This window comes from Serratia sp. CY76391 (assembly GCF_052166695.1).
GTDB lineage: Bacteria > Pseudomonadota > Gammaproteobacteria > Enterobacterales > Enterobacteriaceae > Serratia > Serratia nematodiphila.
This window is the reverse complement of the sequence record NZ_JBJNOJ010000007.1, coordinates 227,630-419,857: the sequence shown is the minus strand read 5'-3', so window position 1 is coordinate 419,857 and position 192,228 is coordinate 227,630. Positions and strand designations below refer to the sequence as shown.

Genomic DNA, 192,228 nt, shown 5'->3' with positions numbered 1-192,228 from the left:
GCAGCGATGCATTGAGCTAACCAGTACTAATGATCCGTGAGGCTTAACCTTACAACACCGAAGGTGTTTTTAGAGAGATTTTCAGCGAAGTTCCGAGATTGGTTCTGATGGCGACACGAAAGTGAAGCGGTTGGAATGAAACGAATTTGCCTGGCGGCAATAGCGCGGTGGTCCCACCTGACCCCATGCCGAACTCAGAAGTGAAACGCCGTAGCGCCGATGGTAGTGTGGGGTCTCCCCATGCGAGAGTAGGACACTGCCAGGCATCAAATTAAGCGTGCTGATATGGCTCAGTTGGTAGAGCGCACCCTTGGTAAGGGTGAGGTCCCCAGTTCGACTCTGGGTATCAGCACCACTTTATTTAAAGTGGGTTTAGAAGTTCGGCAAAAAAAAGAATTTGCTTGGCGGCAATAGCGCGGTGGTCCCACCTGACCCCATGCCGAACTCAGAAGTGAAACGCCGTAGCGCCGATGGTAGTGTGGGGTCTCCCCATGCGAGAGTAGGACACTGCCAAGCATCAAATAAGCCAAGAGGCCATCCGAAAGGATGGCCTTTTTGCTTTTCATCCGCTTTACTCCCTCTGCTTATATCCCGGCGCAGGCCGCGCAATGAAACATTTTCACCTTTCCGCTGAATGCTCGACAGCGACGAAAAAAAACGCTATCTTCGGGCATCTAGAAGTCTAAACGTATAAATGGATGTGTGAGGGTTAAGCAATGCCGATTCGTGTTCCTGATGAGTTACCTGCGGTCAATTTCTTGCGCGGTGAGAATGTCTTCGTGATGACATCCTCGCGGGCAAAAACACAGGAAATCAGGCCACTGAAAGTGCTGATCCTCAACCTGATGCCAAAGAAGATCGAAACGGAAAACCAGTTTCTGCGTCTGTTGTCCAACTCGCCGCTGCAGATTGATATCCAGCTGCTGCGCATCGACAGCCGCGAATCGAAGAACACGCCGGCCGAGCATCTGAACAACTTCTACTGCGACTTCGAGGATATCCAGAATGAGAACTTCGATGGCCTGATCGTCACCGGCGCGCCGCTGGGGCTGGTTGATTTCTGCGATGTTGCCTACTGGCCGCAGATCGAACGGGTCATTGACTGGGCCAAAAACCACGTCACCTCCACGCTGTTCGTATGCTGGGCGGTACAAGCGGCGTTGAACATCCTGTACGGCATTCCCAAGATGACGCGCGAAGTGAAGCTCTCCGGCGTTTATCCGCACCAAACGCTGCAGCAGCATGCGTTGCTGACGCGCGGCTTCGACGAAAGCTTCCTGGCGCCGCATTCACGCTATGCCGATTTCCCGACCGAGGTGATTCGCCAATATACCGACCTGGATATTTTGGCCGAATCCGAGCAGGCCGGCGCCTACCTGTTCGCCAGCAGGGATAAGCGCCTGGCGTTTGTCACCGGCCATCCTGAGTATGATGCCCTGACCCTGGCCGGGGAGTATTGTCGCGACAACGAAGCTGGCCTCGATCCTGCCGTACCGCTCAACTACTTCCCCGATGACAACCCCGCACTGACACCGAAAGCCACCTGGCGCAGCCATGGCCACCTGCTGTTTTCCAATTGGCTCAACTATTACGTCTACCAGATCACGCCTTACGATCTGCGTCATATGAATCCGACTCTCGACTGATCTTTTCTGCCTGCCGGCGGCTGAATCGAGGCCGCCGCGCTTTTGATCCTCTGCACGACCCTCTTTTTACCGGTCACTTTCCCCAAAAAACCATTGGCCTACAACGCGTTAGCCTATCTTTGCGATTCTATTGGAACCGGTTTCCTTACCCGTTTGTTATGTTATTTGCTCTAACCAATTGATAATAAAGTGTTAATAAAATATTTAATAATAAAATGGAAATGGTTTTTGATTTTTATTTTTTGTTGAGTATTCTTAGAGCTATCGGGATGAGATCTGACCAGTTTAGGATCGTTTCATCCGCCCTGATCCACAGTGATTTCTGATGAAAATGCGCCGGTCGCTCGGGCGCAATGATGGGAAGGAGCAAGGTCATGACGCAACAGATAGCAGGCACGGAGTTAAGGTTTACCCAGGGTTTCGCCGCTGCGGAGCGCCAGGTATTAACGGATGAAGCGGTTGAATTCCTGGCGGAACTGGTGGCGAAATTCACGCCGCGGCGCAATGAGCTGCTGGCGGCGCGTGCCCGCTGGCAGCAAAATATCGATCGCGGCGAGCTGCCTGGATTTATTTCGGAAACTAATTCCATTCGTGAAGGTGACTGGCAGATCCGCGGCATTCCGCAAGACCTGCGCGATCGCCGGGTCGAAATCACCGGGCCGGTAGAACGCAAGATGGTGATCAATGCGTTGAACGCCAACGTAAAAGTATTTATGGCGGACTTCGAAGACTCCCTGGCGCCAAGCTGGGACAAAGTCATCGATGGTCAAATCAACCTGCACGATGCGGTTAACGGCACCATTTCCTACACCAATGAAGCCGGCAAGATCTACCAGCTGAAACCGAATCCGGCGGTGTTGATCGCTCGTGTCCGCGGCCTGCATTTGCCGGAAAAACACGTGCTGTGGCGTGATGAAGCCATTCCCGGCGGCCTGTTCGATTTCGCGCTGTATTTTTATCACAACTATCGCCAGCTGTTGGCCAAGGGCAGCGGCCCGTATTTCTACCTGCCGAAAACCCAGTCCTGGGAAGAAGCGGCCTGGTGGAGCGATGTCTTCAGCTTTACCGAGGATCGTTTCGATCTGCCGCGCGGCACCATCAAGGCGACCGTGCTGATCGAAACCCTGCCGGCGGTGTTCCAGATGGACGAGATCCTCTATCACCTGCGCGATCACATCGTCGGCCTGAACTGTGGCCGCTGGGATTACATCTTCAGCTACATCAAAACGCTGAAGAATCACGGCGATCGCGTGCTGCCTGATCGTCAGTCGGTGACCATGGAGAAACCTTTCCTCAGCGCCTATTCGCGCCTGTTGATCAAAACCTGTCATAAGCGCGGCGCCTTCGCCATGGGCGGCATGGCGGCGTTTATCCCGAGCAAAGACGCTGAGAAAAACGCCTGGGTGCTGAACAAGGTACGGGCGGACAAAGAGCTGGAGGCCAACAATGGCCACGACGGCACCTGGGTGGCGCACCCGGGGCTGGCGGACACGGTGATGGAGGTGTTCGGCAAGGCATTGGGCGATCGCCAGAATCAGCTGGACGTGATGCGTGAGCAGGATGCGCCAATCAGCGCCGCGCAGCTGTTGGAACCATGCGACGGCGAACGCACCGAAGCGGGGATGCGCGCCAATATCCGCGTGGCGGTGCAGTACATCGAAGCCTGGATCTCCGGCAACGGCTGCGTGCCTATCTATGGGTTGATGGAAGATGCCGCGACGGCGGAGATCTCCCGTACCTCTATCTGGCAGTGGATCCACCACGAGAAGAGCCTGAACGACGGGCGCCCGGTCACCAAGGCGCTGTTCCGCCAGATGTTGCAAGAAGAGATGTTGGTGGTGCGTGAAGAAGTAGGGGAAGCGCGCTTTAACGCTGGCCGGTTCGAAGAGGCGGCGCGCCTGATGGAGCGCATCACCACGCAAGATGAATTAATCGATTTCCTGACGTTGCCCGGCTATGAGCTGCTGGCCTGAACTTTCCCAATCAACCCTACATGACTGAAAGGATAAAAATTATGTCTACCTCTCGCTCTCAACAGATCCAGCAGCTGGAACAGGAATGGAAATCGGCCCGTTGGGAAGGCATCACCCGCCCTTACAGCGCCGAAGACGTGATCAACCTGCGCGGTTCGGTCAACCCGGAATGCACCCTGGCGCAAAACGGCGCCGCCAAACTGTGGGCGTTGCTGAACGGCAAGGCGCGCAAAGGCTACGTGAACTGCCTGGGCGCGCTCACCGGCGGCCAGGCGCTGCAACAGGCCAAAGCCGGCGTCGAGGCTATCTACCTGTCCGGCTGGCAGGTGGCGGCCGACGCCAACAGCGCGGCGGCCATGTACCCTGACCAGTCGCTGTATCCGGTGGACTCGGTACCGAAGGTGGTCGAGCGCATCAACAACACCTTCCGCCGCGCCGATCAGATCCAGTGGGCGAACCAGATTGAGCCGGGCAGCAAAGGCTACACCGATTACTTCCTGCCGATCGTCGCCGATGCGGAAGCCGGCTTCGGCGGCGTGCTGAACGCCTTCGAGCTGATGAAAGCGATGATCACCGCCGGCGCCGCCGGGGTGCACTTCGAAGACCAGTTGGCGGCGGTGAAGAAATGCGGTCATATGGGCGGCAAAGTGCTGGTGCCGACACAGGAAGCGATCCAGAAGCTGGTCGCCGCTCGCCTGGCGGCCGACGTGCTCGGCGTGCCGACGCTGGTGATCGCCCGTACCGACGCCGATGCGGCCGACCTGCTGACGTCCGATTGCGATCCGTATGACAGCGCCTTCGTCACCGGCGAGCGCACGGCGGAAGGCTTCTTCCGCACCCATGCCGGCGTCGAGCAGGCGATCAGCCGCGGCCTGGCCTATGCCCCTTACGCCGATATGGTGTGGTGCGAAACCTCAACGCCGGATCTGGATGCCGCTCAGCGCTTCGCCGACGCCATTCACGCCAAATACCCGGGCAAGCTGCTGGCCTACAACTGCTCGCCGTCGTTTAACTGGAAGAAGAACCTCGACGATCAGACCATCGCTCGCTTCCAGCAGGCGCTGTCGGACATGGGCTACAAGTATCAGTTCATCACGCTGGCGGGCATCCACAGCATGTGGTTCAACATGTTCGACCTGGCGCACGCCTATGCGCAGGGCGAAGGCATGAAACACTACGTCGAGAAGGTGCAGCAGGCGGAGTTCGCCGCGGTGGATCGCGGTTACACCTTTGCGTCGCACCAGCAGGAGGTGGGCACCGGCTACTTCGACAAGGTCACCACCATCATTCAGGGCGGCGCCTCTTCGGTCACCGCGCTGACCGGTTCGACGGAAGAACAGCAGTTCTGATGCGGCAAGCTTGAAGACGTTTCACCCGGAGCCTGCATGCGCAGGCTTCTTTTTCTGGCGGGGGGTAAGGATGGCGGCAAAACTGGAGTTGTTGATCGCACAGACGATCCTGCAGGGCTTCGATGCGCAGTACGGCCGCTTTCTGGAGGTGACCGCCGGCGCGCAGCAGCGCTTCGAGCAGGCGGACTGGCCGGCGGTGCAGCAGGCGATGAAAAAGCGCATCCATCTGTATGACCATCACGTCGGCCTGGTGGTGGAGCAGCTCAAATGCATCACCGGGCAGAAATATTTCGACGCCGACTTCCCCAGCCGGGTCAAAGCGGTCTATATCGACTTGCTGCCGGACTACCCGCGTTTCGAGATCGCCGAAAGCTTCTTTAACTCGGTCTACTGCCGGTTGTTCAAGCATCGCGATCTGACGCCGGACAAGCTGTTCGTGTTCAGTTCGCAGCCGGAACGGCGTTTTCGCGACATTCCGCGTCCGCTGGCGCGCGATTTCACCTCCAATGGCGATCTGCCGGCGATGCTGCGCAGCGTGCTGAGCGATCTGCCGCTGCGGTTGCCGTGGGAAGATTTGACGCGCGACATTCGCTATATCACCCAGGCGCTACAGCGCGCCTTCAGTCCGCAGCAACTGGCGGGGGCCACCTTTCAGATCGCCAACGAACTGTTCTATCGCAACAAGGCCGCCTGGCTGGTCGGCAAGCTGCGCCTGGCCGACGGCGTTTACCCGTTCCTGTTGCCGATCCACCACAGCGAATCGGGCGCGCTGTTTATCGACGCCTGCCTGACCGGCAAGGCCGAGGCCAGCATCGTCTTCGGTTTCGCCCGCTCTTATTTCATGGTCTATGCACCGCTGCCGGCGGCGATGGTCGAGTGGCTGCGCGAGATCCTGCCGGGCAAGACCACCGCCGAGTTGTACATGGCGATCGGCTGCCAAAAACACGGCAAAACCGAATGCTATCGCGAATACCTGACCTTTATGGCGCACTCACAGGAACAGTTCATCATCGCGCCGGGCGTGAAAGGCATGGTGATGCTGGTGTTCACCCTGCCGTCCTTCGATCGGGTGTTTAAAGTGATCAAGGATGAGTTCGCCCCGCAGAAAGAGGTGACGCAGGCGCAGGTGATGGCTTGCTATCAGCTGGTGAAAGAGCACGATCGCGTCGGGCGTATGGCGGATACCCAGGAGTACGAGAATTTCGTCGTCGACAAGGCGCGCCTCAGCCCGGAACTGCTGGCGGAGCTGCGGCGCGAAGTGCCGGGCAAGCTGGAAGATCTCGGCGATCGCATCGTGATCAAACATTTGTATATGGAACGGCGCATGACGCCGCTGAACCTGTATCTGGAGCAGGCCAACGACCAGCAGATGCGCGATGCGATTGAAGAGTACGGCAACGCGATCAAGCAGTTGGCCGCCGCCAATATTTTCCCCGGCGATATGCTGTTCAAGAACTTTGGCGTGACGCGCCACGGGCGGGTGGTGTTCTACGACTACGACGAGATTTGCTACATGACCGAGGTCAACTTCCGCGATATCCCGCCGCCGCGTTATCCGGAGGACGAGCTGGCCAGCGAGCCGTGGTACAGCATCGCGCCCAACGACGTGTTCCCGGAAGAGTTCCGCCACTTTCTGTGCGGCGATCGGCGCATTCGGCAGGTGTTTGAAGAGCTGCACAGCGATCTGTTTACCGCGGAGTATTGGCGCGGGTTGCAGCAGCGCATCCGCGAAGGGCATGTGGAAGACGTATTCGCTTATCGCAAGAAGCAGCGGTTCAGCCAGCGCAGCGGGGCGGCGCTGCCGGCCGCCACCGCTGCGATGTAAATCAGGCCTCGGCGCCCGCGACGGCGGCGCGCGCCAGTTCAGTGATGCGCGCGTAGTCGCCGCTTTCGAGCGCGTCCGCCGGCACCAGCCAGGAGCCGCCGATGCACAGCACGCTTTTCAGCGCCAGATAGCTGCGGTAGTTGTCCGGTGAGATGCCGCCGGTCGGGCAGAAGCGCACCTGCGGGAACGGGCCGCCGATCGCCTGCAGCGCTTTTACGCCGCCGTTGGCTTCCGCCGGGAAGAATTTAAACTCGCGCAGGCCGTAATCCATGCCCTGCATCAGTTCGGAAACGGTGCTGATGCCCGGGATCAAGGGAATGGAACCGGCGGTGGCGGCTTTGAGCAGCTCGTCGGTCAGGCCTGGGCTGATGGCGAACTGCGCACCGGCTTCGGTCACTTCCCGCAGCTGCTGCGGATTGATCACGGTACCGGCGCCGATGATCGCGTCCGGCACCTCTTGGGCGATGGCGCGAATGGCGTCCATGGCGCAGGCGGTGCGCAGCGTCACCTCCAGCACCCGCACGCCGCCGGCGACCAGCGCTTTCGCCAACGGCACCGCATGTTCCAGCTTGTTGATCACGATGACCGGCACCACCGGCCCCGCCGTCAGGATCTGCTCGGCGCTTGTTGTCCACTTGTTCATGCTGACGTTCTCCTCTGTGGCCGCCGCCAGGCGGCGATGCGGCCAGGCTATCGATTAAAATTTGATGCAGCAGGCGCCCTGCTCGGCGCCGGACAGCTGGCTGCGCAGCGCGCCGAACAGCTCGCGGCCGCAGCCGATGTGTTCGGCGCTCAGATCGGGTTGGCATGGCGTGCGCCGGGCCAACTCGTCGGCGTCGACCAGCACCTGCAGCTCGCCGCTGCGGCCGTTGACGCGGATCGGATCGCCGTCGCGCACTTTCGCCAGCAGACCGCCGGTATAGGCTTCCGGGGTGACGTGGATGGCGGAAGGCACCTTGCCGGAGGCGCCGGACAGGCGGCCGTCGGTCACCAGCGCCACTTTGAAGCCGCGATCCATCAGCACGCCCAGCGGCGGCATCAGCTTGTGCAGCTCCGGCATGCCGTTGGCCTGCGGCCCCTGGAAGCGCACCACCACCACGCAATCGCGATCCAGCTTGCCGGCTTCGAACGCCGGCACGATGTCGTGCTGGCTGTCGAACACCACCGCCGGCGCTTCGATGATCTGGTTGTCGGCGGGTACCGCCGAGGTTTTCATCACCGCGCGGCCCAGATTGCCGGCCATCACCTTGGTGCCGCCGTGATGCTCAAACGGCTGAGCAACGCTGGCGATCACGCTGGCGTCGAGCGAGCCGGCCACGCCTTCGCGCCATACCAATTGGCCGTTGTCCAGCCACGGTTCCTGGGTGTAGCGGCGCAGGCCGAAACCGGCCACGGTGTGCACGTCTTCGTGCAGCAGGCCGTGTTGCAGCAGCTCGCGCACCACCAGCGGCACGCCGCCGGCGGCCTGGAATTGGTTGATGTCGGCCGGGCCGTTCGGGTAGATGCGGCACAGCAGCGGCACCGCCTCCGACAGCTCCGAGAAATCGTCCCAGGTGATGATGATGCCCGCCGCCCGCGCCATCGCCACCAGATGCATGGTCAGGTTGGTTGAGCCGCCGGTCGCCAGCAGCGAGACGATGCCGTTCACCACCACTTTCTCGTCCACCAGGCGGCCGATCGGCAGGTAGTTGCCGGCGGTGCCGGTCAGCCGGGTTACCTGGCGCGCGGCGGCGTCGTTCAGCGCGTCGCGCAGCGGCGTGTCAGGATGGACGAAGGAGGCGCCCGGCAGATGCAGACCCATCACTTCCATCACCATCTGGTTGGTGTTGGCGGTGCCGTAGAAGGTGCAGGTGCCGATGCCGTGATAAGAGGCCGCCTCGGCCTCCAGCAGCGCCAAACGGTCGGCCTTGCCCTCGGCGTACAGCTGGCGCACGCGCACTTTTTCCTTGTTCGGCAGGCCGCTGCTCATCGGGCCGGCCGGCACGAACAGCGCGGGCAGGTGGCCGAAGGAGAGGGCGGCCATCACCAGCCCCGGCACGATCTTGTCGCAGATGCCGAGGAACAGCGCGCCGTCGAACATATTGTGCGACAGGCCGACGGCGGCCGACATGGCGATCACGTCGCGGCTCATCAGCGACAGCTCCATGCCGTCCTGCCCCTGCGTCACGCCGTCGCACATCGCCGGCACGCCGCCGGCCACCTGGCCCACGGCGCCGACCGCCTTCAGCGCCTGCTTCAGTCGCTGCGGGTAGTGTTCGTACGGCTGGTGGGCCGACAGCATGTCGTTGTAGGCGGTGATGATGGCGATATCGTTGCGCACCATGTTTTTCAGCGACGCCTTGTCATCGGGCTGACAGGCGGCGAAGCCGTGGGCCAGGTTGCCGCAGGCGAGCTGCGCGCGGTGGACGGTTTGGGAGCGGGCCGCCTCGATACGCGCCAGATAGGCGGCGCGGCTGGCCTGGGAACGGTCGATGATGCGCTGTGTGACACGGGACAAGGTTGGATTAATCATGCCTTCCTCACATTGCTGTTGTTATAGTCGCCGCCTGTGGCGGTGCCCCCGGGGGGATTTGCAGCCCTGGTGTGCAAGGCCGGGGGCGATGTGGATTTAAAACATCGTGAATGCAATCATGCCGATGGCGCCGCCGACGCTGCCCAGAATGGTTTCCATCACCGTCCAGGTTTTCAGCGTTTGCAGTTCGTTGGCACCGGTGAATTTGCCGAACAGCCAGAAGCCGGCATCGTTGACGTGGCTCAGCACGATGGAGCCGCCGGCAATGCAGATGGCCAGCGCGGCCAGTTGCCCGCCGCTGAGCCCGAGCTGGCTGGTGACCGGCAGCACCAGGCCGACGGTGGTCAGGCAGGCGACGGTGGCCGAGCCCTGGATCACCCGCACCATGGCGGAGAGCGCAAAGGCGGCCACGGCGATCGGCAGGCCGGCGCCGATCATGGCGTCACCCAGCGCCGGCCCGACGCCGGAATCCACCAGGATCTGTTTGAACACCCCGCCGGCGCCGGTCATCAGCAGGATGATCCCGGCCGGCTGCACCGCGGCGGAGCAGATGGCCAGCGTCTGTTCGTTGCTCATGCCGCGCGGTTTCGCCAGGCCGTAAATCACGATCAGGCAGGCCAGCAGGATGGCGGTGAACGGGTGGCCGATAAACTCCAGCCACTGCTGCAGCTGTGAACCTGGAGTGACCAGCCGCGCGCCGATGGTTTTCATGCCGACCAGCACCAGCGGGCACAGCACCAGCGCCAGGCTGAAGCCGAACGACGGCAGATTGCCCTTGGTCAGCGTCGGCTCATTCTCTTCCGGCGGCATCGGCCAGTTGACGAAACGGCTGATAAAGCTGCCGTACAGCGGGCCGGCGATCAGCATGCCGATCACCGCCGCCACCAGGCCGATGGCGATCATCCAGCCGAAATCGGCCTTCATCTGCGACGCCAGCAGCATCGGCACCGGCCCCGGCAGCAGGAAGGAGGCGGCGGCGGCCACGCCGGCGAACAGCGGGATGGCCAGCTTGACGATATTGCCGTCGGTGCGGCGCGCCACGGCGAACACGATGCCGATCAGCAGCACCACCGCCACGTCGAAGAACAGCGGCAGCGCGCAGATCAGCCCGGCGATGCCGAGCGCGTAGTGCGCCTTGCTTTGTCCGAATCGTTTCAGCAATTGCGCCGCAATTTGGTCGAGCGCGCCGACCTCATGCAGGATCTTGCCGAACATCGCCCCGAGCGCCACCACGATCGCCAGGAAGCCCAGCGTGTCGCCCATGCCTTTTTGCATGGTGTCGGCGATGTGCTCCAGCGGCATGCCGGAGAAAATGCCGGCGGCGATGGACACCAGCATCAGCGCGACGAAGGCGTGCATGCGCACCTTCATCACCAGGAATAACAGCAGTAAAACCGAGCCGACTGCGGTACCGACCAGCGTTACGGTACTCACGCGCACACGTCCTGCGGCAGGAAGCTTTGGATATGGCGCACGGTATCGGCGATCACCGCGTCCAGCGGTTGATTGATGTCGATCGCCATCACGTCGTTCTCGTCGGCGCCCGGTTGCTCCAGCGCGGCGAACTGGGTGACCAGCATCTGCGGCTTGAAGAAGTGGCCGTTGCGCGCCGCCAGGCGGGATTCGATCACCGGGAACTCGCCGTGCAGATAGATGAATGACAGGTTGCCGTTGCCGGCGCGCAGGCGGTCGCGATACTGCTTTTTCAACGCCGAACAGACGATGATCGACACGTTGTTGGTGCGCTGCATGGCGAAGGCGGCGTCGTTGAGCGCGGCCAGCCACGGCGCACGATCGTCGTCGTTCAACGCTTCGCCGGCGGCCATCTTCAGGATGTTGCTGCGCGGGTGCAGGAAGTCGCCGTCGAGGAAGCCGGCGGAGAGTTGGCGGGCCGCGGCGGCAGCGACGGCGGACTTGCCGCTGCCGGAAACGCCCATAACGACGTAAATGCGATTTTGATTGTTGGTCATGGCTTGGCTCCAAAACACCGGGTGACGTTACCTTCGTTCACTTTGATTGTTACCGGTAACATGTTATCGGTAACATTGTCGAAGGAAGTTTGAACGGTTGCAATGGGCTTTCGCCGTGAGGATCGTTAACTGTGATCGGCTTCAAGCTTTTTTCCTGTGCGCTAAACAGGATGCCGACAGCCTGTTACATGCTGACAACAGAGCATGGCAGGGGAGCAGGGGCGCACTGGGACGCCCCTCGGATGAGCGGGATTAGCGCACGCCGCCGTAGGCCAGGCTGATCTCTTTCGCCGCGTGGATCACCAGCGCGCCCAGCTCGATCACGCGATCGTCGGTGATGCGCGACACCGGGCCGGAGATGGAAATGGCGGCGAAGGCTTCGCGGTGCTCGTCGAAGATGCAGGCCGCCACGCAGCGCAGCCCGAGCGCGTGCTCTTCGTCGTCAAAGGAGAAGCCCTGTTTGCGGATCTGCGCCAGCCCCTCTTTCAGGTTGTGTGGCGTCAGGGTATGCGGCGTGTAGGTGTGCATGCCTTTCTTGTGCAGCAGTTTGGTCACCTGATCGTCCGGCAGGGTGGCGAGGAACGCTTTGCCGGCGCCGGAGGCGTGCATCGGCAGTTTGCCGCCGATCGGCGCCGACATGCGCATCAGCGCCGTGCACTGCACCTGATCGATGATGATCGCCTGGTACTCGCTGGTATCCAGTACCGCCAGGTTGACGGTTTCGCCGGACTCTTCCATCAGGCGGCGCAGCGTCGGATGCACCATCGCCAGCAGGTTGCGGCTTTGCAGGAAGCTGCTGCCGACCACAAAGGCGTGCGAGCCGATGGTCCACAGGCCGAGATCGCCGACCTGGCGCACGAATCCCTGCTGCTGCATGGTGGTGAGCAGGCGGTGAGTGGTGGAGTTCGGCAGGCCGGCCTGCTGGGCCAGATCGGTCAGCGCCACGTTGCCCTGGGCTTCCGAAATGTATTCCAACAGTTTCAGGCCACGGGTCAACGATTGTACCTGACCGGTCGCCGCACTGGCGGCGGGGGCTGCTGCGCGGGGCTTCTTGCCGCGCTTGGCGGGAGCAGGGGTGGCCATGGGTGAGATTCCTTTTTCCGTATGATGGAATTCATTTTCGTTTTTTGTCGATGAATTGCAAGCCGCCGTCAGCTCATCGGAGGTGTTGGCGCACAACCTGAAAAACTCTCAATTGTCGCCTGGCCCTTTGTTCTTACAAGCTGTGCTAGGATGACTCGTTGGTTTTTGCGGCAGTTGAGCAATGGGCTGGATGGCAATGGAAGGGGTTACAGTGACGAATCGAGTAGAACAACTGCGCCGCCAGTTAGCGCAGCGCATTTTGGTGTTGGACGGCGGCATGGGCACCATGATCCAGAGCTATCGCCTGGACGAGCGTGATTTCCGCGGTGAGCGTTTCGCCGACTGGCGCAGCGATCTGAAAGGCAATAACGATCTGCTGGTGCTGACCAAGCCGGAAGTGATCACCGCCATTCATTACGCCTATCTCGAGGCGGGCGCCGATATCCTTGAGACCAATACCTTCAACTCCACCTCCATCGCCATGGCCGACTACCATATGGAGTCGCTGTCCGCCGAGATTAACTATCAGGCCGCCTGCCTGGCGCGCGCCTGCGCCGACGAATGGACGGCGCGCACGCCGGAAAAACCCCGCTACGTCGCCGGGGTGCTGGGGCCGACCAACCGCACCGCGTCCATCTCGCCGAACGTCAACGATCCGGCGTTCCGCAACATCTCGTTCGATGAGCTGGTGGCGGCGTACCGCGAATCGACCCGCGCGCTGGTGGAAGGCGGCGTCGATCTGATCATGATCGAAACCATCTTCGACACCCTGAACGCCAAGGCCGCCGCTTTTGCGGTGGAAACCGAATTCGAAGCGCTGGGGGTGGAACTGCCGATCATGATTTCCGGCACCATCACCGACGCTTCCGGCCGCACCCTGTCCGGCCAGACCACCGAAGCGTTTTACAATTCGCTGCGCCACGTCAAGCCGCTGACCTTCGGCCTGAACTGCGCCCTGGGGCCGGATGAGCTGCGTCAGTACGTCGCCGAGCTGGCGCGCATCTCGGAGACCTACGTCACCGCGCACCCGAACGCCGGTTTGCCGAACGCCTTCGGCGAATACGATCTGGATGCGGCCGAGATGGCGCGCCAGGTCGGGGAGTGGGCGCAGGCCGGCTTCCTCAATATCATCGGCGGCTGCTGCGGCACCACGCCGGAACATATCGCCGCGATGGCCAGGGCGGTCGAGGGCGTGCCGCCGCGTCGGCTGCCGGAGCTCCCGGTCGCCTGCCGCCTGGCCGGTCTGGAACCGTTGACCATCGACGCCAACACCCTGTTCGTCAACGTCGGCGAGCGCACCAACGTCACCGGTTCGGCACGTTTCAAACGCTTGATCAAAGAAGAGAAATACAACGAGGCGCTCGACGTGGCGCGCCAGCAGGTCGAGAGCGGCGCGCAGATCATCGACATCAACATGGACGAGGGGATGCTTGACGCCGAAGCGGCGATGGTGCGCTTCCTCAACCTGATCGCCGGCGAGCCGGATATCGCCCGGGTGCCGATCATGATCGACTCCTCCAAGTGGTCCGTTATCGAGAAAGGCCTGAAGTGCATTCAGGGCAAGGGCATCGTCAACTCGATCTCGATGAAGGAGGGCGAAGAGGCCTTTATCCACCATGCCCGGCTGGTGCGCCGCTACGGCGCCGCGGTGGTGGTGATGGCGTTCGACGAAGTGGGCCAGGCGGATACCCGCGAGCGCAAGTTCGAGATCTGTCGCCGCGCCTATAAAATTTTGACCGAACGCGTCGGTTTCCCGCCGGAAGACATCATTTTCGACCCGAACATCTTCGCCGTCGCCACCGGCATCGAAGAGCACAACAACTACGCCGTCGACTTTATCGAAGCCTGCGCCGACATCAAAACCCACCTGCCGCACGCGATGATCTCCGGCGGGGTGTCCAACGTGTCGTTCTCGTTCCGCGGCAACGATCCGGTGCGTGAAGCGATCCACGCGGTGTTCCTGTATCACGCCATTCGCAACGGCATGGACATGGGCATCGTCAACGCCGGGCAGCTGGCGATTTACGACGATCTGCCCGGCGAGCTGCGCGAGGCGGTAGAAGACGTGATCCTCAACCGTCGCGAGGACGGCACCGAACGCCTGCTGGAGCTGGCGGAAAAGTACCGCGGCAGTAAAGACGGCGAAGCGGTGGTGCAGCAGGCGGAATGGCGCGGCTGGCCGGTGGAGAAGCGGCTGGAATATTCGCTGGTGAAGGGCATCACCGAGTTTATCGAGCTGGACACCGAAGAAGCCCGGCAGCAGGCCGAACGGCCGATCGAAGTGATTGAAGGGCCGCTGATGGCGGGGATGAACGTGGTCGGCGATCTGTTCGGCGAGGGCAAGATGTTCCTGCCGCAGGTGGTGAAATCCGCCCGCGTGATGAAGCAGGCGGTGGCCTACCTGGAACCGTACATCGAGGCCAGCAAGCAGCAGGGCACCTCCGCGGGGAAAATCCTGTTGGCGACGGTGAAGGGCGACGTGCACGACATCGGCAAGAACATCGTTGGCGTGGTGCTGCAGTGCAACAACTATGAAATCGTCGATCTGGGCGTGATGGTGCCGACGGAGAAAATCCTGCGCACCGCGCGCGAGGAGAATGTCGACATCATCGGCCTGTCGGGGCTGATCACGCCGTCGCTCGACGAGATGGTCAACGTGGCCAAAGAGATGGAGCGCCAGGGCTTTACGCTGCCGCTGCTGATCGGCGGTGCCACCACCTCCAAGGCGCACACCGCGGTGAAAATCGAGCAGAACTACAGCGGCCCGACCACCTACGTGCAGAACGCCTCGCGCACCGTGGGCGTGGTGTCGGCGCTGCTGTCCGCTACCCAGCGCGACGAGTTTGTGGCGCGCACCCGCAAAGAGTATGAAACGGTGCGCATTCAGCACGCGCGCAAAAAACCGCGCACGCCGCCGGTCGATTTGCACAAGGCGCGCGCCAACGCCATGGTGTTGGACTGGGCCGATTATCAGCCGCCGGCGCCGCGGCAGCTTGGCGTGTTTCCGGTGTCGGCCGGCATCGAGACGCTGCGCCACTATATCGACTGGACGCCGTTCTTCATGACCTGGTCGCTGGCGGGCAAATACCCGCGCATCCTGGAAGACGAGGTGGTGGGGGAAGAGGCCAAGCGCCTGTTCCATGACGCCAATCAGATGCTGGATCGGTTGGCCGTCGAGCGCAGCCTCAACCCGCGCGGCGTTTACGGCCTGTTCCCGGCCAACCGCGTTGGCGACGACGTGGAGGTATACCGCGACGAACGACGTGACGAGGTGCTGGCGGTGAGCCGCCACCTGCGGCAACAGACGGAAAAAACCGACTTCCCTAACTATTGTCTGGCGGACTTCGTGGCACCGAAAAGCAGCGGCAAGGCCGACTACTTCGGTGCCTTCGCGGTGACCGGCGGGCTGGAGGAGGACGCGCTGGCGGCGGCGTACGACGCACAGCACGACGATTACAACAAAATCATGGTCAAGGCGCTGGCGGATCGTCTGGCGGAGGCTTTCGCCGAATACCTGCACGAACAGGTGCGCAAGCTGCACTGGGGCTATGCCGCCGACGAGAGCCTGAGCAACGAAGAACTGATCCGCGAAAACTATCAGGGCATCCGGCCGGCGCCGGGCTACCCGGCCTGCCCGGAGCACACCGAAAAAGCGACCATCTGGCAGCTGTTGGACGTCAACCGCCACACCGGTATGGAACTGACGGAGTCCTTCGCCATGTGGCCGGGGGCGGCGGTGTCCGGCTGGTACTTCAGCCACCCCGAGAGCAAGTACTTCGCGGTGGCGCAGATCCAGCGCGATCAGGTGGAAGACTACGCGGCGCGTAAAGGGATGAGCGTGAGCGAGGTCGAACGCTGGCTGGCGCCAAACCTCGGCTACGACGCCGACTGACTTTCCTCTTCAAGGGCGCAGCGATGCGCCCTTGTCATTTACAGCGCTTCCACGTCGATGTGCAGCGCGTCGTACCGCCAATACTCCAGGTCGCAATCGATCACCCGGTCATGTTGATCGCGATTCACCCGCGTAATGAACAGCGCCGGGCTGCCGTAGGTCACCTTCAGCATGGCGGCGGCCTGCTGCGGCAGCAGGGTGGGCAGCATGTCGAAACGCACCCGGCCGTAGTGAATGCCGTAGCGTGCGGCGTACAGCGCGGTCAGTGACTGGGTCAGATCTTCGTCCAGAATGCCGGGGAAATAGGCCGGATTGAGATAGTGCTCGCAGTACAGCACCGCGCGCCCGTCGATGTAGCGCAGCCGGCGAATGCGATAGGCCTGCGCGCCGGGAGGCAGCGCCAGGCGGCCGGCCAGCGGCGCGTCGAGCGTGACGACCGCGCTGTCGATCGCTTCGGTATGCGCGGCGCGCCCCTGCTGCTGCGCCATGGCGTGAAAATGGCTGCGCTGCAGCGGGTTGTAGATCAAACGTGGAGGCGAGATGAACCAGCCGCGCCGCACCTGGCGGTAGATGACGCCCTGCGCCTCCAACTGGCCGAGCGCCTCCTGCAAGGTAATGCGGGTGGTGGCGAATTGCTCGCTCAGGGCGCGTTCGGAGGGCAGCTTGCCGCCCGCAGCGAACTCGCCGGCGGTGATGCGGGCGCTCAGCGTTTGGCAGATGGTGGCGACAGTCGTTGGTGCTTCACTCATACAGCGGGTGTCCCGTTTCAGTGCGTTTGGCCTTCCTTAAGGTAGACCAGCGTCGCGTTTTCGCCGTTGCAATGGGTGATAAAACTGTCGCTTTTTTAAGCTGACATATAATTATCACATTCGTCCGTTAGATTGGTTTGGTCCTGGCTGGACTAGTCCAGCCATCCCCACACTACCACCTGGAGCATCAGTTATGAAACGTTTGTGCGCTTCTGTGTTAACCAGTGCCATCGTGTTATCCAGCCAGATGAGCTGGGCCGCGGATACCGATCTGGCGGCGCTGGAGCAGGCCGCTAAAAAAGAAGGCGAAGTCAACAGCGTCGGCATGCCGGACAGCTGGGCCAACTGGAAAGGCACCTGGCAAGATCTGTTGAGCAAATACGGCCTGAAGCATGTCGATACCGACATGGGCTCTGCGCAGGAGATCGCCAAATTTGATGCGGAAAAGAACAACGCTACGGCGGACATCGGTGACGTCGGCGCGGCCTTCGGCCCGGTGGCGGTGCAGAAGGGCGTAACGCAGCCGTACAAACCCTCCACCTGGGATCAGGTGCCGGATTGGGCGAAAGACAAAGATGGCCACTGGGCGCTGGCTTACACCGGCACCATCGCCTTCATCATTAACAAGCAACAGGTGAAAGACATCCCGCACAGCTGGGCCGATCTGCTCAAGGGCAGCTATCAGGTCACCATCGGCGACGTCGGCACCGCGTCGCAGGCGGCCAGCGGCGTGCTGGCCGCCACTTACGCGATGGGCGGCAACGAGAAAAACCTCAAGCCGGGCCTGGAATTCTTCGGCAAGCTGGCCAAGGCCGGCCGCCTGAGCCTGAGTAACCCGGTGATCGCGTCGCTGGAGAAAGGGGAAGTGCAGGTTGGCGTGGTGTGGGACTTTAACGGCCTGAACTACCGCGATCAGATCGACAAAACCCGCTTTGAAGTGCTGATCCCGTCGGACGGCTCGATCACTTCCGGCTACACCACCATCATCAACAAATACGCCAAGCACCCGAACGCCGCCAAGCTGGCGCGCGAATACATCTTCTCCGACGCCGGCCAGATCAACCTGGCGCGCGGCTATGCCCGCCCGATCCGCGCCGAACATCTGACGCTGCCGGACGACGTCAAGGCCAAGCTGCTGCCGGCCGAGCAGTACAAGAATGCGCACCCGATCGCCGATCCGGCGGCCTGGGAACAGAGCGCCAAAGCGCTGCCGCGCCTGTGGCAGGAAAACGTCATTATGTTTATGCAGCAGTGAGTTAACGCACCATGAAAACGATCCTCGTGCTGCTGGACGGCCTCAACTACCGGGTGGCGCACGACGCCATGGGTTATCTGCAGGCCGAATGCGCGGCGGGACGCGGGCGGTTGTACCTGCTGGAGAGCGAGTTACCCTCGCTCTCCCGGCCGCTGTATGAATGCATTCTCACCGGCGTCACGCCGGTGGAGAGCGGAGTGGTGCACAATCACGTCTCGCGCCTTTCTCATCAACAAAGCGTGTTTCATTACGCGCGCGCCGCCGGGCTGACCACCGCCGCCGCCGCGTATCATTGGTTCAGCGAATTGTATAACCGCACGCCGTTCGACGCCGCGCGCGACCGCCATACCGACGCCCCCGAGCTGCCGATTCAGCACGGGCATTTCTATTACGACGACGGCTATCCCGACAGCCATCTGTTCGACGACGCTGAAAGCCTGCGCCAGCGTCATCAGCCGGACTTCTTGCTGATCCATCCGATGAACATCGACGACGCCGGCCACCGCTTCGGCCTCTCTTCGCCGCAGTACCGCAACGCGGCGCGGCGCGCCGACGGCTCGTTGTCGCGCTATCTGCCCGAGTGGCTGGCGGCCGGTTATCAGGTGCTGGTCACCGCCGACCACGGCATGAACGACGATCGCAGCCACGGAGGGGTGTTGCCGGAAGAGCGCCAGGTGCCGCTGTTCGTGTTCGGTGCGGGCTTCAGCCTGGATGACGCCGATCCGCAGCAAACCGAGCTGTGCGGCACGATCTGCGATCTGCTGCAGGCGCCGCACGACAAGCCGCGCTGCCGGGCGTTGCTGGCGCAGGATGCGCGATGAACAGTAAAACCAAATGGATCGCCGCACTGTGCCTGCTGCCGTTTATCGTGTTGTTCGGCGCGTTTCAGATCGCCCCGCTGGTGTGGATCGCCATTCACAGCTTTTTCAGCGAGACCAGCGGCTGGGGCTGGGGCAACTATGTCGATATCCTCACCTCGCCGTTCTACCTGCAGGCGTTTCAGTTCTCGCTGGAGATCTCGCTATGGTCGAGCGTCTACGGCTTGCTGATCGCGTTAGTTGGCAGTTACTCACTGCGCCAGCTCGGCCAGACCCGGTTTCATGACTTCGTGATGTCGTTCACCAACATGACCAGCAACTTCGCCGGGGTGCCGCTGGCGTTCGCCTTCGTCATTCTGCTGGGGCTGAACGGTTGCCTGACGTTGCTGCTGCGCAAATACGGCCTGATGGAGAGCTTCAACCTCTATTCGAAGAGCGGCCTGATCGTGCTGTATACCTACTTCCAGATCCCGCTCGGGGTGCTGCTGCTGTATCCGGCATTCGACGCGCTGCGCGCCGACTGGCGCGAATCGGCGGCGCTGCTCGGCGCCGGCCCCTGGCGCTACTGGCGGCATATTGGCCTGCCGGTGCTGGCGCCGGCGCTGATGGGCACCTTCGTCATCCTGCTGGCCAACGCGCTCGGCGCCTACGCCACGGTGTATGCGCTGACCACCGGCAACTTCAACGTGATCCCGATCCGCATCTCGGCGCTGGTGGCGGGGGACATCTCCCTCGATCCGAACCTGGCCAGCGCGCTGGCGATGCTGCTGGTGGTGATGATGGCGTTTATCACGGTGATCCACCAATGGATGCTGCGCAGGAGCTACCTCAATGCGCGCTCATAACCGGCTGGAGAATGCTTATGTCGCGTGTTGAACGCCTCTATCATCGTACGGTGACCGGCCTGCTGCTGTTGATCCTACTGCTGCCGCTGGCGGCGACGCTGATTTACGCGCTGGCTACCCAGTGGGGCGCCACCATTTTGCCGGACGGTTTTACCCTGAAGTGGCTGACGGCGCTGTGGAGCGATCCGCGCTTTTTGCAGGCGCTGTGGCACTCGCTGCTGATCTGCTTCGGCACGCTGCTGCTGTCGGTGGTGGTGATCCTGCCGGCGATGTTTGTGATCGCTTACTACTTCCCCAGGCTGGACGCGGTGATGAACGTGCTGATTCTGCTGCCGTTCGCCGTGCCGCCGGTGGTGTCGGCGGTGGGGCTGATGCAACTGTTCGCCGCCGATCCGCTGCCGCTGCTCGGCACCCCCTGGATTTTGGTGGGCTGCTATTTCACCATCGCACTGCCGTTTATCTATCGCGCCATCAGCAACAACATGCAGGCGATCAACCTGCGCGATCTGATGGACGCAGCGCACTTGCTCGGCGCCAGTACCTGGCGGGCGGCGCTGTGGGTGGTGCTGCCGAATCTGCGCAAGGGCGGAACGATCGCTGTGTTGCTGTCGTTCTCGTTCCTGATCGGCGAGTTCGTGTTCGCCAACCTGCTGGTGGGCAGCCAGTATGAAACGCTGCAGGTCTATCTGTTCAATATGCGCAACGGCAGCGGGCATTTCACCAGCGCGCTGGTCATCTCCTATTTCGCCGTGGTGCTGCTCGTCACCTGGCTGGCGAACCTGCTGAATAAAAACAAGGGTTAACCCGATGGCTTATCTCAACGTCACCCGCCTGAACAAACATTATGGCCAGACCCAGGTGTTTCAGGATATCGATTTCACCGCCGAAGAGGGGGAGTTTGTCACCCTGCTCGGGCCAAGCGGCTGCGGCAAGTCGACGCTGTTGCGCTGTCTGGCCGGCCTGACTCCGGTCGACAGCGGGCAAATTTTACTGCAGGGCCAGGATCTGGTGCCGCTGGCACCGCAAAAGCGCGGCATCGGCATGGTGTTCCAAAGCTATGCGCTGTTTCCCAATATGACGGTGGAAGGCAACGTGGCCTTCGGCCTGAAAATGCAGAAGCTGGCGGCCGGGCAGATCGGCCAGCGGGTGCAGGAGGTGCTGGCGCTGGTGGAGCTGAGCGATCTGGCGAAGCGCTATCCGCACCAGCTGTCGGGCGGCCAGTGTCAGCGCGTGGCGCTGGCGCGATCGCTGGTCACGCGCCCGCGTCTGCTGCTGCTCGACGAACCTCTGTCGGCGCTGGACGCGCGCATCCGCAAACATCTGCGCGAGCAGATCCGGCGCATTCAACGCGAGCTGAACCTGACGGCGATCTTCGTCACCCACGATCAGGAAGAGGCGCTGACCCTGTCGGATCGCATCGTACTGATGAACAAGGGGCAGATCGTGCAGAGCGGTGATGCGGAAACCCTGTATACCCAGCCGGCGGACGCCTTCGCCGCCGGTTTTATCGGCAACTATAACCTGCTGAGCGCCGAACAGGCCGGCCGGCTGACCGGGCGCAGCTATGCCGGCAAGGTGGCGATCCGCCCAGAGTCTATCGGGCTGTTGCCGGCCGGACAGGGGATCGGCGGGGTGATCCTTGGCCACAGTTTGCTCGGGAATGTGGTACGCTATCGGATTCAGGTTCGCGAGGTAGAGTTGCTGGTTGACGTGCTCAACCGTTCGGTGGCCGATCTGCGGCCCGACGGCGCGGAAATTGGGCTACACTTGGAACCTGTTGTATTGCGGGAAGTTGCATGACTTCGCAGCGCGGCGCCGGGGCTCTCCCACCGCCGCCTTAACCCTTCTCTTCTGCGGTCTGCCGCCCGCCCGCTGTCCTGCCAGACCCACGCCCGGCAGGCGGGACTGCGCGCTGTACCCGTCATCCTTTGGCTCGCCTCTCTGCGTCGCGTGACAGGCATCGGGTATCAGCCTCCTTTGGCCGGGCGTTAATGGAGCGTATCTTCCGTGCTGACCCTTCTTCACCTGCTTTCGTCCGTGGCGCTGTTGGTGTGGGGCACCCACATCGTGCGCACCGGGATCATGCGGGTTTACGGCGCCAATCTGCGGCGCGTGTTGAGCGACAGCGTTGAGAAAAAACCGCTGGCGTTCGTTTCCGGCATCGGCGTGACCGCGCTGGTGCAAAGCAGCAACGCCACCGCGCTGCTGGTGACCTCTTTCGTCGCGCAGGGGCTGGTGGGGCTGGCGCCTGCGCTGGTGATCATGCTCGGCGCCGACGTCGGCACCGCGCTGATGGCGCGCGTGCTGACCTTCGATCTTTCCTGGCTGTCGCCGCTGCTGATCCTGGTCGGCGTCTTCCTGTTCCTCAGCCGCAAGCAGATGCGGATCGGCCAGATCGGACGCGTCTTGATCGGCCTTGGGCTGATCGTGCTGGCGCTGGAGCTGATCGTGGCCGCCGCCACGCCGATCACCCAGGCGGCAGGGGTAAAAGTGCTGTTCTCGTCGCTGACCGGCGATGTGATGCTGGACGCCCTGACCGGCGCGCTGTTCGCCATCGTCAGCTATTCCAGCCTGGCCGCGGTGCTGCTGACCGCCACCCTGACCGCCACCGGCGTGATTTCGCTGAAGGTGGCGCTCTGTCTGGTGATCGGCGCCAACCTCGGCAGCGGCCTGCTGGCGATGATCAACGCCAGCGGCCAGAACGCCGCCGGGCGGCGCGTGGCGCTAGGCAGCCTGCTGTTCAAATTGGTGGGCTGCATCCTGGTGTTGCCGTTCGTCTCCTATCTGGCGGATGTGATGGCTCAGCTGCCGGGCGGCAGCGAAGAGCTGGTGATCTATTTCCACGTGTTCTACAACCTGATCCGTTGTCTGGTGATGATCCCGCTGGCCGGGCCGATGGCGACGCTGTGCGAACGGCTGATCGTCGACGTGGCGGCCGACGACCCGCGCATGCGGCCGCGTCATCTGGACGCCAGTGCGCTGGATACGCCGACGCTGGCGCTGGCCAACGCGGCGCGCGAAACGCTGCGCATGGGCGACGTGGTGGAACACATGATGATCCTGCAGCGCGAAGTGCTGCACGGTAAGCAAGGCGTGGATAAAGAGGTGCGGCGACTCGACGATGACGTCGACGTGCTGTACACCGCCATCAAGCTGTATCTGGCGCAGATCCAGAAGGAAGATCTGGGCGAGGAAGATTCGCGCCGCTGGGCGGAAATCATCGAAATGGCGCTCAACCTGGAACAGGCGGGCGACATCATCGAGCGCATGGCCGGCGACGTGGGCGCCAAATCGCACGCCGCGCGCCGCGCCTTCTCGGCGGAAGGATTGGCGGAACTGGACGGGTTGCACGAACGGCTGATCGGCAACCTGCGTCTGGGGTTGTCGGTGTTCCTGTCCGGCGACGTCACCAGCGCCAAACGCCTGCGCCGTTCCAAGCACCGTTTCCGTATTTTGGATCGCCGCTACGCGCACGCGCACGTCGATCGTTTGCATCAGCAAAACGTGCAGAGCATCGAGACCAGTTCGCTGCATTTGGGATTGTTGGGGGACATGAAGCGCCTGAACTCGCTGTTTTGCGCCGTGGCCTACAACGTGTTGGATCAGGATGCGAAAGACGACGATCGCGACTGGGAAGACACCCCAAGCACGCTGTAAAAAAAACGCCCCCGGAAAACCGGGAGCGTTGCGTAGGGGAGAGCGTTATTTGCCGCTGAACACGCCGGCTTTGGCGTCCGCCTGCTGAGTTGAGGCATGGCCGCTGGCGAACGGCACGTTGCCGTCGACGCTTTGCTTCGCCGCGCCGCCTAACAGTCCACCTACCGTGGCCGCCGCATCGACGCGGCCGCCGCCCTGATAGCGCTGGCCGCTGACGTCCTGCTGGCTGACCTGGCTACCGCCCAGTTCCACCTTGCCCTGCTGGCTGCGGATTTCGCCGCCGGTCAGTTGGGTTTGGCCGCCGACCTGCAGCGCCACGCCGTGCTTACCGGCAATCGCCGATTGCTCGCCGACCGCATTGTTGTTCACCACGTCGGCATTGACCTTGAGCTGCCCCTGGCGACCCGCCGGCCCGGTGATGCTGTCTTTCACCGCGCCGCCGACGGTGCGTGCACCGCGATCCCACAGTGGGCCCTGCGGTTTTTCGCCGGCCGGCGTTTCCGGCAGCGTGACTTTGCCGTCAGCCTTGCTGAAGCTGACTGCACCGGTGGTATCCTGCTGCGGATCGAGGCGACGCGCCACGCTGTTGTACTTGTCGGTGGTGGCGTCGGCCACTTTGTTCACCCCGGCTTCCAGTTTCTCTTTCACTTTGCCGGCGTAGCGCGGCGTGCCGACCTTCGACAGCTTGGAGGTGATGCTGCTGCCCGGATCGTTGCTGTGGCTCAGACCGGCATCCACATCCACCTTCACGCCTGTCTCGACGTCTTTGCGGCTTTCAACGCGCAGATCGCCGCCCACCTTGCCCTGTACGCTGTCGGCGTCGACGCGCGCGCCGGCAAGGCGGGTGTCTTTGCCGCTGTTGAGCGCCACGTCGCCCGCGGTGATGCCGGCGTTGGCGTGGGTGGTTTTATCCTGCTGCTCCACGCCGACTTTCAGACCTGCGCCCAGCGTGTGGGTGTCTTTGCCGGTGTTCGGATCGACCTTGCCGCCTGCGTCCTTGTTGAAGGTTTGACCGCCTCTGGCGTTGGCTTTGATGCCCAGATTCCAGTTGTCCTTATGCTGCTCGTTCTTGGCGGATTCCAGCAGGATGCCGCCGTTTTTCGCTTCGAGCGCGGCGCTGCCGCCGCTGACTTTGGCCCCCTGCAGATGCAGCGCGTCATCGCCTTTGCCGTTGGCGGACAGGGTGACCTTGCCGTCTGAGGCGATAGTGGCACCCTGGCGCTCGGTCGCGGACTCATTGACTTTGGCGATGTCGAAGGCGCCGCCGGCGGAGAGGCTGCCGCCGGTTTTTTCCTTGCTGTCGCTGCTGCCGGCGCCCAGATCGATATTGCCGGACAGCTTGCTTTCCTTACGCGTTTGGGTCGATTCCGCCGCCTGCAGCGCGACCTGGTTGCCCGCGTTCAGGCTGACGTCGCCCTGGCTCTTGACGTTGGTGCCCTGCAGCGTCAGATCGCGGCCCGCCTTCAGCGCCACGCCCTGGCCGCTGACGTTGCCGACCTGCGCGGTGCTGCTGCTGCTTTCACCGTTGTTGGTACCGCCGCCGAAACCGGCGCCGAAGTTTTTGCTGTCGGCGGTGAAACCGCCCTTGGCGGACGCTTTGACGTTAAAGCCGCTGTGGTTCTCGCTCTGTTTGTCGCTGGCCTGATCGAAGCGGATATCGCCGCCGGCGTTGACGGCGGTTTTACCGCTGCCGCCGTTCAGCGCGGTACCCTGATAGACCGCGTCTTTTTTCACGTTGACGTTGATGCCGTTGGCCGCGTCGATCGAGCCGGTCACCGCCTGGCTGGCGCTGCTGTTGCTGCGCTGGGTGCCGCCTTCGCCCTTGGCGTCCACGGTCAGATCGCTGCCGGTGGTGGTGTAGACGCGCACGCCGGCGCTGCCGCGGGTATCGCGGCTCTGCTCGTCCTGACGGTTTGCCGCGGCTTCGCTGCGGTGGCTGTCCGCCGTCAGGTTGACCGCGCCTTTGCTCGCCTGGTACTGCGTGCCCTGATCGCGCACTTCGCCTTTGGCATTGATGTCGATGCTGCCGGCTTTCACCGAGCTGACCACCGCCTGCGAGCTGCTGCTGTGTTTTTCGCTGCTGCCGCCCTGTGCGCCGATATCCAGGCCGACGTTAGGCGCGCCGATGCCGCCGATATCGTTGATAACGCCGGTAGCGTCCAGCTTGGCTGCCTTGCCGACCGCGCGCTCGACCGGACGGGTCACGGCGCTGTAATCGACGTTGGCGCCGATGTTCACGCCGACGTCGGTTTTGGTGGTGGTGGTGCTGGCGGTGTCGGCAGCGGCAAGGTGATCGACGCCGGCGGCGTTTTCTTGATAGGCGCCGCCGACGCTGTGCTGCGCGCCTTGCTGGGTCAGCTTGTCGCGGGCGTTGATCGTCAGGTTGCCTTTGACGTCGCTGCCGGAGGTGAGCGCTTTGCTGCTTTGCGTCTGGGTTTTGCTGTTCTCGTAGCCGGCTTCCACGCCGCTGCCGAGTTTGTCGATGCCGCCGGTGTAATAGAAACCGCCGCCGATCTTGGTTTGCTCGGTGTTTGAGGCCGTTTTATCGTCGGCCGCCAGGAACGAAACCTTGTTGCCGCTGACGCTGGCGTCGCCTTTGTCGGCGACCAATTGAGAACCGCTGAAGGTCACGTCCTTCTCCGCCTTGAGCTTCACGCTGCCGCCGCTGAGGCTTGAGGCGCTATTCTCGGTGCGGGTGGTTTTCTCGCTGTCGCGGGTGTGCTCGATGCGCAAACCGGCGCGGTACTGCTTGTCACCGGCTTCTTTGGCGTAGCCGTTAACGGTGAGCGCGGTCTTTTGCTCGTCGATGTTCTGCTGCCGCTCGGCCGCCTTGACGTTGATGTTGCCGGTCTTCGACTCGACGCTCAGCTCACCGCCGCTGGCGACCTGGCTGCCGATCACGTCGGCATCCTTGTGGCTGACCAGCGTCAGGTTGGTGTCGGACTTCAGCTCGCTGGCGGTGCTGCTCTGGTAGCTGTTGTCGGCCTTGTGCGAACTGCTGGTGATGTTGAAGGCGGTGCCGGTGCGCGCGTCGATTTTGTCCACGGTGGTGCTCAGCGCGTTGTCGATGCGCAGGCCGCCGTGGGTGGCGGTGACTTCGCCGCCTTTCTGGCCGCGCGCCTTGCTGCCGGTAATGGTGACGCCTTGCTGACCGTTCAGGCGCAGGGTGCCGCCGCTGGTCAGCTCGGAAGCGTGGCTGATCTCGCGGCGATTGCTGTTGTTTTTGTTGTCGCCGCCGCCGATGCCGCCCCAGGAGGTTTTGTCATCGCGTACCGCTTTGGCGTTGGCGGTTTTCTGCACCCCGACCTGGATCTGGCTGTCTGCATCGATCGTCAGATCGCGCTGGGCGTGGATCTTGGCGCCCTGAGTCGAGACATTACGACCGGCTTTCAACGTCAGTTCGCCCTGGCTGCGCAGTTCGCTGGCCTTCAGGCTTTCGCTTTCGTCGCTGCTGCTCCATCTGCCGGTGCGCAGGCTGGAGGTGTGATTGCGCTGGTAGCCGCGCTCGCTGGATTTATCCTTCTCCACCAGCCCGGCAAGGTGTACGTCGCGCGCCGCTTTGACGCTCAGCGCACGGTCGGCGCTGACATTAGCGCCCAGCAGCTTCACGTCTTCCTGGGTGCTGATGAGTTTGGCGCTGCCGCCGGCGGCGACGGTGCTGCCCGCCTGCTGCAGCTGCTCGCGTTCGCGGGTGACGTCGTATTGCCAGGAGTAGAACCAGCGATCGTCGGTATGGCCTTGCGTCTGCTTCAGCTGCTGGCCGTCGAGCGTCAGCTTACCGCCCTGCAGCGTAATGTCTTCGCCGCGGATATTGGTGGCGGTGAGGTGCGCATGATTATCCGCCACCAGGCTGATGTTCTTGCCTTTCAGCTCGGTGCGGGTCAGCTTCTGGCTGCTGCTGCGATCGTTGACGTAGATGCCGCCACGGTAATTTTGATAGTTATCGCCGCCGTTTTTGTTGCTGCTGGCGTCGTCGACGCGGCTTTCGCTACGGATATCATAGGCTTTCACCTTGAGTTCATCGCCGGCGTTCAACGAGCCGGCCAGTTTCACGCCGCTGCCCTGCGCGGTGTTGATGATGTTGATGCGCCCGGCCTGCATGCTGCCGAGGTAGTAGCTGTCCAGCGCGGTCGGCATCTGTTGGCTGGCCTGCACCGTGCCGTCGCGCGCTACCCGGTTAAGGCCGCTGATGGCGTTGATCGTCGCCGAGGTCACTTTACCATTCGAATGTTTGAAATCTTGCACGATCACTTCGCCGCGGCTGTCGATCTTCGGCGCGATCAGATCCAGTACGCCGCCGGCGTTCAGGGTGCCATTGAGGCTCAGAGTGTTGCGGTTGCCGAAGGTGCTGTAACCCTGCAGCACGCCGTTTTCCACCAGCGGGTTGCCGACCACCAGTGAGGAATGGCTGGTATTGATGAATCCGCAGCCCTGACAGCTGATGCCGTTCGGGTTGGCCAGCACGTAGTCGGCCGCCATGCCGAAGATCTCTTGCTGGCCGTGCAGCAGAGACGGATTGCGGCCGATCACTTCGTTGAGGATCACGCTGGCTTCGCGTCCGCCCAGATTGGGGTTGGCGCCCAGTTGGCCGGCCAGCTGCGACAGTCCCGCCTCGCGGGAGTTGTTCAGCACCGCGCCGGGCTGGTTGACGTTGAAGTCCTGATATTGGTTGTGCGACAGCCCGTTGCCGTTCGGCGCGACGATATCGACCACCTGCGCGCCGGTGGCAGCGGTGGAGACGCCGGGGCCGTTGGCGCCGTTGGCCGCAACGATCTCTGCGGCGTAGGCGCCGGCGGAAGCGGCGAGAATAATCGCCAGCGCGGCGGCCAGTTTGCCTGCCGCCGAAAGTCTGAAGTTATTATTTTTCATCCATGTATCTCCGTATATTGCCGTGGGGTCCTGCAAAACTGTTGATTAAAAGGTGTAAGAAAAGCGGGCCAACACCTGAACGGGATCTTCCGGCGTAGCGTGGTTAGACAAAATCCAGCCGCGGCTGACCTCGAGATCGACCAGCGCCTGGCGGTAACGTAACGTGGCGCCGCTGCTCACACCGGCGCTGCTGCGCCAGCCCGAGTTGTCCTGACGCGGCAGAATGCGGCCGACGTCGGCGCCGAGGCGCGGCGTCAGCGAGGTGGCACCCAGATTGAAACTGCGGGACAGCGTATTTTGCAGATACCAGCCGTTGTCGCCGGACTGGGTGCTGCGGCTGAAGCCGCGTACGGCGCTGCGATCGGTGAGGCTCAGCCACTCCACGCCGGGCAGCGGGTCGCGGCTGTACTGGCCGTAGAACAGATTGTTGAGCTGATAGGTGGCGTCACCCAACTGGAGGCGCTGGCTGAGGTTGGCAAACAGCTTGCCTTTGGTGAACCGGCTGTCGAGGTGCACCGAACTCGGGTGGCGGCCAGCCCCCAGCCACGGCATCCCCTGCTCGACGCTGAGGTTGGCGCTGAACACGCCATTGGGCAGAATTTGCAGGTGGCTGGCGCTCAGTTCGGCCAAGGTCAGCGTGGGGCTGCTGACCTCAAGGCGCACGCTTTCGAAGTAGTTGTCGATGCGCTTGTAGGTCAGCTGGCCGCTCAGGCTGTCTATCTGATCGTGATCGCGATAAAACACGTAGTCGCTGCGCAGCCCGTACTGTTGGGTCTGGCCGTGCAGTTTGACCACGTTGTGCGGCAGCTGCTGGTGGTTTTCATAGGACGAGAAGCTGGCGAACCCGCTGAAGGTGAACGCGCCGTACGGCAGCGAATAGAGCAGGGTATAGGCGCGATTATAGCGGTGAGCCGGGTTTTCCAGCGTGCTGTTGGCGTTCAGGCTGACAAAGTCCGATAGGCCAAACGGGCTGTCCAACGTGGCAGTGGCGCGTGCCAGCCACCGGCCGGTGCTTTTTTGGCCGTAATTATCCGTGCCGGCGGTAATCAGCCAGGGCTTGGCATGCTGATTGCGCAAACGAATAACCGAACCGCCAACCTGGCGGCCGGGCAATATATCCAGCTTGGTGGTATTTGATTGCAAACGGTTGGCTTGATCCAATCCCTGATCGAGCTCGGTTAATTTCAACGGCTTGCCTTCCAGCCCCGGAAATAATAAACGGCTGTTGACCCAGCGATCGCCGCCTTCTATTTTCTCGATAAATCCTTCCGTCACGCTCAGCCCCAATTCCCCCTGTGAATTAGGGCGAACAATTTGCACGCGCGCGGTGATATAGCCCTTTTGCACATAAAGACGCGTTAATTCACGGGTCAAGCGATTGATATCGTTGCTGCTGATGCACTGTTCCGGCAGCGCGCTCAGGGCCGATAAATCAGCCGGCGAGAGTAGGGTGACTCCCTGCAGATAAACGCCGGCGATCGGCAGGCACTGCGCGGACTGCGGCAGTGCGGGCGCGGCCGGTTCCGGTTCCGCCAGCAGGCGCTGCTGCTTCAGCTGCTGGTAGCGGCGTTGCTCAATCAACTGGTTGACTTCACGCGTGCTGTCTTGCAACGCGCGCCGTGATTCCCCCATCGACATGTCCATCATCATGTGGGAGTCCGGCAGGGTTTCGGCGGAAAGGGCCGTGCTGACCAGCAGTGTCAAGGCGGTGATTTTTTTTATCATTGTAATCCATTCTGAGAGGCCGCCGGGGCAGCCAGCCCAATCCATGAGGTTAACCACGGGCGGCCGACGGCCGGCCCGAAATAATGAGCGACATGCACATTGCGAGGTATCTTGATTTGCCGCAGCAAATAAGACGGTGGGTATATATCTAAATAATAATTAGGCTGCTTCTTTTGTGGCGGGCAACCCTGGTGACTTAATTAATTAAAAAAAGTGGAGCGTCTCTTCCTCTTGCCAACATTATCGGCATGGATAGGAAGAATCTGAATTTTTATTTTTCACGGATGATAGGGGATGAGGGGAATTATGACAATCCGACCAGTAGGAAATACGAAATTTCGCAGAAAAGAAAAGGGACGCAATTGTTTGCGTCCCTACAGGCGGTTTATTTCTTCTTGATAGGGCGGCCGGACCAATAACCTGCCAGCAGTGAACCGGAGAGGTTGTGCCAGACCGAGAACAGCGCGCCTGGCAGCGCGGCCAGCGGCGAGAAGTAGATTTTGCCCAGCGTGGCCGCCAACCCGGAGTTCTGCATGCCCACTTCGATCGCCAGCGTGCGGCAGGTGGACTCGTCGAAGCCGAACAATTTGCCGCCCCAATAGCCGCTCAGCAGACCGATGCCGTTGTGCAGGATCACCGCGATGATAACGACCAGGCCGACCGAAGCGATATGGCTTTGGCTGCCCGCCACCACCGCGCTGATGATCGCCAGAATGCACACCATCGACAACGCCGGCAACAGTGGCTCGATGCGCTTCACCACCTTGGTCAGGGTATGGTGGACGATCAGGCCCAGGCCGATCGGGATCACCACAATCTGCAGAATGCTCAACAGCATGCCCATGATATCGACGCTGATCTCGGCGTCGACGTACAGACGGGTCAGCAGCGGCGTGGCGAACACGCCCACCAGCGTCGAGACCGCCGAGATGGTCACCGACAGCGCCACGTCACCCTTGGCCAGATAGATCATCACGTTGGAGGCGGTGCCGCTGGCCACGCTGCCCACCAGCACCATGCCGGCGGACAGATCCGGCGGCATGCGGAACAGCATCGCCAGGATCCAGGCCGCCAGCGGCATGATCAGATAATGCAGGAAGATGCCTGCCGCCACCGGGCCGGGGCGCGCCAGCACGCGTTTGAAGTCGTCGAGCCGCAGCGTGACGCCCATGGCGAACATGATCAGCATCAGCAGCGGGCTGACGTAGGGGCCGATACCGGTAAAGGTGGTCGGCGTGTAATAAGCGGCGACGGACAGCAGTATCGCCCAGAGGGGGAATAAGCGCGTGAGTAGTGCCAGCATGCAGGTTTTCCTTAGCCAGATTGAGAACGGTGGATATGGTTGTGTTTTTATTGCGGGCTCAACATGCTGAACCCCTGCAGGTTTTGAACGGATTTTTTAGACGCAGGGGCGCAGCATGCTGCGCCCGCAATCAGGGATAATGACTTATTCGAACAGGTTGTGATGCAGGGTACGCACCACCTGCTCGGCTTCTTCGCCCGGCACCAGGAAGCACAGGTTATAGCTGCTGGCGCCGTAGCAGATCAGGCGGATATTGAACGGATCGAGCACGCCGAACACCTCTTTGCCCACGCCGCAGGCGCGCGACAGCTGGTTGCCGATGATCGCCACCAGCGCCAGGTTTTCTTCCACTTCCACCCGGCACAGCGACGACAGTTCGGTCAGCAGTGAGGTGGTCAGCAGGCTACCGCCGACGGAGGTGGCGCCGGTGGTGTCCATGGTCAGCGCGATGCTGACTTCCGAAGTGGTGATCAGATCGACGGAGACATTATGGCGCGCCAGGATGTTGAACACCTCGGCCAGGAAACCGCGCGCGTGCAGCATGTTCAGGCTGTGCAGCGTCAGCAGCGTTTGCTTGCGGCGCAGCGCCAGCGCGCGGAACAGCGGCGGGTTCTCGGTGGTGTTGCACACCAGCGTGCCACCGGCCGCCGGATCCTTGCTGGAGCCGACGAACACCGGAATATCGCTGCGCACCGCCGGCAACAGGGTGGCCGGATGCAGCACTTTGGCGCCGAAGGTGGCCATTTCCGCCGCCTCTTCGAAACCGATTTTGTCGATGCGCTTGGCCGCCGGCACCACGCGCGGATCGGTGGTGTAGATGCCCGGCACGTCGGTCCAGATATCCACCCGGCCGACGCCGAGCGCTTCGCCGAGCAGCGCGGCGGTATAGTCGCTGCCGCCGCGGCCGAGCGTGGTGGTGCGGCCTTTCGGCTCGCTGCCGATAAAGCCCTGGGTGACCACCAGCGCTTCCTGCAGGCGCGGCTGCAACTGCGCCCGGGCCAGTTCGCTGAGCGCGGCGCTGTCCGGCACGGCGCGGCCGAAGTGATCGTCGGTGCGCATCACTTTGCGCACGTCGAACCATTCGGCCTGCACGTTGCGGGCGCGCAGGATTTCAACGAACAGCAGGGTGGACATCAGCTCCCCATGGCTGACCAGCTCGTCGGTCAACGCCGTCGAGGTGGCCAGCGACGCGGCTTCCGACAGCATGGCGATGTTTTCCAGCAGGCGGTCTATTTCGTCGCGGATCACCGCCGGCGCCGCGAGGCGATCGAGGATGGCGTACTGGATGCGCCGGATTTCATCAAGCTGGTAATTGCGCTTGTCGGCCTCGCAACCCTCGGCCAGGGCGACCAACAGGTTGGTGACGCCCGCCGAAGCGGACAACACCACCAGGCGGACCTGCGGGTTGGCCAGCACGACGTCGGCGCTGCGGTTCATGGCTTCAAAGTCGGCGACGCTGGTGCCGCCGAACTTGGCTACCACGGTGGAATTCTGGGGTGCTGCTTGGTTCATCTAGAAACCTCGTGTCAGGGATGCCCGTTTGGGGCACTGTAATTCCATAGCCTTGGCACAAGGGGAGAGCGGTAAACAGGGGGCAGGCGTAGAGGTCAGGCTACGATACACCCAGAAGCGCCCCACCTTGTCGATCGCCCTGCGGGCGATCCCCTGGTGACAACCCAGGGGATTCAGCCCCTGTAGTCGATACGATAATGGCCGGCCATTACCCTACCTCGGCGTCGCTCCCCCTCGGGTGCCGTCAACGGAGAAACGGCTCCTCTGACACTCTACCTGGGCGACGCGCCTCTTCTGGCTTGCGCACCGGGTGCGCAAGTAGGCTGTTAGGAATAGCCGGTTATCGCCATTCTGTCAACGTACAGACGGTGAGGGATTTTCATCTTGCACCAGCGCGATAAGCGTACAGGGCATCGCGGGCGTGGAACCGGCGCCAATCGGTTGCAGAGAACCGTCTTCCTTTTGGCTGAATAGCGGAATAACGCCCTGATGTTTCTCCAAATACTCCAGCCAACCGAAATTTTCGTTCAATTTGGTCGCTTTAATGGTGGCCCCCCTGGCGAGCAGGCTGCTCAGGCGGCCGTAGGTGGCTTCCTGATTAAATAAAATTTCATGCCGGCGGAAACGCGAGCTTTCCGCGCTGGCGCCGCGCCCTTTCAGCGGCGCCCCCGAACGGATGGCGAACACGTGATCTTCGCCGAAGAGATGGCCGAAGTGGTAGACCGCCAGCGCGTTCTGGTGGCGATTGGGCGACAGCGCCAGCACCTGGGCGATATTGCTCAGATCGAGGTAGTTCTCGGCGTGTTCGGAGTAGGCGTGGCCATAGTAGGCCGGAATGCCGTCCATGCGCGCCTGACGGTAGTATTCCCAGCTGCTGTCGGTGACGATCACCGGCACGTTCAGCTTGATCAGCGCCTGCGCCAGCATGCGCGCCACGCTGTTGGCGCCGACGATCAGCACGCCGCGCGGTTTCTGCTGCTGCACCCGCAGCCAGCGCGCCATCATGCCGCTGGTCAGGCTTTGCAACACCACGGTACCGATGATGATGGCGAACACCACGGTCACCAGCCGGTCGGCACCCTGATAGCCGCTGCGCTGCAGCGTCAGCGCGAACAGCGAACTGACCGCCGCGGCCACGATGCCGCGCGGGGCGATCCAGCACAGCAGCAGCCGATCGCGCCAGTGCAGGGAAGAGCGCCAGGTCGAGACCGCGATGCACAGCGGCCGGGCGATGAACTGCACCGCCAGCAGCAGCAGGAGCAGCGGCCAGCCCATGTTCCACAGCGCCTGGATGTCGAGCCGCGCCGCCAGAATGATGAACAGCGCCGAGATCAGGATCGCCGACAGCTCCTCTTTGAACGCCAGAATATCGCTGGTGTCCACGTCGCGCATGTTGGCCAGCCAGATGCCCATCACCGTGACGGTCAGCAGGCCGGATTCGTCGGCGATGGCGTTGGAGACGCCGAAGGCGGTCAGCATAATAGCCAGCACTGCCAGGTTCTGCAGGTAGCGCGGCAGCCAAACGCGGCGCAGCGCCAGGCCGAGCAGGTAGCCGAACAGCGCGCCGGCGATAAGACCGACGGCGGCGGTCACGCCCAGCGTCCAAAACAGGTGGGTATAGGACTCCGCATTCTGCTTCAGCACGATAAACTCGAACACCAGCAGGGTGAAGATGGCGCCGACCGGATCGATGACGATCCCTTCCCAGCGCAACACCTGGTTAATGTTGGCGTTCGGCCGCACCACGCGCATCAGCGGTGCGATCACCGTCGGCCCGGTCACCACCGTCACCGCACCGATCAGCGCCGCCAGCTCCGGCGGGAAATCCAGCAGCCACCAGCTGGCGAGGCTGATGACCAGAAAGGTGACCAGCATGCCGACGGTGACCAGGTTGCGCACCACGCCGCCGAGGCCGCGTATCTCCTCGAAGCGCAGCGTCAGCGCCCCCTCGAACAGGATGATCGCTACCGACAGCGACACCAGCGGAAACAGCAGATCGCCGAACAGCAGATCCGGCTGTACCAGATGCACCGTCGGGCCGAGCACGATGCCGAACAGCAGCAGCGGCAAGATGGCCGGCAGGCGCAGCAACCAGGCCAGCCACTGCGCCAGCAGCGACGCCAGGCCGATAAGCACCAACATGAGCGGGGCGGATAATTCCATAAGCGAGATCCCTTTCAAATGACGAAATAAGCGACGATGACACAGCCTGATGACAATTCGGCAACCCCGATAACAGGCCGTTAGCCAAAAGTATAGAGTGAAAGCTGAAACGAGGCGGCAATGCGTTGACAGTTAGCGCCTATCGCAAGAAAAGAGATCATAATCACAGTCGAACAGGCTACAATCGGACAAACGCGTCATTTTTATTCTCAAGCCTAAGAGTGTTGCTATGAAAAATATCAATCCTAGTCAAACCGCTGCTTGGCAAGCCCTGCAGCAACATTATGCACAGATGAAAGACGTACGGATCGCTGACCTGTTCGCCCAAGACAGCGATCGTTTCTCCAAGTTCTCCGCGACCTTCAACGATCAAATGTTGGTGGACTATTCCAAGAACCGCATCACGCAGGAAACCCTGGAGAAGCTGCAGGCGTTGGCGAAAGAAACCGATCTGCAAGGTGCCATCAAATCGATGTTCGCCGGTGAGAAGATCAACCGCACCGAAGATCGCGCGGTGCTGCATATTGCCCTGCGCAACCGCAGCAACAGCCCGATTCTGGTCGACGGCAAAGACGTGATGCCGGAAGTGAACGCGGTATTGGCCAAGATCAAACAGTTCTGCGCGCGCGTCATCGGCGGCGAGTGGAAAGGCTACACCGGCAAGCCGATCACCGACGTGGTGAACATCGGCATCGGCGGTTCGGATCTCGGCCCTTACATGGTGACCGAAGCGCTGCGCCCTTATAAAAACCACCTGAACATGCACTTCGTCTCCAACGTCGACGGCACCCACATCGCCGAAACGCTGCAGCCGCTGAATCCGGAAACCACGCTGTTCCTGGTGGCCTCCAAAACCTTCACCACTCAGGAAACCATGACCAACGCCCACAGCGCGCGTGACTGGTTCCTGAGCAGCGCCGCCGATCAACAGCACGTGGCCAAGCACTTCGCCGCGCTGTCCACCAACGGCAAAGCGGTAGCCGAGTTCGGCATCGATACCGACAACATGTTCGAATTCTGGGACTGGGTCGGTGGCCGTTACTCCCTGTGGTCGGCGATCGGCCTGTCGATCGCGCTGTCCATCGGTTATGACAACTTCGAGCAGCTGCTGAGCGGCGCGCACGCTATGGACAAGCACTTCGCCGAAACGCCGGCGGAGAAAAACCTGCCGGTGCTGCTGGCGCTGATCGGTATTTGGTACAACAACTTCTTCGGCGCCGAAACCGAAGCCATTCTGCCGTACGATCAGTACATGCACCGTTTTGCCGCTTACTTCCAGCAGGGCAACATGGAATCCAACGGCAAGTACGTCGATCGCAACGGCAACCCGGTGGATTACCAGACCGGCCCTATCATCTGGGGCGAGCCGGGCACCAACGGCCAGCACGCGTTCTACCAGCTGATCCACCAGGGCACCAAGCTGGTGCCGTGCGATTTCATCGCGCCGGCCATCAGCCATAACCCGCTGGGCGATCATCACGCCAAACTGCTGTCCAACTTCTTCGCTCAGACCGAAGCGCTGGCGTTTGGCAAGTCGCTGGAAGTGGTGGAAGCCGAGTTCGCGGCGCAGGGCAAAACCCCTGAGCAGGTCAAGCACGTGGCGCCGTTCAAAGTGTTTGAAGGCAACCGGCCGACCAACTCGATCCTGCTGCGTGAAATCACCCCGTTCAGCCTGGGTAGCCTGATCGCGCTGTACGAGCACAAGATCTTCACCCAGGGCGCGATCCTGAACATCTTCACCTTCGATCAGTGGGGCGTGGAGCTGGGCAAACAGCTGGCTAACCGCATCCTGCCGGAGCTGGCGGGCAGCGAGAAAATCAGCAGCCATGACAGCTCGACCAATGCGCTGATCAACCGCTTCAAGGAATGGCGCTAAGCGCCTGAGCTGAAGCCAATAAAAAACCCGCCGCGGCGGGTTTTTTTTACGTCTGCAAAAAATTACAGGTTGATCGGCACTTCGAAGCTGATGCCAGCACCCACGTCGTCGGCGGTGCTGTGATCGCTGTCGGTGTACCACAGGCTGGTATCGAATTTAACCTGAGAATCGAAGCTGTAACCCCAGCCGAGCTGAATGCCTTTCAGCGTATCGGAACGCGGGAACGCCCGGTTGATGGTTTGGTTGTTCGGGTTCACCTTGGCGTACACCAGGCGGGTACTCCAACGTTGGCCATCGTCCAGCACCATTTCCACGCGACCGGACAGCATCTGGCCGTCGCCGCCCATCGCGTGGCCCAGCGGATAACCTTGCTGGTAGTAACCGCCCCGATAGATGTAGTGGTTGTACATCACGTTGTTGGCGTTGCCGTTAGAGCGGGTATCAGAACCTTCGATATGCCAGTTGATGGTGGTCGGGCCCCATTCCGGATGGCCTTCAAGCCCCAGCATATAGGCATTATGCGAAGGCAACATGCCTGCTTCATCTTCACCGGTGATCTGACCATAAAGGCTGACCGGCATGCCGATGAGCGGCTGCAGCTTGAGTTTGAAGTCAAAACCGCCCAACTGGTTGCCCGGATCGTTTTTCGGATCGCCGGTGTTGTCGTTGCCGGTTACGCCATCCCAGAAGGAACTCCAGGAGTGCGGACGGCCATCACCACCCCACATCATGACGCGTGAAGCGCCCAGCTCCAGAAAGTCGGTCGGCATCATGGTCAGGCGGCCACCGATCAGCTTGGTGTCCGGTACGGCAGCGTACTGCGACAGCTGGCCGGCGGACAACTGGTATTGCCAGCGGCCGATCCACGACAGCCACGGGGTTTCAAACGGCGATTGATCGGCGCGCTGCAGCATAAAGCCGGCCACCGGGCGCGCGGCGTCGGAGCGGATCAGGCTGCCGTCGTAACCCGGGCCCCACCACTGGGAAACCTCGCCGAAGGAGAGCCATTGGTTCCAGATCTTCACCGCGCCGTAGGAGCCGTTCATGTTGAATTTGGAACCGTCGCTGACGCGCTGATCGCCTTCCACCGAGCCCTGCAGACGCACGTCCCAGAACTCGCCGTTGGCGCCGGCGCCGATGGTCAGGCGATCGTCGGCGTACTCGTTTTGGCCGAAGCCCTGCGGGGTGCCGGGTTTATCGGTCGAGGCGTAACCGCTGACGCGGATGTTGGCTTTCAGGGCGTCAACGCGGCGTTGCACGCGGTCGATGACGTTTTTCTCGGTATTGGTGACCGGTTTGGCCTGCGCGATAACGGAACTGATCTCTTCCTGACTCAGCGGCCAGGTGGACAGGCTGACGTTGATGACGCCGCGGTCAGACAACCAGGCGAGATCGTTACGCAGATCGTTGTCAGGGGCTACCAGGCCGGCGGCGTGGCCGGACAATGCACAGGTAAACAGGCCTGCAGCGACCAGTCCGTTAAGTTTAGCGCGCATAAAGAATTCCCTTGTTAATTCGAGGTTATTGGTTTTATGTAAAGATCTCTGTGACCCATGATAGTTGACATTTCGATTTGCTACAAATCTATAAGTCAGAAACATCTTATTATAACGTGATGAATTAAATGGGGTTTAAAGTGCTTTCGTGAGGGGCGGAATTTTTAGGACAATGCCTATATTGGCACGGTTGAATCATATAAGCGGTATTCAGGAGAGGTTTTATGGCAAAAACGTCGCGTTCGATCATGATAGCGAAAGGGCTGCAGCGGGTGCTGAACGTGGGCTTATTGCTGCTGGCGGCAATTCTGGTGGTGTTTCTGGTCAAGGAGACCATCCATCTGGCGAAGGTGTTATTTATTAACAGCGAAGAGTCGTCCTCTTACCTGTTGATTGAAGGCATCGTGATTTATTTTCTGTACTTTGAATTTATCGCCTTGATCGTCAAGTATTTTGAGTCGGGTTATCATTTCCCGCTGCGCTATTTTATTTATATCGGCATTACCGCGATTATTCGTTTGATTATCGTGGATCACAAAAATCCCATCGACACCCTGATCTACGCGGCGGCGATATTGGTGCTGGTGGTGACGCTCTATCTGGCCAACACCGACCGGCTGAAACGGGAGTAGCTGAGATAAAAATGGCGGCCAGAGGCCGCCAAAGACACAGGATATAATTACCCGTCGTCTTTCAAGCGACAGCGTTGTTGACTGCACTCGCTAACCCCAGTTACTTACTGAAGTAAGCGCCTGGGCTTAGCGAGCTGGTCGCCTAGCTGTAACTTGAAATCCATAGGGTAAAAGATAAGGAAAAACATCAAACGCACTGCAGTGGCACAAATTACCCCTTCACGCCGCCGGCCGTCAGGCCACCCACCAGCCAGCGCTGCGCCAGCAGGAACACGGCGGTAATCGGTATCGCCGATAGCACCGCGGCGGCGGCGAAGTCGCCCCACAGGTAGTTCTGCGGGTTGAGATATTGCTGCATCCCCACCGCCAGCGTGTAGCTGTTCACATCGCGCAGCAGCAGCGACGCCACCGGCACTTCGGTGATGGCGGCAATAAACGACAGAATGAATACCACCGCCAGAATCGGCACCGACAGCGGCAACAGCACCAGACGGAACGCCTGCCACGGCGTGGCGCCATCCAGCGCCGCCGCTTCTTCCAGCGAATTGTCGATGGTTTCGAAATAGCCTTTGATAGTCCAGACGTGCAGCGCAATGCCGCCCATGTAGGCGAAAATCACGCCGCCGTGGGTGTTCAGGCCGATAAACGGAATGTACTGGCCCAGGCGGTCGAACAGGGCGTACAGCGCCACCAGCGACAGCACCGCCGGGAACATCTGGAAGATCAGCATGCTTTTCAACAGCGTGCTCTTGCCGCGAAAACGCATGCGGGCGAAGGCGTAGGCGCAGGTGGTGGACAGCGTCACGATACCGATGGCGGTGATCGCCGCGATCTTGACTGAGTTCCAGAGCCACAGCAGCACCGGGAACGGCGGCGGCGTCACGCTGCCGTCGGCGTGAGTGACGCTGAAGCCGAGCGCCAGCCGCCAGTGATCCCAAGAGAGGGTTTCCGGTATCAAGCTGCCGGTGGCGAAGTTGCCGGAGCGCAGCGAGATGGCGACCACCATCAGCAGCGGGAACATGATCAGGGCGATAAAGCACAGCATCAAGATATGGGTGATCCACAGGCGCAAGCGCTGGGATTTGGGTTGAACCATGGCCATCGTTATTCTCCCTAATCGAAGTTCATCTTGCTGGCTTTCAAATTCAGGATCGCCAGCGCGCCCACCAGCAGGAAGATCAGCGTGGCGATGGCGGCCGCCAGGCCGAAGTCTTGCCCGCCGCCGCCTTCGAAGGCGATGCGGTAGGTGTAGCTGACCAGCAGATCGGTATAGCCGGCCGGCGTGGTGGTGCCGATCATGTCCGGGCCGCCGTTGGTCAGCAGCTGGATCAGCACGAAGTTGTTAAAGTTGAAGGCGAAGCTGGCGATCATCAGCGGCGTCAGCGGCTTGATCAGCAGCGGCAAGGTGATGCGGAAGAAGTTTTGCCACGGGTTGGCGCCATCCATCGCCGAGGCCTCGTACAGATCGTCCGGGATCGCTTTCAGCAGCCCCATGCACAGGATCATCATGTACGGGTAGCCGAGCCAGGTGTTGACGATCAGGATCATGCTCTTGGCGGTGAGCGGATCGCTGAACCAGGCGGGTTTGATGCCGAACAGATGGCTGAGCATCATGTTGATTTCGCCGAAGCTCTGGTTGAACAACCCTTTGAAGATCAGGATCGAGATGAACGACGGCACCGCATAGGGCAGGATCAGCAGCACGCGGTAGATCGCCTTGCCTTTCAGCGCCTCCCACTGCACCACGCAGGCCAACACCATGCCGACCGCCACGGTGAGGATCACCGTCATTACCGAGAACACGATGGTCCAGATGAAGATCGACACGAACGGTTTCTTGATGCCCTCGTCCTGCAGCACCCGCAGGAAGTTTTTCCAGCCGGTGGTGACGGTATAGCCGGGGCTCAGGGTTTCCTGCGCCCAGCCGCCGTCGGCGTTGATCGCCTGATAGAAGCCGATGTCGCCGTTCGGCCGATAGCGCATCTGGGTCTGGTTATTGGTCAGCGTGCTGCCGTCTTTGTCCAGCGCATACAGCGGGCGGGTGCCGGAGAATTGGCGAAGAGAGCTCATGCGCAATTCACCGCCGTCGGGCAGTTGCGCCACCAGCTGACTCAGCGCTTGCCGATTCTGGGTGATCACCCGCAGCGTGGCGCGTTCGCCCTGCGGTGCGGCGCTCTGCGTGGTCAATGTCAGGGTTTGCGGCGCAGCGGCGTCGAGGCGGAAAGGCTCGGAAATCAACGGCTGTTCACTGTCCGGCGAGGTTAATTGCAGGCGCCATTGCTGATTTTCCGCCGGGTAGAGGCCGAAGGTGAAGGTTTTGCCGCTCTGGAACTGGCGTTGCATCAGCACCGATTGCGCGCGCTCAAAGGTCAGCTGGTTGGTGCTGCTGTAGTTGGTAAAGGCGATGGCGATGGTGCAGATCAGCGGGAACAGGACGAACAGTCCCATGCCGGCGACGCCGGGATACACATAGCGCCAGGCGTAGGCGCGGCGGTTGGCGAAGACGTAAAGTCCGGCGCTGACCAGGATCAGCGTCAGGATGGCGAACAGGTATTCACCCTGTGCATACATCAACACAATCAGGTAGCAGGTCACCAGACTGAACAGGCCGACCACCAGCCATTTCAGCGTGTCGCTTTGCCACCACTTCGATTTTTTACGCGCGGGCGTCCCGGCGTGAGCGAATTGCATAGGGCGTTCCTTTCTGTGAAGCAATGGCGGGGCGCCACGGCGCCCCGCACGACGTCGTTACTTGGTGATGCGGGTCTGCACGTCGTCCAGCGCGGCTTTCACCGTCTGACGGCCGCTGACGGCGTTGATCACTGCACTGCGTTCGGCGTACCAGAAGGCGCTCATCTGCGGGATGTTCGGCATAATCTCCCCGTTTTGCGAGTTCTGCATGGTGGCGGCGATCTTCGGATCTTTGGCCAGCGCCTCCTGATAAGACTTCAGCGCCACCGCGCCCAGCGGTTTGTCTTTGTTGACGTCCGCCAGCCCTTCGTTGGTCAGCAGGTAGTTCTCGAGGAACTCGGTCGCCAGCTCCTTATTCGGGCTGGCGGCGTTGATGCCGGCGGTCAGCACGCCGACGAACGGCTTGGACGGTTTGCCTTTGAAGGTCGGCAGCAGCGTCACGCCGTAGTTGATTTTGCTCTGCTCGATGTTGTTCCAGGCCCACGGGCCGTTGATGGTCATCGCGGTCTGGCCTTTGTTGAACGCGGCCTCGGCGATCGAGTAATCGGTATCGGCGTTGATGTGTTTGTTTTTCACCAGATCGACGATGAATTGCAGGCCGGCCTGTGAACCGGCGTTGGCGACGCCGACATCCTTGATGTTGTATTTGCCGTTTTCATACTTGAAGGCATAACCGCCGTCGGCGGCGATGATAGGCCAGGTGAAGTAGGGTTCCTGCAGGTTCCACATGATGGCGCTCTTGCCGGCGGCGCGCAGCTGTTTGTCCAGCGCCGGGATCTCTTCCCAGGTTTTCGGCGGCTGTTTGACCAAGTCTTTATTGTAAATCAGCGACAGCGCTTCGACGGCGATCGGATAGCCGATCAGCTTGCCGTCATAGCGCACGGCATCCCAGGTGAACGGGAACAGCTTGTCCTGGAAGGCTTTGGACGGGTGGATTTCGGCCAACAGGCCGGACTGCGCATAGCCGCCGAAGCGGTCGTGGGCCCAGAAAATGATGTCAGGACCGTCGCCGGTGGCGGCCACCTGCGGGTATTTTTCTTCCAGCTTGTCCGGGTGCTCGACGGTGACCTTGATGCCGGTGTCTTTTTCGAATTTCTTGCCGACTTCCGCCAGGCCGTTATAGCCCTTGTCGCCGTTGATCCAGATAACCAGTTTGCCTTCCTCAATCTTGGCGAAGGCGGAAGAAGAGAGCACCAGGGTGGCCAGTGCCGAGAGCGCCAGCGTGCGGGCGAGGGTAATGCTGCGAGTCATAATCCAGTCCTTCTTTTTGTGGGCACATAAATCAAGGAGAGACGTTTCGCGGTAATAGTGGGTCACAACGCGACATATTCTCATCCTCCCCCCCTCTACGCCCCTGAGATGAGGAGTGTGATCCAGTTAACGTTGTGCTCTATTCTGTGGCGTCAGGCACAAAATAGGGGGGCGATTTTTGCCAGCCGGATCACAGATTTGCCTTAAGCGCGGAACTTCTCATCGCCGCGGTCGTTCTCTCATCCTCCCGCCTCCTCCCCCATGAAAAATCCTGTTACGGATGATTACCCTTTCCGGTGACTCCCGCACTATCGGCACATCGATTTTTAACGCCACGCGCAGCAGGGATACCGGATTTATGTCGTCAATGCCTATCGCCACTCAGCCCACCCTGTACCGGATCCATCCGGCCAGTTTCCGTGACGGAAACGGGGACGGCGTGGGCGACGCGCACGGCATGCTGGCGGCGCTGCCGTACCTGAAAGCGCTGTCGATCGACGGCCTGTTGCTGCCGCAGACGCTGGCGCCGGAGACCGAGGCGACGGTGACGGGCGAAGGGCTGACGCTGTGGTACGGCGATGAAGCCAACCGCGTTCGCAATGCCGTCGCGCCGCAGCGGTTCGCCCACGGCGCGCTGGCGCTCGACGTGATGCCGTTCAGCGCGGAGAAGCTGGCGGCGGTGCTGCACGCCCGCCGCGCCACGTTGGCGGACAGCCTGTGGAGCACCGGGGACGCCGAGCAGCCAAGAGTGGTCAGCCGCTGGGGGCAAGGCGATCTGCGTTCCGCCGCCGCCTTTTTGACGCTGTTGGCGATGTTGCCGGCGCCGATCTGCCTGTATCAGGGCGAAGAGCTGGGGCTGCCGCATGCCGCCGGCCTGCAGGATCCGCGCGGCGCGCAAACGCCGATGCCGTGGCATGAAGCCCCCGAACAGGTCACCGCCGGGGAAATCAGCTGGTATCAGCAGGTGGCGATCGAACACCGCGCATTGGCCATCAGCCGCCAACAGCACGACAGCCACTCCACCTTACGTTACTGCCAGGCGCTGTTGGCCCTGCGCCGTTCGCCGCTCATCCAGCGCGGCGAGCTGAACGCGGTCAGCCAGCGGGACGGCGTGGTGCGCTTACTTATTACCCATCAGGATCAATGCCTTGAAGCGCTGATAAACCTGCAGCCTTATACTCAGGCGGCCGCGCCGTCTGAGGCGACCTTGCCGTTGGCATGGCAGCACGGCGCGCAGCAAGAGGGTCATCAATGGGTTTTGGCGGGCTTTGCCTCCGCCATTTTCACACGACATGTTAACTGCGAAAGCAGGGGAGTAACGCATGGCTAGCGTGACACTGCGCAGCGTTTATAAGGCCTTCGGTGAGGCCGTGATTTCCAAAGACGTCAATCTGACCATCGAAGACGGCGAGTTTGTGGTGTTTGTCGGGCCGTCGGGCTGCGGCAAATCGACGCTGCTGCGCATGATCGCCGGGCTGGAGGACATCACCTCCGGCGACCTGCTGATCGGCGAGAAACGGATGAATGAGGTGCCGCCTTCCGAGCGCGGCATCGGCATGGTGTTCCAGTCCTATGCGCTGTATCCGCACCTGTCGGTGGCGGACAACATGTCGTTCGGCCTGAAGCTGGCCGGCGCCAGGAAAGCGGAAATCAATCAGCGGGTGAACCAGGTCTCCGAGGTGCTGCAGCTGGCGCACCTGCTCGATCGGCGGCCGAAGGCGCTGTCCGGCGGTCAGCGTCAGCGCGTGGCGATCGGCCGCACGCTGGTGGCCGAGCCGGACGTGTTTCTGCTCGACGAACCGCTGTCCAACCTCGATGCCGCGCTGCGGGTGCAGATGCGCATCGAGATCTCCCGTCTGCACAAGCGCCTGCAGCGCACCATGATTTACGTCACTCACGATCAGGTCGAAGCGATGACGCTGGCCGACAAGATCGTGGTGCTCGACGCCGGTCGCGTGGCGCAGGTCGGCAAGCCGCTGGAACTGTACCACTACCCGGCCAACCGCTTTGTCGCCGGCTTTATCGGCTCGCCGAAGATGAACTTCCTGCCGGTCAAGGTGACCGCTGCGCAGCCGCAACAGGTGCAGGTCGAACTGCCCAACCGTCAGCTGGTCTGGCTGCCGGTGGACGGCGCGGGCGTTCAGCCCGGCGCCAACTTGTCACTGGGCATTCGCCCCGAACATTTGCTGCCCGGCGAAGCCTCTGAAGTGCGGCTTACCGGCGACGTACAGGTGGTGGAGCAGCTCGGCAACGAGACGCAAATCCACATCCAAATCCCGGCCATCCGTCAAAACCTGGTGTACCGCCAGAACGACGTGGTGCTGGTAGAAGAAGGTGCCACATTCGCCATCGGCCTGCCGCCTCATCGTTGCCACCTGTTCCGTGAAGACGGTACGGCATGTAAACGGCTGCACCAGGAGCCGGGCGTTTAAAGCATCAAAGTCGGTATAACAGGAGAATAATGATGACTACTCTGCGCAAACTTCCTCTGGCACTGGCTGTCGCCGCCGGTGTTCTCTCTACTCAGGCGCTGGCCGTGGATTTTCACGGTTACGCCCGTTCCGGCATCGGCTGGACCGGCAGCGGCGGTGAGCAACAGTGCTTCAAGGCCACCGGCGCCGCGAGCAAATACCGTCTCGGCAACGAATGTGAAACCTACGCCGAACTGAAACTGGGGCAGGAAGTGTGGAAAGAAGGCGACAAGAGCTTCTATTTTGACACCAACCTGGCCTATTCGGTCTCGCAACGTTCCGACTGGGAAGACGTGACGCCGGGCTTCCGCGAAGTCAACGTGCAGGGTAAAAACCTGATCGACTGGCTGCCGGGCTCCACGCTGTGGGCCGGTAAGCGTTTCTATCAGCGTCATGACGTTCACATGATCGACTTCTACTACTGGGATATCTCCGGCCCGGGCGCCGGTCTGGAAAACATCGATTTGGGCTTCGGCAAGCTGTCCGCCGCCGTGACCCGCAACTCCGAATCCGGCGGCTCTTACGGCTATCTGGATAACGAATGGAAACAGCGTCCGACCGTCAACGACACTTTCGACCTGCGTCTGGCCGGCTTGGAGCTGAACCCGGGCGGCACCCTGGAGCTGGGCGTGGACTACGGCCGCGCCAATGCGCAGGATAACTACCGCCTGGCGGACGGTGCCAGCAAAGACGGCTGGATGTTCACCGCGGAACACACGCAGAGCATCCTGAACGGTTACAACAAGTTCGTGCTGCAGTACGCCACCGACTCGATGACCTCGCAGAACAACGGCCGCAACGAAGGCGCCACCATCGATAACAACGGCAAGATGATCCGCGTGCTGGATCACGGTGCCATCGACTTCAACGATCAATGGGCGCTGATGTACGTCGCCATGTTCCAGGACATCGACCGCGACAACAACAACGGCACCACCTGGTACACCGTGGGCGTGCGCCCGATGTACAAATGGACGCCGATCATGAGCACCTTGCTGGAAGCCGGCTATGACAACGTCAAATCCCAGCGCACCGGCGATCGCAACGGCCAGTATAAAGTGACCCTGGCGCAGCAATGGCAGGCGGGCAACAGCATCTGGTCGCGTCCGGCCATCCGCCTGTTCGCCACCTACGCCAAGTGGGATGAGAAGTGGGGCTACGCCACCGGCGATGATACCGGGTATAACGCCGGCACCGCTTACAACGACACCAGCATGCATACCTTCAGCCGCGGCAAGGATGACGAAGTCACCTTCGGCGCCCAGATGGAAATTTGGTGGTAACGACAGGACGGGGAGGGCCGCAGGCTCTCCCCCAATCGCATTCGCCGCGGCCGGATCTCTTGCCTGATCCATCGCGGCGCTGAAAGAGGATATAACGATGAAAAAGAATCTGCTGTCACTCTGCCTGTCGCTGGCGCTGACCGTCGGCGCGCCTTTGGCGGCCAATGCCGATACGCCGGCCAACGTTTCCGTCGCGCCGGCCATCAGCGCCGCCACGCTGCAAAGCCTGCCGTGGCAGCCGTTGCAGCCGCCGGTGTCGCAAGAGGTGAAGCTCGACGCCGTCAGCCCGCAGCTCAATCAGGGCGAGATCCAGGGGGCGATCGCCGCCTATACGTTGCCGGCCGATCGCGGTTCGCTGGAAGTGACGCTGAGCAGCCTTGCCAAAAACAATTCGCTGTACGCGCCGAGCGTGCTGGTGCTGGACGAGCATCTGCGCCCGGCGGCATATTACCCGAGCAGCTATTTCCCTTACCAGCCGCCGGGGGCGATGTCCTCCGATCGTCTCGAAGGCACGCTGAAGCTGACGCCGGCGCTCGGTCAAAAACAGATTTACCTGCTGGTGTACACCACCCGCCAGGATTTGGTGAAAACTACGCAGCTGACCAATCCGGCCAAGGCCTATGCGCAGGGTGTGGGCAACGCGGTGCCGGATATCCCGGATCCGATCGCCGGCCACGCGACGACCGGTACGCTGAAGCTTAAGGTCACCGCTGAACAGGGCACCGGCAACGTGATGATCGGCATGCTGCAGCCTGCGCCGAGCGTGGCGCCGGTGGTGGTGGGGGCGAGCACCCCGGCCGCGGCGGCGGCACCGATGCCGACGCCGGAGAAACCGGCGGAGCCGATGCTCAACGATACCGAAAGCTACTTTAATAACGGCATCAAGCAGGCGGTGAAGGCGGGCGATATCGACAAGGCGCTGAAGCTGATGAATGAGGCCGAGAAGTTGGGCTCTACCACTGCGCGTAAAACGTTTATCAGCAGCGTTAAAGGCAAGGGGTAACACCCGGCGCTGCCGATGCTGGCTCGATGATTGGTGCGCCTTGGCGCACCTTTTTTCATCCGCGCGCCAGCGTTGCGCCGATCAACGCCAGCAGACGGGTGTTGTCCACCTGCTGCATGATGCGCACCGGCTTGCCCTGCGGCGGCGGCATACCGACCGTCAGGCGCAGGCCGCCCGGCCGCCAACGGCGTGAGCTGCCGCGCGTCAACGCCCCTTCCAGCGCCACATCCACATGGAACATCTCGGTGGTGACCAGCTGCGGTTCCAGCAGCCAGGCGATCACCAGCGCATCATGGATCCAGCAGCCCGGCAGGCGCCGCGTATGGCGCGAATAGTCGATCCACGGCAGCGTGGTGGCGCGTAAATAGCTGCACAGCGGGGTATCCGGCTGGGTCAGCGCGGCCAGATCCGCCTGGGTCAGCATGGTCTGGGTGGTGACGTCCAGCGGCGCCAGCGTGATATTGGCGCCGCTGTTCAACACCAGCCGCGCCGCTTCCGGATCCAAACCAAAATTGGTGTCCTTGATGTATCCTTCGACGTTGAACACGCCGCCCATGATCACGATCTCTTTCACCGCCTGCGCCATCTGCGGGTACAGCTGCATGGCGTGCGCAACGTTGGTCAGCGGGCCGATCGCCGCCAGCGTGATCTCGCCGGGATGCCGGCAGATCAGTTCGCCGATGGCGATGGCGGCGTCCGGTGCGGGCGCGTTGGCCAGCGAGGGGGCGGGCAAGTCGCGCCACAGCGCCGCCAGCTGAGGATCGGCGATCGGGCGGTCCAGATGGGCGCGCCACGGCTCCGGCGGCTCGCTCAGGGCGCGCGCCGCGCCGAGGGCGACCGGTACCCGGTAGCCGCTCTGCGCCAGCAGATCGGAGGCGACGGCGAAGCCCACTTCACGCGGGGTATTGCCGGCCACGATGCTGATCAGCTCCAGTTGCAGCTGCGGTTTGGCCGCCAGCGCCAGGGCCAGCGCCAGACCGTCATCGACGTTGGCGCCGGGAACGCCGTTGCCGGGATCGCAATCAATGATTAAACGCATAGTAAGGTGTCCTGAAAAACCACTAACAGCCGCATGAGTGGCGGATGCGCAGTCGAAAAGCGAATTCATGCAGCTCGGCGGGCGCGGCACCGGCGGCCAGCATGGCGATGGCCCGCTTGGCCATGGCGTCGATCGGCTGCTCGACCGCGCTGAGCGGCGGCACGCTGAATTCGGATTGCTGCGTGCCGTTAAAGCAGATCAGCGCCAGATCGTCCGGCGCGCGCAGCCCATGTTCCGCCAGCGCCGACAGGCAGCCGAGCGCCTGCTGCTCGTTGGAGGTGAAAACGGCGCGCGGGCGCGGGCCTTGCACCAGGCGCTGGGTGGCCTGGTAACCGCCCTGGCGGGTGTAGGGCACCTCGAAAATCCACTCGTCGCGCGGCGCAACGCCCGCTTCCAGCAGCGCATCGCGCCAGCCGTTCAGGCGATCCTGCGCGTTGAGCATGGTCAGCGGGCCGATAAAAATGCCGATATCGCGATAGCCGTGCTGCAGCAGATGGCGGGTCGCCTGGCAGGCGGCGTCGCGCTCGTCGACGCGAATGGCGCAGACGCCGGCCTGGCTGTCGATGGTATCTATCATCACGCAGGGCGTGCCGGAGGCGCGGATCAGATCGAACCACGGATGGCGATCGACGCTGGTGTACAGCAGGCCGTCGACCTGGCGGCGCAGCAGGTTGTTGATCAGCTCATATTCGCGCTGCCGGTCGTCGCCGGCGTCGCCCAGCAGCAGCACGCGGCCGCGGCTGAAGGCTTCCTGCTGCAGCGCCCGCGCCAGCGTGGCGAAGAACGGGTTGGAAATATCCGGCACCACCAGCCCGTAGGTTTGCGTGCTGCCGGAGGCCAGCGCTCGCGCGATGTCGTTCGGCCGGTAGCCGGTCTGCTCGATCGCCGCCAGCACGCGCAGCCGGGTGGCTTCCGCCACCGGGCGCGGGCCGTTGTTGATCACGTAGCTGACCACGGCGACGGAGGTGCCCGCTATGCGAGCCACGTCGGCGCGGGTAACGCGGCGCGCGGAGTGATTATCCAAATTGAGGTCCTGTTCGCCTTCCTGCTACGCGGCATCCTGCGGCAGGTTGAGATCGCGGCCGCGGGTTTCGGGAGCAAAGAAGGTGGTGATTAAGCCGATGGCCGCCATTACAACAAAATAGCAGGCGACAGGCCACCAGTGACCGAAACCGGACAGCAGCGCGGTGGCGATCAGCGGCGCGGTGCCGCCGGAGAGGATCGACCCGAGCTCCTTGGCGAACGCCATTTTGGAGTAGCGGTTCTTCACGCCGAACAGTTCGACGCCGTAGGCCGCCTGCACGCCGAAGATCCCCAGCGATGCGATGCACATGCCGACCACGATCACCGAGATGACGATCGCCGGCTCACGGCTGTCGAGCAGCCAGAACGCCGGAAAAGCGTACAGCACCAGCAGCAGGCAGAACCACCGGTAGGTGATGCGGCGGCCGAAACGATCGGAGAGCCAGCCGGCCAGCGGGATCACCAGAAAACCGCACAGTGAGGCGATCAGCACCGCCAGCGCCGGCACCGATTTATCGACCATCAGCACCTTGGCGACGTAGCCGACGATAAAGCCCTGGCACAGGTAGGAGGGGCCGTTTTCGCCGATGCGCAGGCCGAGCATCACCCAGAACGCCTTGGTGCGTTGCAGGTAGCTGCGTGAGTCCGGCGCGGCCTGGGCTGCGTCGAGCATGCGCTGGTGGTTTTGCTGCAGCTCGCGTTCGAAAACCGGCGTTTCCCGCACGTGGCGGCGCAGATACAGCGCCACCCCGGCGATCAGGATGCTGGCGAGGAACGGAATGCGCCAGCCCCAGCTCATCAGGTCTTCCTTGTCGAGCTGCAATACCAGCAGCCACACCAGCGACGCCAGCAGGGTGCCACTGTTGGAGCCGATGGCGATGATCGACGCCACCAGCCCGCGCCGCTTGGCCGGCGCGTATTCCGCCAGCATCACTGCCCCGCCGGACAGCTCCGCACCGGCGCCGAACCCCTGCGCGAAGCGCAGGATCACCAGGCAGGCGGGCGCCCAGACGCCGATTTGCGCATAGGGCGGGATCAGGCCGATCAATGTGGTGGAGAGGCCCATCAGCGCCACGGTGGTGATCAGCACCACGCGGCGGCCTTTGCGATCGCCGATCCAGCCGAACACCAGCGCACCGATCGGCCGTGCGACGAAGCCGACGGAGTAGGTGGCGAAGCTGGCCAGCAACGCCACCAGCGGCGTGGCTTCGGGGAAGAACACGTCGCCGAACACCATGCCGGCCGCCAGGCCGTACAGCGCGAAGTCGACGTATTCCATGGCGGTGCCGAGCCAGCAGGAGAAGGTGGCGCGCCAAAATTGGCTGCGCCCCTCTTTGGTTGCCAGGCGTTCATCGGCCGCCAGCGCGGCGTCGGCGGTCTGTGAAGGGGCAAGCGTTGTTTCGCTCATGGCAGTGCTATCCTCTTTTGTTCTGCGCCTGGAAGGGCGCGGTTAAAGATGGTTTCCCTGGTGTCGGCAACAAAGGTGTGCCGACAAATCATGTCGGACGCATGGCGATTCAACGCTGCCGTATCAGGGTATCTACGCGCGTAGATAACACAACGCGAGGAAGCTGAAACTTTGCGGGCGATCACATAATCGTCAGCGCGCCGGGAAATGAAGATAGAGAATACGGATGGCAAAAAGATGACAGAACCCCGGTTTTTCCGGCCGATTGACCTGCCGTTTTCGCCACGAATCAGCCTGCCGCTTTCGCATTTCTGCGCTACAATGGGGGCCTGTTAACAGTTTGTATCGTCTGGCGCGCCGTACCGGTTGCGGTTCAGGCGAGGAGTAAAGCAATGTCTGGCATCAGGGATTCCATCCTGCCGCCGCTGGAGTGGTTATCCGAACAGGATCCTCCGGCGCCCGCCGCCGTCAGCGACTGGCTGATGGAGTTAGGCTCCATGACCCGCCGATTTGAACGCCATTGCGCCCAGGTGCGTGTTGAACCGCAGCGCGAATGCTTCGTCACGCGCGAGGCGCTGGGCGACGAGGCGAACCACCTGCCCGACAGCCCGCGCTACTGGCTGCGCGAAGTGGTGCTGTTGGGCGACGGCCAGCCCTGGCTGCTGGGGCGCACGGTGATCCCGGAACATACGCTGACCGGCCCCGACCAGGCGCTGGTGGATCTGGGGACGCTGCCGCTCGGGCGCTATCTGTTCAGCAGCGGTGATCTGACCCGCGACTATATCCATATCGGCCGACAGGATGCGCTGTGGGCGCGTCGTTCACGGCTGCGGCTGGCGGGCAAGCCGCTGCTGCTGACCGAACTGTTTTTACCGGCTTCACCGCTGTATTCAGCGGTCCCCGCATAAGAGAGGAGAGCAAGACGTTGGAGGGAAGCGTGACTCAAAGTAAATGGCGGGCTTACAGCCATTTGATGCGCATTGATAAACCGATTGGCACGCTGTTGCTGTTGTGGCCGACGCTGTGGGCACTGTGGCTGGCCGGAAAAGGCGTGCCGCCGCTGTCGATTTTGCTGGTGTTCGTGCTCGGCGTGTTCCTGATGCGCGCCGCCGGCTGCGTGGTGAATGACTATGCCGATCGCGCGGTGGACGGCTACGTGAAACGCACCGCCGGGCGGCCGATGCCGAGCGGCCGGGTGAGCGCGAAAGAGGCCAAGGTGCTGTTCGTGGTGCTGGTGCTGATCTCGTTCTGCCTGGTGTTGACGCTGAATGCGATGACCATCTGGCTGTCGCTGGCGGCGCTGGCGCTGGCCTGGGTGTATCCGTTTATGAAGCGGGTGACCAACCTGCCGCAGTTCGTGCTGGGCGCCGCGTTCGGCTGGGGCATTCCGATGGGCTATGCGGCGGTCAGCGAATCGCTGCCGCTCAGCTGCTGGCTGCTGCTGCTGGCGAACATCTGCTGGACGGTGGCCTATGACACGCTGTATGCGATGGTCGATCGCGACGATGATCTGAAAATCGGCATCAAGTCCACCGCTATCCTGTTCGGGCGTTATGACAAGCTGATCGTCGGGCTGTTGCAGTTCGCGACGTTGTTGCTGCTGGTGTGGGTCGGTTATCTGGCGCAGCTCGGCGGCGCGTTTTACTGGTCGCTGCTGCTGGCGGGCGCGCTGTTCATTCACCAACAGAAGCAGATCGCCGGGCGCGAGCGCGACGCCTGCTTCAAGGCCTTCCTGCAGAACAACTATGTTGGGCTGGTGGTGTTTATCGGCATCGCGCTCAGCTATCTGCCGGCGTAACGGTTCCCTGCAGCAAGAAAAAAGGCACCCCAAGGGGTGCCTTTTGTGTTTCCGCGTCGGGCGAAATCACTCGTCTTTCTCTTCTTCCGCATCGGTTTGCGGCAGAGCGTTGGTCTCTTCCGGCATGTTGACGCTTTCGATGGTCAGCTTGATTTCCGGCGTGATCAGATCGCTCAGCATGCTGTACACCTCGAGGGTGTGCTCGCGGATCGCATCGCCGCTGTCGTTGATGTAGCCTTCTTCACGCAGCGTCGCCACCAGGGTGGAGAACACCGCCTTGTCGAAGAACTCCGGCGCGTTGATGCCGTGCAGCACCGACAGACGCTGCGCCATGATGCGGCTCTCTTTCTCCAGCGCGCCGCGGTTGATGCTCGGGTTGGCGCTGAGGATCGACATGGTGATGGCGTAGCGTTGCAGGGTTTCGCGCACTCCGGCGGCCAGCAGCTGCAGCGGGCGAATGCGCGCCGGGTTCAGCACCAGCTCGTCGCCTTTGTCGCAGATCAGCTGTTGACGGATCAGCTCGTCAATCATCGGCCGCAGCACCTCCGGCAGCTGTTCCTTGTCGTTATGCAGGAACAGCTCGGCTTTCAGCATCGGGTAGATCATGCCGATCTGGCGCAGCAGCTCGGCGCGCGACACCCGGCGATGATGCATCACGATGCTGGCGATCAGAGACGGCAACACCAGCAGATGGTGGATGTTGTTGCGGTAATAGGTCATCAGCACCGCCTGCTCGCGCGGCAGGATGATGATGTCGCCGATGCTGTCCTTCTCCACCTCGAACTTGTTCATGTTCAGCGCGTGATCCAGCAGCTCATCCGGCGTTTGCGTCGGCACGGTGACGTCACGCGCGTAAGGCGCGTTGCGCATCAGCTGCAGGTAGCACTCGAGCTGCTCGACCAGCTGTTCGCGGGTCAGCGAACGCTGACGCGAGGCCAGCAGCGCGGTGGAACACAGGTTCATGGCGTTGGCTGCGGCGGCATTGTTGATGCGCACCATGATCTGGCCGGCCAGATCGTTGACCGTCGGCGTCAGCCAGCTTGGACGCTGAGCTTCGATCGGATCGATCGATTCGCGCCACTGCGGCACGTTCTGGTTGAGGTAAGCCGTCAATGGCAGCGGTTCGCCGAAGTTGACGTATCCCTGGCCCAGGTTGCGCAGCTTGCGCAGGCCGCGCAGCATCTGCGGCAGGCTCTCTTTTTCCTTGGTGGCGCCGCGCAGCTCTTTGGCGTAGGTACCCACTTCCATCACGTGTTCGTAACCGATGTAAATCGGCACCAGCGTGATCGGACGGGTGCCGCCGCGCAGCATCGCCTGGATGGTCATCGACAGGGTGCCGGTCTTCGGCTCCAGCAAGCGCCCGGTGCGGGAACGGCCGCCTTCCACGAAATATTCCACCGAGTAACCGCGGGTGAACAGCTCGCCGAGGTATTCGCGGAACACCGTCGAGTACAGCTTGTTGCCTTTAAAGGTGCGGCGGATGAAGAACGCGCCCAGGCGACGGAAGATCGGGCCCGCCGGCCAGAAGTTGAGGTTGATGCCCGCAGCGATGTGCGGCGGCACCAGGCCCTGGTGATACAGCACGTAGGACAGCAGCAGATAGTCCATGTGGCTGCGGTGGCAGGGCACGTAGACGATCTCGTGGCCGTCCTGCGCCAGCTGGCGCACGCGCTCGGCGTTGGTGACGTTGATGCCCTGATACAGCCGGTTCCAGGTCCAGCTCAGCACGCGGTCGGACAGGCGCACGGTTTCGTAGGAGAAGTCGGCGGCGATCTCTTCCATCAGCGCGATGGCGTTCTGCTGGGCCTTCTCGTGCGAGATCTTCTTGCTGCGCGCTTCGTCCTCGACCGCTTTTTCGATCGCTTTGGACGCCAACAGCTTGTTGAACAGATCCTGACGGGCCGGCAGACTCGGGCCCACCGCGGCCAGGCGCTGACGCGAGAAGTGCATGCGCGCCACGCGCGCCAGTTTCTGCGCGATGGTTTTATCCGTGCCGTGTTCGGTAGCCATGCGGCGCAGCGACACGGTGTTGGAGAAACGCACGAAGCTGTCCCGGCCGAGCCACAGCACCGCGAAGAATTTCTGCACGCCGTTCAACAGACGCAGGTGCGGCGTGCCGTGGCCTTCGCGGCCTGGCGAACGGCCAAACATCACCGAAACCGGCAGCATCTGAATGTCGAGATCCGGGTTGCTGCGATGCAGATCCAGATAGTCGTGGAACAGCTTTACCGACTCTTCTTTTGGGGTGTAATAGCGGAATACGCGCGGGCCGTCGTGAATGAACACGTAGCTCGGCAGCACGGTGCCGTCGATCTCCAGCGAGTTGAGCGGATCGGGCAGATCCTGCGCCAGGCACTGGGTGCGCAGCGTCAGCAAATCCGCCTTGGAATTGTAAGGTAAAACATACAAAATCGGCCGTGAGGGATCCAACCCTAGCTCGGTAACCGGATCTGAAGGGATGACCTTACTTCTTACCAACAATTTAAGTGGTAAATTCAATATTTTATAATAAATTTTACGCCAACCTGACATAACAACGTGAAGCCTCTTGTTAGCAATGCGCCGCAAGCATACCAGAAACCGGGTAGCAGATCTGTGGTGTTCGAAAACCGAGAGCCGTCAGCGCGGACTGTTCTAGACTCTTTTTATTATGACCGACCTCTGAGAAAGGCACGAAAACATGGCAAACCAAGCAACCGGACTGACCCGCATCATCAAAGCCGCCGGCTATTCCTATAAAGGGCTATCCGCCGCCTGGCAGCACGAAGCGGCTTTCCGCCAGGAACTGGTGGCCACCCTTCTGGCTATCATACTGGCTGTCTGGCTGGATGTGGGTGCGATAGCGCGCATTTTATTGATCGGATCGGTAGCGCTGGTGATGATCGTCGAGATCCTGAACAGCGCGATCGAGGCGGTGGTGGATCGCATCGGCAGCGAACATCACGAGCTGTCCGGGCGGGCCAAGGACATGGGATCGGCGGCGGTGTCGCTGGCGATCGTGCTGGCGCTGTTCGTTTGGGGCACGGTCTTATGGCAGCATTTCGGCTGACGAAAAGCGCCTACTGACTGATTTTTATTTATTCTTCGGTTCCCAATCCGCGCTTACCTGTATATACTCACAGCAAGACTGTATAAACAAACAGGGGGCGGAATGAAAGCACTAACTACCAGACAGCAAGAGGTCTACGATCTGATTCGCGAGCACATTTCGCAAACGGGCATGCCGCCAACGCGTGCCGAGATCGCGATGCGTCTGGGGTTCCGTTCGCCTAACGCCGCCGAAGAGCACCTGAAGGCGCTGGCACGCAAAGGCGTGATCGAAATCGTCTCCGGTGCCTCGCGCGGTATCCGTCTGCTGATGGAAGAAGAAGAAGGGCTGCCGCTGATCGGCCGCGTCGCCGCCGGCGAGCCGCTGCTGGCGCAGCAGCACATCGAAGGGCACTACCAGGTGGATCCTTCCCTGTTTAAACCGAGCGCCGATTTCCTGCTGCGGGTGAACGGCATGTCAATGCGCGACATCGGCATTCTGGACGGCGATCTGCTGGCGGTGCACAAAACGCAAGACGTGCGCAACGGCCAGGTCGTGGTCGCACGGATCGAAGACGAAGTGACGGTCAAGCGCTTGAAAAAGCACGGCAACGTGGTTGAACTGCTGCCGGAGAACAACGAATTCCAACCGATCGTGGTCGATCTGCGTCAGCAGAATTTCACTATCGAAGGGCTGGCGGTCGGCGTGATCCGCAACGGCGACTGGATTTAACCGCCGCGTCATCACCGCCGCTCCCTGTATCAATCGCCCCTGTTTTGGGGCGTTTTTGTTTCTGACTTCGCCCTTTGTCACTCAGTCACAGGAACATCCCATCATGCGCCTGATTTCCGCTTTCACCAGCGACACCGATAAAGCCCTGTGGCGCCTCGCCCTGCCGATGATCTTCTCCAATATTACCGTGCCGCTGCTCGGGCTGGTGGACACCGCGGTGATCGGCCACCTCGACAGCCCGATCTACCTGGGGGGCGTCGCGATCGGCGCGGTGGCGACCAGCTTCCTGTTCATGCTGCTGCTGTTCCTGCGCATGAGCACCACCGGCCTGGCGGCGCAAGCGCTGGGGGCACAGAACCCGCAGGCGCTGGCGCGCGCCTTTATGCAACCGTTGCTGCTGGCGCTGTTGGGCGGCGCGGCGATCGTCCTGCTGCGTTATCCGCTGATCGAACTGGCGCTGCGGATCGTCGGTGGCGATGGCGAGGTGCTGGAACAGGCGCGGCGTTTTCTTGAGATCCGCTGGTTAAGCGCCCCGGCGGCGCTGGCCAATTTGGTGCTGCTGGGCTGGCTGCTTGGCGTACAGTACGTGCGGGCGCCGGTGATCCTGCTGATCGTCGGCAACCTGCTGAACATCGTGCTGGATATCTGGCTGGTGATGGGCCTGGGCTGGAACGTGCGGGGGGCGGCGGCGGCAACCGCCATCGCCGAATACGCTACGCTGCTGCTCGGCCTGTGGTTGGCGTGGCGGGTGATGCGCCTGCGCGGTATTACCCTGCAGATGCTGCGCCAGGCCTGGCGTGGCGATCTGCTTCGCCTGCTGGCGCTCAACCGCGACATCATGCTGCGCTCATTGTTGCTGCAACTGTGCTTTGCGTCGTTGACCATTTTCGGCGCTCGCCTGGGAAGCGAGGTGGTGGCGGTCAATGCGGTATTGATGAATCTGCTGACGTTCACCGCCTATGCGCTCGACGGTTTCGCTTATGCGGTGGAGGCCCATTCCGGCCACGCCTACGGCGCCCGGGACGACAGCCAACTGCGCAAAGTGTGGCACGCGGCCTGCAGGCAGGCAGGGCTGGTCGCGTTGGCCTTCGGCCTGGCGTATGCCGTTACCGGCCAGCAGATCGTGGCAGCCTTGACCTCTTTGCCGGAACTGCGTGCGTTGGCCGCCCACTATTTACCCTGGCAGGTCATTCTGCCGTTGGTTGGGGTGTGGTGCTATTTGCTGGACGGCATGTTTATCGGCGCCACGCGCGGCGCCGAGATGCGCAACAGCATGGCGGTGGCCGCTGCGGGATACGGTTTGGCGCTGTTCAGCGTGCCGCTGCTTGGCAACCACGGCCTCTGGCTGGCGCTGGCGGTGTTTCTGGCGCTGCGCGGTCTGGCGTTGGGCTGGATTTGGCACCGTCACCAGGTGCGCGGCAGCTGGTTTACTGCCCATTAAACCGGACGTCTTGTTGGGTTAATAGTTAGTTTTTCTTATGATTCAGATCATGTTTGCTTACATGTTTTCAGCCTTGGTCTGTTCGCGTTAATTCGTTGTTTGTTAGCGTTTTTTGTTTTTATTTTGTTTGTTAATGGTTTTTTATCCTGTGTTTTGGCTTTTTTATTTCCATGTTTAACTAGAATGAATCATGTGGCTGGTAAATGAAGGGGAGCGTTGCTTCTTAAGGTGAAGGAAGCATCGGCCAGAAAAACTTCTGGTTAACCCCGGCCGGCGACAGGGATCACTGATTCACCACAGGTTAACGGAGAGACTATGAATAAAGATCAAGCCGACGGTAACTGGAAACAGCTGAAAGGCAAAGTGAAAGAGAAATGGGGCAAGCTGACCGATGACGATCTGACGGTCATCGAAGGGAAACGCGAACAGCTGGTCGGCAAAATTCAGGAGCGCTACGGTTACCAGAAAGAGGCGGCCGAAAAAGAGGTGAAGGCCTGGGAAGATCACACCAAACACCGCTGGTAACACGCAGGGCCGCCACTGACGGCGGCCGGCAACAGCGCAGGCCGGCGTCGCTCCATCCTCTGGCGCCCCGGCCGCAGGTACAGGGAAGTACCTGACTTCGTCTTACTTCTTCTTGATGGCGATGCTGTGATCGTGTTCGGCGCAGTCATGCTTGCTGTCACAAGCCTCAACCTCCACGCAGCCGGCACACAGGCCGTGCGCTTCCACCACGCTGTGCCGCAGCGCAAATCCGGCCTCCTGCGCCAGCTTCTGCAGCGTTTCCTCCACGCCTTCGGTGGTGCGTTCGGTCACCTGGCCGCAGCGGTCGCAGATAAACAGCGCGGACGTATGCATCGGCTGTTCGAAGTGGTGGCACAGCACGTAGCTGTTGGCGGACTCCACCCTATGGATAAACCCTTGCTCCAGCAGAAAATCCAGCGCGCGGTAGACCGTCGGCGGCTTGGCCTGCGGTTCGGCGACGCGCAGCAGATCGAGCAGGTCATAAGCGCTGATTGCACCGGGTTGCTGAGTCATCAGACGCAGCACTTCCAGCCGTTGCGGCGTCAATCGCACATTGCGTTGCTGGCAGAGGCGTTCTGCCTGCGCCAGCAGCTTTTCCTGGGTGGTTGAGTTCATCGCAAATATCCCGGTACGTAAAAAAGCCGATTTTACCATGATTACGGCGAATCGCCGAGAGTTGCCCCCTTTTCCCCTGAGGATAGCGCAGAGAAAGGCGCGCTGAGTGCGCTAAAAGAGAGATGCATCACAACTTTTCCCCTCCGCCGGGCGGTAGATCAACGTTGCCGGTTTTAGCGCTGGAGAGCAGCGGGCGAGAGCGGTATAACGCCTTTCACCCGCGTGATGAGCAGGAGCCCTGTGTGATGACGGAAAGAGAGAAGCTGTTAAGCGGCCTGGAATACAACAGCCGCGATGAAGAACTGATCGCCCTGTACCATCGGGCGAGGGCGTTGACCAAAAGCCTGGGGACGCTGGACTCGCATCAGGCGGACGAGAAAAATCGCCTGCTCGGCGAGCTGTTCGGCAACTGGGGTGAGGCGAGCTGGATCGAAACGCCATTCTGGTGCGACTACGGGCAGCATGTCCGCATCGGTAAAAACTGTTTTATCAACGTCAATGCGGTGTTCCTCGACTGCAACACCATCACCATCGGCGACAACACGCTGATCGGCCCCAACGTACAAATCTACACGCCGAGTCATCCGCTGAAGGCCGGTGAACGCTTTACCGGTGACCCGGCTTTTCCTTTCCGCACCTCGGCGCAGCCGGTGTCTATCGGCAGCAACGTGTGGATCGGCGGCAACGTAGTGATCCTGCCGGGAGTGACCATCGGCGATGGCACGACTATCGGTGCGGGCAGCATCGTCACCGGCGACATTCCGGCCAATGTGCTGGCGCTGGGGCAGCCGTGCCGGGTTATCCGCGCGTTGGAATAGGCCGCTTAACACGAACCGGCGGCCAGCGGTTTATCGGCGAGTGCGGGGCAAGGGCGGAGGAGGGGGCTTCTTACGGTGCGAATCGTCGTTTGGCGACTGGCGGTCATCGGCCAAGGCCAGGCGTGCGGCCGCAAGGCGGCTCATGACGGTGCCGATTGGCACCGCCAGCACTTTCGCCGCTTCCCGGTAGGACAGCCCTTCGACATATACCAGAAACAGCGCGTTGCGCTGGGCCGCCGGCAACCGGCTTACGCGCCGCATCACTTCATTGAGCCAGACCGGCTGTTCACCGTTGTCCGCATCGCCAAGCTCTTCCGCCGCCATGCAGCCTTGCCCCTGACGACGATACTGGGCGCGAACTTCATTGAGCCAAATAGAGTGCAAGATGGAAAACAACCAGCGATCCAGGTGTGAACCGGGGGTGAATTGCGCGGCGCGTTCCAGCGCACGCACGCAGGTTGCCTGCACCAGGTCGTCGGCGACATCCCGCCGGTGTGAAAGCACCAGCGCATAGCGCCACAGGCGGGAGAGATAGTGGCCGAGTTCATCGCGTATCGCATCGCCGCTGATAGTCACCTCCGCAGGCGCGTCGGATCAAGATTCCGGATGGCGGTCGATGGCTGCCGCCAAATCTCGGTACTCCTCGCACCCGGTGCCGCACAGCGACTGGATCACCTGCAGCTGTTGGCGCGCCAGGTCGGGGCGTCCTTTCAGCATATAGGCTTCCCCCAGGTACTCGCGCACTTTGGGGTATTTCGGATCGAGGGCCACTGATTTTAAATAATAGCCGATACCCTCATCGGTGCGGCCCAGTTTGCGCGTGGCGTAGCCGCGATAATTCAGTGCGACGGCGGTGTTGGGATTTTTCAGCGTGTTGAGCATATCGATCGCTTCCTGATAGCGGCCGCTTTTCGCCAGTGCATAGGCATAGTTAGTACGGTCGGCGTCGTCGACTTTGCTGCCTTTATCCACCGTGCAGGTCTGGGTTTTACTGTCGTAAACCTGGCCTTTTGGACAGGTCGGCGGGGTTTGGCCGCTGCCGTCGCCGCCCATCGCCAGCGCCGCGCCGGAAAACAGCAGGCAGCCGGCAATGGCCGATGCCAGCAGGCGTTTAATGAAGCTGTTCATGGTTGTGTCCTCAAGGCAGAGGCGCCGTGCGCGCCCGTAATGAGATAACACCTGAACGAGTGAATTTATTCGCCTTACTCCCGCTTATTTACGCCACCGGCAAGGCGGTTTTCCCAACGGCGTCGATTGTCGTTATAATAGCCGTTTGCGGCCGCGCGCCGTTCGTTGAACCCAGACAGACTCAGGTAGCCAGTAACTCAGCATGACGAAAGACAACCACGCCCCAACCTACGCCGCCAATCGCTTCTCCATCGCGCCAATGCTCGACTGGACCGATCGTCATTGCCGTTACTTCCACCGCCTGCTGACCAAGGAAACGCTGCTGTACACCGAGATGGTGACCACCGGCGCGATCATCCACGGCAAGGGCGACTACCTGGCCTACAGCGAAGAAGAGCATCCGGTGGCGCTGCAGCTGGGCGGCAGCGATCCGGCCGCGCTGGCGCACTGCGCCAAACTGGCGGAGCAGCGCGGTTATGACGAGATTAACCTCAACGTCGGCTGTCCGTCCGATCGGGTGCAAAACGGTATGTTCGGCGCCTGCCTGATGGGGCAGGCGACGCTGGTCGCCGACTGCATCAAGGCGATGCGCGACGTCGTATCGATTCCGGTGACGGTGAAGACCCGCATCGGCATCGACGATCAGGACAGCTACGCTTTCCTGTGCGACTTTATCCAGACCGTCGCCGGGCGCGGCGAGTGCGACATGTTCACCATCCACGCGCGCAAAGCCTGGCTCTCCGGCCTCAGCCCGAAAGAGAACCGCGAAGTGCCGCCGCTGGACTACCCGCGCGTTTATCAGCTGAAGCGGGATTTCCCGGCGCTGACCATCGCCATCAACGGTGGAGTGAAAACGCTGGAAGAGGCGCGGCAGCACCTGCATCATCTGGACGGCGTGATGATGGGGCGCGAGGCTTACCAGAATCCGGGCATCCTGGCGCGGGTCGACAGCGAACTGTTCGGCGCGCAGACCGCGGTGCCGGACAGCGTGGCGATCGTCGAAGCGCTGTATCCGTATATTGAGCGTGAGCTGTCCAACGGCACCTATCTCGGCCACATCACCCGCCACATCCTCGGTTTGTTCCAGGGCGTGCCGGGCGCGCGCCAGTGGCGTCGCCATCTGAGCGAGAACGCCCACAAGCCGGGCGCCGATGCGCGGGTGGTGGAGCAGGCGCTGGCGTTGGTGCGCCAGCCGCGTGTCGAAATGGCGTAGCCGAAAAAATTTGACCAACAGTTAGTCTTTTTCACCAGGCATTCGGCGCACTGCCGGATGCCTTCCCCGTTTTTTCAATAGGTTAGCCCTTTCGCCATTCTGGCACGCTTCTTGTAATTCACTCTGCAGATATGTTGCATTGCAAAGGAGCAATCATGTTGGAAATCTTCTTTCTCATTGGCTTTGTGGTGATGCTGATGGTGACCGGCATCTCGCTGCTGGGGATCTTCGCCGCGCTGTTGGTAGCGGCGGCGTTCATGCTGTTGGGCGGGTTGTTCGCGGTGGTCATCAAGCTGCTGCCGTGGCTGATTTTGGCGGTCGTCGGGGTATGGATTTACCGGTCGATGCAGAAACCTCAGGCCAGGCGTTACTGATTTTTTGCTGAATAATCAGTCAGTCGCGATGAAACTTGCACAACTTGCCGCCCCGCTAATGCGGCAGCGATCACAGCTTGGCAGTTTTACCGCGCGATGTGGCACATAAAGCGTGTTTTTTGCCGGACGGGGCTGTTAGGATGTGGGTCGATGCAGTGATGCGACCCATTTCATCACCGTGAGAGACACCTAAAATTCGTGTTGCTAAAGCAACCCCCTGTCTCTGGCGGACTCTGCTCTACCCCTACAAAACGCAGTAACAGAAAGGGCTCCGCAAGGAGCCCTTTTCTTTGGCTGCTATCAGGGGATCAGCAGGCTGGAACCGCTGGTGCTGCGGCTTTCCAGCACCTGGTGCGCACGCTGGGCGTCGGCCAGCGCGAATTTCTGCTCGTCTCTCACCTCCACCCGAATGGCGCCGCTGCCGATCAGCGAGAACAGCTCATTGCTGGCGTACTGCAGCTCGGCGCGGTTGGTGATGTAACCGTTGAGGGAAGGGCGGGTGACGTACAGCGAGCCCTTCTGATTCAGCAGCGCCAGATCGACTCCCGTCACCGGGCCGGAGGCGTTGCCGAAGCTGACCATCAGGCCGCGCCGCTTCAGGCTGTTGAGCGAGGCCTGCCAGGTGCTTTGCCCCACCGAATCGTACACCACGCCAACCTTCTCGCCGTGCGTCAGCTCGGCCACCCGCTGGGCGATATCCTCTTTGTGGTAGTTGATAGTGGCCCAGGCGCCGGCCTGTTTCGCCAGCGCGGCCTTCTCGTCGGAGCCGACGCTGCCGATCAGGCGCGCGCCCAGCGCTTTGGCCCATTGGCAGGCGATCAGCCCAACCCCGCCGGCGGCGGCATGGAACAGGAACACTTCACCCGGTTGCACGTCGTGGGTCTGGCGCAGCAGGTAATGCACCGTCAGCCCTTTGAGGAAAGAAGCGGCGCCTTGCTCAAAGCTGAGGTTGTGCGGCAGCAGCGCCACTTTTTCTTCCGGCACATTGTGGACTTCGCTGTAGGCGCCGAGCGACGACTGCGCATACACCACCCGGTCGCCCGGTTTGATCGCGCTGACCCCGGCGCCAACTTTGACCACCACGCCGGCCGCCTCGGTGCCGAGGCCGCTCGGCAGGCTGGGCGGCGCGTACAGCCCGCTGCGCACATAGGTGTCGATGTAGTTGATGCCGATCGCTTTGTTCTCGATCTGCACTTCGCCGGCGGCGGGATCGAGCGGTGTAAAATCAACGTATTGCAAGACTTCCGGCCCGCCGGTGGCGGAAAACTGAATGCGCTTGGCCATATCGTTACCTCGTTTGAGTGCCTGATTTCACCCTATTCTTTTTAGTATCGGAGATCCAGTTTACCCGTGCGGGATTCAATACCTTTTTTGCATCGGTTATGACGCAAAAATCACGTATACTCTCGCGTCAAGATCCTTCATTCGCAACCGGATAAAGACTACGTTTCATGGCAGGAAAAAAACCAACCAACAAAACAAACGCGGACGAAACCAGAGAGCGTTCCAGAGATCGTCAGATGGAAGGGCTGAAGATGCCGCCGCACTCGCTGGAGGCCGAGCAGTCGGTGTTGGGCGGTTTGATGCTGGATAACGAGCGTTGGGACAACGTGGCGGAGCGCGTGGTCGCCAACGACTTCTTCAGCCGTCCACACCGCCTGATCTTTACCGAGATGCAGCGTCTGCTGGAGATGAGCAAGCCTATCGACCTCATCACCCTGTCTGAATCGCTCGAACAGAAGGGCGAGCTGGACTCGGTCGGCGGCTTTGCCTACCTGGCCGAGCTGTCGAAAAACACCCCGAGCGCCGCCAACATCGGCGCCTACGCCGACATCGTGCGCGAGCGCGCGGTGGTGCGCGAAATGATCTCGGTGGCTAACGAAATCGCCGACGCCGGCTACGATCCGCAGGGGCGCAGCAGCGAAGACCTGCTCGATCTGGCGGAATCCCGCGTATTCCAAATCGCCGAGAACCGCGCCAGTAAAGACGAGGGCCCGAAGGGCATCGAGCGCATCCTGGAAGACACCGTGTCGCGCATCGAGCAGCTGTATCAGCAGCCGCACGACGGCGTGACCGGGGTCGATACCGGCTATCAGGACCTCAACAAGAAAACCGCGGGCATGCAAAAGTCCGATCTGATCATCGTCGCCGCCCGTCCTTCGATGGGGAAAACCACCTTCGCCATGAACCTGTGCGAAAACGCCGCGATGACCCAGGAAAAGCCGGTGCTGATCTTCAGCCTGGAGATGCCCGGCGAGCAGATCATGATGCGTATGCTGGCGTCGCTGTCGCGCGTGGATCAGACGCGCATCCGTACCGGCCAGCTCGATGACGAGGACTGGGCGCGCATTTCCAGCACCATGGGCATCCTGCTGGAGAAGCGCAACATGTACATCGACGACTCCTCTGGCCTGACGCCGACCGAAGTGCGCTCGCGCGCACGGCGCATTTTCCGCGAGCACGACGGGCTTAGCCTGATCATGATCGACTACCTGCAGCTGATGCGCGTGCCGGCCCTGTCCGACAACCGTACGCTGGAGATCGCCGAGATTTCGCGCTCGCTGAAGGCGCTGGCGAAAGAGCTGCAGGTGCCGGTGGTGGCGCTGTCGCAGCTGAACCGCAGCCTGGAGCAGCGCGCCGACAAACGCCCGGTCAACTCCGACCTGCGTGAATCCGGCTCTATCGAGCAGGATGCCGACCTGATTATGTTCATCTATCGTGATGAGGTGTATCACGAGAACAGCGATCTGAAAGGGATCGCGGAAATTATTATCGGTAAGCAGCGTAACGGCCCGATCGGTACCGTGCGCCTTACCTTTAACGGCCAGTGGTCGCGTTTCGATAACTACGCGGGGCCACAATACGATGACGAATAATCAGCTAAGGAACTGAAATGAAAGCGGCAACCGCTGTAATCGACCGCCGCGCTCTGCGACATAATCTGCAACAGGTGCGCCGCCAGGCGCCGCAAAGCCGCCTGATTGCCGTTGTGAAAGCAAACGCTTATGGACATGGCCTGCTGGAAACAGCACACACCCTGCAAGACGCCGACTGCTACGGCGTAGCGCGCATCGGCGAGGCGCTGATGCTGCGCTCCGGCGGCATCGTCAAACCGATCCTGCTGCTGGAAGGCTTCTTCAGCGCCGAAGACCTGCCGGTGCTGGTGGCGAACAACATCGAAACCGCGGTGCACAGCATCGAACAGCTCGAAGCGCTGGAGCAGGCCGAGCTGGCGCGTCCGGTGCCGGTGTGGATGAAGCTCGATACCGGTATGCATCGGCTGGGGGTACGCCCCGAGCAGGCGGAGGCGTTTTATCAGCGCCTGTGCGCCTGCCGCAACGTGGCGCAGCCGGTCAATATCATGAGTCACTTCAGCCGCGCCGATGAGCCGGAGTCCGACGCCACCCTGAAACAGATCGCCTGCTTTGAGCAGTTCGCGCTCGGCAAACCGGGCCAGCGCTCGGTCGCCGCTTCCGGCGGCACGTTGCTGTGGCCGGATGCCCACAACGAGTGGGTACGCCCCGGCATCATTCTGTACGGCGTATCGCCGCTGGATAACGGCAGCGGCGCTGAGCATGGGCTGCAGCCGGCGATGACCCTGAAATCCAGCCTGATCGCGGTGCGTGAGCACAAGGCCGGCGAAGCGGTGGGCTATGGCGGCACCTGGATCAGCCCGCGCGATACTCGCCTTGGCGTGGTGGCGATGGGATACGGCGACGGTTACCCGCGCAGCGCGCCGACCGGCACGCCGATCCTGATCAACGGCCGCGAAGTGCCGATCGTCGGCCGGGTGTCGATGGATATGATTTCGGTCGATCTCGGGCCGGCCGCCGCCGATAAGGTGGGGGATGAAGCGGTGCTGTGGGGGCCGGCGTTGCCGGTCGAGCGCATCGCCGCCTGTACCGGCATCAGCGCTTATGAACTGATCACCAAGCTCACGCAGCGCGTGGCGATGGAATACATCGGCGACTGATGCGCCGCAGGGGCCGACGCGCGTCGGCCCCGTTTCTCAGCGCGTTACTTCTTTACCGCCAACCACTTGTCGATAATTTTCTGGTACTCGCCGGTCGCCTTGGCCAGGTGCAGCCACTGATCCACATACAGTTTCCAGCTCAGATCGTCACGCGGCAGCATGTAAGCCTTCTCGCCGTACTGCATCGGTTTGGTCGGATTCACCGCGCACAGCTTCGGATAACGCTTCTGCTGATACAGCGCCTCGGAGGCGTCGGTGATCATCACGTCCGCCTTGCGATCCACCAGCTGCTGGAAAATGCTCATGTTGTCGTGCGTCAGCGTCAGCTTGGCTTTTGGCAGATAGGCGTGCACGAAGGCTTCATTGGTGCCGCCCGCCGGTTCCAGCAGGCGCACCGACGGTTTGTTGATCTGTTCTATCGTGCGGTATTTCTTCACGTCGGTGCAGCGCACCAGCGGGATTTTGCCGTCGGTATCCAGCTTGTCGGCGAAGAACACCTGCTTTTGCCGCTCAAGCGTGACGGAGATGCCGCCCATGGCGATGTCGCACTTGCCGGAGGCGAAGTCCGGCGTCAGGGTTTTCCAGCTGGTTTTCACCCACTTCACCTTGGCGCCCAGGCTCTTGGCCAGCGATTCCGCCATGTCGATATCGATGCCTTCATAGCCACCGTCTTCCTTGAGGAAGGTATAGGGCTTGTAGTCGCCGGTGGTGCAGACCTCCAGGGTCTTTTGCTGCAGCACTTTGTCCAGGTGGGATTGCGCGCCGGCGTTGCCGGCGGCGAGCAGCAGCGCGAGGGGGAGTAGCTTTTTCATCTGGCGTCCTTTTTATACATTCGTGGTTTTATGCGTTACTTCGCCGTTAATTGTCGTTTGCCTGCATGAGTTAGCCGTTTTTTATGCCGCTTACCGGCGAAAACGCCGGGCGTTGCTGCTGTACGCGATTTAAGCGCCAGGGTGTGACGTCGGCAACGGTAAAAAAACTGGTAGGCTGTAACGTCAACATTTATTAACACAGTTTACAGGTGGCTATGTACAACATTGACGATTTTGATATGAAAATCCTGACGCTGTTACAGGCCAACGGCCGTTTGACCAATCAGGAGCTGAGCGAACTGGTGGGGCTTTCTGCTTCCCAGTGTTCACGGCGGCGCATCAGCCTGGAGCAGGCGCAGCTGATCCGCGGTTACCACGCGCGGCTGGCGCCGGAGGCGGTCGGCCTGGGGCTGGTGGGGCTGATCGAAGTCAGCCTGATCACGCACGTGCAGGAGCAGATCGACAGCTTTCATCAGATGCTGGAGGAAGTGGACGCGATCCTGGACGCTTACAAGACCACCGGCGACGCCGATTACCTGCTCAAAGTGGCGGTGGCGGACCTGCCGGCGCTGAGCGAATTCATCAGCCAGACGCTGTCGCCGCACAAAAGCGTGGCGCATATCAAAACGGCGGTGGTGCTCAATCGCATCAAGGAAAACGGTTTATTGCCGGTGGCGAGATAAAGCTAAAACCGAATGCGCTTTTCCGTCTATATTAGGAACGTAACGCTGTGCCCAAAACCACAATAAACCAGGAGAAAAACCCCGTGTTCCAGAACGTTGACGCCTATGCCGGCGATCCCATTCTGTCGCTGATGGAAAAATTCAAACAAGACCCGCGTGCGCACAAGGTGAACCTGAGTATCGGCCTGTACTACGATGCGCAGGGCATCATTCCGCAGATGCGGGCGGTCGCCGCGGCGCAAGCGCAGTTGAACAGCGTCGAGCACGGCGCCTCGGTATACCTGCCGATGGAAGGGCTGCAACCCTACCGTTCCGCCATCCAGCAGCTGCTGTTCGGCGCGCAGCACCCGATGCTGCAGCAGGGGCGTATCGCCACCATTCAGACCGTCGGCGGTTCCGGCGCGTTGAAAGTGGGCGCCGACTTCCTGAAAAGCTATTTCCCGGATTCGCAGGTGTGGGTCAGCGATCCGACCTGGGAAAACCACGTCGCCATCTTCAGCGGCGCCGGTTTCAAGGTGAATACCTACCCGTATTTCGACGGCGAAAGCCTGGGCGTGAAGTTCGACGCCATGCTGGCTGCGCTGAAACAGCTGCCGAAGCACAGCATCGCGCTGCTGCACCCATGCTGCCACAACCCGACCGGTTCCGACCTGACCCCCGCCCAGTGGGATGAGGTGGTCAAGGTGATCGCCGAACGTGAAATCATTCCGTTCCTCGACATCGCCTATCAGGGCTTCGGCGGCGGCATGGAGCAGGACGCCTACGCCATTCGCGCCATCGCGGCGGCCGGTTTGCCGTGCCTGGTGAGCAACTCGTTCTCGAAGATCTTCTCGCTGTACGGCGAGCGCGTCGGCGGCCTGTCGGTGGTGTGCGAAAACGAAGAAGCGGCCGGGCGCGTGCTGGGCCAGCTGAAGGCCACCGTGCGCCGCAACTACTCGAGCCCGCCAAACTTCGGCGCGCAGCTGGTGGCCAAAGTGTTGAACGACGCCCAGTTGAAAACCCAATGGCTGGACGAAGTGGAGAGCATGCGCACCCGCATTCTCGAGATGCGTCATGCGCTGGTGGACACCCTGAAAAGCGCGCTGCCGCAGCGCAACTTTGATTACCTGTTGGCACAGCGCGGCATGTTCAGCTACACCGGCTTCAGCGCGGCGCAGGTCGATCGCTTGCGTGAAGAGTTCGGCGTCTACCTGATCCACAGCGGCCGCATGTGCGTGGCCGGCCTGAACCACAACAACGTGCGTCAGGTGGCCGAGGCGTTTGCCGCGGTGCAGTAACGCCTGTTAGTCTGAACGGACGTTCATCGGGAGCGATAGCGATATCGCTCCTTTTTTATTGCCGGCGCGCCGCCGAAGTTGCCGCAAACCGGAGAGAGAATATACTGATTGAGGGGCGCTCACTCATGTGGCATCAGCAAACGCTAATCCTCAGCGCAAAAGCGCGTGGCTTTCATCTGGTTACCGACGAGATCACCAACCAGTTAACCCACTTACACCGCCTGCAAACCGGCCTGCTGCATCTGTTGCTGCAGCACACCTCAGCCTCGCTGACGCTCAACGAGAACTGCGATCCCACGGTGCGAGCCGATATGGAGCAGCATTTCCTGCGTCAGGTGCCGGAAAACGCACCCTATCAGCATGACTACGAAGGGCCGGACGACATGCCGGCGCACATCAAATCCTCGCTGCTGGGCGCTTCCTTGACGCTGCCCGTCAGGCACGGGCGGCTGATGTTGGGCACATGGCAGGGCATCTGGCTGGGAGAGCACCGCATCCACGGCGGAGCACGCCGTATTGTGGCCACGTTACAGGGGGAATAACCCAATGAATAACAGCGCATTGCTGGAATACTGCATGGCGAAGCCGGGCGCGGAGCAGAGCGACCAGAACCAGTGGCAGGCTAGCCAAATCAAGGTGGGCGACGTGATGTTCGCCATGGTGTGCGAGGTCGAAGGGCGGCCGGCGCTGGCGGTCAAGTCCAGCCCGGAGCTGGCGGAAAGCCTGCGTGAACACCATCCGGAGATCGTCGCCTGTGACGGCCTGAACAAGGCGCACTGGAATACGGTGTTTCTCGACGGCAACCTGCCGAACTCGCAGTTTTACACCCTGATCGACAGCTCCTATCAGCTGGTGGTGGACGGCCTGCCCGAACACGTGCGCCAGGAACTGCGCGCCTGATTGCCGGGCGGCGGCGCCCGTTTTTCTTCTGTTTTTTCATGTTAAAGCGTGATCGCGGCCTGGGTTTGGGAACGTTCCCTTTTTATTACGGCACTAAAACAGCTACGCTCGGGCATTCAAGACACGCGGATGAAGGAGGCCGACATGGCCATGAGCGAAGAAAAGCGCAAGATGATCGCCGGGGAACTGTACGACGCCGGCGATGAACTGCTGCGCAGCGAACGCCGGCGCGCACGCCAGCTAACGCATCGCTATAACCACTCCTCGCCGGAAGAGGGCGAGCTGCGCAAACAATGGCTGGGTGAGTTGCTGGGCCGCTATCAGGGCGGTACCATCGAGCCGACCTTCCGCTGCGACTACGGCTATAACATCTATCTCGGCAAGAACTTCTACGCCAACTTTGACTGCGTGATCCTCGACGTATGCGAGGTGCATATCGGCGACAACTGCCTGCTGGCGCCGGGCGTGCATATCTATACCGCCACCCATCCGCTGGACGCCGAGACTCGCGTCGGCGGGGCGGAGTTCGGTAAGAGTGTCAGGATTGGCGACAACGTGTGGATCGGCGGGCGCGCGGTGATCAATCCGGGAGTGACCATCGGCGATAATGCGGTCGTGGCCTCCGGCGCGGTGGTGACCAAAGACGTGCCGGCCAATTGCGTGGTGGGTGGCAACCCGGCCAGGATCATCAAGCAGCTATAAAAAAACGGGCGCCGCCGGGCGCCCGCCGTCATCAGGCGCGCAGAGAGTCGATATCCACCACGAAGCGGTACTTCACGTCGCTTTTCAGCATGCGTTCATAGGCCTCATTAATTTGCTGCATCGGGATCAGCTCGATATCCGACGTGATGCCGTGCTGCCCGCAGAAGTCCAGCATCTCTTGTGTTTCCGCGATGCCGCCGATCAGCGAACCGGCGATGCGGCGGCGCTTCATGATCAGGTTGAACACCTGCGGTGACGGATGATCGTGCTCCGGCGCGCCGACCAGCGTCAGGGTGCCGTCGCGGCGCAGCAAGTTGAGGAACGGGTTCAGATCGTGCTGAGCCGCTACCGTGTTGAGGATGAAGTCGAAGCTGTTGACGTGCTGCGCCATCTCATCCGGGTTGCGCGAAATCACCACTTCATGGGCGCCAAGGCGCTTGGCGTCTTCGATTTTCGACGGCGAGGTGGTGAACAGCACCACATGCGCGCCCATCGCCCGCGCCAGTTTGACGCCCATGTGCCCCAGCCCGCCAAGCCCGACGATGCCGACCTTTTTGCCTGGCCCCGCGCCCCACTGGCGCAGCGGCGAATAGGTGGTGATGCCGGCGCACAGCAGCGGCGCGACGCCGGCCGGATCGAGGTTTTCCGGCACGCGCAGCACGAAGTCCTGATCCACCACCAGATTGGTGGAGTAGCCGCCGTAGGTCACGGCGCCGGTGTGGCGATCCTGGCCGTTATAGGTGCCGGTAAAGCCGTTCTCGCAATACTGTTCCAGCCCCTCATCGCAGCTCGGGCAGCTGCGGCAGGAATCCACCATGCAACCGACGCCGACCAGATCGCCGATCCGGTAACGCGAGACATGGTCGCCGACGGCGCTAACGCGGCCGACGATTTCGTGGCCCGGCACCACCGGGTAAATCGTATTGCTCCATTCATTGCGCGCCTGGTGCAGATCCGAGTGGCAGACGCCGCAGAACAACACCTGAATCTGCACATCGTGGTCGCGCAGGGCGCGCGGCTGGTAATCGAAAGGCACCAGCGCAGACTTCGCGTCATGCGCGGCATAGGCATGGGTAATGTTCATGGTCGCTCCAGTTATCAATGTAGGGGGGACAACGTTTGACCGGCAGCGAAGTGCCGGCGAGACGCGGCCTGAATCAGACAGGACGGCCGCCGAGGGAACATTGATGATAGAAGCGGTGAGCGCGGAGGGAAATGCCTGAAAATGTCGAAATCTTGCCTGTTTCTGTTCGATTGCGGGGAAACGGGGCAGCGTGCGGATCGCCTGAGCGACGGCCCGCACGCCGGCGACATTACTGGTTCAACAGCGGCTTCAGGAAGCGTGCAGTGTGCGATTTTTCACACTCGGCGACCGTTTCCGGCGTGCCGGCGACCAGGATCTCGCCGCCGCCGCTGCCGCCTTCCGGCCCCAGATCGACGATCCAGTCGGCGGTTTTGATCACGTCCAGGTTATGCTCGATGACCACGATGGTGTTGCCCTGATCGCGCAGCTGATGCAGCACCGCCAACAGCTGTTGGATATCGGCGAAGTGCAGACCGGTGGTCGGTTCGTCGAGGATATACAGCGTTTGGCCGGTGCCGCGCTTCGACAGTTCGCGCGCCAGCTTGACGCGCTGCGCTTCACCGCCGGAGAGCGTGGTGGCCGACTGGCCGAGGCGGATGTAGGACAGGCCGACATCCATCAGGGTCTGCAGCTTGCGCGCCAGCGCCGGCACCGCGTCGAAGAAATCGCGCGCTTCTTCGATGGTCATCTCCAGCACTTCGTGGATGCTCTTGCCCTTGTACTTCACTTCCAGCGTTTCGCGGTTATAACGCTTGCCCTTGCACTGGTCGCACGGCACGTAGATGTCCGGCAGGAAGTGCATCTCGACCTTAATCACCCCGTCGCCCTGACAGGCTTCACAGCGTCCGCCCTTGACGTTGAAGCTGAAGCGGCCCGGCGTGTAACCGCGGCTGCGCGATTCCGGCACGCCGGCGAACAGCTCGCGCACCGGGGTGAAGATGCCGGTATAGGTGGCCGGGTTGGAGCGCGGTGTGCGGCCGATCGGGCTCTGATCGATGTCGATCACCTTGTCGAAATGCTCCAGGCCGGTCACTTCGCGGAACGGCGCCGGTTCGGCGATGGTGGCGCCGTTGAGCTGGCGCTGGGCGATCGGGAACAGCGTATCGTTGATCAGCGTTGATTTGCCGGAGCCGGACACGCCGGTGATGCAGGTAAACAGACCGACCGGCAGCGTCAGCGTCACGTCTTTCAGGTTGTTGCCGCGCGCGCCGCTCAGCTTCAGCACCTTGGTCGGATCGGCCTGCACGCGCTGCGCCGGAATGGCGATCTCGCGCTTGCCGCTGAGGAACTGGCCGGTCAGCGACTCCGGCTGCGCCATGATGTCGTCGACGGTGCCTTCCGCCACCACCTGGCCGCCGTGCACGCCGGCGCCGGGGCCGATGTCGATCACGTGATCGGCGGCGCGGATGGCGTCTTCGTCATGCTCCACCACGATCACCGTGTTGCCGAGGTTGCGCAGGTGGATCAGCGTTTCCAGCAGGCGCTCGTTGTCGCGCTGGTGCAGGCCGATCGACGGCTCATCCAGCACGTACATCACGCCCACCAGGCCGGCGCCGATCTGGCTGGCCAAACGGATTCGCTGCGCTTCGCCACCGGAGAGCGTCTCCGCCGAGCGAGACAGTGACAGGTAGTTCAGGCCGACGTTCACCAGGAATTTCAGGCGGTCGCCGATCTCTTTCAGCACTTTCTCGGCGATTTTGGCGCGCTGGCCGCTGAGCTTCATGTTCTGGAAGAAGGTCATCGCATGGCCGATGCTCAGATCGGAGATCTCCGGCAGCGTGGTGTCTTCGACAAACACGTTGCGCGCTTCTTCACGCAGGCGAGTGCCGTGGCACGAGGCGCAAGGGCGGTTGCTGATGAACTTCGCCAGCTCTTCGCGCACCGCGCTGGACTCGGTCTCTTTATAGCGGCGCTCCATGTTGTGCAGCACGCCTTCGAACGGATGGCGGCGCACGGTGGTGTCACCGCGATCGTTGATGTATTTGAACTCGATCGACTCTTTGCCGGAGCCGCTCAGCACCGCCTTCTGCACGTTGGCGCTCAGGGTGTTGAATGGCGCTTCGACGTCGAACTCATAGTGCTCCGCCAGCGAGCGCAGCATCTGGAAGTAATAGAAGTTGCGGCGATCCCAGCCGCGGATCGCGCCGCCGGCCAGCGACAGCTCGGGGTTCTGCACCACGCGATCCGGATCGAAGAACTGCTGCACGCCCAGGCCGTCGCAGGTCGGGCAGGCGCCGGCCGGGTTGTTGAAGGAAAACAGGCGCGGTTCCAGCTCGCGCATGCTATAGCCGCAGATCGGGCAGGCGAAGTTGGCGGAGAACAGCAGCTCGTCCGCTTTTTCGTCGTCCATATCCGCCACCACTGCGGTGCCGCCGGACAGTTCCAGCGCGGTTTCGAACGATTCGGCCAGGCGCTGCGCCATGTCGTCGCGCACCTTGAAACGGTCGACCACCACTTCGATGGTGTGTTTCTTCTGCAGCTCCAGCTTCGGCGGATCGGACAGATCGCACACTTCGCCGTCGATGCGCGCGCGGATATAGCCCTGGGCGGCCAGGTTTTCCAGCGTTTTGGTGTGCTCGCCCTTGCGGTCTTTCACCACCGGCGCCAGCAGCATCAGGCGCTTGCCTTCCGGCTGGCTCAGCACGTTGTCGACCATCTGGCTGACGGTCTGCGCCGCCAGCGGCACATGGTGATCCGGGCAGCGCGGCTCGCCGACGCGGGCGAACAGCAGGCGCAGGTAGTCGTGGATCTCGGTAATGGTGCCGACCGTGGAGCGCGGGTTGTGCGAGGTGGATTTCTGCTCGATGGAGATCGCCGGCGACAGGCCTTCGATATGATCGACGTCCGGTTTTTCCATCAGCGACAGGAACTGGCGCGCATAGGCAGAGAGTGATTCGACATAGCGCCGCTGCCCTTCGGCATACAGCGTATCGAAAGCCAGCGAAGACTTGCCGGAACCGGACAGGCCGGTGACGACGATCAGTTTGTCACGCGGGATGATCAGGTTGATGTTTTTCAGATTATGGGTTCGAGCACCACGAACTTCGATATTGTCCATTTACACTTCCCGTCTTGATGATACACCGCGCCTGTCGCGATTTTTGCGGGGGATTTTGTGATGGATCTCGCAAAAAACCGGCACAGCCTGGTCGAAACGCATAATTATGACACAAAAAAACCTGAATGAATATCCAGTATGCGAATGCAACAAGGCCGATCGAAAAGACAATTCTGGAATGCAATTCGCACTTATCAACACGGGTGTGGTTTCGTACTCAGCGTGGTAAACTGACGCGTTTATACTGTGTAGAAATCAATCATCGGGAGAAGTGCTCATGGCCAGCAGAGGCGTAAACAAAGTAATTCTGGTCGGGAATCTGGGTCAGGATCCAGAAGTCCGTTACATGCCGAACGGCGGCGCAGTGGCCAACATTACCCTGGCGACCTCCGAAAGCTGGCGTGACAAGGCGACCGGCGAACAGAAAGAGAAGACCGAGTGGCACCGCGTTGTGCTGTTCGGCAAACTGGCCGAAGTGGCGGGTGAATACCTGCGTAAAGGCTCTCAGGTCTACATCGAAGGCTCCCTGCAGACCCGTAAATGGCAAGATCAGAGCGGCCAGGATCGCTACACCACCGAGATCGTGGTTAACGTCGGCGGCACCATGCAGATGCTGGGCGGCCGTCAGGGCGGCGGCGCACCGGCCGGTCAATCTGCCGGCGGCCAGGGCGGTTGGGGCCAACCTCAGCAGCCACAGGGCGGCAACCAGTTCAGCGGCGGCCAGCAGCAGTCTCGCCCGGCGCAGAACAGCGCACCGGCGACCAGCAACGAACCACCAATGGATTTCGACGACGATATTCCGTTCTAAGCCTGGCAACAGCGCTAAAAAAACCCCGCTCAGGCGGGGTTTTTTGTGTTCGTTAGCCGCTGATTTTCTGCGGCGGTGTCGCCAATCAGTAAATTGCTACCGGGTTGATATTGACCTGGGTTGAACCGACATACAGCGGTTGCCCCAGTACGAACAGGAATTCCCAGGTTTTCGTGCGTACCAGCGGGCGGCTGTCGATCAGCTCCAGATTATAGACGCCGCGTTTGGCCAGCAGGTACTGGTTGACCGGGAACTCTTCGTCATTTTTCGGGTTAGGGTAAACTTCGGAGGCCCAGGTATCACCGCCGAAGGCCACGATGCCTTGGTCGGCCAACCATTTCGCCGCTTCCATGCCGATACCCGGTTCAACTTCCAGGAACTTTTTATTGTCTTTGCCAATCAGCTCCAGCCAGCCGGTGTTGAACAAGACAACGTCGCCTTTGCGTAAACTGATGCCCTGCTTTTTAAGCACCGCTTGAATATCCGCAACGGAAAATTCGGTGCCGCCCGGAACGATCGCTTTATTATAATACGCCGTCATATCGAGTACGACGCCGCGTGTGACCATGGGCGGCACTTTTTCCACGCCCAATTTTTTCACGCCATCTACGGTGACGAAATCCGCCGCCTTATTGCCGTTATAATAAACATTGTCGATGCCGATATGGCCAATGCCATTCAACTGAGTGCCGACGCCGGTCCAGGCATTCACCAATTCATCATTAAAGGTGAATTTATTTGGGCCAAGCGTTTTACCGTCCTGCTGACCAGGCTGAATATTATATAAGCGGAAGCTGCGGTGGCGGAACGCCGGGAAATCTTTATCGACGGGCATCGCCAATGGCAATGTCTTGCCTTGTTTTACCAACTGCACGGACTGTAATACGACCTCTGGCGTGAGCAGGTTGGCCGCGCCGATTTCGTCTTTTGCGCCGTAAACGGAAGGATACCAGTCTGACGACTGCACAGCGGATTCTGCGGCGTGCGCGGGCACTGCGGCCAGCAAGGGCAGCAAGAGGGAGAGGCGATACAATGATTTCATCAGTGACTCATCCTTATAACGGAGTATTGCAGGGCGAATGAAAGTGAGCCTCCGGAAATTGGCGGCGTGAGGCCGCCGAATAATAACCGGTGAGGGAAGGGCTCATTTTTTCTGTGTACTGGGTACGCCAGCGTAATTTTTAAAAAGGCGCCCGGCGATGATTTCCTTAATCATGCGGTAATGAATAACGCCGTATGCACGGCGTTATCGCTAAAGGCATTATTTTTTCAGTTCTGCACTCATGGTGACGAAATTGCCCATGTAGGCGCTGGTAATTTTGTAGCCGCTTGCGCCGGCTTCTTGCGCTTTTTTAGCGATGAGGGCTTCGGTGGAATCCAGTGTTCTGCCGGTTGCGGTCACGCTTTCTGCCGCGGCGTTAAACGACAGCATGGAAAACAGAGCAAGTGAAATAACGGTGGTCATGGTTTTCATATCTTTATCCTGTGTTCGAAGGTTCGAAAAATAAGGGTGTCCGGTACGACACGATGGAGCGAAGGATAAAGACGTCGGCCTGGTGAATAAATAACAGAATCGTCAATAAACTATTCCATTTTTGCGCATAAACTAATTCTATTATTGTCTTTCAAGGCCGAATATGCCGTGCGAGGTGAGAAGCGGTCGTCGGGGAACGAATGAAAAAAAGCCCCTTGCGGGGCTTTGAGCGCTACGCCGAGAAGCCGCCGTCGATGCTCAGACTGGCGCCGGTGATATAACCCGCCTGCGGGCCCGCCAGGTAGGCGACGAAACCGGCGATTTCTTCATCTTTGCCGTAACGGCCGATCGCCATCAGCTGCTTGAGCTGATCGGCGAACTCGCCGGCGTCCGGGTTCATTTCGGTGTCCACCGGGCCGGGCTGCACGTTATTGACGGTGATGCCGCGTGGGCCGAGATCGCGCGCCATGCCCTTGGTCAACCCGACCAGCGCCGATTTGCTCATCGCGTACACCGCCGCGCCGCCGAACGGCACGCGCTCGGCGTTGGTGCTGCCGATGTGGATGATACGGCCGCCGTCGTTCATGTGGCGCGCCGCCTCCTGGCTGGCGACGAATACGCTGCGTACGTTGACCGCCAGCATGCGATCCAGGTCGTCCAGCGCCAGTTCCTCGGTGCCGCCCAGCGTAAATACCCCGGCGTTGTTCACCAGAATATCCAGGTTGCCGAAGTGACTCACCGCCTGGCGAACCGCCTGCTGCAGCGCCGCAGCATCGGCGCTGTCGGCCTTGATGGCGAGGGCTTTGCCGCCGGCGGCGGTAACGGCGCTCGCCACCGCTTCGGCGCGATCGGCCGAGGCGGCGTAGGTAAAGGCGACGGCGGCGCCCTCGCTCGCCAAGCGTTTAACGATGGCGGCGCCGATGCCGCGGGAACCGCCCTGAACGAATGCGACTTTGCCTTGCAGTGGGAGTGCTGTGGTCATGTTATTTCTCCAGAGTGGATGAGGGTAAAGTGTCGGCATTCAGTATCGGAGATCGCTTGCACGGCCACTAGCCACAAAGAGCTATAATCAGTTAAAACCATTAGTTTAAAATCCATAAGGAAAAAGCATGCTGGGACATCTGGAGTGCTTCGTCAGCAGCGCGGAAAACGGCAGTTTCTCCGCCGCCGGCCGCAAGCTGGGCCTCAGCCCGGCGGCGGTAAGCAAGAATGTCACCCGGCTGGAGGCGGTGGTCGGCGTGCGGCTGTTTCAACGCAATACCCGCAAGTTGATCCTCACCGAAGCAGGCGAGCGTTTTCTCAGTGAGGTGAGCGGCGGGTTGCAATCGATCCAGTGTGCATTGAAGGGGTTGAGCAGCGGCGGCGGCGCGGCGGCCGGCGGCTTGAAGGTCAGCATGGGCACCGCCTTCGGCCTGCACTTCGTGTTGCCGATGCTGCCGATGTTTTTGACGCAGTACCCGGCGATTGTACCGGACTGGCATTTCGACAATCGCCAGGTGGATCTGATCGGTGAGAACTTTGACGCTGCGCTGGGCGGCGGCATCGAGTTGGCGCAGGGGATGATTGCTCGCGAGCTGGCGCCTGCGCATGGCGTATTGGTCGCTTCGGCAGAATACTTGCGGCAGCGGCCGCCGTTGACGGAGCCGGAGCAACTGGCGCAACACGCCGGGATTTTCATCCGTTCGCCGCAGACCGGGCGCATTCGCCACCAGCCGCTGCGAAATGCCCAGAATGAGCAGCGTGCGCCGGGGATGACGGTCAGCATGACCGTCAATGAACCGGAAGCGGCGGCGCGGGCGGCGGAAATGGGATTGGGCATCGCGCTGATCGGCATGCCGAATGCGGCGCCTTATCTGGAAAGCGGCCGTCTGATGCGGGTTCTGCCGGGCTGGTATGTCGATCGCGGCAGCGTGTATCTCTATTTTCCCACCACCAAATTCTTACCGACCAAAACCCGGGTGTTCGTCGATTTCATCACCGAACAGTTCCGCCTGCAGAAGTTGGCGGCGCGCTTTGACGCCCGCTAAAACGAGAAAAGCCCCTTGCGGGGCTTCTTTCTTCCGTCGGTTGGCTGTCCGACGATCAGTTGAAGATTTCTGCGGTGCCGTACAGTTTGTTCTGACCACCGGCGGCGACGATGCGGTAGGCGCTGGCGCCCGACGCGGCGGCTTTGCTGGCCAGTTCGCTTTCCAGCGCGCTCAGGTTAGCGGCGCCGCTCACGGTGACGACGCCGATCTTCTGGGCGTCTGCAGCAGGTTGGCTGGAAGGCAGGTCAGCGGCGAAGGTAGCGAAAGAAGCGGTAGCCAGCAGCGCAGCGGTAGCAAAAATTTTGACGTTTTTCATGATGCGTTCCTCAGAGTGTTTGTTAGGTGAGAGCCCGTTGTCTCTCGATGTGTTAAATACTAGTGCACCGGATGTGAATAAAAAATCGGAGAGTTTTGAGTATCTCTGTCAAATAAATTGATTGTTTTTCATCCGCTGGCGCGGGGCAAAAATCGCCACTACCCTTTACAGACGATCCTTAACCGGAGAAACGTCATGACGATGAATGCGTTTATCGGCAGTTGGGCGTTGGTGTCGTCGGCGTTCAAAAATCAGAACGGCGAGCTGAATTACCCGCTGGGCGAGCAGGTGTTGGGGCGCATCCACTATGAGGCCAACGGCACGATGGCGGCGCAGCTATACAGCGCCGTGCGGCCGCGTTTTGTCGCCGACGATTTGGCGCAGGGATCCGAGCGGGAGATCCATACCGCCTTCATCAATATGATTTGCTACTTCGGCCGTTATCAGGTGGAAGAAAGCGAGCAACGGGTGGTGCATCAGGTTGAAGGCTGCTCGTTCCCCAATTGGATAGGCAGCCGTCAGGTGCGTTTTTACGCCTTTAACGCCAATCGGCTGACGTTGCGCACGGTGCCGCTGCAGCTCGGCAACGGCGTGCAGGTTGGCGAACTGGTGTGGCAGCGGACAGGAGCGTCGTCATGATCATCGTTCATCATCTCAATCACTCGCGGTCGCAGCGCATTCTGTGGTTTCTGGAAGAGCTGGGCGTGCCCTATCAGGTGCAACGCTACGAGCGCGATCCCAACACCATGCTGGCGCCGCCGGCGCTGAAAAAGATCCACCCGCTGGGCAAATCGCCGGTGATCGTCGATGGCGATCTGACGCTGGCGGAATCCGGTGCCATTATCGAATACTTGCAGGAAGCCTACGACGCACAGGGCATGTTTATGCCAACCGACTTCCACGCGCGTCAGCAATACCGCTACTGGCTGCACTACGCCGAAGGATCGCTGATGCCGCTGTTGGTGATGAAGCTGGTGTTCAGCCGTCTCGGCCAGCCGCCGATCCCCTGGCTGCTGCGGCCGGTGGCCGGCGCGATCGGCAAAGGCGTGCAGCGGGAATACCTCGACAAGCAGATCGCGCCGCACTGCGAATTCCTCGAACAGCACCTGAACAAGGGCAGCTGGTTCGTCGGCAACGATTTCAGCGCGGCGGACATACAGATGAGCTTCCCGCTGGAGGCGATGGCGGCGCGCGGCGCGTTGGATGATTGCCCGAAACTGCGCGGCTTCCTGCAGCGCATTCACGCCCGGCCCGCCTACCAGCGGGCATTGGAGCAGGGCGGCCCTTACGACCTGCTGAGTTAGGCGGATGGGCTATACTCGATGGGGTCATTCTTCATCGGAGGTAGCCCATGGCTACGCAAATCTTCGTCAATCTGCCCGTACGCGATCTGCCCGCCTCAATGGCGTTTTTTACCCAGCTTGGCTTCAGCTTCAACCCGCAATTTACCGACGATACCGCCGCCTGCATGGTGGTCAGCGACACGATTTACGTGATGCTGCTGACCCACGACAAATTCAGGATGTTTACCCCGAACCCGATCGGCGACGCCAAACAGGCCACCGAAGTGTTGGTGTGCCTGTCGCAACCCAGCCGGGCGGCGGTGGACGAACTGGTGCGCAAGGCGATCGCCGGCGGCGGCAATACCTATCATCCGCCGCGGGACTATGGCGTGATGTACGGCCACGGATTTCAGGACCTGGACGGCCATATCTGGGAATTGATGTATATGGATCCCGCGGCGGTGCAGGCGCAATAAGCTCGCCGTGAAGCAGGTCGGCAGGGGCGCCGGATCGCCCCGTCTTTTCGCGCAAAAGCCATTCCCGCCGTTTTCTGCATAAATTGCCGCGATCTTTAGTTGATTAGACGCTAGGGAAGGCAGGATAATCGTTTGCCTTGAATAAACCACCATAAATCACCCGTACCGCGCGCTGTGAGTTAAACGTTTGCCTGGGTGCGCATCGCCGTTGGCGGTGTGGCATAAGGGCAGGGATGCGGAACGTGACGTAAACGATTACGTGGCGATCGGGCGCGGGCGAGATTACAGGCCTGCTGTGACGGGCCGATTCATGAAACACAGGGGAAGTAACCTATGTCGAACTCTCAAGCGAACCACGCCGCAAAACCAACCGGCGGGCTTGATGGCTATTTTAAAATTTCCGCGCGCGGCAGCAGCGTGCGTCAGGAGGTGGTGGCGGGGCTGACCACCTTCCTGGCGATGGTGTACTCGGTGATCGTGGTGCCGAGCATGCTGGGCAAAGCGGGTTTCCCGCCGGCGGCGGTGTTTGTCTCCACCTGCCTGGTGGCCGGGCTGGGGTCGCTGTTGATGGGGCTGTGGGCTAACCTGCCGATGGCCATCGGCTGTGCGATCTCGTTGACCGCCTTTACCGCCTTCAGCCTGGTGCTGGGCCAGCACATCAGCATTCCGGTGGCGCTGGGCGCGGTGTTCCTGATGGGCGTGCTGTTTACCATTATCTCGGTCACCGGCATCCGCGCCTGGATCCTGCGCAACCTGCCGATGGGCGTGGCGCACGGCACCGGCATCGGCATCGGGCTGTTTCTGCTGCTGATCGCCGCCAACGGCGTCGGCCTGGTGGTGAAGAACCCGCTGGATGGCTTGCCGGTGGCGCTCGGTGCGTTCACCTCTTTCCCGGTCGTCATGACGCTGGTCGGCCTGGCGGTGATCTTCGGCCTGGAGAAACTGCGCGTGCCCGGCGGCATTTTGCTGGTGATCATCGCCATTTCCATCATCGGCCTGATCTTCGACCCGGCGGTGAAATACCAGGGGCTGTTCGCCATGCCGAGCCTGGCGGACGCTGACGGCAAATCGTTGATCTTCAGCCTGGATATCATGGGCGCATTGCAGCCGGTGGTGTTGCCGAGCGTGCTGGCGCTGGTGATGACCGCGGTGTTCGACGCCACCGGCACCATCCGCGCGGTGGCCGGGCAGGCCAACCTGCTGGATAAAGACGGCCAGATCATCAACGGCGGCAAGGCGCTGACCTCGGATTCCCTGAGCAGCATCTTCTCCGGCCTGGTGGGCGCCGCGCCCGCTGCGGTTTACATCGAGTCCGCCGCCGGCACCGCCGCGGGCGGCAAGACCGGCCTGACCGCCACCGTGGTTGGCATTCTGTTCCTGCTGATCCTGTTCCTGTCGCCGCTGGCCTATCTGGTGCCGGTTTACGCCACCGCGCCGGCGCTGATGTACGTCGGCCTGCTGATGCTGAGCAATGTCACCAAGCTGGACTTCAACGACTTCGTCGACGCGATGGCCGGCCTGCTGTGCGCCGTGTTCATCGTGCTGACCTGCAACATCGTCACCGGCATCATGCTGGGCTTCAGCTCCCTGGTCATCGGCCGCATCTTCTCCGGAGAATGGCGCAAGCTGAACATCGGCACCGTGCTGATCGCCGTGGCGCTGGTGGCGTTCTACGCCGGCGGCTGGGCGATTTAAGCCGCTTGGGTTTCCCTCGCCCGCCGGGCGGGGGAGCCTGTTACGGCAATTCCCTTCTTAAGATAAGTCTTCTTCTGCTCTGCACCGCGTTTTGAAAGGCACAACAAGCTTTAACGGCTGTAAAAAAAGTGATCTACTATCGTGACCAACGCAGGCCCTGAGCCGATGTCGTCTGAATCGTAGAGTCTAAGGAAAGCATGGAAATCTTTTTTACAATCCTCATTTTGATCCTGGTGGTCTCCCTGTCCGGGGTGGTGACGCGCATGTTGCCGTTCCAGGTGCCGCTGCCGCTGATGCAAATCGCCATCGGGGCCCTGCTGGCCTGGCCGCATTTCGGGCTGCACGTCGATTTTGATCCCGAACTGTTCCTGGTGCTGTTCATCCCGCCACTGCTGTTTGCCGACGGCTGGAAAACGCCGACGCGCGAATTCCTGCATCACGGGCGGGAAATTCTCGGCCTGGCGCTGGTGCTGGTGCTGATCACCGTGGTCGGCGTCGGTTATCTGATCTACGCCATGGTGCCGGGCATTCCGCTGGTGGCGGCCTTCGCTCTGGCGGCGGTGCTGTCGCCGACGGATGCCGTGGCGCTGTCCGGCATCGTCGGCAAAGGGCGGATCCCCAAGCCGATCATGGGCGTGCTCGAGGGCGAGGCGCTGATGAACGACGCCTCCGGCCTGGTGTCGCTCAAGTTCGCCATCGCGGTGGCGATGGGCACCATGGTGTTCACCGTGGGCGGCGCGACCCTTGAATTCCTCAAAGTGGCGATCGGCGGCCTGCTGGCCGGCGTGGCGGTCACCTGGACCTACAGTAAATCGCTGCGGGTGATGAGCCGCTGGAGCGGCGACGATCCGGCGACCCAGATCGTGTTCCTGCTGCTGCTGCCGTTCGCGTCCTACCTGATTGCCGAACATATCGGCGTTTCCGGCATTTTGGCGGCGGTGGCGGCGGGGATGACCATCAGCCAGTCCGGCGTGATCCGCAACGCGCCGCTGGCGATGCGCCTGCGCGCCAACAGCGTGTGGGCGATGCTGGAATTCGTGTTTAACGGCATGGTGTTCATCATGTTGGGCCTGCAGCTGCCGGGCATTCTTGAAACCTCCATCCTGCAGGCGGAGCTGGATCCGACCATCCAGACCTGGTACCTGTTCGCCGACGTGGCCACCATCTACGCCGCGCTGTTGGTGCTGCGTTTCACCTGGCTGTGGGTGATGAAGAAGGCCAGCAACCGCTTTATGAAAAAGCGTCCGCTGCAGTTCGGCGATTACAGCACGCGTGAGCTGTGGGTGGCGTCGTTCGCCGGGGTGCGCGGGGCGATTACCCTGGCCGGTGTGCTGTCGATACCGCTGTTGCTGAGCGACGGCACCGCCTTCCCGGCGCGCTATCAGCTGGTGTTTATCGCCGCCGGGGTGATCCTGCTGTCGTTGATCGTCGGCGTGCTGGCGTTGCCGCTGCTGCTGCGCGGCGTGCAGGTCACCGACAAGAGCGCCAGCAAGCAGGAAGAGCGCATGGCGATCGCCATGGCGGCCGAAGTGGCGATTGAGAGCGTGAATAAAATGGAAGAGCGCCTGGTTGCCGATACCGAAGAAAACCTCGATCCGCAGGTGTTGAAAGAGGTCAGCTCGCGGGTGACGGGCATGCTGCGGCGGCGCATTGCGTCGAAAGACGATATCGAGAATGCGCTGGCGATGGAAAACCTCGAGCGGCGTTTCCGCCTGACGGCGCTGCGCGCCGAGCGCGGCGAGCTGTATCACCTGCGCGCCACGCAGAAAATCAGCAACGAGACGCTGCAAAAACTGCTGCACGATCTCGACCTGCTCGAAGCGCTGCTGATCGAACGCGAAGGGTAAATCTCAGAAGAGGAATAAACGTTTTCCTCTTTATTTCTGTTCTGAAGGGCCGCCTGTGCGGCCCTTTTTTTGGTTACTTGAGCGGCGGCCAGTAGTCGCGGCAGCAGGCGATCCAGGCCTGCGCGCTGTGCGACAGGTAGCTGCCCTGGCGCCAGATCAGGCCGATTTTCCACTCCATGCGCGGCTCCAGCGGCAGCCAGACCAGGTTTTCCTTGTCCAGCCAGCGGCAAACCGGCTCCGGCAGCATGGCGATGCCCACGCCGGCCTGCACCATCGAGGCGAGAAAGTCCCATTGGCCGCTGCGCACCGCGATTTGCGGTTCAAAGCCGGCCAGGCGAAACGCCTTCATCAGCATCTTGTACAGCGCAAAGTCTTCGTTATAAATCAGGATCGGGCTGTCGGCCAATTCGGCGATATTGATGCTGGTGCGGTTGAGCCACTGCGGCGTGCGCGGCGCCACCACGCACATCGGATGGCCCAGCAGCGGCAGAAAGGTCAGCGGCTGCGCCGAATCGAAGGGCAGCACCGTCATCGCCAGATCCAGTTCGCCGGACATCACCGCCTGTTCGACCGACAGCCCGCCCAGCTCGGAAATCTTCAATTCGATGCCGGGGTAGGTCTGGCGAAAGCGGCGGATCAGATCGGCGATCTGCCTGCCGACCATCGGCGGAATGCCCAGCCGCAGCACGCCCTTTTTCACCGAGCTGATGTCTTCCAGCTCCGCCTCCAACTGGCGGAACTCGTCGAGGATCGTCAGGCCGCGCTGGTACACCGCCTGGCCGCTGTCGGTCAGGCGCAGCTTGCGGCCTTCGCGGATCAGCAGCGTGCATTCCAGCTCTTCCTCCAGATGCCGCAGCATTTTGCTGATGGTGGGCTGGGTGACGAACAGTTTTTCCGCCGCGCGGGTGAAGCTTTGCTGGCGCACCACTTCAACGAAGTAGCGCAGGGTGCGGACATCCACGTTAGGGTTCTCCTTGGGGACGCTACCGGCGGGAAACTATTCCCGGACGGCATGATGACGATAATTTTAATTCATTTCAGGCGTGGTTTCCCGGCTGCGTATACTGTAGGCCGTCAATTATTGTTTGAGGTCATCTTTCATGTCTCTGGCGTTACGCCGCGTTGCCCCCTCCCTGCTGACCCGTTTGCAGGTGCCGATCCAGGTGGCGTTGTATGCGGCGCTGTTCCTGATCGCCGATCGTCTGGTGCAACAATTCCACCTGCCGCTCCCCGCTAATATCGTCGGCATGCTGATGCTGCTGGCGCTGATCCTGCTGCGCATTCTGCCGCTGAGTTGGGTCAAGGCCGGCTCCCGCTGGCTGCTGGCGGAAATGCTGCTGTTTTTCGTGCCGGCGGTGGTGGCGGTGGTCAACTATGCCCAGCTGCTGATGGTCGAAGGCTGGAAGATCTTTCTGGTGATCGCGGTCAGCACCATGCTGACGCTGGGCGCCACCGGGCTGGTGGTGGACAGGGTGTATCGGCTGGAGATTTGGCTGCAGCGGCGGAAGCAGCGCCATGAATGATTTCATCCTTAGCCTGGCCTGTTTTCTGGCGACGCTGGCGCTCTATTTCGCCAACAAGAAACTCTATCGCCGCCGTCGCACGTTGCTGCTGATGCCGCTGGTGCTGACGCCGATGATTCTGGTGTTGCTGCTGGTGGTCACCCACATCTCCTATCAGGACTACATCGGTGAAACCCACTGGCTGCTGTGGCTGCTGGGGCCGGCGACCATCGCCTTCGCGGTGCCGGTGTACGAGAACCTGCATATCATCCGTCGCCACTGGCTGTCGCTGACCGCCGGGGTAACGACCGCGGTGCTGGTAGCGGTGTACAGCTCGGTGTGGCTGGCGCGCCTGCTGACGCTGCCGGAAGAGGTGCAGCGCAGCCTGGCGGTGCGGTCGATCACCACGCCGTTCGCGCTGGAGGCCGCCAAGCAGATGGGCGGGCAGCCGGACCTGGTGGCATTGTTCGTGGTGATCACCGGGGTGTTCGGCATGGCGGTGGGCGACATTCTGTTTTTGCGGCTGGCTGTACGCAGCCGCCTGGCGAAAGGGGCCGGATTTGGCGCATCGTCGCACGGCGCCGGCACCGCCCGCGCCTATGAACTGGGGCCGCAGGAGGGCGTAGTGTCGAGCCTGGTGATGATGTTGGCCGGCATTATCACGGTGGTGGCCGCGCCACTGATCGGCCGGCTGATGTGGTAAGGAGGCGGTCTGCGGCGAACTGCGCCGCAGACCGTAGAGCGTCAAGGAAGGTTGCCGAGCATCGCCGGCGTGCGCGATGACTGCCGCAAGGCGCGTCCTATCTCCTCGTGGCTGAAGATAATGGAGTGATGATTGCAGGGCAACGGATGCACCTGCAGATGTTGACCGATTGCCGACAGGCCATTGTCGGCAATCGCCAGCAGTTCCCGCTCATCGCCCAGGCCGGTGATATTCAGATTTGCATCTTCGGTCGCCTTGAACAGCGTGATGCGTGCATGTTGCAACGGTGCGCTGAGCGTTTGTTTCGCCAATGCCAGCTCCGTCGGCTCTGCCTTTAAGGCCCGGTCGGCGGCCTCGCCGTCAATACCCAACATGGCCAGCATCGCCGCCAGCATGCCCGGCTCGCTGCGGATCTGGAATGGGGTTCGGTAGAAGGTATCAAGCAGGAACAGTTGGATATCGCGATAGCCCTGGCTTTCCAGTTGAGCGGCCATCTCCAGCGCGATCAGGCCCCCTAGCGACCAACCCAACAGACGGACGGGGCGCGCCGGCGACAGCCGCATATGGCCGAGATAATACGCCGCCAGCTCGCGTAGCGAAGTGATGTGCGGCTGTTGGAACAGGTTGTAATTGTTGATGCCTAACACATTGAAATCTTTCTCTAAATAGTTCGCCAGATCGCGATAAACATCGCAACCGGTGACGGCAGGATGGATCATCCAAACGCTGTCGGGGGTGATGGCGTGGTTCAGGCGCTCTACCTGTTTAAAGGTAAAACTGGCCTGATTCAGACGCGTCAACAGCTGCTGCAGGGGTTCGGAGGTGGCTGGAGCCGTTGCGGGCACGCCGTCGGTGAGAATACGAGCCTGGCCGCGCAGCGTCGAGTGAGCAAACAGCGTCTTAATGCCTAACGAATGCCCGTGTCGCTTCAGTTTAACCAGCAGTTGAATGGCGTGCAGCGAATGGCCGCCCAGCGCGAAGAAATCATCGTCGCGGCCAATGCGCGTTGTGCCCAGCAGTTCGCTCCACAGTTCGGCCAACTGCTGTTCCTGCTCGCCTTGCGGGGCTTCATAAGCAGCGGTTTCCTGCATGTTGGCCGGTGCCGGTAACGCTTTGCGATCCAGCTTGCCGTTGGGCGACAGCGGAAAAGCATCCAGCCGGATAAAACAGGACGGCACCATAAAGTCCGGCAGGTGTTGCTGCAATTGCCGACGCCATTCGGCGGCGTCGGCCGTTTGCTCTGGGGCGATGACATAGGCGACCAGGCGCTTGCCGCCGCTTTCGTCTTCCCGTGCCAGAATGGCGGCGTCTTCAACCCCTGAACACTGTCTGAGCTGTTGCTCGATCTCGCCTAATTCAATGCGCAGGCCGTGGATTTTGACCTGGAAATCGTTTCTGCCCAGATACTCAATGTTGCCATCCGGCAGCCAGCGGGCCAGATCGCCGGTTTTATACAGGCGAGCCTGCGGCTCGGCGCTGAAAGGATCGGCGATAAATCGCTCGGCGCTCAGCGCCGCGCGGTTCAGATAACCACGGGCAACCTGAATGCCACCGATATGCAATTCGCCGGCGATGCCAGGCGGTAACGGTTGCAGTTGGTCATCCAGAATATGGAGCTGGGTATTGGCGATCGGTTTACCGATCGGTACCAGTGGGCGAGGATCATCGGGCAGGCATTGCCAGCTGGAAACGTCTACGGCGGCTTCCGTCGGGCCGTAGAGATTGTGCAGTTCCGCCTGCGGCAACTGCTGCAGGCAACGTTGTACCGTAGCGAGCGGCAACGCCTCGCCGCTGCACACGATGCGTTTCAGGGAGGCGCACTGCGCCATATCGCCGTGGCGCAGAAACAGTTGCAGCATAGAGGGGACGAAATGCAGTGTGGTGACGCCATGTTGTGCGATGCAGGCGCTGAGATAATCCGGTTCCTGGTGACCGCCCGGTTTGGCGATGGCCAGCTGGGCCCCGACCATCATCGGCCAGAAAAACTCCCAGACAGAGACGTCGAAGCTGAACGGCGTTTTCTGCAGCACGACATCATCCGGCGTCAGTGTATAAGCCTTTTGCATCCACAGGAGTCGGTTGATCACCCCGCGGTGTTCGTTCATCACCCCTTTGGGTTTCCCCGTCGAGCCGGAGGTGTAAATCACATAAGCCAGGCTGCGCTGTGGATCGGCGGCCAGCGGCGGTGGGTTGCCATCCGGCGCTTGCCGCCACAGATGGCTCTCACGCTGAAGATGCAATCGCGGCACGGCGATATCGCGCAGCGGGTGCAGCGCGTGTTCGCCGCCATCGTCGATCAGAACGAATCTGGCACCGCAATCTTGCAGCATGTGGCGCAGGCGGTCTTGCGGATAGTCGGGATCGAGCGGTACATAGGCGGCGCCCGCCTTCAGGATGGCGTACAGGGCAATCACCATATCCGGGCTGCGGTTGACGCATACCGCGATGCGATCGTCAGGCTGTAATCCCTGCAGCCTGAGAAAGGCAGCCAATCGATTCGCCCGCTGATTCAGCTGTTGATAACTGATCTCGTGGTCCCCGTAGCACAGCGCCGGCGCTTCTGGCGTCAGCGCGGCCTGTCGTTCCAGGAATTGATGTACGCCTTGCGGCATGTCTGCCCATGTTTGTCGGGTTTCATTCCATTGATGGAAGATTTGCTGTCTTTCCTGCGGCAACAGCAGCGGTAACTGCCCCAGCGGCAGCGCCGGATCGCCGTCCAGTAGCGTGTTCAGCAGGTGCAGTATGCGGGCGGCGATGCGCTCACCGTCTTCCTGACTGAACCAGGCCTGATTGAAGTTGAACTCCAACAGCGGGTCGTCGCCCGGATGGTAATGGCGCAGGTAGACGCCGAGGGGCAGCTGTTCCTGACCGTGGTGCAGGTTTTCCACCTTGAACTGGCTGCCTTCCAGTTCGATGTCGGTCGGAAAAACCTCCAGAGAAAAGCTGATGTCGAACAGCTGGCGCCGCTCCTGCTGATGCAGGTTCAACTGGCGGTTGAGTTCGGCAATGGGAAAACGCTGGTGACGATAACACTGGCGCAGCTCGCTGCCGATTTGCCGCAGTAAGTGGCCGAAGGATTGCTGTGAATCGACCGTGATGCGCAGTGGGATCATCGAGGAAAACATGCCCAATGTTTGCTTATGTTCGGCGGTACTGCGGTTATGTACCGGCACGCCCAGCGTGAATTGATCGGTTTGCCAAATCCGGGCGAACCAGGTGGCCAGCAAAGCGCTAAAAAAATGCATTGCAGAACCGCCCTGCGCGGCGGCGTATTGTTCCAACTGTAGGAAACGCTCGCGTGGCAACCGCTTGATTATCTGATGGCTGGGGTAGGTTTGTTGCTCACAGTGATTTTGGCGGCGTTCCAGCATGGAGGGGGGCGCGTCGATGAAACGCTTCAACCAGAAATCACGATCGCGCTCGTAGCGTGGAGACTGCTGATAGGTGCGATCGCTGATGACGAAGTCTTGATAACGCGAGCGGGGGGCTTCGTTTTTTATCCCTGCTTTTAATTGTTTATAGCGCTCCATGATCATTTTGCTCAGCAGGGAAATTGAGGTGCCGTCCGCAATCAGGTGATGGGAAGCAAGCAGCCATAGCGTGCTGGATCCGCTGACTTTGGCCAGGTGGCAGCGCCAAAGCAGGCTGTCATACAGTGAATAAGGCTGCAGGAATTGAGAACGAAGGTGGGTTTCTGCCAGGCTGATGGCATCTTGTCTGTGCGAAAAATCGTGGTAATGCAGGTCGATATAGGCCCGGTCGCAGGTTTCCTGGGTAATGCCTTGCGGCGTTTCTTTCAGCGTGGTTTGCAACGCATCATGTTGTTGCTGTATTTGCCGTATGGCTTCTTGAAAAAGCGGTAGCGAAATCTCGCGCTCTACGCGCCATAAACACCCAACGTTATATAAGGGGATATCGGGGTTTAAAGATTGGTCTAGCCACACGGCTTGTTGCACGGTCGTCAGGGAATAAGCGGACACGGAACCACCTCCACAAATAAGGAATGAATCGAATTAAATAAAGTGAGTCGCAGCCAAGCACTCGAACATTATAAAAGGTGATTATTAAGTTGGCCTGTTTTCACATTAAATATTTTTAATAGTTTTGTTTAATTATAATAAATTCAATAATTTTACCATTAATGATTTATGTTTTATTTATTTTTAAACTGGTTTTTTGCCATTAATTTTGTGGCGTGTTAATCACGATTGACTGGCTTTTCTACGTGGTATTGGTAAGTGAAATTGTGTAATTAATTGTTTTATTTGTTTTTTTTGTTTTTGGTGAAAAAGGGCGGAACTGAGGCGGTTCGTGAGCGATAACGGAGTGGTATCTCAGCGGGCAAGTTCGGTTGCTTCTCCGCAAGAGATAACAGGCTGAATCATAAAAAATTATAAAGAATCTCTTATGCTGTATTATTATAAAAGAAATAATAATGAATAATAAGAAGTAAAGCTTATTGTGATTTCATGCATTTCTTTATTCGTAATTCTGCTGTTAACTTTCATAGGAGTATGACGCTTCAATTAAACTGCGATGAATGATCCGTTATTGGGCAATTAATGGATTAACTTTAATGAGATAATAAATGTGAAACGTTGATGCCGAGTGATACCCGAAATGAAAGACGCAACGAGAACCCTGTCTCGCTGCGGCTCGATCCTACGGGGAGGTAGCAGGTTAGCAGACGGCGGCTTTGACGAGTTCCACCACCAGCGGCGAAAGCTCGCCGCGCAGTGCAGCGCGTTCCGACTGGAACAGCGTGGCGACGTAAAAACGCCGCTCCGGCAGTTCGATGGCGCGCACGTCGCCTTCGGCATCGTGGCCGCTGATAATCAGCGGGAAGCGCTCAAGGTCGGCGACGAAGTCCGGAGCCACGCCAAAGTTGCAGTGGTAGCCTTCATGGGTGTTCAGGCTGCCGTAGGCCTGCGCGACGCGGGTGTCAGGCCGAAAAACGATGTCGCCGGTTTTTTCCACCAGCGAGCAGCTCAACGGAGCGATCACCAACCGGCCACCGCTGTCGGTTTCCGCATGGCCGGCGTCGTGCCAGCCCATCACGTTGCGGGCGTACTCGATGATGGCGTACTGAAAGCCGCCGCAGGAACCGAGGAACGGCACGTCGTTTTCCCGCGCATGCCTGATCGCCATAAAGGCGCCGTCGTCGTGACAATATGGGCTGCCTGGCACCACCCAGATGGCATCGAAATCTTGCAGGACATCAGGGGAGGTCAGGGTTTCGGTCGGTAGCCACTGGGGCTGCACGTCGATGTCGAGATGGGCGGCGGTGAGCTGGAGCGCCACGGGGATGGCCTGATGGGCCACGGCTTGCGGGTTGTAATCACCGACCAGAGCAATGCGGACTTGAGCTTTCATCATTTCCTTTCCTGTGCGGGTAAAGAAGGAGATTACAGGAAAGCGACATGTTGAGCCGCAGATTTTTTGAACGCGGCGCACAAAAAAGCCCGGCGTCGGCCGGGCTGGAAAACGGGGCTCAGTACAGCGACGGCGCGCCGACCGGCCGGGTTTTGAAGCGGCGATGCAGCCACAGATATTGCTCCGGCGCCCGCATGATCTCTTTCTCGATCACTTTGTTCATATAAGCCGCCGCGGCCTGTTCGTCGCTGAGCGGGTAGCCTTCCAGGGCCGGCTGGATCAGCAGGTCGTAGCCGCGGCCGCCTTCACGGCGGATCAGCACCACCGGCACCAGCGCCGGGTTGGCCATGCGCGCCAGCATGAAGGTGCCGCTGGTGGTGGCGGCCTGATCGACGGCGAACAGCGGCGCGAATACGCTGCCGCGCGGGCCGTAATCTTGATCCGGTGCGAACCAGACCGCCTCACCGCGCTTGAGTGCGTGCACCATGCCGCGCAGATCCTTGCGATCGATCATCGCCTTGTTGGAGCGCATGCGGCCCTTGGTTTGCGCCCACTCCATCGCCTTGTTGTTGTGCGGGCGATACATCGCCATCATCGGCTGGCACAGGCCCATTGCCCGGCCGCCCAGCTCAAGCGACATAAAGTGCACGCCGATCACCAGCACGCCGCGGTCGTCACGCTGCGCCATTTTGAGGTGGTTGATGCCGGAGACGTTAAACCAGCGCTTAACGCGTTTATCCGACCAGAACCAGGCCATGCCGGTTTCCAGCAGGCCCATGCCGAGGGACTCAAAGTTGCCCACTACTTTACGCTCGCGCTGTGTTTCGTCCATTTCGGGGAAGCACAGTTCGAGGTTGCGGCGGGTGATGGCGACGCGACGCTTAAGAAAGCGCATCGAGGTGCGCCCCATCCATACGCCAAGGCGGTTAAGCAGCGGGTAGGGGAGTTGCACCAGCAGGAACAACAGGGCCAGGCCGAACCAGGTCAGCCAGTAGCGCGGGTGCAGCAAGGAAAGTTGAAATCTCTTTTGGCGTTTCATAGCAGCTCGTTTATGCGTTAGGGGGTAGCAACCTGTAGCGCATAAAGGATCCACTCGATAGCGATACAACTACTCAGACACCCGGGGACGGCCAGGGTTTAGTCAGAATTCCATAATTGACTAAACATTTACATTCGAAGGGCGGTTTGCGCTGCTATCAGGCTTCGGAGGGATAGCTGTTGGCCAGCGGAGGCGGCTCTAGGAATGCGTATGTTAACACAGGGTACGGGGTACAGAGGAAGAGAGGCATGCGAATATTCTCATTCGCGTTGCCTCTGGATTGACGATTGGCGACGGTTTACAGGCTGGGGAGGATGATGGCGGCGAAAATGGCGGCGATCACCAGCCATTTCAGCAGATAGTAACCGCGGCGATTACGCGCCTTCAGGCGCTGGCCGGCGTCGCGCACCGCGTTGACGTATTTGAAGATGCGGTTGATGCCGCCGGTGCGATCCTGATCGTCGTTCGGCGAACTGGCCGCCGACATCAGCGTAGCGCCGACCCAGTGGTTGACCGCTTGCGCCCAGCGCCATTTCATTGGCCGCTCGACGTCGCAAAACAGAATGATGCGCGTCTGATCGGTGGCGTTCTGCGCCCAGTGCACGTAGGTTTCGTCGAAGATCACCGCTTGGCCGTCGCGCCAGCTGTGCTGCTCGCCGTCCACCTCGATGAAGCAGCGATCGTCGTTGGGCGTCATCAGCCCCAAGTGATAGCGCACCGAGCCGGCGTAAGGATCGCGATGTTTACCCAAATGGCTGCCGGGCGGCAGCTCGGCGAACATAGCCGCCTTGACCGATGGGATGCGGTTGAGCAGCTCGACGGTTTTCGGGCACAGCGTTTGCGCCGAAGGGTGGCTGTCGCTGTACCATTTCAGATAGAAACGTTTCCAGCCGCGTTTGAAGAAGGTGTTGAAGCCGGCGTCGTTGTGCGACTGCGCCTTTTTGATGTGATCCTGCAAACGCACGGCTTCCTCGCGGATCACCTGCCAGTTGTCGGTCAGCGTTTGCAGCTCCGGGAAGCCTTTTTCGTCGAAATAGGGTTGTTTGGCGGGCAAACGCGAGAAACCGGTCATAAACATGTTAATCGGCCCCATAAACGTGGAGTGATCGAACAGCTGACGGGTAAGCTTTTGTTTCTCTTTGCCGCGGGAGTGTGCGTAGAGGAAGCTGATGATAAAAATGCCGATAATGATCGCGGCAACCATAGAATCCATCCCTGTTGGTGCTTGTTAAAAATTCGTACAAATTATAGTTTTGTGACAGGAAAAATTTAACTTTTTCGTGCGCTTTCCCTGCGTGTGCTGCTTGTTGGCATAAAAAATCAATAAAATGATTTGTAATGAAATTTTATATCGATTTTTTTGGTTTTAGTCCTATTCTTAAATCGTTCAAGGGGTGTTTCATGCCATCTTGTTTCATGACGAATGGCACGTATCTGAGAAAAGAGGGACTTATGAAAAAATCAATCATTGCCTTGTCTGCACTGCTGCTCGCTTCCCCGGTGTTCGCTGCTGAAACCGCGACCGACACCGCCGCTCACGCCAGCAACGAAGTCGTCGCCGAGGCGCACAAAGGGGCGGATACCGCCAAAGAAAAGCTGCACCAGTCTCAGGACAAGGGTGAAGAGCTGAAGCTGAAAGCCAAGCATGCCGCCGAAGGCAAGAGCGACAGCGTCGGCAGCAAAGTGAGCGAAGGTTCGCAAAAGGCCTGGCATTCCACCAAACAGGGCTCGGAGAAGGCTTGGGACAAGACCAAGCAAGGGGCGGAAAGCCTCAAGAACAAAGTGACCGAGTAAGGTCTCCGCTTTACCCCAAGGGCCGCGCTGCGGCCTTTTTTATTGCCTGCAATCCAGAGCCGATGCCCCGCTTTGTCGCCCCGATTAAAACGTGAGAGTATTCTTCATCGACTGGCGACTCAATCGTAGGCAAGAAGGAAGCGCTATGAAATCCCACTGGATAAGGCGTTTATTGACACCCCCACCAGCCTGGACAGGCAGAGCATCGGTTATCTTGGGCCTGCTGGTGTTTGTGGTGTTGAGCGGGCTGGATAGCCTGGGCGTGGATTTGGACGGGTGGAAGCGCTACGTGATGATCGCGGGCGTGGCGGGTATTTGCTATTTCTTTGCCGGATATATCGATAAGCGCATTCCGCGCAAATCCTCGCCCATGTAGGCACAAGTCAGAAAAAGAAAAAGGCGCTTATCAAATGAGATAAAGCGCCTTTTCAACACGTTAACTGACTAGTATCAGTTCATGCCGTATTTTTTCAGCTTCTTGCGCAGCGTGCCGCGGTTGATGCCCATCATCAGGGCTGCGCGGGTCTGGTTGCCACGGGTGTATTGCATCACCATGTCCAACAGTGGCTGTTCAACTTCAGCCAGTACCAGCTCATACAGGTCATTTACGTCTTGACCGTTCAGTTGAGCAAAATAGTTCTTCAGTGCTTGTTTAACCGAGTCACGCAGAGGCTTTTGAGTCACCTGATCTTGTGAGTTAACGGTAGAAACGGTCAGTACGTCAGAATTTACGCGTTGTTCGAACATAGTTCTGTCAGCTCTTTTTTTACGCTAAGATTTTCGAAATATGCCTCCAACGCCTCCAGCTGTTCGCTGGCATCCTCTATGGCGTTGAATGTGCGCCGAAACTGGTCATTCGGAGCGTGTTCCTGGAGATACCAGGACACGTGCTTACGAGCAATCCGGAATCCCTTGCCTTGGCCATAGAAGCCGTGCAATTCCCGAATGTGCCCAATCAACAAGCGCTTCACCTCGCCAAGCGGCAGCGGCGGCAGCAACTCCCCAGTGTCCAGATAATGCTGGATTTCCCGGAAGATCCAGGGTCTCCCCTGAGCAGCGCGGCCTATCATCAGGGCATCGGCCCCGGTGTAGTCGAGCACTGCTCTGGCTTTATGCGGGTCAGTAATATCCCCATTCGCGATAATCGGAATGGAAACACTCTGCTTAACTGCCCGAATGCTGTCGTATTCCGCGTCGCCGTTAAACAGACAGGCGCGGGTTCGGCCGTGAATCGTCAGGGCCTGAATACCACAGTCTTCGGCCAGTTGGGCAATCTCTACACAGTTACGGTGCTCTGGCGCCCAGCCGGTGCGAATCTTCAGCGTTACCGGCACATCCACCGCGTCAACCACCGCGTGGAGGATCCGTTTTACCAGATCCGGGTACTGCAACAAGGCGGACCCGGCAAGCTTCCGGTTCACTTTTTTGGCCGGGCATCCCATATTGATGTCGATGATCTGCGCGCCGCTGGCCACGTTGATACGCGCGGCGGCGGCCATATCATCAGGATCGCATCCGGCAATCTGCACGGAGCGGATCCCTGGTTCATCGCTATGCACCATACGCAGACGCGACTTATCCGTCCGCCACACCTCCGGGTTGGAGGAGAGCATTTCGGATACAGCCATCCCAGCACCCATTGCATGACAGAGGGTTCTGAACGGGCGATCTGTAATACCGGCCATCGGGGCCGCAATCAGGCAATTAGTAAGCTGGTGGTGTCCAATGCGCATAGACAAAGAGTGACCATACTGTGTCCGCAAGGGCGCGTATATTACGCATTTTTGCGCCGAGATGAAAGGCCAAACTTTAACCAATTGGCTCGCTATTAGGGCAAAAAATGCGCTGCGCAGTGATTCATAAAAATATTGTATATATTTTACAATGAGTTGACGAAAAGTGCTTATTTTGTGTGCGGTAAAATATTCGCCTTTGCGCAGGATATTATCTGCATTCGCCCGCTATTTTTGCCGGGATAACCTGCCTGGAAGGCGCATTGTCAGGGCGATCCATCGTTGAAAGGCAAAAAATTGCATAAAATTTTGTCTTGCCCGTGGGTCGATCGCCGGACAAAAAAATCCACCGGCGCGGGGCCGGTGGATGAGGGAGCAATATATCGTGACGCTTACTTACGGCGGCCGGTGATGCGGCACCACTCTTCACGCTCGGCGACCGGATCGAGCGTGAACTTCTCTTCGTAGGCTTCCGCAACGCTGCTCGCCTGGCTGGCCAGCACGCCGGACAGCCCCAAATGACCGCCGGCCTTCGGCAGGCAACCGATCAGCGGCGCCAGTTCGCGCAGCGGGCCGGCGAGGATGTTGGCGACCACCACGTCCGCCAGCAGGTCCGCCGGCTGGTCTTTCGGCAGATACAGCTCCAGACGCTCTGAGACGCCGTTACGCTGCGCGTTGTCGCGGCTGGCCTGAATGGCCTGGGGATCGATGTCGATGCCGATAGCGCGCGCCGCACCCAGCTTCAGCGCGGCGATCGCCAGGATGCCGGAACCGCAGCCGAAATCGATGACGGTTTTGCCGGCCAGATCGAGGCCGTCCAGCCACTGCAGACACAGCGCGGTGGTCGGGTGGGTGCCGGTGCCGAACGCCAGGCCCGGATCGAGCATCACGTTGACCGCGTCGGGATCCGGCACGTCGCGCCAGCTCGGGCAGATCCACAAGCGCTCGCCGAAGCGCATCGGGTGGAAGTTGTCCATCCATTCGCGCTCCCAGTCCTTGTCTTCCAGCTGCTCTATCTTGTGGCGGAATCCGGCGCCCAGCAGCGGGTGCTGTTCCAGCATCGCCACCACGTCGGTCATATCGGTTTCCGCGTCGTACAGGCCGATCACATCGGTATCGCCCCACAGCAGGGTTTCACCCGGCAGTGGCTCGAACACCGGGTTGTCGTGGGTGTCCTGGAAGGTCACCGACACGGCGCCGCTTTCCACCAGCGCGTCGCTCAGGTCTTCCGCCTGGCTGCCGGTGGTGTTCAGTTTGAGTTGGATCCAAGGCATAGCAATTCTCTTCAAGAGGGTAATGATGACGCCGCCCGGCGCTTTTCGCCGACGACGTTACCGAGATAAAACGCCAACAGGCTGAGCAACAGCGAAGGCACGATAGGATGCAGCCCCGCCGGTTGCAGGTTGAAGCTGGCCAATAGCGTATAGCATACCGCACCCGACACCATTGAGCTAAGCGCTCCCTGAGCATTGGCGCGTTCCCAATACAGGCCCAGCACCAGCGGCCACAGGAAGACCGCCTCCAGCCCGCCGAAAGCCAGCAGGTTGAGCCAGATGATCATCTCCGGCGGGCGCCAGGCCGCCAGCAGCACCAGCAGGCCGAGGATCAGCGTGGTCAGGCTGGAGAAGCGCTTGATCAGCCGCTCGTTGTGGATCTGCTGCGGCCGCACGCCAAGGTAGAGATCCTTGATGATGGTGGCGGAGGATTGCAGCAACTGGGCGTTGATGGTCGACATGATCGCCGCCATCGGCGCCGCCAAAAAGATCCCGGCGGCGTACGGCGGCAGCACGGTGATCATCAGCGTCGGGATCACCTGGTCGGGGATCTTGAGATCCGGCAACACCGCGCGGCCGAGCGCGCCGGCCAGGTGCATGCCGAACATCAGCACCGCCACCACCACGGTGCCGAGCAGAATGCCGCGATGCACCGCCTTGCTGTCCTTGTAGGAGATGCAGCGCACGGCGGTGTGCGGCAGGCCGATCACCCCGAAGCACACCAGGATCCAGAATGACGCCATAAACGGCAGGCTGAGGATCTGATCGCCGCCCTGCGGCGACACCAGCGCCGGATCGATCTGCTGCAGTTTGCTCACTGCGCTGTCCAGTCCGCCGGCGGCATGGATCACTGCCACCAGCAGCAGCACGGTGCCGAGCAGCATCACCAGCCCCTGCATGGCGTCGTTCAGCACGCTGGCGCGGAAGCCGCCGAAGGCAGTGTACAGCGCGATGCTGATGCCGAAGATCAACAGGCCGGTGTCGTAAGGAATGCCGGCGGCGGTCTCCAGCAGGCGTGCGCCGCCGATGAACTGCACCGTCATGGCGCCGAGGAACGCCACCAGCAGGCTGAGGCTGGCCAGCCACACCAGCAGGCGGCTTTGGTAGCGGCCATACAGCATGTCATTGAGAGTAATGGCGTTGTAGCGCCGCGCCAGGATGGCGAATTTCTTGCCCAGCACGCCGAGCGACAGCCACACCGCCGGCAGTTGGATCATCGCCAGCAGCACCCAGCCCAGGCCGTATTTGTAGGCGGCGCCCGGCCCGCCGATAAACGAACTGGCGCTGATGTAGGTGGCGGTCAGGGTCATCGCCAGCACAAAACCGCCCATCGAGCGGTTGCCGAGGAAATATTCGCTGAGGAAGTTTCCGTTCTGGCGGCGTCGATAGGCGTACACCGACAGGCCGAACACCAGCAACAGGTAGGCGACCAGCGGCAGGATCACTTCAGTTTGCATCGCGGTCCTCCAGCGAAATGTCGCGGAACACCGTGCGCACCATCAGCCAGCACAGGCCGATGAACAGCAGCGGCACCAGCAGGCAGGCCATTTCGAACCAGTGCGGCAGGCCGGTGACGCCGATGGCGCTGTCCGGCAGGTAGGCCGCCAGCCCCCAGGCCAGCAGGTAGAGCAGCGTCAGCCCCAGCGCCCAGCGCGCTTCGCGGTGCGCCTGAATAAAGCGTTTGTCCATCAGTGTCCCCCATAGGTTTACGATGATGGCTTGTGACAAGAACAGATGAAGGAACAGGATTGTACGGAATGTGCGGCGTTTGGCTAATAAATTATTCACCTTTCCGGTGAACGCAACGGGACGATGGAAAGAAAAGAGGGGGGTAAATATATAAATTCTTACCGGTTCATTTCGATGAGAAAATAATTAAAGAGAATGGGAAAGGAATGGGTTTTATATTGGTTGGCGCAACCGGAATCGAACCAGGTGACCTCTGTGAAGTATGACACAGCGCTCTACCACTGAGCTACACGCCTGCAATAAACAAATTTATAACATCTCCTGCTCATTCATGTAAATAGATTTCTTTTATTTTTTGGCATTAAATAAATCGTTCGATTAAATAATGACCCGCATATTCTTCGCTATTTATTTACTGTGATTAATATCACGATAAAGCCGCCCCGTTAATACGTTTAAACAAGGGCGGCGTTAATTAGCGGGTTAACAATGTCACGCGGTTATCGTTCTTTTCTCAGATATTCTTTCCGAAATAGTATAAAGAACGATGACGCCGATGCATAAAAAGAACATCACGGCATACAGGGCGCCACCGCCACCTTGTTTTAACAGCAAACCGCCGACAAAAGGGGCGAGCGCCAGGCCAAATTCGTAAAACGTGGCGGCACCGAAGTAAGCCCCTTTTAGGTTAGCCGGCGCCATACGATCAATTTGTATATTGAGCGTAGGGAACAGGATGACTTCGCCGAGGCTGAGCAGGAACATGGCGACCAACCACAGCACCCAGCTTTCACTGGAAACCAGCAGGAAGACAATTTGTGAAAGCGCGAGAAAGAACACGCCCAGGCTGGTTTTCAGTGCCAATGACATGCGACGGGTAAAGCGCTCGGTGAAATACTGCAGCGTTATCACCGTGGCTGCATTGATGAATATCAGCACGCTGAGCAGGTATTCGGGGTTGTACACCTGGCTGATCATGAGGTATTGCGGCAGCGTCACGTCGATCTGCCCGTAGACCAGCATCACCAAAATGTTGGCGACTACCAACACCTTGAACGCCTGATCGTTCCAGATAATCCGCAAAGAGCCAATGAACGAGAAGGTGGCGTTGCGCGTTTCTTTACCGTGCCCCGCTTTGAATACCGCGAGCACCAGCAGCAAATAGCAAAGGAACGACAATGCGGTGACGAAGAAGGTGGCCTTCTGCGCCGTCAGCCCGAGAGCGACACCCACTAATGGGCCTACGGCTGCGCCCACGTTCATCAGGAAGTAGCGGATGTTCAACGCGCGTTCTCGCTCTTGCCTGTCATGGAGAATATCGCCGATCACCGCTTTGCTGGCAGGTTCGATCAATGAGCGCGAAATGCCATTGAGTAAAATACCGACAAAATACCACGCCGGTGAGTTGGCCAACGCAAGTACGCTAAATGAAATGATAGCGGCAATTGCACCGAGAATAATCAACGTGCGACGGCCATATTTGTCTGATGCGCCACCGAAGAGATAGCCGAAAGAAATAGACACGATAAGTGATACGCTCATCATGACGCCGATTTCCACCGGAGTCATCGCGTAGTTATTTCTCATGAGAATGGTAATGAATGGCCAAATCATGAAAAAGCAGGCGCGCGTCAAAAACGTCCCGATAAAGATAACCCATATTTCTTTTGGGAAATAAGGGATGAATGTTGACCTCAAGGCGGTTTCTCCTTAAATGTTGCTCGTCGTCTGTTGAACCGAGTGTATTACACCTTTTCCAAACTTTCCTTTTCCCATCGGTTAGCCAGAGTGAGTAACGGCGTCACTCCGGTTTCTCTAATCCTCGCGATGAGATTTTTCCGCTGATCGAAGATAACCGGATGCGGGCTGATGCCTTGAATAATCGCGGCGACAGTCGCCGAGACTGGCGCGCTATGCGCCAGCGTTGGAATCGCCAGAACGTTCATGCAGTATTCGAACATGGAATCGACGGAGTTCAATTTACCCAACATCAAGAACGTCATTTCATCTCCGACGAGGGTAGCGCCAAGGCTGTCGAATATCATTTTGACTTGCGCCACGGGCTTCTCTTTCAGATGGAAACTGAGCAGTGCGCGGAACTGGTCGCGATTCAGACGGCCCTGTTTCATCTCGTCATTCAGCATGGCGAGTGCCTGGCGTACATAATTTTCCTCTTCGTTGAACAGATCTGCCGAAGCGCAGCGGAAATGTTGTTTGAGGAAATACCAGTGAAAGACATATTTGCCGTCGAATTCAAGGCGAACAACGTTGGTGAAGTCTTCCAGATCGTGCCGTTCCGGGTGGAAGTCGCTGAGATCGCAACGAATATCGATGCCGGAAGAGGAGGCGATTCGGCGGCAAATGGTGGTGATATCAGCTTCGCCCAATAGCGCTTGCAGCATATGCTGCATGTTGTTGCCGCCGGCGGCCAACTCGCAATAGGCGTCTTTGCCTGGCGTCAGGTATTTGATTCGGTTGTCGCGCGCATTGAGTGATGAGGCAATTTCAGCCCACTGGTTATGTACTTCCTGGCTTCTGATCGTTTCCAAACGAGGGTTTTTTTCATAGAACGCGATGACGCGCGGATCGACAGCCAGGCCGCTGCGTTTGAGTATTCCGGCGTCAAGCTGCGCGCTTGCTTGGTTTTTCACCAGGACATTGATGAAGTTGCGCAGCGAACTCTCCCCGCAATCTGAGAACGAGACGTCAGAATCCGGCGCGGGGCGGCAGGTTTTGGTGATGCACAGCGGCGGAAAATAGCGGCCGTACACTTCGCGATCGTAATAGTCATGGCAGCGATCGGGGAAGTGCGTCTCGCCCGTCGCCGTTTCGCCGAACAGCTCCCCGCTCAGTTCCCGCAGTTGCTGCATGTAGGCGGTCAATTTGCCGAAGTTACCCTTGCATTTCAGCCACAGCGCCGCGTTGAGCAAATGAAACACCTCCCTGTCGTGCTCGGCGGTGCGGCTGGCCGCGATCAGTAAACGACATAAGTTGTGCAACTCGGCCAGCAAGCTGTCGCGATCGGCACAGTGGATACCGACGTAATCCTGCACACGTCGCGGCAGATAGCGGTGATACTTGTTGAAAGGCAGATGCAATGCAATGAAGTCAGCGCTGAATCCCTCGGTTTGCAGCCGTGCGACGGTGCTTTCGGTAAAATTTTCCGCCAGCATGCTGGCGCGCAAGGTGGCTTCATCTTTTTGCTGGCGGGCATGTTCGACGGCGGCCTGCGCGTTTTGCCAGGCGGGGAACAGGCCGGCTTGATGCACGGCTTCTTGCTGCGCCGCATTCAGGCGTGCTTCCAGCTCGGTGATTTCGGCATTGAGCGCCAGCAGCTGCGCCTCTTTATTCTCAGCAGCGCTCTTGCCCAGCGTTTTTTTGCCGGCTTTGAGCGCGGCGATCGCGGCTCGACATTGTTGGATCGGCGCCTGCTGCGCTTTAACGGCGTTTTCCGCCTGTTGCAGGATCTGATTCAGCGCTTTTTCTTGCGCTTTCAAATGGGCGCCGAGGGAGAGCGCTTCGCGTTCTGCGGCTGCGATCTGCGCTTTTGTGTCCTCGAACTGTTGCAGTACGCTGTCGCAAAGCCGGCGTATTTGCACAGAAAGCCGATGTTGCTGCTCAATGGCAGCGTGAAAGTCCGTTTCATCTCGTACATGCTGATATAACGAGGCGATATCATTGTCGGTGAAACGCGGGCTGCTCATGAAAGCCACCAGCCGTGCAAGGGTGGAGGGGGAAAACCAGGTGAACGGATTCTTCACCTCTTTGCTTACGTCAAACTCGACCAGGTCAGTACGGTAGAACAACGCGCGCGCCACCTGGCCGATCGGGTGTTCGGCGCCAAGAAAACGGTAATACTTTTCCGCGAGTTCGTTGTTGCACCACAGCACCCCGTACAGTGGCGAAAGAAAACGATACTCAGGGCGTAACGGCATGTAGAGATCGCGGAAAATCTGTCTGGTTTGATCGGTCGTCATCAGCTAAAACCTTGGATGATGTTTTTTAACTTGAGCGCCGCCTGGTGGATTTGTTGTTGCTCATCCTGATTGGGCATCAGCGACAGCGGCGTAAAGACGCCGTCGCGCAGAGCCAGCGGCCAGGACATGAACACGCCCAGTTCCGGCAGCCAGACCGAACCGCAGCAGGGGGTTTCGTCCCGTTGGATGATGCGCTCAAGCAAGATAAGAATGGAGGCGGCCGGGCCATATTTAGGAGGGCGCCGCATTTTGTGAAATATGTCCAACCCTTGATTGCGGGTATCGGTGACGATTTGCGCCAGCGCCTGCGCCGAAAGTAGCTGGTTCAGCGGTCCCTCGTCGGTTGTTACCTGGCTGAGCAAGGGCACCAACCCGGCGCCGTGCTCGCCGCAGACTGTCAGGCTACGCGCGTCGATGCGCTGCATGTCGATCCCGGAAATGCGGCAGATGCTTTTCAGCAGCCTGGCGGTGTTGTGCGCGGCGCCGATGCCTATCACCCGGCAGCGAGAGTCGAGCAGGATTTTATCGATGTAATAGCTGATGCTATCCACCGGATTGACCGCATTGATGATGTGACAGCCGGGAGCAATGAAGGGTTTGGCTCGGCTAAAAATGGCCTCGCTGAGCCGTACGTGATCGTCCAGCAACGCCTGGCGGTCATGCATCGGAAAGGTTGAAGGCACGCCATAGCAACAGAGGATCACGTCAGCCCCGTCGATGTGGCGGTAGTCATCCGTCACAACAATCTTGGGTAAAGACGTTCGGTTATGGCGTGAGAAGAGCGCTTCCGCCAGCAGGCCATCAAGAATATCTTCGCAAACGGCTGAATACTTTTCGGTATTTCGGCAGATGATCACGACTTCATTGACGCTGCCACGTCGCTCGGTCGTACTTAACAGCGCGTTTAGCGTCTCTTGCCCAATGCCGCCGAATCCCAATAAAACAATTTTCATGACCGCTCCTGATGACCTGCCCGGCTTATGCTTCGATCAGTTCGGCCAGTCTTGCATACTGCTTCTCAACCATACTCCACCCTTTATCGAGTACGGCTTTGACACGCTGGAATTGTTCTTCGGTCATCCCCTTGAAGAACGCTTTATCCACTTCTTGATGATCGCCATCGAATTCGGAGTGATCCTCGAAATGGTTCTGTTTGCTCGGATCGAACACGTGTTTGATGTTGTTATAGAACACGAAAGCCGAACCTTCGATGACAAAGTGCACCAGGATAGCCTGTTCCAGATTATCCAGCGTGATCATCTGGTGGTTGAACCAGATGCACAGTGCTTCAAAGATCGCGTCTTCGCGAACCTGGAGGTTGTCGCGGCTGTTGCGCAGCACCTCGTCATGGCCGAATTCTTCTTTCAGATGTTCACTGAAGAAACGCGAGAAGCGAACGTCTTCACACAGTGCGCTACGCAGCAGCACCATTTTTTGGAACTGATCGGACAGGATCTGCAGGTAGTCCAGGAACAAGGATTTTTTCGCCTCGGAGAACGTTTTATCCTTGGCGAATGCGGTAAAGATCGGGTTGTCCTGGTAGCGCTCGATGTAGCGGGCGTTATGCGCTTTAAGCTGATGGTAGTAAGCGTAGGGATCTTGATCGAAAGTCACCAGCGGCTTGCTGGGATCTTCATAGAGCCCGCGCTCCTCAAACTGGATTGACAGCCCCCAGTAGCCGTTGTCGCCCGCGCCGATGAAGCCGTGATCCGCGCCTGGCGGAATGCAGATGACATCGCCTGGAACGGCCCGGCGGTCAACGCCGTCTCCCAGCAGGATCGCTTCCCCTTCACAAATGATATACAGCGAAGATATTGGATGAACATGCACATCCAGCTTTTCGTTTTTCGCCAGACGCACCCAGCTTACTGCCAGGCGTGCCTGTTCGGGAATAAAGCGGTTCATTTCCTCATTGGCGCGGAAATTCTTCACTTCGCCCAAAAGCTTCTCAATCCCGTTTTCCTTAATGCTTTTTATGGTTTCCATGTCAGCACGGTGGTACAGGGAAAACACGGGCTTACGGTCGTATTCAGTTACATGGCTCATTAAGACATTACTCATCTAAGTCAATAAAAAGGATAAATAAAAAGAGAAAAAGAGCGCGCTGCATTCGATCGACGGCGACAATAGCACGGGCTATCACCGAGCGGATGTGATCGGGGTCAAGCTTTGTAATTAATACGTTAATTTTGTTAAAGCTTATGGCATGTGAAAATGCGATGGATTGAGTTTTTCCCTTGCAAATATTTATTTGTAAGCTATGAGTTAATAGTTTTTTGTTTAAAAACAGTTTGTTATGTTTTATGTGGTGATGTGGGTGGAGGGCTGGATGAATGTGAAGAGAAAGTTATCTGTGAAGATTTGATTCTATTTTGCGCGGTTGAACGAAAAAATCAGGCGGGCGCGAGAAAAGAAAAAGGCCGGTGATTAACCGGCCTTTTGTCAGACGATGCTGCGTGGCTGCCTTAGGTTTCCTGCAGACCCAGCTTCTTCTCCAGATAGTGGATGTTGGTGCCACCGTGCTGGAAGTTTTCGTCGTTCATGATCTTCTGCTGCAGCTCAACGTTGGTTTTGATGCCGTCGATGATCAGTTCAGCCAGGGCGTTTTTCATGCGGGCGATTGCCACGTCACGGTTTTCGCCGAAGGTGATCAGTTTGCCGATCATGGAGTCATAGTACGGCGGTACGGTATAACCGGCGTAGATATGAGATTCCCAACGCACGCCGAAACCGCCTGGCGCGTGGAAGCGGGTGATCTTGCCCGGGCTCGGCAGGAAGGTATTCGGATCTTCGGCGTTGATGCGGCATTCTACCGCGTGGCCGTGGATCTTCACTTCTTCCTGTTTGATCGACAGCGGCTGACCGGCAGCGATGCGCAGCTGCTCTTTGATCAGATCCACGCCGGTGATCATTTCGGTAACCGGGTGCTCTACCTGAATACGGGTGTTCATTTCGATGAAATAGAACTCGCCGTTTTCATACAGGAACTCGAAGGTGCCCGCACCGCGGTAGCCGATTTCCACGCAGGCTTTCGAGCAGCGCTCGCCGATGTAGCGGCGCATTTCGCTGGTGATGCCCGGCGCCGGCGCTTCTTCGACCACTTTCTGGTGGCGGCGCTGCATGGAGCAGTCGCGCTCGGCCAGATAGATGGCGTTGCCCTGGCCGTCGGCCAATACCTGAATCTCGATGTGACGCGGATTCTCCAGGTATTTTTCCATGTACACCATGTCGTTGTTGAAAGCCGCTTTGGCTTCCGCTTTCGTCATGTTGATGGACTGCTCAAGGTCTTTGTCGCTGCGCACCACGCGCATGCCGCGACCGCCGCCGCCGCCGGAGGCCTTGATGATCACCGGATAACCGATGCGCTTGGCGAAGGCACGGTTTTTATCCATGTCGTCGGTCAGCGGGCCGTCGGAGCCCGGCACGCATGGCACGCCGGCTTTTTTCATGGCGTTGATCGCGGAAACCTTGTCGCCCATCAGGCGGATGGTTTCGGCTTTCGGGCCGATGAAGATGAAACCGGAGCGTTCAACCTGCTCGGCGAAGTCGGCGTTCTCGGACAGGAAGCCGTAGCCCGGGTGGATCGCCACCGCGCCGGTGATTTCCGCCGCCGAGATGATGGCCGGGATGTTCAGGTAGCTTTTTACCGATGGCGCAGGACCGATGCAGACGGTCTCGTCGGCCAGCAGCACGTGTTTCAGATCGCGGTCGGCCGCGGAGTGAACCGCAACGGTCTTGATGCCCAGTTCTTTACAGGCACGCAGGATGCGAAGCGCGATCTCGCCGCGGTTGGCGATAACAATTTTATCAAGCATGGGGGCGCCTCGTTATTCGATGACGACCAGCGGCTCGTCATATTCGACCGGCTGGCCGTTTTCCACCAGGATGGCTTTCACGACGCCGGACTTGTCCGCTTCGATCTGGTTCATCATTTTCATGGCTTCAACGATGCACAGGGTATCGCCGGCGTTCACTTTTTGGCCCACTTCCACGAAGGCTTTCGCGTCCGGGCTTGGGGTGCGGTAGAAGGTGCCTACCATTGGGGAACGAACGACGTGGCCACTCACGGCCGCCGGTGCTGCAGGGGTTTCTGCCGCAGGCGCGGTGGCAACGGCGGTAGCCAGGGCTGGCTGCTGCTGTGCCGGCATCGCGTAAGCCTGCTGCATGACGGGATAAGCCTGCGCCGGTGCGGCACGGCTGATGCGAACCGATTCTTCGCCTTCAGAGATTTCCAGTTCAGAAATGCCTGATTCTTCAACCAGTTCGATCAGTTTCTTGATTTTACGAATATCCATGAGTGTGATTCCGTACTCTTTTTGTGGAGCAATTAGTGGGTTTTCGACAGACGGTTAACCGCTGCCTGTAAAGCGAAAGCGTAGCCATCCGCGCCGAGGCCGCAAATCACGCCTACCGCTACGTCTGAGAGATAAGAGTGATGGCGGAAAGGTTCGCGGGCGTGCACGTTGGACAGGTGGATCTCGATGAACGGGATCTGCACCGCCAGCAACGCATCGCGCAACGCCACGCTGGTGTGCGTGAACGCCGCCGGGTTTATCAGAATGAAATCGGTGTTGCCGCGCGCCTGATGGATGCGATCGATCAGCTGATGCTCGGCGTTGGACTGCAGATGGCTCAGGGTAATATCCAATGCGGATGCCTGGTTTTCCAATCCGTTAACAATCTCTGTCAGCGTCGTGCTGCCGTACTTCTCCGGCTCACGCGTCCCCAGCAGATTGAGATTGGGGCCGTTCAGAAGCAAAATGTGAAACTTATCCGCCATTGTGCTGGTATCTCCGGCAATAAAACCATCATCGTAGAAAATAACCCGATGTTACCGATTTGTCACCTGTTAAGGGGCAAATTCACCCTGAGAACAGAAACAAGGTCGGGCATTATAACGATATCGTAGCAATTCGCAGCTAAATACTGGTCTTATCAGCGAAGATATTCAACCCCAAATCGACCAACTCGGGGTTCCGTGACAGGAATATGAGCGCTGGAACACAGAAAAAGTTCCCGCCGGCGGCGTGCGTTTTTCAACGATAATCACGCGCGCCGCCGCGCGATTCAGCGCCACCAGGCGCGGAATTTCTTGTAGCGCAGGCCCAACAGCGCCACCGCCAGCAGCGCGTAAATGAACGGCTGGGGGGAAAAGGTTTTGACCGACCACAGGTAGTGGATGGGGGCGAGGATCGCCGCCAGATAGACGAAATTGTGCAACGTTTGCCATTTGGCGCCCAGTTTGCGCATTGCCCACAGCGTCGAGGTAGCCGCCAGCGCCAGCAGGATCAGCCAGGTGAGGATGCCGAGCGTCAGATAAGGGCGGTTCACCAGCTCGCTGCCCAGCAGGCCGAGATTGCTCAGCCCCAGCTCCAGCGTGGAGTAGCTTATCAGGTGCAGCGTGCCCCAGGCAAAACACCACAGCCCCACCAGACGGCGGCAGCGGATCAGCAGCGGCTGGCGGGCGTAGCGCGCCAGCGGGGCGATCATCAGCGTGGCCAGCAGCAGTTTCAGCGTCATCCTGCCGGTAAAATGCTGGATGTCCTTGGACGGATCGGCGCTGAACCAGCCTTGATCCACCGCCAGTACCAGCCAGAGAAAGGGTAAAAACGCCGCCAGATGCAGGGCGGCTTTCAGCCATTTGATGTGAACAGGCGTCAGGCGCACTTAGAAATTCTCCCGCAGATCCATGCCGCGATACAGCGACGCCACCTGATCGGCATAGCCGTTGAACAGCAGCGTCGGTTGGCGTTTGACGTCGAGAATGCCGCCGGAGCCGATGAAGCGCTCGGTGGCCTGCGACCAGCGCGGATGATCGACGTGCGGATTCACGTTGGCGTAAAAACCGTACTCGTTCGGCGCGGATTGGTTCCAGGTGGTCGGCGGCTGATCGCGCACCAAACGGATATGCACGATCGATTTGATGCCTTTGAAGCCGTATTTCCACGGCGTGATCAGTCGCAGCGGCGCGCCGTTTTGCGGCGGCAGGGTTTTGCCGTACACGCCGACGGTCAACAGCGCCAGCGGATGCATCGCCTCGTCCAGCCGCAGCCCTTCGACGTAGGGATATTTCAGGCCGCCGCCGATAAAGCGATCTTTCTGGCCGGGCATCTGCTCCGGATCGTACAGCGTCTGGAAGGCTACGTAACGCGCGTTGCTGTTCGGTTCGGCCAGCTTGAGAAGCTTGCCCAGCTCGAAACCGATCCACGGCACCACCATCGACCAGGCCTCGACGCAGCGCATGCGGTAAATGCGCTGCTCCAGCGGGAAACGCTTCATCAGATCGTCGATATCCAGCGTTATCGGTTTCGCCACTTCGCCGTCGATGCGCACTTTCCAGCCTTCGGTTTTCAGCCCGCCGGCGTTGGCGGCCGGATCGGCTTTGTCGAGGCCGAACTCATAGAAGTTGTTGTAGCCGGTCACCTTGTCTTCCGGCGTCATCGCCAGCTGCGCCTGCCAGGCGGCCGGTTTGCTGAATGCCAGCGCTTTGCCCGGCGGCGCCTTGGGGCGATCGTTGCCCTTGAACCACGACAGCAGGTCCGCCCGCGCGCCGGTAGGCAGCGCCAGCGTAGCGGCGCTGATGCCGAGCGCCTGCAGCACCTTGCGCCGCTGGTGGAACACGCTCTCCGGCGTGACGTCGGCCTCGGTCAATTTCAGGTGTTTGTTCATGCTTATGTTCTCCGCGACTGATTCCCGCCGCCTGTAAGCGGCAAACGGGTCTCCATGAAATAAGCATGGCGCTAAAGCCGGCCGGAAGCGAGGGGGCGCGGGAAAATATGAAATTTCGCAGAAGCGGGAACTCCCCCCCGTCGCCGAGGGGAGAAGGTCAGCGGATTTTCACCAGGGTGCGGCCGGTGATTTGGTTGTTCAGCAGCGCGGCGGCGGTGGCCGGCGCCTGCTCGAGGGCGATTTCGTGTGTGGCCTGCTGATAGAAGCTGTCCGGCAGAATGCCGGCCAGCCGTTCCCAGGCGGTTTGGCGGCGATGCAGCGGTGTATGCACTGAATCCACGCCCTGCAGGCGCACGTTGCGCAGAATGAACGGCATCACGGTGGTCGGCAACTGATAACCGCCCGCCAGGCCGCAGGCGGCGACGGTGCCGTTATAGTTCATTTGCGCCAGCACCCGCGCCAGCAGTTTGTCGCCGACGGTGTCCACTGCGCCGGCCCACAGCTGTTTCTCCAGCGGGCGCGGCGTGTCGATATAGCCATCGCGCGACATCACCTCTTTGGCGCCGAGCGCTTTCAGGTACTCGGTATTGCTGTCGCGGCCGCTGATGGCGGTCACCCGGTAACCCAGCGCCGCCAGCAGGGCGATGGCGGTGCTGCCCACGCCGCCGCTGGCGCCGGTGACCAGGATATCGCCGTCGTCCGGGTGCACGCCGCCTTCCTCCAGCGCCATCACGCACAGCATGGCGGTAAAGCCGGCGGTGCCGATGATCATCGCCTTGCGCTCATCCAGCCCGTTCGGCAGCGGCACCAGCCACTCACCGGAGACGCGCGCCTGCTCGGCCAGGCCGCCCCAGTGGTGTTCGCCCACGCCCCAGCCGGTGAGCACCACGCTTTGCCCCTCTCTGAAGCGATCGTCGCGGCTGTGGCGCACGGTGCCGGCGAAATCGATGCCCGGCACCATTGGGAAGTTGCGCACGATCTTGCCTTTGCCGGTGATCGCCAGCGCATCCTTATAATTTAGGCTGGACCAGTTGATGTCGACGGTGACATCGCCTTCCGGCAACCGATCGCTGCCGATATCTTTGATATGAGCCAGAGTTTGGTCGTCTTGTTGTTCCAATAACAGTGCACGCATGTCACTCTTCCTCTCGTTTACACTTTTCTATCAATGGTTGAATCACATTTATTTGACTATATCCATAATAAGCGGCCCAAGTCCTGATAAAGGACAAAAACGGCGCTTGCAGGTTTTATTCCTCGGCAAGGCTTGTTAGGGTTGGACAGCCCCTTTTGGCTACAGGGGCACACTCACTTAACCATAGCGGACAAGGCACAGGGATGCGATTTACCACCAAACTCTCTGCATTGATCACTCTGCTGGTCGCACTGGCGATGTTTTTGATGCTGATGGGATGCTCATACAGCTTCTTTTACGTTACCCAGGATCGCCAGGAGCGCCGCTTTGATTCGCTGGCCACCTCTATCGATCAAGCCATGTTGCATGAATCGCCGCGCGATCAGGAGAAGTGGTTGCCGATTGTCATGCGCCCGCTCGGCATTGTGTCGATCCGCGTAGAGGCCGGGACCAGCCAACTGCTCGACTATAAATTGCCGACGCTGAAAAAAGAGCCCTGGGATGCGCTGAACGGCTATCGTCAGGTCTCGCGCCCCCTGTTGCAGCACCCGGGCAGCACGCTGTACATCACCTACCTCGATCCCTTCGCCAGCGACGTGCGTACGCTGCAATCCACCGCCGCCGTCACGCTGTCGATCGTCGTCATGGTGGTGATTTTGCTGTTCAGCCTGCGCTGGCTGCGTGAACAGGCCGACGGCGAAGATCGTCTGGAACGCCGCGCGCGGCGCATTCTGAACGGCGAGCGTGAAAACGTCATGCAGGGCGACGTGCGTGAGTGGCCGGCCAACGTCAGCAGCGCGCTCGACCGCCTGCTGGCCGATCTGGCGGAAGCGCGGGAAGAGCGCAGCCGGGTCGATACGCTGATCCGCGCCTTCGCCGCGCAGGACGCCAAAACCGGGCTGAATAATCGCCTGTTCTTCGATAACCAATTGACCACTCAGCTGGAAGATGAAGGCTCGCACGGCATCGTGATGATGGTGCGGCTGCCCGATTTCGAGACCCTGCGCGAGACGCACGGCAGCGTGGCGGTGCAAGAACTGATGTATTCGCTGGTCAACCTGCTGTCTACCTTCGTGATGCGCTACCCGTCGGCGCTGCTGGCGCGCTACTTCCACAGCGATTTTACCGTGTTGTTGCCGCATCGAACCCTGAAGGAGGCCGACGGCATCGCTTCACAGCTGGTCAACGCCATCGATGCCTTGCCTTCCACGGCGCTGATCGATCGCGAGGCCTTCCTGCACATCGGCATCGTGGCGTACCGCAGCGGTCAAACCACCGAGCAGGTGATCGACTATGCGGAGCAGGCGACGCGCCACGCTACGCTGCAGGGCGAAAACGGGTGGTACGTGTACGACAGCCAGGTGCCGGAAAAGGGGCGCGGCAGCGTCAAGTGGCGCACGCTGCTGGAACAGGTGCTGGCGCGCGGTGGCCCGCGGCTGTATCAGAAACCGGCGGTGACCGTGGAAGGCGAGGTGCACCATCGCGAGATCATGAGCCGGATCTATGACGGCACCCAGGAATTGCTGCCGGCGGAATATATGCCGCTGGTGCAGCAGCTGGGGTTGGCGGAGAGCTACGATCGCCAACAGGTGAGCCGCATCATTCCCTTGTTGGCACAGTGGCCTGAGGAAACGCTGGCGTTTCCATTGTGCGTGGACTCAATTTTGCAGCGCTCTTTCCAGCGCTGGCTACGCGATACGCTGTTGCAATGTGAAAAAAGTCAACGTCGGCGAATTCTGATTGAACTTGCGGAGGCAGATGTGTGTCAACATATCGACCGTTTGCGTCCGGTGCTGAGGCTGTTGTCAGGGCTGGGCTGCCGCCTTGCGGTGTCCAAAGCGGGTTTAACCGTGGTCAGTACGTCCTATATCAAGTCGCTGCAGGTGGAGATCGTCAAGCTCCACCCGGGGTTGGTGCGGAGCATCGATAAGCGGGACGAAAACCAGCTGTTCGTGCAGAGCCTGACCGGCGCCTGCGCGGGTACGCGCGCGCAGGTGTTCGCCGCCAGCGTACGCACGCGCAACGAGTGGCAGACGCTGAAAGAGCGTGGGATCCATGGCGGGCAGGGTGACTTTTTCGCGTCGCCGGAACCGATCGACGCGGGGCGTAAAAAATATTCACGTCGTTATCGCGTTTAAGCTGATTGCCGGACAAAAATTGACGTAGAATGAGCGCCGGATCCATCTGGGCCATGTCACCTGTCATTTTGGAGTTTTCTCCAATCTGCCTGCGACAAAGACGCCTATTTGAGATAGGCTCTTGTCAGCTTTTATCTGGCTGACGTTGGTAGGTGCTTACCACCGGCGGCAATCAGGGAATATGTTAGATTTTATGAGCTGTGTTACGCCGTTTCGTGCGTTGACAGGGTGGTAAACTGAGCCTTTGTTCAGGGAATTCAGGCCTCATCCAATTTCCGTGCATTCGAGCAGAAACAATACAGACTATTTTTCACCGAAGTAGAACGTTTTTGCGCCTTGTCGCTGCTTCGTGTGGTTGGTAAAGTAGGCGGATTTTATTTTCCGCCCCCAGCTTGCAGGATTATCCTTTCGTTATGTTTAAGAAATTTCGTGGCATGTTTTCCAACGACTTGTCCATCGACTTGGGTACCGCCAATACCCTGATTTATGTTAAAGGGCAAGGCATCGTACTGAATGAACCTTCGGTGGTTGCCATTCGTCAGGATCGTGCCGGCTCCCCAAAGAGCGTTGCGGCCGTCGGTCATGACGCCAAACAGATGCTGGGCCGCACCCCCGGCAATATCGCGGCTATTCGCCCGATGAAAGACGGCGTGATCGCCGACTTCTTCGTGACCGAAAAAATGCTGCAGCACTTTATCAAACAGGTTCACAGCAACAGCTTCATGCGCCCAAGCCCGCGCGTGCTGGTCTGTGTGCCGGTCGGCGCGACCCAGGTTGAACGCCGCGCTATCCGCGAGTCCGCCCAAGGGGCCGGCGCGCGCGAAGTGTTCCTGATTGAAGAGCCGATGGCGGCGGCGATCGGCGCAGGTCTGCCGGTCTCCGAAGCGACAGGCTCCATGGTGGTGGATATCGGTGGCGGTACCACTGAAGTGGCGGTGATCTCGCTGAACGGCGTGGTGTACTCCTCTTCCGTGCGCATCGGCGGCGACCGCTTCGATGAAGCCATCATCAATTATGTGCGCCGTAACTACGGCTCGCTGATCGGCGAAGCGACCGCCGAGCGCATCAAGCACGAAATCGGTTCTGCCTATCCGGGTGACGAAGTGCGCGAAATCGAAGTCCGCGGCCGTAACCTGGCCGAAGGCGTGCCGCGCGGCTTTACCCTGAACTCCAATGAAATCCTCGAAGCCCTGCAAGAGCCGCTGACCGGCATCGTCAGCGCGGTGATGGTGGCGCTGGAGCAGTGCCCGCCAGAATTGGCCTCCGACATTTCCGAACGCGGCATGGTATTGACCGGCGGCGGCGCGCTGCTGCGCAACCTCGATCGCTTGCTGATGGAAGAAACCGGCATCCCGGTCGTAGTGGCGGAAGATCCACTGACCTGCGTGGCGCGCGGCGGCGGCAAGGCGTTGGAAATGATCGACATGCACGGCGGCGATTTGTTCAGCGAAGAATAGTCAGCCCCTGGAAGGAGGAATCGTATCGGATGAATGCGCACAGCGAGAATCGGGTACGGTTCCTCTTTCTGTTGTCGAGGAACTCGCATAATTTATGAAGCCGATTTTTAGCAGGGGGCCTTCCCTGCAACTGCGACTTTTTTTGGCGGTGATTGCGGCCATTGGCCTGATCGTTGCCGACAGCCGGCTCGGCACGTTCGTGAAGATACGCAACTACATGGACACCGCAGTCAGCCCTTTCTATTTTCTGGCCAACGGGCCGCGTAAAGTTTTGGACAGCGTGTCAGAGACGCTGGCCACCCGCCAACAGCTGGAGCTGGAAAACCGCGCTCTGCGGCAGGAACTGCTGCTGAAAAACAGCGATATTCTTCTTCTTGGCCAATTCAAGCAGGAAAACGCCCGCTTGCGCGAGCTGCTGGGTTCTCCGCTACGTCAGGACGAACACAAGATGGTCACCCAGGTGATCTCCACCGGTTCCGATCCGTATAGCGATCAGGTGGTGATCGACAAAGGGTCGGACAACGGCGTCTATGAAGGCCAGCCGGTGATCAGCGACAAGGGCGTGGTCGGTCAGGTGGTGGCGGTGGCGAAAGTCACTAGCCGCGTGCTGCTGATCTGCGACGCCTCGCATGCGCTGCCGATCCAGGTGCTGCGCAACGATATTCGGGTGATCGCCGCGGGCAGCGGCTGCGCCGACGATCTGCAACTGGAGCATCTGCCGAACAACACCGACATCCGCGTTGGCGACGTGCTGGTCACCTCCGGCCTCGGCGGCCGCTTCCCGGAAGGGTATCCGGTGGCGGTGGTCTCCTCGGTCAAGGTCGACAACCAGCGTGCTTACACTGTGATTCAGGCGCGGCCGACCGCCGGTCTGCAGCGCTTGCGTTACCTGTTGTTGCTGTGGGGCGCCGATCGCAACGGCGACATGCCGCTGCCGCCGGACGAAGTGCACCGCGTGGCCAATGAACGCCTGATGCAGATGATGCCGCAGGTGCTGCCGCCTGCCGGTTCCGTCGGGCCACAGCTGCCGGCTCCGGCCACCGGAGTGGCGCCGCAAACCACGGCACCGGCCTCTGCTCAGCCTCAGGTTCAGCCCGCGGCGGCGGGGGTGGTGCAATGAACAGCTACCGCAGCCACGGGCGCTGGATAATCTGGCTGTCGTTCCTGGTGGCGTTGGTGCTGCAAATCATGCCGTGGCCTGAGCAGATCTACATGTTCCGGCCTTCCTGGCTGGTGCTGATCCTGATCTACTGGGTGATGGCTTTGCCACATCGGGTCAACGTCGGCACCGGCTTCGTGCTGGGGCTGATCATGGATCTGATCCTCGGTTCCACGCTGGGCGTGCGCGCGCTGGCGCTGGGCATCATCGCCTATCTGGTGGCGTTCAAATTCCAACTGTTCCGCAATATGGCGCTGTGGCAACAGGCGCTGATTGTCGTGCTGCTGTCGCTGTCGATGGACGTGGTGGTGTTCTGGGCTGAGTTTTTAGTGATCAACGTCTCTTTCCGCCCAGAGGTGTTCTGGAGTAGTGTGGTAAACGGCATTTTGTGGCCGTGGTTATTCCTGTTGATGCGCAAAATCCGCCGTCAGTTTGCCGTACAGTAAGGGTATATCAATGACTTCGCTTTATCTGGCCTCCGGCTCCCCACGTCGACGTGAACTGCTGACCCTGCTGGGCGTGTCGTTCGACATTCTGCTGACGCATACCGAAGAGCAGCGCCGGGAAGGCGAAGCCGCAGAAGCCTATGTGCGCCGCCTGGCGCAGGACAAGGCCAAAGCGGGCGTGGCGCTGGCGCAGGAAGATCGGCCGGTGCTGGGCGCCGACACCATCGTGGTGCTCAACGGCCGGGTGCTGGAGAAGCCGCGCGACGAAGCCCATGCGGCGGACATGCTGGCGGCCCTGTCCGGCAAGCAGCATCAGGTGATGACGGCAGTGGCGATCGCCGATCGCCACGACGTGCGTTGCCAGCTGGTGGTGACCGACGTGACGTTCCGCAGCCTGTCACAACAGGATATCCGCGACTATATTGCTACGGGCGAACCGATGGATAAGGCGGGCGCCTATGGAATTCAAGGAAAGGGTGGTTGTTTCGTCAGAACGATAACCGGGAGTTATCACGCAGTGGTCGGTCTGCCGCTGGTCGAAACACATGAGCTGCTCAGTAATTTTGTCGCATTACGTGATGTAAGAACCGGTTGATGGGCGCTGCCATTATCGACCGGCTCTGAGGAGAAGGCATGACAGCTGAGCTACTGGTTAATATCACACCGTCTGAAACGCGGGTCGCCTATATCGATGGCGGCATTCTGCAAGAGATCCATATCGAACGCGAATCCAAACGCGGCATCGTCGGCAATATCTATAAAGGGCGCGTCAGCCGCGTCCTGCCGGGCATGCAGGCGGCGTTCGTCGACATCGGCCTGGACAAGGCCGCCTTCCTGCACGCCTCTGACATCATGCCGCATACCGAATGTGTCGCCGGCGACGAGCGGAAAAACTTCCACGTGCGCGACATCGCCGAGCTGGTGCGCCAGGGGCAAGACCTGATGGTGCAGGTGGTGAAAGATCCGCTTGGCACCAAGGGCGCGCGTCTGACCACCGATATCACGCTGCCTTCGCGTTATCTGGTCTTCATGCCGGGTGCGGCGCACGTCGGCGTGTCGCAGCGCATCGACAGCGAAGCCGAGCGCGAGCGCCTGAAGGCGATCGTGGCGCCGCACTGCGACGAGCTGGGCGGCTTTATCATCCGCACCGCGGCGGAAGGCATCGGCGAGGAAGAGCTGGCGCAGGACGCCGCATTCCTCAAACGGCTGTGGACCAAGGTGATGGAGCGCAAGAAGCGCAACCAGACCAAATACAAGCTGTACGGCGAGCTGGCGTTGGCGCAGCGCATCTTGCGCGATTTCGCCGGCGCGGCGCTGGATCGCATCCGCGTCGATTCGCGGCTGACGCACGATCTGCTGGTGGAGTTCACCGGCGAGTACATCCCGGACATCACCAACAAGCTCGAGCTCTATACCGGCAGCCAGCCGATTTTCGATCTGTACGATGTGGAAAACGAGATCCAGCGTGCGCTGGAGCGCAAGGTGGAGCTGAAGTCCGGCGGCTATCTGATCATCGATCAGACCGAGGCGATGACCACGGTCGACATCAACACCGGCGCCTTCGTCGGCCACCGCAACCTCGACGAAACCATCTTCAATACCAACATCGAGGCGACGCAGGCCATTGCGCGCCAGCTGCGGCTGCGCAACCTGGGCGGCATCATCATCATCGACTTTATCGATATGAACAACGAAGAGCATCGCCGCCGGGTGCTGCACTCGCTTGAGCAGGCCTTGAGTAAAGATCGGGTAAAAACCACGATCAACGGCTTCTCTCAGCTAGGCTTAGTTGAAATGACGCGTAAACGAACGCGTGAAAGCATTGAACATGTGCTCTGTCACGATTGTCCTACTTGCAATGGGCGCGGCACCGTGAAAACGGTGGAAACCGTGTGCTACGAGATCCTGCGCGAGATTGTGCGCGTGCACCATGCTTACGATTCCGATCGCTTCCTGGTGTACGCCTCTGCGGCGGTCGGCGAAGCGCTGAAGAGCGAAGAGTCGCATGCGCTGGCTGAAGTGGAGATCTTCGTCGGCAAACAGGTGAAGGTGCAGATCGAACCGTTGTACAGCCAGGAGCAGTTCGACGTCGTCATGATGTAGCCCGCCCGACATCGATAGGGGCTCGGCACGCCGGGCCCGTCAGTGCATAGATATTCCCGTTGCCAGGCAGCGGAGCAAGGAGAACTGCGTGAGGCGACTGCCTGGGATTTTGTTAGCAACAGGCGCCACCCTAATCGTGATTGTGGCGCTGCTGATCAGCGGGCTGCGCCTGATGCTGCCGAAGCTGAACGACTACCGTCCCCAACTGCTGGCGCAGGTGGAGAAGCTGTCCGGCGTGCCCGTGCAGATGGATTTCCTACAGGGCAGCTGGGAAACCTTCGGCCCGCAGCTTGAAGTGCGTAATCTGAGCGTTACGCTGCCCAAAAGCGATGTGCATATCGAGCGCGTGACGCTGGCGCTGGATGTGTGGCAGTCGCTGTTGCACTGGCGCTGGCAGTTCCGCGATCTGACCTTCTATCAATTCCGGCTCGATTTGAACGCCACGCTGGGCGGCGATCGGCAGGGCGATGGCCTTGAACCCGGTAAAATCAGCGATCTGATGCTGCGCCAGCTCGACCATTTCGATCTGCGCGACAGTCGTATTTCATTCCTGACGCCCGCCGGCGCGCGCGCCGAATTCGACATTCCCCAGCTGACCTGGCTCAACGGCCGCGATCGCCACCGCGCCGAGGGGCAGATCAGCCTGTCGACGCTGAACGGCCAACACGGCGTGGTGCAGCTGCGCATGGACCTGCGCGATAATCAGGGCCTGCTGGACACCGGCACGGTCTATCTGCAGGCCGATAACATCGACATGAAACCCTGGTTTACCCGTTGGCTGCGTGCCAACACCGGGCTGGAAAGCGCCGACTTCAGCCTGGCTGCCTGGCTGCAGGTGCAGAACGGCGAGATCGCCGGCGGTCATGCGTTGCTTAAGCAGGGGGCAGCCAACTGGAATACCGGCGCCGCGCAGCACCGGCTGGACGTGGACAATCTGGCGCTGTCGCTGCGCCGCCAGGGCACAGGGTGGCAGCTCGACGTGCCGCAGCTGCGGTTGAGTACCGACGGCCAGACCTGGCCGCAGGGCGCGCTTTCCGCCCTGTGGCTGCCGGAAAACACCGAATTCATGGGGCCGGCGCAGAATGAAGAGCTGCGGGTGCGCGCGACCAATATTCAGCTGGAGCGCCTGTCGGCGCTGCTGCCGACCTTCTCGTTCCTCAGCCCGGACGTGCTCGAGCGCTGGAACGATCTGCAGCCGCAGGGGCAGGTGGCAGCGCTGGCGCTGGACATCCCGCTCAAGCAGCCGGAAAAGAGCCGGTTCCAGGCGCTGTGGCGCGATGTCAGCTGGCAGCGTTGGGAACTGCTGCCCGGCGTCAACCACTTCTCCGGTGCGCTGAGTGGCGGGGTGGAGAATGGCCGCCTGACGCTGGGGCTCACCGACAGCACCCTGCCTTACGGCGACATGTTCCGCGCTCCGCTTGAAATCAACAGCGCGCGCGGCGCGCTGACCTGGCGTTACAACGATCAAGGGTGGGAGCTGGCGAGCCAGGGGCTGGACGTCAAGGCGAAGTCGCTGTGGGTCAACGGTGATTTCCGTTATCAGCAGCCGGCCAAGGGCGATCCGTGGCTGAACATTCTGGCGGGCATCCGCCTGTATGACGGCGCCGACGCCTGGCGCTATTTCCCGGAGCCGTTGATGGGCAAGCATCTGGTGGACTACCTGAGCGGCGCCATTCAGGGCGGCCAGGTGGATAACGCCACGCTGATTTATTCCGGCGATCCGCAGCACTTCCCGTATCGTAAAAACGAAGGGCAGTTTGAAGTCTTCGTACCGCTACGTCACGCCACCTTCCAGTTCCAACCGGGCTGGCCGGCGCTGACCGATTTGGCGATCGATCTCGATTTCGCCAACGAGGGATTGTGGATGCATGCGCCGCAAACCCGATTGGGTAAGGTGGCGGGTAAAAATATCAGCGCGGTGATCCCGGATTACCTGAAAGAGCGGCTGCTGATCGATGCCGAAGTCGCGGGTGCGGGCAGCGACGTGCATGACTACTTCATGCAGACGCCGTTGCACGATTCGCTCGGGGCGGCGCTGGAGCAGCTGCAGATTGGCGGTGATGTCAGTGGGCGCTTACATCTTGATATTCCCCTGGACGGCGAGCAGGTCAGAGCCACCGGCGAAGTGGCGCTGAACAACAATTCGTTGCTGATAAAGCCGCTGGACAGCGAACTGCAAAAGCTCAGCGGCAAGTTCCGCTTCGACAACGGCAACCTGCAGAGCGACACCCTGTCGGCCAACTGGTTCGGGCAGCCGGTGGCGGTCAACTTTTCCACGCAGGAAGGCGATCGCGATTACAAGATCAATGTCGGCCTGAAGGGCGACTGGCAGCCGGGCAAGTTCCCCGGCCTGCCGACAGAGGCTGCCGCTGCGCTCAGCGGCAGTGCGCCCTGGCAGAGTCAGGTGGCCATCACGTTGCCGCATCAGGGCTCGGCCAGCTACGATATCGGCCTGGACGCAGACCTGAAGAAAGTGAGCAGTCACTTACCTTCACCGCTGGACAAGGCGCCGGGCGAGGCGTTGCCGGTGAACGTCAAGGTTAAAGGTGGTCTTAACGGCTTCACGTTGACCGGCAGCGCGGGTAAGCAGAACCGCTTCAACAGCGAATGGAACTTCGACAAAAAACAGGTGAATCTGGCGCGTGCCGCCTGGCAAACCAACGGTGGCGGCAGCCCGCCGCTGCCGGCCGGCAAATCGATGACGCTGAACCTGCCGGCGCTGGACGGCGAGCAGTGGCTGGCGCTGCTGGCGCCGGCGCTGAAACAGGGCGGCGGCAGCGGTCAGGTGGGCGGTTTCAGCTTCCCCACCACCGTGGCGCTGACCACGCCGCAGCTGCTGTTGGGCGGCCAGGCCTGGCATAAGCTGACGCTGTCGGCCGAAAAACAGCTTGGCGCTACCCTGGTGAGCGCCAAGAGCGACGAAGTGGACGGCAGCCTGCGGGTGGCCGATCGCGGGCCGTGGCGCGCCGATATCAACTACCTGTATTACAACCCACAGTTCGCCGAGACGAAAAACGCGGCGGGCGCGCCGTCGCCGTCGACCGAGAAAGTTTCCTTCCGCGACTGGCCTTCGCTGATGCTGCGCTGCAAGTCGTGCTGGGTGCTGGGGCAGAACCTCGGCAAGGTCGAGGCGGATCTGACTAATCGGGGGGATACCCTGACGCTGGATCACGGCCTGGTCGATACAGGTAAAGGGCGTATGAGCGCCACCGGCCTGTGGAAACAAAACGCGCAGGAAGAGCGCAGCTCGCTGAAAGGCAAGCTGCTCGGCGGCAAGATTGATGAAACCGCCGCCTTCTTCGGCATCACCATTCCGCTCAAAGGGGCGCCCTACGACGTGGATTTCGATCTGTACTGGCATGGCACGCCGTGGCAGCCGCGGGTCGATACGCTGAGCGGTGCGTTGCAGGTCAAAATGGGCAAGGGCGAGATCGACAGCATGGGCGGCGGCCGCGCCGGTCAGCTGCTGCGGCTGGTCAGCTTCGACGCCCTGCTGCGCAAGCTGCAGTTCGACTTCAGCGATACCTTCGGCAAAGGCTTCTACTTTGATTCCATCCGCAGTACCGCCTGGCTGAAAGATGGCATAATGCATACTGATAATCTATTGATCGACGGCCTGGCGGCGGATATCGCTATGAGCGGCCAGATCGATTTGGCGCGCCGCCGCATCGATATGGAAGCGGTGGTGGCGCCGGCGATTTCGGCGACCGTCGGCGTGGCCACGGCGTTTGTCGTCAACCCGATCGTCGGCGCGGCGGTATTTGCCGCCTCGCAGGTGCTGGGGCCGCTGTGGAGCAAGATTTCGCTGATTCGCTATCATATCGGCGGCGATCTCGATCAGCCGAAGATCAATGAGGTACTTCGTAAGGCAAAGGAGGATAAGGCGTCATGAGGAATGCTAACGTTGCGTTGTTGCAGTTGTGCAGTGGCGATCAGGTGCGCGATAACCTGGCCCAGATTGAACAGCAGATCAAGCAGCTCAATGCCGGGGTAAAACTGGTCATGACGCCGGAGAACGCGCTGCTGTTCGCCAACTCCGCGGCCTACCGCCAACAGGCGGAAAAACAGGGCGATGGCCCGCTTCAGAACGCGGTGCGCGAGTTGGCGCGCCGCTATGGGGTGTGGTTGCTGGTGGGCTCGATGCCCTTGATCAGCCGCGAAAACCCGGAACTTATCACCACCAGCAGCCTGTTGTTCGACGAGCAGGGCGAGATCCGCGCCCGCTATGACAAACTGCACATGTTCGATGTGGATATCAACGATGCGCACGGCCATTACCGCGAGTCGGATACCTACCAGCACGGGCAGCACCTGACGGTGGTGGATACGCCGGTCGGGCGTTTGGGCATGACCATATGCTACGATCTGCGCTTCCCTGCGCTGTTCCAGGCGCTGCGGGCGCAGGGCGCCGAACTGATTTCGGTGCCGGCGGCATTTACCCGGGTCACCGGCGAGGCGCATTGGGAAATCCTGCTGCGCGCCCGGGCGATCGAAAACCAGTGCATGATCCTGGCGCCGGCGCAGGTGGGGCGCCACGGGCCGACCCGTCGCACCTGGGGCCACACGCTGGCCGTCGACGGCTGGGGCAAGGTGCTGGCCGAGAACCCGGACGCCGTGGCGGCACTGAAGGTGCGCGTGGACGCCACAAGCCTGAAAAATATTCGTGCGCAGATGCCGGTGCTGCAGCACAACCGATTCCAGACGTCGCTGACGGCGCCGTCTGACAAGCTATCCTCCAATCAAGAGTGAAACCATTATGAGCCTGACGTTTGTCAGTGAGCAGTTACTCGCTACCAACAAGCTGAGTCATCAAGACCTGTACTCGGTACTGGGTCAACTGGCAGAACGCCGTATCGACTACGCCGATCTCTATTTCCAGTCCAGCTATCACGAAGCCTGGGTGATCGAGGACGGCATCATCAAGGATGGCTCGTACAATATCGACCAGGGCGTCGGCGTGCGCGCCGTCAGCGGTGAGAAGACCGGCTTCGCCTATGCCGATCAGATCACTCTGAATGCGCTGCAGCAGAGCGCCCAGGCGGCGCGCAGCATCGTGCGTGAGCAGGGCGACGGGCGGGCGCATACCCTGGGTGAGATCGGTTACCGGGCGCTGTATCCGCTGCTCGATCCGCTGCAAAGCCTGCCGCGCGAAGAGAAAATCGCCCTGTTGCACCGCGTCGACAAGGTGGCGCGCGCCGCCGATGCGCGGGTGCAGGAAGTGAACGCCAGCATCACCGGCGTTTACGAGCAGGTGTTGGTGGCCGCCACCGACGGCACGCTGGCGGCGGACGTTCGCCCGCTGGTGCGCCTCTCCGTCAGCGTGCTGGTGGAGCAGGACGGCAAGCGTGAGCGCGGCTCCAGTGGCGGCGGCGGCCGTTTCGGTTACGACTATTTCCTGGAAACCGTCGACGGCGACGTGCGCGCCGATGCCTACGCCAAAGAAGCGGTGCGTATGGCGCTGGTCAACCTCGGCGCGGTGGCGGCGCCGGCCGGCAATATGCCGGTCGTGCTGGGCGCCGGCTGGCCGGGCGTGCTGCTGCACGAAGCGGTGGGCCACGGCCTGGAAGGCGACTTCAACCGGCGCGGCACCTCGGTATTCAGCGGCCATATGGGTGAGCTGGTGGCTTCCGAACTGTGCACCGTAGTGGATGACGGCACCCTGCAAGGGCGCCGCGGCTCGCTGGCGATCGACGACGAAGGCGTGCCGGGCCAGTACAACGTGCTGATTGAAAACGGCGTATTGAGAGGCTACATGCAGGACAAGCTCAACGCGCGGCTGATGGGCGTCGCCCCGACCGGCAACGGCCGCCGTGAGTCCTACGCGCATCTGCCGATGCCGCGCATGACCAACACCTACATGCTGGCGGGCCAATCGACGCCGGAAGAGATCATCGCCAGCGTCGAGTACGGTCTGTACGCGCCGAACTTTGGCGGCGGTCAGGTGGACATCACCTCCGGCAAGTTCGTGTTCTCCACCACCGAAGCCTACCTGATCGAAAAGGGCCGCATCACCAAACCGGTGAAAGGGGCGACGCTGATCGGCTCCGGCATCGAGGCGATGCAGCAGATCTCGATGGTCGGCAACGATCTGGCGCTCGATAAAGGCGTGGGCGTGTGCGGCAAGGAAGGCCAGAGCGTGCCGGTAGGCGTCGGCCAACCGACGCTGAAACTGGATACGTTAACCGTCGGCGGCACGGCGTAATCTTTCCTCAAGGGGCCACGCGTTGGCCCCTCAACCATGCTCCATTTCGCGGCCTTTCTCGCATTCGTAACGCTAAGCGCGGCAGGACGCCGTAGCCTGCACGACATAATGGAATGAAATTGACGTGGCGAAAAAACAGAGCACGACAAGAATGACGCGCCTGGCATTATCCGCTCGGCGTTGGCTGCTGGTGCTGGGCGTTCTGTCCCTGACGGGCTGCGCCCGTTCCGATGCGCTGTGGGGCGTGGTCGATAAACTCTGCATGGCCAACTATCAGCAAAAACGCAATCCGGCCCCGTGCGAGCAGATTTATATGCCGCAGGGGAAAGCGCAGGGCTTTAGCGTGCTGCAGAACCCACGTTACCCTTATCACTTTATCCTGGTGCCGACGGCGCCGCTCTCCGGCATTGAAAGCCCGCAGCTGCTGGTTGGAGAACGGACGGACTATTTTGGCTATGCCTGGCTGATGCGTTACCGGCTGGCCGCCGAGTATGGCGGGCCGGTGCCGGATGATATGTTGGGCATGGCGATCAACTCCGCTTACGGCCGCAGCCAAAACCAGTTGCACATTCACCTGACCTGTCTGCGCGAGGACGTGCGGCGCCAATTGCAGGCGGAACGCCCCTACATACAGGAACAATGGCGGCCTTTGCCGGATAAGTTGTTGCGCCACACCTATTATGCTCGCCGCGTGATGCAGCCAGCCGTGATGGGCATCTACCCGATTAAGGATTTGGCGGATTATTTCCATCTGTCGCCGCCGCAGCTGGCGGAATATGGCGTGGTCGTCGTTCCGACGACGTTTGCCGGCCGGCAAGGGTTTATCTTGCTGGCCTCGAAGCGCGGCTGGGACGTCGGCAATCGCGCGTCGGTAGAGTCGCTGCTGGATAAAGAGTGCGCGATTTTGCCGCGTTGATTTTGCTACGTAAATGACGCAGGTGAGAGCAACGAGGCATCGCTCTCACCTTGTTGTCCCTACCTAAACCGCGCATCCCGCGTAAACAGGAAAGCGGCTTCCCGCAGGCGAGCGTCGGCTTGTGCCTGATCCCCCTGATAGCGCAAGATCATGATCAGCGTGGCGTAGACGTTGGCGTCGATGCGGTGCTGCAGATAGGCATTGGCCCACTGCCGATAGCCGGTCAACAGGGCATCATCACGCGTCTGGTTGTAGACCAGCAGTGCGTGAGATTGCTCGTCGAAGGTTTTGCGCTCCCGGTAGATCCAGGCGGCCGGCGACGGCATCTGCTCGATGCTGTCGATGTTGGCCAGCATAGTGCGCTCCGACTGGGTGAGCGCCATGCGCCCTTGCCAGGCGAAGACCGCCATCACCAGCACGCCGAGCGCCGCAAGCGCCACCGGCAGGCTCAGGGCTTTGGCGAACGGCAGCGGGCGGGGCTCGCCGGTTTGGCCGTCCAGCAACGCCAGCAGCAGCAGAAACGCCAGCCAGTGCGGCGCAGACAGATAGAAAGGGTATTCCAGCTGGGTGTGTATCAGCATCGGCAGCAGCACCAGGAACAAGCCGACGCGCGCACCATTCGGCTGTTCTCGATCCCGTTGCCAGGCGCTTTTCAGCAGCCGTACGCCGGCGGCAAGGACGATAGCGATACCTGCCAGCGCCGGCAGGCCACCTTCAACCCACCACAGCAGGACTTCATTGTGCGGATGCCCGGCGACTTCCAACACTTCTCGCCAGGGCATTTCCTGCAGACGAAAGTGCGCGAAGCTGTATTCAAAACCGCCGTAACCCCAGCCCAGCAGCGGCTTGGCCAGGATCATGGCGCCGACGTCATGCAGCATGGTGAGGCGAGCGCTATTGGACAGCTCCCGACCGATCAGACCCGCGCGGCCATCCAGGCCGAAACCGGTGAACAACACCGTGGTACCTATCGTCACGCCCAGCAGCAGCGCGCCGCCGGCCCAGCGGCTCGCGGCCGGGCGCCGGCGGGCAAAACGACACAGCAGCAAAACCGCCGCCAAGGCGCCGCCAAGCCAGGCGGCGCGCGACTGGATCAGCACCAGCAGGGCGGAGAAAACGGCCAGCAGCGCGAGCAGCGGGATTTGCCGCCGCCGCGTCGGCGCAGTGAAGGGAGCCAGCAGCAGCCAGAGCGCCAAAGCCAGCCCGGTGGCAATAAAGCTGCCCAGCACGTTCGGCTGCTGAAAGACGCCGTAGACCCGGCTTCCGTTAGGGGCTACCCAGGCCAGCGTGGGGGCGAACAGCTGCAGCGCCGCCAGCAACGCCTGAATGCCGATGGCGAACAGCAGACCGTACAGCAGCAGCTCGCGCTGTCGGGCGGTGAGGCGCAGCTGCAGGCAGGCGACATAGAACAGCCAGCCGCCGAGCAAACCGGCGCAGCGCCACAGGGCATCTTCGCGCCATTCGGGGCGGGTATACAGCAGCGGCAGCGCCAGTACGGCGATGCCGAGCAGCAACCGCTGGGCGGTGGGGGTCAGCGAAAGACGGATGCGACCCAGGCAAACGGTAAACGTCACGATCAGCGTGGTGAGCGCCATGACGCTCCAGGCCAGAATGTTTTGCGGCAGCGCCAGACCGTCGCCGCCCATGTTGGGGTAATAAACCGGCAGGACCGCCGCCATCCAGATCAGCAGCAGGGGCAGTACGGCGATGGTCGCTGCGTTAGCGGGAGATTTATCGGCCATGGTTAACCTGCCATGGCCTGATAGCGTTTATGAAATGCATGTTTTGATTATTCCTATCCTTTATCCTGATGTTGAAATGCGTGTAATGTCAATTCGAAAATGTCTCACGGGAAATTTAAATCGTCTTTATAGTGAAGCGATAAATAATGTTTGCCCTGAGAATGCGCGAGGCTGTATGCCTAAAGAAAGGTTAAGCCGTAATTTTCACCCGCAAAAGGCATTTTTGTTGTTTGCAAAAACAGATGCGCTATTTTCTCAAATCTATTGTGATTCAGTCAATTTTTAATAGAATATTATTTTTGTTTATTAAAATCAGTTGATTGAGTGTTGTCTTGGCGTGTGTGAATATCGTGGGGTATCTCGGCGATGGCCTATGTGGGCAGTCAATGTGAAGAATAAAATAGGTATCTTCTTGTCTAATTTGTTTCGTCAGCGGCGGCGTGACGGCGGAGATTTATTTCATCGTTTTCCATTGCTGACTTTTGAATTAAATGTGATTTTTATGGTTTTATTTTTATTAAGACTCTTCTTGTCTTTATCTGTTTTTTTTGATTTTTATAAAATGATTTATTGTTAGGATTGTTCTGCTGTATTGGAAATAAAAGAGGTTATGGCTTTAGCCTCCCCGTTGCCGCGGCAGAGTACAGATTAACGCGCCTGCTAAAGCGCGTTCATCTTGTCTCCCGCCCGCTTACTCCACCTCACCGATCCGCTTCAGCGCATCCACCACCAGATCCCAGAATTTATCCTGATCCAGTTTGACCGCTACCTGGGTGTGGCAATCCGGCGGCGGCGGCGCGCGGAAGTCCGCGACCGTCATGCCTAAGGTGAGGGTGCCGGTCAGCTCTATATTTACCGGCGCTTTGCGCACCGACATGACGCTCGGATCGATCACATAGGCCACCGCGCATGGATCGTGCACCGGCGGGGCGCTGAAGCCCTGCGCCTGTTGGTACATACGGCCAAAGAATGCCAGCAGCTCGCCGACGAAGGCGGCCGGCCGGGTGCCGAGGGCGGCGATGCGTTCGCAGACTGCCGGCGTGGCCAGCGCCTGGTGGGTGAGATCCAGCCCGACCATGGTGAACGGCCACTTTTCGTTGAACACGATGTGCGCCGCCTCGGGATCGATTTTGATATTGAACTCCGCCACCGCGCTCCAGTTGCCCACATGATAGCCGCCGCCCATCAGCACCACTTCCTTGACCCGTTCGGCAATGCGCGGCTCTTTACGCACCGCCATGGCGATATTGGTCAGGCCGCCGGTCGGCACCAGCGTCACGCTGCCCGGCGGGTGGGCCATCACGGTCTCGATGATCAGGTCTACCGCGTGGCGTGAGTCCAACTGCAGGTGGGGTTCCGGCAGCACCGGGCCATCGAGGCCTGAGTCGCCGTGAATGTCGGGCGCCACTTCGATATTGCGCACCAGCGGACGCGGGCAGCCGGCAGCGAAGGGGACGCCGGTGATATTGGCGATACGGGCCACCGCCAGGGCGTTGCGCGTCACTTTGTCCAGCGTCTGGTTACCCACCACGGTGGTGACCGCCAGCAGGTCGATCTGCGGATTGCCCCAGGCCAGCAACAGAGCGATGGCGTCGTCATGCCCCGGGTCACAGTCCAGTATGATTTTTTTCATGGTTATTCCTGATGCAGGGAGAGGTTTCCGCAGCATAACGCAGCGCGGTGGCGTGGGATAATGCCGATGGTGCTTTTGTTAACGGCATCAAAGCCTTGCCACTTTTACGATGTAATGAAACGTAAATCCTGCTCGCCGGGCTTTACCCTGGAGTTTACTCCAGGGTTTACAGTGAGGTTCAGCGTCAATGCACAGAGGAGAGGCGGGATGAGCTTACTGAAACGGTTGTTGGGGCAAGGCGGTATTCACGGCGGTCATCAGCGCGCGGGCCACGGCGGCGGGCATCATGGCAACCGCTATAACCAGCATGGCGAGCCGGGGCCGCAGTGCCCGGAATGCCGGGCAGTGAATAAATCGGGCGCCCGTTATTGCCACCGCTGCGGTCAGCCGTTTGCCGCGCTAAGCGTCACCTGCGGCCAGTGCGCCGCACCGTTGCCGCCGGGCAGCCGCTTTTGTCCGCAGTGCGGCGGCGGTGTGCCGTGAACCGGGGCGGTTGGACACTCGCGCTGCTGTTGGGCGCCATGGCGCTATGGACGCTGCTGGCCTGGGGCGTAGCCGGGGTGCTGGCCTGGCTCCCGGCGTTGGCGGAGGCAGCCGGGAAGGCATCGTTGCCGGTAAACGGTGCGCTGAGCCTGGTGCCGCAGGCGGCGCTGGACGCCTGGCTGCCGTGGCTGAAACAGCTTGGCAGCGGGCTGGCGAGCTATTTTCCTGTGCTGCTGACCTGGGTGGGCTACGCCGTCTGGCTGCTGTGGGGCCTCGGCATGTTGGCGCTGACGCTGCTGGCCGCGCTGGCGCGCCGCTATTTGAGCGCCGCTCAGCGATAGCCCTGATAGACCGCCGCTACGCGTTCGAAATAGTCGGTTAAATAGTTGATGCACACCTGCACCTTCAGCGGCAGTTTGTCTTTCTCGGTATAGAGCGCGTAGATCGGCCGCGGATCCGAATGGTAGCTTTTGAACAGGATCTCGATCTCGCCGCGTTTGATCTCTTCGATCACCCACATCAGCGGGGCGTAGGCGATGCCGGCGCCGTTTTTCAGCCAACGGATCATGGTGGAGGAGTCGTTGGTGACGAAGCGCCCCTGCGGGGAAATGCGTGTGGTGATGCCTTCCGGCGACATCAGTTCAAATTCGCTGTCGGGCCGCACGCTGTACTCCAGCCAGGAGAAGTTGACCATGTCGCTCGGCTTCTGCGGCGTACCGTGCTGGATCAGGTAGCTTTTGGCGGCGCACACCACCATCGGCATCTGCCCCAGGCGGCGGGAGAACAGGCTGGAGTCCTGCAGCGCCCCGGTGCGGATCACCAGATCCAGTCCGTCGGTGATCAGATCCGGCGCCGGAATGCCGGTTACCAGGTTGACCGTCAGGCCTGGGTACTCTTTCATCATCTCGGCGGTCATGTTCGCCAGCACGTTTTGCGCCATGGTAGATGAGCTGCCGATGCGCAGCGTGCCAGCGGGCGTATTGTTAAATGCGTACAGCTGCTCATGCACCTCGCTGACTTCCTGCAGCATGCGTCGGCAGCCCTGATAGTAGATTTTGCCGGCCTCGGTCAGGCCGATGCTGCGCGTGCTGCGGTTCAACAGCTTGACCTGCAGTTCATTTTCCAGTTTCGAGACGGTCTGACTGATCGATGAAACGCTCATGTCGAGTTGGCGTGCGGCCGCGGTAAACGACCCGAACTCAACCACTTTGGCGAATACCGACATCCGTTTTAATCTTTCCATTATTCACTCTGGCTTAAAAGTGATTTAGATCACAGATTGTTGATGCCTTGATAGTAAGCAGGCTAATATAACGTGGTCGGGTGAATAGACCTTACCAACGTGCGAGAGCGATCGGCAACGCAATCCTGCCGCTCCTCCGGCACCCTCGCAATCCCTGTCGTGGATGTCTGCCCCCAAGTTTAACCTTTTTTCGGGTTCGTGACCTGGACAAGCTGTCCGGTCAAGATTTGTGGCGCGCGCACGCTAAAATGTAAAGAGAATGTGAATGGCGAGATGTGTCTTTCCCCGGCGTAGTGAACAATAAGGAAAAAGTGATGAGTTTGCTTCCGGTTATGGTCATCTTCGGGCTGTCGTTTCCGCCGGTGTTTTTCGAGCTGCTGGTGTCGCTGGCGCTGTTTTTTCTCTTGCGCCGCCTGCTGCAGCCGACGGGGATTTACGATTTTGTCTGGCATCCGGCGCTGTTTAACACCGCGCTGTATTGCTGCTTGTTTTATCTGATTTCGTGTCTTTTTGTTTGAGGTCGCTGTGAAAAATTTTTCGATAAAAATAACCCGAATCGCGATCACTTTGATTCTTGTGCTGTTGGGCATCGCCGCGATATTCAAGGCCTGGGTGTTCTACACCGAGTCGCCGTGGACGCGTGATGCCAAGTTTACCGCCGATGTGGTGGCGATCGCGCCGGACGTCAGTGGCCTGCTGACCGACGTGCCGGTGGTGGATAACCAACTGGTGAAGAAAGGCCAGGTGCTGTTCGTGGTCGATCGGCCGCGTTATGAGCAGGCGCTGGCGGAAGCCGGCGCCGACGTCGCCTACTATCAGACGCTGGCGGCGGAAAAACGGCGCGAGGCCGGCCGCCGCGTGAAGCTGGGCGTGCAGGCGATGTCGCAGGAAGAGATTGACCAGTCGAACAACTCACTGCAGACCGTGCAGCACCAGTTGGCGAAGGCCATTGCGGCGCGCGAGCTGGCGCAGCTGGATCTGGAACGCACCACGGTGCGGGCGCCGGCCGATGGCTGGATCACCAACCTCAACGTCCATGCCGGCGAATACATCACCCGCGGCTCGGTGGCGGTGGCGCTGGTGAAGAAAGATTCCTTCTACATCCTGGCGTACCTGGAAGAAACCAAGCTGAATGGCCTGAATAAGGGCGACCGCGCGGAGATCACCCCGCTCGGCAGCAACCGCATCATGCACGGCACCGTCGACAGCGTGGCGGCGGCGGTGAACAACAGCAGCAGCACGGTGAACAACAAAGGGTTGGCCTCGATCGACAGCAACCTGGAGTGGGTGCGCCTGGCGCAGCGCGTGCCGGTGAAGATCCTGCTGGACGCCAAGGATCAACAGCATCCGTACCCGGCCGGCACCACCGCCACCGTGGTGATCGTCGGCAAGAACGATCGCAATGCCGACAGCGGCTCGCCTTTTGTGCGCCTGATGCACCGGCTGCGTGAGTTCGGCTAATGAGCAGCCCAACCTTTATCCGGCTGAGATTCGCCTTCAAACTCAGCTTCGCGATTGTGTTTGCGCTGTTCGTCGGCTTCCATCTCAATCTGGAAACCCCGCGCTGGTCGGCGATGACCGCCGCCATCGTCGCCGCCGGCCCGGCCTTTGCCGCCGGCGGCGAACCCTTCTCCGGCGCCATCCGCCACCGCGGCTGGCTGCGCATTATCGGCACCTTTATCGGTTGCTTCGTCGGCCTGATCATTATCATCACCACCGCCCGCGCGCCGGTGGTGATGCTGTTGCTGTGCTGCATCTGGGCCGGTTTCTGCACCTGGCTCTCTTCGCTTATCAAGGTGGAGAACTCCTATGCCTGGGGGCTGGCCGGGTATACCGCGCTGATCATTATCGTGACGGTCGCCACCAGCGAGTCTCATCTGCTGGAAGCGCCGCAGTTCGCCATCGAACGTTGCAGCGAGATCGTGCTGGGGATCGTCAGCGCCGTGTTGGCGGATCTGCTGTTCTCGCCGCGTTCGATCAAACAGGACATCGATCGGGCGGTGGATCAGCTGCTGGTGGCGCAATACCGCCTGATGCAGATGTGCATCAGCAATGCCGACAAAGAGGATATCGATCGCGCCTGGAGCAATCTGGTGAAGAGCACCACGGCGCTGGACGGTATGCGCAACAACCTGATGATGGAGTCCTCGCGCTGGCAGAAGGTCAACCGCCGGGTAAAAGCGCTGCATACGCTGTCGCTGACGCTGATCACCCAGGCCTGTGAAACCTATCTGATCTTGTTGAATCACCCGGACGCGCTGAAAGACAGCCTGCGTGAGCAGCTGATGGTTCCGGCGGAAACCCCGCAGGAGATCCACAAGCGCATGAAGCTGCTGCGCCAGGTGCTGACCACGCATCGTTCCGAGGAAACGCTGCCGACCATCACCGGCTGGGTCGGCGCGGCGACGCGCTACCTGCTGCTGTCGAAAGGCGTGCACGCCAACTGCAGTATCAGCGCGGTGGAAGAGGGGGTGTTGAGCAACGAAACCGTGGTCAAACCGACTTCGGCGGAAGGGCATCACGCGATGATCAACGGCCTGCGCACCTTTGTGGCGACTGCCTTCGGCAGCCTGCTGTGGCTGTGGACCGGCTGGACGTCCGGCAGCGGTTTTATGGTGATCATCGCGGTCATCACCTCGCTGGCGATGCGCACCCCGGCGCCGCGCATGGTGGCGATGGATTTCGTGCTGGGCATGCTGGCGGCGATCCCGGTCGGCTCTCTGTTCTTCATGGTGATCTTGCCGGCGACGCAGCAGAGCATTTTGCTGCTGTGTCTCAGCCTCGGCCTGCTGGCGTTTTTCATTGGCATCGAGGTGCAGAAGCGGCGGCTCGGTTCGCTGGGGCTGCTGGCCGGGACCATCAACATTCTGGTGCTGAGCAACCCGATGGAGTTCAACGTCACCCAGTTTCTCGACGGGGCGCTGGGCCAGTTCCTCGGCAGCTGCGTTGGGCTGATGGTGCTGCTGCTGATCCGCGACAATTCGCGTGAACGCACCGGCCGCACGTTGCTCAACCAGTTCGTCAGCAGCGCGGTGTCGGCGCTGACCACCAAGGCGGCGCGTCGTCGGCAAAACCACCTGCCGGCGCTGTATCAGCAGCTTAACCAGCTGCTGATGATGTTCCCGAACGACATCGCCAAGTATCGTCTGGCGCTGAACCTGATCATTGCCCACCAGCGCATGCAGCGGGCGGAGATTCCGGTCAGCGAAGAGCTGTCGGCCTTCCACCGCCAGATCCGCAGCACCGCCGATCGGGTGGTCTCCGCCAAGAACGACGTCAAGCGCGCCTATTACTACGATCGCTTGCTGGGTGAAATGAACGAGTACCAGCAGAAGCTGGTGGACAATCAGGCGCCGCTCAGCGTCACCGGGCCGGTGAAACGCCTGGCCGACATGCTGCATCGCTATCGTCACGCCTTGATCGATTGATGCGTTCCCTCCTGTTGCGCCGCGTTGTGCGGCGCCTTCCCTGACTATACTGAAAGCAGCGCCTGGCATGGCGAGCCGTCTCATGTGAGGCGGCCTGTTTTCAGAGAGACTCCGAGTGCCAGAACGACTGGAAAGTGGCATCATTGTCATGAGTGGATGAAACGCTTACCGCCGCGAAAACGTGACGTGCCGGTCATCTTAGTTTCATCCAGGTCGACTATATACCTAACTAGCCTGGGGGAGCTGCGGCGCCTTCGGCGGCATAATTTCAGGGAATGTCATGAACAAGCGGATTCTGTTGGCGATTGTCATCGCCGTGGTCATCGCCGTCTTCAGCGCGCTGCGCGGCAACGAGCACCGTGCGATCGGCGGCAATGCGACGGTGGTACAAGCGCCGGCGGGGCAACAGCAAAGCATCGATCGGCTCACGCAGCAGCAAACGGTGGTGAGCTACCTGCAGCAGCATCAGCGGCTTCCGGGCTATTACGTCACCAAGAAGCAGGCGCGCGAGCAGGGCTGGGACCCGCGTTCAGGCAACCTCTGTGCGGTATTGCCGGGCAAGGCGATTGGCGGCGATCGATTCTCTAACCGTGAAGGGCAACTGCCGAGCGCCGGCGGCCGGGTCTGGCGCGAAGCGGACATCAATTACCAGTGTGGCCGGCGCGGCGCCGATCGCCTGCTGTATTCGAGCGACGGTCTGATCTTCGTCACGCGCGACCATTACAAAAACTTCATTCGTGTGGAGTGAGTTTGATGGCAAAAGTAGAGTTTGATTTTGAACAGATCCAGGATGTGCCGACCTTCTACCGCGATTTTGCGCACAAGTTTGCGCTGGACGAGGGATTCGGCGCCAACCTCGACGCGCTGTGGGACGTAGTGACCGGCGATATCGGTCTGCCGGTGGAAATCGAGTTCACTCACCTGAATGCCCGCAGCAAGCGTCGTTTCGGCGCGATCATTCTGCTGTTTGAAGAGGCGGAAGAAGAGCTGGAAGGCAGCCTGCGCTTCAATATTCGCGAAAGCAGCGGCGAACCGGCACATCACCGGGGATGAAACGGGTTCATCCCGGGATGGCGGCGGTGCTTAGTCGGCCGCTTCGGCCAGCTCGCGCAGGTATTGGAAGATCTGGCGGTAAGCCTTAGGCGGCTTGTTGGCGGCCTTCTCTTTCTGCGCGTTGCGCACCAGTGAACGCAGCTGTTGGCGATCGGCGGCCGGATACAGATCCAGGATCGACGGAATGACGTCATCGCCTTCTTCGACCAGACGGTCGCGCAGCGCTTCCAGCTTGTGGAACAGCGAAACCTGCTGATTGTGGCGGTTTTTCAGCTTGTCGAGCGCGGTCTGGATCGGCTCGATATCGCGGGCGCGCAGCATCTTGCCGATCAGCTGCAGCTGACGGCGACGGCCCTCTTTTTTGATCTTCTGCGCCAGTTCGATGGCGGCACGCAAATCTTCATCCAACGGAATGCGATCCAGCGCGTTTTTGCCCAGATCGACCATTTCGGCCCCCAGGTCTTTCAGCGCTTCGGCATCACGTTTAATCTCACTTTTACTGACCCAGATAATCTCGTCATCGTCCTCGTTTTCATTCTCCGGGACATCGTCGAGCCAGTCTTCAGGCTGTTTGTTCATGGTAGGCTCCGTTAAAAAGAGGCTAATCCTAACAGGTTGCCGGCTTTATGCGAAATTCAACGCGGTTCCTGTTAGACTCAACGGCAGAGATCTCAGGATTTTTGCGCGCCGCTCCGCGTGCACAACTACGCCGCTCCGGCACTTTTCTCAACGATTTTCTGATTAATTATGGCAGATTGATGAAAGTAGTCACTCAAGTTGCAGAACAGCGCAAGGCGCTGGAACAGGCCGTTTCTCAGGCTCTGGAGCTGGCCCGCGCCGGTTCCGACGCGGCGGAAGTCGCGGTCACCAAATCGACCGGCATCAGCGTCAGCACCCGCTTCGGCGAAGTGGAAAACGTCGAGTTCAACAGCGATGGCGCGCTGGGCATTACCGTGTATCACCGCCAGCGCAAAGGCAGCGCCTCTTCCACCGATCTCAGCCCGGACGCCATCGCCCGCACCGTACAGGCGGCTCTGGACATCGCGCGTTACACCTCTGAGGATCCCTGCGCCGGCCCGGCGGAGAAAGATCTGCTGGCGTTCGAGGCGCCGGATCTCGATCTGTTCCATCCGACCGAGCTGGACGCCGAGCGCGGTATCGAGCTGGCGGCGCGCGCCGAGCAGGCTTCGCTGGCGGCGGACAAACGCATTACCAACACCGAAGGCGGCAGCTTCAACAGCCACTACGGCATCAAGGTGTTCGGCAACAGCCACGGCATGCTGCAAAGCTACTGTTCCAGCCGTCACTCGCTGTCCAGCTGCGTCATCGCAGAACAGGACGGCGACATGGAGCGGGATTACGCTTACACCATCGGCCGGGCGATGGGCGATCTGCACAGCCCGGAGTGGGTGGGACAGGAATGCGCCCGCCGCACGCTGGCGCGCCTCGCGCCGCGCAAATTGTCGACCATGAAGGCGCCGGTACTGTTCGCCTCCGAGGTGGCCACCGGATTGTTCGGCCATCTGGTAGGCGCCATCAGCGGCAGCAGCGTTTATCGCAAATCTACCTTCCTGTTGGACTCGCTCGGCAAGCAGATCCTGCCGGAGTGGCTGACCGTCGAGGAGCATCCGCACCTGCTGAAAGGGCTGGCGTCGACGCCGTTCGACAGCGAGGGCGTGCGCACCCAGCGGCGCGATATCGTCAAGGATGGCGTGCTGCAAACCTGGCTGATGACCAGCTACTCGGCGCGCAAGCTGGGCCTGCACAGCACCGGCCATGCCGGCGGCATCCATAACTGGCGCATTGCCGGGCAGGGCGCAGACTTCGCCGGCATGCTGAAGCAGCTCGGTACCGGCCTGGTGGTCACCGAATTGATGGGCCAGGGCGTCAGCGGCGTCACCGGCGATTATTCTCGCGGCGCCGCCGGTTTTTGGGTGGAAAATGGCGAGATCCAGTACCCAGTCAGCGAGATCACCATCGCCGGCAACCTGAAAGACATGCTGCGCAACATCGTCAGCGTCGGCAGCGATATCGAAACCCGCAGCAATATCCAGTGCGGTTCGGTGCTGCTGCCGGAAATGAAGATCGCCGGCCAGTGATCCGCTGCGCGGCCGGCGCCCGCCGGCCGCGCGTTATCCCGTCTCAACCTTGCTTACAAATCTCCGGTTTCGATTTTTTCCGGCCTTGCCTATGGTAACGGTGGGTTAATTAAAACAATAACTGGAAGGTGAGCAAACATGCAGAATACCCTGAAAGCGCTGGCGGCGTTGACGCTGCTGGCAGCCAGTTCGCTGGCGGTCGCCGCCGATCTGGGCGACGATATGGACACCCTGGCGGAAAACTACAAAACGGTGCTGAATACCGACTCCGCCGCTACCCTCAAACAGAGCCTGCAGAACATGCGCGCCGCCGCGCAGGATGCCAAACAGGGCACCCCGCCGAAGCTGGAAGACAAAGCCGCCGACAGCCCGGAGATGAAAGATTTCCGCAGCGGGTTGGATACCCTGATCGGCCAGATCGATCAGGCGCTGGCGCTGGCCAATCAGGGCAAAGTCGCTGAAGCGAAGCAGCTGGCGCAAGGCTTCAAGCAAACCCGCGACGCCAACCACAAGAAATTCCGCTAATCCGTCAACCGTCGCGCCCGTCTTCCGTCAGATAGGAGGAGGGCGCCTGCCCCAGCACGCGGCGGAACATGGTTGAAAACGCCGCGCTGCTGTCATATCCCATCTCCATCGCCACCTGCGTCACGCTGTGCCCTTCGGCCAGCAGCGCCAACGCCAGCACCACGCAGGCACGCTGGCGCCATTGCGAAAAAGGCAGGCCGGTCTGCGCGCGAAAGAAGCGGCTGAAGGTGCGAATGCTCATGTACAGACGGGGCGCCCACCGCTGCGCGGAGTCGTGGGCGTCGGGGTGTTGCAAAAAGGCGCGGCACAGCTCACCCAGCCGAGGATCGGCGGGCAGCGGGATGTGCAAAGGCAAAGGTTGCAGCCGGGCCAGCTCGTGCAGCAGCAGCGCCGCCAGCGCGCCGTCGCGGCCCTGTTGTTCATACTCCAGCGGCATATCCACCGCCGCCATCAACAGCTGGCGCATCAGCGGCGTGACGCTGACCACCTGACATACCTGCGGGCGTTCGGCGGGCAACGCACCGGGTTCGAGGTACAGGCTGCGGGTGGTGACGCCGACCATCCGCACCGCGTGCGGCATCTGCGGCGGCAGCCACACCGCGTGCTGCGGCGGAACGACCCAATTACCTTGCTGCGTGAAAACGTGCATGACGCCGGTAGCGCCGTACAGCAACTGCGCGCGCCGGTGGCTGTGCATTGGCAGCAGGTGCCCCGGCGGATAATCGGTGCCGATGGCGATCACCGCGCGGGTTACGTGGTCGATGTCATCAATGCGGACGTTGCGCATGTGTTCCCTTTGGCGGGCAAATTGGCCGAAACGCAATGATAGTTGGCCTTTCATATAAAGCAAGCCAGCGACGGTCGCCCTACTATCGGGGCAGAAAAATAACGCTTGTTCGGGGCGCCGTTATTTTATCGGCCATGAAACCCGTGCAAGTCTTCACACCAGGGTGGGACGAAGGTTCTCGTTCTCGCAATACAAGAAGTTAATAAGGAATAAAGCATCATTTTATTCCAACACCTGAAGCAATAGTTCTTAGCGCAGTTCAATGACTATAAGGTGATATTTCATGTATAAGTTCGGTGTGATTGGCGGCGGGGCCGCCGGCATCTCTTTTGCCTATAACTTTATAAAAAATAAGTCGGTTAATCATTGCAAAAGGCCGCTTTCCCTGACGGTTTTCGACAAGCAGGGATTTAAAGGCGGTATGGCATACAGCAGCGATTTTGACAGCCATATATTAAATATGACGCCGGAAAATATGTCGGCGGATATTTTCGACGAAGCGCACTTCGTTGATTGGATCGCCATGCATTTCCCGCAGTTTTGCCAGGATCGTTATCCGCCGCGTTGGCTGTATCGGGAATATCTCGATTTTATTCGCGACATGACGATATATATGGCGGCGGACAGTAACGTAGCGCTGAATTTCGTGACCGCCGAAGTGAATGCCATCGCGCCGCACGAAGCCGGCTATCGGCTGACCACCACCTGCGGCGGCGCCGAGCAGATGAACGCGCTGGTGCTGTGTTCGGGGCACAACCCGCCGGAATGCCTTTACCCGGTGGATGGGGTGATCGCTTATCAGGCTCATCAGGATCTGCCGCCGCTCAACCCTTATTCGAGCATCGGCGTGATCGGCTGCAGCCTGACGGCGATTGACGCCATCGTTGAACTGATGGAGCGGCTGGGAGCGACCGACATCTGCGCCCTGTCGCGTTCGGGCCTGTTCCCCAGCGTGCAGCCGGCGCTGATGCGTCCGCCGCCGGAGGCGTTTGTTGAGGCGCTGCGGCGCTTTGTCGCCGGCCGCGATTTTATTGACGCGCATCAGCTGGTGCATGCGATCAACGCCGCGCTGGCGCGCCACTATCCGGGGCCGGAGCGGTTGACGGTGCTCTCGGCGCTGGGGGAAAGGCGCGATTGCTACCGCGATCTGGCGGACAGCCTCGATCGCGCGCGCTTTGCCAGGGAGCATATCTGCAGCTATCTGGCGGCGATCCACCCGGCGGTGTGCGCCGCCTGGGTCAAGATGGATGCCAACAACCGGCAGGTCTTCATGCGCTTTTACAACTCCTCCTGGATGCGCAATCGGCACGCCATGCCGATCAAGAATGCCTACAAGATCGTGGCGGCGCTGGAGAGCCAACGCCTGCGCGCCTGCGGCGGCCTGGTGGATATCAGCAAGGCAACGGACGGGTTTATCCTTCGTTGCCATGAGACGCGTGTGCACGCGCAGTATCTGTTCAACTGCACCACGCCTTCCTATCAACTGCCGCCCAACCGCCTGAGCCGGCAGCTGCTGCAAGACGGGCTGGTGCAAGAAAACCTGTTCGGCGGCGTGAAGTGCAACCCGCATACGCTGAAAATCGCCGACCGACGCGGCCGCGAGCAGCATCTCTACTCGCTCGGCGCGCCCGCCAAGGGCGATCTTTTTTATACCTCGGCGATGGAATCCATCACGCGGGATATCAGCAAAATCGTGTTCAACAACCCTATTTTCAACGCAAAGAAGGCTGAAGTATGAAAAACGTAGCGCTCTTTGTCGGCAACGACATTTTCTCCTGGCTGGTGTGTCAGGATCTGATCGCCGCCCTGAAAGGCGAGTGTGCTTTTACGGTGTATTTCCCCCTGGCGAAAAGCGGCGGCCGCACCCAGGAGCCGGCGGTTCGCCGCCTGGGGCTGTATGAGCGCGAGGTGCTGAACGATTTTGTGTTCCCGTTCGTTGGCCGCAACGCCGCCGCCTGTGAGGGTGCCTATCAACCGCCGGCCCTGTTCCTGGCCGCCGCCGGGGTCAAAGCGCATCGCGTTCTCGACATCAATGACACCGCGTTTATCAGCAGCCTGGGTCATATGGACGGGGTGATTTCTTTGCGTTGTTATCAGAAATTTTCCGCCGACTATGTGCGCGCCTTCAGCCGGCGCGGCAAGCTGCTGTGGAACCTGCACCCCGGCGACTTGCCGCGCTATCGCGGGGTGATGACGCTGTTCCGCGCGATGATGAACGGTGACAAGGGCTGTGCGGTGACGCTGCATGAAATGGATGAGCACTGGGACGCCGGCCCGGTGCTCGCCCGCCTGCCCGCCGAGCTGCGCCACGACCTGTCGTTCCTGGAAAACATGATGTTGCTGGGCGTGCAGAGCGGCGCCTTCCTGGCGCGCCAGCTGATGCGGGCGGAACGGAGCGAAGCGATAGCGGCGGAAAAGCAGGGCGATTCGCGCTATTGGGGCTTCCCGGATGCGCAGACGTTGGCGCAGGCGGAACAGGCGGGCATTGAGCTGGTGGATCACGACGCCGTGCGCGAGCAGTATCTGGGGCTGTTTGTCGGCGATCGTTTCCACCCGCTGGCGGGGCAGTTCTGCGCCGGGTTCGACGACTTCGTGCGGGCGCACGGCCATGATTGAAACGTTGATTGTACTGGGTGCCGGTTTTCTGACCGGCATCACCACCATTCTGTTCGGCTTCGGCGGCGGCTTTGTGGTGGTGCCTTTTGTCTATCACCTGATCTCCTCCTCGGGCGAGCAGCCCGGCCAGGCGATGCATATTGCTGTAGCGACCTCGACAGCGGTGATGATCCTCAACGCGAGTTATGCCACCCTGACCAACTGGCGCAGCGGCAACCTGCTGCGAGAAACCATCGTACCGCTGATCTTTTTCATCGGCATCGGCGCGGCGCTGGGCGCGTTCGCCTCCTCGCTGCTGGCGGACGGCGCGATCCGCTGGCTGTTTGTGGTCTATATGGCGGTGACCATCGCCGACTGTCTGTTCCGCCGGGGCTTCCTGATCAAACCGGCGCGTGCCGAACTGTCTCCCGCCACGTTGTGGGGCGGCGGGCCGTTGATCGGCGGCATCGCCACGCTGCTGGGGGTGGGCGGCAGCGTGATGACCGTGCCGCTGCTGCGTCGTCATGGTTACGACATGAAATATTGCGTCAGCGCCGCCAACCCGTTGTCGATCCCGGTGGCGGTGATCGGGGCGCTGATGTATATCGTGTTGGGGTGGCGCGAGATGAGCGGGCCGCAGTATCTGGGCTACGTCAATCTGAACATTCTGGGGCTGCTGGTGGTAGCGGGGGTTGCGGGGATCGTGTTTGCCAGGCGCTGTTTGCCGAAGGTGAGCGATGCGCTGCATGCCAAAATCTACGTGCTGCTGCTGATCGCCGTGCTGATCGCTATCTGCATCTGAGACAGAAAGGGCGGCCGGATGCCGCCCTGAAAACCGCTTAACGGTGGTATTCGCCCGCCGCTTCCGGCTGGTACAGCAATTCCAGCACTTCAATCCGCGCTTCTTCACCGTTCGGCAATTGCCAGGAGATCTGCTTGCCGACGTGCATGCCGAGCAGCGCTGCGCCCAGCGGCGCCATCACCGACAGCTGATCGTGGCTGTCTTTCAGCGAGGCCGGGTAGACCAGCGTGCGCACATGCTCTTCATCGGTGTGCAGATCGCGAAAACGCACGCGGCTGTTCATGGTCACCACGTTGGCCGGCATTTTCTCCGGCGGCAGGATTTCCGCGCGATCCAACTCGTCGTTCAGCGCGGCGGCGACGTCGGTGTTGGCAAAGGCCGGTTGTTCCAATAGCGCATCCAGGCGTTCCGCATCCAGCTCATTAATAGTAATGATGGGTTTGGTCATTCCACTCTCCAGTCAAATCAAAGGGCGCCAGTCTGTGCGCCCATAAATTCGGAAAAACAACACAAAGCAACACCCCCGCGCCAGAGGAGCGGGGGTGTCGGTAATGTCGATTTGTCCCATTGATAGTAGGCGGTTGGGGCGAGAAAAGAAAGAGATCCCGATCACGAAGGCTTTTATCGTCAATCGAGACAAAAAAAACCGTTAGCCGGGTTATGTATTTGTTATCTCATTCACTTTTTCGCCGTAGCGCCGTTTTGCGAAATGGATCTCCGCGCGTCATTCGATTTCCACTTCGAACTGGAAAAAACCGGTCTCCACAGAAAATCTTGCCGGAGGTAGGGTAAAGACATCACAGAAAGCGGGTTATTCAGGTGATGCGCTTTACGGCTTACTGATTAATGTGGGATCTAGGGGTACTGAAAAGTGAATGATGGATCTGCTTCATTAAAAGAAATTGAACAATCCGATATCAGCGAAGCCGGTGAGATCACCGCTCGGGTGCTGGCGGATATTACCGCGATGCTGAATGCTGAGAATATTTATACCAATGCGGTGCAGCAACAGATGCTGGAATCGCATATTCGCGCCATGGTGCTGCGCTCAATAACCGGCGAGCCGTTGCCGGAGGTGGATAAATCATTGTTCGACGAAATTTCCGCCGAGTCCATGCAAATGGCGGAGCGCGTGGTGGATCAGTTTGGCACATTGCCCATCGAAGAGGCCTATTTGCTGTCCGTGCACTTCGAAGTGGCGAAAGATAATAACGCATAGCGGTTAACGCATCGATTTCAATCAGGAGAATATACCATGGGTCAAATTACCGTAGTGATCGGCGATCGTTTGGGCAAAGGGCAAAAAGTCGGCCAGGGCGTTGAAAACGCAGGCGGAAAAGCGGTGGTCATCCCCGGCGTGGCGGCGGATATGAAGCTGGGCGACGTCATGAAAGCGGAAAACGCGCAGCTGGGCATCTCTTTTTGCGGCAGCGGCGGCGCCGGTGCGATTACCGCGCAAACCAAATACGGCTACAAAGCCAAATACGGCATGCGTTCGGTGGAAGAGGGCGTGACGGCAATTAACGAAGGCTGCAACGTGCTGGGTTTCGGCTTTATGGATAAAGAAGAGCTGGGCCAGAAACTGGTGGAAGCCTACGTCAAAAAACATGGCAATCCATAATGAAAGAGCAATATACCACATCGGTGAAGGTGGAGGGTAAAGGCGACAGCAAAGCGAAAGCTTTTGCTTCCGCCTTGGCTAATGTGCAGGGCGCGGTATTAAAGTCCACCAACAATATTCTGCTGCGCATCGAGCCGCAGGACGTCAGCGTAGTGAAGGCGGAAGAGAAAATAACTAAAGAGAAATTTCTTTTCTTCTTTTTGCCGCGTGAAAGAAAGAGCTATGCCGTTTCTCTGGAAATAACCGTGAACGTAACCATTATCAATACCGAGAAGGTTGTCTTCGTCACGAAATAAAAACGTTAGCATAAATGAAAGGGTATACTGATGTTTTTAATCATCTTATTTAAATCGATTATTATCGGTGGGCTGGTGGGGGTCGGCGTAGGGGCCGGCGCCGCACGCATGTTCCACGCACCGACAACACAGGGCATGGGGGCGTTTCGCACCCTGGGCGAGCTGAACTCCTGCGAGGGCGATCCGGCTTCCCACTTCTCATTCGGTCTGGGCTTCTTCTTCAACGCCTGGGCATCTTCCGTGGCGGCGGGCTCCTTCACGCAGGACGTCGATCACCGCATCATCCCGCACTGGGGCGCGGCGGCTTTGATGGTCAAAAACCGCAATCTGGCGCAAACGCTGCACGATCCGAAAAAAATGGCCATCGCCTGCGGCATCATCGGCATGTTGGTGGTGGCCTTCCTCAATACCACCGCTTCCGCCGTGCCTGCCGCGCTGCAGGTCACCGCGATCAAGGTGCTGGTGCCGGCGGCCAACCTGCTGGTGAACACCGTGATGCCGGTGATCTTCTGGCTGGCGGCGATCGACGCCGGGCGCCGTTCCGGCTTCTGGGGCACCATCTTCGGCGGCCTGGCGCAGCTGATCATGGGCAACGCCGTACCGGGCCTGGTGCTGGGCATTCTGATCGGCAAGGGCGTGGAAGAGAGCGGCTGGAACAAAATCACCAAGATCATGATGGCGGTGATCGTGCTGCTGTTCGTGCTGAGCGGCTTCTTCCGCGGCTTCGACATGAAAGTTCTCGAGTCCTTCAGCCTCGGCGTGCCGGGCTGGCTGGACGCCATTCACAACACCCTGAGCGGTAAATAAGGAGCGGGATGATGGAAGAGCAAACCCAAAAAGGCTTCTGGTACGCCGACTGGTCATTCCCGATTTTTGTTGGCCTGCTGTCCTCCGGCGTGTTCGCCGGGACGCACATGTACTACCTGTACGGCATCGGCGCCTTTAACGAAGTGGCCTTCGTCTCCATGCTGCGGGCGGGGATGGATACCGGCGTGTACGGCGCGGTGGCGGCGTTCGGCGCCAGCTTCCTGTTCGCGCGCATCATCGAAGGCTCGCTGGTGGGCATCCTCGACATCGGCGGCGCGATCCAGACTGGCGTCGGGCTGGGCGTACCGGCGCTGCTGCTGGGGGCCGGCATTGTGTTCCCGGTCGCCAACTTCGCCGCGTCGCTGGCCACCGGTCTGATCATCGGCCTGGCGATCGGTTACGTGATCATCCTGGCGCGCAAATTCACCATCAATCAGAGCAACTCCACCTACGGCGCGGATGTGATGATGGGCGCGGGCAACTCGTCGGGCCGTTTCCTCGGGCCGTTGATCATCCTGTCGGCGATGACCGCTTCGATCCCGATCGGCATCGGTTCGCTGCTCGGCGCGCTGCTGTTCTATATCTGGGGTAAACCGATCACCGGCGGAGCGATCCTCGGCGCGATGATCCTGGGGGCGATCTTCCCGGTAGCTATTTCTTAAGAGGCCTGCGCCAGGCGCCGCCCGAGGCTGAGGCGGCGCCCGGGCTAACAGGAGCAATGCGGTATGTATGACTTAGTAATCAGAGGCGCCAGACTGGCGGACGATACGCTGATCGATCTGGCGGTAAAGGACGGCAAAATAGCCTCGGTGGGGCGGCTGGCGGCGGACGTCAGCGCCGTTCGCCAGCTGGATCTGGCGGGCAACTGCCGCCTGAGCGCCGGTTGGATCGATGCGCACGTGCACTGCTATCCCGAATCGCCGATTTACCATGACGAGCCGGATCGGGTCGGCGTCGCCAGCGGCGTCACCAGCGTGGTCGACGCCGGCAGCACCGGCGCCGACGATATCGACGCCTTTTATCAGCTGACGCGCAGCGCCAAAACCAACGTTTTCGCCTTCCTCAACATCTCGCGCATCGGCCTGCTGCGGCAGAACGAGCTGGCGGAGTTGACGGACATCGACAAGCGCGAGGCCGGCCAGGCCATCGCCAACCATCCCGGTTTCATCATCGGCATCAAGGCGCGCATGAGCAGCAGCGTGGTGGGGAAAAACGGCACCCGGCCGCTGGTGTTGGCCAAAGAGATCCAGCAGGAAAACCGCCAACTGCCGCTGATGGTGCATATCGGCAACAACCCGCCGGATCTGGACGACATCGCCGATCTGCTGACCCGCGGCGACATCATCACCCACTGCTACAACGGCAAACCGAACCGCATTCTGACGCCGGCGGGCACATTGCGCGAGTCTATCCAGCGCGCGCTGCGGCGCGGCGTGTTGCTCGACGTGGGGCACGGCACCGCCAGCTTCAGCTTCGAGGTGGCGCGCCAGGCGATCAAACTGGGCATTTTGCCGCACACCATCAGCTCCGATATTTACTGCCGCAACCGCATGAACGGGCCGGTGCATAGCCTGGCGACGGTGATGTCCAAATTCTTCAGCGTCGGCCTGACGCTGCCGCAGGTGATCGCCTGCGTGACGGAGAACGCCGCGTCGGCGCTGCAGCTCAGCGGCAAAGGGCGGCTGGAGCCGGGCTATGACGCCGATTTCACGCTGTTTGAACTGCGCCGCGAACCGCAGGTGTTCGCCGACGCCGAAGGGCAAACCGCCGAGGGCGAACGGCTGTTGGTGCCGCTGGCCGCGGTAGTGGCCGGGGAAATCCTATTAACCGAACAAGGGGAGGCAAGCCATGTCTTCGATTTATGAAAAATACGGTTTGAAGCAGGTGATCAACACCTCCGGCCGCATGACCATTCTCGGCGTTTCCACGCCGCGTCAGGACGTGATCGACGCCGTTGATTACGGCCTGAACCACTATTTCGAAATCAAGGATCTGGTCAACAAGACCGGCGCCTACATCGCCGATCTGCTCAACGTGGAGGACGCGGTGATCGTTTCCTGCGCTTCGGCGGGGATCGCCCAGTCAGTGGCGGCGGTGATCGTTAAAGATAACGCCAATCTGCTGGTGAACCTGCACTCGGCGCCGATCGCCGTGCCGCGCGAGATCGTGCTGCCGCGCGGCCACAACGTCAACTTCGGCGCGCCGGTGGACACCATGGTGGCGCTGGGCGGCGGCAAGGTGGTGGAGGCGGGCTACGCCAACGAATGTTCGCCGGAGCAGATTGAAGCCTGCATCACGCCGCAGACGGCGGCGATCCTGTACGTCAAATCGCACCACTGCGTGCAGAAAAGCATTCTGTCCGTCGAACAGGCGGCGGTGGTGGCGCGCAAACATAACCTACCGTTGATCGTCGACGCCGCGGCGGAAGAAGATCTGATGTGTTACTACCAGATGGGGGCCGATCTGGTGATCTACAGCGGCGCCAAAGCCATTGAGGGGCCGACCAGCGGCCTGGTTATCGGCAAGAAACAGTACGTCGAGTGGGTGAAGCTGCAGTCCGGTGGCATCGGCCGGGCGATGAAGGTCGGCAAAGAGGGCATCCTCGGCCTGACGCAGGCAATTGAAAGCTATCTGACGCTTGAGAAAACCACCGGGCAACAGATGGTGGAGCGGATGACGCCGTTTCTCAACAGCCTCAACACCCTGACCGGCGTCAGCGCCAAAACCGTCTGGGACAGCGCCGGCCGCGATATCGCCCGCGCCGAGATCACTTTCGACGAAGCGGTGCTGGGGCGGTCGACCTATGACATCGTTCAGGCGCTGAAAACCGGCGACATCGCCATCTACTTCCGCGGCTACAAGGCCAACGAGGGCAAGATTGAGGTCGACGTGCGCAGCGTCGACGAGCAACAGCTGATGACCGTCTTTAGCTGTATCAAGAATCTGTTTACGGAGAAACAAGCATGAAGCTGCAGCCTAACTACTATCGCGACCGCGTCTGCCTGAACGTGCTGGCCGGCTCCAAAGCCAACGCGCAGGACATCTACGCCGCGGCGGAAGGCCATGTGCTGGTGGGCGTGCTCTCCAAGAACTACCCGGACGTCGACAGCGCGGTGACCGACATGCTGCGCTATGCGCGCCTGATCGACAACGCGCTGTCGGTCGGCCTGGGCGCCGGCGATCCGAAGCAGTCGGCGATGGTCAGCCTGATCGCTCAGCAGGTGCAGCCGCAGCACGTTAACCAGGTGTTTACCGGCGTCGGCGCCAGCCGCGCGCTGCTGGGCCAGAACGACAGCGTGGTCAACGGCCTGGTGTCGCCGACCGGCCGCGTCGGCTGGGTGAAGATCTCTACCGGCCCATTGAGCGCCGCGGCGCCGGACGGCATCGTGCCGGTGGAAACCGCCATCGCTTTGCTGAAGGACATGGGCGGCAGTTCCATCAAGTATTTCCCGATGGGCGGCCTGAAGTGCAAGGACGAATACCAATACGTCGCCAAGGCCTGCGCCGAGCATGACTTCATGCTGGAGCCGACCGGCGGCATCGATCTGGAAAACTACGAGCCGATCGTTGAGATCGCCCTGGCGGCCGGCGTGAAACGCGTGATCCCGCATATCTACAGCTCGATCATCGACGCCGCCAGCGGCGACACGCGTCCGCAGGACGTGAAAACCCTGCTGGCGATGACCAAAAAGCTGGTGGGCTGAACGCGTAATGGGATGAGGTAAACGCTGGGAGGCGAAGGTTTTCCCGTGGCGCGGCATGCCGCGCCGCCGTTAGCTATAGCCTATAGCTTTCAAGTTGCAGCTAGGCGGCAAGCGCAGGAGCCCCAGGAGCTTACTTAAGTAAGTGACTGGGGTGAAAAATCTGCCGGGAGCAGATTTAAACGCTGCTTGCAGCGGCCCCGAAGGGGTGAGGCCCATGGATGGGCCGAGTAACTGCGCAGCCAACAACGCTGCGGCTTGAAAGATGACGGATATATACTGAGGATTACTATGCGAAACTGGCAGGCTCCAACCCGACGCACCGCGTTGTTCCTGGCGCTGCTGGCCGTGACCGGCCCGGCGCTGCATGCTGAGGATGCAATGAACTCCACGTCATCTCATTTCGCCTATATCGGCACCTACAATCCCAACGGCGAAGGCGTTTACCGGGTGCAGGTCGATCCGGCCAGCGGCGCGCTGAGCCACGCCACGCTGGTCAGCAACGTGCCGAATCCGGCGCAGCTGACGCTGAGCGTTGACGGCAAGACGCTGTATGTCGCCAGTGAAGTGGCCGACTTCAACGGCGGCAAACACGGTGGCATCACCGCTTACCGGGTCAATCCGGCCGATGGCGCACTGACGCAGCTCAACCAGGTAGATTCGCAGGGGGCAGGACCGGTGTATCTCTCCTCGACGCCGGATGGCCGCCATCTGCTGGTGGCGAACTATGTCAGCGGCAGCGTGGCGGCTTTTCCGATTGAAGCGGACGGCAGCTTGGGCGCCGCCAGCTCGGTGCAGCAACAGCAGGGCCCGGCGGGCGCGGCCAAACCGGCGGCGGCGGTGAACGGCAGCTTCGCCATCAGCGATCACAATGGCCCGCATGCCCATATGATCGCCAGCGATCCGAGAGGCAAGTTCGTGTTCTCCACCGATCTGGGGTTGGATCGCATCTACCAATGGCGCTTTGACGCCGCGAGCGGCCGGCTGACGCCGAACGATCCGCCGTGGATCGTCGCCTCTTCCGCCGGCGCCGGCCCGCGCCACTTTGTGTTCCACCCGGACGGCGACACCGTGCTGCTGGTGAACGAAGAGGCCTCGACGTTGACCAGCTACCGTTTTGATCGCCAAAAAGGTACTCTGAAACAACTGCATGCGGTTTCCGCGCTGCCCGCCGACTATCAGGGCACCAGCTTCGCTTCGGGGCTGGCGCTCAGCAAGAACGGCGACACGCTGTACGTCGCCAACCGGCTGCATAACAGCATTGCCCAGTTCAGCGTGGGCGCCGGCGGCGAGTTGAAACCGGTGGCGGAAACCTGGACCCGCGGCGATTATCCGCGTTCGCTGGCGCTGAGCCCGGATGGCCGCTATCTGTATGCGCTGAACCAGCGCAGCGATAACGTCACCCGCTTCAGCGTCAACCCGACGGACGGCAAACTCAGCTTTGTGGGCGGCTATCTGCCGATCGGCAGCCCCTCGCAAATGGCGTTCCTGCCGCCGGCGAAGTAACCCGTGGCCCGCCCGGTTCGCCGGGTGGGCCGCCTGATTGACGGACACAGAATGGTGCGATTTCCTTACCCGCGTTTGGCTTACTTGTTCGATGCTTTGCAAACCGAGACTTTGCCGCAGGATGAGCTGGCGAAGCGTTTCGCCGTGTCCACCCGCACGGTGCGGGCGGATATCACCGCGCTGAACGAGATCCTGGACAAATACGGTGCGCGCTTCGTGCATAGCCGCGGGGCCGGCTATCGTTTGCAGGTCGATAACGCCGCGCTATTCAGCGCCCTGCAGCATCAGGAGCGCCGCAAACAGGCCACCCCGCGCAGCGCGCAGGAGCGGGTGCATTATCTGCTGGTGCGTTTTTTGACCTCAGCCTTCTCCCTCAAACTGGAAGATCTGGCCGACGAGTGGTTCGTCAGCCGCGGCACGCTGCAAAACGACATGGCTGAGGTGAGAGAGCGTCTGGCGCACTATCAATTGACGATCGAAACCAAGCCGCGCTACGGCATGAAGCTGTTCGGCGCGGAGATGGCGATCCGCGCCTGCCTGACCGATCTGCTGTTCCAGCTGCAGTTGGCCGACGCCGAGAACCCGTTGCTCAACAACGAGATCCTGTTGCAGCCGCAGGTGGCGGCATTCGCCGGATTGCTGCATCCGCTGTTGTCGCAATACGCTATTCGCCTGACCGACGAGGGCGAGCAGTACCTGATCTTCTACTGCGCGGTGGCGCTGCGGCGCATCAACGACGGTTATCCGCTGCCGGACTTCGAGGTGGAGGACGGCGACGAGGCGGTGCGTCAGGTGTCGACCCGTCTGGCGGCGGAGCTGCGCGCGGCCTCCGGCAAAGAGATCTCGATGGCCGAAGAGGCCTATCTGCGAGTCAACATCGCCGCGCGGCGCGTGCAGGACGTGCAGCCGACCGAGATCAACGCCGACGATGAAGAGGCGCTGGTGGACTACATCCTGTCCTACATCAACGCACACTATAACTACAACCTGCAGGGCGACGAGCAGCTGCGGGCCGATCTGCTCACCCATATCAAGACCATGATTACGCGGGTGAAATACCAGATCAACATCCCCAATCCGCTGTTGGCCAACATCAAGCAGCACTATCCGATGGCTTACGACGTGACGCTGGCGGCGGTCTCCAGCTGGGGCAAGTACACGCCTTATACCCTGAGTGAAAACGAGATCGGCTATCTGGTGTTGCACATCGGCGTGGGGCTGGAGCGGCATTACAACATCGGTTATGAACGCCACCCGCAGGTGATGCTGGTGTGCGACACCGGCAACTCGACGGTGCGCATGATCCAGGCGCAGATTGCGCGCAAGTATCCGCAGCTGGTGATGACGCGCATCGTTTCGCTGCGTGATTACGAGATGCTCGCGCACATCGACGAAGACTTCGTGATTTCCAACGCCCGCATCGGCGAGAAGAACAAGCCGGTGGTGGTGATGTCGCCGTTCCCGACCGATTATCAGCTGGAACAACTGGGCAAATTGGTGCTGGTGGATCGCACCAAACCGTACATGCTGGAGAAGTTCTTCGACGCCGAACATTTTATGGTGCTCAACGAGCCGCTGACGCAGGCGGAGCTGTTCAGCCGGGTGTGCGGCCAGCTGGAGCGAGAAGGGTACGTCGGCGCGGACTTTTATCCGTCGGTGGTCGAACGCGAGGCGATCGTTTCCACGCTGCTGGGCGAGGGCATCGCGCTGCCGCATTCGCTGGGGCTGCTGGCGAAGAAGACCGTGGTGGTGACGCTGCTGGCGCCGCAGGGCGTCGCCTGGGGGGAAGGCGAGGTTGCGCACGTGATTTTCCTGCTGGCGATCAGCAAGAGCGATTATGAAGAGGCGATGGCGATCTACGAGCTGTTCGTCACCTTCGTGCGTGAACGTTCAATGAGCCGCCTGCTGGGCAGCGACAGCTTCGACAGCTTCAAAGCGGTGGCGCTGGACTGCCTGAGCCGGAGTTGAGGGGCATGTGAGTGATCGGGCGCAGAGGCGCGCCCTCAGCGACTAATCTTCATCAAACCCAGAGTTGAACAGCTCGACCACCGCCGCCAGCGCGTTGACTTCGTCGGGGCCGGTCGCTTCGACTTCGATATGCCGGCCCTGGGCGGAGTCCAGCATCAGCAGCGCGATGACGCTGCTGGCTTCGGCTTCGGTGCCGCTTTCGTTGCGCAGCATCACCTCGGCATCGAAGCTTTGCACCAGTTCGAACAGTTTCATCGCCGGGCGCGCGTGCATGCCCAGCTTGTTTTTGATTTCAACCGTCTGTTTGACCGTCATTGTTTACGCTTTTCCAGCGTGCGGTGGCGCGACTGCACGTTCTTGCCGCGCGAGCGGAAGTAATCGGCCAGCTGTTCCGCCACGTACACCGAACGGTGCTTGCCGCCGGTACAGCCGATGGCGACCGTCAGGTAGCTGCGGTTGTTGGTTTCCAGCATCGGCAGCCACTGTTCCAGATAGCTGCGGGTCTGGTAGATGAAGTTGTGCACTTCGGTATGGCGATCGAGGAACGACGCCACCGGTTTGTCCAGGCCGGTCATCGGCCGCAGCTTCGGATCCCAGTGCGGGTTCGGCAGGAAGCGCACGTCGAACACGTAGTCGGCATCGATCGGGATGCCGTGTTTGAAGCCGAAGGATTCGAACACCATGGTCAGTTCGCGCTCGCGCTTGCCCAGCAGGCGGGTGCGCAGCATTTCGGCCAGCTCATGCACCGACATTTCCGAGGTGTCGATAATCAGGTCCGCCCGCGAGCGCAGCGGTTCGAGCAGGTCGCTCTCTTCGTCGATGGCGCTTTCCAGCGACAGGTTTTTGCTGGAGAGCGGGTGCAGGCGGCGGGTGTCGCTGTAACGGCGGATCAGCGTGTTGCGATCGGCGTCGAGGAACAGCAGCTGCGGCGAGAAGCTGTCCGGCAGCTGAGTCATCGCGTATTCGAACACTTCCGGTGATTCCGGCATGTTGCGCACGTCGATGCTGACCGCCGCGGAGATATTGCGTTCCGCCAGCGTATTGGCGAGCTGCGGGAGCAGCACCACCGGCAGGTTGTCAACGCAGTAAAAACCCATGTCTTCCAGCGCCCGCAAGGCGACGGATTTTCCGGAACCGGAACGGCCGCTGACAATCATCAGCACCATGTGGCAACTCCCCTGGCATCGCGGCGGCGTTCATCGCCACCGTTAAACTTGTTATTCCGGCCGCAGCCGGATCCATCATCGTAAAACAGTATCGTTATCCGGGCTGGAAGTCACGCCGGCCGGGCATCACTCGGTGATGATTTGGTAAAGTTCTTCGTCGCTCTGCGCGGCGCGCAGGCGGCGGCATACGGTTTTGTCGGCCAGGCGTTTGGCGACCAGCGACAGCGTATGCAAATGGGTTTTGCACTGATCGGCAGGCACCAGCAGCGCGAACAGCAGGTCGACCGGCTGGTTGTCGATAGCGTCGAAAGCGATGGGTTGGTCGAGACGGATAAACACGCCAACGGCCCGCAGTGTGTCCTCTTCCAGTTTGCCGTGGGGAATGGCGATACCGTTGCCGATACCGGTGCTGCCCATGCGCTCCCGGGTGAGAACCGCGTCAAACACCACCTGCGAAGGCAGGTTGAGCTGTTTGGCGGCCAGTTCGCTGATAATTTCCAAAGCCCGCTTCTTGCTGGTGCAGTGTACCGAGCTTTTGGTGCACTCGATGTTTAACACCGAGCTTAATTGCATATATTCGTTGTTCATCTCATCTTCACTTAAAACCGCGCCGCCGGGCGTGCCCGGCAAGGCGGTTTTTCGTCGGTTTTAACCCTTATTACCGTTCGGCGCGTCACCCATGCGGGTCACGCGCCGAAGGGGGAGGCGGCGACGGATGCCGCCTCATGGAATGGGTTAGGGTGTCAGTGTTGCTTCAATTTGTCTTTATGTTTGTTCAATTGACGTGCCAATTTGTCGATCAGCGTATCAATTGCGGCATACATATTCTCGTCTTCCGAGGTGGCGTGCAACTCGCCTCCATTCACGTGCACCGTTGCTTCCGCAATTTGCTGCACTTTTTCCACACTTAATACAACATACACCTGATTGATGCGATCAAAATACTGTTCGAGTTTGGCGAACTTGTTGTTCACGAACTCGCGCAACGGATCGGTGATTTCGATGTGGTGTCCGGTAATGTTGAGCTGCATAGTGTCTTCCTTCTCAATAGAGGTCAAACCAACTGTTTACGCTGGTTCGACGGCGGGATGGACAAAGACTCTCGGTACTTGGCGACGGTGCGCCGTGCCACGATGATCCCCTGATCGGCGAGCAGGGTGGCCAGCTTGCTGTCGCTGAGTGGTTTGGCGGGGTTTTCCGCCGCAATCAATTTCTTCACCAACGCGCGGATCGCCGTCGAGGAGGCTTCGCCGCCGCTGTCGGTATTCACGTGGCTGGAGAAGAAATATTTCAATTCGAAAATGCCGCGCGGGCTGTGCAGAAACTTCTGCGTGGTGACGCGCGAGATCGTCGATTCATGCATCTCCACGGCCTGGGCGATATCCGCCAGCACCATGGGTTTCATAAACTCTTCGCCTTGCTCGAAGAACGCCTGCTGCTGGCTGACGATGCAGCGGGTGACCTTCAGCAGCGTCTCATTGCGGCTCTCCAGGCTTTTAATCAGCCACTTGGCTTCCTGCAGGTTGCTGCGGATGAACTGGCCGTCGGCTTCGCTGCGGGCGCTGTTGCCCAGCGCGGCGTATTGCTGATTGATCTTCAAACGCGGCACGCTGTCGCCGTTGAGCTCGACCGTCCATTTGTTCTGCGTCTTGCGCACCAGCACGTCCGGAATCACGTATTCCGATTCGCCGGTATTGATCGACTGCCCCGGACGCGGATCGAGCGACTGAATCAGCAGCATCGCTTCTTTCAGTGTATCTTCTTTTAGCCGGGTTGATCGCATCAGGCTGCGAAAGTCGTGGTTGGCCAGCAGATCCAGATGGTCGCTGATGATCAGCCGCGCTTCGGCCAGGTAAGGGGTGTCTTTGGCGTATTGGGAGAGCTGCACCAGCAGGCAATCGCGCAGATCGCGCGCGGCGACGCCGATCGGATCGAAACGCTGCACGCGCTTCAACACCGCCTCGACTTCCTCGAGGGTCACGTTTTCGTCGCCCAGGCTTTCCAGAATGTCTTCCAGCGGCACGGTGAGATAGCCGGTGTCGTCCACCGCGTCGACGATGGAGGTGGCGATGGCGGCGTCGGTATCGGAAAACGGCGTCAGATCCACCTGCCACATCAGGTAATCCTGCAGCGTTTGGGTGGTCTCGCCCTGATAGACCGGCAGCTCGTCGTCGCTGTAGTCGGTGCCGGTGCCGGACGGCGTGCCGGCGGTGTAGATCTCATCCCAGGTGGCGTCCAGCGGCAGCTCTTCCGGCATGTCTTTCTGTTCCAGCGCCTCGCGGGTATCGAGCCCCTCGGTCTCCTGGGTTTCTTTGGCGTCGATTTCGTCGTGCAGATCGGTCTGTTCAAGCAGCGGATTGCTCTCCAGCGCCAGCTGGATCTCTTGCTGAAGCTCAAGCGTGGACAACTGCAGCAGGCGGATCGCCTGCTGGAGCTGAGGAGTCATGGCCAGCTGTTGACTGAGCCTGAGTTGCAAACCTTGCTTCATAGTTTTCTGTCTACTTCCGTTAACGGTGTCGCCCCGCAGGGCACGCCGGCGCTTAGAGGCGGAACTCTTCGCCCAGATAAACGCGTTTAACCTGCTCGTCGGCCAGAATAGCATCCGGCGTGCCGTGGGCAATCAGTTTGCCCTGGCTGACGATGTAGGCGCGTTCACATACGTCCAGCGTCTCGCGCACGTTGTGGTCGGTGATCAGCACGCCCAGGCCGCTGTCACGCAGGTGCTCGATGATTTTTTTGATGTCGATAACGGAAATCGGATCCACCCCGGCGAAGGGTTCGTCCAGCAGAATGAATTTCGGGTTGGCCGCCAGCGCGCGGGCGATTTCGACGCGGCGGCGTTCACCGCCGGACAGCGCCTGGCCAAGGCTGTCGCGCAGATGGGAGATATGGAACTCTTCCATCAGCTCCTTGGCACGGTCTTCGCGCTGTTCGCTGGTGAGGTCGGGACGGATCTCCAGCACCGCCATCAGGTTGTCGTACACGCTCAGGCGGCGGAAGATCGACGCTTCCTGCGGCAGGTAACCAATACCGCGGCGCGCACGGGCGTGCAGCGGCAGCAGGCTGATGTCTTCCTCGTCGATCACGATGCGCCCGGCGTCGCGCGGCACGATGCCGACCACCATGTAGAAGGTGGTGGTTTTACCGGCGCCGTTCGGGCCGAGCAGGCCGACGATCTCGCCGGATTTCACTTTCAGGCTGACGTCTTCGACAACTTTACGGCCCTTGTAGGCTTTCGCCAGGTTTTCTGCGATGAGTGTTGCCATAAGTGATTAGTTACTCTTTTTTTGCTCGTTTTTGTCTTGCAACTGCGACGGTACCAGAACCGTTGTCACGCGTTTGCCTTTATCGCTAAACGCCTGCATTTGCTGCTGTTGCACCAGATAGGTGATGCGATCGCCTTTCACGTTGCTGTCGAGCTGCTCCAGATAGGCGTTGCCCGTCAGGGTCACCAGCTGGGTCGCCACGTCGTAACGCACTTTCTGCGCGTGGCCTTTGACCGGCTTGCCGCTGTCCTGCATCTGGTAGAAGGTTACCGGGTTGCCGAACGCTTCAATATAGGTCTTATTCTGATCTCCGCCCGGGCGGGTGACTACCACCTTGTCTGCGCGAATATCGATGGTGCCCTGTTTGATCACCACGTTGTCGGTGAAGGTGCTGACGTTGCTTTGCATGTCCAACGACTGCTTGAGCGAGTCGATGCTGACCGGCTGGCTGGAGTCGGATTTCAGCGCCAGAGCGGGGGCGCTGGCGGCCAAAACTAAGCTGCCGAGCAACAGGTTACGGAGTTGGTTTTTGGTTCTGAATTTCATAGTTGGTCTTAACCTTATCAATCAGCTCAGCGGTTTTGGTCCGCAGGTTCCCACGCATTTTCATGCCGTTAGAGGTAAAATTGGTCCCGTAAAGCGTGACTTCGTCATCGGAGGTGACGTCCTGGGTGACCAGGTTTACCTGAGCGTTGTCCGTCTTAATTTTTTCCAGCTGCGAGGTGGTAGTCAGGCTGTTCACCTCGACGTGACCATACAGATACAGCATTCGGTCTTTAGTCAGTTTGGCGCGATCGGCGCGAACTGACCAGGTGGCCACCGCATTCTCATCGAACAGCGTCATCACCGGCTGGGTGAACCAGCTCAGCTCGCCGGCGGTGTAATACTTCGCGTCTTCCGCCACCAGTTTGTAATTCAGCTTGCCGGCCGGGTTGTACACCACGGTGACCGTGTGCTGGCTCTGGTAGGTCGGATCCTGATCGTTGACCGGGCCAGGGGCCGTGTCGTCGCTGAAGTCCGTCATGTTCCAGCCGATCAGCGCCAGAACGATCACCGTCAACAGGATGGTGATCCACAGTTTGGTTTTACTCATATCGACAGCCCTTTGGCGTCCTCCAGCTTATTTTGAGCCAAAAGAATGATGTCGCACAGTTCGCGCACCGCGCCGCGGCCGCCGGCAATGCGGGTGACGTAGTGGGCACGCGGCGTCAGCAGCGGATGGGCGTCCGCCACCGCGACCGCCAGGCCGACCTGCGCCATCACCGGCCAGTCGATCAGGTCATCGCCGATATAGGCGACCTGATCCGCCGTTAACGACAGTTTATCCAACAGTTCGCGGAAGGCCAAAAGCTTATCGGACTGCCCCTGATACAGATGGGTGATGCCGAGCGTCTGCGCGCGGTCCTCCAGCAGCTTGGCGGAGCGCCCGGTGATGATCGCCACCTCGATGTCTGAGGTTTTCAAGCAGCGGATGCCGTAGCCGTCGCGCACGTTGAACGCCTTCAGCTCTTCACCGTTGTTGCCCATGAAGATCAGGCCGTCCGACAGCACGCCGTCAACGTCGCAAATCAACAGGCGGATGTTCCCGGCACGCGCCATAACCTCTTGTTCTACCGGCCCGTAGCAGGTTTCTACCATACCCATTCCGTTCTATTCCTTAATTAAACGACGCCGGCGCGCAGCATGTCATGCATATGTACCACACCCAGCAACTGGTCGCCATCGGCAACCAGCAGCGCGGTGATGTGGCGTTGTTGCATCAGGTTCAATGCATCGACCGCCAGGAGGTTGGGGCGCACCCGCACGCCGCCCGGCGTCATGACATCGGCAATCTTCGCCTCGTGCAGGTTGATGCCCATGTCGAACACCCGGCGCAGGTCGCCATCGGTAAAGATGCCGGCGATTTTCATCAGATCGTCGCAGATCACCGTCAGGCCCAGATTTTTGCGGGTAATTTCCAGCAACGCGTCGCGCAACGAGGCGTCGGCGCTGACGTGGGGGATTTCATCGCCGCTGTGCATGATATCGCTAACCCGCAGCAGCAGTTTGCGGCCGAGTGCGCCGCCCGGATGCGACAGCGCGAAATCTTCCGGCGTGAAACCGCGCGCTTTCAGCAGCGCGACGGCCAGCGCATCGCCCATCACCAGCGTGGCGGTGGTGCTGGTGGTCGGCGCCAGCCCCAGCGGGCAGGCTTCCTGTGGCACCTTGATGCACAGGTGGATATCCGCCGCTTTACCCATCGAGCTTTCCGGATTGTTAGTCATACAGATGAGGGTGATCTGTTGGCGTTTCAACACCGGGATCAGCGCCAGGATCTCGCTGGACTCGCCGGAGTTGGAGATGGCGAGCACGATGTCCTGCGGGGTGACCATGCCCAAATCGCCATGGCTGGCCTCCGCCGGATGAACGAAGAATGAGGGCGTGCCGGTGCTGGCGAAGGTCGCGGCGATCTTGCAGCCGATGTGGCCGGATTTGCCCATGCCCATCACCACCACTTTGCCGCCGCAGGCGGCGATGGTTTCGCAGGCGCGGGTGAAGTCTGCGTTGATGTAGCTGTCGAGCTGAGCCAGCCCTTCACGCTCTATCTGAAGCACTTCTTTGCCGGCCTGTTGAAAATCGAAGCCCGGTTGCAACTCAATGTTCGACATACTCATTCCCGTCGGTTTAGCCGAAAGTACTGAAAGGGTTAAAGAACAGCACCGCAAGATACGCAATAAAGCCGCATAATAACAGCGCGCCCGCCAGGTGGCCGATGCGATGTTTGCGGCCGATGCACAGCACGCTCAGCAGCACGCTGGCCGCCAGCATCACCCAGTAATCGCGCTGGAAGGCGGCGGTGTCTACGCTGCCCGGCGACAGCAGGGCGGGTACGCCCAGCACGATCACCGTGTTGAAAATATTGGAGCCGATGATATTGCCAATCGCCATATCATCCTCGCCCTTGAGCGCCCCGGCGATGGAGGTGGCCAGTTCGGGCAGGCTGGTACCGATGGCGATAATGGTCAAACCGACCACCAGTTCGCTCAGACCGAAATAGTGCGCGATCACCGTCGCGTTATCGACCACCATTCTGGAAGAGAGCGGCAGAATGATAAACGCCAGCACCAGCCACAGCACCGCCACGGTATTGCTGCTGTCCTGCGGCAGCTCGGCGATCTGCTCCATGGTCAGGCTGTCGCTGCCCTCGCGCTGCGCCAGCCGGGCGATTTTCAGCATCAGCAGGATGAAGCCGGCGGCGGCGGCCAGCAACAGCACGCCGTCCAGCCTGCTCAGGGTGCCGTCCATCAACACGAAACCGCATAATACTGTGACCGCTAACATCAGCGGCAGTTCGCGCCGCAGTATCTCAGAGCGCGCGGCCAGCGGGTGAATCAGCGCCGCCACGCCCAGAATCAATAAAATGTTGGTGATGTTGGAACCTAATACGTTGCCAACGGCCATATCTATCTGCCCGTTCAGCGCGGCGGTGGTGGACACGATCAGCTCCGGCAGCGAGGTGCCGATGCCGACGATGGTCATGCCGATGATCAGCGGCGGTACGCCGAGCGAGCGGGAAATCACGGCAGCACCATAAACTAAGCGGTCTGCACCGTACACCAGTAGAAATAAACCAACGATTAATAATGCTATCGCGAGAAACATTCAGGGTCCTTTGTCGGGTATTATCCCGGTTCGTTGGTTAAAGCCGTCAATGCGGCGGTATTGCTTGCCCTCCGTTGCGCGCGTTTGAGCCGCAGCAACGGTTTTCCCCGGCTAATAGTTGAACAGTTTCGTTTTTTTTCGTTATGGCGCCAATTTTGACCGGGTGGCGCGGAAAAGTAAAACCAATGGCACCATTGGTTGCGAAATGGCAGTAAGTTTTTGTAAAGATGAGACGGATTGCGCCCATTGCTTTAACATCACGGGTAGATTCAGCAAAAGATGAGTCGTAAAGGGTCCATTAACATGCTCCAAAAGGCAGATAATTTGGTTGAAGTGCGCGACATGAGCTTCTCGCGCGGCGACCGACGGATATTTGAAGACATCAACCTGACGGTGCCCCGCGGTAAGGTCACGGCGATCATGGGGCCATCAGGCATCGGCAAAACCACGCTGCTGCGCCTGATCGGCGGCCAGCTGGCGCCGGACAGCGGGGAGATTTGGTTCGACGGCGACAACATTCCCGCGTTGTCCCGCCGTCAGTTATACGACGCGCGCAAAAAGATGAGCATGCTGTTCCAGTCGGGCGCGCTGTTTACCGATTTGACCGTATTCGAAAACGTGGCCTACCCGCTGCGCGAGCACAGCAACCTGCCGGAGCCTTTGTTGCGCAGCACGGTGCTGATGAAGCTGGAAGCGGTGGGGCTGCGCGGCGCGGCCCTGCTGATGCCCAATGAGCTTTCCGGCGGCATGGCGCGCCGGGCGGCGTTGGCGCGCGCGATCGCGCTGGACCCTGAGATGATCATGTTCGACGAACCCTTCGTTGGCCAGGATCCGATCACCATGGGGGTGCTGGTCAAGCTGATCGATGAGCTGAACCATGCGCTGGGCATTACCTGCATCGTGGTGTCGCACGACGTGCCGGAGGTGCTGAGCATCGCCGACTACGCCTACATCGTGGCCGACAACCGGGTGATTGCCGAAGGCACCACGCAGCAATTGCAGAACAATCCTGATGCGCGCGTGCGCCAGTTCCTGGATGGTATAGCGGATGGGCCGGTGCCGTTCCGCTATCCGGCCGGGGATTATCAGACCGAACTGCTAGGCTTAGGGAGTAAATAAGCTCATGTTATTAAGAGCGTTAGCGTCGTTGGGGCGCAGTGGCATCAACACCAGCGCCAGCTTCGGCCGCGCCGGGTTGATGCTGTTCAACGCGTTGATTGGCCGGCCGGAACCCGGCAAGCAGTGGCCGCTATTGTTGAAACAGCTCTACAGCGTCGGCGTGCAGTCGCTGCTGATCATCATGGTCTCCGGGCTGTTTATCGGCATGGTGCTGGGCCTGCAGGGCTATATCGTGCTCACCACCTACAGCGCCGAGGCCAGCCTTGGCATGATGGTGGCGCTGTCGCTGCTGCGCGAGCTGGGGCCGGTGGTCACGGCGCTGCTGTTTGCCGGCCGCGCCGGTTCCGCACTCACGGCGGAAATCGGCCTGATGAAGGCGACGGAGCAGATCTCCAGCCTGGAAATGATGGCGGTCGATCCGCTGCGGCGCATTGTGGCGCCGCGCTTCTGGGCCGGGCTTATCAGCATGCCGCTGCTGACCATCATCTTCGTGGCGATCGGCATTTGGGGCGGTTCGGTGGTCGGCGTGGACTGGAAGGGCATCGACAGCGGCTTCTTCTGGTCGGCGATGCAGGGCGCCGTGGAGTGGAAAAAAGATCTGCTCAACTGCCTGATCAAAAGCGTGGTATTCGCCATTACCGTAACCTGGATTGCCATTTTCAATGGGTACGACGCCGTGCCTACTTCTGAAGGGATTAGCCGGGCGACGACGCGTACCGTGGTGCATTCGTCACTGGCGGTGTTGGGATTGGATTTCGTGCTGACCGCACTGATGTTTGGGAATTGATTCAATGCAAACGAAGAAGAGTGAAATCTGGGTTGGGGCATTTATGCTGATCGCGCTGTGCGCCATCGTGTTTATCTGCCTGCAGGTGGCGAACCTTAAATCGATCGGCAGCGAGCCGACCTACCGCATTTACGCGACGTTCGACAACATCGGCGGCCTGAAACCGCGTTCGCCGGTGAAGATTGGCGGCGTGGTGATCGGCCGCGTGGCGGACATCGAACTCGATTCGAAAACCTACACGCCGCGCGTAGCGCTGGATATCCAGAAAAAGTACGACCAAATCCCGGATACCAGCTCGCTGGCGATCCGCACCTCCGGCCTGCTGGGCGAGCAATATCTGGCGCTTAACGTGGGCTTTGAAGATCCTGATATGGGCACCACCATCCTGAAAGATGGCGGCACCATTCAGGACACCAAATCAGCCATGGTTCTGGAAGACCTGATCGGCCAGTTCCTGTATAAAAGCGGCGGTCAGGACAGCGCCAAATCGGGAGACGCGGCCGCTGAGCCGGCTGCCGGCGCCGCACCGCAACCCGCTGTTCCAAATCATTAAGAGAGGATACCTGCATGTTTAAACGTTTACTGATGGTGGCTCTGCTGGTGGTTGCACCGCTGGCGAGCGCAGCCGACCAAACCAATCCCTACAGCATGATGCAAGAAGCGGCGCAGAAGACTTTCAGCCGTTTGAAGAACGAACAGCCGAAGATCAAGCAGGACCCGAACTACCTGCGTGCCATCGTGCATCAGGAACTGATGCCGTTCGTGCAGGTGAAATATGCCGGCGCGCTGGTGCTGGGGCGTTACTACAAAGAGGCAACGCCTGCGCAGCGCGAAGCTTACTTCACCGCCTTCCAGGCTTACCTGGAGCAGGCTTACGGCCAGGCGCTGGCGATGTATCACGGCCAGACTTACCAGATCGCGCCTGAACAGCCGCTGGGCAATGCCGACATCGTGGCTATTCGCGTCACCATCATCGACAACGGCGGCCGCCCGCCGGTGCGTCTGGATTTCCAATGGCGCAAGAACAGCAAAACCGGCTACTGGCAGGCGTATGACATGATCGCCGAAGGCGTCAGCATGATCACCACCAAGCAAAATGAGTGGGCGTCTACGCTGCGTACTCAGGGCATCGACGGCCTGACCAAGCAGCTGCAGGCCGCCGCCGCGCAGCCTATCACGCTGGACAAGAAAAACTGATGTCGGCAGCGCTCAGCTTTGAATCAGAGCGGCAGACGCTGATCCTGCGCGGTGAACTGGACCGGGAAACGCTGCAGCCGCTGTGGCGGCAGCGCGCCGCGCTGATGGCGGATAAAACCGCGATCGACGTGGCGCAACTGCAGCGCGTGGACTCCGCCGGGCTGGCGCTGTTGCTGCATCTGCAGGAAGAGCAGCGCCAACGTGGCGTAGCGCTGAAAATTTTCGGCGCCACCGAGCGCCTGAAAACGCTGATCGCGCTCTACAACCTGCAGGCGATAATGCCTGTCGATACCGCCGGTTAGCGGCGTTTTAGGCCGCTCTTGCGTGGTAAAACGATACAAAGCCCCTGTTATGCAGGGGCTTTTTCTTTAGTTTAAGAAAACATCGTATTCCACTAAGATACTAGGCTGTTTATGATCCTTTAGCGGCAGAACTGGATACTATGGAAACCAACGAGATTAAAGACGTGCTGATGCAGGCATTGGCACTGGATGAAGTACATGTGACGGGCGACGGTAGCCATTTTCAGGCGATCGTGGTCGGTGAACTGTTCGCCGGCATGAGCCGCGTCAAAAAACAGCAGACGGTTTACGCACCGCTGATGGAATACATTGCGGACAACCGCATTCATGCCTTGTCTATTAAGGCGTACACCCCTGAAGAGTGGCAGCGAGACCGCAAACTCAACGGATTTTAAGGCTGTTTGCCCTGCCGGGCGGGCAGCTTCAGATTAGATAACAGAGAGTAGTCAGATGGATAAATTTCGTGTGCAGGGTCGGACCCGCCTGAGCGGTGAAGTGTCTATTTCCGGGGCCAAAAACGCCGCCCTGCCGATCCTGTTCGCCGCCCTGTTGGCGGAAGAGCCGGTCGAGCTGCAGAATGTCCCCAAGCTGAAGGACATCGACACCACCATTAAACTACTCAACCAGTTGGGTACCAAGATTGAGCGCAACGGTTCGGTCTTCGTGGACGCCAGCGGCGTGAACGAGTTTTGCGCCCCTTACGATCTGGTGAAAACCATGCGCGCTTCCATTTGGGCGCTGGGGCCGCTGGTGGCGCGTTTCGGCCGCGGTCAGGTTTCCCTGCCGGGCGGCTGCGCGATTGGCGCGCGTCCGGTCGATCTGCACATCACCGGCCTGGAGCAGTTGGGCGCCGAGATCAAGCTGGAAGAAGGCTACGTCAAGGCGTCCGTCGAGGGCCGCCTGAAGGGCGCGCACATCGTCATGGACAAGGTGAGCGTGGGCGCGACCGTGACCATCATGAGCGCCGCGACCCTGGCGACCGGCACCACCGTTATCGAAAACGCCGCGCGTGAGCCGGAAATTGTCGATACCGCCAACTTCCTCAACACGCTGGGCGCGAAGATCAGCGGCGCCGGCAGCGACAAGATCACCATCGAGGGCGTCGAGCGTCTGGGCGGCGGCGTGTACCGCGTGCTGCCTGACCGCATCGAGACCGGCACCTTCCTGATCGCCGCCGCGGTTTCCGGCGGCAAAGTGATGTGCCGCAACACCCGTCCGGACACGCTGGATGCGGTGCTGGCCAAGCTGCGCGAAGCCGGTGCCGATATCGAAGTGGGCGAAGACTGGATCAGCCTGGACATGCACGGCAAACGCCCGAAAGCGGTCACCGTGCGCACCGCGCCGCACCCGGGGTTTCCGACCGACATGCAGGCCCAGTTCAGCCTGCTGAACCTGGTGGCGGAAGGCACTGGCGTTATCACCGAAACCATCTTCGAAAACCGCTTCATGCACGTGCCGGAACTGATCCGCATGGGCGCACACGCGGAGATCGAGAGCAACACCGTGATCTGCCATGGCGTTGAACAGCTGTCCGGCGCCCAGGTGATGGCGACCGATCTGCGCGCTTCCGCCAGCCTGGTGATCGCCGGCTGCATCGCCGACGGCGTGACCGTCGTCGATCGCATCTACCATATCGATCGCGGCTATGAGCGTATTGAAGACAAGCTGCGCGCGCTGGGTGCGAACATCGAGCGTGTGAAAGGCGAGTAAGGCATTAGCGCCGGCGCGGCTGCGTCGGCAGGATGTAAATCAAAGGGCCGGCTATCAATGCCGGCCCTTTTTTAATTGCTGTCTTCCGGGAATTCACCCACCGTCATTTTCAACGTAATGCGCTTGCCGTCACGCAGCACGATAACCGGTATCTCGGTGCCCGGTCTGATCTCCGCAACCTGGTCCATGGTTTCCAGCACGGATACCGCCGGTTTGTTATCCACGTTGATGATGATGTCGTTGATCTGGAAACCGGCGTTGCTCGCCGGGCCGTTCGGCGTAATTTCGGTCACGATGATGCCCTGCAGGCGATCGATGCCGGAATTGGAGGGGCGCAGCGGAATGATCTCCTTGCCCTGAATGCCGAAATAGCCGCGGATCACGCGGCCGTCGCGGATCAGCTTGTCCATGATTTTGGTGGCCAGTTCGATCGGAATGGCGAAGCCGAGGCCCTCCGGCGTTTCGCCGTCGGTGATTTTGTCATAGGTCAGGGTGTTGATACCGATCAGCTCACCCAGCGAGTTGACCAGCGCGCCGCCGGAGTTGCCGCGGTTGATTGAGGCGTCGGTCTGCAGGAACGTCTGCCGGCCGGTGGTGCTCATACTGATGCGCCCGGTAGCGCTGAGGATGCCCTGAGTCACGGTTTGCCCCAGGTTATAGGGGTTGCCGATCGCCAGCACCACGTCGCCGACGTGGGCAACGCGATTTTTATTGGTCGGGATCACCGGCAGGTTGCCGGGATCGATCTTCAGCACCGCCAGGTCGGTCAGGCCGTCGGAGCCGACCAGCAGCGCTTCATAGCGGCGGCCATCCTGCAACACCACGGTGATCTGCTGAGCGTCTTTGATCACGTGGCGGTTGGTGATGATATAGCCGCGTTCGTTCATGATCACGCCGGAACCGAGCGACAGCACGTTGGCGGCGCCGTTCAGGTTGCGGTTGTAGATGTTCACCACGGCAGGGGCGGCGCGACGCACCGCCTTGTTGTAGCTCACCGGCGTTTCGTCGCTGGTATTCTCGGTTTTCTCTGCAAACAGGCCGTTGGAAGAGCGCAGCATGGGCAGGGCGGCCAACAGCAGGCCGGCAACGATGAGACCGATAACGACAGAACGCAAGAGCTTAGCAAACATGGAGTTTTCGTGGTGTGGTGAACGATGTTCGGAGGATAGCATGAGTTAACCGGGCGCAGTATGTCACCGAGCCCGGTTTTTGCACAAATTAACGCAGCAGCAGATAAATGGTTTCGTTACCGCGCACGATATTGAGCGCCATCACCGGTGGCTTGGCTTCCAGCACCTTGCGCAGCGCGGTGATACTGTCCACGCGCTGGCGGTTGACGCCGATGATCACGTCGCCTTTTTGCAGGCCGATTTGCGCCGCCGTCGAGCCTTTATCCACGTTCTCCACCTTCACGCCCTTGTCGCCGCTCGGCAGCGCGCCGTTGCTGAGGGATACCCCCTGCAGCGCCGGCGACAGCGTTTCGGCGTTGGTCGAGGCGCTCTCGCTGTTGTCCAGCGTGACCGAGACTTCCTGCGGTTTACCGTCGCGCAGCAGGCCTACCTTGAGGGTTTTGCCCGGCGCAGTGGTGCCGACCTTGGCGCGCAGTTCGGCAAAGCTGTTCACCGGTTTGCCGTCGACGGAAACCAGAATATCCCCGGCTTTGATGCCGGCCTTGGCGGCGGCGGATTTCGGCAACACTTCGCTGACGAAGGCGCCGCGCTGCGCGTCGGTGTTGAAGGCTTTGGCCATGTCCGGGGTCATTTCACTGCCCTTGATGCCAAGCAGGCCGCGTTTCACTTCGCCGAATTCGATCAGCTGCTGGCTCAGGTTCTGCGCCATATTGCTCGGAATGGCGAAGCCGATGCCGACGTTGCCGCCGCTCGGCGCCAGAATGGCGGTATTGATGCCGATCAGTTCGCCGTTCAGGTTAACCAGCGCGCCACCGGAGTTGCCGCGGTTGATGGAGGCGTCGGTCTGAATGAAGTTTTCCAGCCCTTCCAGATTCAGGCCGGTACGGCCCAGCGCCGAGATGATGCCGGAGGTGGCGGTTTGGCCCAGGCCGAACGGGTTGCCGACCGCCACGGCGAAGTCGCCGACGCGCAGCTGGTCGGAATCGGCCATCTTGATGGCGGTCAGGTTTTTGGTATCGCTGAGCTGCAGCAGGGCGATGTCGGACTGTTCATCGCGCCCGACCAGCTTGGCGTCCAGCTCACGGCCGTCGTTCAACTGCACGCGGATTTTATCGGCGTTGTTGATGACGTGGTTGTTGGTTAGCACGTAGCCTTTGGCGGCGTCGATGATCACGCCGGAACCCAGCCCTTCAAACGGGCGGGAGCTCTGCTGTTGGCCGGGGAAGTTGGGGCCGAAGAAGCGTCTGAACTCTTCCGGCAACTGTTGACGCTGCACCTGGGTGCCGGCGACATGCACGCTCACGACGGCGGGCAAGACTTTTTCCAGCATCGGCGCCAGGCTCGGCAGCGGCTGCCCCTGCACGGCGACGGGCAGGGCCGCGTTGGCCGCCGGTGCGGCGCTGAGCGCCAGACCGAGGCTCATTGCCAATGCACTAAGAATTAACGACTTTTTCTTCATTGATGATAACTCTCTCAATACCTGCCGATGAAAATTTGATGATAAGGCAATCGCCTTGTCATAGTGAAGGGTAAGACCGTGAATTTGCGTGCAAAGTTCAGTAAAGGTAATGCGAAGGAAGGTCAAGAAGGTCTATATGGCACAAACGGGATTAAACCCGCGGGTGGCCCCGCGGGCGAAGAAGGAATATCAGTCGCGGCGTGCGCTTTGACCGCGCAGCAGGCCGGAGGCGCCTTCCGAATAGTCGCGCGGCATTTCCACCGGCGCCTGATCGTTGTCCGCTTCCGCTTCGGTCAGGCGATAGCGGAACGGGTTCTCCTGCATCGGCAGATCCGGCAGCAGGTTGTTGGAGCTTTTCGCCATATGCTGATACAGCTGGCGATAATCGCGCGCCATGTTATCCAGCAGCTCGGCGCTGCGGGCGAAGTGGCCGACCAGCTCCTGACGGTACTCTTCCAGCTCGGTTTTGCTCTTGTCCAGCTCATTCTGCAAGACTTGTTGTTGACGCAATTTACGGTTGCCAAAACGCATCGCCACCGCACCAATCACGATACCGACGACCAAACCAATCAGCGCATACTCCCAGGTCATGATGACTCCTATTTTGACTTCGTTGTTCCGCAGGGATTTTTCACTTAATAATATCCACTATAACCGTTAACCTTGTCCGAGTGGAATCCTGATGCGCTTCCACCTGGTTTTCACAGGGTTTTCAGCGGCGCCCGCAGCGGGCATTTGTGGCGATAACGGTGCGAATCGGCATCAACTTGCCGCCAACGTTGGCTAAATAATTTCTAAGCGTTCTTAGGGAACATCGAACAGATGCAGGCACTATCACCGTTAACTCGCTACCAGCAGGCGCTGGAGGCGGGGGAATATCAGGCCGATGAGGTTCAACGCCGGGCCGTCACTCAACTGGATCGCATTTATCAGGCTCTGCGGCAAAAGCCGGCGGCGAGCCCGCCGGCCGGCGGGCTGCGCGGCAAGCTCAGCCGCTTGCTGGGCAAGGGCGGCGAAACGGCGCCGCAGCGTCCGGTGCAGGGGCTGTACATGTGGGGCGGCGTCGGGCGCGGCAAAACCTGGTTGATGGATATGTTCTTCCACAGCCTGCCGGGCGATCGCAAAATGCGCCTGCACTTCCACCGCTTCATGCTGCGGGTGCATGAAGAGCTGACCGAGTTGCAGGGGCGGGAAAACCCGCTGGACATCGTCGCCGATGGCTTCAAGGCCGAGACCGACGTATTGTGCTTCGACGAATTCTTCGTGTCCGACATCACCGACGCCATGCTGCTGGCCACGCTGCTGCAGGCGCTGTTCGCCCGGGGAATCACGCTGGTGGCCACGTCGAACATCCCGCCGGACGATCTTTACCGCAACGGCCTGCAGCGGGCGCGTTTCCTGCCGGCCATCGATCTGATCAATGAGTACTGTGACGTGATGAACGTCGACGCCGGCATCGACTATCGTCTGCGCACCCTGACCCAGGCGCACCTCTACCTGACACCGCTGAGCGACCAGACGCGCGAGGCGCTGGATCGGATGTTCGTCAAGCTGGCGGGCAAGGCGGGGGAGGACGCGCCGGTGCTGCAGATCAACCATCGGCCGCTGCAGGCGATCCGTTCGGTGGACGGCGTGCTGGCAGTGGATTTCCACACGCTGTGCGAAGAGGCGCGCAGCCAGCTGGACTACATCGCGCTGTCGCGGCTGTATCACAGCGTGATTCTGTATAATGTGCAGGTGATGGGGCCGCTGAAAGAGAATACCGCGCGCCGTTTCCTGGCGTTGGTGGATGAATTCTACGAGCGTCACATCAAGCTGGTGATCGGCGCCGAAGCGTCGATGTTTGAGATCTATCAGGGGGTGCAGCTGAAATTTGAATTCCAGCGCTGCCTGTCGCGCCTGCAGGAAATGCAGAGCGAAGAGTACCTCAAGCTGCCGCATCTGCCCTGAGCCTGCCGGGCCTATCGCCGGTTGTCCGCCGCCGGCGATAAATTTATTTTCCATTCAAAAACCGTTCGATCTTTGTGAGCGACTTCTCTATAATCTTGCGACCCCACGTTACAACAAAGTTTTTTTTCCCAAAAACTTTATAGTGCCGGCAATGGCTATTCGAAGGGGTAGGTTTGCTGGACTTGTATGGTCGTGTGAGCCTCAACTGTTTTCGAGCGTTTGGGTGTTCACCAACGTGTAACTAATTATTGGGTAAGCTTTCTAATGAAAACTTTTACAGCTAAACCAGAAACCGTAAAACGCGACTGGTACGTTGTTGATGCAGATGGTAAAACTTTAGGCCGTCTCGCTACTGAACTGGCTCGTCGCCTGCGCGGCAAGCATAAAGCGGAATACACCCCGCACGTGGATACCGGTGATTACATCATCGTTCTGAACGCTGACAAAGTTGCTGTAACCGGCAACAAGCGTACAGACAAAGTGTACTACCACCACACCGGCCACATCGGTGGTATCAAGCAAGCGACCTTTGAAGAGATGATTGCCCGCCGTCCTGAGCGCGTGATTGAAATCGCGGTTAAAGGCATGCTGCCAAAGGGCCCGCTGGGTCGTGCTATGTTCCGTAAACTGAAAGTTTACGCGGGCACCGAGCACAATCACGCGGCACAGCAACCGCAAGTTCTGGACATTTAATCGGGATTAATGGCAATGGCTGAAAATCAATACTACGGCACTGGTCGCCGCAAAAGCTCCGCCGCTCGCGTCTTCATCAAGCCGGGCAACGGTAACATCGTTATCAACCAGCGCAGCCTGGAACAGTACTTCGGTCGCGAAACTGCCCGCATGGTAGTTCGTCAGCCGCTGGAACTGGTCGACATGGTTGGCAAACTGGACCTGTACATCACCGTTAAAGGTGGTGGTATCTCCGGTCAAGCTGGCGCTATCCGTCACGGTATCACCCGTGCACTGATGGAATACGATGAGACTCTGCGTTCTGAACTGCGTAAAGCTGGCTTCGTCACCCGTGACGCTCGTCAGGTTGAACGTAAGAAAGTCGGTCTGCGTAAAGCACGTCGTCGTCCGCAGTTCTCCAAGCGTTAATTTTCGCTGCTTCGGCAGTGCGATTTACGCAAAAAACCCGGTGCTTCACCGGGTTTTTTTACGCCTGAAATCCGCCGTCCCCGACTAAAATCTGTGGCATATCAGACAATTCAACATGAATTCGCCGCACCGCCCCCACAAAACAAGCAGAATCTGGTAAACTATCATCCACTTTTGCGCCTGTTCGCCGTGCAGTTGACCTCCTGGGCCGGTTTTTTATGGGCTCGGGTCGCGCTGCGTGCTGCCGGCCTGCGGCAAGATTATTCAGGATAGCAGCCTGTCAGTTGGCTATTCGCAGTATTTTCTAGATAACTTGGAGGTTTTCATGGCTGTCGCTGCCAACAAACGTTCGGTAATGACGCTGTTCTCTGGCCCGACCGACATTTTTAGCCATCAAGTACGTATCGTACTGGCGGAGAAAGGTGTCAGCGTCGAGATCGAGCAGGTCGAAATGGATAACCTGCCGCAAGATCTGATTGACCTCAACCCTTACCAGACGGTGCCTACGCTGGTCGATCGCGAACTGACCCTGTATGAATCCCGCATCATCATGGAATACCTGGATGAGCGTTTCCCGCACCCGCCGCTGATGCCGGTTTACCCGGTTGCCCGTGGTGAGAGCCGTCTGATGATGCTGCGCATCGAGAAGAACTGGTACTCGCTGATGGACAAGATCGAGAAGAGCAGCGGCCAGGAAGCGGAATCCGCCCGTCGCCAACTGCGCGAAGAGTTGCTGGCGATCGCGCCTATCTTCGGTCAGGCGCCGTATTTCATGAGCGAAGAGTTCAGCCTGGTGGATTGCTACCTGGCGCCGTTGTTGTGGCGTCTGCCACAGCTGGGCATCGAATTGAGCGGTGCCGGTTCCAAAGAGCTGAAAGGCTACATGACCCGCGTCTTCGAACGCGACGCCTTCCTGGCTTCCCTGACCGAAGCCGAGCGTGAAATGCGCCTGCAGACCCGGGGCTAAGCGCGATGGACATGTCTCAGATGACGCCGCGTCGCCCGTATCTGCTGCGGGCGTTCTACGACTGGCTGCTGGATAACCAACTGACGCCGCACCTGGTGGTTGACGTGACTCGCCCGGACGTGCAGGTGCCGATGGAGTTCGCGCGTGACGGCCAGATCGTGCTGAATATCGCGCCGCGCGCGGTAGGCAACCTGGCGTTGGGTAACGAAGACGTGCAGTTCAACGCGCGCTTCGGCGGCGTGCCGCGCCAGGTTTCGGTGCCGATGGCCGCCGTGCTGGCGATCTATGCGCGTGAAAACGGCGCCGGCACGATGTTCGAACCGGAAGCCGCCTACGACGAGAGCGAAGGCGTGTTCGAAGGTCTGGACAATGAGACGATCCCTTCGGAAACTCTGATGTCAGTGATCGACGGCGATCGCCCGGATACCGCGGAAGACAACGGCCCGGATGACGAACCGCCGCAGCCGCCGCGCGGTGGCCGCCCGGCGCTGCGCGTGGTGAAATAACCCCGTGAGAACAAACGAAAAAGCACCCCATGGGGGTGCTTTTTTTTTGCCCGGCAGAAGCGGGTCAGCCTTTCAACGCGGCAATGCAGGCGTCGCGCGGCGCGCTGAGATCGCCTACGCGTACGGTAGATAGGGCGTGGGTTGCACGCTCACGGAAACTGGTGATGGCGGTATCGCCTTGCACTTCCGGCGGGGCGGTACAAATGTCATTGAGCGGCAGATCGTTGCCTTTGTTGAGCGCCTGCAACACCGCCGCTGGATTGTAGATCAGGGCTGCGGAGAGGGCCGATTTGATGCCGGCGGTAAATCCGGCATTGCCGCCGCCGGCCAACTTGGGCGCCAGGGCAATCCAGCTGTCATCCCCCAGCCGGATGCTGTTTTCCACGGCGCCGAACTGCCCGGCCTTGCCCAACTGCGCCACGACCGGCCGTGCGCCGCGCGCTTCGATATTGTAACCAACCTCCTGCGAATCCAGCGCCATGGCTGAAGCGCTGAAATTGACGGCCAGCAGCGCGCTGGCCAACAGGGAAATGGAGCATTTCATGTTCGCTATCCTTATCTCGGTGTCAGGCGCAGCCGCGCCCCGCAATGGTGCTAACTCAATACTATAGCGCGTTGAGGCGGTGAGGACCGGGGAGGTTGTTACAAAGCGTGGCAGGCTAAAAACAGAGGCCCGGCAATATGCCGGGCCTCTGATGGTACGGAAGGTTTACACTTCCAGGTAGTTCATGATGCCGTCTGCCGCTTTGCGGCCTTCGGCGATCGCCGTCACTACCAGGTCAGATCCGCGCACTGCGTCACCACCGGCGAAGATTTTCGGGTTGCTGGTCTGGAACGCGTTGTCGCTGCCTTCCGGCGCCAGGATGCGGCCCTGTTTATCCAGCTGCACGTCGTGCGCCGCCAGCCAGTCCATGCGGTGTGGGCGGAAGCCGAACGCCATCACCACCGCATCCGCGTCGATCACGTGTTCGGAACCTGGTACCTGCTCCGCCGTCTGGCGGCCATTGGCATCCGGCGCGCCCAGCTGAGTGCGCACCATTTTCACTCCGGCCACGCGGCCGGCGCTGTTCAGTTCGATGCTCAGCGGCTGCAGGTTGAACTGGAAGTCCACCCCTTCTTCCCGGGCGTTCTTCACTTCGCGCTTGGAGCCCGGCATGTTGGCTTCGTCGCGGCGGTAGGCGCAGATGACCTGAGTTGCACCTTGACGCACCGAGGTACGCACGCAGTCCATGGCGGTATCGCCGCCGCCCAGCACCACCACCCGTTTGCCTTCCATGCTGATGTAAGGCTCGTGCTGCTCGGTTTCATACCCCATCAGCTGCTTGGTGTTGGCGATCAGGAACGGCAGCGCGTCGTACACGCCCTGCGCCTCCTCATTCTCCAGGCCGCCGCGCATCGACTGATAGGTGCCGACGCCGAGGAACACCGCATCGTACTCGCTCAGCAAGGTCTCCATGCTGACGTCTTTGCCCACTTCGGTGTTCAACTGGAACTCGATGCCCATCTCGCTGAAGATGCCGCGGCGTTTGACCATCACTTCCTTTTCCAGCTTGAAAGCCGGGATGCCGAAGGTCAGCAGGCCGCCGATCTCCGGATGACGATCGTATACGACCGCCTTGACGCCATTGCGGGTCAGCACGTCGGCGCAGGCCAGCCCGGCGGGGCCGGCACCGACGATCGCCACGCGCTTGCCGGTCGGCTGCACGTGCGACATGTCCGGCTTCCAGCCCATTTCGATGGCCTTATCGCTGATGTAGCGCTCGATATTGCCGATGGTGACCGCACCGAACTCGTCGTTCAGGGTACAGGAGCCTTCGCACAGGCGATCCTGCGGGCATACGCGGCCGCACACCTCCGGCAGGCTGTTGGTCTGATGCGCCAGGTCCGCCGCTTCCATGATGCGGCCTTCATTGGCCAGTTTCAGCCAGTTCGGGATGTAGTTGTGCACCGGGCACTTCCACTCGCAATACGGGTTGCCGCAGGACAGACAGCGATCCGCCTGGGCCTTGGCCTGGGTTTCCGAAAACGGTTCGTAGATCTCGACGAACTCGATTTTGCGGATCTTCAGCGGTTTCTTTGGCGGATCAACACGCTGCAGGTCGATAAATTGATAAACGTTCTGGCTCATTAATGACCTACCTCTTACTGCGCCTGCACCCGCAGCTCGGCTGCGGAACGGCTACGGTGACCCAACAGCGCTTTGACATCGCTGGACTTCGGTTTGACCAGGGCGAACTTCGGCGCCCACTCCGGCCAGTTGGCCAGGATCTCTTCCGCGCGGGAAGAGCCGGTCGCCTGCACGTGTTCGGTGATCAGGCCGCGCAGGTGCTCCTCATGGATCGCCAGCTGATCGACATCCAGCACTTCCACCAGCTCCGGGTTCACGCGCTTGCGGAACTCGCCGTCTTCGTCCAGCACGTAGGCGAAGCCGCCGGTCATGCCGGCACCGAAGTTGATGCCGGTTTTACCCAGCACGCAGACGATGCCGCCGGTCATGTATTCGCAGCCGTTGTCGCCGATGCCTTCCACCACGGTGATGGCGCCGGAGTTGCGCACCGCGAAACGTTCGCCCGCGCGGCCGGCGGCGAACAGTTTGCCACCGGTGGCACCGTACAGGCAGGTGTTGCCGACGATGCTGGCTTCATGGCTGCGGAAGGCGGAACCGATCGGCGGGCGCACCGCGATGCTGCCGCCGGCCATGCCTTTGCCGACATAGTCGTTGGCGTCGCCGGTCAGGGTCAGCTCGACGCCGCCGGCGTTCCAGACGCCGAAGCTCTGCCCGGCGGTGCCGGAGAAGTGCGCCTTGATCGGATCGCCTGCCATCCCCTGATCGCCGTGTACGTTGGCGATCGCGCCGGACAGCATGGCGCCCACGGAGCGGTCGGTGTTGCGAATGTCGAAGTAGAAGGTTTTACCCTGCTTCGCTTCGATGTACGGCTGCGCCTGCGCCAGCAACTCTTTGTTCAGCAGACCCTTGTCGAACGCCGGGTTGCTGCTTTCGGTACAGTACACCGCTTTGCCCGGATGCGGCGTGGCGGTTGTCAGCAACGGCGACAGATCCAGCTTGTTCTGCTTGGCGGAAATGCCGTCCAGCTCGGTCAGGAATTCGGTGCGGCCGATCAGATCCACCAGTTGGCTCACGCCCAGCTGGGCCATGATCTCGCGGGTCTCACGCGCGATAAACTGGAAGTAATTCGTCACGCGTTCCGGCAGGCCGTGGTAGTGATCGCGGCGCAGCTTGTCGTCCTGAGTCGCAACGCCGGTCGCGCAGTTGTTGAGGTGGCAGATGCGCAGATATTTACAGCCCAGCGCCACCATCGGCCCGGTGCCGAAGCCGAAGCTTTCCGCGCCCAGGATCGCCGCTTTGACGATGTCCACGCCGGTTTTCAGGCCGCCGTCCACCTGCAGGCGGATCTTGTGGCGCAGGCCGTTGGCCACCAGCGCCTGCTGGGTTTCCACCAGGCCCAGTTCCCATGGGCAGCCGGCATATTTCACCGAGGACAGCGGGCTGGCGCCGGTGCCGCCGTCGTAACCGGCGATGGTGATCAGATCGGCATAAGCTTTCGCCACGCCGGTGGCGATGGTGCCAACGCCCGGCTCGGACACCAGTTTCACCGAGATCACCGCCTTCGGGTTGACCTGCTTCAGATCGAAGATCAGCTGCGCCAGATCTTCGATCGAGTAGATGTCGTGGTGCGGCGGCGGGGAGATCAACGTCACGCCCGGCACCGAGTAACGCAGTCTGGCGATGTACGGGGTGACTTTGTCGCCCGGCAGCTGGCCGCCTTCGCCCGGCTTGGCGCCTTGGGCCACCTTAATCTGGATCACGTCGGCGTTCACCAGGTAGGCCGGCGTGACGCCGAAGCGGCCTGAGGCCACCTGTTTGATACGCGACACCTTGTTGGTGCGGTAGCGCGCCGGATCTTCGCCGCCTTCGCCGGAGTTGGAGAAGCCGCCGAGGCCGTTCATGGCGATCGCCAGTGATTCGTGCGCTTCCGGGCTCAGCGCGCCGATCGACATCGCCGCGGTGTCGAAGCGTTTGAACAGCGACTCCGCCGGCTCGACCTGATCGACCGGGATCGGTTCGCCTTTCGGCGTAATGGCCAGCAGATCGCGCAGCATGGCGACCGGCCGCTCGTTCACCAGCTTGGCGTAGGCCTGATAGTCGCTGTACTCGCCGCTGTGTACCGCTTTTTGCAGCGAGTTCACCACGTCCGGGTTGTAGGCATGGTATTCGCCGCCGTGCACGAACTTCAGCAGGCCGCCTTGCTCCAGCGGTTTGCGTTTCAGCCAGGCGCGCTTGGAGAGGTTCTGCAGATCCTGCTGGAAATCGCTGAAGCTGGCGCCGCCGATGCGGCTGACCACGCCCTGGAAGCACAGATCCGCCAGATCGCGGTGCAGGCCGACCGCTTCGAACAGCTTGGAACAGCGGTAAGAGGCGATGGTCGAGATGCCCATTTTGGACATGATCTTGTACAGGCCTTTGTTGATGCCGTTGCGGTAGTTCAGCATCACGTCGCGGTATTTCTTGTCGATCGCCTGGCTGTCCACCAGCTTGGCCAGGGTTTCATAGGCCAGATACGGGTAGATGGCGGTCGCGCCGAAGCCGAGCAGCACGGCGAAGTGGTGCGGATCGCGGGCGCTGGCGGTTTCAACGATCAGGTTGGCGTCGCAGCGCAGGCTTTTCTCCACCAGCCGGGTTTGCACGGCGCCAACGGCCATCGGGGCCGGTACCGGCAGGCGGCCGGGCGCGATGGCGCGGTCGGACAGCACCAACAGCACCGCGCCTTCGCGCACCTTGCGTTCCGCTTCGTCGCACAGGGCGCGAATGGTCTGCTCCAGATCCTGCTGTTGCGGATCGAAGGTCAGATCGAGCGTCTCGGCGCGATAGTATTCGCCTTCCAGCGTGGTGAGCTGTTTGAAATCGGAGTACAGCAGGATCGGCGATTTGAAGCTCAGGCGGTGCGCCTGGCCTTCGGCTTCGCAGAACACGTTCATTTCACGGCCGATGCTGGTGGCCAGCGACATGACGTGCGCTTCGCGCAGCGGATCGATCGGCGGGTTGGTGACCTGCGCGAACTGCTGGCGGAAGTAGTCGTAAACGATGCGCGGCCGGCTTGAAAGCACGGCGAACGGGGTATCGTCGCCCATCGAGCCGGTGGCTTCCTGGCCAATTTCGCCCAGCACGCGGATCACCTGATCCAGCTCTTCACTGCTGTAGCCGAACTGTTTCTGGTAGGTCTCGAGCTGCGCGTCGTCGAGCTCGCGGCTGCCGACCTGGTCGTCCGGCAGATCTTCGAACGGCACCAGACGTTTGACGTTTTTCTCCATCCACTCTTTATACGGATGGCGGCTTTTCAGATCGTTGTCGGTTTCCGCCGAGTGCAGGATGCGGCCGCTGCGGGTGTCGATCACCATCAGCTCGCCGGGGCCGACGCGGCCTTTTTCCACCACTTCATCCGGCTGGTAATCCCAGATGCCGACTTCGGAGGCGCAGGTGATCAGCTTGTCTTTGGTGATCACATAGCGCGCCGGGCGCAGGCCGTTGCGATCGAGGTTACAGGCGGCGTAGCGGCCGTCGGACATCACGATGCCGGCCGGGCCGTCCCACGGCTCCATGTGCATCGAGTTGAAGTCGAAGAAGGCGCGCAGATCGCCGTCCATGTCCGGGTTGTTCTGCCAGGCCGGCGGTACCAGCAAGCGCATGGCGCGGATGAGATCCATCCCGCCCGCCAGCAGCAGCTCCAGCATGTTGTCCAGTGAACTGGAGTCGGAGCCGGTTTCGTTGACGAACGGCGCGGCGGCCTGCAGATCCGGGATCAGCGGCGTTTGGAATTTATAGGTACGGGCGCGCGCCCACTGGCGGTTGCCGGTGATGGTGTTGATTTCGCCGTTGTGCGCCAGGTAGCGGAACGGCTGAGCCAGCGGCCAGCGCGGCACGGTGTTGGTGGAAAAGCGCTGGTGGAACAGGCAAATGGCCGATTCCAGGCGCAGGTCCGCCAGATCGAGATAGAAGCGCGGCAGATCCGCAGGCATGCACAGGCCTTTATAGATCGTCACCAGGTTGGAGAAGCTGCAGACGTAGAAACTGTCATCCTGCACGCGTTTCTCTATGCGGCGGCGCGCCACGAACAGGCGGCGCTCCATATCGCGCGGGCGCCAGCCGGCCGGGGCGTTAACGAAGATTTGCTCGATGCGCGGCAGGGAGGAGAGGGCGATTTCACCCAGCACGTCCGGGTTGGTCGGCACTTCGCGCCAGCCGACGATCGACAGCGTTTCGTTTTGCAGCTCTTCTTCCACGATGCGGCGGCTGAGGCGCGCTTCCTCTTCATTCTGGCTGAGGAACATCATGCCGACGGCGTAGTTTTTGGCCAAACGCCAGCCGCGCTCTTCCGCCACCATGCGGAAGAAGCGATCGGGTTTTTGCAGCAACAGGCCGCAGCCGTCGCCGGTCTTGCCGTCGGCGAGGATCGCGCCGCGGTGCTGCATGCGGGCCAGCGCGTGAATGGCGGTGCGCACCACCTTGTGGCTAGGTTCGCCTTCTATGTGGGCGATCAGGCCGAAACCACAGTTGTCCCTCTCTTGGGATTTATCGTACAACATATCGTGAACCTCCCCAGGCTCTGCGTGACTCTCACAACCTACTGCGAGGGGGCTTCCCAATTTCAGGCAGAAGTCCAATCAGCAAGTTAACCCCGCCAATCTGCTTTTCCGCCCTCCATCAATGGCCTCTCGTGACGGTCTCACAAGTGGTATAGGACTTGTTTTAAGAGGGAGTCTTCAATTACTGCATAAATATGACGAGACGTTTGCCCGTCCAGAAAGCTTCCAGCGGACTTCCAACTTAGCGAGAAAGAATTCGCAGGTCAAATGTGGGCTTAAGATAGATTCTTATCGAATTGATGATGTTTATTTATTTGAAAAATAAGTATTTTAATGCATTTTTGCACTATCATGGGGCAACGCCGATCCACTCAGAAGTGTGAGCTGTCTCACTATAGTGCAACCCCTTAATCTCTGCACCATGCTAGTGCGAGGGGTAATGCCAGAATTTTATTCTATAAGATATTGCTTGGCTGATGTTTATGACTATTTTTCACCGTGTTGTCATATTGCCGTTAACGGTTGCGTGACGATTAGAATAATTCATCAGAATTATAGTGAATTGATTTGCATTTATGGTGAATAGTTATGCCTGGTGGCGCCTTGCGGGGAAAGCGTTGATCTCTGTCATCGCGGGAAAAACCGTTTCTTATTAGCATCGCGGCTTTGAACACAGAGAACCACCAAGATTATGCAGTTGCCGCAATTAGTCAATATGTTTGGCGCGGATCTCCAGCGCCGCTATGGCGAAAAGATCCATAAACTCACGCTGCACGGCGGATTCGGCTGCCCTAACCGCGACGGCACGTTGGGGCGCGGCGGCTGTACGTTCTGCAACGTCGCCTCGTTCGCCGATGAGGCGATGCAGTGGCAGAGCATCGCCGAACAGCTGGCGCAGCAGGCCGCGCGGGTCGACCGGGCGCGGCGCTATCTGGCCTATTTCCAGGCCTATACCAGCACCTATGCGGAGGTTGAACGGCTGGAGGCGATGTATCGGCAGGCGTTGGCGCAGAGCGCCATGGTCGGCCTGTGCGTCGGCACCCGGCCGGACTGCGTGCCAGCCGCCGCGCTGGATCTGCTGACGGGATACCGCGAGCAAGGCTATGAGGTGTGGCTGGAGCTGGGGCTGCAGACGGCGCACGATAAAACACTGAAGCGCATCAACCGCGGCCATGATTTTCGCTGTTATCAGCAGACTGCGCGGCTGGCCCGGCAGCGCGGGCTGAAGGTGTGCTGCCATCTGATCGTCGGGCTACCGGGAGAAACCCAGCGCGATCATCTGCTCACGCTGCAGCGGGTGACGGAGACCGGCGTCGACGGCATCAAGCTGCACCCGCTGCACGTCGTCACCGGCAGTATCCTGGCGCGGGCGTGGCAGGCCGGGCGGTTGCCCGAACTGGCGCTGGAGGATTATGCCGCCAGCGCCGGGGAGATGATCCGCCATACGCCGGGCGAGGTGGTGTACCACCGTCTTTCCGCCAGCGCCCGGCGGCCGACGCTGCTGGCGCCGCTGTGGTGCGAAAACCGCTGGAGCGGCATGCAGGCGGTCGGCACTTATCTGCAACGGCACGGCGGGCAGGGCAGCGCGCTGGATGCCGCCTTGCGTTATTTACCAACGTTATAACCGCAGGTTGGCGCGTACCTCCGCGCGTGCGCGTTGCAGGTCGGCCTGCAGCTGCGGGTTCGCCAGCAGCCGTGCGGCGAGCGCCGTCGCTGCCAGCTTGCCGCCTTCCAGATCGCTCGGGTAGTGGACGCCGGCAATGACCCGACTTTGCGCATTGCTTGCCGCCCGTTCAAACAGCGCGCTGCGTTTTTCCGGCACCATCTGCGCCAGCAGGATCGCCGTCAGGTAGCTGTCCATCGCGTGCCCGCTGGGGTAGGAGTCGCCTTCCGGCGGCGGCAGCAGAGGTTTTACGCGGCTGTCGGCCTCATAGGGGCGCGGGCGACTATAGAAGGCTTTGGCGGGCATCAGGCTTTGCTCAAAGTCCTGATAAACCCTGCGGAACAGGGCAGCGGTGAGCGGATGGCGATCGACGGTGAACGTCGGGCCGAAAATATCGCGGGCAAAGGGAAAGGCGGCGTCTTCCAGATGATCATCCCGCTTGGCCTTGGCGATCTGTTCCGCAGTACGGCTAGCCTGTATGGTCAGCACCGCCTGCAGATCCGCCCGATTCTGCGGCGTAGCTGTTGAAGGCGGCGGCGGCAACAGCGTGGCGATTTGCCGTTGTTCCTCATTCAAATAGCCGGCCACGGCGGTAGCGGCCTTCAGGGGAAAGATGACGGTCAGCGACAGGACGAACAGGGTAGTGCGATAGATGGTTAACATGGTTAGTCCTCACATCAAAGAAATGAGGAAGCCTGCCGGGCTGGCCACAACGCTGCTGCCGGTGAAAGTAAACCGCGGGATAAAATCCTTTCCCTTACTTCAAGCCACAGGGCTTCGCTATCCGTGTCTGATAAAGCAAGCGTCATGCACGGTGCATCATTAATATATTAATAAAATGGCATTCTCAAGCGGCCTGGGTGTGGGGTGAATTACATAAAAAATCTTTTAGTTACAATTGATTAATCCCTAAGTATGAGCGGAATGATCAACGTGTTTGTTCACGGTGCCGGCGGCAATGAGCTGCCCGTCGCATGCCAGACGCCGCTATTTTCCGTTAGCAGGACTTGACTCTCAGACACGACGGAAAAATTTACGGTATGATTCAAAAGATTGTGTCTGATGGGAGCCGCTATGAAGCAAATCCGGGTGTTGGCCCAGTACTACGTTGATTTAATGGTGAAACTGGGGTTGGTGCGCTTCTCGCTACTGCTGGCCTCGGCGCTGGTGGTGCTGGCGATGGTGGTGCAGATGGCGGTGACCATGCTGCTGCGTGGCGAAGTGGAAAGCATCGACGTGGTGCGTTCGATCTTCTTCGGCCTGTTGATCACCCCGTGGGCGGTCTATTTTCTCTCGGTGGTGGTGGAACAGTTGGAAGAGTCGCGCCAACGGCTGGCGCGGCTGGTGGACAAGCTCGAAGAGATGCGCCACCGCGATCTGGAGCTCAATCAGCAGCTCAAAGACAATATCAGCCAGCTGAATCAGGAGATCGCCGACCGTATCAAGGCGGAAGAAGAGCGCCTGCAGGTGATGGAAAAGCTGACGGAAGAGATGGAACAGCGCGAGCAGGCGCAGATTGAGCTGGGCCAGCAATCGGCGCTGTTGCGTTCCTTCCTCGATGCCTCGCCGGATCTGGTCTACTACCGCAACGAAGACAAAGAATTTTCCGGCTGCAACCGCGCGATGGAGCTGCTGACCGGCAAGAGCGAGAAGCAATTGATCGGCCTGACGCCGTTCGACGTCTACGGCCAGGAGATCGCTGAAAAGGTTATTGAGACCGACGAGAAAGTGTTCCGCCACAACGTTTCGCTGACCTACGAACAGTGGCTGGTGTATCCCGACGGCCGCAAGGCCTGTTTCGAGCTGCGCAAGGTGCCGTTTTACGACCGGGTGGGCAAACGCCACGGGCTGATGGGCTTTGGCCGCGATATTACCGAGCGTAAGCGCTACCAGGACGCGCTGGAGAACGCCAGCAGGGAGAAGACTACCTTTATCTCCACCATCAGCCACGAGCTGCGTACGCCGCTTAACGGCATCGTCGGCCTGAGCCGCATTCTGCTCGATACCGAGCTGAACGACGAGCAGCTGAAATACCTGAAGACCATCCACGTCAGCGCCATCACCCTCGGCAATATCTTCAACGACATTATCGAAATGGACAAGCTCGAGCGGCGCAAGGTGCAGCTCGACAACCAGCCGGTGGACTTCACCGGTTTCCTGGCGGATTTGGAGAACCTCTCGGGCCTGCTGGCGCAGCCGAAAGGGCTGCAGTTCGTCATGGAGCCGCAGACGCCGCTGCCGCAGCAGATCGTGACCGACGGCACCCGCCTGCGGCAGATCCTGTGGAATCTGATCGGCAACGCGGTGAAATTTACCCAGCAGGGGCAAATTGTGGTGCGCGTGCGGCGCGAGGCGCAGGAGAAGCTGGTGTTCGAAGTGGAAGACTCGGGCATGGGCATCCCGCAGGACGAGCAGGACAAGATCTTCGCCATGTATTACCAGGTGAAAGATCAGCGCGGCGGCCGCCCGGCCACCGGCACCGGCATCGGGCTGGCGGTCTCCAAGCGGCTGGCGCAGAGCATGGGCGGCGACATCACCGTGCGCAGCGAACAAGGGCACGGTTCTTGCTTCACTTTGACCATCAAGGCGCCGGCGGTGCAGGAAGCCGTCAGCGCGGCGCCGGAGGAAGAGGCGCTGCCGTTGCCGGCGCTGCACATCTTGCTGGTGGAAGATATCGAACTGAACGTGATCGTGGCGCGCTCGGTGCTGGAGAAGCTGGGCAACAGCGTCGACGTGGCGATGAACGGCCACGACGCGCTGGCGATGTTCGATCCGGACGAGTTCGATCTGGTGCTGCTGGACATCCAACTGCCGGACATGACCGGGCTGGACATCGCCCGGGCGCTGCGCGAGCGCTATGCCGGGCAGGCGCTGCCGCCGCTGGTGGCCCTGACCGCCAACGTGCTGAAAGACAAAAAAGAGTATCTCGAGGCGGGCATGGACGATGTGCTGAGCAAGCCGCTGTCGGTGCCGGCGCTGACCAAGGTCATCAAACACTATTGGGATCATCAACCTTCTCACACTTCAAAGAAAACGGAGCACAAGGCGATGCAGATTAATGAGTCGTTACTCGATACCGCGATGCTGGAACAGTACATGGATCTGGTTGGCCCGCAGCTGATCCACCAAAGTCTGGAGATGTTCGAACAGATGATGCCGGGCTATCTGGCGGTGCTGGACTCCAACATGACGGCGCGCGATCAGAAAGGCATCACTGAGGAAGGGCATAAGATCAAGGGCGCCGCCGGTTCGGTCGGTCTGCGCCATCTGCAGCAGTTGGCGCAGCAGATTCAAACGCCGACGCTGCCGGCCTGGTGGGATAACGTGCAGGATTGGGTGGATGAGCTGAAACAAGAGTGGCGCAACGATGTGCAGGTACTGCGGGCTTGGGTTGAGAACGCTGAAAAAAAATGACCCCGACCTAAGCCGGGGTGCGCGAATATTGCGCCAACACCAGGGAAATTGTGAACCTGCGTATTGGTTTCAGTGTTCTGGTCGAGCAGGTTGTTGCGAATTCCTAAACATCATACAGCCAACAACATAGCAAATGTAAGCGCTCTTGTTAGAAGATTCATTAAAATGTGTGATGTAGATTAGTGTTTGTCAACTCCGAGCACGAACCAGTTGACAGCAGCGACAGGAGTAAGAGTGATGAAAAAGGTGGGTGTAGTCCTCAGCGGCAGCGGCGTTTATGACGGTACGGAGATCCATGAAGCGGTGCTGACGCTGCTGGCGTTGGATCGTGCCGGCGCCCAGGCGGTGTGCTTTGCGCCTGATAAACCACAACGCCATGTTATTAATCACTTATCTGGTGAGGAGATGGCGGAGTCGCGCAATGTTCTGATTGAATCGGCGCGCATTGCCCGCGGTGCGGTGCAGCCGCTGGCGCTGGCGGAGGCCGCGCAGCTGGATGCGCTGATCGTGCCCGGCGGCTTTGGCGCCGCCAAGAACCTCAGCAATTTCGCCGAAGCCGGCGCGGAATGTTGGGTCGATGAAGATTTGGCGCGCCTGACGCGCGAGATGCATAAGGCCAACAAACCAATTGGCCTGATGTGCATCGCGCCGGCGCTGTTGCCGAAACTGCTGGATCAACAAGCGCGGCTGACCATTGGCAACGATCCGGATCTGGGGGAAGTGATTGACGCCATGGGCGGCGAACCGGTGATTTGCCCGGTGGACGACATCGTGGTGGACAGCGAACATAAGATCGTGACCACGCCGGCCTATATGCTGGCGCCGTCTATCGCGCAGGCGGCCCTGGGCATCGATAAGCTGGTGGCGCGGGTGCTGGAACTGGCTGAATGAGAAAATCGCTCGTCGGATGGCGGCGGCTGCGCCCGTGGTATTGGCTGAAGCGCGGCGTCATCGCGATTATCGGCCTGTGGGTGTTGGGCATTGTGCTCTTCGCCTTCCTGCCGGTGCCGTTTTCCGCCGTGATGGTGGAACGGCAGGTCAGCGCCTGGCTGAGCGGCGACTTCGGCTATGTCGCCCATTCGGACTGGGTGTCGATGGACGACATCTCGCCGCAAATGGCGCTGGCGGTGATGGCGGCGGAAGATCAGAAATTTCCAGACCATTGGGGCTTCGACGTGGCGGCCATTGAAAAGGCGCTCAGCCACAACGAGAAGCGCCCGACGCGCATCCGTGGCGCGTCCACGCTGTCGCAGCAAACCGCCAAGAACCTGTTTTTGTGGGATGGCCGCAGCTGGCTGCGCAAAGGATTGGAGGCCGGGCTGACGTCCGGCATCGAATTGGTGTGGACCAAGCGGCGCATTCTGACGGTGTACCTGAACATCGTCGAGTTCGGCGATGGGGTGTTCGGCGTGGAAGAGGCTTCACAGCGCTTTTTCCATAAGCCGGCCAAGCGCCTGAGCGCGGCCGAAGCGGCGCTGCTGGCGGCGGTATTGCCGAATCCGCATCGCTTCAGGGCCGATGCGCCGTCCGGCTATGTGGTGCAGCGTCAACAGTGGATCATGCGGCAGATGCGGCAACTGGGCGGGGAAGCGTTTTTACGCGAGAACAAGCTGGATTAAACGGGCGGGAACGGCACGGTGCCGCTCCCGCCAGGCGGATTATTTCACGTAGGTAAAGGCGGTCGTGACGTGTTTCACGCCGCTGACCTGGCTGGCGATCTGCGCCGCCGACTGCCCTTCCTGCTGCGTGACCAGGCCCAGCAAGAACACTTCGCCGTTTTCGGTGGTGACCTTCACGTTGGACGATTTCACCGTATCGCTGGTGAGCAGCTGCGAACGCACCTTGGTGGTGATCCAGGTGTCGGAGGACGCGGTGCTCAGGCTGACCGGCGTGCCCTGACGGATTTCGTTATACACTTCGCTCGTGCCTTCCACGCCCATGGCGATCTGCTTGGCGCGCGCGGTGAGATCGGCGTTAGGCGACTGGCCGGTCAACAGCACCTTGCCCTGATAGGCGGTGGCGACCACCCGGGCCTCTTTCTTCAACTGCTGGTCTTTGCTCAGGGCGCTTTCGACCCTGGCTTCCAGCGTGCCGTCATCCACCTGGGTCCCTACGCTGCGCGGGTCGGTGGCGGTTTTGGTGGCGACGGCCGCACTGCCGACGACGACGCCGGCGATACAGCCTTGCAACAGCAGGGCGCTGGACAGCACTGCAAATGTGGCTTTTAGCTTCATCTCAGTTCCTTAATCGTCCTGGTGGGGGAATAACGTATTGTCTATCAGGTCGCACAGGCAGTTTACGGTCAGCATATGCATTTCCTGAATGCGCGAGCTGCGGTGCGACGGGATGCGGATTTCGACATCCTGCTGGCCGAGCAGCCCGGCCAGCTCGCCGCCGTCGTAGCCGGTAAGTGCGACGATGGTCATATCGCGCGTCACGGCCGCCTCGACCGCTTTCACAATATCACGGCTATTGCCGCGGGTGGAAATCGCCAGCAGCACGTCGCCGGTGTGCCCGAGCGCACGCACCTGCTTGGCGTACACTTCGTCGTGCAGCCGATCGTTGCTGATTGCCGTCAGCACCACGTTGTCGGCGTTGAGAGCGATGGCCGGCAGGCTGGGGCGCTCGGTTTCAAAACGGTTGATCATGCTGGCGGCGAAGTGCTGCGCGTTGGCGGCCGAGGTGCCGTTGCCGCAGCACAGGATTTTGTTGCCGTTGAGTAAGGATTGAACCAGCGTCATCGCAGCGCGGGAAATGGCGTCCGGCAGTGCTTCCGCCGCCGCGATCTGGGTTTGGATGCTTTCGGTGAAACAGACTTTAATTCTATCCAGCACGTTGTATTAATCCACTAAGTCAAAGGGCCGGTCTGCGCCGCAAAACCCCGATTAATCCGCATTGAAGGCGTTGGGTATCCATTCTAACTGGCTACCGGTAATGGCCAAAACATCAAAACGGCAAGATGATGTGTCAAAACTGGCTCCGCGCCCCGCCAGCCAGACGGCGGCGGCGTGCAGCAACCGCTGTTGTTTGCGAAAGGTGACGCTGGCGGCCGCGCCGCCGAAGGCGTCGTTGCGGCGATAGCGCACTTCGACGAACACCCAGGTGGTGCCGTCGCGCATGATGAGGTCGAGCTCACCGCCGCGCACCGCGACGTTGGCGGCGCAGAAGGTGAGCCCGGCGTGTTCCAGGTGACGGCGGGCCAGTAACTCATAGCCCGCCCCTGAGGCGCGTGGGTTCAAGAGACTGGAACGACCGTACCCTGACGGTATTGCAGCCAAGGCAGCTTACGGTTGATCACGCAGTTCGGCGACGCGCTCAGCGTACCGGTGGTGCCGGAAACCTGGAAGCCCGGCAGCTGGCGCATTTCAGCAAAGTGGTTGGCCAATGTCCAGGCATCCATCCCCATCGCATACAGGCGCACCAGCGAGTAGTCGTTGCGGAAACGCGCGCTGGCCTGCTGCAGCAGCTGAGGGTTTGAGCCGGCCAGCAGCGGAATATCGCTGAACTGCAGCCCTTCCATTTCCAGACGGAAGTCCGGGCCGGCGCCGGCCTGGTAGCTGCGCGAGCTGGCGTACATCGCCGGCTTGCCGCGCGAGCTGGTGGCCATGTCGATCATCGGTTTGATCAGCGTCAGCTGAGACTGCGTGGCGACGATGTACACCGCGTCGACGCTGCCGCCGGTGGCGGCGGGCACGTCGCTCGGCGGCGCAGGAATGGTCAGCCCGGCGATGGTGACGCTCTGCGGCGCCGGGGCGCTCGACATCGGCGTACCGGTCATGCGGATACCGCCGCTGTTCACCATCTGGCGCAGCTCGCCGGCGGAGCCGATGTCCTGGCGGAGCACGGTTTGCCCGCCTTGCTTCTGCCATTCCTGGTTAAAGGCCCTGGCGACGCGATCGCCGAAGGCGCCGCGCGGCACCAGCAGCAGCGGTTGACGCTTCTGCTGTTCCCAGATGTGGCGGGCGGCGTCGCGGGCTTCATCTTCCGGCGACAGGGCGAAGTAACAGATGTTCAGGTTGTCCTTCGGCGTTTCGGGCTGGTTGAGCGCCAGCACGTTCAGCGTGGTGGTGCTGGCGGACAACTGATCGACGTTCTCTTTCAGCAGCGGCCCGACCACCAGAGTGGCGCCATCCTGCTGCGCCTGGCTCAGCAAGGCGGCCAGCGGCTGGCTGGTGGTGTCGTACACTTTGACCTGCGCGTTGGCGGCCTGCAGCGGCGTTATCGGCGCGCTGGACGGCGCAGCGGGTTGCGCGGCGGTGACGGCAGGCTGGCTCTCTTGCGCCGAAGGGCTGACCGCGCCGTTGGCGTTGATGTCACCCGTAGCGGCCTGATCGGCCGGCGCCGTTTGAGCCGGCGTGCTGGCCGGTTGCGCGGCTTGAGGCTGCGGCGCCGGCATGGAACCGCCGTTTTTCGCCGCTTCGAAGCCTTGCTGGATGGCGTCGGCGAACACTTTCGCCTGGCCGTTCAACGGCAGCAGCAGGGCGATTTTCGAGGTGGAGGCCTGGGTGAAGTTCATCACCTGATTCAGGCGAGCCGGCAGCGTTTTGGCCGCCGGGTTCTTCGGATAACGGTTCTGCCAGTCTTTGATGCCGGCCTTCAGCAGATCGGGATCCTGCTTGTTGTCCTGATAAACGCGCAGCAGATCCAGCCAGCCTTGCAGCACGTTCTCGTCGGCGTTGATCACCAGGCTGTTCATCTCCTGCGGCGTCAGCTGCAGCAGGGCCTGCCAGGTTTGATCCAGGTTGTCTTGGTGCGCCTTGCCGGTCAGCAGCGGCTCCTGGGCGATATAGGCGCGGATCAATGGCAGCGACGCTTTGCCCTGATTGGCGGCGATCTGCGCCTGGTAGTAGCGCACCTTCTGATTCGGCGACAGCGCACCGCTGTCCAGGTGGCCCAGCGTGCTGCGGGCGCTGACGTAGCTCTTGTTGGCGATCTGCAGTTCGGCGGTCAGCAACTGGCGTTCAGTCTGCTGCGCGCCGCTGAGGTTTTTCGGCAGCTGGTTCAACTGGTCGCCGGCCTGTGGCAGTTTTCCTTCACGCAGCAAGGCGCGAATAGCAAGTAATTGCCAGTCAGCCTTGTTATCATCGCTGCTTTGCTGCAACTGCTGCAGGTAGTAATCGGAGCTGGCGCTCGCTTCGTCCTGTATATTGGCGGGCGGCGTTTGCGGGGCCCGACTTGGACAGCCCGCCAGGAAAAGGGCGGCGGCGATGACTGCGGTCAGTCGGACAGGCTTGGAACGCCCTGCTTTGGTACGAACGAATGTTGAGGAAAGCATACTGTATCCAGTGATGTTTTTTTCAAGATGCTCAATATTAAATCGGCAACCCGGATGAAACAATGAATCAACACCAACAATCAGTCATTTCTGCATCAACGCTGTATGTGGTGCCCACCCCCATCGGCAATCTGGGCGATATTACCCACCGTGCGTTAGAGGTACTGAAAAGCGTTGATCTGATCGCGGCGGAAGACACGCGCCATACCGGATTGCTGCTGCAACACTTCGCGATCAACGCGCGTCTGTTCGCGCTGCACGATCACAACGAACAGCAAAAGGCCGATCAGCTGCTGGCGAAACTGCAGGAAGGCCAGAGCATCGCGCTGGTTTCCGACGCCGGCACGCCGCTGATCAACGATCCCGGTTATCACCTGGTGCGCCGCTGCCGCGAGGCCGGCATTCGCGTGGTGCCGCTGCCGGGTGCCTGCGCCGCCACCACCGCGCTGTGCGCCGCGGGCGTCGCCTCCGACCGTTTCTGCTACGAAGGTTTTCTGCCGGCGAAAACCAAGGGGCGCAAGGATACGCTGATGGCGCTGGCGGAGGAACCGCGTACGCTGATTTTCTACGAATCCACCCACCGCCTGTTGGAAAGCCTGCAGGACATGGTCACCGTCTGGGGCCCGCAGCGCTATGTGGTGCTGGCGCGCGAGCTGACCAAAACCTGGGAATCCATCCACGGCGCGCCGGTGGGCGAGCTGCTGGCGTGGGTGCAGGAAGATGAAGTGCGCCGCCGCGGCGAAATGGTGCTGATCGTCGAGGGCCACAAGGCGCAGGAGGATGTGCTGCCGCTTGAGGCGCTGCGCACGCTGGCGCTGCTGCAAAAAGAGTTGCCGTTGAAAAAGGCGGCGGCGCTGGCGGCGGAAATCCACGGCGTGAAGAAAAATGCGCTGTATAAGCACGCGCTGGAGCAACAACAGCCGTAAAGCGGTTGACCTGCCGCCGCCGCGACGCTACTATCCGCGCCGGAGTTGACCAGACAGTCGCCGCTTCATTGCCGTCCTCTTCGGGGAGACAGATGGAGGGGAGGAAAGTCCGGGCTCCATAGGGCAGGGTGCCAGGTAACGCCTGGGAGGCGCAAGCCTACGACTAGTGCAACAGAGAGCAAACCGCCGATGGCCCGCGCAAGCGGGATCAGGTAAGGGTGAAAGGGTGCGGTAAGAGCGCACCGCGCGGCTGGCAACAGTTCGTGGCACGGTAAACTCCACCCGGAGCAAGGCCAAATAGGGGTTCACATGGTACGGCCCGTACTGAACCCGGGTAGGCTGCTTGAGCCAGTGAGCGATTGCTGGCCTAGAGGAATGACTGTCCACGACAGAACCCGGCTTACCGGTCAACTCCCTCGACAAAAGAAAACCCCGCGCAACGCCTGTTGCGCGGGGTTTTTCGTTTTTCGGCCGGCTTACACCGGCAGGTCAATCAGCAGCGCGCGCAGCGGCGTCTCGGCGCGGATCGTCAGGCGGTTTTCCTCACGCACGAAGGCGCCGTCGCCGCAGGTCAGGCGTTGCGCTTCGTGGCGCTCGCCGGTAGCGGCGATGGTGCCGTGAATCGACTGCAAATAGGCGCGCGGCCCGTTAATCGTCAGCGTTTGTTCTTCGCCCGGCTGCAGATCGAGATGGTGGATCCAAACCTGCTGGCGCAGCTGCAGGCTGCCCTGCGCGCCGTCCGGCGAGGCCAGCAGCAGGTTGCCTGCCGCCGGCAGCGCCAGGCGCTGCACCCGCTCGTTGTTGCGTTCCGGGCAGGCGTCCAGCCACAGCTGCAGGCGGGTCAGCGGCGTATCGCTGCTGACGTTCTGTTCGCTGTAACTCAGGCCCGGCTGGGTGGCCAACAGCAACGCTTCGCCGGCTTTGGCGCGCGCGGTGTTGCCGTCGCTGTCGCGGTATTCCGCCTCGCCCTGCAGGATCAGGTTCAGGATATCCACGCTGGGATAGGTACGCGGCTGGAACGACGCGCCCGGTGCCAGCACC

Annotated in this window: 174 protein-coding genes, 2 tRNA genes, 2 rRNA genes, 1 other RNA gene and 1 riboswitch (1 of these 180 running past the window's edge); of the genes, 99 read left to right on the top strand and 80 right to left on the bottom strand. The window is 60.4% G+C overall.

The window, feature by feature from the left end; genetic code table 11:
- Positions 1-149: 149 nt before the first annotated feature.
- The 7 genes from rrf (ACJ8PN_RS15260) (at position 150) to aceK (ending at position 6,793) form a co-directional block, all read left to right on the top strand.
- Positions 150-265: ribosomal RNA gene (rrf, locus tag ACJ8PN_RS15260) — 5S ribosomal RNA — on the top strand.
- Positions 266-279: 14 nt separating this feature from the next.
- A tRNA-Thr gene (locus ACJ8PN_RS15255) sits at positions 280-355 on the top strand.
- A gap of 45 nt (positions 356-400) precedes the next feature.
- A 5S ribosomal RNA gene (gene rrf, locus ACJ8PN_RS15250) occupies positions 401-516 on the top strand.
- 200 nt (positions 517-716) lie between these two features.
- Positions 717-1,646 carry a homoserine O-acetyltransferase MetA gene (gene metA, locus ACJ8PN_RS15245; protein ID WP_004936623.1) on the top strand — a complete coding sequence of 310 codons (930 nt, stop codon included), beginning with the start codon at positions 717-719 and terminating at the stop codon, positions 1,644-1,646.
- 374 nt (positions 1,647-2,020) lie between these two features.
- Positions 2,021-3,619 carry a malate synthase A gene (gene aceB / locus ACJ8PN_RS15240; RefSeq protein WP_033631949.1) on the top strand — a complete coding sequence of 533 codons (1,599 nt, stop codon included), beginning with the start codon at positions 2,021-2,023 and terminating at the stop codon, positions 3,617-3,619.
- A 41-nt stretch (positions 3,620-3,660) separates the two neighbouring features.
- On the top strand, positions 3,661-4,968 hold the full coding sequence (gene aceA / locus ACJ8PN_RS15235) for an isocitrate lyase (RefSeq protein ID WP_004936630.1): 1,308 nt from the start codon (positions 3,661-3,663) through the stop codon (positions 4,966-4,968).
- 70 nt (positions 4,969-5,038) lie between these two features.
- Entirely contained in the window at positions 5,039-6,793 is a 1,755-nt protein-coding gene (gene aceK, locus ACJ8PN_RS15230; RefSeq protein WP_351109477.1) for a bifunctional isocitrate dehydrogenase kinase/phosphatase, read from the top strand.
- A 1-nt stretch (position 6,794) separates the two neighbouring features.
- On the opposite strand, the gene ACJ8PN_RS15225 is transcribed toward aceK, so the two are convergent.
- The 5 genes from ACJ8PN_RS15225 to iclR form a co-directional block, all read right to left on the bottom strand.
- On the bottom strand, positions 6,795-7,436 hold the full coding sequence (locus ACJ8PN_RS15225) for a bifunctional 4-hydroxy-2-oxoglutarate aldolase/2-dehydro-3-deoxy-phosphogluconate aldolase (protein ID WP_094143462.1): 642 nt from the start codon (positions 7,434-7,436) through the stop codon (positions 6,795-6,797).
- 54 nt (positions 7,437-7,490) lie between these two features.
- Positions 7,491-9,305 (bottom strand): phosphogluconate dehydratase, encoded by a 1,815-nt coding sequence (gene edd / locus ACJ8PN_RS15220; RefSeq protein WP_351109480.1) that lies wholly within the window; start codon positions 9,303-9,305, stop codon positions 7,491-7,493.
- A 96-nt stretch (positions 9,306-9,401) separates the two neighbouring features.
- Positions 9,402-10,739, bottom strand: coding sequence for a gluconate transporter (gene gntU, locus ACJ8PN_RS15215; protein ID WP_351109482.1), 1,338 nt, complete (start codon positions 10,737-10,739; stop codon positions 9,402-9,404).
- Positions 10,736-11,275 (bottom strand): gluconokinase, encoded by a 540-nt coding sequence (gene gntK / locus ACJ8PN_RS15210; RefSeq protein WP_004936645.1) that lies wholly within the window; start codon positions 11,273-11,275, stop codon positions 10,736-10,738. The genes gntU and gntK overlap by 4 nt, the downstream gene beginning before the upstream one ends.
- A 252-nt stretch (positions 11,276-11,527) precedes the next feature.
- On the bottom strand, positions 11,528-12,358 hold the full coding sequence (iclR, locus tag ACJ8PN_RS15205) for a glyoxylate bypass operon transcriptional repressor IclR (RefSeq protein WP_004936648.1): 831 nt from the start codon (positions 12,356-12,358) through the stop codon (positions 11,528-11,530).
- A gap of 196 nt (positions 12,359-12,554) precedes the next feature.
- On the opposite strand from iclR, the gene metH reads away from it, so the two are divergent.
- Positions 12,555-16,250: a methionine synthase gene (gene metH, locus ACJ8PN_RS15200; protein WP_442535039.1), complete on the top strand. Its 3,696-nt coding sequence runs from the start codon at positions 12,555-12,557 to the stop codon at positions 16,248-16,250.
- A gap of 38 nt (positions 16,251-16,288) precedes the next feature.
- Here metH and ACJ8PN_RS15195 read toward each other — a convergent pair whose 3' ends face one another.
- Positions 16,289-16,999, bottom strand: coding sequence for a UTRA domain-containing protein (locus ACJ8PN_RS15195; protein WP_015379250.1), 711 nt, complete (start codon positions 16,997-16,999; stop codon positions 16,289-16,291).
- A gap of 193 nt (positions 17,000-17,192) precedes the next feature.
- Here ACJ8PN_RS15195 and ACJ8PN_RS15190 point away from each other — a divergent pair, with 193 nt between their 5' ends.
- From ACJ8PN_RS15190 to ACJ8PN_RS15165, 6 genes are all read left to right on the top strand, one after another.
- On the top strand, positions 17,193-18,254 hold the full coding sequence (locus ACJ8PN_RS15190) for an ABC transporter substrate-binding protein (RefSeq protein ID WP_442535038.1): 1,062 nt from the start codon (positions 17,193-17,195) through the stop codon (positions 18,252-18,254).
- 11 nt (positions 18,255-18,265) lie between these two features.
- Positions 18,266-19,075: an alkaline phosphatase family protein gene (locus tag ACJ8PN_RS15185; protein ID WP_016930299.1), complete on the top strand. Its 810-nt coding sequence runs from the start codon at positions 18,266-18,268 to the stop codon at positions 19,073-19,075.
- Positions 19,072-19,917, top strand: coding sequence for an ABC transporter permease (locus ACJ8PN_RS15180; RefSeq protein ID WP_004936665.1), 846 nt, complete (start codon positions 19,072-19,074; stop codon positions 19,915-19,917). The genes ACJ8PN_RS15185 and ACJ8PN_RS15180 overlap by 4 nt, the downstream gene beginning before the upstream one ends.
- A gap of 17 nt (positions 19,918-19,934) precedes the next feature.
- Positions 19,935-20,720, top strand: coding sequence for an ABC transporter permease (locus tag ACJ8PN_RS15175; protein ID WP_044030314.1), 786 nt, complete (start codon positions 19,935-19,937; stop codon positions 20,718-20,720).
- A gap of 4 nt (positions 20,721-20,724) precedes the next feature.
- Entirely contained in the window at positions 20,725-21,717 is a 993-nt protein-coding gene (locus ACJ8PN_RS15170) for an ABC transporter ATP-binding protein (protein ID WP_033631956.1), read from the top strand.
- Between the two features lie 207 nt (positions 21,718-21,924).
- A complete protein-coding gene (locus tag ACJ8PN_RS15165; RefSeq protein ID WP_004936675.1) occupies positions 21,925-23,574 on the top strand; it encodes a Na/Pi cotransporter family protein in 1,650 nt (549 codons plus the stop codon).
- Positions 23,575-23,619: 45 nt separating this feature from the next.
- On the opposite strand, the gene ACJ8PN_RS15160 is transcribed toward ACJ8PN_RS15165, so the two are convergent.
- The 5 genes from ACJ8PN_RS15160 to ACJ8PN_RS15140 all read right to left on the bottom strand — a co-directional run bounded on the left by ACJ8PN_RS15160 (position 23,620) and on the right by ACJ8PN_RS15140 (position 35,146).
- Entirely contained in the window at positions 23,620-28,443 is a 4,824-nt protein-coding gene (locus tag ACJ8PN_RS15160; protein ID WP_442535037.1) for a hemagglutinin repeat-containing protein, read from the bottom strand.
- A 45-nt stretch (positions 28,444-28,488) separates the two neighbouring features.
- Positions 28,489-30,168: a ShlB/FhaC/HecB family hemolysin secretion/activation protein gene (locus tag ACJ8PN_RS15155; protein ID WP_411261777.1), complete on the bottom strand. Its 1,680-nt coding sequence runs from the start codon at positions 30,166-30,168 to the stop codon at positions 28,489-28,491.
- 385 nt (positions 30,169-30,553) lie between these two features.
- Positions 30,554-31,471 (bottom strand): ketopantoate/pantoate/pantothenate transporter PanS, encoded by a 918-nt coding sequence (gene panS / locus ACJ8PN_RS15150; RefSeq protein ID WP_156866308.1) that lies wholly within the window; start codon positions 31,469-31,471, stop codon positions 30,554-30,556.
- A gap of 144 nt (positions 31,472-31,615) precedes the next feature.
- Positions 31,616-32,983: a lysine-sensitive aspartokinase 3 gene (gene lysC, locus ACJ8PN_RS15145; protein WP_004936686.1), complete on the bottom strand. Its 1,368-nt coding sequence runs from the start codon at positions 32,981-32,983 to the stop codon at positions 31,616-31,618.
- Positions 32,984-33,090: 107 nt separating this feature from the next.
- Positions 33,091-33,285, bottom strand: a riboswitch (Lysine riboswitch).
- A gap of 52 nt (positions 33,286-33,337) precedes the next feature.
- Positions 33,338-35,146, bottom strand: coding sequence for a cation:proton antiporter (locus ACJ8PN_RS15140; protein ID WP_004936687.1), 1,809 nt, complete (start codon positions 35,144-35,146; stop codon positions 33,338-33,340).
- A gap of 229 nt (positions 35,147-35,375) precedes the next feature.
- Here ACJ8PN_RS15140 and pgi point away from each other — a divergent pair, with 229 nt between their 5' ends.
- Entirely contained in the window at positions 35,376-37,022 is a 1,647-nt protein-coding gene (gene pgi, locus ACJ8PN_RS15135) for a glucose-6-phosphate isomerase (protein ID WP_130017691.1), read from the top strand.
- A 62-nt stretch (positions 37,023-37,084) separates the two neighbouring features.
- Here pgi and ACJ8PN_RS15130 read toward each other — a convergent pair whose 3' ends face one another.
- Positions 37,085-38,518 (bottom strand): capsule assembly Wzi family protein, encoded by a 1,434-nt coding sequence (locus ACJ8PN_RS15130; RefSeq protein WP_004936691.1) that lies wholly within the window; start codon positions 38,516-38,518, stop codon positions 37,085-37,087.
- Positions 38,519-38,742: 224 nt separating this feature from the next.
- On the opposite strand from ACJ8PN_RS15130, the gene psiE reads away from it, so the two are divergent.
- A complete protein-coding gene (gene psiE / locus ACJ8PN_RS15125) occupies positions 38,743-39,150 on the top strand; it encodes a phosphate-starvation-inducible protein PsiE (RefSeq protein ID WP_015379238.1) in 408 nt (135 codons plus the stop codon).
- Between the two features lie 211 nt (positions 39,151-39,361).
- Here the strand turns inward: psiE and malG are convergent, their stop codons facing one another.
- From malG to malE, 3 genes are read right to left on the bottom strand one after another with little or no spacing between them, the layout of a single operon-like run.
- Positions 39,362-40,252 carry a maltose ABC transporter permease MalG gene (malG, locus tag ACJ8PN_RS15120; protein ID WP_021505147.1) on the bottom strand — a complete coding sequence of 297 codons (891 nt, stop codon included), beginning with the start codon at positions 40,250-40,252 and terminating at the stop codon, positions 39,362-39,364.
- Positions 40,253-40,263: 11 nt separating this feature from the next.
- Positions 40,264-41,841, bottom strand: a complete 1,578-nt coding sequence (gene malF, locus ACJ8PN_RS15115; protein ID WP_442535036.1) for a maltose ABC transporter permease MalF — start codon at positions 41,839-41,841, stop codon at positions 40,264-40,266.
- Between the two features lie 57 nt (positions 41,842-41,898).
- Positions 41,899-43,092 (bottom strand): maltose/maltodextrin ABC transporter substrate-binding protein MalE, encoded by a 1,194-nt coding sequence (malE, locus tag ACJ8PN_RS15110; RefSeq protein WP_033631965.1) that lies wholly within the window; start codon positions 43,090-43,092, stop codon positions 41,899-41,901.
- A 358-nt stretch (positions 43,093-43,450) separates the two neighbouring features.
- On the opposite strand from malE, the gene ACJ8PN_RS15105 reads away from it, so the two are divergent.
- From ACJ8PN_RS15105 to malM, 4 genes are all read left to right on the top strand, one after another.
- Positions 43,451-44,422: an alpha-amylase family glycosyl hydrolase gene (locus ACJ8PN_RS15105; protein ID WP_442535035.1), complete on the top strand. Its 972-nt coding sequence runs from the start codon at positions 43,451-43,453 to the stop codon at positions 44,420-44,422.
- Entirely contained in the window at positions 44,415-45,524 is a 1,110-nt protein-coding gene (gene malK, locus ACJ8PN_RS15100; protein ID WP_171454847.1) for a maltose/maltodextrin ABC transporter ATP-binding protein MalK, read from the top strand. The genes ACJ8PN_RS15105 and malK overlap by 8 nt, the downstream gene beginning before the upstream one ends.
- 32 nt (positions 45,525-45,556) lie before the next feature.
- Complete coding sequence (locus tag ACJ8PN_RS15095) at positions 45,557-46,846, top strand: maltoporin (protein WP_015379233.1); 1,290 nt, start codon at positions 45,557-45,559, stop codon at positions 46,844-46,846.
- A 97-nt stretch (positions 46,847-46,943) separates the two neighbouring features.
- Positions 46,944-47,849 (top strand): maltose operon protein MalM, encoded by a 906-nt coding sequence (gene malM / locus ACJ8PN_RS15090; protein ID WP_075684492.1) that lies wholly within the window; start codon positions 46,944-46,946, stop codon positions 47,847-47,849.
- Positions 47,850-47,904: 55 nt separating this feature from the next.
- Here malM and ACJ8PN_RS15085 read toward each other — a convergent pair whose 3' ends face one another.
- Genes ACJ8PN_RS15085 through ACJ8PN_RS15075 form a run of 3 tightly spaced genes read right to left on the bottom strand, consistent with a single transcriptional unit; the run spans position 47,905 to position 51,319 of the window.
- Positions 47,905-48,888, bottom strand: a complete 984-nt coding sequence (locus tag ACJ8PN_RS15085) for a nucleoside hydrolase (protein ID WP_442535034.1) — start codon at positions 48,886-48,888, stop codon at positions 47,905-47,907.
- A gap of 22 nt (positions 48,889-48,910) precedes the next feature.
- Positions 48,911-49,912, bottom strand: a complete 1,002-nt coding sequence (locus ACJ8PN_RS15080) for a LacI family DNA-binding transcriptional regulator (RefSeq protein WP_442535033.1) — start codon at positions 49,910-49,912, stop codon at positions 48,911-48,913.
- A gap of 24 nt (positions 49,913-49,936) precedes the next feature.
- Positions 49,937-51,319: an MFS transporter gene (locus tag ACJ8PN_RS15075; RefSeq protein WP_197759868.1), complete on the bottom strand. Its 1,383-nt coding sequence runs from the start codon at positions 51,317-51,319 to the stop codon at positions 49,937-49,939.
- 392 nt (positions 51,320-51,711) lie between these two features.
- Between ACJ8PN_RS15075 and ubiC the strand changes: the two genes are divergently transcribed.
- Positions 51,712-52,227 carry a chorismate lyase gene (ubiC, locus tag ACJ8PN_RS15070; protein WP_015379228.1) on the top strand — a complete coding sequence of 172 codons (516 nt, stop codon included), beginning with the start codon at positions 51,712-51,714 and terminating at the stop codon, positions 52,225-52,227.
- A 17-nt stretch (positions 52,228-52,244) separates the two neighbouring features.
- Positions 52,245-53,117 carry a 4-hydroxybenzoate octaprenyltransferase gene (ubiA, locus tag ACJ8PN_RS15065; RefSeq protein ID WP_004936728.1) on the top strand — a complete coding sequence of 291 codons (873 nt, stop codon included), beginning with the start codon at positions 52,245-52,247 and terminating at the stop codon, positions 53,115-53,117.
- 66 nt (positions 53,118-53,183) lie between these two features.
- Here ubiA and plsB read toward each other — a convergent pair whose 3' ends face one another.
- Positions 53,184-55,649: a glycerol-3-phosphate 1-O-acyltransferase PlsB gene (plsB, locus tag ACJ8PN_RS15060; RefSeq protein WP_004936730.1), complete on the bottom strand. Its 2,466-nt coding sequence runs from the start codon at positions 55,647-55,649 to the stop codon at positions 53,184-53,186.
- A 148-nt stretch (positions 55,650-55,797) separates the two neighbouring features.
- Here plsB and ACJ8PN_RS15055 point away from each other — a divergent pair, with 148 nt between their 5' ends.
- The 4 genes from ACJ8PN_RS15055 to ACJ8PN_RS15040 all read left to right on the top strand — a co-directional run bounded on the left by ACJ8PN_RS15055 (position 55,798) and on the right by ACJ8PN_RS15040 (position 58,843).
- Entirely contained in the window at positions 55,798-56,166 is a 369-nt protein-coding gene (locus tag ACJ8PN_RS15055) for a diacylglycerol kinase (RefSeq protein ID WP_197753606.1), read from the top strand.
- Positions 56,167-56,268: 102 nt separating this feature from the next.
- On the top strand, positions 56,269-56,877 hold the full coding sequence (gene lexA, locus ACJ8PN_RS15050) for a transcriptional repressor LexA (protein WP_004936736.1): 609 nt from the start codon (positions 56,269-56,271) through the stop codon (positions 56,875-56,877).
- A gap of 103 nt (positions 56,878-56,980) precedes the next feature.
- Positions 56,981-58,318: an MATE family efflux transporter DinF gene (gene dinF / locus ACJ8PN_RS15045; protein WP_171454842.1), complete on the top strand. Its 1,338-nt coding sequence runs from the start codon at positions 56,981-56,983 to the stop codon at positions 58,316-58,318.
- A 315-nt stretch (positions 58,319-58,633) separates the two neighbouring features.
- Entirely contained in the window at positions 58,634-58,843 is a 210-nt protein-coding gene (locus tag ACJ8PN_RS15040; protein ID WP_004936743.1) for a CsbD family protein, read from the top strand.
- 102 nt (positions 58,844-58,945) lie between these two features.
- Here the strand turns inward: ACJ8PN_RS15040 and zur are convergent, their stop codons facing one another.
- Positions 58,946-59,458 (bottom strand): zinc uptake transcriptional repressor Zur, encoded by a 513-nt coding sequence (gene zur / locus ACJ8PN_RS15035; protein WP_015379223.1) that lies wholly within the window; start codon positions 59,456-59,458, stop codon positions 58,946-58,948.
- 245 nt (positions 59,459-59,703) lie between these two features.
- Here zur and ACJ8PN_RS15030 point away from each other — a divergent pair, with 245 nt between their 5' ends.
- On the top strand, positions 59,704-60,276 hold the full coding sequence (locus ACJ8PN_RS15030; protein ID WP_171455117.1) for a sugar O-acetyltransferase: 573 nt from the start codon (positions 59,704-59,706) through the stop codon (positions 60,274-60,276).
- 30 nt (positions 60,277-60,306) lie between these two features.
- Here ACJ8PN_RS15030 and ACJ8PN_RS15025 read toward each other — a convergent pair whose 3' ends face one another.
- Together ACJ8PN_RS15025 and ACJ8PN_RS15020 are read right to left on the bottom strand one after the other, a co-directional pair.
- Complete coding sequence (locus ACJ8PN_RS15025) at positions 60,307-60,852, bottom strand: RNA polymerase sigma factor (protein WP_171454841.1); 546 nt, start codon at positions 60,850-60,852, stop codon at positions 60,307-60,309.
- A gap of 18 nt (positions 60,853-60,870) precedes the next feature.
- A complete protein-coding gene (locus ACJ8PN_RS15020; protein WP_049189122.1) occupies positions 60,871-61,404 on the bottom strand; it encodes a tetratricopeptide repeat protein in 534 nt (177 codons plus the stop codon).
- A 202-nt stretch (positions 61,405-61,606) separates the two neighbouring features.
- On the opposite strand from ACJ8PN_RS15020, the gene dusA reads away from it, so the two are divergent.
- A complete protein-coding gene (dusA, locus tag ACJ8PN_RS15015) occupies positions 61,607-62,617 on the top strand; it encodes a tRNA dihydrouridine(20/20a) synthase DusA (protein WP_351109504.1) in 1,011 nt (336 codons plus the stop codon).
- A 155-nt stretch (positions 62,618-62,772) separates the two neighbouring features.
- Complete coding sequence (pspG, locus tag ACJ8PN_RS15010) at positions 62,773-62,991, top strand: envelope stress response protein PspG (protein ID WP_025304448.1); 219 nt, start codon at positions 62,773-62,775, stop codon at positions 62,989-62,991.
- Between the two features lie 300 nt (positions 62,992-63,291).
- On the opposite strand, the gene ACJ8PN_RS15005 is transcribed toward pspG, so the two are convergent.
- Positions 63,292-64,275: a quinone oxidoreductase gene (locus ACJ8PN_RS15005; RefSeq protein WP_004936764.1), complete on the bottom strand. Its 984-nt coding sequence runs from the start codon at positions 64,273-64,275 to the stop codon at positions 63,292-63,294.
- 167 nt (positions 64,276-64,442) lie between these two features.
- Here ACJ8PN_RS15005 and dnaB point away from each other — a divergent pair, with 167 nt between their 5' ends.
- Positions 64,443-65,867, top strand: coding sequence for a replicative DNA helicase (dnaB, locus tag ACJ8PN_RS15000; RefSeq protein ID WP_025160134.1), 1,425 nt, complete (start codon positions 64,443-64,445; stop codon positions 65,865-65,867).
- Positions 65,868-65,884: 17 nt separating this feature from the next.
- Positions 65,885-66,964, top strand: coding sequence for an alanine racemase (gene alr / locus ACJ8PN_RS14995; protein WP_171454840.1), 1,080 nt, complete (start codon positions 65,885-65,887; stop codon positions 66,962-66,964).
- Between the two features lie 44 nt (positions 66,965-67,008).
- Here alr and ACJ8PN_RS14990 read toward each other — a convergent pair whose 3' ends face one another.
- On the bottom strand, positions 67,009-67,776 hold the full coding sequence (locus ACJ8PN_RS14990; protein WP_171454839.1) for a transporter substrate-binding domain-containing protein: 768 nt from the start codon (positions 67,774-67,776) through the stop codon (positions 67,009-67,011).
- A gap of 215 nt (positions 67,777-67,991) precedes the next feature.
- Here ACJ8PN_RS14990 and ACJ8PN_RS14985 point away from each other — a divergent pair, with 215 nt between their 5' ends.
- From ACJ8PN_RS14985 to maa, 5 genes are all read left to right on the top strand, one after another.
- The gene (locus ACJ8PN_RS14985; RefSeq protein WP_442535032.1) at positions 67,992-68,459 is read left to right on the top strand and encodes an Lrp/AsnC family transcriptional regulator; all 468 of its coding nucleotides are present in this window, start codon (positions 67,992-67,994) and stop codon (positions 68,457-68,459) included.
- Between the two features lie 83 nt (positions 68,460-68,542).
- Entirely contained in the window at positions 68,543-69,736 is a 1,194-nt protein-coding gene (locus ACJ8PN_RS14980; RefSeq protein WP_442535031.1) for an amino acid aminotransferase, read from the top strand.
- A 125-nt stretch (positions 69,737-69,861) separates the two neighbouring features.
- Positions 69,862-70,278, top strand: a complete 417-nt coding sequence (locus tag ACJ8PN_RS14975; RefSeq protein WP_016930264.1) for a secondary thiamine-phosphate synthase enzyme YjbQ — start codon at positions 69,862-69,864, stop codon at positions 70,276-70,278.
- A 4-nt stretch (positions 70,279-70,282) separates the two neighbouring features.
- A complete protein-coding gene (locus ACJ8PN_RS14970) occupies positions 70,283-70,636 on the top strand; it encodes an MmcQ/YjbR family DNA-binding protein (RefSeq protein WP_004936783.1) in 354 nt (117 codons plus the stop codon).
- 144 nt (positions 70,637-70,780) lie between these two features.
- A complete protein-coding gene (maa, locus tag ACJ8PN_RS14965; RefSeq protein ID WP_044030338.1) occupies positions 70,781-71,338 on the top strand; it encodes a maltose O-acetyltransferase in 558 nt (185 codons plus the stop codon).
- Positions 71,339-71,369: 31 nt separating this feature from the next.
- On the opposite strand, the gene ACJ8PN_RS14960 is transcribed toward maa, so the two are convergent.
- Positions 71,370-72,422 carry an NAD(P)-dependent alcohol dehydrogenase gene (locus ACJ8PN_RS14960; RefSeq protein ID WP_004936787.1) on the bottom strand — a complete coding sequence of 351 codons (1,053 nt, stop codon included), beginning with the start codon at positions 72,420-72,422 and terminating at the stop codon, positions 71,370-71,372.
- A gap of 229 nt (positions 72,423-72,651) precedes the next feature.
- Positions 72,652-75,480, bottom strand: coding sequence for an excinuclease ABC subunit UvrA (uvrA, locus tag ACJ8PN_RS14955; protein WP_171454835.1), 2,829 nt, complete (start codon positions 75,478-75,480; stop codon positions 72,652-72,654).
- Between the two features lie 277 nt (positions 75,481-75,757).
- Between uvrA and ssb1 the strand changes: the two genes are divergently transcribed.
- Positions 75,758-76,288, top strand: a complete 531-nt coding sequence (gene ssb1 / locus ACJ8PN_RS14950) for a single-stranded DNA-binding protein SSB1 (protein WP_004936793.1) — start codon at positions 75,758-75,760, stop codon at positions 76,286-76,288.
- An 85-nt stretch (positions 76,289-76,373) separates the two neighbouring features.
- On the opposite strand, the gene ACJ8PN_RS14945 is transcribed toward ssb1, so the two are convergent.
- The 3 genes from ACJ8PN_RS14945 to ACJ8PN_RS14935 all read right to left on the bottom strand — a co-directional run bounded on the left by ACJ8PN_RS14945 (position 76,374) and on the right by ACJ8PN_RS14935 (position 78,744).
- The gene (locus tag ACJ8PN_RS14945; protein ID WP_442535030.1) at positions 76,374-77,330 is read right to left on the bottom strand and encodes a cyclase family protein; all 957 of its coding nucleotides are present in this window, start codon (positions 77,328-77,330) and stop codon (positions 76,374-76,376) included.
- A gap of 219 nt (positions 77,331-77,549) precedes the next feature.
- Positions 77,550-77,762 carry a DUF1471 domain-containing protein gene (locus ACJ8PN_RS14940; RefSeq protein ID WP_004936800.1) on the bottom strand — a complete coding sequence of 71 codons (213 nt, stop codon included), beginning with the start codon at positions 77,760-77,762 and terminating at the stop codon, positions 77,550-77,552.
- 232 nt (positions 77,763-77,994) lie between these two features.
- Positions 77,995-78,744: a 3-oxoacyl-ACP reductase family protein gene (locus ACJ8PN_RS14935; protein ID WP_004936803.1), complete on the bottom strand. Its 750-nt coding sequence runs from the start codon at positions 78,742-78,744 to the stop codon at positions 77,995-77,997.
- A gap of 127 nt (positions 78,745-78,871) precedes the next feature.
- Here ACJ8PN_RS14935 and ACJ8PN_RS14930 point away from each other — a divergent pair, with 127 nt between their 5' ends.
- Positions 78,872-79,789, top strand: a complete 918-nt coding sequence (locus ACJ8PN_RS14930; protein ID WP_033631981.1) for a LysR family transcriptional regulator — start codon at positions 78,872-78,874, stop codon at positions 79,787-79,789.
- A 55-nt stretch (positions 79,790-79,844) separates the two neighbouring features.
- Here ACJ8PN_RS14930 and bhsA read toward each other — a convergent pair whose 3' ends face one another.
- On the bottom strand, positions 79,845-80,105 hold the full coding sequence (gene bhsA, locus ACJ8PN_RS14925) for a multiple stress resistance protein BhsA (RefSeq protein WP_004936809.1): 261 nt from the start codon (positions 80,103-80,105) through the stop codon (positions 79,845-79,847).
- Positions 80,106-80,300: 195 nt separating this feature from the next.
- On the opposite strand from bhsA, the gene ACJ8PN_RS14920 reads away from it, so the two are divergent.
- The 5 genes from ACJ8PN_RS14920 to ACJ8PN_RS14900 all read left to right on the top strand — a co-directional run bounded on the left by ACJ8PN_RS14920 (position 80,301) and on the right by ACJ8PN_RS14900 (position 85,406).
- The gene (locus tag ACJ8PN_RS14920; protein WP_351109512.1) at positions 80,301-80,744 is read left to right on the top strand and encodes a lipocalin-like domain-containing protein; all 444 of its coding nucleotides are present in this window, start codon (positions 80,301-80,303) and stop codon (positions 80,742-80,744) included.
- Positions 80,741-81,409, top strand: a complete 669-nt coding sequence (locus ACJ8PN_RS14915) for a glutathione S-transferase family protein (RefSeq protein WP_004936814.1) — start codon at positions 80,741-80,743, stop codon at positions 81,407-81,409. Before ACJ8PN_RS14920 ends, ACJ8PN_RS14915 begins: the two co-directional genes overlap by 4 nt.
- 47 nt (positions 81,410-81,456) lie before the next feature.
- Entirely contained in the window at positions 81,457-81,864 is a 408-nt protein-coding gene (locus ACJ8PN_RS14910; protein WP_015379207.1) for a VOC family protein, read from the top strand.
- Between the two features lie 333 nt (positions 81,865-82,197).
- A complete protein-coding gene (locus ACJ8PN_RS14905; RefSeq protein ID WP_004936819.1) occupies positions 82,198-83,559 on the top strand; it encodes an NCS2 family permease in 1,362 nt (453 codons plus the stop codon).
- Between the two features lie 197 nt (positions 83,560-83,756).
- Entirely contained in the window at positions 83,757-85,406 is a 1,650-nt protein-coding gene (locus ACJ8PN_RS14900) for a Na+/H+ antiporter (RefSeq protein WP_004936822.1), read from the top strand.
- A 73-nt stretch (positions 85,407-85,479) separates the two neighbouring features.
- Here ACJ8PN_RS14900 and ACJ8PN_RS14895 read toward each other — a convergent pair whose 3' ends face one another.
- A complete protein-coding gene (locus tag ACJ8PN_RS14895; RefSeq protein ID WP_004936826.1) occupies positions 85,480-86,367 on the bottom strand; it encodes a LysR family transcriptional regulator in 888 nt (295 codons plus the stop codon).
- A 139-nt stretch (positions 86,368-86,506) separates the two neighbouring features.
- On the opposite strand from ACJ8PN_RS14895, the gene ACJ8PN_RS14890 reads away from it, so the two are divergent.
- Both ACJ8PN_RS14890 and ACJ8PN_RS14885 read left to right on the top strand, forming a co-directional pair.
- Positions 86,507-86,929 (top strand): CidA/LrgA family protein, encoded by a 423-nt coding sequence (locus ACJ8PN_RS14890; protein ID WP_004936830.1) that lies wholly within the window; start codon positions 86,507-86,509, stop codon positions 86,927-86,929.
- Entirely contained in the window at positions 86,922-87,611 is a 690-nt protein-coding gene (locus tag ACJ8PN_RS14885; RefSeq protein WP_004936833.1) for an LrgB family protein, read from the top strand. Before ACJ8PN_RS14890 ends, ACJ8PN_RS14885 begins: the two co-directional genes overlap by 8 nt.
- A 41-nt stretch (positions 87,612-87,652) precedes the next feature.
- Here ACJ8PN_RS14885 and ACJ8PN_RS14880 read toward each other — a convergent pair whose 3' ends face one another.
- The 4 genes from ACJ8PN_RS14880 to lpxO all read right to left on the bottom strand — a co-directional run bounded on the left by ACJ8PN_RS14880 (position 87,653) and on the right by lpxO (position 95,227).
- Positions 87,653-91,591, bottom strand: a complete 3,939-nt coding sequence (locus tag ACJ8PN_RS14880; RefSeq protein WP_442535029.1) for a non-ribosomal peptide synthetase — start codon at positions 91,589-91,591, stop codon at positions 87,653-87,655.
- Positions 91,592-92,291: 700 nt separating this feature from the next.
- A complete protein-coding gene (locus tag ACJ8PN_RS14875; RefSeq protein WP_351109517.1) occupies positions 92,292-92,987 on the bottom strand; it encodes a CTP synthase C-terminal region-related (seleno)protein in 696 nt (231 codons plus the stop codon).
- Positions 92,988-93,102: 115 nt separating this feature from the next.
- Complete coding sequence (lpxP, locus tag ACJ8PN_RS14870) at positions 93,103-94,023, bottom strand: kdo(2)-lipid IV(A) palmitoleoyltransferase (protein WP_033631986.1); 921 nt, start codon at positions 94,021-94,023, stop codon at positions 93,103-93,105.
- Between the two features lie 298 nt (positions 94,024-94,321).
- Positions 94,322-95,227, bottom strand: coding sequence for a lipid A hydroxylase LpxO (gene lpxO / locus ACJ8PN_RS14865; RefSeq protein ID WP_004936848.1), 906 nt, complete (start codon positions 95,225-95,227; stop codon positions 94,322-94,324).
- 248 nt (positions 95,228-95,475) lie between these two features.
- Here lpxO and ACJ8PN_RS14860 point away from each other — a divergent pair, with 248 nt between their 5' ends.
- A complete protein-coding gene (locus ACJ8PN_RS14860) occupies positions 95,476-95,817 on the top strand; it encodes a hypothetical protein (protein WP_004936850.1) in 342 nt (113 codons plus the stop codon).
- Positions 95,818-95,962: 145 nt separating this feature from the next.
- The gene (locus ACJ8PN_RS14855) at positions 95,963-96,193 is read left to right on the top strand and encodes a hypothetical protein (RefSeq protein ID WP_131165448.1); all 231 of its coding nucleotides are present in this window, start codon (positions 95,963-95,965) and stop codon (positions 96,191-96,193) included.
- 74 nt (positions 96,194-96,267) lie between these two features.
- Here the strand turns inward: ACJ8PN_RS14855 and fis are convergent, their stop codons facing one another.
- From fis to ACJ8PN_RS14805, 10 genes are all read right to left on the bottom strand, one after another.
- Positions 96,268-96,564: a DNA-binding transcriptional regulator Fis gene (gene fis, locus ACJ8PN_RS14850; protein WP_000462905.1), complete on the bottom strand. Its 297-nt coding sequence runs from the start codon at positions 96,562-96,564 to the stop codon at positions 96,268-96,270.
- Positions 96,546-97,550 (bottom strand): tRNA dihydrouridine synthase DusB, encoded by a 1,005-nt coding sequence (gene dusB / locus ACJ8PN_RS14845; RefSeq protein ID WP_004936856.1) that lies wholly within the window; start codon positions 97,548-97,550, stop codon positions 96,546-96,548. Before dusB ends, fis begins: the two co-directional genes overlap by 19 nt.
- 392 nt (positions 97,551-97,942) lie before the next feature.
- Entirely contained in the window at positions 97,943-98,824 is an 882-nt protein-coding gene (gene prmA / locus ACJ8PN_RS14840; protein ID WP_048325615.1) for a 50S ribosomal protein L11 methyltransferase, read from the bottom strand.
- 11 nt (positions 98,825-98,835) lie between these two features.
- Positions 98,836-100,281, bottom strand: coding sequence for a sodium/pantothenate symporter (gene panF, locus ACJ8PN_RS14835; RefSeq protein WP_004936863.1), 1,446 nt, complete (start codon positions 100,279-100,281; stop codon positions 98,836-98,838).
- Positions 100,271-100,513, bottom strand: a complete 243-nt coding sequence (locus ACJ8PN_RS14830) for a YhdT family protein (protein WP_004936865.1) — start codon at positions 100,511-100,513, stop codon at positions 100,271-100,273. Before ACJ8PN_RS14830 ends, panF begins: the two co-directional genes overlap by 11 nt.
- A gap of 219 nt (positions 100,514-100,732) precedes the next feature.
- Positions 100,733-100,809: transfer RNA gene (locus tag ACJ8PN_RS14825), tRNA-OTHER, on the bottom strand.
- 196 nt (positions 100,810-101,005) lie between these two features.
- Entirely contained in the window at positions 101,006-102,211 is a 1,206-nt protein-coding gene (locus tag ACJ8PN_RS14820; protein WP_033631989.1) for an MDR family MFS transporter, read from the bottom strand.
- A gap of 47 nt (positions 102,212-102,258) precedes the next feature.
- Positions 102,259-104,331 (bottom strand): hypothetical protein, encoded by a 2,073-nt coding sequence (locus tag ACJ8PN_RS14815; RefSeq protein WP_442535028.1) that lies wholly within the window; start codon positions 104,329-104,331, stop codon positions 102,259-102,261.
- 158 nt (positions 104,332-104,489) lie between these two features.
- Positions 104,490-105,443: a lactate/malate family dehydrogenase gene (locus ACJ8PN_RS14810; protein WP_015379200.1), complete on the bottom strand. Its 954-nt coding sequence runs from the start codon at positions 105,441-105,443 to the stop codon at positions 104,490-104,492.
- A gap of 25 nt (positions 105,444-105,468) precedes the next feature.
- Positions 105,469-106,536 (bottom strand): cupin domain-containing protein, encoded by a 1,068-nt coding sequence (locus ACJ8PN_RS14805; protein ID WP_004936880.1) that lies wholly within the window; start codon positions 106,534-106,536, stop codon positions 105,469-105,471.
- A gap of 168 nt (positions 106,537-106,704) precedes the next feature.
- Here ACJ8PN_RS14805 and ACJ8PN_RS14800 point away from each other — a divergent pair, with 168 nt between their 5' ends.
- Positions 106,705-106,917, top strand: a complete 213-nt coding sequence (locus tag ACJ8PN_RS14800) for a hypothetical protein (protein WP_351109529.1) — start codon at positions 106,705-106,707, stop codon at positions 106,915-106,917.
- Positions 106,918-106,955: 38 nt separating this feature from the next.
- Here ACJ8PN_RS14800 and accC read toward each other — a convergent pair whose 3' ends face one another.
- The 6 genes from accC to acuI all read right to left on the bottom strand — a co-directional run bounded on the left by accC (position 106,956) and on the right by acuI (position 112,294).
- A complete protein-coding gene (gene accC / locus ACJ8PN_RS14795) occupies positions 106,956-108,305 on the bottom strand; it encodes an acetyl-CoA carboxylase biotin carboxylase subunit (RefSeq protein ID WP_004936886.1) in 1,350 nt (449 codons plus the stop codon).
- A gap of 12 nt (positions 108,306-108,317) precedes the next feature.
- A complete protein-coding gene (gene accB / locus ACJ8PN_RS14790) occupies positions 108,318-108,785 on the bottom strand; it encodes an acetyl-CoA carboxylase biotin carboxyl carrier protein (protein ID WP_004936889.1) in 468 nt (155 codons plus the stop codon).
- 32 nt (positions 108,786-108,817) lie between these two features.
- Positions 108,818-109,270 (bottom strand): type II 3-dehydroquinate dehydratase, encoded by a 453-nt coding sequence (aroQ, locus tag ACJ8PN_RS14785; RefSeq protein ID WP_004936891.1) that lies wholly within the window; start codon positions 109,268-109,270, stop codon positions 108,818-108,820.
- A 287-nt stretch (positions 109,271-109,557) separates the two neighbouring features.
- The gene (gene msrQ, locus ACJ8PN_RS14780; protein ID WP_004936895.1) at positions 109,558-110,157 is read right to left on the bottom strand and encodes a protein-methionine-sulfoxide reductase heme-binding subunit MsrQ; all 600 of its coding nucleotides are present in this window, start codon (positions 110,155-110,157) and stop codon (positions 109,558-109,560) included.
- Positions 110,158-111,159, bottom strand: coding sequence for a protein-methionine-sulfoxide reductase catalytic subunit MsrP (msrP, locus tag ACJ8PN_RS14775; protein ID WP_103086066.1), 1,002 nt, complete (start codon positions 111,157-111,159; stop codon positions 110,158-110,160).
- A 157-nt stretch (positions 111,160-111,316) separates the two neighbouring features.
- Entirely contained in the window at positions 111,317-112,294 is a 978-nt protein-coding gene (acuI, locus tag ACJ8PN_RS14770) for an acrylyl-CoA reductase (NADPH) (RefSeq protein ID WP_351109532.1), read from the bottom strand.
- 203 nt (positions 112,295-112,497) lie between these two features.
- Between acuI and csrD the strand changes: the two genes are divergently transcribed.
- The 10 genes from csrD to ACJ8PN_RS14720 all read left to right on the top strand — a co-directional run bounded on the left by csrD (position 112,498) and on the right by ACJ8PN_RS14720 (position 126,715).
- Entirely contained in the window at positions 112,498-114,432 is a 1,935-nt protein-coding gene (csrD, locus tag ACJ8PN_RS14765; RefSeq protein WP_351109534.1) for an RNase E specificity factor CsrD, read from the top strand.
- A gap of 413 nt (positions 114,433-114,845) precedes the next feature.
- Positions 114,846-115,889, top strand: coding sequence for a rod shape-determining protein MreB (gene mreB, locus ACJ8PN_RS14760; protein WP_003855260.1), 1,044 nt, complete (start codon positions 114,846-114,848; stop codon positions 115,887-115,889).
- A gap of 94 nt (positions 115,890-115,983) precedes the next feature.
- Positions 115,984-117,009, top strand: coding sequence for a rod shape-determining protein MreC (mreC, locus tag ACJ8PN_RS14755; protein WP_028127540.1), 1,026 nt, complete (start codon positions 115,984-115,986; stop codon positions 117,007-117,009).
- Positions 117,006-117,494 (top strand): rod shape-determining protein MreD, encoded by a 489-nt coding sequence (gene mreD / locus ACJ8PN_RS14750; protein ID WP_004936918.1) that lies wholly within the window; start codon positions 117,006-117,008, stop codon positions 117,492-117,494. Before mreC ends, mreD begins: the two co-directional genes overlap by 4 nt.
- Positions 117,495-117,504: 10 nt before the next feature.
- On the top strand, positions 117,505-118,089 hold the full coding sequence (locus ACJ8PN_RS14745) for a Maf family protein (RefSeq protein ID WP_004936921.1): 585 nt from the start codon (positions 117,505-117,507) through the stop codon (positions 118,087-118,089).
- 38 nt (positions 118,090-118,127) lie between these two features.
- Positions 118,128-119,597, top strand: a complete 1,470-nt coding sequence (rng, locus tag ACJ8PN_RS14740; RefSeq protein ID WP_004936922.1) for a ribonuclease G — start codon at positions 118,128-118,130, stop codon at positions 119,595-119,597.
- Between the two features lie 88 nt (positions 119,598-119,685).
- Complete coding sequence (gene yhdP / locus ACJ8PN_RS14735; RefSeq protein WP_442535027.1) at positions 119,686-123,489, top strand: AsmA2 domain-containing protein YhdP; 3,804 nt, start codon at positions 119,686-119,688, stop codon at positions 123,487-123,489.
- Complete coding sequence (gene nit1 / locus ACJ8PN_RS14730; RefSeq protein WP_171454825.1) at positions 123,486-124,346, top strand: deaminated glutathione amidase; 861 nt, start codon at positions 123,486-123,488, stop codon at positions 124,344-124,346. Before yhdP ends, nit1 begins: the two co-directional genes overlap by 4 nt.
- Before the next feature lie 7 nt (positions 124,347-124,353).
- Complete coding sequence (tldD, locus tag ACJ8PN_RS14725; protein ID WP_171454824.1) at positions 124,354-125,799, top strand: metalloprotease TldD; 1,446 nt, start codon at positions 124,354-124,356, stop codon at positions 125,797-125,799.
- Between the two features lie 151 nt (positions 125,800-125,950).
- The gene (locus ACJ8PN_RS14720) at positions 125,951-126,715 is read left to right on the top strand and encodes a CDP-diacylglycerol diphosphatase (RefSeq protein WP_033631998.1); all 765 of its coding nucleotides are present in this window, start codon (positions 125,951-125,953) and stop codon (positions 126,713-126,715) included.
- A gap of 59 nt (positions 126,716-126,774) precedes the next feature.
- On the opposite strand, the gene ACJ8PN_RS14715 is transcribed toward ACJ8PN_RS14720, so the two are convergent.
- Positions 126,775-128,457, bottom strand: a complete 1,683-nt coding sequence (locus ACJ8PN_RS14715) for a PglL family O-oligosaccharyltransferase (RefSeq protein ID WP_171454823.1) — start codon at positions 128,455-128,457, stop codon at positions 126,775-126,777.
- Between ACJ8PN_RS14715 and ACJ8PN_RS14710 the strand changes: the two genes are divergently transcribed.
- The gene (locus ACJ8PN_RS14710) at positions 128,456-128,743 is read left to right on the top strand and encodes a hypothetical protein (RefSeq protein WP_171454822.1); all 288 of its coding nucleotides are present in this window, start codon (positions 128,456-128,458) and stop codon (positions 128,741-128,743) included. The genes ACJ8PN_RS14715 and ACJ8PN_RS14710 overlap by 2 nt on opposite strands.
- Before the next feature lie 405 nt (positions 128,744-129,148).
- Here the strand turns inward: ACJ8PN_RS14710 and uriH are convergent, their stop codons facing one another.
- Positions 129,149-130,090, bottom strand: coding sequence for a uridine-preferring nucleoside hydrolase UriH (gene uriH / locus ACJ8PN_RS14705; protein ID WP_442535026.1), 942 nt, complete (start codon positions 130,088-130,090; stop codon positions 129,149-129,151).
- Between the two features lie 207 nt (positions 130,091-130,297).
- On the opposite strand from uriH, the gene ACJ8PN_RS14700 reads away from it, so the two are divergent.
- Complete coding sequence (locus ACJ8PN_RS14700) at positions 130,298-130,573, top strand: double zinc ribbon domain-containing protein (RefSeq protein ID WP_411261409.1); 276 nt, start codon at positions 130,298-130,300, stop codon at positions 130,571-130,573.
- Complete coding sequence (locus ACJ8PN_RS14695; protein WP_411261410.1) at positions 130,570-130,914, top strand: hypothetical protein; 345 nt, start codon at positions 130,570-130,572, stop codon at positions 130,912-130,914. The genes ACJ8PN_RS14700 and ACJ8PN_RS14695 overlap by 4 nt, the downstream gene beginning before the upstream one ends.
- Here ACJ8PN_RS14695 and aaeR read toward each other — a convergent pair.
- Entirely contained in the window at positions 130,905-131,816 is a 912-nt protein-coding gene (aaeR, locus tag ACJ8PN_RS14690) for an HTH-type transcriptional activator AaeR (RefSeq protein ID WP_015379188.1), read from the bottom strand. The two genes, ACJ8PN_RS14695 and aaeR, sit on opposite strands and share 10 nt — an antisense overlap.
- Before the next feature lie 314 nt (positions 131,817-132,130).
- Between aaeR and aaeX the strand changes: the two genes are divergently transcribed.
- From aaeX to ACJ8PN_RS14665, 5 genes are all read left to right on the top strand, one after another.
- Positions 132,131-132,334, top strand: a complete 204-nt coding sequence (aaeX, locus tag ACJ8PN_RS14685) for a p-hydroxybenzoic acid efflux pump operon protein AaeX (protein WP_004936952.1) — start codon at positions 132,131-132,133, stop codon at positions 132,332-132,334.
- 7 nt (positions 132,335-132,341) lie between these two features.
- Entirely contained in the window at positions 132,342-133,277 is a 936-nt protein-coding gene (aaeA, locus tag ACJ8PN_RS14680; protein ID WP_004936954.1) for a p-hydroxybenzoic acid efflux pump subunit AaeA, read from the top strand.
- Positions 133,277-135,244 carry a p-hydroxybenzoic acid efflux pump subunit AaeB gene (gene aaeB, locus ACJ8PN_RS14675; RefSeq protein ID WP_171454819.1) on the top strand — a complete coding sequence of 656 codons (1,968 nt, stop codon included), beginning with the start codon at positions 133,277-133,279 and terminating at the stop codon, positions 135,242-135,244. Before aaeA ends, aaeB begins: the two co-directional genes overlap by 1 nt.
- Positions 135,245-135,524: 280 nt before the next feature.
- Positions 135,525-135,992, top strand: coding sequence for a ribonuclease (locus tag ACJ8PN_RS14670; protein WP_004936959.1), 468 nt, complete (start codon positions 135,525-135,527; stop codon positions 135,990-135,992).
- 5 nt (positions 135,993-135,997) lie between these two features.
- Complete coding sequence (locus tag ACJ8PN_RS14665; protein ID WP_004936963.1) at positions 135,998-136,297, top strand: barstar family protein; 300 nt, start codon at positions 135,998-136,000, stop codon at positions 136,295-136,297.
- Between the two features lie 30 nt (positions 136,298-136,327).
- Here the strand turns inward: ACJ8PN_RS14665 and yjgA are convergent, their stop codons facing one another.
- Positions 136,328-136,876: a ribosome biogenesis factor YjgA gene (yjgA, locus tag ACJ8PN_RS14660; protein ID WP_004936968.1), complete on the bottom strand. Its 549-nt coding sequence runs from the start codon at positions 136,874-136,876 to the stop codon at positions 136,328-136,330.
- A gap of 179 nt (positions 136,877-137,055) precedes the next feature.
- Between yjgA and pmbA the strand changes: the two genes are divergently transcribed.
- Both pmbA and cybC read left to right on the top strand, forming a co-directional pair.
- Complete coding sequence (gene pmbA, locus ACJ8PN_RS14655) at positions 137,056-138,396, top strand: metalloprotease PmbA (protein ID WP_033639296.1); 1,341 nt, start codon at positions 137,056-137,058, stop codon at positions 138,394-138,396.
- 138 nt (positions 138,397-138,534) lie between these two features.
- Positions 138,535-138,921, top strand: a complete 387-nt coding sequence (gene cybC, locus ACJ8PN_RS14650; protein ID WP_015379185.1) for a cytochrome b562 — start codon at positions 138,535-138,537, stop codon at positions 138,919-138,921.
- A 4-nt stretch (positions 138,922-138,925) separates the two neighbouring features.
- Here cybC and ACJ8PN_RS14645 read toward each other — a convergent pair whose 3' ends face one another.
- Complete coding sequence (locus ACJ8PN_RS14645; protein ID WP_004936980.1) at positions 138,926-139,708, bottom strand: AraC family transcriptional regulator; 783 nt, start codon at positions 139,706-139,708, stop codon at positions 138,926-138,928.
- A 283-nt stretch (positions 139,709-139,991) separates the two neighbouring features.
- Here ACJ8PN_RS14645 and ACJ8PN_RS14640 point away from each other — a divergent pair, with 283 nt between their 5' ends.
- The 3 genes from ACJ8PN_RS14640 to ACJ8PN_RS14630 are packed head-to-tail and all read left to right on the top strand — an operon-like array spanning position 139,992 to position 143,105.
- Complete coding sequence (locus tag ACJ8PN_RS14640; protein WP_171454817.1) at positions 139,992-141,446, top strand: FAD/NAD(P)-binding protein; 1,455 nt, start codon at positions 139,992-139,994, stop codon at positions 141,444-141,446.
- Positions 141,443-142,324: a formyltransferase family protein gene (locus ACJ8PN_RS14635; protein WP_171454816.1), complete on the top strand. Its 882-nt coding sequence runs from the start codon at positions 141,443-141,445 to the stop codon at positions 142,322-142,324. Before ACJ8PN_RS14640 ends, ACJ8PN_RS14635 begins: the two co-directional genes overlap by 4 nt.
- The gene (locus tag ACJ8PN_RS14630) at positions 142,317-143,105 is read left to right on the top strand and encodes a sulfite exporter TauE/SafE family protein (protein ID WP_171454815.1); all 789 of its coding nucleotides are present in this window, start codon (positions 142,317-142,319) and stop codon (positions 143,103-143,105) included. The genes ACJ8PN_RS14635 and ACJ8PN_RS14630 overlap by 8 nt, the downstream gene beginning before the upstream one ends.
- A gap of 37 nt (positions 143,106-143,142) precedes the next feature.
- Here the strand turns inward: ACJ8PN_RS14630 and rnk are convergent, their stop codons facing one another.
- Positions 143,143-143,553 carry a nucleoside diphosphate kinase regulator gene (gene rnk / locus ACJ8PN_RS14625; RefSeq protein ID WP_004936993.1) on the bottom strand — a complete coding sequence of 137 codons (411 nt, stop codon included), beginning with the start codon at positions 143,551-143,553 and terminating at the stop codon, positions 143,143-143,145.
- 453 nt (positions 143,554-144,006) lie between these two features.
- Here rnk and ACJ8PN_RS14620 point away from each other — a divergent pair, with 453 nt between their 5' ends.
- The 10 genes from ACJ8PN_RS14620 (at position 144,007) to ACJ8PN_RS14575 (ending at position 153,004) form a co-directional block, all read left to right on the top strand.
- Positions 144,007-144,324 (top strand): glycine dehydrogenase, encoded by a 318-nt coding sequence (locus tag ACJ8PN_RS14620; RefSeq protein WP_086016691.1) that lies wholly within the window; start codon positions 144,007-144,009, stop codon positions 144,322-144,324.
- 36 nt (positions 144,325-144,360) lie between these two features.
- Positions 144,361-144,726 (top strand): glycine-rich SFCGS family protein, encoded by a 366-nt coding sequence (locus ACJ8PN_RS14615; protein WP_004937000.1) that lies wholly within the window; start codon positions 144,361-144,363, stop codon positions 144,724-144,726.
- Complete coding sequence (locus ACJ8PN_RS14610) at positions 144,726-145,022, top strand: DUF4312 family protein (RefSeq protein ID WP_004937003.1); 297 nt, start codon at positions 144,726-144,728, stop codon at positions 145,020-145,022. The genes ACJ8PN_RS14615 and ACJ8PN_RS14610 overlap by 1 nt, the downstream gene beginning before the upstream one ends.
- 30 nt (positions 145,023-145,052) lie before the next feature.
- Positions 145,053-145,829, top strand: coding sequence for a DUF4311 domain-containing protein (locus tag ACJ8PN_RS14605; RefSeq protein WP_004937006.1), 777 nt, complete (start codon positions 145,053-145,055; stop codon positions 145,827-145,829).
- Positions 145,830-145,840: 11 nt separating this feature from the next.
- Positions 145,841-146,491, top strand: a complete 651-nt coding sequence (locus ACJ8PN_RS14600; protein ID WP_004937013.1) for a DUF4310 family protein — start codon at positions 145,841-145,843, stop codon at positions 146,489-146,491.
- Between the two features lie 63 nt (positions 146,492-146,554).
- A complete protein-coding gene (locus ACJ8PN_RS14595; RefSeq protein WP_004937015.1) occupies positions 146,555-147,694 on the top strand; it encodes an amidohydrolase/deacetylase family metallohydrolase in 1,140 nt (379 codons plus the stop codon).
- On the top strand, positions 147,678-148,796 hold the full coding sequence (locus ACJ8PN_RS14590; RefSeq protein ID WP_351108163.1) for a DgaE family pyridoxal phosphate-dependent ammonia lyase: 1,119 nt from the start codon (positions 147,678-147,680) through the stop codon (positions 148,794-148,796). The genes ACJ8PN_RS14595 and ACJ8PN_RS14590 overlap by 17 nt, the downstream gene beginning before the upstream one ends.
- The gene (dagF, locus tag ACJ8PN_RS14585) at positions 148,793-149,533 is read left to right on the top strand and encodes a 2-dehydro-3-deoxy-phosphogluconate aldolase (protein ID WP_004937022.1); all 741 of its coding nucleotides are present in this window, start codon (positions 148,793-148,795) and stop codon (positions 149,531-149,533) included. Before ACJ8PN_RS14590 ends, dagF begins: the two co-directional genes overlap by 4 nt.
- Before the next feature lie 288 nt (positions 149,534-149,821).
- On the top strand, positions 149,822-151,036 hold the full coding sequence (locus ACJ8PN_RS14580) for a lactonase family protein (RefSeq protein WP_442535025.1): 1,215 nt from the start codon (positions 149,822-149,824) through the stop codon (positions 151,034-151,036).
- A gap of 51 nt (positions 151,037-151,087) precedes the next feature.
- Positions 151,088-153,004 carry a BglG family transcription antiterminator gene (locus ACJ8PN_RS14575; RefSeq protein WP_033632012.1) on the top strand — a complete coding sequence of 639 codons (1,917 nt, stop codon included), beginning with the start codon at positions 151,088-151,090 and terminating at the stop codon, positions 153,002-153,004.
- A gap of 42 nt (positions 153,005-153,046) precedes the next feature.
- Here the strand turns inward: ACJ8PN_RS14575 and npr are convergent, their stop codons facing one another.
- From npr to ACJ8PN_RS14520, 11 genes are all read right to left on the bottom strand, one after another.
- Positions 153,047-153,319 carry a PTS phosphocarrier protein NPr gene (npr, locus tag ACJ8PN_RS14570; protein WP_004937034.1) on the bottom strand — a complete coding sequence of 91 codons (273 nt, stop codon included), beginning with the start codon at positions 153,317-153,319 and terminating at the stop codon, positions 153,047-153,049.
- Positions 153,316-154,170, bottom strand: a complete 855-nt coding sequence (rapZ, locus tag ACJ8PN_RS14565) for an RNase adapter RapZ (RefSeq protein WP_015379177.1) — start codon at positions 154,168-154,170, stop codon at positions 153,316-153,318. The genes npr and rapZ overlap by 4 nt, the downstream gene beginning before the upstream one ends.
- A gap of 126 nt (positions 154,171-154,296) precedes the next feature.
- A complete protein-coding gene (gene ptsN / locus ACJ8PN_RS14560; protein ID WP_016930212.1) occupies positions 154,297-154,758 on the bottom strand; it encodes a PTS IIA-like nitrogen regulatory protein PtsN in 462 nt (153 codons plus the stop codon).
- A gap of 155 nt (positions 154,759-154,913) precedes the next feature.
- Positions 154,914-155,201 carry a ribosome hibernation promoting factor gene (gene hpf / locus ACJ8PN_RS14555; RefSeq protein ID WP_004937038.1) on the bottom strand — a complete coding sequence of 96 codons (288 nt, stop codon included), beginning with the start codon at positions 155,199-155,201 and terminating at the stop codon, positions 154,914-154,916.
- 23 nt (positions 155,202-155,224) lie between these two features.
- Entirely contained in the window at positions 155,225-156,658 is a 1,434-nt protein-coding gene (gene rpoN, locus ACJ8PN_RS14550) for an RNA polymerase factor sigma-54 (protein ID WP_033648997.1), read from the bottom strand.
- A 52-nt stretch (positions 156,659-156,710) separates the two neighbouring features.
- Positions 156,711-157,436 carry an LPS export ABC transporter ATP-binding protein gene (gene lptB, locus ACJ8PN_RS14545; RefSeq protein ID WP_004937040.1) on the bottom strand — a complete coding sequence of 242 codons (726 nt, stop codon included), beginning with the start codon at positions 157,434-157,436 and terminating at the stop codon, positions 156,711-156,713.
- 6 nt (positions 157,437-157,442) lie between these two features.
- Positions 157,443-157,982, bottom strand: coding sequence for a lipopolysaccharide ABC transporter substrate-binding protein LptA (lptA, locus tag ACJ8PN_RS14540; protein ID WP_004937045.1), 540 nt, complete (start codon positions 157,980-157,982; stop codon positions 157,443-157,445).
- Positions 157,951-158,529, bottom strand: a complete 579-nt coding sequence (lptC, locus tag ACJ8PN_RS14535; RefSeq protein ID WP_004937047.1) for an LPS export ABC transporter periplasmic protein LptC — start codon at positions 158,527-158,529, stop codon at positions 157,951-157,953. The genes lptA and lptC overlap by 32 nt, the downstream gene beginning before the upstream one ends.
- The gene (kdsC, locus tag ACJ8PN_RS14530) at positions 158,526-159,080 is read right to left on the bottom strand and encodes a 3-deoxy-manno-octulosonate-8-phosphatase KdsC (protein ID WP_021505108.1); all 555 of its coding nucleotides are present in this window, start codon (positions 159,078-159,080) and stop codon (positions 158,526-158,528) included. Before kdsC ends, lptC begins: the two co-directional genes overlap by 4 nt.
- Before the next feature lie 17 nt (positions 159,081-159,097).
- Positions 159,098-160,084, bottom strand: coding sequence for an arabinose-5-phosphate isomerase KdsD (gene kdsD / locus ACJ8PN_RS14525; protein ID WP_033632015.1), 987 nt, complete (start codon positions 160,082-160,084; stop codon positions 159,098-159,100).
- Positions 160,085-160,100: 16 nt separating this feature from the next.
- The gene (locus ACJ8PN_RS14520) at positions 160,101-161,078 is read right to left on the bottom strand and encodes a calcium/sodium antiporter (protein ID WP_004937053.1); all 978 of its coding nucleotides are present in this window, start codon (positions 161,076-161,078) and stop codon (positions 160,101-160,103) included.
- A gap of 303 nt (positions 161,079-161,381) precedes the next feature.
- On the opposite strand from ACJ8PN_RS14520, the gene mlaF reads away from it, so the two are divergent.
- The 7 genes from mlaF to murA all read left to right on the top strand — a co-directional run bounded on the left by mlaF (position 161,382) and on the right by murA (position 166,193).
- The gene (gene mlaF, locus ACJ8PN_RS14515; RefSeq protein WP_442535024.1) at positions 161,382-162,197 is read left to right on the top strand and encodes a phospholipid ABC transporter ATP-binding protein MlaF; all 816 of its coding nucleotides are present in this window, start codon (positions 161,382-161,384) and stop codon (positions 162,195-162,197) included.
- 4 nt (positions 162,198-162,201) lie between these two features.
- A complete protein-coding gene (mlaE, locus tag ACJ8PN_RS14510) occupies positions 162,202-162,984 on the top strand; it encodes a lipid asymmetry maintenance ABC transporter permease subunit MlaE (protein WP_004937059.1) in 783 nt (260 codons plus the stop codon).
- Positions 162,985-162,988: 4 nt separating this feature from the next.
- Positions 162,989-163,537, top strand: a complete 549-nt coding sequence (gene mlaD, locus ACJ8PN_RS14505; RefSeq protein ID WP_004937061.1) for an outer membrane lipid asymmetry maintenance protein MlaD — start codon at positions 162,989-162,991, stop codon at positions 163,535-163,537.
- A 14-nt stretch (positions 163,538-163,551) separates the two neighbouring features.
- Positions 163,552-164,181 (top strand): phospholipid-binding protein MlaC, encoded by a 630-nt coding sequence (gene mlaC, locus ACJ8PN_RS14500; RefSeq protein ID WP_004937063.1) that lies wholly within the window; start codon positions 163,552-163,554, stop codon positions 164,179-164,181.
- Complete coding sequence (mlaB, locus tag ACJ8PN_RS14495) at positions 164,181-164,483, top strand: lipid asymmetry maintenance protein MlaB (RefSeq protein ID WP_004937064.1); 303 nt, start codon at positions 164,181-164,183, stop codon at positions 164,481-164,483. The genes mlaC and mlaB overlap by 1 nt, the downstream gene beginning before the upstream one ends.
- 140 nt (positions 164,484-164,623) lie before the next feature.
- Positions 164,624-164,878: a BolA family iron metabolism protein IbaG gene (ibaG, locus tag ACJ8PN_RS14490; protein ID WP_004937066.1), complete on the top strand. Its 255-nt coding sequence runs from the start codon at positions 164,624-164,626 to the stop codon at positions 164,876-164,878.
- 55 nt (positions 164,879-164,933) lie between these two features.
- Positions 164,934-166,193: a UDP-N-acetylglucosamine 1-carboxyvinyltransferase gene (gene murA, locus ACJ8PN_RS14485; protein ID WP_004937068.1), complete on the top strand. Its 1,260-nt coding sequence runs from the start codon at positions 164,934-164,936 to the stop codon at positions 166,191-166,193.
- 71 nt (positions 166,194-166,264) lie between these two features.
- On the opposite strand, the gene degS is transcribed toward murA, so the two are convergent.
- The 3 genes from degS to zapG all read right to left on the bottom strand — a co-directional run bounded on the left by degS (position 166,265) and on the right by zapG (position 169,373).
- Positions 166,265-167,323, bottom strand: a complete 1,059-nt coding sequence (degS, locus tag ACJ8PN_RS14480; RefSeq protein ID WP_004937070.1) for an outer membrane-stress sensor serine endopeptidase DegS — start codon at positions 167,321-167,323, stop codon at positions 166,265-166,267.
- Between the two features lie 88 nt (positions 167,324-167,411).
- On the bottom strand, positions 167,412-168,782 hold the full coding sequence (gene degQ, locus ACJ8PN_RS14475) for a serine endoprotease DegQ (protein ID WP_004937072.1): 1,371 nt from the start codon (positions 168,780-168,782) through the stop codon (positions 167,412-167,414).
- Positions 168,783-168,971: 189 nt separating this feature from the next.
- A complete protein-coding gene (gene zapG / locus ACJ8PN_RS14470; RefSeq protein WP_004937074.1) occupies positions 168,972-169,373 on the bottom strand; it encodes a Z-ring associated protein ZapG in 402 nt (133 codons plus the stop codon).
- Positions 169,374-169,604: 231 nt separating this feature from the next.
- Between zapG and zapE the strand changes: the two genes are divergently transcribed.
- The 5 genes from zapE to sspB all read left to right on the top strand — a co-directional run bounded on the left by zapE (position 169,605) and on the right by sspB (position 173,306).
- Positions 169,605-170,732 carry a cell division protein ZapE gene (zapE, locus tag ACJ8PN_RS14465; protein ID WP_442535023.1) on the top strand — a complete coding sequence of 376 codons (1,128 nt, stop codon included), beginning with the start codon at positions 169,605-169,607 and terminating at the stop codon, positions 170,730-170,732.
- A gap of 264 nt (positions 170,733-170,996) precedes the next feature.
- Entirely contained in the window at positions 170,997-171,425 is a 429-nt protein-coding gene (rplM, locus tag ACJ8PN_RS14460; protein ID WP_004937079.1) for a 50S ribosomal protein L13, read from the top strand.
- A 15-nt stretch (positions 171,426-171,440) separates the two neighbouring features.
- Positions 171,441-171,833, top strand: coding sequence for a 30S ribosomal protein S9 (gene rpsI / locus ACJ8PN_RS14455; protein ID WP_004937080.1), 393 nt, complete (start codon positions 171,441-171,443; stop codon positions 171,831-171,833).
- A 325-nt stretch (positions 171,834-172,158) separates the two neighbouring features.
- A complete protein-coding gene (sspA, locus tag ACJ8PN_RS14450; protein WP_004937082.1) occupies positions 172,159-172,800 on the top strand; it encodes a stringent starvation protein SspA in 642 nt (213 codons plus the stop codon).
- A gap of 5 nt (positions 172,801-172,805) precedes the next feature.
- Positions 172,806-173,306 (top strand): ClpXP protease specificity-enhancing factor, encoded by a 501-nt coding sequence (sspB, locus tag ACJ8PN_RS14445; RefSeq protein ID WP_004937084.1) that lies wholly within the window; start codon positions 172,806-172,808, stop codon positions 173,304-173,306.
- A gap of 64 nt (positions 173,307-173,370) precedes the next feature.
- Here sspB and ACJ8PN_RS14440 read toward each other — a convergent pair whose 3' ends face one another.
- The 3 genes from ACJ8PN_RS14440 to gltB all read right to left on the bottom strand — a co-directional run bounded on the left by ACJ8PN_RS14440 (position 173,371) and on the right by gltB (position 179,909).
- Entirely contained in the window at positions 173,371-173,850 is a 480-nt protein-coding gene (locus ACJ8PN_RS14440) for a hypothetical protein (RefSeq protein ID WP_171454811.1), read from the bottom strand.
- Positions 173,851-174,015: 165 nt separating this feature from the next.
- Positions 174,016-175,434: a glutamate synthase small subunit gene (locus ACJ8PN_RS14435; protein ID WP_171454810.1), complete on the bottom strand. Its 1,419-nt coding sequence runs from the start codon at positions 175,432-175,434 to the stop codon at positions 174,016-174,018.
- A gap of 14 nt (positions 175,435-175,448) precedes the next feature.
- A complete protein-coding gene (gltB, locus tag ACJ8PN_RS14430) occupies positions 175,449-179,909 on the bottom strand; it encodes a glutamate synthase large subunit (RefSeq protein WP_015379169.1) in 4,461 nt (1,486 codons plus the stop codon).
- A gap of 691 nt (positions 179,910-180,600) precedes the next feature.
- Between gltB and ACJ8PN_RS14425 the strand changes: the two genes are divergently transcribed.
- Positions 180,601-181,533: a TIGR01212 family radical SAM protein gene (locus tag ACJ8PN_RS14425; RefSeq protein WP_171454809.1), complete on the top strand. Its 933-nt coding sequence runs from the start codon at positions 180,601-180,603 to the stop codon at positions 181,531-181,533.
- Here ACJ8PN_RS14425 and ACJ8PN_RS14420 read toward each other — a convergent pair.
- Positions 181,528-182,235, bottom strand: a complete 708-nt coding sequence (locus tag ACJ8PN_RS14420) for an acid phosphatase (protein WP_049189095.1) — start codon at positions 182,233-182,235, stop codon at positions 181,528-181,530. The two genes, ACJ8PN_RS14425 and ACJ8PN_RS14420, sit on opposite strands and share 6 nt — an antisense overlap.
- A gap of 411 nt (positions 182,236-182,646) precedes the next feature.
- Between ACJ8PN_RS14420 and arcB the strand changes: the two genes are divergently transcribed.
- The 3 genes from arcB to mtgA all read left to right on the top strand — a co-directional run bounded on the left by arcB (position 182,647) and on the right by mtgA (position 186,605).
- Entirely contained in the window at positions 182,647-184,986 is a 2,340-nt protein-coding gene (gene arcB, locus ACJ8PN_RS14415; protein ID WP_015379167.1) for an aerobic respiration two-component sensor histidine kinase ArcB, read from the top strand.
- A 237-nt stretch (positions 184,987-185,223) separates the two neighbouring features.
- Positions 185,224-185,877, top strand: a complete 654-nt coding sequence (gene elbB, locus ACJ8PN_RS14410; protein ID WP_131165433.1) for an isoprenoid biosynthesis glyoxalase ElbB — start codon at positions 185,224-185,226, stop codon at positions 185,875-185,877.
- Positions 185,874-186,605, top strand: a complete 732-nt coding sequence (gene mtgA, locus ACJ8PN_RS14405; protein ID WP_004937100.1) for a monofunctional biosynthetic peptidoglycan transglycosylase — start codon at positions 185,874-185,876, stop codon at positions 186,603-186,605. Before elbB ends, mtgA begins: the two co-directional genes overlap by 4 nt.
- A 39-nt stretch (positions 186,606-186,644) precedes the next feature.
- On the opposite strand, the gene dolP is transcribed toward mtgA, so the two are convergent.
- Genes dolP through ACJ8PN_RS14385 form a run of 4 tightly spaced genes read right to left on the bottom strand, consistent with a single transcriptional unit; the run spans position 186,645 to position 190,261 of the window.
- A complete protein-coding gene (dolP, locus tag ACJ8PN_RS14400; protein WP_171454806.1) occupies positions 186,645-187,220 on the bottom strand; it encodes a division/outer membrane stress-associated lipid-binding lipoprotein in 576 nt (191 codons plus the stop codon).
- A gap of 9 nt (positions 187,221-187,229) precedes the next feature.
- Positions 187,230-187,820, bottom strand: coding sequence for a DnaA initiator-associating protein DiaA (diaA, locus tag ACJ8PN_RS14395; RefSeq protein ID WP_004937103.1), 591 nt, complete (start codon positions 187,818-187,820; stop codon positions 187,230-187,232).
- Between the two features lie 51 nt (positions 187,821-187,871).
- Entirely contained in the window at positions 187,872-188,225 is a 354-nt protein-coding gene (locus tag ACJ8PN_RS14390) for a YraN family protein (protein WP_015379164.1), read from the bottom strand.
- Entirely contained in the window at positions 188,222-190,261 is a 2,040-nt protein-coding gene (locus ACJ8PN_RS14385; RefSeq protein WP_442535022.1) for a penicillin-binding protein activator, read from the bottom strand. The genes ACJ8PN_RS14390 and ACJ8PN_RS14385 overlap by 4 nt, the downstream gene beginning before the upstream one ends.
- A gap of 62 nt (positions 190,262-190,323) precedes the next feature.
- Here ACJ8PN_RS14385 and rsmI point away from each other — a divergent pair, with 62 nt between their 5' ends.
- Together rsmI and rnpB are read left to right on the top strand one after the other, a co-directional pair.
- A complete protein-coding gene (gene rsmI, locus ACJ8PN_RS14380; RefSeq protein ID WP_047729796.1) occupies positions 190,324-191,187 on the top strand; it encodes a 16S rRNA (cytidine(1402)-2'-O)-methyltransferase in 864 nt (287 codons plus the stop codon).
- Between the two features lie 41 nt (positions 191,188-191,228).
- Positions 191,229-191,606, top strand: an RNA gene (rnpB, locus tag ACJ8PN_RS14375) — RNase P RNA component class A.
- A gap of 57 nt (positions 191,607-191,663) precedes the next feature.
- Here the strand turns inward: rnpB and ACJ8PN_RS14370 are convergent.
- Positions 191,664-192,228: the 3' portion of a pirin family protein gene (locus tag ACJ8PN_RS14370; protein WP_004937111.1), read on the bottom strand. The gene runs 137 nt beyond the window's last position; 565 of the gene's 702 nt are visible here — the last part of the coding sequence; its start codon lies beyond the right edge, outside the window; its stop codon occupies positions 191,664-191,666.

Coding starts and splice junctions, on each gene's coding strand:
- metA (WP_004936623.1), top strand. CDS start 717: ATGCCGATTCGTGTTCCTGATGAGTTACCTGCGGTCAATTTCTTGCGC.
- aceB (WP_033631949.1), top strand. CDS start 2,021: ATGACGCAACAGATAGCAGGCACGGAGTTAAGGTTTACCCAGGGTTTC.
- aceA (WP_004936630.1), top strand. CDS start 3,661: ATGTCTACCTCTCGCTCTCAACAGATCCAGCAGCTGGAACAGGAATGG.
- aceK (WP_351109477.1), top strand. CDS start 5,039: ATGGCGGCAAAACTGGAGTTGTTGATCGCACAGACGATCCTGCAGGGC.
- ACJ8PN_RS15225 (WP_094143462.1), bottom strand. CDS start 7,436: ATGAACAAGTGGACAACAAGCGCCGAGCAGATCCTGACGGCGGGGCCG.
- edd (WP_351109480.1), bottom strand. CDS start 9,305: ATGATTAATCCAACCTTGTCCCGTGTCACACAGCGCATCATCGACCGT.
- gntK (WP_004936645.1), bottom strand. CDS start 11,275: ATGACCAACAATCAAAATCGCATTTACGTCGTTATGGGCGTTTCCGGC.
- iclR (WP_004936648.1), bottom strand. CDS start 12,358: ATGGCCACCCCTGCTCCCGCCAAGCGCGGCAAGAAGCCCCGCGCAGCA.
- metH (WP_442535039.1), top strand. CDS start 12,555: ATGGAAGGGGTTACAGTGACGAATCGAGTAGAACAACTGCGCCGCCAG.
- ACJ8PN_RS15195 (WP_015379250.1), bottom strand. CDS start 16,999: ATGAGTGAAGCACCAACGACTGTCGCCACCATCTGCCAAACGCTGAGC.
- ACJ8PN_RS15190 (WP_442535038.1), top strand. CDS start 17,193: ATGAAACGTTTGTGCGCTTCTGTGTTAACCAGTGCCATCGTGTTATCC.
- ACJ8PN_RS15185 (WP_016930299.1), top strand. CDS start 18,266: ATGAAAACGATCCTCGTGCTGCTGGACGGCCTCAACTACCGGGTGGCG.
- ACJ8PN_RS15180 (WP_004936665.1), top strand. CDS start 19,072: ATGAACAGTAAAACCAAATGGATCGCCGCACTGTGCCTGCTGCCGTTT.
- ACJ8PN_RS15175 (WP_044030314.1), top strand. CDS start 19,935: ATGTCGCGTGTTGAACGCCTCTATCATCGTACGGTGACCGGCCTGCTG.
- ACJ8PN_RS15170 (WP_033631956.1), top strand. CDS start 20,725: ATGGCTTATCTCAACGTCACCCGCCTGAACAAACATTATGGCCAGACC.
- ACJ8PN_RS15160 (WP_442535037.1), bottom strand. CDS start 28,443: ATGAAAAATAATAACTTCAGACTTTCGGCGGCAGGCAAACTGGCCGCC.
- ACJ8PN_RS15155 (WP_411261777.1), bottom strand. CDS start 30,168: ATGATAAAAAAAATCACCGCCTTGACACTGCTGGTCAGCACGGCCCTT.
- panS (WP_156866308.1), bottom strand. CDS start 31,471: ATGCTGGCACTACTCACGCGCTTATTCCCCCTCTGGGCGATACTGCTG.
- lysC (WP_004936686.1), bottom strand. CDS start 32,983: ATGAACCAAGCAGCACCCCAGAATTCCACCGTGGTAGCCAAGTTCGGC.
- ACJ8PN_RS15140 (WP_004936687.1), bottom strand. CDS start 35,146: ATGGAATTATCCGCCCCGCTCATGTTGGTGCTTATCGGCCTGGCGTCG.
- pgi (WP_130017691.1), top strand. CDS start 35,376: ATGAAAAATATCAATCCTAGTCAAACCGCTGCTTGGCAAGCCCTGCAG.
- ACJ8PN_RS15130 (WP_004936691.1), bottom strand. CDS start 38,518: ATGCGCGCTAAACTTAACGGACTGGTCGCTGCAGGCCTGTTTACCTGT.
- psiE (WP_015379238.1), top strand. CDS start 38,743: ATGGCAAAAACGTCGCGTTCGATCATGATAGCGAAAGGGCTGCAGCGG.
- malG (WP_021505147.1), bottom strand. CDS start 40,252: ATGGCCATGGTTCAACCCAAATCCCAGCGCTTGCGCCTGTGGATCACC.
- malF (WP_442535036.1), bottom strand. CDS start 41,841: ATGCAATTCGCTCACGCCGGGACGCCCGCGCGTAAAAAATCGAAGTGG.
- malE (WP_033631965.1), bottom strand. CDS start 43,092: ATGACTCGCAGCATTACCCTCGCCCGCACGCTGGCGCTCTCGGCACTG.
- ACJ8PN_RS15105 (WP_442535035.1), top strand. CDS start 43,451: ATGTCGTCAATGCCTATCGCCACTCAGCCCACCCTGTACCGGATCCAT.
- malK (WP_171454847.1), top strand. CDS start 44,415: ATGGCTAGCGTGACACTGCGCAGCGTTTATAAGGCCTTCGGTGAGGCC.
- ACJ8PN_RS15095 (WP_015379233.1), top strand. CDS start 45,557: ATGACTACTCTGCGCAAACTTCCTCTGGCACTGGCTGTCGCCGCCGGT.
- malM (WP_075684492.1), top strand. CDS start 46,944: ATGAAAAAGAATCTGCTGTCACTCTGCCTGTCGCTGGCGCTGACCGTC.
- ACJ8PN_RS15085 (WP_442535034.1), bottom strand. CDS start 48,888: ATGCGTTTAATCATTGATTGCGATCCCGGCAACGGCGTTCCCGGCGCC.
- ACJ8PN_RS15075 (WP_197759868.1), bottom strand. CDS start 51,319: ATGAGCGAAACAACGCTTGCCCCTTCACAGACCGCCGACGCCGCGCTG.
- ubiC (WP_015379228.1), top strand. CDS start 51,712: ATGTCTGGCATCAGGGATTCCATCCTGCCGCCGCTGGAGTGGTTATCC.
- plsB (WP_004936730.1), bottom strand. CDS start 55,649: ATGTCAGGTTGGCGTAAAATTTATTATAAAATATTGAATTTACCACTT.
- ACJ8PN_RS15055 (WP_197753606.1), top strand. CDS start 55,798: ATGGCAAACCAAGCAACCGGACTGACCCGCATCATCAAAGCCGCCGGC.
- lexA (WP_004936736.1), top strand. CDS start 56,269: ATGAAAGCACTAACTACCAGACAGCAAGAGGTCTACGATCTGATTCGC.
- dinF (WP_171454842.1), top strand. CDS start 56,981: ATGCGCCTGATTTCCGCTTTCACCAGCGACACCGATAAAGCCCTGTGG.
- ACJ8PN_RS15040 (WP_004936743.1), top strand. CDS start 58,634: ATGAATAAAGATCAAGCCGACGGTAACTGGAAACAGCTGAAAGGCAAA.
- zur (WP_015379223.1), bottom strand. CDS start 59,458: ATGAACTCAACCACCCAGGAAAAGCTGCTGGCGCAGGCAGAACGCCTC.
- ACJ8PN_RS15030 (WP_171455117.1), top strand. CDS start 59,704: ATGACGGAAAGAGAGAAGCTGTTAAGCGGCCTGGAATACAACAGCCGC.
- ACJ8PN_RS15020 (WP_049189122.1), bottom strand. CDS start 61,404: ATGAACAGCTTCATTAAACGCCTGCTGGCATCGGCCATTGCCGGCTGC.
- dusA (WP_351109504.1), top strand. CDS start 61,607: ATGACGAAAGACAACCACGCCCCAACCTACGCCGCCAATCGCTTCTCC.
- pspG (WP_025304448.1), top strand. CDS start 62,773: ATGTTGGAAATCTTCTTTCTCATTGGCTTTGTGGTGATGCTGATGGTG.
- ACJ8PN_RS15005 (WP_004936764.1), bottom strand. CDS start 64,275: ATGGCCAAGCGCATTCAGTTTTCCGCCACCGGCGGGCCGGAAGTCTTG.
- dnaB (WP_025160134.1), top strand. CDS start 64,443: ATGGCAGGAAAAAAACCAACCAACAAAACAAACGCGGACGAAACCAGA.
- alr (WP_171454840.1), top strand. CDS start 65,885: ATGAAAGCGGCAACCGCTGTAATCGACCGCCGCGCTCTGCGACATAAT.
- ACJ8PN_RS14990 (WP_171454839.1), bottom strand. CDS start 67,776: ATGAAAAAGCTACTCCCCCTCGCGCTGCTGCTCGCCGCCGGCAACGCC.
- ACJ8PN_RS14985 (WP_442535032.1), top strand. CDS start 67,992: ATGTACAACATTGACGATTTTGATATGAAAATCCTGACGCTGTTACAG.
- ACJ8PN_RS14975 (WP_016930264.1), top strand. CDS start 69,862: ATGTGGCATCAGCAAACGCTAATCCTCAGCGCAAAAGCGCGTGGCTTT.
- ACJ8PN_RS14970 (WP_004936783.1), top strand. CDS start 70,283: ATGAATAACAGCGCATTGCTGGAATACTGCATGGCGAAGCCGGGCGCG.
- maa (WP_044030338.1), top strand. CDS start 70,781: ATGGCCATGAGCGAAGAAAAGCGCAAGATGATCGCCGGGGAACTGTAC.
- ACJ8PN_RS14960 (WP_004936787.1), bottom strand. CDS start 72,422: ATGAACATTACCCATGCCTATGCCGCGCATGACGCGAAGTCTGCGCTG.
- uvrA (WP_171454835.1), bottom strand. CDS start 75,480: ATGGACAATATCGAAGTTCGTGGTGCTCGAACCCATAATCTGAAAAAC.
- ssb1 (WP_004936793.1), top strand. CDS start 75,758: ATGGCCAGCAGAGGCGTAAACAAAGTAATTCTGGTCGGGAATCTGGGT.
- ACJ8PN_RS14945 (WP_442535030.1), bottom strand. CDS start 77,330: ATGAAATCATTGTATCGCCTCTCCCTCTTGCTGCCCTTGCTGGCCGCA.
- ACJ8PN_RS14940 (WP_004936800.1), bottom strand. CDS start 77,762: ATGAAAACCATGACCACCGTTATTTCACTTGCTCTGTTTTCCATGCTG.
- ACJ8PN_RS14935 (WP_004936803.1), bottom strand. CDS start 78,744: ATGACCACAGCACTCCCACTGCAAGGCAAAGTCGCATTCGTTCAGGGC.
- ACJ8PN_RS14930 (WP_033631981.1), top strand. CDS start 78,872: ATGCTGGGACATCTGGAGTGCTTCGTCAGCAGCGCGGAAAACGGCAGT.
- bhsA (WP_004936809.1), bottom strand. CDS start 80,105: ATGAAAAACGTCAAAATTTTTGCTACCGCTGCGCTGCTGGCTACCGCT.
- ACJ8PN_RS14920 (WP_351109512.1), top strand. CDS start 80,301: ATGACGATGAATGCGTTTATCGGCAGTTGGGCGTTGGTGTCGTCGGCG.
- ACJ8PN_RS14915 (WP_004936814.1), top strand. CDS start 80,741: ATGATCATCGTTCATCATCTCAATCACTCGCGGTCGCAGCGCATTCTG.
- ACJ8PN_RS14910 (WP_015379207.1), top strand. CDS start 81,457: ATGGCTACGCAAATCTTCGTCAATCTGCCCGTACGCGATCTGCCCGCC.
- ACJ8PN_RS14905 (WP_004936819.1), top strand. CDS start 82,198: ATGTCGAACTCTCAAGCGAACCACGCCGCAAAACCAACCGGCGGGCTT.
- ACJ8PN_RS14900 (WP_004936822.1), top strand. CDS start 83,757: ATGGAAATCTTTTTTACAATCCTCATTTTGATCCTGGTGGTCTCCCTG.
- ACJ8PN_RS14890 (WP_004936830.1), top strand. CDS start 86,507: ATGTCTCTGGCGTTACGCCGCGTTGCCCCCTCCCTGCTGACCCGTTTG.
- ACJ8PN_RS14885 (WP_004936833.1), top strand. CDS start 86,922: ATGAATGATTTCATCCTTAGCCTGGCCTGTTTTCTGGCGACGCTGGCG.
- ACJ8PN_RS14875 (WP_351109517.1), bottom strand. CDS start 92,987: ATGATGAAAGCTCAAGTCCGCATTGCTCTGGTCGGTGATTACAACCCG.
- lpxP (WP_033631986.1), bottom strand. CDS start 94,023: ATGAAACGCCAAAAGAGATTTCAACTTTCCTTGCTGCACCCGCGCTAC.
- lpxO (WP_004936848.1), bottom strand. CDS start 95,227: ATGGTTGCCGCGATCATTATCGGCATTTTTATCATCAGCTTCCTCTAC.
- ACJ8PN_RS14860 (WP_004936850.1), top strand. CDS start 95,476: ATGAAAAAATCAATCATTGCCTTGTCTGCACTGCTGCTCGCTTCCCCG.
- ACJ8PN_RS14855 (WP_131165448.1), top strand. CDS start 95,963: ATGAAATCCCACTGGATAAGGCGTTTATTGACACCCCCACCAGCCTGG.
- fis (WP_000462905.1), bottom strand. CDS start 96,564: ATGTTCGAACAACGCGTAAATTCTGACGTACTGACCGTTTCTACCGTT.
- dusB (WP_004936856.1), bottom strand. CDS start 97,550: ATGCGCATTGGACACCACCAGCTTACTAATTGCCTGATTGCGGCCCCG.
- prmA (WP_048325615.1), bottom strand. CDS start 98,824: ATGCCTTGGATCCAACTCAAACTGAACACCACCGGCAGCCAGGCGGAA.
- panF (WP_004936863.1), bottom strand. CDS start 100,281: ATGCAAACTGAAGTGATCCTGCCGCTGGTCGCCTACCTGTTGCTGGTG.
- ACJ8PN_RS14830 (WP_004936865.1), bottom strand. CDS start 100,513: ATGGACAAACGCTTTATTCAGGCGCACCGCGAAGCGCGCTGGGCGCTG.
- ACJ8PN_RS14810 (WP_015379200.1), bottom strand. CDS start 105,443: ATGAAAATTGTTTTATTGGGATTCGGCGGCATTGGGCAAGAGACGCTA.
- ACJ8PN_RS14805 (WP_004936880.1), bottom strand. CDS start 106,536: ATGAGCCATGTAACTGAATACGACCGTAAGCCCGTGTTTTCCCTGTAC.
- ACJ8PN_RS14800 (WP_351109529.1), top strand. CDS start 106,705: ATGCGATGGATTGAGTTTTTCCCTTGCAAATATTTATTTGTAAGCTAT.
- accC (WP_004936886.1), bottom strand. CDS start 108,305: ATGCTTGATAAAATTGTTATCGCCAACCGCGGCGAGATCGCGCTTCGC.
- accB (WP_004936889.1), bottom strand. CDS start 108,785: ATGGATATTCGTAAAATCAAGAAACTGATCGAACTGGTTGAAGAATCA.
- aroQ (WP_004936891.1), bottom strand. CDS start 109,270: ATGGCGGATAAGTTTCACATTTTGCTTCTGAACGGCCCCAATCTCAAT.
- msrP (WP_103086066.1), bottom strand. CDS start 111,159: ATGAACAAACACCTGAAATTGACCGAGGCCGACGTCACGCCGGAGAGC.
- acuI (WP_351109532.1), bottom strand. CDS start 112,294: ATGCGTGCACTGTTATTGGAACAACAAGACGACCAAACTCTGGCTCAT.
- csrD (WP_351109534.1), top strand. CDS start 112,498: ATGCGATTTACCACCAAACTCTCTGCATTGATCACTCTGCTGGTCGCA.
- mreB (WP_003855260.1), top strand. CDS start 114,846: ATGTTTAAGAAATTTCGTGGCATGTTTTCCAACGACTTGTCCATCGAC.
- mreC (WP_028127540.1), top strand. CDS start 115,984: ATGAAGCCGATTTTTAGCAGGGGGCCTTCCCTGCAACTGCGACTTTTT.
- mreD (WP_004936918.1), top strand. CDS start 117,006: ATGAACAGCTACCGCAGCCACGGGCGCTGGATAATCTGGCTGTCGTTC.
- ACJ8PN_RS14745 (WP_004936921.1), top strand. CDS start 117,505: ATGACTTCGCTTTATCTGGCCTCCGGCTCCCCACGTCGACGTGAACTG.
- rng (WP_004936922.1), top strand. CDS start 118,128: ATGACAGCTGAGCTACTGGTTAATATCACACCGTCTGAAACGCGGGTC.
- nit1 (WP_171454825.1), top strand. CDS start 123,486: ATGAGGAATGCTAACGTTGCGTTGTTGCAGTTGTGCAGTGGCGATCAG.
- tldD (WP_171454824.1), top strand. CDS start 124,354: ATGAGCCTGACGTTTGTCAGTGAGCAGTTACTCGCTACCAACAAGCTG.
- ACJ8PN_RS14720 (WP_033631998.1), top strand. CDS start 125,951: ATGACGCGCCTGGCATTATCCGCTCGGCGTTGGCTGCTGGTGCTGGGC.
- ACJ8PN_RS14710 (WP_171454822.1), top strand. CDS start 128,456: ATGGTTAACCTGCCATGGCCTGATAGCGTTTATGAAATGCATGTTTTG.
- ACJ8PN_RS14715 (WP_171454823.1), bottom strand. CDS start 128,457: ATGGCCGATAAATCTCCCGCTAACGCAGCGACCATCGCCGTACTGCCC.
- uriH (WP_442535026.1), bottom strand. CDS start 130,090: ATGAAAAAAATCATACTGGACTGTGACCCGGGGCATGACGACGCCATC.
- ACJ8PN_RS14700 (WP_411261409.1), top strand. CDS start 130,298: ATGAGCTTACTGAAACGGTTGTTGGGGCAAGGCGGTATTCACGGCGGT.
- aaeR (WP_015379188.1), bottom strand. CDS start 131,816: ATGGAAAGATTAAAACGGATGTCGGTATTCGCCAAAGTGGTTGAGTTC.
- aaeX (WP_004936952.1), top strand. CDS start 132,131: ATGAGTTTGCTTCCGGTTATGGTCATCTTCGGGCTGTCGTTTCCGCCG.
- aaeB (WP_171454819.1), top strand. CDS start 133,277: ATGAGCAGCCCAACCTTTATCCGGCTGAGATTCGCCTTCAAACTCAGC.
- ACJ8PN_RS14670 (WP_004936959.1), top strand. CDS start 135,525: ATGAACAAGCGGATTCTGTTGGCGATTGTCATCGCCGTGGTCATCGCC.
- ACJ8PN_RS14665 (WP_004936963.1), top strand. CDS start 135,998: ATGGCAAAAGTAGAGTTTGATTTTGAACAGATCCAGGATGTGCCGACC.
- yjgA (WP_004936968.1), bottom strand. CDS start 136,876: ATGAACAAACAGCCTGAAGACTGGCTCGACGATGTCCCGGAGAATGAA.
- pmbA (WP_033639296.1), top strand. CDS start 137,056: ATGAAAGTAGTCACTCAAGTTGCAGAACAGCGCAAGGCGCTGGAACAG.
- cybC (WP_015379185.1), top strand. CDS start 138,535: ATGCAGAATACCCTGAAAGCGCTGGCGGCGTTGACGCTGCTGGCAGCC.
- ACJ8PN_RS14645 (WP_004936980.1), bottom strand. CDS start 139,708: ATGCGCAACGTCCGCATTGATGACATCGACCACGTAACCCGCGCGGTG.
- ACJ8PN_RS14640 (WP_171454817.1), top strand. CDS start 139,992: ATGTATAAGTTCGGTGTGATTGGCGGCGGGGCCGCCGGCATCTCTTTT.
- ACJ8PN_RS14635 (WP_171454816.1), top strand. CDS start 141,443: ATGAAAAACGTAGCGCTCTTTGTCGGCAACGACATTTTCTCCTGGCTG.
- ACJ8PN_RS14630 (WP_171454815.1), top strand. CDS start 142,317: ATGATTGAAACGTTGATTGTACTGGGTGCCGGTTTTCTGACCGGCATC.
- rnk (WP_004936993.1), bottom strand. CDS start 143,553: ATGACCAAACCCATCATTACTATTAATGAGCTGGATGCGGAACGCCTG.
- ACJ8PN_RS14615 (WP_004937000.1), top strand. CDS start 144,361: ATGGGTCAAATTACCGTAGTGATCGGCGATCGTTTGGGCAAAGGGCAA.
- ACJ8PN_RS14610 (WP_004937003.1), top strand. CDS start 144,726: ATGAAAGAGCAATATACCACATCGGTGAAGGTGGAGGGTAAAGGCGAC.
- ACJ8PN_RS14605 (WP_004937006.1), top strand. CDS start 145,053: ATGTTTTTAATCATCTTATTTAAATCGATTATTATCGGTGGGCTGGTG.
- ACJ8PN_RS14600 (WP_004937013.1), top strand. CDS start 145,841: ATGGAAGAGCAAACCCAAAAAGGCTTCTGGTACGCCGACTGGTCATTC.
- ACJ8PN_RS14595 (WP_004937015.1), top strand. CDS start 146,555: ATGTATGACTTAGTAATCAGAGGCGCCAGACTGGCGGACGATACGCTG.
- ACJ8PN_RS14590 (WP_351108163.1), top strand. CDS start 147,678: ATGTCTTCGATTTATGAAAAATACGGTTTGAAGCAGGTGATCAACACC.
- dagF (WP_004937022.1), top strand. CDS start 148,793: ATGAAGCTGCAGCCTAACTACTATCGCGACCGCGTCTGCCTGAACGTG.
- ACJ8PN_RS14580 (WP_442535025.1), top strand. CDS start 149,822: ATGCGAAACTGGCAGGCTCCAACCCGACGCACCGCGTTGTTCCTGGCG.
- ACJ8PN_RS14575 (WP_033632012.1), top strand. CDS start 151,088: ATGGTGCGATTTCCTTACCCGCGTTTGGCTTACTTGTTCGATGCTTTG.
- npr (WP_004937034.1), bottom strand. CDS start 153,319: ATGACGGTCAAACAGACGGTTGAAATCAAAAACAAGCTGGGCATGCAC.
- rapZ (WP_015379177.1), bottom strand. CDS start 154,170: ATGGTGCTGATGATTGTCAGCGGCCGTTCCGGTTCCGGAAAATCCGTC.
- ptsN (WP_016930212.1), bottom strand. CDS start 154,758: ATGAACAACGAATATATGCAATTAAGCTCGGTGTTAAACATCGAGTGC.
- hpf (WP_004937038.1), bottom strand. CDS start 155,201: ATGCAGCTCAACATTACCGGACACCACATCGAAATCACCGATCCGTTG.
- rpoN (WP_033648997.1), bottom strand. CDS start 156,658: ATGAAGCAAGGTTTGCAACTCAGGCTCAGTCAACAGCTGGCCATGACT.
- lptB (WP_004937040.1), bottom strand. CDS start 157,436: ATGGCAACACTCATCGCAGAAAACCTGGCGAAAGCCTACAAGGGCCGT.
- lptA (WP_004937045.1), bottom strand. CDS start 157,982: ATGAAATTCAGAACCAAAAACCAACTCCGTAACCTGTTGCTCGGCAGC.
- lptC (WP_004937047.1), bottom strand. CDS start 158,529: ATGAGTAAAACCAAACTGTGGATCACCATCCTGTTGACGGTGATCGTT.
- kdsC (WP_021505108.1), bottom strand. CDS start 159,080: ATGGGTATGGTAGAAACCTGCTACGGGCCGGTAGAACAAGAGGTTATG.
- kdsD (WP_033632015.1), bottom strand. CDS start 160,084: ATGTCGAACATTGAGTTGCAACCGGGCTTCGATTTTCAACAGGCCGGC.
- ACJ8PN_RS14520 (WP_004937053.1), bottom strand. CDS start 161,078: ATGTTTCTCGCGATAGCATTATTAATCGTTGGTTTATTTCTACTGGTG.
- mlaF (WP_442535024.1), top strand. CDS start 161,382: ATGCTCCAAAAGGCAGATAATTTGGTTGAAGTGCGCGACATGAGCTTC.
- mlaE (WP_004937059.1), top strand. CDS start 162,202: ATGTTATTAAGAGCGTTAGCGTCGTTGGGGCGCAGTGGCATCAACACC.
- mlaD (WP_004937061.1), top strand. CDS start 162,989: ATGCAAACGAAGAAGAGTGAAATCTGGGTTGGGGCATTTATGCTGATC.
- mlaC (WP_004937063.1), top strand. CDS start 163,552: ATGTTTAAACGTTTACTGATGGTGGCTCTGCTGGTGGTTGCACCGCTG.
- mlaB (WP_004937064.1), top strand. CDS start 164,181: ATGTCGGCAGCGCTCAGCTTTGAATCAGAGCGGCAGACGCTGATCCTG.
- ibaG (WP_004937066.1), top strand. CDS start 164,624: ATGGAAACCAACGAGATTAAAGACGTGCTGATGCAGGCATTGGCACTG.
- murA (WP_004937068.1), top strand. CDS start 164,934: ATGGATAAATTTCGTGTGCAGGGTCGGACCCGCCTGAGCGGTGAAGTG.
- degS (WP_004937070.1), bottom strand. CDS start 167,323: ATGTTTGCTAAGCTCTTGCGTTCTGTCGTTATCGGTCTCATCGTTGCC.
- degQ (WP_004937072.1), bottom strand. CDS start 168,782: ATGAAGAAAAAGTCGTTAATTCTTAGTGCATTGGCAATGAGCCTCGGT.
- zapG (WP_004937074.1), bottom strand. CDS start 169,373: ATGACCTGGGAGTATGCGCTGATTGGTTTGGTCGTCGGTATCGTGATT.
- zapE (WP_442535023.1), top strand. CDS start 169,605: ATGCAGGCACTATCACCGTTAACTCGCTACCAGCAGGCGCTGGAGGCG.
- rplM (WP_004937079.1), top strand. CDS start 170,997: ATGAAAACTTTTACAGCTAAACCAGAAACCGTAAAACGCGACTGGTAC.
- rpsI (WP_004937080.1), top strand. CDS start 171,441: ATGGCTGAAAATCAATACTACGGCACTGGTCGCCGCAAAAGCTCCGCC.
- sspA (WP_004937082.1), top strand. CDS start 172,159: ATGGCTGTCGCTGCCAACAAACGTTCGGTAATGACGCTGTTCTCTGGC.
- sspB (WP_004937084.1), top strand. CDS start 172,806: ATGGACATGTCTCAGATGACGCCGCGTCGCCCGTATCTGCTGCGGGCG.
- ACJ8PN_RS14440 (WP_171454811.1), bottom strand. CDS start 173,850: ATGAAATGCTCCATTTCCCTGTTGGCCAGCGCGCTGCTGGCCGTCAAT.
- ACJ8PN_RS14435 (WP_171454810.1), bottom strand. CDS start 175,434: ATGAGCCAGAACGTTTATCAATTTATCGACCTGCAGCGTGTTGATCCG.
- gltB (WP_015379169.1), bottom strand. CDS start 179,909: ATGTTGTACGATAAATCCCAAGAGAGGGACAACTGTGGTTTCGGCCTG.
- ACJ8PN_RS14425 (WP_171454809.1), top strand. CDS start 180,601: ATGCAGTTGCCGCAATTAGTCAATATGTTTGGCGCGGATCTCCAGCGC.
- ACJ8PN_RS14420 (WP_049189095.1), bottom strand. CDS start 182,235: ATGTTAACCATCTATCGCACTACCCTGTTCGTCCTGTCGCTGACCGTC.
- arcB (WP_015379167.1), top strand. CDS start 182,647: ATGAAGCAAATCCGGGTGTTGGCCCAGTACTACGTTGATTTAATGGTG.
- elbB (WP_131165433.1), top strand. CDS start 185,224: ATGAAAAAGGTGGGTGTAGTCCTCAGCGGCAGCGGCGTTTATGACGGT.
- mtgA (WP_004937100.1), top strand. CDS start 185,874: ATGAGAAAATCGCTCGTCGGATGGCGGCGGCTGCGCCCGTGGTATTGG.
- dolP (WP_171454806.1), bottom strand. CDS start 187,220: ATGAAGCTAAAAGCCACATTTGCAGTGCTGTCCAGCGCCCTGCTGTTG.
- ACJ8PN_RS14385 (WP_442535022.1), bottom strand. CDS start 190,261: ATGCTTTCCTCAACATTCGTTCGTACCAAAGCAGGGCGTTCCAAGCCT.
- rsmI (WP_047729796.1), top strand. CDS start 190,324: ATGAATCAACACCAACAATCAGTCATTTCTGCATCAACGCTGTATGTG.